The following is a 230,686-nucleotide window of genomic DNA, read 5'->3' on the forward strand; positions in this document are numbered from 1 at the left end:
CGCCTCCCGATAGTACAGGGATGAAAATTTCCTGCCCTACCAATTGAAATGAACTCATTTCTACAACACGTATACCGGAATAATGCATAGCTTGAAGTATTGGGATGCCAATGTTCCCCATAGCATGAGCAGGAATACCTAAAATATGGAATAAATGGACGAGAAATAAAGCTGTGGTAGTTTTCCCATTGGATCCTGTAATCCCTAGAGAAGGGTGGGTGTTGAATTTCTCATCTTGCAAAGCAAGTTGAACATCAGAAAGGATAGGGATTTTCCTACGTTTTGCTTCAATTACCCAAGGATGTGAGATCTTGATCCCTGGAGAACGTATACAAAAGTCTACGTTTTCTGGAAATTCCTCAACATAATCGAGGTAATATTCATGGAAAAAAGGGCATGTTTCAAGAGTATGGATATCTTTATCCAATCCCAGAACATAGTCACCTCTATTGTAGAGAAACTCTGCAGCAGATTTCCCTGTTACACCAGCGCCTAGTATAACTACCCGTCGATGATTCATATTATTTTCCTAAAATAGCGGCAGCTATCCCTAATATCATACAAAAAAACCAGCTATCCAAAAATTCCTTACGACTATTTTTTCTTCTACTCCTTGATATTCATAATGATGATGCAAAGGAGAACAAAAGAAAATACGTTTTTTTCTCAAACGCCAACTCATCACCTGCAAAATCACGGACCCTGCTTCAGCAACAAAGACTCCCCCACATAAAATCAAAAAAAGCTCTGCACGCAACATGACAGCACAACTACCTAATATTCCCCCGATTAAAAGAGACCCTGTATCTCCCATAAAAACTTTTGCAGGAGGGAGGTTATATTTTAAAAAGGCGAGACAGACTCCTATTAAAGCTGTGAGGATCACAGCAATGTTGATAGCCAGAGGTGTCGTGATATGAAGAATAGCAATAACTAGGCAGCTTAATGCAGCCATGCTTACAGTGCCTGAAGCTAAGCCATCTAGTCCATCCGTGAGATTTACGGCATTACTTGTTCCTACGATAGCGAGAATAGCTAGGATGAAACATAAAAATTTCTCTAAAAAAGAACTGCCCAAAGATACCGTGCCATAAAAAGGTACATTTAATGTGTAGAACTTACTGGGTTCATCATAAGTATACAAAACTATGACTACAGTAACAGCAGCGATAAGAAATTGTATTATGAATTTTTGTTGTACTGTGATTCCATGACCTTTTTTCTTTCTTTTCTTCACTATATCATCATACCATCCTAAGCCTCCCCAACTTACAATCAGAAATAAGGAAAGCCATGTAATCGGATTACGTAAAGGCAGCCATAAAATAACTGCTGTGAGTAGAACAATAATAAAAAGTATCCCCCCTGCTGTGGGTGTGGAAGCCTTATCACAATGAAGTGCTTCTAGTTTCTCACAGTGGGCTTTTTGTAATTGATTATAATGGTTTTGACGTCTAAGCCAATGAATTACGGGATGTCCTAAAATCCATCCTTGAGCCAAAGCAACACAAAAAACTAAGGTTAAAAATAAATACGGAGCATCATGAAAACATGAAAACATAAAATTCATAACATTCTGACAATACAATTAAAAACAGCTTAATAGAGATTCTAAAGCTAGAGAACGAGATCCTTTCAACAAGACAATATCCCCTTGCTGAACGACATTTCTTAATGCCTGCTCAATGTCTTGAGCTGATGGATAAAAAAAAACTTCACAAAGGCTATTTTTGACAAGATATTGTATAGGAAGCCATTTCTCCCCAATAAAGAAGATAATATTGGCTTTTGATAAAGCCTTCTCTGCTACAATTAAATGTCCCTCCTCGGAATAATTGCCCAATTCTGCCATATGTCCAAGGATGAGAACAACTTTTTTCCCTTCTGGAGGATGAGGAATAGCATCTAAAGCAGCTAACATAGCTTCGGGACATGCATTATAAGCATCATTAATCACTTGTATCCCGTTACGTATACTTTGCTCAAAACGCATGGGTGGGATTTGCAAGGAAGAGCAAGAATAAATAATTTTATCGGTAGGGATATCTAGCAGCCACGCTAAAGAAAAAGCTATTAATAAATTACTATAAGCAGGCTTGTAGGGAAGAGAAATAGCAAATTCAATATCCTCTTCTGGAGTATGTACGACTACATGATCTTGCCCAAGAAACTTATAATAAAAATCTGCAGTTTCATCATAAAAAGCAAACGAGAATTTTTCTGAGAAAGAAGATTGTTTGACGAAATAGGGGTACCACGGGGAATCCTTAGGGAAAAGCTGAATACGACTTTTTTGTAATATGAGACTTTTTTCTTCAACAATACCTTGTATTCCTTTGTCAGAAAAATTGATAGTATGTTGATCTGCTATATGAGTGATAATTGCGATTTCAGGTTCTACAACAGAAAGAAGATTACGCATATTGTTAGGTTCAGAAACACCCATTTCTAAAATAAGAAAATCCTCATCACCATCGGATAAAAGCAAACTTAAAGGTACTGTTAACTGCGAATTATAACTTTTAGGGCTAGCATAGACTTTGTAAGTTGAAGAGAGAAATGTTTTTGAAAAGGCTTTTGTTGTTGTTTTCCCTACGGAGCCTGTGATCCCTATGATAGTGCCGGGGAATAAATGAGCTTGATTTTCTCCAGCTTCTCTTAAAGCCATTGTGGTATCTTGAACGACAATCAAGTCCAAACCAAAAGCATCGCCTTGATAATCTCTAGAAACTACAGCAGCTACAGCGCCTGCGTCTGCAGCATCACGTAGGAATCGATGACCATCCGTACAATTTCCATTTAGTGCAAAAAATACATCCCCTGGGCGAACTTGACGACTATCAATAGCCACTCCGGAGATTTTTTTCCCTGATCTAGGAAATTTAGCATCGGATAACATTGACGACACCCAATCTTCTAGTAAAATAGATCGCATAGCATTGCCTTAATTATTTGCTTAACAATATGCCAGTAGACACGTGGGTGTAATGCATTTCCCCAAACAAACCTGAAGAACTCTTCAAATATTCTATTCACAAATATAAATAAATATCCCACATCAATGCAAGTGGGGTCGTCTGAATACCGAGATTTACTACTGACTAGAAAATCATCTTTCGCTTAAACTAAAGCTGTTTTGTAACTCTTGGTGGCATAGCCAAGCGGTAAGGCCGAGGCCTGCAAAGCCTCTATCCCCGGTTCGATTCCGGGTGCCACCTTTTTATCTTAAGATATTGTACACTAAAAAATGACTTGGTAGTGTGGAAATTTCCCAAGAATTTCTGGAGGCTATCAATGTTCGACAAGGAAAAATTCCTGTATAATTCAGATAAAAAACTTTTCCTTGGGGTGGATAAAGTCTTTCACTTACTTAAAGATCATTATGGTCCAAATTCAAGTCACTCCCTAGAAAATTCAAGTTACTCTCTTCTAAGTAAAACTGTATTATCAGATCCTTATGAAAACATTGGTGTAGATTTTGTAAAAAGCTTATCGAACAAAATCTATAAAAAATACAACGACGGCATTACTACTGCTGTTCTTTTACTTCACTCTTTCTTGAAAAACAGCTATTGCTTGTGTGATCAGGAAATATCTCCTTATCGGCTTAGTATTGCCTTAAAGAAAATGGGGGATATTCTATTATCTGCTCTAAGAAACCAGTCTTTGCCTTTAAAAGATAAGACAAAGGCCAAAAACATTGTTTTTTCTGCTCTCCCTGACCTAGAGATTGCTACAGAGATATCAGAGGCATTTTCACAAGTGGGATCTGAAGGATTTATCTCCGTATCTCATAGAGAATCTACATCTATGTATATTACACAAGGACTCTACGTTCCTTATGGCTACGTCTCCCCTCATTTTCTTGTACAATCTTTACCATGTTCTTTTACGCTTTCACAACCTCGAGTTTTTGTTACTGATAAAGATATCTCTACTATTTTGCATTTTCTTCCTTTGTTTCAAGAACTACAAGAACATCAGGAACACTTACTTCTTGTATGCAAAGATATAGATCCGGATGTTCTTTCGACTCTTACTCTAAATAAATTAGAAAAACTCCTACATATCGTAGTTGTATGTATCCCCTCAACTTCTTCGGAAGAAAATTCTTTCTTTGAAGATATTAGTTTATTTACAGGGACGAATGTATTTTCTCATTCAACTTCTCCCATGGGTCCGATACCGGAACGTTCATCTCTAGGTTCGTGTGATTTTGTAGAGATTTCTGAGAAACACACTATGTTTATGCATGATAATGGTGTATCAGAATGCTTAAAGCTTAAAATTCATCAATTAGACGAGGAAATTCGCACGAATAGCTGTCAGAATAAAAAGGTTAAACTTATACAAAGAAAGCGCCGACTCCAAAGTTCCGTTGCTATTCTTCCTATTAAAGAAACACTCTCTTTTTCTTACTCCATAGCACTGTCTACATTAACTTCTGCTATAGAATCAGGATATATTCCTGGTGGAGGAGCAGGAATATTCTACGCAGCTTTACAATTGAACAATGAAAAAGAACTTTCTGAGGAAGAAAAAGCGGCGAAAACTATTTTACAAACGAGTGCACTCATACTTATAGAACAATTAGCAAATACAGCTCAATTGGATGGTGCAGCAATCATAGATAAACTTATTACTTTAGCAACACCTAGTTTAGGGATTAATGTTCTATCAAAACAGATAGAAGATCTCATTGCTTCTGGGGTTTTGGATCCTCTAGGGAAAACAGAGGACATCTTCTCATTTGCATTAGAAACAGCAATAACTATACTATCAACCAAGGGAGTCATTCATGCGCCATTGTAGTTAGTGACTACAATCTGAAGTCAATAAGTATTACAATTATGTCTACAAAAGTTTATTTTTAATTATTTAATACTCAGCTTTATATTGTCTTATTACCGATGAAGAGAACTCCATAAAAGTTCCCTGTTTAAGGAGAAGAAAATATGGATAATAAACCGCCTGGAGCACATCGTCTTCTCCATATCTCTGATGTGCATTTTGCTATTTTCCCTACGAATCCTTTAACTCTTATGAATAAAAGATTTAAGGGTATGCTGCGTCAAGTTTTTGGTCGTGTGAATTTCCAGTCGAAGGCAATTGCAGAGGGTTTCCCTACTTTAGCTAAACAATTACAAGCAAATAGTATTTGTATTACGGGAGACTTTTCTCTAACTGCTCTAAACCAAGAATTTGCACTAGCTAAACAATTTGTTCATACATTAGAGACACAGGCATCTGTTTACGTCCTTCCTGGGAATCATGATGTATATACTCAACGTTCTTTGATTCAACAAACCTTTTATCAATATTTCCCAAATATTCAATTACAAAATGAAGGTATTGCTTTCCATAAACTTTTAGATAACTGGTGGTTAGTCTTATTGGATTGCTCGTGTTTAAACGGATGGTTTTCAGCTAATGGTATGATCAAATCATCTCAGATTTCTATTTTAGAAAACTTTATTCTTAACCACTCCGTTCAAGAGAATATCATTATTGCCAATCACTACCCTCTGTTATCGACATCAGAGCCTTCTCATGATTTAATCAATAACACAAGTTTACAAAACGCATTAAAGAAGTACTCCAATGTACATTTATATCTGCATGGGCATGATCATCAATCTGCTATGTACCACAATAAAAATTATGCTCCCCACCTAATTTTAAACAGCGGTTCTATTTCTCTACCTTCGAATGCTAGCTTCCATATCATTGATCTATATCCGCAAGGATACCGTATTCATACAGCAACAATTACAAATCTTACTTCTGGAAAACCTTTAGAAATTTCTGTAGTTGCAACACACTTAGGATAGGAGAACATGCTGGGAGACAGGATAAATAGAGAGTGTGAAAACCTACACACCCTCTTCACAAATTTTCTCTGCAATGGCTTTAAATATTTCGGGAGTATCAAAAACTACATTATGAGAGACATCCCGAGTAGATTCAGGAAGAGAAATTAATTTTTCTACCCAAACCTTACGTTTTTTCTGTTCCTCAATAGAAACAGCTCGATCACGCATTTTCTTTAATAGCTCTATCTCTGAAGATAGCTCTTTTTTCTTTGTTGTTTCCATATTGTAGAAATTAAGGGAACTCTTCTTTTTATACAATAGGGCTTGGGATACATACTACATTACTTAGAAACACGAGAATCATAACTTCCTGTGCGTGTATCAATTCTGACTACTTCACCTTCTTCAATAAAAATAGGGACCATAACTTTGGCACCGGTGTTTGTTACAGCTGGTTTTAAGACTCTTCCTGATGCAGTGTCTCCACGTACGCCAGGTACTGTTTCCGTAATTGTTAACTCCATGAAAATAGGAGGTTCTACAGCGATAACATTACCATTGTATAAAACTAGTGTGTAAATAGTATCTTCTAATAACCATGGTCGGATATTCTCAATTTTATCCCAAAAGATGACTTCCTGATCGAAAGTTTCATCATCCATGAATGTAGCACCTTCTTGATCGGAATAAAGAAAACGCATTTGTTGTTCACGGACATCAGCAGTTTCTACAGACTCCCCGGATTTAAACGTTTTTTCAATAACTCTTCCTGTTAAGAAGTTTTTTACTTTAATCCTATTAAAAGCCTGCCCTTTCCCAGGTTTTACAAAATCATTTTGTAAAATTAAATAGGGCTGTCCATCAATTTCTATTCTTAATCCTACACGGAAATCGCTTGTACTTACACGAACCATGGCTATTAATCTTTAAAATTCTCTCCTTCATATTATAACCGTGTTCTTTCCTTTGTCCAGAAGAATGTCTTACTACAGCAGTTATAATTAAGAATAACATGATAAACAAATGTATAAAATTTTCTAGACACGAATATTTCAAGTAATTATGGAACTGAGCAAAATCAATTACATAAGGCTGCAACATGTCGGATACAAATAAACAAATTAATGAAAGAAAAATTGCTCAAGACATGTTGGAGAGATATTCTGGATCTACGATTGAAGAATTTTGCCCCTATTTACTCTTAACTAATTTCACACACTACACTCATGTATTTGCAGAAACATACCAAGTTCCTATTTCCAAAGGTTCGATGTTTTCTGCCTCCCATGCTCCTCAAATTAACGTCTCTATTTTAGATTTTAAATTAGGGTCTCCAGGAGCTGCTTTAACAATGGATTTATGTTCTTTTCTTCCTAATGCAAAAGCTGCGGTTATGTTAGGCATGTGTGGGGGACTACGTTCGCATTATCAAGTTGGGGATTATTTTGTTCCTATAGCTAGCATTCGAGGAGAAGGAACTTCTGATATTTACTTTCCTCCTGAAGTTCCAGCATTAGCAAATTTCATCGTGCAAAAAACCATTTCCGAAGTATTAGAAGAAAGAAAGGCTAGCTATCACATTGGCATCACGCAAACAACAAACATTCGTTTTTGGGAATTTAACACAGAATTTCGAAAAAAATTATACGAAAATAAAGCGCAAACTATAGAAATGGAATGCGCAACACTATTTTCTGCAGGCTATAGAAGAAACTTACCTATAGGAGCTTTGCTCATTATCTCAGATTTACCTTTAAGAAAAGAAGGCATAAAAACCAAAAAGAGTGGAAAATTCGTACTGGATACATTCACGCATGATCATATCGATGTAGGAGTAAAAGTCGTCTCAAAACTCGATTTTGTACTAAAGAACCGCGTAAAATCAAAAGGTTTTCCTCATATGGAACCTGGGGAATCTGATGATATCATGCCCCCAGGATCAGGAATTTCAGACAATGACTATTGAGAGAGTATCCTTTGTACTATACAGTCTGTAGTAAATCCACAAGCTTCTGTGACATCTGCAGGAGCTCCAGAATATCCAAATCTATCCATAGCAATAGCCAAGCCATTAGCACCAATGTACTTATGCCATCCTAATGCAGATCCTGCTTCTATGGACACACGCATGCCCAAATCCCCTCCAATAACATGAGAACGATATTCAGCATCTTGCTTTTCAAATAGCTCCCAACAAGGGAAGGAAACTACTCGAACATTCTTATCTAAATACATGAGTTCCTTAGCCACAGCTAAAGCTAAATGCAATTCTGACCCTGTAGCAAACAAAGTGTAATCAATGGGTACTCCATGGGCTTCATGCAATACAATATAGGCTCCACGTCCTATACCTTCTTCAAATGACACTTTTGTCTGGGATAGTGTGGGGAGATTCTGCCGAGAAAGAATCAAAGCTGTAGGGCCCATATATTTCAATGCTGCAAGCCAAGCACCCTTAACTTCATTAGCATCTCCTGGGCGGATCACTTGCAAACCGGGGATCATCCTTAACGACATAATTTGTTCTATAGGCTGATGTGTAGGGCCGTCTTCTCCAACGACAATTGAATCATGAGTAAAGTGATAAATTACGGGTAACTTTGCCAATGCAGCTAGGCGAATGGCATTTCTTAAATAATCAGAGAAAACTAAGAATGTCCCACAAAAAGGGCGGAATACTTGAGAATAAGCAATACCGTTAGCAATCGCTCCCATACCGAATTCACGAACGCCATATTTAATATTCCTTCCAGAAAAATCCTGACGATTAATTTCTTTAGCATCCGTTATCCATGTACCATCTGAACTAGATAGATCCGCTGATCCTCCAATCAAAGCAGGGATATACCGAGCTAAGCTCTGAATTACCTTATTAGATGCTGCACGACCTGCTATTGTTTCTGGCATATCTATATTTTCAAGAATAGTTTCTAGTTCATCTGAAACTACGGGGACCTTAAGTGAAAGAAATTCTTGATGTAAATCAGGGAATTGTCGCGACCATACACAAAAGTTATCTTGCCACGCTTCCTGCATTTTACGATCTTTCTGTAGTTTTTGCGTAAAAAATGTCTTTACTGCTGGAGACACAAAAAACTTCTCATCAGGAAGGTGCCAAAAACGCTTTGTTTGCTCGACGCCACTTTCTCCTAGAGGAGAGCCATGAGCCTTATGACTACCCTCTTTAGGAGAACCATGGCCTATGATCGTATGTGCAATGACTAGTGTAGGACGTTGTTGAGATTGTTTAATCTTAGTAAATGTTTCATGCATCCCCAAGAAGTCATAGCCATCGATTTCAAAAACTTCCCAACCGTAAGATTCGAATCTTTTCTTTACGTCCTCACAACTAACTTCTCCTAAAAATCCATCTAAAACTATATTATTATAGTCATAAATGAGGACAAGATTATCTAAACTTAAGGTTCCAGCAAAACTACAAGCTTCGTGGCTCACGCCCTCCATCATGCAGCCGTCACCGGCTAAACAATACACTTTACCATTGAAGATTTCATGTTCCGGCCGATTAAAGCGTACAGCAAGCATCTTCATAGATAAAGCCATACCGACAGCATTCCCAACCCCTTGCCCTAAAGGCCCCGTGGTTGCTTCAACACCGCTAGTTTCTCCAAACTCAGGATGGCCTGGGGTATGCGAGTGTAATTGACGAAATTGTTGGAGATCTTCTAAAGATACATTATATCCCGCAAGATGTAAGCACGCATACAATAAAGCAGATCCGTGTCCTGCAGACAAAACAAAACGGTCTCTATTTATCCATAAAGGATCTTTGGGATTATGTCTTAAAACATAGCCATAGAGGTAGGCAGCAAGTTCTGCACACCCCAAAGGCAAGCCAGGATGTCCAGATCCGGCTTTTTGAATCATCTCTATACTTAATTGTTTTAGAGTCCCAGATATCTTTTCTAAGATATCTATATCTACTCCCTTATTCATCATTTTCCAGACCTAAATGCGCTATGTAAAGAAACAAAGTCAAGATTATAGCATCTAATACCAAAAAAGCAAGTTACGCAATTTATATGAATACCCGAACTCAGTAGCCAACACACTAAAGACTATTTCTCAACACATAGTTAAAAAATAGCATTAAAAAGACAGACTAGAGACTAAAATGAACAACTCCCATATAATTGCAATCAACCTAATACTTTTGACACTAAAGTTCCATCCTATGTTAAGTAATACTTTGCGATCTAACTTCTTAAAGTTCTATGCTAATCGGAATCATACTATTGTTCCTTCATCTCCTGTCTTTCCTCATAATGACCCATCAATCCTCTTTACTAATGCAGGAATGAATCAATTTAAGAATGTCTTTTTAAACAAAGAAAAAACAAGCTACTCTCGAGCGACAACCTCACAAAAATGCATCCGTGCGGGGGGAAAGCACAATGACCTAAATAATGTAGGTCATACTTCACGTCATCTCACGTTCTTTGAAATGCTAGGGAACTTTTCTTTCGGTGATTACTTTAAATCTCAAGCTATTGCTTTTGCCTGGGAAGTATCTCTTTCTGTTTTCAACTTTAACCCTCAACAAATTTATGCCACTGTGCATGAAAAAGATGATGAGGCTTTTGCTCTTTGGGAAGAGTTCTTGCCTTCTAATCGCATTTTTCGCTTAACAGACAAAGATAATTTCTGGAGCATGGCAGATGTCGGCCCCTGTGGATATTGTTCTGAACTCTTATTTGATAGAGGAGAGAAATTTAGCAAAGCATCTTCACCTCTAGAAGATGTCGAGGGTGAACGCTTTTTAGAGTACTGGAATCTTGTTTTTATGGAGTTTAACCGTGCTGCAGACGGTTCTCTTCTCTCGCTCCCCAATAAACATGTAGATACAGGAGCAGGTTTAGAACGTTTAGTTGCGATTATTTCAGGTACGGATACTATTTTCGAGGCAGATGTTTTACACCTACTTATCAAACAGACAGAACAATTATCAAGGAAAACATATCAACCACACCATCCTTTAGGTGCTGCTTTCAGAGTAATTGCTGATCATACGCGCTCCCTATCTTTTGCTATTGCTGATGGTTTGCTTCCTGGAAACACAGAACGCGGTTATGTATTAAGAAAAATTCTACGTAGAGCAGTCAACTATGGGAAACGTCTAGGACTTACCCAACCATTTTTAGCAGATATTGTTCCTTCTTTAGTTGATGCAATGGGAGATGCCTATCCTGAACTTCGACTTTCTTTATCTCAAATTCAAGAAGTCGTGACTGCAGAAGAAGAAAATTACCTAAGATCGCTTAATCGCGGAGGAAGTTTACTCCATCAGGTGATAAAAACATCCTCTTCTGTAATCTCTGGGCAAGATGCTTTTAAATTAAAAGATACTTATGGTCTTCCCATTGATGAAATAGCTTTATTAGCAAAAGACCATAATCTCTCTGTAGATCTGGAGACTTTCGATCAATTAGAAAAAGAAGCTAAAGAACGTTCTAAGAAAAACGCAGCGAAAACTCGCAACTTAACAGATAAAGACGAAGCTTTTTATGATACGTTATCTCTAAAAGAAAACTCTGAGTTCTTAGGATACACTACGCTATCTTGCGATACATTTATTGAAGCACTCCTGCATGATAGTCAACAAGTCCCCACTCTGAAAGAAAAACAAAAAGGTGTCATAGTCTTAAAATCAACTCCTTTCTATGCAGAGAAAGGTGGGCAAGTTGGGGATTCTGGAGAGATTTTCTGTTCAGAAGGGACATTCTTAGTAACTCATACCACATCTCCAAAGCCAGGGATTATCTTACATCACGGAGAGGTAACACAGGGGTACCTCTCTCAAGGTTCAGCTATAACAGCACAAGTACACTGTATCCGAAGAACAAATATTAGCAATAACCATACAGGATGCCACCTTTTGCACAAGGCTTTAGAGATGACTTTAGGCGATCATATTCGCCAAGCTGGATCTTACGTTGATGATACAAAAATACGTCTAGATTTTACTCATCCCAAGGCCATATCTCCCGATGATTTAACAGCGATAGAGCTGCTAGTAAATGAAAAAATTCGAGAAAATCATCGCGTTGAAATCCGCGAAGCTCTGTACTCTGATGTTATGAGTTCTAAAGAGATCAAACAATTCTTTGGAGACAAATATGGTGATATTGTACGAGTAGTTTCTGCTGGATTTTCCCATGAGTTATGTGGAGGGACCCATGCTGAGCATACAGGAGACCTTGGATACTTTCGTATTATTAAAGAACACGCTGTTGCTACAGGAATTCGTCGTATAGAAGCTGTCACGGGGAAAGAAGCTGAGCTCTTAGCACATCGAGATCATGAAGACCTCAATGAAATCTCTTTGGTTTTACAGTCTCCTCGTGATCAAATTGTGCACAAGTTACAAAATGTATTAGAAGAGAAAAAACTCCAAAGCAAACAGATCACTGAATTAGAAACTCAGTTAGTCAATGTACAATTAGATAAAATCATTGAGAAACGTCAACATATTGATGACATTTCTTATATAGTACACCACCTAGATGAATCAGAAAGTCATCGCCTACAACAATATGCAAATTGTTTTCACCAAAGAATCCCTAATCGCTGTATTTCTTTATGGATTACTCGAAAACAGGGCAAGCATATTCTTTTTTCTAGGCTCTCTAATGACCTTGTCCAACAAGGATTACAAGCAAAAAATCTTTTAGAACAATTACTCGCACCTTGTGGGGGGCGCTGGGGAGGACGAGACACATTTGCTCAGGGTAGCACAGATATTCTCCCACAAACAGACACAGTAAACACAGTTTTATGGCAATGGATTTCAACACAGCTAACTTAGCCTCACCTCTTTTTTCTAAACTAGCTCATGCCTCTACTCCACTATTAATAGAAAATATCCACTCAGGGGCACGTGCATTTTTAGCGGCTCAATTTTTTTATAAAAAAAATACTTCTGTTGTCATGGTGACAACATGTTCTCGACTAGATGATCTTTTTGAAGATCTTTCTGCGTTTTTAGAAATCCCTCCCTTAGAGTTCCCATCATCAGAAATCGATCTGTCTCCTGAACTAGTTAATATTGATGCTGTAGGCAAGCGTGATAAAATACTTTATGAACTTTGTAAACAAAATAAGCCTGTATTTTGTGTTACTACATTAAAAGCATTACTAGAAAAAACACGTTCTCCTAAAGATCTGATGAACCAATGCCTAGATATTCAAGTAGGAGATCTCCTAGACCCAGATATGATGATAGACTTATGTAAAAATTTAGGCTATCGCCATACGACTCTTACTAGTGATAAAGGAGAGTTTGCTTATCGTGGTGGAATTGTTGATATTTTTCCCTTATCCTCTCCCGAACCTTTTCGAATAGAATTCTGGGGAGAAAAAATTATTTCCATACGTCCCTTTAACCCTTCAGATCAACTATCTACAGGGAAAACTTCTAAACTCTCCATATCTCCAGCGATACAAAATTCTGGGGAGTCCTTGGAGTACAGCCTTTTGGATTATTTTCCCTCTCCTCCTGCATTTGTTTTCGACAGTTTAACAAATCTAGAAGATGATTTTGCTGAAATTTCGGGGACGCTCTCCTCACTGCCTAAACGTTTTTTACCAATTAAGGAATTTTGTGAACGTGCTTTTCTATCTCCTACAATTTTCTTTGAGGAAAAAACCTTCCCCAATGCTCAAATTAAAAAAAATCAAGAAGTTCACGTAGAAGTTTTCCATTGCCATATTGCAACATCACGTGTTGCAGCTCCCTTTATCTATCCTAATGAAATTTTTGCTGGTGAAGGAAATCCTCTTTTAGACTTCTTACAGAAACTACATGAGTATACTCCTAATTCAGAATTTCCGTTCCACATAGCGATCTATAATACCAATACAAAATCTCTAAAAGAAGCTCGTGTACTTATAGAAACCCTCCAACATCACAATTGGAAGATTTACGAAAAACGTAATAACCTGTCATCAAGCTTTGCTCTTGTAGAAGAGCATTTTGTTGCTATCTCGCTATCCGAATTTGCATCGACAAAAATCTTACGAAGACAAAAACAACGAAATTATTCTTCTGTGGCTACTGAAGAAGTCTTTGTCCCAGTCCCGGGGGAAACTGTTGTGCATCTTCACAATGGTATTGGGAAGTTCATCGGGATAGAAAAAAACCTAACCATTTAAATATTGAAACAGACTATCTTGTGATTGAATATGCGGATCGTGCAAGACTTTATGTACCTTCTGATCAGGCTTATTTAATTTCTCGTTATGTAGGGGCTTCTGAAAAAACTCCCGAGTTACACAATCTTAACGGCTCTAAATGGAAAAGATCTCGCGATCTGTCTGAAAAGTCTCTTATTCTTTATGCCGAAAAACTTCTTCAACTTGAAGCTCAACGTTCGACATCAGCGGCATTTACCTACCCTCCTCATGGAGAAGAAGTCATAAAATTTGAAGAAAGCTTCCCCTACGAAGAAACTCCTGATCAATTAAAAGCTATTGAACAAATTTACAGTGACATGATGTCGGATAAACTTATGGATCGCCTCATTTGTGGTGATGCTGGATTTGGAAAGACCGAAGTTATCATGCGTGCTGCTGTAAAAACTGTTTGTGACGGTCATCGTCAAGTGATTGTCATGGTCCCAACAACAATTCTAGCAACCCAACATTACGAAACATTCACCCAACGCATGGCAGGGCTGCCTATAAATATCGCAGTCCTATCTCGCTTTTCAGACAACAAGACAACAAAAAAAATATTTGAAGGCGTGTCTAATGGAGATATTGATATCCTCATTGGCACACATAAACTTATCAACAAGAATTTGGAATTTAAAAATCCTGGCTTGCTTGTCATTGATGAAGAACAACGGTTTGGTGTTAAAGTAAAAGACTTTTTAAAAGAGCGCTATCCTACCGTAAATTGTCTCACTGTATCTGCAACACCTATTCCCAGAACTCTATACATGTCATTATCAGGAGCCCGTGATCTTTCTCTTATCACTATGCCTCCCTTGGATAGACTTCCTGTTAGCACATTCGTTTTAGAATATAGTGATGAAACGTTAACGGCTGCTTTACGCCATGAGCTACTCCGTGGTGGGCAAGCCTATGTAATCCATAATCGGATAGAAAGTATTTTTAGATTAGCAAACACCATTCGCTCGTTAATTCCTGAAGCACGTATTGCTGTTGCCCATGGCCAAATGTCGTCAGAAGAACTCGCTGTTATTTTTCAGAAATTCAAAGATCAACAAATCAATATTCTTGTAGCTACTGCATTAATTGAAAACGGGATCGATATTCCCAATGCCAATACTATTCTAGTTGACCAAGCAGATAAATTTGGTATGGCTGACTTATATCAAATGAAAGGACGTGTAGGAAGATGGAACCGAAAAGCTTATTGTTACTTTTTAGTATCACATTTAGACAGGCTATCTAGCCCTGCTGCTAAGCGCTTGGAAGCCCTCAATAAACAAGAATATGGGGGAGGGATGAAAATCGCTCTACATGATTTGGAAATTCGAGGAGCGGGGAACATCTTGGGAACCGATCAATCGGGGCACATTAGCGCTATAGGATTCAATTTATATTGTAAATTATTAAAAAAGGCCGTAGCTGCATTAAAAAACAACTCATCCCCACTATTATTTAACGATGATGTAAAAATTGAATTCCCCTATAACTCTCGTATTCCTGATACCTATATAGAGTTAGCATCGATGCGTATAGAGTTCTATCAAAAAATAGGCAATGCGGAAAATGTAGAACAATTATCTTGTATACAAGAAGAGATGCGCGATCGCTTCGGCCCTCTTCCTGACGAAGTTTTATGGTTGTTTGCCTTAGCAAAAATACGTATATTCTCTCTTGAACGAAATATTACTAGTATCAAAGGGACCTCAAACGCCTTATATATCCAACAGTACCAAGAAAAAACAGAAAAAATTAAAAAGGTATTACCCTATTCCCTATCACCTACTCCGGAATTATTAGTATCAGAAGTTTTAGAATCTTTAGAGAAAGCATTCCCCACATAAGCCTCTTTGCTAGAGAGATATCATGTCACAGTTTTACGAACTCATTAAACCCAAGACTCCTCGTCCACCTGTATGGCTACTTAGACAAGTAGGGCGTTATATGCCCCAATATAAAGAACTCAAAGGCTCCCGAACATTGAAAGAATTGTTTCATGATACTGAAGCTATTGTTGAGGCGACCCTTCTAGGTCCAGAATTATTGCAAGTGGATGCTGCTATTCTTTTTGCTGACATTCTTTCTATATTGGACGGCTTTGCAATTCCTTATGATTTCTCTCCTGGGCCTAAAATTGATTTTTCTCCTCAGAAACAATACTTATTCACACAGCATCCCGAAGAACATTTCTCTTATCTTTTAGAAGCTATCCGCTGTCTTGTTCAACGTTTATCTGTGCCTCTCATTATTTTTGCTGCTTCTCCGTTTACACTAGCTAACTACCTGCTAGATGGAGGAAATACAAAAGACTCCCCCAAGACAATGGCATTTCTATACCAATATCCTGAAAAATTTGATTCTCTTTTATCGCAACTGGCCTCAGCTACAATCTCTTACTTAAAAGCACAAATTCAAGCAGGAGCTGCTGCTATTCAACTATTTGAATCCTCCAGTTTGCGACTCCCCTCAGCACTATTTTCTCGTTACATCACTAGACCTAATACCCGACTGATTTCTCAAATAAAGCAAGAAATCTCTGCTCCTATTAGTCTGTTTTGCCGATGCTTTTATGAAAATTTCATTGATCTATACACTACGGGAGCAGATACCTTACACCCCGATTATCACGTGGACCTTGCTCATCTTTATGCTACTCTACCGCAGCCAGGCTCTCTACAAGGGAATTTAGATCCTGCTCTTCTTCTTCTCTCTCAAGATAAACTTCTCCGTTATGTTGAACGATACCTTATTCCTTTAAAATCACAACCTCATTACATTTTCAACTTAGGACATGGTATCCTCCCTGAAACCCCTTTAGAAAACGTCCAAGCTATGTTATTATGTTTAACCTCAACTTTAAATTCTTAGAAGGTCTTCATCAACCGGCACCTAGATATACTAGCTATCCTACTGTTTTAGAATGGGAAGATTCGGATACACAACCTGCTTATCAAGCTTTTCGTCTTCTCCAACAAGATGATCAGCCTTTATCCTTATATTTTCATATTCCTTTTTGCCAATCTATGTGTCTGTATTGTGGATGTTCTGTTGTACTTAACCGCCGTGAAGATATCGTAGAACAGTATATTGATACCTTGATCCAAGAAATGGAATTGATCTATTCTCTCCTTGGGAAGAGGAGGGTATCTCGTATCCATTTTGGAGGAGGAACACCTAGTCGTCTGTCTCGTAAGCTTTTTGATAAGCTCTTCTCTGCCATTCATCGCCTGTTCAATCTTTCAGAAGCACAAGAAATTGCTATTGAATTTGATCCCCGTTCTTTAAGGGACGACCAAGATAAACCCCAATTTCTTCAGTCTTTAGGATTTAACCGAGTCAGCTTAGGAATACAAGATACCAATCCCTCTGTTCAAGAAGCTGTGCGCCGACGCCAAAGTCACCAAGAGTCATTGCAAGCTTATGAAAAATTCCGTCAACTAAATTTTGAAAGTATTAATATCGACTTAATTTACGGGCTTCCAAAACAAACAAAAGCAACCTTTGCGCAAACAATTTCTGATATTTTGCACATGCGTCCAGATCGTTTGGCTCTATTTTCTTTTGCTTTTGTCCCTTGGGCGAAACCTCATCAAAAAGCTATCAAACAAGTCTCTTTACCATCTATGGAAGAAAAATTTGCAATATACTCTCATGCAAGGCACACATTAATAAAAGCAGGATATCAAGCAGTCGGTTTAGATCATTTTTCTCTTCCTGAAGACCCTCTAAGCATTGCCTTTAACAACAAAACATTAATCCGCAATTTCCAGGGCTATTCTCTACCTCCTGAGGAAGACTTAATAGGATTAGGAATCACTGCGACAAGTTTCATCCGAGGGATCTATTTACAAAATACAAAGACATTGCAATCTTATCATGAGAAGATAGCCGCAGGCTCTCTAGCAACAAGTAAAAGTAAGATCCTATCTGAAGATGATAAAATCCGAAAATGGGTAATCCATAAGTTAATGTGTACATTCCATGTATCCAAAGAAGAGTTTTTTAATCTCCATGGCCATCATTTTGATACTTACTTCTCTGCAAGCCATGAGAGGATCTCTAGTATGGCATCCACAGGCCTCTTACACAATAGCTCATCATCCATAACTGTAACTCCTTTAGGAGAAATATTTGTCCGAGTTATTGCTACAGCCTTCGATAATTATTTTCTAAAATCCACATCTTCAATTCCCAAGTTTTCAGGATCAATATGAGAAAAATCCTTATCATAGGTGCAGGAATTTCAGGATTATCCACAGCCTGGTGGCTGAAACAAAAATTCCCAAATACCGAATGCCTTATTCTGGAGAAATCTCCTCAACCAGGAGGATTACTACATACCAAATATCATGATGATTTTGCTTTAGATTTAGGGCCTAAAGGATTTCTGACCCAAGGGGAAGGTAAATACACTCTAAGACTAATTCAAGAATTGGGACTATACCCTCTGCTTGTAACTAGCAACAAAACAGCGAAAACGCGATTCATTCATTACAAGGGAAAAACCAGAAAAATTTCTTTATGGACCCTAATGAAAGAAGGGTTACCTCTAGCGATAGTTAAAGATTTGTTTGCCTCTCGATACTATAAAGATAGTTCCGTAAGGGAGTTTTTACAACGACATAGTACGAAATCTCTTGTTCATCATATCTTTAATCCCATTGTTCTAGCTACCCGCGCAGGGCATAGCCACCTTCTTTCTGCCCACATGGCCTTTCCTTCTCTTTCTCAATACGAAGCACAAACAGGTTCCCTACTACGAAGCTATCTCAAAAAATCCTCAACAAAAATTAAGCAAGAGCCCTACCTTGCCTCATTAAAACCTAATTTTGGTGTTCTTATCGATACACTAGTAAAAAAACTATCTGTAACATGGAGATTCTCCTCTCCCGTGACTAAAATCGAATGTTCATCTTCTTCAGTTACTATCAGCACAGAAAAAGAAACTTTTTCTGGAGACCTAGCTATTTATACAGGTCCATTATCCTTACTTCCCCGACTTATCAATATCCGAGGAATATCTCATCTTGCTAAAAAAACTATTTCTTTGGATCTCTCATGTATAACTTTAGGATGGAAAACACAACGACCAAATCTACCTAAAGGATACGGCATGTTATTTTCTGATGAGCCCCCCCTATTAGGAATAATTTTTAATTCCCAAGTTTTCCCAGAACAACTCCCCGAGAAAACTGTTCTTTCTCTACTTCTAGAAAACCGTTGGCATGAAGAAGATGCTTATGCTTTTTCCCTAGCAGCAATTTCTGAGTATCTCCATATCACACATAAACCCGATGTCTTCTCATTATTTTCTCCAGAAGAAGGTCTACCTCAACATTGTGTAGGATTTTTGGAAATGAAAAACCAAATTCTCCCCTACATCCCTCAAAATCTAAAGATTGTTGGGCAAAATTTTTCAGGGCCCGGAGTTAACCGATGTGTTGCATCAGCCTATCATACTGTTGCTGCCCTCTGTAACGAGAAAACGCTCACAAAGGGCTACTGTCTTCATTAACATTTCCCCGACATATTCTCTACGCAAAGAATGGTTTAACAAACGCTTTTCAATGTGTTCTAAAAGATGGTGTATCAAAAGATTTCTTTCCTGTAGTCTTTCATACACATAAGCTAAACCTATTACCCAACGCATCTCCATTGAAATACGAACACAAGAATCTTCAATAAAAGTCAACTGTGGGTGATTAGGAACAGTCCAATCTTGCTTAACCTCTTCAAAAACTTCTTTAGCTCGCGTAGTCTCTCCTAAAGCAAGATAGGCATTTGCGAGATCTAACTTCACTGTATAATATATGTATGCCCAAGGTTTCGCATTTTCTCCAGACAAAGTAATTTCGGAAAATTCCTGCAATGCCCTTGTCAGCCAACTAATTTTTCTCATTAAAGTATCCTCTGCGCAACTTTGGAAATAATAGGCGGCAGGCAATAATGAAGAATTAGGGAAAAAGTCAGAAAATGCAGATAAATGCGTCAAAGCTTGTTCATTCTTTGAAAAATATTCCTGAACGTCATAAGCAAGTAGGTATAACCGATCTCCAAAAGGACGTAGGGACAAATGCTCACAATAGCGCCTTAACTCTTCTTGATTACAGGAGGACCTTGTTAACGCCCATACCCAACGGATAACAGATTGTAAAGAAGAACATTCTGAAGAAAATACCTGAGATAAAGCATCTCCAGATACAGAATCGCTGCTATATAAAGCATAAAAACAACACAAAGCAATTTCTTCTAAAGACTCAGGATGAGTCAAAGATATATCCCTAGTATGCTCTACTGGTAACTTCCCTCCGCGAAAATCTAACCAGAATGTTAATGCTCGACGAAAATCAGAATCTCGTATGGTATCTTGAATTTTTTCAAAATACTCTTGCTCAGCATGCACAAGCTGTAGATCAATAAGAGAAAGTATAGGATGCGAATGGCAAATGGGGTACCTCTTTATCATATCGTAAATACAATGATAATAAATGTCCGAAAGAGAAACATGTTGATCACGATGTAACATTGTACAAACTTTAACAAAAGGAGATAGAGAAGCGTCCTCACGTTTTAAAAATGATGAAGTAATTGATTTCACAATATTGTGATACGCAAAAGAAAAAGATGAACGAGAGAGAAATTCTTCACACAATGTAGATTTCCCTTGCAGAGCGTAGGTAAGAAACAAACCCAAACCTGCTTCCTGACGATTCCAACCTTTATATGCTTTGAGGAAAAAATCTTCAGCCTCACTATATTGCTTATGTAGGCAATGAATACAACCAAGATACTCATATACTCTTGCTAAAGTAACTCCTAATTTTACAGCATACTTTAAAATCGATAAGAAGATTTCTTGTGATTTTTCATAATCCTGTTTTTCATAATGATAACTAGCAAGGAAAAAACTATACTCGGGGAAATATGGATGATTTGAAAGAAAAACTTTTTCTCCTGCACAGAGCAATTTACGAATTGCTTCGAAATTTTTATTTTGATAATGAATTTCTAATAAAGAAAAATATCCGTAACACAATAATGTTGATTGTAAATAATTCCCATGATCGATGAGTACCTCTAACTCATGAATTGCCTGTTTTTGATCCCAGGGAAGTGTATATAAAGCATGCGCTAAAAGAACAACGTCAACTTCATTAGCTCGATTGACTTCTCCTTGAGATATTCTCAATACCAAACTCTCTATAGATTGCACGTAATCCTTTTCCGCACGACAATAAGATAGCAATAACGATGCACACAATTCTATGTCATCTCGAGATTTCTCTAACTGTAAAGCGAGGATCGTCTTATTTAAAAAAAATCTCTCCGTAGCAAGGATATCAGGATGAGGGCTGCAAACCCCTGCTTCTATACTCTCCTTTAATTGATGACACAATCGTAAGGCTTCATCATAGTCACCTCGTTCCTTCGCCAAAAGAACCTCTTGTTTTCGATCATCATAACTACTGTGCAAAGTCATATTGTACAACTGAAGTAGAAGATGATCTTCTAATGTGGCTTGAAAATTATTAACATCATGTAATCTCGCTGTTAGTTCCCTTAGAGGAACTCCATCAGGGTTGAGCTTTTGCCATGAAAGACGTATAGAAGATTTAATCTGATAAGGCATAGAAGCAACAGAAAGTAATTTCTTCAAAATCTCTGCGCTAGCTGTATGATTCTCTTGTTTTATTCTTATTTGAACATAATCCCGAACTAAAAATGCAATGGTCTCCCAATCTCTCAGAGATAGTTCTGTTTTATCTTCAATAATACGATCTACAAATTTAGAAAAAACTTCATCACACGCTTTTCCTGATTTTAATGCTGTGTGTACATCAGCACAATAATGACCAAACGGGAGCTTCTGAGGTGGGGTAGCACAAACACTCAGAAATCCCACAACTAAAATACAACAACTCTGAACAAAACGTATGAATAAGGCGCAATAGATTTTCATCGAAATTGATTTACCATAGCCTCGAAGAGAAGTAAAAACAAAATAAGTGTATTAAAAAATAAATCCTATGCAAATATCAAAAAACTAGAAAAGATTGATGCTACCAAAAAATTACAATCACCAATACCTCAAGCACCGAAACTACCACATAACACTCCCTTTACCTAGAACTTAAAATTACCTGCATGAAAAAAGATAAGTAGAGTCTTTTTAAAATAACATATTGATAAACAAAGAACTATATGTCGTATAAAAATCTATCGAGGATTGTCCTTATTGTTTTCTCTAAAAAAAATGTTGCATGAATTTGAACAAACAAACTAATTAAAAATTAAAACAAGTAAAAATAGTTTAAAACTACAACTAGAGGACGCTTTTCATGGCGCTAAAAGATACGGCAAAAAAAATGAGAGATCTGTTGGAAAGTATCCAACATGACTTAGATAAAGCCGAAAAAGGAAATAAAGCAGCGGCTCAGCGAGTTCGTACAGACTCTATCAAATTAGAAAAAATTGCAAAGCTATATCGAAAAGAATCAATCAAAGCTGAAAAAGCTGGTTTGATGAAACGTAAACCTGCAATTAAAAAGACTGCTGCTAAAAAACCAATAAAAACTACTGCTAAAAAAACAGCAGCAAAAGCAAAACCAAAAATAAGGACCTCAGCTAAAAAAGCTCCTGTAAAAGCAAAAGGGAAAAAAGGTTCTAAATCCCATCTCCTAAGAAAATAATTTCTCCCCCATCTTGGTTTTGAGAGGGTAATTATAATTTTGTTACAATTATCCTCTTTTTTATGTAAATCATTCAAAGTATTATCATCGTCTTTCTACAATCTAGTTTAACTTAAGTATAAATCTATATTTTCATAGCGTAATTTTCTCTCGATATGTAGTAATATCATTGACTTTGGAGTTTGCTATGGCCACACAAGTCAATTGTAAACATTTTCCTGTTTGCGGGGGATGCTCCTCTCCACAATCTGATTATCAAAATTCTCTAAAAGTAAAAGAGCAACTTCTTCATCAGTTATTTGCTCCTATCTTCCCGGATAAAGATATTCTTCCTATCATTCCTTGTGAGCCCCTCTTAAGGGGAAGAAACAAAATGGAATTTTCTTTTTACCAGACCTATGATGGAGAAAAAAGCTTAGGATTCATTACTCCCACCAAACCTAAAAAAGGCATTCCCATTACAGAATGTCTAATGATCCATAAAGATGCTATGGATGTCCTCCAGTTAACACGATCGTGGTGGGAAGCTTATCCCGAACTCCAAGCATACTACCCCCCACTAAATAAAGGATCATTATGCACTCTAACAGTACGCATTGGAGGCCCTGAGCACCATCTTATGGTTATTCTTACTACATCTGCAAGGAAGGAGTACGCTGTAGATAGGGCAATCATAGAAAAATGGAAATACTCTCTTATAACCTCTTCTCTACCCATAACATCTATCATCTGGGAAGAAAAATTTAGTGAAAAAAACACACCAACGTATTTCCTCTCCCATCTTCTCTATGGAAATGCTTTTATTACACAAAAACTAACATTACCTAAGGATGGAAATTCAGCAACTTTTCACATATATCCCCGAAGCTTTTTTCAACCTCAAAGTCTTCAAAATGCAAAAATCATCGAAGTTATTAAGGAATTTATAAAACCTCAAGGCCAAGAAACCATATTAGATCTCTATTGTGGAGCAGGAACCATAGGGATTATGCTTTCTGCCTATGTAAAAAAAGTTATTGGTGTAGAAATTGTTCCTGACGCTATAGACTCAGCAAAAGAAAATATCATTGTAAATGATAGAAAATCTCGTGTCGAAGTTTATCTAGAAGATGTAAAAACTTTTTGCAAACGCCAACAAGATAAACTCCCTCCTGATATTGCCATCATTGATCCTCCCCGCTGTGGTTTGCAAAATAAAACTCTTAAGTATCTTTTAAGAATTGCACCAAAAAAACTTGTTTATGTCTCTTGTAACCCCAAAATACAATTTCAAGAGTGTCGTTATTTAATAGCTGAGGGATACTCAATAAAAAAAATGCAACCCATCGATCAATTTCCTCACTCTCCTCATCTAGAAAATATTATTTTACTAGAAAGAGAAGACCCCTAGGAAAAGCATTGAACGTACCCTCCCTAATGTGTTAACCTTCTCTCTGGATTAATCGAAGTATAGGTGGTTGAATGTTAGCTCGTGTATGCATGTTTTTGCTATTTATCAGCAGTTGTTCTTCTCTCTTAGCAAATGAAGATAGTGCTTCTGGAAGGAATACCTTTGCTCAACCTGCTATCATGCTAGGAATTGCTATTTTATTCTTCTACTTCATTTTATGGCGCCCTGAACAAAAACGTAAAAAAGCCATGGAAAAACGAAGAAATGAGCTTGCCCGTGGGGATAAGGTCACAGCTATGGGTATTGTGGGCACCATTGATGAAATTCGTGAACATACCGTAGTTCTTAATATTGCCTCAGGGAAAATTGAAATATTAAAAGCTGCTATTTCCGAAGTATTAAAACCAGACGGAACTAAAGGATAATCTTTAAAATACAAAGAGTTGCCTTCTGCTATCCACAAGAGATCTACATTGATTTTTTATAAGCCAAGTTATAACTTGACCCTATAAGCTATTCATAAAATCGGGGATTCTCACGATCATGGCTTGGCTTCCAGGTCTATATTTTGTTGGTATTGCAAGTGTAATCTTTTCTATTATAGGCTTGATGCTTTCTGGAATTATTCTCATTGCTCGGAAGCTTCTTATCAAAAAGTGCCCTTGTAAACTAAAAATCAATAATGATGATTCTTTAACAAAAACAGTAAATAGCGGAAGTGTTCTTTTATCCTCACTCTTAGATTCAGGTATAGCTATACCTTCTCCTTGTGGGGGTAAAGCAACTTGCAAACAATGCAAGGTAAAAATTGTAAAAAATGCTGATTCTCCTTTAGAAACAGATCTTGCTACTTTTTCTAAAAAGCAAATAGAACAAGGATGGCGTCTTGCCTGTCAAACTAAAGTTCAACACGATTTAAGTTTAGAAATTGAAGAACGCTACCTACATGCTTCCTCTTGGGAAGGTACAGTAATTTCTAACAACAATGTAGCTACATTTATTAAAGAACTTATTGTTTCCATTGATCCTAATCATCCTATCCCATTTAAGCCTGGGGGATATTTACAAATCAGTGTACCTCCATACCAAACACAAACTTCAGATTGGAAACAAACTATGGATCCCCAATACTACAATGATTGGGAGAAATTCCATTTATTTAACACAACTATTAATAATAGTTCTTTAGAACCAAATTCTGCAAATAAGGCTTATTCATTAGCCTCATATCCTGCAGAGCTTCCTTTAATTAAATTTAATATACGTATTGCTACTCCTCCTATAATTAACGATGCTCCTAACCCCAATATTCCTTGGGGGATATGCTCATCTTACATTTTTTCTTTGAAACCTGGTGATAAAATTACAGTATCAGGTCCCTATGGGGAATCTTTTATGCAAGATAATGCTCGTCCTTTAATTTTTCTTATTGGAGGTGCAGGATCCTCGTTTGGAAGAAGTCATATTTTAGATCTATTATTAGATAAACACTCACAAAGAGAAATCACACTTTGGTATGGGGCTCGTTCTTTAAAAGAAAATATTTACCAAGAAGAATATGAAAATCTAGATAAAAAGTTTCCTAACTTTCATTATCATTTAGTTTTATCAGAACCCCTTCCTGAAGATATTGCCTCTGGTTGGCCAAAAAATGATCCTGAAAAAACAAATTTCTTATATCGAGCTTTTGAGCTTGGGCAGTTAAGTAAGCTAAGCAACCCTGAAGATTACTTATATTATGTATGTGGCCCACCGTTGCATAACAGTAGCATTTTGAAACTTTTAGATAATTATGGAGTTGAGCGCTCTTCAATTATTCTTGATGATTTTGGTAGTTAACCCTTATATATAAGCTAAGAAGGCTTTCTTGTTACTTTTTGTATGCTCTCGTAATAAGAAAGCCTTTGTCTTTTACCGGGAAATATATCTAAATACATGTTCCCTTCGTACGTATTAAGCATATGAAATCTTCTCACCCATAGATAAAAAGCTTAACTTCTGAGTTCGGAATGGTATCAGGTGTACCCCTTTTTCCATTATCACCAAGCAAACTTTTGTAACGTAAATTCACGCATACTAATAGACGTGTAAGGACGTCTTTATCGCAACTTACATTGATCGTTTTATTTCAACTAAAAAGCCTATAGGGCTTTTTATATGATAAAAACCAAGTCAATGGACTTATTAGTATTGGTTAGCTAAACACATTACTGTGCGTACACACCCAACCTATCAACCACGTAGTCTACATGGAGTCTCATAGGGATACCTTATCTTAAGGGAGGCTTGGCATTTAGATGCTTTCAATGCTTATCCTTTCCGAACGTAGCTACTCGGCTATGCTTTTGGCAAAACAACCGACACACCATTGGTTCGTCCATTCCGGTCCTCTCGTACTAGGAACAGCTCCTCTCAAGTATCCTGCGCCCACAAAGGATAGAGACCAAACTGTCTCACGACGTTTTGAACCCAGCTCGCGTACCGCTTTAATTGGCGAACAGCCAAACCCTTGGGACCTTCTCCAGCCCCAGGATGCGATGAGCCGACATCGAGGTGCCAAACCGCCACGTCGATATGAACTCTTGGTGGCGATCAGCCTGTTATCCCCGGAGTACCTTTTATCCGTTAAGCGACGGCGATTCCACTTTCCACCGCCGGATCACTAAGCCCGACTTTCGTCTCTGCTTGACTTGTAGGTCTTGCAGTCAACCTATCTTATACCTTTACGCTCTACTCGTGATTGCCAACCACGATGAAATAAGCTTTGGGCTCCTCCGTTACTTTTTAGGAGGATACCGCCCCAGTAAAACTGCCCGTCTGGCAATGTCCATCTTCCAGATTCATGGAATAATGTTAGATTCCCAATCTATTAAGACCAGTATTTCAACGGCGACTCCCACCTCCCTGACGAGAGATGTTCATAGTCTCCTGGCTATGCTACACATAACAAATCAAAAATCAATACCAAAGTACAGTAAAGGTTCACGGGGTCTTTTCGTCCTTTTGCGGGTAAACAGCATCTTCACTGCTACTACAATTTCACCGAGTCTTTCGTTGAGACAGTGCCCAGATCGTTACACCATTCGTGCAGGTCGGAACTTACCCGACAAGGAATTTCGCTACCTTAGCACCGTTATAGTTACGGCGGCCATTCACCAGGGCTTGGGTTCAATGCTTCGCCTTGCGGCTGACATATCCCTTTAACCTTTTGGCATTGGGCAGGCGTCACACCATATACTTCCCCTTAGAGGTTTGCATAGTGCTGTGTTTTTGTTAAACAGTCGCCTGGGCCATTTCTCTGCGGCCCCCCGGGGCTCATGCAGTAAATGCAATCACCCTAGGAGGCTCCCCTTATTCCGAAGTTACGGGGATAATTTGCCGAGTTCCTTAACGAAAGTTATCTCGCGCGCCTTAGAATATTCATCTCGCCCACCTGTGTCGGTTTAGGTACGGTCACCATCAACAGCTAGAAATTATTTCTTGAAAGCCTCGCGCCACACTATCAGTTCCTCCGAAGATTTCCCTTAACCACAACCTGATTTCTTGCTAGCGGATTTGCCTACTAACCAATCTCATTGTGATACGGACATTTCCAATCGTCCGCGTGCTTAACTTACTCCGTCATTCCATTGCTATAGTTTTAGGTGGTACAGGAATATTTAACCTGTTACTCCATCGTCTACGCATTTGTGCCTCGACTTAGGGGCCGACTAACCCAGGGAAGACGAGCTTGACCCTGGAAACCTTGGGCTTACGGCGAGGAAGATTTTCACTTCCTTTATCGTTACTTATGCCATGGATCTTCACTAGTATCCGCTCCAGCACTCCTTACGGTATACCTTCGCAGCTGAATACTACGCTCTCCTATCGCGTATATTTAAAATATACACCCGCGATGTCGGTTTTATGTTTGAGCCCCGATTATTATTGACGCAATAATTCTCGATTGGTGAGCTGTTACGCACTCTTTAAATGATTGCTGCCTCTAAGCCAACATTCCAACTGTCTTAGAATCATCACTTCCTTACTCACTTAACATAAAATTTGGGACCTTAATCGGCGGTCTGGGCTGTTCCCCTCTCGACAACGAAGCTTAGCCCCCGCTGTCTATCTCCCGGACTCACTTTTGGTATTCGGAGTTTGATTTCCGTTGGTAAGCCGGTAGGCCCCCGCTAGAATTCAGTGCTCTACCCCCAAAAGCTTAATATCCGAGGCTAACCCTAAAGTTATTTCGGAGAGAACAAGATATCTCCAAGTTTGATTGGCCTTTCACCCCTATTCACAACTCATCCAAACATTTTTCAACATGTACTGGTTCGGTCCTCCACATAGTCTTACCCATGCTTCAACCTGGTCATAAATAGCTCACTTGGTTTCGTGTCTAAATCAAACGACTAAACGCTCTATTAAAACTCGCTTTCGCTTCGGCTCCAGAATGTAAATCCTTTAACCTCGCCGTTTAACTTAACTCCCTGGCTCATCATGCAAAAGGCACGCCGTCAACCATTGCTCCCGAAGAAGCTATAGGTCTTCGACCGCTTATAAGCTACTGGTTTCAGGTTCTATTTCACTCCCTTAACAAGGGTTCTTTTCACCTTTCCTTCACAGTACTGGTTCACTATAGGTCATTGGCTAGTATTTAGACTTGGAGAGTGGTCTCCCCAGATTCAAACTAGGTTTCCCGTGTCTAGTTCTACTCAGGTATCGAATAGGGTCTCTTGTTTTTTCGTCTACGGGACTATCACCCTGTATCGTTCAACTTTCCAGAAATATTCGACTAAAACTTAAGATCCCATATTATCGACCCTACAACCCCATATTAAAAATATGGTTTGGTCTGTTCCCCTTTCGCTCGCCGCTACAGAGGGAATCTCGTTGATTTCTTTTCCTCCGCTTACTAAGATGTCTCAGTTCAGCGGGTGTCGCTTTGCATACCTATGTATTCAGTATGCAATGATAGATGATTAATCTATCGGGTTGCCCCATTCGGAGACCTCCGGGTCATAGCTTTATACCAGCTCACCGAAGATTACTGCAGGTAAACGCATCCTTCATCGCCTGCCAATGCCAAGGCATCCACCAATAGCTCTTAATAACTTGGTCTGTAAATTATTGATCCATGCAAGTTAACTCTTAACTAAAGACATATATCCTTAAACGTCTATTATTATATGTGAATTATACTTGTTACCATTATTTACAATAACACTTGATTAACTAAATGTCTCGAAAACAAACGCTTAACAATGCAAAAGAAATAGAATACAAACTTTTAAATGCCTGCCCAACCTAGTCTAGCTATCCTAAGACAGCTATCCTTATCCTTAAAAGGAGGTGATCCAGCCCCACCTTCCGGTAGGGCTACCTTGTTACGACTTCATCCCAGTCATCAGCCTCACCTTGGGCGCCTCTCTCCTTTGCAGGTTGAGTCAACGACTTAAGGCAAAACCAACTCCCATGATGTGACGGGCGGTGTGTACAAGGCCCGGGAACGTATTCACGGCGTTATAGCTGACACGCCATTACTAGCAATTCCGACTTCATGTAGTCGAGTTGCAGACTACAATCCGAACTGGGGCCAGCTTTAAGGATTTGCTCCACCTCACGGTCTTGCTACCTTCTGTACTGGCCATTGTAGCACGTGTGTAGCCCTGGGCATAAGGGCCATGCTGACTTGACGTCATCCTCGCCTTCCTCCTGGTTAACCCAGGCAGTCTCGTTAGAGTTCCCACCCAAAGTGCTGGCAACTAACGATAAGGGTTGCGCTCGTTGCGGGACTTAACCCAACACCTCACGGCACGAGCTGACGACAGCCATGCAGCACCTGTGTATCCGTCCTTTCGGAAAACGACATTTCTGCCGCGATCGTATACATGTCAAGCCCAGGTAAGGTTCTTCGCGTTGCATCGAATTAAACCACATGCTCCACTGCTTGTGCGGGCCCCCGTCAATTCTTTTGAGTTTCACCCTTGCGAGTGTACTCCTCAGGCGGCATACTTAACGCGTTAGCTACGACACGGATAGGGTTGAGACTATCCACATCAAGTATGCATCGTTTACGGCAAGGACTACCAGGGTATCTAATCCTGTTTGCTCCCCTTGCTTTCGCGCCTTAGCGTCAGGTGTAAATTAGAAAAGCGCCTTCGCCACTAGTGTTCTTCCACATATCTACGCATTTCACCGCTACACGTGGAATTCCCTTTTCTCCATCTACCCTCTAGAAAGATAGTATTAGATGCTGACTTAGGGTTGAGCCCTAAGATTTAACATCTAACTTTCCTTTCCGCCTACACGCCCTTTACGCCCAATAAATCCGATTAACGCTAGCACCCTCCGTATTACCGCAGCTGCTGGCACGGAGTTAGCCGGTGCTTCTTTACCTGGTACGCTCAAATCAATTGGATATTAGCCAATTTTTCTTATTCCCAAGCGAAAGTGCTTTACAACCCTAGAGCCTTCATCACACACGCGGCGTCGCTTCGTCAGACTTTCGTCCATTGCGAAAGATTCTCGACTGCAGCCTTCCGTAGAAGTCTGGGCAGTGTCTCAGTCCCAGTGTTGGCGATCAATCTCTCAATCCGCCTAGACGTCAAAGCCTTGGTAGGCCATTACCCCACCAACAAGCTGATATCCCATAAACTCTCCCTTAACCGAAAGGTCCGAAGATCCCCTTCTTTAATATGCTTTAGATGCCTAAACATACCACATTCGGTATTAGCGGCCGTTTCCAGCCGTTATTCCCAAGTTAAGGACAAATTATCTATGTATTACTAACCCTTCCGCCACTAAATAATACAGAAGTATTATTCCGTTCGACTTGCATGCCTCATCCACGCCGCCAGCGTTCAATCTGAACCAAGATCAAATTCTCAGAAAAAATAAATCTTAAAAATTAACGGATTTTTAAAATCCAAAACAAGCATTTATACTGGCCTGCATTCTATCTCATTTGCATTGTTAAGAAGGAAGCTTAACTAAACTTCCATTTTCTTGCTCACATCGAAGTGTGGACTCTTTCTTCTTTTCGTGATTCTCAAAAAAGAAGAAATCAACATCTTATAAAAAGCCTATTTTTTGCACAACCCATTTCGCATCATTTTTTTTAGATCAGAAAATTCAATTAAGGAAATATTCAGCTTCTGAATATGTTTTGAGCGAGAAAATAAACACTGCATTCTTTTCCCTATTTTTTTGTTTTTGATCGATTTACGGTTTAAAATTCCTATATTTTGTCAGTGTAAAAAAATTTTTGCTTTTTAACCGCTATTTTGCTCCTTCATTAGACAGGGTTCCCTATATATCCCATAGAATTTCCCAGCACTTAAATAGAAAACCGAATTATTTGTTTATGGACATTGAGAACTAATAATTTTAGGGATTTGGCAAGGGAGCTCGTGCTTTATATTTTAGAGATGGGGTTTGTAAAAATAATCCTCAATAATGGAAGAAGCTATCTTTGAATGATGGATTTTCTCTTGTTTATCGTACTATCTTGCTTATGTTCAGGTTTTATCTTGGATAAATATTATTTTCGGGATAATATTTTGTGCTTTATGGCGAATGTAGCTCAGTTGGTTAGAGCGTCGGATTGTGGTTCCGAAGGTCGCGGGTTCAAGCCCCGTCATTCGCCCATGTTTATCTTCTTTGTTTCTTTTTGCCGTTCTTGCTATAACCAGTATTAGAATAAAGTTTCACCTCACTTAAAACTTAGTGTTTATTCATGGCGAAAGAACAGAAAAAGTCTAAATGTTCCCTATGGCCTTCAATATCTTGTACAGTAAAAGCTAGTGCTTATTTATTTTTAGCTTGTTTCTCAGGACTAAGCTTATGGAGTTTTCACAATAACCAACCATGTACTCAGAATTGGATTGGTTTATTAGGTTGGTCACTAAGTTCTTTTCTATTATATAGCTTTGGAATAGCTTCTTTTCTGATCCCTCTATATTTTTTGTGGCTATCCTTCTTAAATTTTAAAAATACTCCAGCGAGAATTCAGCATCGTAAAGCGCTTGCATTTGCATCTATTCCTGTCTGCTCTTCGATACTTCTATCTATGTTGTCTCCCGTACAAACTCTTCCTCAATTTTTAGACTCGCGTCTTCCTAAAATAATTCTGGGGATGAATCCTCCGGTTTCTTATTTAGGGGGTATTCCTTTTTATATTCTTTATTCTGGTCAATCTTTTTGCTTAAAGCATTTGATTGGTTCTGTGGGTACAGCACTGATTTTTTCTTTTGTTCTCTTTTTTTCTGTTTTCTATCTTTGCGGAGGAATCGTCTTAATTAAAAAAAAAATACTGCAAAGATTTCTCAAAAACAAATTACATTCTTTTCGTCATTTCTGCAAAATCTCCTTAAAAAAACTCTTAAATAAGCAAAATTATCTCCCTAAACCCTCACTTAAGGTGCCTTCTTCTGCGCCTACAAAAACGCATTTACGTTCATTTCCTATACCTACAGTATCTTTGCCCATTAAGAAAAATGAGCAAATGAATTATCAAAACTCTTCTAATCCTGAGGATTCAGCAACATTTTTATTAACCCCTCACCCTCAAAAACGCGTTTTACCTCCTACAAATAGAATTCAGTTTCCTTCATCAGAATCAAAAATTCTAGTGTTGCCAAAATCCTCACATTCAAAAGTTATTCAACCTTCTTCTCCTTCACCTGTCTTAGAAGGGAAGAAATCTGAATTACCTCAATATCACTTATTGAGTAAGAGCGATAATATCAAACCCGAAACTCTTCTTGAGGAACTTCAGAAAAAAGCTGTTCTTTTGCAACAGACGCTAGAAAGTTTTGGGATCGAGGCAGTAATAGGGAATATTTCTTTTGGTCCAACACTAGCGGCATTTGAGGTTCAACCTAATACAGGAGTAAAGGTTCAGAAAATCAAAGCTTTAGAAAACGATATCGCTTTAAATTTACAAGCCTCGAGCATTCGAATTATTGCACCGATTCCAGGCAAAGCTGCTGTAGGAATTGAAATTCCTAATCCTTATCCTCAACCTGTAAATTTTCGTGATTTACTAGAAGATTATCAAAAACACCATCGTAAGCTACAGATTCCTCTTTTGCTTGGGAAAAAGGCAAATGGGGAGAATTTTTTAGCAGATTTAGCCACAATGCCTCATTTAATTATTGCTGGGACTACTGGCTCAGGAAAATCTGTGTGTATTAACACAATTGTCATGTCATTAATTATGACATCACTCCCTTCGGATATTAAATTAGTGATTGTCGACCCTAAAAAAGTAGAATTAACAGGCTATTCCCAACTTCCTCATATGCTAACCCCAGTCATTACAGAGGCTCGTGATGCCTATAGTGCTTTAAATTGGTTAGTGAAAGAAATGGAATTACGTTATGAAATTTTAAGATTTTTAGGGTTACGTAATATTCAAGCTTTTAATTCTCGTGAACGCAATTTAGAAATAGAAGCTTCCTATGATAAAGAAATCCCTGATAAAATGCCTTTTATTGTTGGGATAATTGATGAATTAGCTGATCTTTTGCTTTCTTCTTCTCAAGATATTGAAACTCCTATTATTCGACTAGCTCAAATGGCGCGAGCTGTGGGTATTCATTTAATTTTAGCTACACAACGTCCTTCTCGAGACGTGATTACGGGTTTAATTAAAGCAAATTTCCCTTCTCGTATTGCATTTAAGGTTGCAAATAAGGTCAATAGTCAAATTATCATTGATGAACCCGGAGCTGAAAATCTCATGGGGAATGGGGACATGTTAGTTGTTTCTCCTTCTTCATTTGGGGCTATTCGTCTACAAGGAGCCTATATTTGTGATGAAGATATTAATAAGGTTGTTAAAGATCTTTGCTCTCGTTTCCCTACAAAATACGTAATCCCTTCATTTGATACTTATGAAAATATGGTTAATGTTGATAGTGAGGAAAGGGATCCTTTGTATAATCAAGCAAAAAACTTAGTTCTTCAGACAGGGAACGCTTCTACTACCTTCTTACAACGGAAATTAAAAATTGGCTATGCTCGAGCTGCGAGCTTAATAGATCAACTTGAAGAAGCAAGAATTATCGGCCCTTCAGAAGGTGCCAAGCCCCGCCAAGTATTAATACAAATGCCTCCACAAGAAGGATAGCTATGGAAGGTTTTTTTTCCTTAGCCTCAAGTTCCAGGGGAAATTGTGCATATCTAGGAACAGAATCTTGTAAGATTCTGATAGATCTGGGAATTAGCAAGCAAACAGTCACTCGGAATCTTCTCTCTATGAACATTCATCCTGAAGATATTCAGGCTATTTTTGTTTCTCACGAGCATTCTGACCATATTTCTGGAATTAAAAGTTTTGTTAGAACATATAATACGCCAATTATTTGCAACTTGGAAACAGCTCGTAGTTTATGTCAGGTTCTAGATATTCATCCGACATTTAAAATTTTCTCTACGGGATCGAAATTTTCTTTTTATGATTTGCATATTCAAACCTTTAACGTCCCTCATGATGCTAAAGATCCTGTAGGTTTTATTTTTCATTATCATCAAGAAAAACTAGGGTTTTGTACTGATTTGGGTTGGATAACTTCATGGATTATTCATGAGCTCTATGATTGTGATTATCTATTTATAGAGTCCAACCATGATCCTGAACTGGTACGACAATCTTCACGTCCGGATATTTATAAAAAACGTGTGTTAAGCAAATTAGGTCATATTTCAAATCAAGAGTGTGGCACCTTATTACAAAAAATTCTTACCAATAGGATAAAGAAGGTGTATTTAGCCCACCTTTCTAGTGAATCGAATTCACCTGAACTTGCGTTATCTACAGTATGTTCTTCCATAGAAAGTATGACACCAATAGTTCCCGTAGTTGCGGAAAAACATGAAGTATCCGATCCCCTTTACTTTAATAGATCTTTAGCAAATGTATGAAAGTAATGTCTTCTTCAAACGAAACTATTTATGTTTCTCTGAGTCATCACTGGCAAGAAAGCTGTCCTTATACAGTACAGCGAGCATGTCAGCTACTCAATTTTCAATTTCTTCCCTCTCTTACTTTTAAGGATTGGCAAGTAGAGGAACGTGTACGTAAATTATGCCGTAAGGCACAGAAAAAACATTTAGTTTCTCCTATCGCTAAATGGTTAGGAGAGTTGCATAAGCACGACTTAATTATGCCTTCTATGCCTCCGGTTGCCATATGTTGGATTAATTCCTACATTGGTTATGGAGTCTTTGCTCGCGAGAGGATCCCGGCGTGGGCATACATTGGTGAGTACACAGGGATAGTTCGCTATCGTCAAGCCATTTGGCTAGATGAAAACGACTATTGTTTTCGTTATCCTCTTTCCTCTGGATTATGGAAATACTTCACTATTGACAGTGGTTATCAAGGAAACTTTACACGTTTCATTAATCACAGCGATAAACCTAATGTTGAAGCTATCGGAGCTTTCCAAGGCGGATTATTCCATATTATTATACGTACTATACAGACTATAGAAGCTGGAGAGGAACTATGTTATCATTACGGTCCTCTATATTGGAAGCACCGAAAAAAACGTTCAGAATTTGTTCCTGAAGAGGAGTAGATCCTTAGCTTTGCTCATAGGTTCCCATTAACTCTGCAGTTTCCAAAATATGTCCTTCCATAGCTTCGAGCAGCTGATCTTTAGTTACGTTCTCTTCTTCTGATAGAATAATATCCAAAGCATAGAGATAAAAAAAGTAACGATGTTTTCTATCTGGAGGGCAGGGGCCTTGATAACCTATACTTCCTGATGTATTCAACCCTTGAATAGCGAAAATATTCGCACCTTCAGCTAGATTGGTTATAGAGGGGGAAAGATTATATACAATCCAATGTATCCATAAGCCATCTTCTCTTATGTTTCTAGGAACATCAGGATCTTCAACGAGTAGTGCCAAGCTTTTTGTCTCTGAGGGCACTTCACTAAATATTAGGGGAGGAGAAATATCTAGTCCTTGGCACGTATATTTCCGCGGAATTGGTTGGCCATAAGAAAATTCTGGTGAAAGTAATTGCATAATGCGCCTCCAATAAGCATCGCGTTTTTAATTTTACAAAATATCAGGCTGAGATTCTTCATTCAAGATAAGAAGAGTAACTTTTTCATCTGCTTCTAATTTCCCTTATTTCGGTAGCTTATATTTACGGACTTTTACACATTATTACTGAAATGAATTACGTGTTGTAAGCCAAGTATAAACAAGTTATGAAATACATATGCTGTTCATGAATCGTTCACGAACAGCATATTTTCTTATTAAAAAGCTAGCTAGTGTTTATCTGAGAAAATCTTTAGGCAACTTGCATGACCATATCTAGAAGTTCTGGCCATCTTTCCCCTTGAACAATGGAAGAAACGACCTCTTCATCTAGGTGGAGAGAAAGAGAGAAGTTTTTAATATCCTCGTCACTGATTATTCCCTGTGCTGCCGCTTGGGAAAATACTTCTTTCAACTCATTTAGAAACATATTCCAAATCCAATCACGCCCTTGCATTTTCTTCATTCCTTCAATTAATGAGGAATTTTCAGCTACAAACTTTAATAGAGCCAGAGGATGCAATTCTTTAATACGATTCAAAGCTGTCTTAATTTCAGCTTGAGACATAGCCAAAGATAACGAAGACTTTTCGGAAGCAGCAGATACCACAAAGGAGATATCTTTTTTATCTTGCTCCGTTACTTGATCTCCATACTTCTTAAAATTCATTTGCACTTGAGATGTTTTCTTTTTGTTACCGCGTCGGGAAAATAATCTCCGCGACCGGGAAGGCCTATTTTCATTTTCTTGAAGTGTAACAGATTTTTGATTTATGTCCTGCGAGTTTTTTGGGAACTGCTTGGATCCATAAGGGTTCAAGCAGCAACTACTCAAACTCAAGAGCAACAATAAACTACTAAAACCATACTTATAGATAGACTTTTTCATTTCCTTACTAAAAATAAAATTAAAAGTTAAACTATTATAACATAAATGAATTAAAAAAATAATATACATTTAATAGTTATAATTAAGAGGCTTAACAAAATAACATATTCTTTATAAGGAATTGAAATCAGGAGATTTTAGTGTTAAAAAAAAGTTAAGAAACCATAGTAATTAAGTTCCATTCTGAGAATCCCCCAATATCTTCTCCAGGAGGGGAAACCCCTCCTAAGAAATCACTTGGTATATTTAGCGCTGTACAGTTTCTACTCCACAGTCTCTTTCTAACTTAAGGAGAGAAACTTGCTGATTTGTTTCTAACACATCTTTTATTAGGGCAATTAAAGCGATAGAGTTTAGAACTACCATACCGATAAATCCTGTATCTGCAAGTCCCCAAATTAAACGCATGTCTATTACTCCGCCTAAAGGAGTGATCATAACGTAAAGGAACTTTAACCATAAATTTGCTCGTTTCCCTGGGATCATATAAGCCAAACTCTTCTCGGCGCAAGCGAACCAAGTTAGTATTGTTGTGTAGCCGAATAAGGTCATAGCGATAATAACAATACCGCCTCCTAAAGAACCCAGACTACTTGTAAATGCATGTAGAACCATAAGAGTTCCTTCACGACCTGATGTATATGCCCCAGAGACGAGAAGAACCAACATCGTAATTGAACAAACAGTAGAAACAATCAGAGGAGGTAATAATGTAACTAATCCGTCCATAACGGGATTATTACTTCGTGAATCTGACTGTAGAATAGAAACCATACCGCTGCCACAATCTGTAGCCATGATTGCTCGACTCATCCCTGTAGAAAGAACTTGTGTCAGTGTATAGCCACTGAGTCCTGCAACAGTAGCTTTAACTCCAAATGCAGAAGATAGTATCAATTTCACTGCGGGGAAAATTTGTGCACTATTCTGGGCAAGAATAATGAAACAAGAGATGATATAAAAGCCTGCTATAAATGGAATCGCTTTTGCTGAGAACCGCAAAATACGATGATTCCCACCGATGAGGACGGGGACAACTATCAATGCTATGAGTATGCCAAGGACAATTTTGATAAACGTATTATCACTACATAAAGGCACTATGCAATTGATTTGCACACAATTTCCTGCTGAAAATGCTGTTATTATCGTGAATATACAGAACAAGCTTGCTAGGAATTTACTTCCCATACCATAGGCTAAACAAGCTGCGGGACCGCCAATAAACTCGCCCACCCGATTATGAAACTTACGGTACTTCACTCCTAGAAATGATCCTGAGTACTGGACAATTGCTCCTAGAAGTGTTCCTACCCACACCCACACTAAAGCTCCTGGTCCTCCACAAGCAATTGCTACTGCCATACCTGCAATATTTCCGGTTCCGAAATTACCAGCTAAAATGCCTGCGACTACCTCATAACGAGATACCTGCCCTTCACCACAAGAAGACTGCTTATTGCTCACCATAAGTTTAAATCCAAGTTTTAAACCGGTAAACTGAAGGCATCGCAATTTCCATGTTAGCAATCCGCCAAGAAATATAATTATGGGGAAAATGCCGATCGAAATAAAACAACTATTAAATTTTTCTAAAAAATACAACATGCTCTCTCCGCTTGTAGGCTACTCACTTTTTATTTTTTTAAGGAAGGTATCTTCTTTAAGTACTGGCTTCTTCCTTTAAGACTCTGGGGAAAGGGAACCCTGTAATTTGGGGAGCTTTAAGAAAGTTGCATTACTATTTCCGCAAGCTCCGGTTGCCTTTCCCCTGAAAAAAGGGTGGAGGCACGGGTGCTCCCGGTGTAAGTTGATGCAGAGGCAGATATGGATACGGAAATAGAAAACTCCTGTTCAATTAGATACTCTGAGGGAACAGGATTTAACTTATGGGATGAGTTAGATGAACAAAGTATAGAATTTCCTACTAAAGAAGCGCAGAAATGTGTTTCGATGGAGGACGGTAGTACCTCCTCTACTCTACCCACTTCTCTATTCTTTAAATATTTAGGAAACACTGGTTACCAAACTCTTATCAAATACTAAAGGGACACACACGATGTGTGTATTCCTTAAGTATAAACTATACTAGATTTAATTGATAATCTTTCTCATCATTTTAATAAACAAGACCTCGGTTATGTTTGAAAAGATGAGTTAATTACTCAATTAATTTTTAAAACAAATTCAAAAACGTCTCTTGAGTTTCTCGGGTTGATTTGTTATTGGTCATTTTGTTATCAACATGGGGTTTAGTTGAGCTCTTGAATAATGAAATATAGATTACGAGGGGACCTTATGCTAAAAATCTTTACAATGCAGAGCGTATATTTGCTATGCTGTCTTTTAAGTGTACCCTCTATTTCTTATGGAGCTTCAACTTCATCTTTAATGCTAGCGTCTCCCTCTAGCAAAGCAAAAATAGGTTCGGACGCATGGATAGAAGCTAAGTTACGTCAGTATCCCGAATTATTATGGCTTGCAGAGCCCTCTGTAGCTTTAAACAATTCTCCTTCTATCTCCAAATCGAATTATTCCCTATCTTTATTTGAAAAGAAAATTCCTACTCTTGATATTGCTATACGTAGTCTGATTTATCTACATTTATTCATCCAAGGATCACGGCAATCTTATGGACAGTTTTGCCAATTACAGTCTCCCGAAGACTGCTTATCATTTAAGCAATTTCAAACTATCCACAAACAATTAATTCTTTTTTTCAATGCGCCAAAACACTTTGACAACACCTTAAAAATCTTAGAAACCGCTATTGTTTTAAGGCATATAGGATGCTCAGCAAAAGCCGTTGCTATTTTCAAACCCTATTTCTCTGAGTCTTGCATTAATTCATTTTATTTCAAAGCTCTGCATGTATTGCAGGCATTTCCAGAGCTCAGCCCTTCGTTTTCTCGACTTTCACCTGAACAGAAAGAAGTATTTTTATCTCTACGGCATCTAACAGATTACTACTCTCTATTTAATCTTACAACGGCACCAGATACTCGTCTTCTTGCTACGGGGAGAACGAAGCGTCCTTTAGTTATTTTAGATCTATATCTTCATGCTTTAGACGTATGTGGAGAAAAGAAATGTTCTCAGGAATTATACCATAATTTTGTCCCTCTTCTATCTATGTTACAACAACATGCTACTATAGAAGAGGCTTTCTCTCGTTATTTTACCTATCGTGCTAATCGCCTAGGTTTTGAAGGTTCTTCAAAACATGACATGGTCTTAGTCCGTCTCGCAACCCTGATGGAACTATCTCCTTCAGAGGCGGCATCCTTGGCTTTAACTTTTAAACATCTCCCCCCTGAGGAAGCAGAAAGTTTAATTAATAGTTTTTATACTGCCCAAGGAGAACATATTCCTCTGACTATTCGTGGTTTACCCAATCTTGTCTCTGGATTGCTACAAGCTGGTCAAGGGACAGCGACAACGACTCCTGAAAGTCGTTTGCGTCAAGTTTATGCTACAGCATTGTCTTTACTTATAAAAAGTTTGAAAGTACATAAAGAAATGCTTAAAAAGCATCTTCTTGATGAAGCAACTATTTTAGATTTCTCACAGACTTCAGGTTCTTGTGGTGGGCTAGATATTTTTTCAGAGAACGTTGCTGTTCGTGTACATTTAAATGGTTCTGTAAGCATTGCTTTATAGAAAACGCTTATATTTGTGTAAATAGATTGGCCATTTCTAAAGCTGTTTGCATTCCAGATATTCCTAAATGAGTTCCTCCATTCTTTCCGGCACGTTTCCAAGCTAATTCTTTTGAGGGTGCAGTAATTATAGAGAACGTGATTGGCAAACAATACTCCACTGATAACTCACTAATTCTTGCTGCTACTTGATCTGCGATATGTTCATAGTGCGTCGTTTCTCCTTTAATTAAAACGCCGCAAGCAACTAGAGCTCCATAAGAGACACCTGAGGTAAGAAGCTTCTTCAATGCACATGGGATTTCAAAAGCTCCAGGAACACGTACTATTGTTAAAGCATCTTGAGAACCGCCAAAATCCAGAAATGCTTGCTGAGCCCCCAGAACTAATGTATCAGCAATTGGTTCATGAAAACAAGAACCTACAATAGCTATCCGTAAATCTCTTGCTGAAGCGAAACCTTTATATACATTCATATCCCTTCCTAGCGATGATTTCATGATAAGGGGACATCCAACCAATGTCCTAAACGTTCTTTTTTTGTTCGCAAATAGCACTCATTATCTTCCGACATATGTATGGGCAAAGCAATACGATCAACTATCTTTAAACCGAATCCTTGCAAACCATAATATTTATGAGGGTTATGGGTGATCAATCTGATCGTTGTTAAACCCAAATCAAATAGAATCTGTGCTCCCACTCCATATTCTCTAGAATCTACAGGGAAGCCCAACTCTAAATTAGCATCTACGGTGTCATATCCACAGTCTTGTAAGGCATAAGCACGAACTTTATGCCCCAAGCCGATACCTCGACCTTCTTGCCCACGAAGATAAACAATAACTCCCTGCTCTTCACGAGAAATGAATTCCATGGCTAATTTCAACTGCTTCCCACAATCACATCGAGAGGATCCCAAAATATCTCCTGTAAGACACTCGGAATGCACACGAACAAGAACATCTTGCTTTCCTCTGATATCACCTTTTACCAAGGCAATGTGTTGCACGCCATCCAATATAGATTCGTAGACATGAATGTTGAACTCTCCATATTCTGTAGGCAAACGCGCAGAAGAAACTAGTTTGATTAGTCTTTCGGATAACATGCGATATGCGATTAAATCTGCTACAGAAATCACGGAAAAGTTGTGTTTCCTAGCAAATTCTAGAATCTGAGGCAGACGCATCATAGTATGATCTTCATTGACAAGCTCAGCCAGGACTCCACAAGGTTGCATATGAGATAAACGCATGAGGTCAAGAGCTGCTTCTGTATGTCCTGCTCTCTTTAGTACCCCGCCAGAAGCACTTGCTAAGGGGAAAAAATGACCAGGGCGCACAAAATCTTCAGGACGACTATGAGGACTTGATAACAATTCAACTGTACGCGTCCTATCTGCTGCTGATACCCCTGTTGTAATACCTCTTGCAGCATCAACTGATAAAGTAAAAGGAGTATTATAACGACACTGATTGTTAGAAATTAGAGGGATATCTAGTTGCTGCAGACGATCATTATCTAGAGCAGCACAAACAATACCTGTGGTATGTTGTAGAAGAAACGTCATCTTTTCAACGGTGATTTTCTCACCGGCGATTACTAAATCGCCTTCATTTTCTCTATCTGCTTCATCAACAACAATAACAAACTTACCTTCAGCAATATCTTCTAATGCTTGCTCTATAGAATCAAAGCACCCCTCCTCTGCCAAATTATCAGGCTTTACCATGAAAGATCCTCCAGAGAATGCACTCAACTCTCTGAAAAAATGCTACTGGAAGATGCTTTTCTCTTCAATCTATTCTCCCTAGTCCCTAAGTTAAACAAACTCCCAGAGGGTTCTTAAAGAATTTCCTATAATCTTTGACGATTTTAAAAGAAGTTGTTTAGAAGAATCTAATTGTAATCCTAAATCTCCAAAAATAGTTTTTCTTTGATCTCCAAGAATTTTTCCTCCGATATATAAAATAATAGCATGCGCTAAATTTGCTTTTATAAATGCTGTCTGCAATACAGGTCCTCCCTCAACAACAACCTGTAAAATATTTTTATTTGATAAATATTGACGTAACTCAAACAAATTGACTCTGAGATTCTGAGGTTGAGTGACCAAAACTTCGATATCACGATCTCGAAAACTATTTACATGCTTTTCAGGGCAAAGTGTTGTGGTAACATACAATGCGTTTTCTGAAGTATGAAACATACGAGCCTGGGGGGAAATCCTCCCTAAACTATCCAATACAATACGCGTAGGCTGTCTAAAATATAATTCTCCTGAATCTGTGCGTGCAGTCAACCGCGGATTATCCTGAATTACTGTTTGAGCTCCTACAATAATTGCCTGAGAAGCTGCTCGTAATTTTCCTACATCATTGCGAGCTTCTGAACACGTAATCCATTGTGATTTCCCCGAGCTATCAGCGACCTGACCATCTACCGTAGAGGCACTTTTAATCACTATCCAAGGAGATGCATAGCATCTTTGATGAAGATAAGGTTTTAATGAAAGCTCAGCATCTTCTTTGCCTAACCCCTCATAAACAAGGATTCCTGCTTTTCGTAAAGCTGCAATACCCTTACCTGAAACACGCGGATCAGGATCCATAAGTGCAACATACACATGTTTTATCCCATATTGTATTAATAAATCCACACAAGGAGGGGTACTTCCATAATGGCAACATGGCTCTAAAGTCACATACATATCGCTGCCCTTTACAGAAACTGTAGAAGAACGTATGGCCTCGCTTTCTGCATGAGGTCCACCTTTTTCTTTATGATATCCTTCTCCTATAATCTTCCCATGCTTTACAATTACACAACCCACCCAAGGATTTGGAGGAGCAGAAATTTTCCCCATTTCGCCAAGTGCAATTGCTCTTCGCATAAAAAATAGTTGTTGCTCAGAGAAATCTTCCATATACTAATGCCTAACATATAAAGGATCTAAAACAAGAGATACCAAGCATGTTGGATATAAAATTAATACGCAAGGATCCCGAAAAGTGCGAAGCTCGTCTTCGTAAAAAAGATCCTAATATTTCTTTATCCCCTATTCTTGATTTAGATAAAGAGGTCCGGCAATTAAAAACTGATGCAGAAGCTTTACAAGCACAAAGAAAAATTCTTTCAGGAAAAATCCATAAATGCAAAATGCAAAATGCTGATACTACAGTAATGATGCGCGATGTTGAAATGTTGTCTGCTGAATTATCAGAATTAGAAGAAATTCTTAAAAAGAAAAGTTCTGCCTTACACAACTTAATGGCCTGCCTCCCGAACTACCCCGAAGATGATGTCCCTGTATCTCCTGATAAAACAGGGAACCAAGTAATCAAAAACGTGGGTACTTTACCAGAATTCTCTTTCCCTCCTAAGAATCATGTAGAACTAAATCAAAAATTACAAATTTTTGATTTTAAACTACCTACAAAAACTTCTGGATCAGGATGGGTAGCTTATAAAAATCAGGGTGTTATTTTAGAATGGGCTTTACTGACATATTTAATGCACAAACAGCAATCTCATGGAATGCAACTCTGGCTCCCTCCTTTACTTGTGAGACATGATATTCTATTTGGTTCAGGACAAATACCTAAATTCGAAGGACAATACTATCGTGTAGAAGATGGAGAACAATACCGTTATCTCATTCCTACTGCAGAAGTGGTATTAAATGGTTTTCACTCTCAAGAAATCCTTAATGAAAAAGATCTTCCTATCTACTATGCAGCCTATACTCCCTGTTTCCGTAGAGAAGCTGGTGCTGCAGGAGCTAATGAACGAGGTTTGGTACGTATACATCAATTTAACAAAGTAGAAATGTTTGCTTTTACCACCCAAGATCAAGAAGAAGTAGCTTTTGGCAAAATGTTAGGTATTGTTGAAGAAATTTTAATAGAACTTCAACTTCCCTACCGTTTGTCCTTACTTTCTTCTGGAGACATGTCGTTTACAGCATCTAAAACTATTGACGCTGAAGTTTGGCTTCCAGGACAACATGCTTTCTACGAAGTTTCTTCTATTTCTAAATGTACAGACTTCCAATCTCGACGTTCAGAAACACGTTTTAAAGATAGTCACGGGAAACTCCATTTTGTTCATACTCTTAATGGTTCAGGATTAGCCACACCTCGTTTGCTTGTTGCAATTTTAGAGAATAACCAGCAAGAAGATGGTTCTATAATAATTCCTGAAGTTTTACGTCCCTACTTAGGCAATCAAGAACGATTATTTTCTGTGGAGCACTAATTCAGGCAAACACAATAATATCAGGGAGTATCCATGTCTGCTGAGAACTACTCACACTTCAAGAACCTCACTCCAGAAGAGCATTTAGAAGATATTCGAGATCGTCACCGTGTGTGTATGGGAGAACCTCACACCACAAGAAAAGGTTTTACTTATCATTTAATAAGCGATGCGCTATCTACAGGAGTATTTTTATATTTTATCAGAACACTAATCTTTTTGATTCCTGCATCTCAACTCCAACAAACTAAATTATTAATCTCCGTAGGTCTTGGCTATGTCTTTTATCATGGCTGTCTGAAAGCAAAAAAAGCCTGGTCTTACCTGGAACTCTCACATCGCTGCATAATTCAAGAAAAAGAAGAAATCGATGCTCATCCAGAAGAAGAAAAACAGGAGTTAGCGGTCATCTACCAAGGCCACGGTTTTAGATCCCCCCTCCTTGAGGAAATTGTGGACTATGTGACTTCTGATTCTACACTCCTACTGGATACCATGATTCGTGAAGAATTCCATATTTCTATGGGTAGCTTTCCTCATCCTCTACAACAGGGGGGGACACGCATGCTGGGTGGTTTCCTAGGGCTTCTGGGTTTTCTTCCCTTGGTTCTTTGTGCAAGCTATACAGTGGCAGGTATACTTTCCTCAATATTGATTGGCTTACTTTCACTAATTAAGGCTAGAATCTTGGGGAATCATGCTATTCCTGAAGTCGTGTGGACACTAGGAATTTTCATCACGTCTATCAGTATAATATGTACATGCATAAAACTATTATAATAACCTAGGTAGTATTGTGTTTTCACAACTCTTTTCCTCTCCATTTTCTCCTGAAATTTTAAATAATTTTTTTGACTCGGGAATGACCGAGGATACTAGTCCTATGTTATCTCAAGGGAACCGCTTACTCAGTCGAAATCTATCATTAAAATCCGCTTTCCTTGCACTGAGTACATACCTTCTTGGTTTGATTACCTATTGGTGTCATGCCGAAAATATCTCCCATTTATTTATTATCTTTACTTTCTTCCTTGCGGGGACTCCCGCTCTAATCACATCTTTGGATGATATTGCTAAGAAAACTATCAATATTGATATTTTGATGACATCGGCAGCATTTGGCTCTATTTTTATTGGTGGTGCTTTAGAAGGAGCTCTTCTGCTTGTATTATTTGCAATTTCTGAATCTCTAGAACAAATGGTATCAGGGAAAGCAAAGAGTACTTTATCCTCTTTGAAACATTTAGCTCCTACAATTGCTTGGGTTGTTCGTGAAGGGGGTAATCTACATAAAGTACCTGTGAATCAAGTGCAAGTTGGGGACATCATTTGCATTAAAAGTGGCGAGATTGTACCCCTAGATGGACAAATTATTCATGGATCCTCATCTATTAATCTTATGCATCTTACGGGAGAGAAAACACCAAAATTCTGTAAGGAAGGATCTATTGTTCCTGCGGGGGCACATAACCTCGAAGGAAGCTTTAATCTTCGTGTGTTAAAAACAGGAGCCGATTCTACAATTGCTCATATCATTAACCTTGTAATTCAAGCACAGAAATCTAAACCTCGGCTACAACAACGTTTAGATAAATATTCTTCAAAATATGCCATTACGATTTTTACGATTTCCATAGCCATTGCTGTTTTACTCCCCCTATTTACTTCGATTCCTTTTTTAGGATCTCACAGTGCATTATATCGTGCTCTAGCATTTTTAATTGCTGCTTCTCCATGTGCTTTAATCATAGCAATTCCTATAGCGTATTTAAGCGCTATCAATGCCTGTGCTAAACACGGGGTGCTCTTAAAGGGAGGCGTTGTGTTAGATCGTTTAGCATCGTGTAATTCTATTGTTATGGATAAAACAGGAACATTAACTACAGGAAATCTTACTTGTATAAGATGTGAAACTTTTGGCCCGGATAATCCTGATTTTCTACCTTCTATACTAGCTTTAGAACAATCCTCGACTCATCCTATTGCAGAAGCCATTGTTACATTCTTAACAAATAAACATATTACTCCTCGACTTGCAGATCAATATCATACAATTCCTGGACAAGGTGTACGTGGAATTTTTCAAGGGGAAGAAGCTTTTGTTGGTAGAGTCCATACTGCTTTGCACAATATCCCCTCCAGCTATATTCAAGAAATAGAACAACGTATTGCCTTAGCAAGGCAAAGAGGAGAAATTTGTTCTCTTGCTTATTTAAGTTCACATTATGCTCTTTTTTATTTTAAAGATACGCCTCGACCTAACGCAAAAGAAATCGTGCAAGAATTAAAAAAAGAAGGGTATGCCATTAGTATGCTCACTGGTGATCACCACATCAGTGCTCAAAACACAGCAAAACTCCTAGGGATTTCTGAAGTATTTTCTGATTTATCCCCTGATGACAAATTATATAAAATACGAGAGCTTGCTGAACAACGAAATATTCTTATGGTAGGTGATGGGGTAAATGATGCCCCGGCCTTAGCACAGGCAACAGTGGGTGTTGCTATGGGAGAAGCAGGCAGCGCTACTGCTATAGAGGCTGCGGATATTGTTCTTCTTCATGATAATATTGCCTCTCTTCCTTGGATAATTCGAAAATCTAAACAAACACGGAAAATCGTCACACAAAATCTGGGATTAGCTCTTTTGATCATTCTCTTAGTTTCTTGGCCAGCATCGCTAGGAATTATTCCTTTATGGCTTGCCGTGATTCTTCATGAAGGAAGTACGATTGTAGTAGGTCTTAATGCCCTACGCCTACTGAAGTAAATTAATATTTGGCAAACCTCCGACTATAAATACTTTGTAAAATTCCTAGGGAAGCCATGGTGGAGATCACCGAAGACCCTCCATAAGACACTAGAACTAAAGGCACTCCTGTAATAGGTAAGAGCCCACACATCATACTGATATTAATTAAAACATGCATAGCAATGTATACGGTAATACCGGCAGCCAGGAGTCTTCCGAAATCATCCACAGCAGCAGCAACAGTACGACAACCAAAACAAATTAATGAGTAAAATAGCCATAACGTGAAAAACAAACCAATCAATCCGAACTCTTCCCCTAAGGCTGAAAATACTGAATCGGTATATCCGTAAGGTAACCAACCTCTCCCTGCGAACTCTCCCGACTTCCAACCACGTCCTTTGACTCCTCCTAAGCCAATAGAAATTAAAGAAGCACGTTGGTGATGATTAGATGGGCTCAAACGTTCATATTGATATTCCTTGATGATCTTTAGAGCATAGGGTTTAACCCTATCATGAGGAATAATCCCAGAAAAAATAAGTAAGGAACAAAAAACACCTAAGCCAGCAATAATAGAACATATCTTAACAAATAAAGGATGAATATTCCCTAAATAAAAAATAGCTAATGCTATAGGGCATAAAACGAGTGCTGTTCCCAAATCAGGTTCCTTAAAAATCAATAAAAAAGGGAGTCCTACTACAAGACAAGCGAGAACTGCCGTCATTTTAGATTCTATTACTGACTTACGTGCATCTAAAACATAGCTCAACATAATTACAACAATTAGCTTAGCGTACTCCGATGGTTGTACGCTTAAGTTAATGAAAGGAATCTTATACCATCGATGTACATTTTGAACCGTAGGTACAAAAAACAATCCTACAAGACTTAAAACCATTAAAAAGTAAAGAAACCAAGCCCAATTTCTTAGTTTATGGTAATCCAGGTACATACAGATTGTAAAAGCTACCCATCCTAAAGCAAAATGGCGGATTTGCATAAGGCTCTTTTTAGTAAAAATCCCCTTAGAAGATATAATAAATGTTGCAGATGAATCCATTGAAGAAATGACAATTACACTAATTACCATTAGTAAAATAATGATAAAAAACACCCAAAAATCAACATGACTGAAATATCTAATGTTTCTCATAATACTTAATCTTAAAAGAATAGAATTACTTTTAAAAATATGAAAATTGTGTATTACGAAATAGCAGAAACTCCATCCACAAATGAAACAGCAAAACAACTCATGCATCTTTGGAATCCCTGTGCTCTTACTATTGTCTCTACGCAAAATCAAACAAAGGGCAAAGGAAAATTTAATCGCTCTTGGGTATCTTCTAACAAAGATATTACCCTATCACTATGCTTTTTCATTACAGAGTTAAATATTGATAGTAGTCGATTATTTCGTTTAGGAACAGAAGTAGTTTCCCGCTGCCTAAACGATTTACGAATCCCCCAGGCTATGATAAAATGGCCAAATGATATTTTAGTAAATGGAAAGAAACTCTGTGGAGTTCTGAGTGAAACCCTTCCTATTCAAGGGTACCTAGGAGTTATTTTGGGGATAGGAATTAACGGAAATAGCACGTCAGAAGATCTATCTATCATCCAACAACCAGCGACTTCCTTAGCTATGCTCCTTAACCATACAATTGATTTAGAAGAAGTCAGGGATATCTTAGCCTACCATGCCCAAACAATAATTTCCCAATCATTCCCTCACACATTAGCGAGAGAAACTCACTGCAGGCAAATCTAAAAAACAAAAGATTTTAGAAACTAACCAAAATGTGGGTCGCGATCGGTATCGTAAATACTTCTCCACAGCTTGTTCATAGGCCGTAGATTCAAAAGCAAATAAATTATCATTTGCCCAAAAGTCTTCTATAGATTGAATAATTTCTCTTTCGCCTCTATCTTGTAAAGAATCTAGAATTTCTTGAAGCAATTCCCGCTGAGTATCTTCCATTTCTTTAAAAGCAAAGAGAATATCATACCCGTATTTTAAAAACTGTTTCCAAGAAATACTGTGGTATTGAGTAAGGAAGGCGATTTCCTGAGATAAACGTGCTGTAGGATATCCTCCGAGAGCAGCTAAGGAAAGTAATGCCTGTCGTTTAGCAATGGCATGACGACTTAAAGCCACCCAAGACAGTAATACAGTTTTAATAAGATAATATAACTGACAATAAGCACCTAAAACAGCACCAAAACAAACACTAATAAACACGACGGAAAAGAGTATTGCTACCGGTTGCATAAAAAAACTAAATTCAAAAATCGGAAGTATTTGCTAAAATCTCAGCATCTGTAAGTTCACGGTATTCCCCATAGGGGAGCCCTCCAAGAACTAAACTGCCTATACGAATACGTTTTAATTCCAGTAGGGGGAGTCCTGCAGCCTCTGCAAATAAACGAATCTCGTGTTTTTTCCCCTCATTAACAACAATTTTAATTGTTCCACGGCGGACTTTCTCTACAGAAACCGGACGTACCCTCTTACCATCAATTATAGCTCCTTCCATTAAATCTTGAAGATTTTTCCCCGTAACATCACGATTGACCTTGAGCAAATACTCTTTTGTAATACCAAAGGAAGGATGTATTATCTTATTAGCAAATTCCCCATCATTAGTTACTAAAAGCAATCCTGATGTCTCCTTATCTAATCTCCCTACAGTAAATACTCGGTAGGGAAGATGCGAAAACAAGTCAATCACCAATTTCGAACCTGTGAACTTTCTCTCCGAAGAACACACATATCCCAAAGGCTTATGTACCATAAAATATACTTTCTTCGTTTTCCCAACGCGGTGACCATTTACTTTTACAGTATCCTTTTCCTCATCTATTAATACAAAAGGCCCCGGAGCCACACGACCGTTCACTAATACATGTCCTGAAAAAATGATTTCGTCACATTTCCTTCGCGAGGCGATTCCTGCGGAGGCTAAAAATTTATTAAGACGCACTTTAACCATGATTTTCTCCATTCGAAGCTTATATTTTGCCTAAGATGGGGTATAGAGGTCTATAGTTCTTTAAAATTATAAAAAATATTGTCATGAATATTCTTTATTCTAGACAAAAGTTTCTTTGTCTCTATGCTTATACTTAGTCTCACTATATCGGAAAGCTATGTCATTTCTTATTCTACTAAGACACGGGAAATCTGTTTGGAACGAAAAAAATCTTTTTACAGGATGGGTAGATATACCCCTCAGCCAACAAGGTATAGATGAAGCCATACAGGCTGGGAAAATAATCCAAGATTATCCCATTGACTATATTTTCACTTCTTCCCTTATAAGAAGTCTCATGACTGCATTACTTGCTATGACTCATCACCGTTCTAAGAAAATTCCCTACATCATCCATAAAGACGAACAACATGATCTCATGAGTAAGATTTATAGTGATGAAGAAAAAAATATGATTCCTCTGTATTGCTCTAGCGCATTAAACGAAAGAATGTACGGGGAGCTCCAAGGGAAAAACAAAGAAGAAACAGTAAAGCAATTTGGAGAAGAACAAGTACGATTATGGAGGAGAAGTTACAAAGTTGCTCCTCCTAATGGAGAAAGTCTTTATAATACGGGGGAAAGAACTATTCCTTATTTTCAAAAAAATATTTTCCCACTACTGAAATCAGGGAAGCATGTATTTGTCTCTGCTCATGGGAATTCCTTGCGATCTCTAATTATGGCTATAGAAAAATTAAGTGAAGAAGAGGTACTCTCTTTAGAGATACCAACAGGTAAACCCTTAATATATTCATGGACAAACCACAGCTTCGAACGACATCACGAACTATCTGGTTAAACAACCAGCAAGCAATTCCTCCTTCAGCAGCGGTGCGAGAAGACTTTATATTGTATGCGGATCCTTTTTCTCTCACTCCTTCATCATCTTTAAGACTTCTTAACGATACGGAAGAAATTGCTCGCAAACTTGTGGGATGCTCGGAGTCTACACATTCTTTTCATTTTGTCCCCCACTTCCCCCACTCTACAGCAATTATTGTAGCTGTGCTATTAGAAAATCTTAATTATTTTCATGGAAAAAATCACCTGCTAGTTTCTTCTCACGAACAACAATATATTGTCGATGCTATTTCCCATCGCCAGGGTCTCGGAGTAACTTATGATTGGGTAACAGTAAATTCCTCAGGAAGAATATCATCTGATCAACTTATTGATTCCCTCACACCACAGACCTTACTATTTTCGTTATCGGCGGCTAATGGTATGACAGGACTCATTGAACCTATTCATGAGCTTCAACCCCTATGCCAAGACCGTGGTGTGATACTACATCTTGACCTTTGTGATATTCTGGGACGTGCTCCCATAACTCCTGATATGCTCAATGCGGATATTCTTACTTTCTCCTCAATATCTTTAGGAGGAATTGGAAACCTAGGAGGAATGTTTATAAAAAAATCTCTGAGCCGATTTTTCCACTTATGGCTACCTAGAGAAGAATCAGGGCCTTTATGTCTGGCATCAGTATCTGCAATGAAAACTGCTTGTCAAGAAAGGCTTTCATCATATTCATCACTCATGTTGGCATCTATAAATCTACGTAATAAACTTATCCAAGCACTACAAGCGACTTCTTTAGATGTGCAGTTTCTTTTTCCTGAATTAGAAAATAAGCTTCCTAATGTTTTGATCGCTACCTTTCCCGATATTCCTGCAGAAAGCTTAGCATTTTTTCTCCATCAGAGAAGCATTTATCCTGGCATAGGTTATGAACGCTTCCCCCCTCTCTCCCAGATACTACAAAATTGTGGGATTTCTCCTTTTCTCTGCCATGAAGCTTTACATTTTTCCTTCACAGAAAGAACAAAAGACACACAATTTTCCATGCTAAGCGAGGCTATTCAAGAAGGAAGCGCACATTTACAACCCGCACTAACGAGTTCCGTATGACAGTTCCTTTTCAACCCACAGCCTCATGGACATACATATCACCTAAAGTCATGAAAACATTTCACAAGTTTTATTGTGCTGGGGTATTTTCTACAGAAGATGCAGAAATCAAAAATGCTCACCTAGTCATTGGGAATCAAGGGCATCGACTCATGGGGAACCTTGTTGTCTTCTATTGGCTAGTGGATAAGACTAATGGCAAGATTCTTGATGCAAAATTTCAATATTTCGGTCACCCCTTTCTTCTCGTTTTAGCGGAGACCACATGCAATTTAGTTACAGGGAAAACCTATGCTCAAGCATATAATCTATCGGTAAATGATATAGATACAGAATTACGTTCACATAAGGAAGTGCCTGCGCTCCCAGAACTTTATGCTCCACTATACCATTGCATTATTGATGCCTTGGATGTCGCTGCTCAACAATGTATGGATATTTCAGTAGAAGACGGCTCCTTGCCATTAAATAATGCTCTCCTTACTCATGATTTTGAAAACGCAAATCCTTTTACTCAAGAAGAATGGGAAACTTTATCTTTAGAAGCAAAATTACAAACATTACGCTCCGTAACAGAAGAAAAGATTGCCCCTTATATAGCTTTGGATAGTGGTGGTGTAACAATAGAACATCTTGAAGGGAACGTAGTAACCATCTCTTATACAGGGAACTGCTCTGGATGCTTTTCAGCCATAGGATCTACACTAAATTCTATAGGTGAATTATTACGTGCTTATGTGTACGGTGAATTACAAATTAAAGTAAATGAAGCATCTCTAGATTTTTCACAATCACACCATTCTAATATAGATTATTAGCTTTTAAAGCTCCTGAATTGTCAATAATTCACATTTTTTGTAAAGAATAATGAAATGTTAATAATCCAATAATTATTTCATTATTGTCTTGAGGATTTTTGTGCTTTTTCAATTCTTAAAAAAGAAATGTGTGTCCTTAGGGGTTTCTCCTCTAAGTCTTTTAGCTATTCTATCTATTTTAAGTTGCGCATTCTTTTTGAACAAAACTTCCTCATCTTCGACACCTACTACAAAGCTAACACCAGAAAAAAAATCTTCAATGTGGTTTCAATTTAGCCAAGTAGGCAATCTAAAATTCCTAGAGTCTTTAGCTAAAAAAGAACAAATAGAAAAAGATTTAACAACCTTTCAATCTATAGCAAGTGCCACAGTTGCATTATCTTTACCTTCTGAAGAGGACATACTAACCCCAAAGCAAATATCTGTTATTCTCACTCCTCATAAAAATGAGCAACTCTCTCCCTCACTCTTGTTATCAATAATTGATTATTTATTAAGTAGTTTCCCAGGCCTTAAGAAAGAAAATATCACTCTTTCTGATACTCTAGGAAATACCTATTCTCCTGGAGAAATTGCGCCATCATCTCTATTACTTGCCACATGTAAAGGATATTTAGAAAAAATTTTCCCTAAGGAACATTTTGCCTTAACCTACGTACGTACAAAACAACATCCCACTATACAGTTAACAATCAATGAAAAATATCTAGAAAAGCTCTCCAAAGAAGTTAAAAACAACCTACTCATTCATACTGAAGAGAATATGAAAAAAATCTGCGGAGATCTCTGCTCTATCACTATTGAGCTTTTTCCTTTCTCCCCTAATACCACAAAAAAATCTCCTCTACATACTATCCTCATAGGCATTTTGATTTTATTTTCAAGTTTGGGAATCATTGCTTTAGCAAGTTTTTACCTTGCATTTTATGCCTACGAAAAGATCCCTGCGGAATCTAAAAAAATAAAACAAGGAATAAATATTACAAAGCTGGTAGAGGTATTACAAAAAGAATCCCCTGAAAAAATTGGGCTTATTCTTTCTTATTTAGATCCTAAAAAAGCTAATGAACTTCTTAATAAATTGCCCGAAGATATTAAAAATAAAATAATGAAATTATATAAATATTAAGAATTAGGTATGTCCGTGATACTGTCTCCATCCTCTGGTTCGTTATCCAACATCGAAAACACATCTACAGATAGCCATTGGGAAAAAGACTTTCATGAAGCTTTCCCAGAAGGAGAAAGCTCAGATCATAACAAATCTCCTCAAGAATTGCTATCTCTAATACAAATCTTCCGAAAATTGTCTCTACATATGCTTGCAGAAATAGAGAAAATCCCTAAACAACTTAAAACAGAACTCATTGAACTTGCTATTCTGACTTGTGAAAAATTCCTCTATAGAAAATTAGATAATAGTGAGGAACTTGCTTTACTCATTTCCTCTGCCTTACAGCAACATATAACACTAAAGTCGCTATCTCCCGTGAAGATTTTTCTCCATCCTGATGACCACAAAAAACTCATCGATTGGCTAGCTACACATGAAATCCCTATCATCAAACATGCAGAGTTTTTACCCGACATGTCCTGCAAAAAATCAGGATATAAAATTGAAATTCCCTCAGGAATCTTAAGACAAGAAATTGGAGAAGAACTAGATCACCTGCTTTCTGTTTTAACAGCATGACAAACTTAGATTACGAAAAAATTCAACTCCATTATTGGCAACCCTACCGCACATGTGGGCTTCTGTCTAAAGTATCTGGGAACCTCCTAGAAGCTCAAGGCTTGTCTGCCTGTTTGGGAGAACTATGCCAAATCCAATCGCAGAAATACCCGAATCTCCTAGCAGAAGTGATTGGTTTTCATAACCAAACCACCTTACTTATGTCTCTATCTCCTATGCACCATGTTGCCATAGGGACAGAAGTCATTCCTCTACGTCGCCCTCCTTCTTTGCATCTTTCTGATAGTCTACTAGGAAGAGTTATTGATGCTTTTGGGAATCCTTTAGATAATAAAGGTAACCTTCCAAAAACACGTATTCAACCACTAATTTCCTCTCCTCCTCCTCCTTTATCACGTAAGCCTGTGCAAGAAATTTTTCCTACAGGAATTAAAGCAATTGATGCTTTTTTAACCTTGGGAAAAGGACAGCGTATCGGAGTATTCTCAGAACCTGGGAGCGGAAAATCTTCTTTATTATCTGCGATAGCTACAGGATCCCAATCTACTATTAATGTAATTGCACTTATTGGTGAAAGAGGTAAGGAAGTCCGTGAATATATAGAACAACATTCGTTAGGATTAAAGCAGCAGCGAACAATTATCCTAACCTCTCCTGCGCATGAAACAGCACCTACGAAAGTAATTGCTGGGCGTGCGGCAATGACAATAGCTGAATATTTTCGAGACCAGGGGAATGACGTATTATTTATTATGGATTCTTTATCAAGATGGATTGCAGCCCTACAAGAAGTAGCTCTAGCAACAGGAGAAACGTTAACCGCCCACCATTATGCAGCCTCAGTATTTTACCATGTGTCAGAATTCACAGAGCGTGCAGGAAATAATGATCGTGGATCTATCACCGCATTGTATGCAATCTTACATTACTCAGACCATCCTGATATTTTCACTGATTATTTAAAATCTCTCTTAGATGGGCATTTCTTCCTCACCGACCACGGAAAAGCTTTTTCATCTCCACCCATTGACATTTTATCTAGCTTATCTAGATCTGCAAAAAAACTCTCTTTACCTCATCACTATGCGGCTGCAGAGAAACTCCGTGCATTATTAAAAACATATCATGAGGCCTTAGATATCATCCAATTAGGAGCTTATGTCCCAGGACAAGATAAAGACTTAGATGAAGCAATTAAAATCCTTCCTAGTATAAAAAATTTCCTATCCCAACCTTTATCAAGTTACTATCAACTAGAAAACACATTAAAAGAGCTAGAGGATTTAGGAAATATTGAATAGAAAACTCACTTGCCTGTCAGCATTATTAAAAAGAGAAATTTGCGATTTTGCATCGAAAATACAATACTTAAAAAACAAAAAATATTATCTATCTCAACAACTTACTCAGATTAAAGAACATATGATGCTGATTGCCAACATCAGGAAAGAGCAATTTTTATATCGTAATAATACTGAACATCAAACTTCTCTCTTAGAACACTTGCAAACATTACAAGCATCTATTTATAAACATCGCCAAATCTGCTGTAAACACCTGCAAGAGCGCCAGGGTCAGCTATTAGCAATAATTCATCGTAGAAAAATCATCGAAAAGATCAAGAATAACAAGTATTCTAACACTAAGAGATAGGAACGCAAGGCTAACTGTAATGACCAACTCTGTAATCTTTCCATCTATTATGGAAATGTCCGTGCTAACAGAAAAACTCAAGTCTATAAATCAAGAGCACCTTATGGAGTTTTGGCCTTCCCTATCTTCAAAACAAAAACAGCGTCTCTACAATCAAATAGCTTCCATAGATATTAATCTCTTTTTTAAGCAACGCCAACTCATTACCTCTCCAAGAAACAAACCAAAAGACTTTCGTCCATTAACTTCATTTTCCTCATCGGGAGAGGTTCCAGAACGAACACAAGTAGGAACTGATCTCTTGAAAGAAAAAAAGTTAGCTTGTGTCGTTCTCGCTGGAGGACAAGGATCACGATTAAAATGCGATGGGCCTAAAGGGCTCTTCCCTGTGTCTCCAATTAAAAAAAGCCTTTATTTCAATTGGTTGCTGAGAAAGTTGGAGCTGCAAGTAAACTTGCTAATCAGCCTCTTCCCCTAGCATTTATGACTTCTCCTCTCAATAATCGCCAGACACGCTCTTACTTCGAATCGAACAATTATTTTCATCTAGACCCTGACCAAGTGGATTTCTTCTGTCAACCTCTATGGCCCTTACTCTCTCTATCCGGGGATCTCTTTTTAGAAGATAAGGATACCCTATCTTTGGGCCCCAACGGAAATGGTTGTATAGCAACTCTTCTCCATACCTCAGGTTTATGGGAAAAATGGAAATCAGCAGGCATTGAAATGGTCAGTGTAATCCCTATTGATAATCCTCTCGCACTGCCCTTTGATGTTGAACTCTGTGGTTTCCACGCAATAGAAAATAATGAAGTCTCTATAAAAGCTGCTTTACGTCAAACAGCTATTGAAGACGTCGGGATTCTTATCGAATCTCACGATTCGGGGAAAACATCTGTGATTGAATATTCAGAAATTCCTCAACACGAACGATTTGCTACTAATGCTGATGGGACATTAAAATACGGGTTAGCTAATATTGGATTATACTGCTTATCCATGGATTTCATTGCTCATGCTGCCCATAGAGAACTTCCTATATACAAAGTACGTAAACATGCAAAACAACTAGGATTGTTCCCATCTTCAGAAAAAAATTCTTGGAAATTTGAAGAGTTTATCTTTGACCTATTTCGTTACAGCAAACGCTGCCAAACCCTTGTCTATCCACGCCAAGAATGCTTTGCTCCTCTAAAAAATCTTGAAGGCAACCACAGTTTAGCCACAGTGCATGAAGCTCTTTCCGCAAGAGAAAGACAAATTTTTCACAAAGTCACAGGAAAGCAGCTTTCTCCAAATACAACATTTGAATTAGAAGCCGATTTCTATTATCCTTCAACTTCTACCTCTCTACATTGGGAAAATAAAGCGTTTTTCGAGGAACCATTCTTTGAGGCCTCATGAAAGAAAAAATTGCCTACTTAGGTATGGGGATTTGGGGTTTTTGCCTCGCTTCCCTACTAGCAAATAAAGGATATTCAGTTACAGGATGGGCACGTAATCCTGATTTAATTGAGCAATTACAAATTAAAAAGCGTCATCCTTTAGCTCCGGATGTTCCTATTCACCCTAATCTAACATTCACGACGGATATGGCAGCAGCTATAGAGGGGGCGTCCATGATTGTAGAAGGCGTTTCCTCTGCAGGAATACGCCCTGTATCCGAAAGCCTAAAGAAAATTCTCACAAACTTACACATTCCTTTCGTCATTACCTCGAAAGGCATTGAACAACACACAGGACTACTCTTAAGCGAAATTGTCTTGGAAATCTTCGGCCCCCCTGCTAAAGAGTATCTCGGATATCTTAGTGGCCCCTCAATCGCTAGTGAAGTACTAAAAAATTGTCCTTGTTCCGTAGTTATTAGTGCTTATAACCCTGATACACTGAAAAAAATTCATAAGGCATTCTTAACCCCTAAATTCCGTGTATATCCTAACAGTGATCTCCGAGGCGTTGCTCTGGGAGGAGCCTTAAAAAATATCATCGCTATCGCATGTGGAATTTCCGACGGATTCCAATTTGGAGATAATGCTAAATCAGGACTAGTCACTCGAGGCCTTCATGAAATACGTAAATTCGCAACCATCATGGATTGCCGCCCCGATACACTAAATGGTCTTGCAGGTCTTGGTGATCTCTGTGCTACATGTTTTTCCACATTAAGTAGAAATACAAAATTTGGGAAATTAATTGCTCGAGGACTTACTCTTGAGCAGGCAAAAAAAGAAATTGGTATGGTCGTTGAAGGTGCATACACCGCACTATCTGCTCATCAACTTGCTAATCATCATAATATTGACATGCCAATAACTACAGGCATCTACCGCGTTCTTTACCAAAATCTAGATATCAAAGAAGCAATTGCAGAACTACTACAAAGGAATACAAAAGAAGAATATTTATGACAAAAATCGTGCGCAAATCCTCCACATAGCCAGTTCTACCCTTCAGAGTTTTCATTTGTACATTTTTGTATCATTTGGTAAATGGTGAATTTATTACACAAGCAAATAAGGCTCCTACTAAATGAATAGTAAGCTGAAGAAGCACCTACGTCTAGCATCTCTGACTTTCCTAGCTTTATGGGGAACTTTTTCATCCTCATCTCTTCATGCTATGGCAGCAGGGAATCCGGCCTATCCTGTTATCCCTGGGATTAACCCCGAATGCAATAATTTCTGCGCATTTGAAATTTGTAACGGCACAAATCTATTTGCTGCACTAACAGGTAGCCTAAAAATCGGATTTTCTGGCGACTACATATTCTCTGAAAGTGCTGGTGTAAAAAACGTCCCCGTAGTTACTTCTGTAACAACCACGGGAACTGGGCCTCAACCTCAAGTAGTGTCTACATTGAAAGACTTTGATTTTGATCTCAACAACTCCAGAGTTAGCTCTAGTTGCATATTTGCTTCCATTGCTGTCCAAGATAACTCCCCTACTGTAATTCCTTTGCTAGACATTAGTTTTGATTTGAAAATTGGGGGACTAAATGAATACTTCCGTCTTCCTTTGAATGCCTATCGCGACTATACCTCCTCTCCTCTAGCCTCAGAATCTCAAGTCACCGATGGTTTGGTCGAATTACAAACTAATTATGGTTTTGTTTGGGATATCAGTTTGAAAAAAATCATTTGGAAAGACGGTATATCCTTCATTGGTATCGGAGCTGATTATCGCCGTGCTGCTTGCCCCGTCAATTACATTATTGTGAACAGCCAAGCAAATCCCGAAGTCTATTTTGAAGATTCTAACGGAAAACTCAGCTACAAAGAATGGTCAGCAAATATTGGTCTTACAACCTACATCAGCGATTATATTCTGCCTTATATAGCCCTAACTGTTGGTAATGCCTCACGCACAGCTCCTAAAAACAGCTTCGAACGTCTAGAAGATCAATTTACAAATCTTAGCTTTAAAGTACGTAAAATCACTAACTTTCATAGAGTCAATTTTTGCTGCGGTATTACCACATGTGCTACGGATAATTTCTTCTATAACATTGAAGGACGCTGGGGTTGCCAACGTGCCATCAACGTCAGCGCAGGTCTATACTTCTAAAAACCATTCGCTAATGTTCGATAAGTATTATGCAATAACTTTAAAGAACCTGAAACAATACTCCATTCTTGGTGCATAGCACGCATTTGTAGCTCTAACATCAATTGGTGTGTTTGTGCTAAATCTCCGTAATTCTGTACATCAGAAAGACAAGTATTAAAGAAATTTAATAATCCTCCCTTAGTCTCCCCAGTGGTTACATCTATATCGCCGTCAACAACAAGCTGCTCTAAATTTTGTAAAGTAACAATAGAAAACCCACTACCCATGATTGTATATGAAGCTTCGTACTCATTATTACCAGGAATAAATACTAAAGAGTTTAGATTTAACATAAGATTCTTCATGCTCTCAATACAAGCATCTAACTCTTCATCATAACTTTGAACGACATCCAAAAGCTGTGTTTTCTGAGAATCAAGAAGACTACTATTCCCATTGATACTCTGGGAAATTTTCTGAAGAAGCTCTTTAGCATTTGTTGCACTTTGTAAATCACTACGTAATTGCAGTCTTTCTTCATCATAACGATCCTTGACCATCTCATAACCATAGGCAAAATTTGCTGTTCCTGATGTTTGACCAATATAGGAACCTAAATTATAAGCAATAGGAGCCGAATCAAATGTTTTAATTGTCTCTAAAATAGGACTAAAAAGCGTTTGTGCATATCCAGAAAGGTTTAATTCCCTTCCTAAAGCATATAAAGCGTTCTCCTGAGCAGGGATATACTTATCCAATAGGATATAAGCAAATGCTGATTGAAAAGGCATCTTGTTAATAATCGAATCAGGAAGAGGATTGAGCTCTTCAGCAGTTGTCAATGCCTGAGGTGAAACCCTATGAAGGTGCTCCTGAAACACTTTATTCTCGCGTTTACGTATCTCCTTATTCTCTTGTTCAGCTAAGATTCCACTAATCATAGACAATTCAGAACCCGTATTTAAAAAATCTCTCTTGAAAGAAGAGAAAAACTCATGATTCATCCCGAACTGACTCGCCTCTTGCAGCAAATCTTGCATGATTTTCAATTGTGAAGCGACTTCATTAATCTTAGCATAATCAGCAGCAACTTCAGCAGGAGATACTCGACGTTCAACAAATGCAGGCTCAGAAATGCGCATACATAATTGTTTTTGTATGGGAGAAGTATGCATAATAAAACCTATTTAAGTTCTAAATTCTACGTATTAATTTGGCAAATATTTGATTCAGTAATGCTAAAGAAGCGCTAACCATTGTCCATTCTTGCTGAATTGCTGCTGATTCTAACTGCAAAGCAAGCTGCTGGTTTTGGTTAAACGTAGTATAATCCTGTTGAGTAGATTCCATACTCTGTAATATTTGCTGCTCACCACCAGGAACAACAGCATTCTGACCACCCTCTATAACAAAACTTTCTAAAAAAGAAAGGATCCGATCATATCCAGAAACTTCTTGATTAGACACCTTCACAACAAAAGCAGTATCAACATCATCAAGATTCTCTTCAGGTACCAATGTTAAATGGTTAAGAAAACAATCTAAATTCCTTAAATTACGTAATAACATCTCCAACTGTAAACGATAATCTTTGAGAGTCAACCGTAATTCTCGTTTCTGTGCTATAGTAATCTCTGCATCTGATTCTAGTTCTTCTAAAATATTGTCAATTTCTTGAATCGTATTCGTACACCGATTTCTATCCGTAGTACAACGTTTCTGTTCATTTAAGAGAGTATCTTTTGCTTTCCCAACAGCATCGGTAAAATCCTGTAAGTTCATCTGACGTAAATAAATCGTTAGAGAATAATAAATGTCTGCTGTCTGAAAAGGAGTAATGTTGGTTATCAACTTATTCATATAACGCGCAGCCTTGTTAGAGAAGATCATCTCTGCTCCCAAGGTCTCTAAAGTCCGTTGTTGATTAGGTAAATACTTATCCAACATCAAAGACTTGTAAATTGTCTGCAGAGGAGAACTCTCAACAAAAGTCTTTTTATCCGCATTCATAGCGTCAAAATAATTCAACTGCGAAGGATCTAAACTTTGCTTTTGCTGTGCCAATGCTGTAGATTGTGCTGTCCATGCATCAATTTTAGCCTGAATTGCTGCAACGCTACTCTCCATCCCTTCGAGAATAGTTGAATAACCGTCCCGAGACATGATATCGCCATAAGTCGTAACACTCTCAATAGCATCTTTAAAAAATAGGGGATTCGATCCAGATATAGTAGTAGTATTGCTACTATCAAAAATATTAACACCAAAGTACGTAAAAGGACTAGATACTAAAGCTGAAAAAGCTGTGGTAATGTCAAACTCAGAAATGGATCTTTGATCCCAATAAGATTTTTCCTCATTAAGAGCAGCAATCACTTCACTTTTGCTAACTTGAGAATTGCCAACAGATTCCTGAACTCCAACTGCATAAGCAAACAACAAAGAAAGCAAATTATTCAAATAACACTTTCCCTCATTATTAGGATTACTTAGTGAAATATTATTAAGGGATCTTAAGAAAATATCGATACCATCTTTAATGTCCTGAGGAAGAGAATCTTCAGAACCAGATGGATATCCTTCCATAAGCTGACGATATAAATCACCAAGTAAAATATACGTCTTGCTCATATCTGCTTCTAAAGCCGTATAGGTGCTTGCATCATTCCTGACATTACTATCCAGATTCCATAGAGGAGTAAAAAAATCTTTAATAGAAGAAGCAAATTGGCGAATAATGGAAATCACCCGGTTAGCCTCTTGTATATTTAGAGCTAGATCCGCAATCTGTGTGGTTAGACTATCAGCAACAGGATAGGTAAGCGAAGCCATCGAGTTGTATACTAACATCAAGTTATTCCAAAAATTGATCACCTTATTTTTTAATGAAGGATCCGTTGTTTGAAGTTCTTCAACTTTAGAAACAAATTCCTTGGGCAGAGCATACAGTTCTGTATAATTTGCTTCTGTAGGACTACTTCCTGTAGAAAATAGCTGTTTTAATGTGCTGAGTTTTACTTCATATTCTCGAACGAGATTCGTTTCTTCTTCTGTGGGATCGGCAATTCCCCCTTGATCTGAAGATTTCACCCAATCTTGAAAAGATGCTTCTAAACCAGAAATATAACAATTTGCAGAAGCCAGATTAGGATTATTCAAAATTGCTGCTATTTCATCTTCTGTAAGATCTTCACTAGAAAGCGAGATCTCCGCAGAAGGAGAAAACTCAAGAATATCACAAGAAATTTCAGGAAGAGGAACAGAGGGGGAACTCGGAGCTTTAACCTCCTGCAATAAACCCAAGGACTTCTTAAGCCCCTTAGCTTTTAAATCTAGTTGCTGAAAAAGAATAGCAGCTTGCGACAATTCCATTGTCGTATCCACTTGATTGCCAAGCAGAGCTGCTGTAATATTGCGGCTAAAAGTAATATATGCAGGTTGTATCGTCACTGTAATTTATCCAGAAGACAGTTCATTATTTTTTTAATTTTAAAAAATAAAAAATTATTTTAAAAAATAAAAAAACTGCATTCAAATTAAACTATAAATTACAAACGACTTCGATAATTAATTTTTTAACTCGTTTTCTATTCTCAATAATTCATCCGAAATTATCTGAGGTAAATCTGAACCAAAAATCTTCAGATACTCACGAACATTCGTTACCTCTTTCAACCATCCTGCAACATCTACAGAAAGAAGGTCCTGAATCACTTGAGAGGAGATATTCAATCCTTCTAAATTCAAAGCTGACGCACTAGGCAAATAACCAATAGGAGTTCTTACTCCTATGGAATCCTCTCCATCTGTCCTTCGAAAAATCCATTCCAGAACTCGAAGATTCTCACTAAATCCTGGCCACAAGAACTTTCCATTTTTATCTTTAAGGAACCAATTAACTCCATAAATACGTGGCAATTGTAATTGAGAATTAGCAAACGATAACCAATGATCAAAATAATGTGCCATATTGTAACCACAGAAAGGTAACATGGCAAAAGGATCATGTCGTAATTTCCCTTGTTCTCCCACAATGGCAGCTGTAATTTCCGAAGACATGCTTGCCCCAATAGTCACACCGTGTTGCCAGCTTAAAGCTTCGTAAACCAAAGGGATAGTATCAGAACGACGTCCACCAAAAATAATTGCTTCTAAAGGAACTCCCTCAGGATCATTCCATTGAGGATCGAGAACAGGACATTGCTGTACAGGAGCCGTAAACCGAGAATTCGGATGAGCAGCAGGACCCACTCCCGTCCATGGGTTCCCTTGCCAATCAATAAGACCTGCAGGAGGTCGGCTTGTTAATCCCTCCCACCAGACATCCCCATCTGGAGTTAACGCAACATTAGTAAATAAAGCATTCGATCTACAAGACGCTAAGGCATTAGGATTAGTAGATGCTGATGTTCCCGGAGCAACACCAAAGAAACCAGTTTCAGGATTCACAGCATAAAGCCTTCCATCAGCTCCAGGACGTATCCAAGCAATGTCATCACCTACACATTCCACTTTCCATCCAGGAAGTTTTGGCAATAACATAGCCAAATTTGTCTTACCGCACGCACTAGGAAATGAAGCAGCAAAATACTTCTTTTTCCCTTCAGGATTCGTAATTCCTATAATGAGCATATGCTCCGCAAGCCATCCCTGATGACGTGCCATATACGAAGCTAATCGTAAAGCTACACACTTCTTCCCAAGTAAAGCATTCCCTCCGTAGCCACTACCAAAAGACATCACACTACTATCATCCTGGAAATGGACAATCCGCATATTCTTAGGGTTACAGGGCCAAGCAACATCTTTCTGTCCAGGAGACAATGGATACCCTACACTATGTAAACACTTATGAAAAGGACGAGAAGTTCCTAAGAACTTCAATACCTCAGCCCCCATACGCGTCATGATCTTCATAGAACATACAACATAAGGAGAATCAGTAATTTCTACCCCAATAAGAGAAAAAGGTGAATTCAAAGGCCCCATACAAAAAGGAATAATGTACAACGTCCTCCCCCGCATACATCCCCGGAAAAGCCCATGCAACTCCTCACGCATTTCTTGAGGATCCCGCCAATTATTTGTAGGTCCAGCATCTTCTTTCTTCGAAGTACAAATAAAGGTAAACTGCTCAACACGAGCAACATCCTCAGGAGAAGAACGCACCAAAAAACAGTTCGGATGCTTCTCAGGATTCAATGGAATAAATACTCCCTGATCCTGCAGCATAGAACTCAACTTTGCGTATTCTGCATCTGAACCATCACATAAGTATATGTCCTTAGGAGTAACTAAAGCAGAAACTTCCTCTACCCATTTTCTTAACTCTTCATGATGAATCTCTTTATTCCACGCACTCATACCATATTTCCTTTGCGTTTCTTAAATTGATCTAAGTGTTCCAACGCCTTTCCTGTTCCTAAACAAACAGCAAGTAAAGGATGAGGTGCCGTAATTACAGAAAGACCGGTATTTTTACTCAAAGCCTTATCTAACCCCTTGATCAAAGCTCCTCCTCCCGCTAATACCATACCACGCTCAACTAAATCAGCCGAAAGCTCAGGAGGACACTTTTCTAAAGTTAAACGCACACATTCAATAATTTGTTGAATAGGCTCAGCTAAACACTCACGAATTTCTACAGAATTAATTCTCTTTGTTATCGGTAAACCTGCGACTTGATCCCGACCTCGGACTTCCATTTCTAACTCTTGATCTCCAAGAGGATAAGCAGAACCAATAGTAATTTTAATTTCTTCGGCAGTTCGTGGACCAATCATCAAATTATAAGTACGACGCATGTAATTAATAATACATTCATCAAACTCATCACCAGCAATACGTAAAGATCGAGATTCTACAATCCCTCCTAAGGAAATAATTGCTATCTCTGTTGTTCCTCCTCCAATGTCAATAATCATACTTGCCGCAGGTTCATGCACTGGAAGATCCACACCAATGGCTGCAGCCATTGGTTCCTCTATCAAAATCACCTCCTGAGCACCCGCATGCAAGGCCGAGTCCTCAACAGCACGTTTTTCTACACCTGTAATTCCTGACGGCACGGCAATTAAAATCCGAGGACGAAACATACTACGTGAAGGAGTTACACGCTTAATTAACGCTTTTAACATACCTTCAGCTATCTCAAAATCAGCAATCACCCCATCTTTCATAGGACGAACAGCCATAATCTTCCGAGGAGTCTTACCTAACATCGCTTTTGCCTTATGCCCCACAGCAAGAACTGCATGTGTCTGTGCATCAACAGCAACTACCGACGGCTCACTAAGAACAATCCCCCGACCACGTACATAAACTAAAGTATTTGCCGTTCCTAAATCAATACCGACATTACCAGAAAAAAAATTGAAAACCTTATCGAAACGCCCTAAAGCCGTATTATATAAACGATTGGATAGGTTTTTTATCTTAAATAAGCTTCGATGTGGGCTCATAACATCAAATCTGTAGCAATTCTAAAACTTCTTCCCAAGTCAACTTAGAAACAACCTCATCATCAGAGTTAATCACTTTCTTTACAAGGCTCTTTTTCCTGTCTTGGAGAGTAAGAATTTTTTCCTCAATAGTATTTAAAGTAACTAATTTATACGAGGATACGGAACGACTTTGTCCTATACGATGAACCCGATCCGTAGCTTGACTTTCTACAGCAGGATTCCACCACATATCATAGTGAATGACAGTATCCGCACCTACAAGATTCAAACCTGTGCCACCTGCTTTCAGAGAAATTAAAAATACTAGCAATCCAGGATCCTCATTAAATTGATTCACCAATTCCAATCTATTCTTACTAGAACCATCTAAATAAACAAATGGTACTCCGCGAAGCTCTAAATCCTGTTTAATAATGCTTAACATCTTCGTATACTGGCTGAAAAGCACAGTCTTATGGCCAGAATCCACAAGAGAAGAAAGTAAATCCATAAGCATGTCGTACTTCGCAGAATCTCCTGGCTCAGGAACATCTTTAGCAAAAATCGCAGGATGACAACAAATCTGTTTTAACCGTGTAAGAGTAGCAAGCACGTGAATATGTATACGATCAAATCCTTCTTGCTTAACTAAACGTGAAAGCTCCTTCTTTGCAGACGCAGCATATGAATGATATAATTCACGTTGTGATTCTGTAAGATGACAATGATATAAAATTTCTGATACAGGGGGCAGATCTTCTAAGACATCCTCCTTCATACGTCGCAAAATAAAAGGAGCCACCTTCTTCTTCAAAGCAATCATATTATCTGCTTTATTCCCCATATAGTTGCCAGTACGAATGTATTTACCAACAAAGCGATCATAACTGCTCAATAAACCTGGCATCAAGAAATCAAACAAACTCCATAATTCCTCAAGCGAATTTTCTATAGGCGTTCCCGTTAAAATTAATCGATGACCTGAACGAATCATCTTCACAGATTTTGCATTACGTGTTGTACGATTTTTAATATGATGAGCCTCATCTAACACAACATAATCAAAAACAAAGTCCTTGTAAAAATCGATATCCTTTTGCAACAAATTATAAGAAGTAATCGCTACATCATATTTAGATAAATCTGCCAGCTGCTTACGACGATAAACAGGAACACCATCTATAACAACTGTTTTAAACTCAGGATTAAACTTACGAAACTCCTCTTTCCAATTATATACTAAAGAAGTAGGACATACGATTAGGGAACAACCTGAGCCCTTTTCTAAACGACTCTGTGTAATAGCAATAATAGCTTGTAAAGTCTTCCCTAACCCCATATCATCAGCTAAAATACCATTAAGGTGCATCTTTCTAAGACGCTCTAACCAATGAATTCCTTCAGTTTGATAACTACGCAAAGTAGCTTGTATCTGTTGAGGGATCTCTTGGAAATCAAAGGCAACTTCACCACGAATTTGTTTCTGTATCTCAGCGAGCTTCTCTGTCATCCTAAAGTTAACAGGTAACCCTTCAAAAAGCTCTGATGAAATCCCTGTCAAACTCCAAAGGGGACACTTTTCTACAAAGTCGTCTAAAACCTTAAAACCAATTTCATTAAAAATTTGAACTACAGGAGAAATCTTTTCTAAATCTAGAACTAAAATACACGGCAATTTTGCTGAGCCCGGTCTGCCTTTACGCCCCGATCTAACATTATGCCCCTTCTTAGGAAGCTCTAAAAAACGCTTCTTAGCACTAATACAATCCCAAAGTAAATCCAAACTAATTCCCTTAAGCAGTCCATGCACTTTCAGCTCAGCTTCATAAGAATCAATTTCTGAACTCTCCCTAAAGGAAAGATCAAACACTGTTTCATCATAAATAAATTGATCTGAAAGAGTCTCAGGACAATTAAATGTTATCCGGTGCTGATTGTTTGGGATCGTTTCTGTCATAAACTCAACGATCTTCTTCTCACTCTTTACATGATACGCTCCATCTCGCTCATCATAGACAAAGCCAGAGAAGACCTCCTCAATAATCTTACGTTCTTCAACAAGATTTCTAGCCAAAATACCGTCATCACGAATAAACGCGCGTACATCTTGATACGTTAAAGAAAAAGAAGTAGCAGGAATAGTTATAGAATCATAAATAAAATATAACTTAGCTTCTAGTTCACCATCCAAATAACTCATATCACATACACCACGAACTTCCTCAACATAAGGAAGAGTGACAAATGCATTTAACACTTCAACATTGGCAACTTCTGCATATTCTTTAAAAACAGGAAGCGCATTTTCCCTAAATGAACCAAACAAAGCCTCAGGGATAGTAATATCACGTAAACGAGAAAAAGAACGCAAATGCGCACGGCGAATTTGAGGAGCAAAATGATGATATACATTATTGTGGATAATACCAGGGACATTAGACTCTAAAAGAATCGCTTGTTCTGGCTGCAACTCATCATCATCAACCAAAACTAAAGGAGTTATCAACAATGCCTTGTAGGGAGTATCAAAAAAATCTAAATTAAACTTTATTTTCGCAGGAGACGCTGACCAATATAATGGCTCCTCAAGATTCCCACAAAATATCCCTGAAAAACTTTCTTTCTCCCCTAATTGAGTACCGCTACGATCAGCCATTTGATGCTCGTACATCTTAGCTAAAATTACACCTAACGATGTCAATGTAAGATAGGCCGATTTTAATAACTTTTCTTCCGCAGTTTGATTTGTATAACGTACATAACGAATCAATAAATCAATCAACTTACGATCAGAAGCACTAAAAGATTGCATGGTGAAAAAGAAACGACGACCACTAAGAATAATTGGCTCCTGATATAACACTCCCTCTAAAAAAGTCTTTATATTCGAAACATAAAAGGGCTTGGAACGACCCGGAAGACGAAGAATTAACTGAAATTCCACATGTTGATTTGCCTGAAACACCTCATCAGTATTATTAGACGCAACAAATAACACGGCGAGCTCTGCAGTAGTTTTATCTAGATATTCCTTCTTAGGCAAGAAAAACGGATTAGCACTTAATGTATTTGCCGCATGAATATACTCACTTAGTATTTCTTTTTGGTGTTCGCGATCCTTACGCTCTTCTTCCCGAGTTGCAGCAACAACAAATGTTTCCTGAAGCTCCTTTTTAACATCCTCATTGATTGTCTCATTTGTATCTAGATTGGCCTCTTGAGAATAGGCTACCACCATTTCGTTAAAGTATTGCTCTAAGTAAAATAAAAGGGCCACTATATGTTGACAATCATAGTTGTACGAGCAATCACAATTCGAATCCACAGTATCGGATTCCGAGCGATCTACCTCGATTTCACATTCATATACGTTGTCATATAAACCTCGAACCTGCGCACCTATACATACCGTTTCTCCAGTTATGGAAACAATTTTTGCATTAACTACAGCTCCTTGATCAAAAAGCTCCTTGCCATCTTGCAAAATATTAGCTGTAAAATCCCGTCGTAATTTACGAAAATTAAGCATTTCTCCTCTAAGCCGCAGAGTTCTGATTGAATCAGCTTACTTGTACCTGTTTGCCCGCGCTAAATCAATGAAAAATTTTATCAATAACATTCCTACCTATTTTAAGATAGGATTACATATACACTCCAATCATAAATCGACTAGTCATTGCTAAAAACTCATCGAATATCTAAAATGCTACTTTTTGCGCGGGTGTAGCTCAGTGGTAGAGCGCCACGTTGCCAACGTGAAGGTCGTGAGTTCAAGCCTCATCACCCGCTTTTCTTCCAGAGAAATCTCAAGGGGTAGTTTTTGTGTCTCGAAATTTTTCTAACGAGCAATTCTCCATTAGTCTAGAAGAACAACCAGGATGTAATGTTATATCCGTGGTGAAGGTCTCGGCTCCACTCGTAAAAAAACTTCAAGATCAAGCCATAAAAAAGATCAAAAAAGAAGTTTCTCTCCCAGGGTTTCGCAAAGGAAAGGCACCCAGCGCAACAATTCTTTCTCGCTACCCAAGTCAGGTAAGTAGAGAATTAAATCAATTGTTAGTTAAGGAAGCATATCAAGCTCTATCTTCCGTAGGAGATCGTCCTCCACTCTCTCCCAAAGCAATCAAATCGACATCTATAGTTAAAGTCGATATAAACGAGGGAGGACAGATAGATTTTACTTATGAAGCTTTCCCTGTAATTCCTCATATTCCTTGGGACAAATTACCTGATATTGAGGAACCACAGGAAAAGGAAATCACCGAAGAAGAAATACAAGCAGGCCTAACGAATATTTCTTATTTCTTTGCTACAAAAACTCCCGTAACACGTCCTTCTCAAGAAGGAGATTTCATCTCACTGTCTCTTCATGTGACAAAGCAAGGAGAAGACACCTCTAGACCTATCTTTGAAAATAGATACTTCAAGCTTTGCAAAGAAGATATGTCTGACGCTTTTCGAGAAAGATTTTTAGGTATTGTAGCCGGAGACCGTGTTACAGAAACGATTGCATCAAAAGAGATTCAATCTTTCCTTAATGGAGATCTTTTAATATTTACTATAAATGCAGTAATTGAAGTTGTGACACCAGAACTCGATGATGAAAAAGCAAGGCAATTACAGGCAGAATCCCTAGACGATTTAACCAAGAAGCTCCGCATTCAATTAGAAAATCAAGCAAAAGATAAGCGAAATCAACAACTCTTTGCTAATGCGGAAAATGCTCTTGCCACTATCATTGATTTTGATCTCCCCTCATCAATGCTTGCGGAACGCATTGAAATGTTCTCAAGAGAAAAATTATTAAATACCCGCCTAGTTCAATATTGCTCCGATGAAGAGTTAGAAACTAAGAAAGCTGATTTGCTCAAGGAAGCAGAAGCAGAAGCTATAAAAACATTAAAACTCTTTTTCTTAACTAACAAGATATTCTCAGATGAGAAGCTTGTGATTAGCCGTGAAGAACTTCAACATATGATGGATATATGTTCGCGAGAACGCTTCGGCATGCAACCTCCAAAAAATATTTCTAATGAAATTTTGCAAGAATTAGTCATTGCTGCTCGTGATCGTCTGACATACCATAAAGCTTTAGAAAAAGTTCTTTCTAAAGCTAAAGAATATGTAGCGACGACATAAAATATGTATCTGAGGAAAATACTTGACCCAAGAAAGTCTTAAACATAGAATTCAACACTTTACAGCGTAAGCGTGTTTGCAAGTAGATAGCATAAAAATTACTTTGATATTTATTGTGTGAATTGCTCTTACACGTTGTAGTGATGTGTGAGAAGAAAACTATTTTGAGAGGAAATGCAAATGACATTGGTTCCCTATGTGGTCGAGGACACGGGCCGTGGTGAGCGCGCCATGGATATCTATTCACGTCTATTAAAAGATCGTATTGTAATGATTGGCCAAGAAATTACTGAACCGCTTGCAAATACTGTCATTGCTCAATTACTTTTTTTAATGTCTGAAGATCCTAAAAAAGATATTCAAATTTTTATCAACTCGCCCGGAGGATATATTACAGCAGGATTGGCAATCTATGATACCATTCGCTTCTTGGGTTGTGATGTAAACACCTACTGTATAGGACAAGCAGCGTCTATGGGAGCCCTTCTCCTGTCCGCAGGAACAAAAGGGAAACGTTATGCTCTGCCTCACAGCCGAATGATGATACACCAACCTTCTGGAGGCATTGTTGGAACTTCTGCAGATATTCAATTACAAGCTGCAGAAATCTTAACATTAAAACGACACCTTGCAAATATCCTTGCTGAATGTACAGGACAACCTGTGGAAAAAATCATAGAAGATTCGGAAAGAGATTTCTTTATGGGTGCCGAAGAAGCTATTGCTTATGGTTTAATTGATAAGGTTGTTACCTCTGCAAAAGATACAAAAGATAAAGATACTATCTCTTAGAGAGTGGTTATGAACAAAAAAAATCTTACTATTTGCTCTTTTTGTGGGCGTTCTGAAAAAGATGTAGAAAAGCTTATTGCAGGTCCCTCTGTTTACATTTGCGATTACTGCATTAAACTATGTTCAGGGATTTTAGATAAAAAACCTGTGTCTTCTCAGACTACAAATCCTGCTGTAGAAACGCCAACACAAAACTCTGACCTTCAAGTCCTAAAGCCAAAGGAAATCAAAAAACATATTGATGAATATGTTATTGGACAGGAACGAGCAAAAAAAACTATTGCTGTAGCAGTATACAACCATTACAAACGTATACGCGCTTTATTAAATAACAAGCACATAAGCTACGGAAAATCAAATGTTTTACTCCTAGGTCCCACAGGTTCCGGAAAAACATTAATTGCCAAAACTTTAGCAAAAATTTTAGATGTTCCTTTTACAATAGCCGATGCTACTACTCTAACAGAAGCAGGATATGTCGGTGAGGATGTAGAAAATATTGTCTTAAGGTTGTTGCAAGCTGCAGATTATGACGTAACTAGAGCCGAACGTGGCATCATTTATATCGATGAAATTGATAAAATAGGTAAAACCACAGCCAATGTTTCCATTACTCGAGACGTCTCTGGTGAAGGTGTACAACAAGCTCTATTAAAAATCATCGAAGGAACAACTGCTAATGTACCTCCAAAAGGAGGACGAAAGCATCCTAACCAAGAATATATCCGCGTGAATACAGAAAATATCTTATTTATCGTAGGAGGAGCTTTTGTTAATTTAGACAAAATCATTGCTAAACGTCTTGGGAAAACAACTATCGGATTTTCTGACGATCAAGGTGACTTCTCACAAAAGGATCGTGATCGCCTACTCACTAAAGTAGAAACTGAAGATCTTATTGCTTTCGGTATGATTCCTGAATTTGTAGGACGATTTAATTGCATTGTAAATTGCGAAGAACTCTCATTAGATGAACTTGTAGCAATCCTTACAGAACCTACCAATGCTATTGTTAAGCAGTATGTTGAGCTATTTGCTGAGGAAAACGTAAAGTTAATTTTCGAAAAAGATGCCTTATATGCTATAGCAAAAAAAGCTAAGCTAGCTAAAACAGGAGCACGAGCCTTGGGTATGATGCTAGAAAATCTACTCAGAGATCTCATGTTTGAGATTCCCTCGGATTCTACAGTAGAAGCCATACGGATTCAAGAAGATACTATTGTAGAACATAAAGCTCCTGTAATTATTAGAAGAACTCCCGAAGCTATAGCTTAAAAAACAATTCTTCTTGATTTAGGGATGTAATGACAACAACCACCCTAGAAGCTGCAAAAAAGATCCTCGTAAAATTACGCAATGCTGGTTATCAAGCCTATTTTGTTGGTGGCTGTGTTCGTGATATGTTGATGGGCAAGCCCATTGAAGATATTGATATAGCTACTGACGCTCCACCTGTTATTGTCTCTACGATTTTCCCCAATACCTTAGCATTAGGTGCAGCATTTGGTATTATCGTTGTTAAAGAAGATGGGCAGTTATTCGAAGTAGCGACATTTCGAAGTGATGAAAATTATAAAGATGGCAGACATCCCCAACACGTAGTGTTCTCTTCAATGAAAGACGATGTCTTACGAAGAGATTTCACAATCAATGGTATGTACTATGATCCTTTCGAAGAAAAACTCTTTGATCTCGTGGAAGGACAAAGAGACATCGAAAAACAAGTAATTCGTACTATTGGGCACCCAAAATTACGTTTCTCAGAAGATAAATTACGTATACTCCGTGCTATAAGATTCAGTTCTTCATTAGGATTTTCTTTAGACCCCGCCACAGAACGAGCAATTCTTAAAGAAGCTCCGACTTTAATTCACTCCGTATCTCCCGAGAGAATTTGGCAAGAACTCAAAAAAATGCTAAGAAAACATCCTTATGAATCTCTTTTCCTTCTAATTAAATTAAAGGTCATTACTATCATCTTCCCTGAGTTGCGAAATATTCCTTACGGACTTCTACAAACAAGTATAGAATTTTCTAAGAAACTTAACCCAAAAGATTTCCCTGAAATTCTTTTTCTTCTCCCTCTATTTCAGGGAGTAAGTGAAGAAGCTGCCTGTGTAGCTTTTTCGCGTTTACGTATTTCAAATAAAGAATTACAATTTATAGAATTGTGGTACAAAGCTTTGCCTCAATTCCAAAATATTCAAAATAATCATGTCTTTTGGGCTCATTTTTTAGCCTCCCCTACAGCAAAGCTATTACTATCTTTATTCTCAGCTACGCAAAAAGATCCTCTAAAACAACAATATTTCATCTCTCGTGTTCAACAACTCGAAAGCCGATTAGAAAAATTTATACTAAGAATCAAAAATTCCTCTCCTTTAATCTCTGCTGCTGACTTAATCTCTCGAGGAATTGCTCCAGGCCGCTTACTGGGGGATCTCCTCAAAGAAGCTGAAATACTCTCTATAGAGAATAATTGCCATGACAAAGAAAAAATTCTATCTCTGCTCAAAGAAAAAGGTTTTTGGAAGTAAAAAATAAAAATATATTTTCTCTATCAATTTTATTTCTTTAGATTTAATTTTTTAGCTTTTATTATTTTTCCTTTCATTATTCAAAATAGGATTAATTGAGTGTATCATGCTGCGGATTGCTATTCTAGGAAGACCCAATGTGGGAAAATCTTCGCTATTCAATCGCATATGTAAACGATCTCTAGCCATCGTAAATGCCCAAGAAGGCACAACTCGTGATCGCTTATATGGCAATATCCCCGACTGGAACGTCCCAGCTCAAGTAATTGATACTGGAGGACTAGATAAATATTCTAAAGATCATTTTCAACAACATATCTCTAAACAAGCTGTAGCAGGAGCTAATGAAGCAGATATTTTACTTCTTGTTATAGACATCCGTTGTGGAATCACAGAATCAGATGCAAGAATTGCTAAGCAACTATTACCATTAAAAAAACCTATCATCCTGGTCGCTAATAAAGCAGATACCGTTGCAGATGAAAAACGTATTCATGAATTATATAAAATTGGTATCTCTGAAGTTCTACCTATATCCGCGAGCCATGATAAATATATCGATCGCCTATTAAACAAAATAAAGGCTCTAGCTAGCATTTCCTCGGATATTGTAGAACAAGAAACTGCAGAAAATGATAATCAACTAGATGCCCATATAAACTTCGTTGAACAATACGAAGATAAAGAAATTCCATTTGTTTCTCTTCCCTCTCAAGACCACCGTCCTTTAAAAATTGCACTTATTGGGCGCCCTAATGTAGGGAAATCTTCTATCATTAATAGCCTCCTAAATGAAGAACGCTGTATTATTGACAATACTCCGGGGACTACTCGAGATAATATAGATATTTTATATTCTCATCATGGACGTCCATACCTATTCATAGATACGGCTGGTTTGAGAAAAATGAAAAGTGTGAAAAACTCTATAGAGTGGATCTCTTCCTCAAGGACAGAAAAAGCCATAATACGTTCTGATATTTGTCTATTGGTCATTGATGCAACGCAACGGCTCTCATCCTACGACAAGCGTATCCTTTCTTTAATTACTAAACACAAAAAACCCCATATTATCCTCATAAATAAATGGGATTTAATGCGGGGGATACGTATGGAACATTTCATCCGAGATCTACGTGCTACAGATACGTATATAGGCAATGCACGTATTCTCTGCATATCTGCAACTACGAAACGTAACCTCAACCAAATCTTCTCTTCTATTGATGAACTATTTAAAACAATTTCTAATAAAGTCCCCACATCTGTTGTAAATAAAACCCTAATTACTGCTCTACAAAAGCATCATCCTCAAGTCATCAATGGGAAAAGATTGCGTATTTATTATGCGATTCATAAAACAGCGACTCCTTTCCAGTTTCTATTATTCATAAATGCAAAATCATTATTAACGAAACATTATGAGTATTACTTAAAGAACACATTAAAAAACTCTCTTAATTTATATGGAATACCATTTGATTTAGAATTTAAAGAAAAAAACGAAAAGAACAAATTAATTTGTTAAAAAAATAAAATATTATTATTTAAAAAATAAAAACAAATTAATTATTTCTTGGAGACTTTAACTATGAACTATGATCATTTTGACGCATCAAAAGCTGAAGAAGAACAAGACTCGCTCGAAGAATTCCTTTCCTGCTCTGAAGAAGCTCTCTCCTTAGATAAATACCAGGAAACTGGTGTATATGTTGAAGAAGATAAAGATGCCGGTGATCTTCTTATAGTTCTTGGAGAATCTATTCTGAAAGGCGTTATTCGTCAATTTTATATTAGTGATGATAACTGTGCTTATACACGTAGTTGCCTAGAGGGAGAGTGGGATACATGGTTCACTATTCCCCCAAAAACTATTGAAAGTAAACAATATGATTTTAACACCTTATTAGAACCCGACTTCTTATTAACTACAGATGTAGAAAATTTTATCAATTCTCCTGAAGATTTCCCCAAAGGATCTGAATCATTAAATAATATTATTATTTGTATGACTGCTTTAGATATGGAACACCTCGTGCAATTCTTAATTGGGGACAACCACAGGACATTTTGGATTAGACATCTTGAAGATAAATCACTTTCCTGGTCACCATGGTCCTCATTTATTTAAAATTTTAGAAACAAATAAAAGGCTGGAAGCTAGCCCAGCCCAATCAAAAATTGTCTTCCCCTCCTAAACCTCATCGGAGTCCCCTATGATAGTTAACTCCATTGGGCCGAAGTTATCATTATTTTGAAAAGATGTTGCAACCACAGGGACAACATTCTGAGGACGTTGCTCTCTCGTCATCGTTAATTCAAGACGGAATAAATGCTTAACAATAGCAATACGAATGTCTCGAATAAGACTTTCAAATAATAAGAAGGATTCGTGTTTGAACTCAATTAAAGGATCTTTCTGACCTACGGTACGCAATCCCACTTCACTACGCAGTAAATCCATATCTACAAGATGAATTTTCCACTGCTCATCAATATGCATGACCATTACTGATCGGATAATATCCTGACAAATACTCTGAGCATCTACATCAGATCCTGAGGCGATAGAAATTTCTTCCACCATAGAAGCAAATTTTTTGTGAAAAGCACTTGCCAACTCTTTAGCAATTTTTTCTGCTATAGCATCTAGATTATGCAGCTTTTTCAAAGCTGTAATATCTAATTGTATGGGGAAAGAATAATTTACCCAATTTTCTAATGAGGGAAGAGAATGCCCAGAAGGATGATTTGGATTCATTAACAGTGAAGCTATCATCAAAGAAATATGATAAATTGTTTCCGTAGCTAAACTGAGAACATCTTCTGATCGCAACACTTCATTACGAAAAGCATAGATTGTCTGTCTTTGCTTATTCATAACATCATCGTATTCCAAAGTATGTTTACGAATAGTGTAATTTCTTGCTTCCACCCGCTTTTGGGCAGTTTCTATAAGTTTATTGAACACAGGATCCGACATCGCTTCCCCTTCGGGAGGACGGAAATGACGAATCAACGCATTTAACTTAGGAGAAGCAAACAAGCGCATCAAACGATCTTCAAAAGATAAGAAAAATTTAGCAGAACCAGGATCTCCTAACCGTGCGCAACGCCCTCGCAATTGTCTATCAATACGACGAGATTGATGCCGACTCGTACCAATAACATGTAATCCACCAACGACAATCGATTCCTTATCTAATTTAATATCCGTACCTCGGCCTGCCATATTCGTTGCTACAGTAACAGCACCTAATTTCCCAGCTCCTGCAATAATCTCTGCCTCTTGAGCATGATTTTTCGCATTCAATACTGTATGTTCAATACGATTTTGCCTTAAAATACGCGAAAGCTTTTCAGAAACTTCAACAGATTCTGTACCTACAAGAATAGGATTCCCCTGTTGATGAACTCGAACGATCTCATTAACAATTGCATGGTACTTCTCTCGTTCAGTCATATAGAATTCATCATTATGATCAATACGTAGACAAGTCTTAAATGTAGGAACTTGCAAAACATAGAGATTATAAATTTCTTTAAACTCTCTAGCCTCTGTAATGGCCGTTCCTGTCATACCTGCAAGTTTCGTATACAAGCGGAAAAAGTTCTGTAAAGTAACTGTAGCAAAAGTCTGAGATTCTTTCCGTATAGTTACATGTTCCTTGGCTTCTATTGCCTGATGTAAACCTTCAGAAAAACGTCGGCCTGGTTGTGGGCGCCCTGTGTGCTCGTCGATGATAACAACTTGATCATTACGCACAATATAATCGACATCTTTTTCCATTAATAAATGCGCTCTTAATAGCTGACGTAGACCATGAGCTCGCGCCTTTCTTTGCGTATCTTCTTCAGAAATAGCAATTTTTTTATTGATTTTATCTGTGGGAGAAAGATTAGGATCATTATCTATCAAGGCATACTCATGGCCCATATCCATCATAACGAAATCTTCCATGGAACCGCCTGTTTTTTCTACCCATTGCTGCATACCCTTGTCTGTCAGCTCAAAATCATTATTATGCTCATCAACAATGATATACAATTCAGATAGCCGCTCTATGCTTTCTTCTTTATTTTGTTCTGCATGATAATAAGTATCCCACTTATCAATGATTGCACGTAAATCAGGATGTTCTCTTACGCGACGTAAAACTCGATTTAAAGGCATTCCTTTACTTACTAACCACAGACTACGGCAAAACTCAGAAATACCTTCTAAGACCTTCTTATCTTTAGGAAGGATATCTACGTCTAAAAATGCATCTAATCCTCTTTTTGCATCTAAAGCTAACTGATTACATAAATCTCTTTGCAATTGAACTAATTCAGCAACTTTATCCTTAAGTTCGAAATATACAGGATTGTGTTTTTCTCCTGGTCCGGAGATGATTAAAGGAGTTCTGGCCTCATCAATTAAAATCGAATCAACTTCGTCAATAATAGCAAAATAAAATCCTCTTCCAACCTGGTCATCAGCAGAGGTAGCTATGGAATTATCCCTTAAATAATCGAATCCAAATTCTGATGCCGTACCATAGACAACATCACAACGATAAATTTCTTTTCTTTTTTCTAAAGGAGATCCAGAAACTAAAACACCTGTTGTTAAACCTAACCAACGCAATATAGAACCTACCCACTCGCAATCACGTTGAGCAAGATAATCGTTCACAGTCACTAAATGCACAGGCTTCCCTGTCAAAGCATTTAAATATAAGGGCATAACAGCAGTGAGCGTCTTCCCTTCTCCTGTCTGCATTTCAGTGATAAATCCTTTATGCATAGCTATAGCACCAAGGATCTGAACATCATAAGGGACCATATCCCAATTCTGATGATAACCCGAAACTTCAACTGGAGTGCCTATTAACCTCCTACAAACATTTTTAACAATACCATAGGCCTCAGGAAGCATATCATCTAGAGATTCTCCTTCCTGGTAACGCTTTTTTAACTCTACAGTCTTATTACGTAACTCTTCATCAGATAAAGGAGAAAGTATCTCATCATAAATATTAACTTTATCCACAAGTTTCTGAAATTTTTTTAAGGTACGCTCTTGAGAGGACCCAAAAAGACGTTTAAGAAAATCTAACATATGTCGCTTAATTCAAAATATAATTGTCTAGGAAATAACCTAACATTCCATTTCATTTATTTAATACCATACTCGATTCTAATGAATAAAAGGAACAAAAGTTCCGCTATGACGCTTGCCTTCCCTCAAACAAGAGATAATTTTTTTAGAAAAGAAAAACAAAAAAAAAGAATTTAAGCAGCAAGCAGAGTATCCATTTCCACTACATGCTGATGATCTAGAGGAAGTTTTTGACGTAAATTACGCATAATTTGTGCTCGTCGCTTTTTTTGAATTAAAGAAACATCTTGGCCAGATAAAAAAGATTGAATCTCGTAAGCAGCATCAAAATTCCCTATACGCGCTTCGCATGCACTCAATAACTCCAAAACTTCTGAAGAATGATTTATCTGCAAAGCCTTTTTAGCATACTCCACACCTGCTGCAGCAGTCACAATAGAAGCATAACCAACTCCTGACAACCAGGCTAATGCTTTGCACGCAGTAGGGCAATTAGGAAATTTTTGAATTACTTTGAGATATATCTTTTCAGCATCAGTATATTTTTTCAAACAACATAGACTAAACCCGTAATCTAATCCACACTGCCAATCTTCAGCATAGGTACAACACTGAAATGCTAAATTCCAACAATGCTCGGCTAAATGGTAATCCCGTTGGTCCATAGCTGCTAAAGCAGCATGCTTCATTAATAAAGCATCTCCTCGAGACCATAGATCGCTACTTTGATATATTAATAATGCTTTCCGAGATCTACCCTGTTTTTGTTCACACAAGCCAACATTGAACAGTGCCTCCTCTTTATAACTAGTCTCTCCTAACAATTTGCGAAATAACTTCCCAGCTTCGGCATAATTACCACAAATCCGTGTAGAGTGTGCTAAATTATAAATAACCTCCATAGGACAGGGGCCAAGAGCATAGGCACGATTATAAAACTCTATGGCATCTGAATAACGTTTTGACACGAAATAAATATCACCAACAGTAATGTAAGTTTCTTGACAAGAAAGAGGTGAGATCCATGGCTCTATAATACTACAAGCCGCATCTAAATAACCCAAATGCATCAGAGCTGAAGCATACTTTGCTGCATCCTGCTCTTCAAAAAACTCACTGGAGATTAAAGAAAATGCCTGACAAGACTCTTTATATGCTCCATGACGATACGCTTTATATGCTATTTCTAAAAAAAACTGCGGGCCATGTAAATGTAATTTCTTAGCCTCGGCTAATAATGCTTCAGCTTCGTCAAAACGCTGAAGCGCTCGCAAAATTCGCATGTAATCAAATAAACATTGAGAACGATAAGAACGTTTTTTTAACAGAGGAATAAGCTTTTGTTCGGCAGCATACCACTCCTTGAGTTCCATACTCAAGCGAACATCTCGGATAACCTGTGCTGCGTAATTACGAAAATGAACAACACGACAATAGAATCTAAATACTAGAGCTATTGTTAAACTTGCAACTAAAGCCCATAAAATGACTAGCCACATAATTTGCCAAAATTCACTTTTCTCTCTCTTTGCAATACCAAAAAAAACCTTTAAAGTCTTTAAAATTATTCTCTCAAAGAACGTCCTAAAGCTTGCCCCATCAAGCAACGAGTTTCTAGCCCCATACGAGAATTTTTTAGTAAGTCAACTTCAAATTGGATAGTATTAGGCTGAAATAGCAGAATAATTGTTGAACCTCCAAATTCAAAAAATCCTTTCTCTTCGCCCTTAGAGTACTTTTTCCCTGGGGTAAAAGTCTGAATAATAGAACCAACACTTAACGCACCTACTTCTAAATACAATACATCCCCAAAAGATTCTGTTTTTAACTCCGTGATCATTCGTTTATTCTCACAGAAGAAAATGAAATTATCTTTCATTGCTATAGGATGCACAGAAAACAAATACCCATTAATACAACGGGCCTCTCCGGGGACACAATCCACGGGGAAATGAAAACGATGGTAATCAAAAAGAGCCAATCTAGAAAATACCATGCTTCCTGTGTCATACTTTTTAACAAGAGCATCATCCCCTAGTAGTTTGGGCAAAGAAAAACGTTTTGATTTAACAACGAATTCACCAAACTCTGCAACATTGGGATAGACAAGATAAAAACCATCTGAAGGCATCACACAAACATTCTTCCCAGGAGTTACAGGTCGAGCTGTAGGGAGTAGCTCTCTTGTAAAAAAATCGTTGAACGATGAAAACTCAGAAAGAGGTCTCTTTAATTCTTTCGTGCAAATGTTATGGTTGTTAACAAAACTTACAATTTTGCTACGAGTCCATGGCTGTTTTTGTATCCAACCATAGATCCGAGTAAAAACAGGAGACCGAGATAGCAAACGAGATATCCACCTCCCTATTTTAGAGTCATAAAGAAAAAACATAGTTTTTTCGTAACAGACAGGCTCAATAACCTTGCGACTGGTTAACCGATCAATATACTGCGGCTTCTTCACTTAATTCAATCCTTGCGATCCAAAAAAGCAATATAAAAAGTTAATAAAAATATTCCAAACCATTAATAAAGAATTATTGGAAACCAGTCTATATCTTTAATAGATAATCTGATATCTTGTCTTACAAGTTAGTTCCATTTTCTTCTATTCATGATTAAACACGATACTATTGTTGCTATCGCTACCCCACCAGGCGAGGGGAGCATCGCTATTGTTCGCATGTCAGGTCCCGAAGCTATTTCTCTTGCTGATCACATATTCTCGGGTCCTGTGACGACATTTGCCTCACATACAGCACATGTAGGTACAGTAACCTATAATCAGCAGCCTATCGATCAAGCATTGCTTCTCATTATGCGATCGCCTCGTTCTTTTACAGGGGAAGATGTGATTGAACTCCAGTGCCATGGAGGATATTTTGCATGTTCTCAAATTCTTGAAGCTTTAATTTACTTAGGAGCCCGCCCTGCTTTACCAGGTGAATTTTCACAAAGAGCATTTCTAAATGGAAAAATCGACCTTATTCAAGCTGAAGCAATTCAAAATATGATTTCTGCCGATAATCTAGATGCCTTCCGCATTGCTCAAAACCACTTCCAAGGGAATCTCTCACAACAAATACACCGTATTTCATCACTACTTCTTGAAGCACTTGCCTTCATTGAAGTTACTGCCGATTTTCCTGAAGAAGAACAACCCGACCTAACTATTGCTTATAATCGTTTGGATGAAGCTCATACAATAGTTTCTGATTTGCTGTCTAGTTTCGATGAAGGGCAACGTCTTGCACAAGGAACGAGCATAGTTTTAGCAGGGCATCCTAACGTAGGAAAGTCTTCTCTATTCAACGCACTAACTAAGAAAAATCGTGCTATCGTTACAAATATTCCAGGAACCACAAGAGATCTATTAGAAGATAATTGGACGTTACAAGGCAAACGCATTCGTCTCATAGATTCTGCAGGACAACGCACCACAGATAACCCTATTGAACAAGAAGGCATCGAACGTGCTATTCATGCCATGGAGCAAGCTGAAGGAATCCTCTGGATTATGGATGCTACCCAGCCACCTCCAGTCCTTCCAGAAATTTTATTTCAAAAACCAACACTTCTCGTATGGAATAAATCTGATATTTCTCCACCTCCAAAATTCTCTACCTCTCTCCCCCAACTAGAAATTTCAGTAAAAACAGGAGAAGGAATGCATTCACTTAAAGAATGGTTAAAACAATGGATGCAACAACAAGATTTAGGTAAAAGCGAAAAAATTTTTTTAGTGTCGTCTCGACATCATACCATGCTACAAAAAATTCAGTCTCATTTATTAACTGCTCTTCAAGAACTTTCAGGAGGCCTACCCTTTGAAATTATAGCTCTAGAATTAAGACAATCTTTGGAAGCAATTGGCCATCTCTCCGGATCAGAGATTAATGAAGCTGTGTTAGGAGAAATTTTTAGTAGGTTTTGCATTGGGAAATAACTGTCATATTAAAAAATATATTCTCGAAACTCTAGAAGTCCTGTTCCCCGATCCTCAACCTTCATTAACTGGTTGGACCACGCCATTTCAATTGTTAATTGCAATTATGCTTTCAGGAAATTCCACAGATAAGGCAGTAAATAGTGTATCTCCCAAATTATTTTCCCGTGCCGGAGATGCATATTCTCTAGCACAATGTTCTTATGAGGAGATTTACTCACTTATTTCTCCTTGTGGTCTTGGGAAAAGAAAAGCCGTATATTTGCTTAATGTATCAAAAATACTTACAGAAAAATATCATGGGGAGCCCCCTGCTTCCTTAGGATTATTGACACAATTACCTGGGGTAGGGAGAAAAACTGCCTCTGTATTTCTGAGTATTATTTATAACCTCCCCACGTTTCCCGTGGATACGCACATCTTGAGATTAGCACAACGTTGGAAAATCTCTAATAAACGCAGCCCCTCCGCCGCAGAAAAAGATCTTGTACGCTTTTTTGGAAATGCAAACTCACCTAAGTTACACCTCCAACTTATTTATTATGCGCGGCAGTATTGCCCTGCCCTCCATCATAATATCAACAAATGTACTATATGTTCTTATATTCTATCCAAAGAACACCCTTGATGAATAAAATACCCCCCGCTACTTGCTAGATTTTTCTATACTTGCCTATCTAATAATATGAGAGAAATTTACTTTGCTTTCTAACAGAGAAATATTCTAAGCTAAATAGCTATCTATCTACAACTGCTTTAATACGATGAATAAACGCACCCCTAGCTTTGGAGATCGTTCTAAACGCAAGCCCTCTATTTGGTCTATTGGAGGCTCGGTTTTTGCTATGTTCTTTGGAGCCGGCAATATTGTGTTTCCACTTGTTTTAGGTTGTCGCCATCACACACATCCATGGATTGCCTGCTTTGGAATGATTATTACAGCTGTGTGCGTTCCTCTTCTGGGGTTATTCAGTATACTGCTCTATTCAGGAGATTACCAAAAATTATTTTCCTCCATTGGGAAAACCCCTGGAACAATACTTGTTATAGCTATTTTATGTCTCATAGGTCCTTTCGGAGGGCTACCCAGGTCTATCGCTATATCCCATTCGACTTTGGCATCTCTATCAGATACAAAAACAATTTTCTTGCCCAACTTGCCTATATTTAGTTTTATCTGTTGCCTATTAATTTATGTTTTCTCTTGTAAATTAAGTAAATTAATTCAGTGGCTGGGATCAGTATTCTTCCCTATTATGTTAGCCATACTCCTCTGGATTATTTTTAAAGGGTTAACCACCCCTGCGCACCTAAATTTATCTCCTTCTTTTTCTGCTGAGCAATCTTGGCTAGCAGGTATTGTTGAAGGATTTAATACCATGGATTTATTAGCCTCCTTTTTCTTCTGTTCTATTGTATTAATTTCCATCCAACAAAGGTTAGCTCATGAAAATGCTGTCGATGAAACTCCATTGGATTTTCAAAAAATTAATAAAAAAGACAAACGCACTTTAATGTTAGCCTTTGTTTTAGCTGGCGCATTGCTCGCATGCATTTATCTAGGATTTACCTTATGTGCTTCTAGACATGCAAGTATACTAGCTAATGTAAGCAAAGGACAAATTTTAGGAAGAATTTCTACTGTTCTTCTCGGATCAAGCAGTTTATTAACTGGTATCTGTGTTTTCATTGCTTGTTTGACTACTGAAATTGCTCTAGCTGGAATCATTGCAGACTTTTTAGCTCGTGTTATTTCGTCAAAACACATGACTTACTCTAATGCAGTAATTTTTACTCTCGTGCCTTCTTATTTTGTTTCCATTTTGAATTTTGAGAACATCAGTTATCTCCTATTACCCATATTGCAACTAAGTTATCCCGCATTGATTGCTTTGTCGTGTGGGACTATTGCCCAGAAATTATGGCATTTTCGTCATGTCCAAGCTTTGTTTTATTTAACATTCGCTTTTACAATTATTTCGCGACTAATAAGTTAAAATAGCACACATATGTGCTTACTAGCATAATAATGATGATTTTAAGTTCTTTATCTGAGTTTCGCGATACAGCAATAAATTATCTTGCTAAGCATCGCGATGATATTACTATAGATTTTTTAAGGAATTGCTACACCATCCATGTTCCTGATGAGGATTCTCCTGAGGGTAGCTGGGTAAGCACACTAAAATTCCGTGATATTCACAATTTAATTTTTGCTTCGTGTAGCTGTCCTGATGGTGAATGTTGTGTACATTTAATGATTGCCTATCTATCTGTTTATGATACTGATAGCTGGCTGCCTTTACATTATAAGTTTATAAAATCTTTTTGGCATGAGTTATTTTTAAAACTTTTTTTAAGTCAATCCCAGGTGCGTTCTGAGAGAGATTCTAGGTATCTAGTATCCGATCATAATATCGTTTTAGAAATCTCTGCATTATCTTCTGATGCCTACGCACGATGGTTATCGACTATCTATGTAGCAACCCATCCCGAGACATATACAGAAAATACATTTCCGCAATCCTCTTTATACCGAATAGCTAAATATTTTTTCTTCTGCTGTAAATCCGGGGCTCGCCTAGATTTTACTGAGAATCGTCAAGGGTTCCCCACCCAATTTGCCTTGCAATGGGAGGGAATTTCTTTGAAAGGTGAAATTTTAAACTTTGAAACTTTAGAAAGTATTTTCCCAACAATTAATTTCTCTCAGACAACATTTTTAGGAAACTATCAAAATTTTTCCGTAACTCAAGCACATGTCTCTCCTAAAGAAGCCACTATTCACTTTACAAAAACACCTATTCAGGAGTGCCAAAGTGATTTACCAATCACTCAAATTGGTTCTGTAGGCTATGTAGCTAAATCACGATACGTTCTCATCCCTGAAGAAGAAGTTGTTATTCCTATAAGTATGCTTCCTTTTCTACATAATGAGCTTAGAACTCAGTTATCTTCTCTCCTTCATTATGAAAATGAAAAGCATCAAATACGTTATACCATTCACCTACTTCGAGATTGTTCTCTCTCCTTCTCTGCCTATTTACACACTCCTGGAGACTTAAATAATGGTGAACTCATTTATCCTGATTTCTGTTATCTTCCCGATCAAGGTCTATTTAGTATTACTGGTCTTCTTTCCCCTCAATCTTCTTTCACAGTTAAGGCAGATCAAGTTGAAGAATTCTTACATAATAAAGGAGATCTAATTCGTGAACCGGGATTCCAAGTATTCACCAAACATGCTCCTGAAAGACGACTAACATATAATATTACTCAGCAAGGAGTCTTGCTCTTTTATTATGATAATGTCGGAGATTCCTCAGCTATAAGCATTCACTATGGCCCCTGGGTTTATCAGGCGGGTCAAGGATTCTTTTTAAACAGCGAATCTGATGCACCCATTCAGGATGGCTTAATTGTAGAGCCTCAAGACATTCCTAATTTCATTACGCATAATGAGGAATTTTTACGTACGCTCCCCAATTTCTTTAGCCCTCCTCCTCTCACTAACCTTACTCTTGAAATACGTAGAGCATCCAACTCTGGATTACAACTTACCCCCATATTTGAAGGCCTTGAAAAAGAGAATTGCCAATTATTTGGACCTTTTCTCTACAGAGAAAATCACGGATTCCATTTACTTCCTGCACATTTACAACCACTGTCCCTATTTCCTAAAATCATCGCAGCTGAACAAGTACCAGAATTTATAGCACAAAATTCTCATAACGAAAGACTGGTATTTGCTAGCCCTGAATTATGTCCTCCAGAAACCTTCGAACTCACACTTTTATCTATAAAACGTCCTCACCCTTCATCTCCTCTACACTTACAATTGGAATTAACAACTAATATTGGTTCCATTTCTATAGGGTGTGTATTACAAGCAATAAAAAACAAAAAAAACTTTAGTTTTCAGTCAAGCGGGCTTTTTAGATTTCCAGCATTGTTTATTTCAGTTTCTTAAACAATTCATTGCACAGAAATGCCTGATCCCAGAGAACACTATCATTGCTACAGTCACAGATATCTTTAAGTTAGATGCTCTAGCTCCTATGTCTCCTCATAAAAATATCCAAGCTAGTGAGACAGATCTAACATTTTTCTCTCAATTGAAAGCTGCATGCTTACCTCCTATCCCCCAAAATCTTTTCTCTACAGATCATCACCTCCGTCCCTATCAAAATAGTGGATTATTGTGGCTATGGTTTTTATATAACCACCATTTATCGGGCCTTCTTTGTGATGAGATGGGGTTGGGGAAAACACATCAAGCAGCAGCTTTGCTAGACATTGTTTTTCAATCTACTGAAACCTCAGAACGACCTAGATTTCTTGTTGTTTGTCCTACAAGTGTACTTCCTCATTGGGAACATATATTAGCAACTCATTTGCCTACGGTAGGTATTTTTTCATTTCATGGGCCTAACAAACCAGAAACTATTCCCCCCATAGACATTATTATTACCTCATACGGAACACTAAGACAAAACTATGCGAAGTTTTACAAACTATCATTTACAATAGCCGTATTTGATGAAATTCATGTGGCAAAAAATAAAGCAAGTCAAATTCACAAAATTCTTTGTCGACTAAACGCACAAATGAAGTTAGGATTAACAGGAACACCTGTAGAAAATAATCTTTTGGAATTCAAAAGTCTTTTAGACATTATCTTACCAAATTATTTACCTTCTGACTCTTTGTTTAAGAAATTATTCACAAAAAACCATAATAACACAGAAATTGATGATCAGATAATTTCGTCTCAAGATCTGTTATTAAAACTCACACGGCCATTTATCCTACGTCGTACCAAAAAACTTGTTCTTCCTGAACTTCCTGAAAAAGTAGAATCAATTATTCCTTGTGTATTGTCTCCAGAACAAAAGAAACTCTATCTATCTACATTAAAACGAGAGAAAATGCATATTCAACAATTGGGTTCCTTAGAAGACCGATCAGTAAATTATTTACATGTATTTACTCTGTTAAATCACCTGAAACAAATTTGTGACCACCCTGCTTTGTTCCTAAAAAATCCCGAAGAATATAAAAAACATGAATCAGGCAAATGGAACGCATTTGTACGGCTTATGCATGATTCATTATCTGCAGGTTATAAAGTTGTTGTCTTTTCTCAGTACATTCACATGATTCGCATTATTACACTATATTTAGATGAAATCGGTGTAAAATATGCCTCAATCCAAGGAAAATCACTCAATAGAAAAGAAGAAATTGCCTATTTCACCTCTGATCCTGAATGTCGTGTATTCGTAGGTTCCCTACTAGCTGCTGGGACGGGTATCAATCTCACAGCAGGAAATGTAGTAATCATGTATGACCGGTGGTGGAACCCTGCAAAAGAAAATCAAGCGCTAGATCGTGTACATAGGATAGGACAAAAAAATACTGTTTTTATTTATAAACTCATGACTGAGGACACCCTAGAAGAACGTATTCACTACCTCATTGAAAAGAAAGTGCGTCTTTTAGATAAAGTGATCTCTACTCAAGATACAAATATTCTGCATATGTTAAATAAAGAAGATTTGTTGACCATTCTTTCGTACAAAGATGATCATCATAGTGATAACAACATTCTATAACTTAGGAACCAATAAAGATAGAAGCAACCCTAATTTAGGATAACTTGCGATATCCACGATAAGCAAGTATAGCACCCATAATTCCGTAAAAATATACACGATTCTTGGGCCAGCTCAACGTTAGTCCTTCATCATTACCGAACAACAACATGACTAAAGCAAAAACTAGCAATCCAGAGCCTAAAAATAGAGCGGCAAGAGGCCAATGTTGTAACCACTTCCAATCTGTTACAATTTTTTCATCTGGTTTTTGAAAGGTATTTTGATCGCTAAGTACAGCCTCCCAATCTTCAGAAGAAACAGCAAACAAATCCTCTGTTTCTTCCTTAGTAGATCCTTCTGGAAAAGAAATATGACAAGAAGAGAACCCACCCGGAGTTACAGGAGGATCCTGTAAGAACGCACTGCAATAGGGACATTGAGGCATATGCATAGACACGCTACCTTCACATTTCCAGCATGTGCGTTGCGCTTCTGCTTCTTTAGCAAATGGCATGATAACCTACTTTTTTCCCTTCTGAATTTAACATAAGAAGCAATATCCTTATGTATGTATTTGTATACTTTAGCCTAATTATGGTACATAAATTAAATTATAATTCCCATTAGGAAAAAATCAATGCTGAAAATTAATCTTTGGATCTAAAATAACAAAAGGTTCCTCATATAATATATGATGATCCGAAACATTTGAGAATATTGCCTTAAAAGCCTTTGATTCTGCGATTTATATTAACTTAGGAATTCATCATGAGTAAAGATTTTGACTGTGTTGTTATTGGTGCTGGTCCTGGGGGTTATGTTGCTGCAATTACAGCAGCACAACAAGGATTAAACACCGCACTTATTGAAGAACAACAAGCAGGAGGCACGTGTTTAAATCGAGGCTGTATTCCTTCTAAGGCTCTACTTGTAGGTGCAGGTATCGTTTCCCAAATTCGCCAAGCACCACAATTTGGTATTCATATTGATGGGTATTCCATTGACTACCCCGCCATGGTGCAGAGAAAAAACACCGTCGTACACGGAATACGCCAAGGCTTAGACGGACTCATACGCAGCAATAAAATTACTACATTTCAAGGTAAAGGTTCTTTAATCTCATCCACAGAAGTTAAAGTTCTTGGTCAAGATACTACAACACTGAAAACTAAACATATTATATTAGCTACAGGATCAGAACCTCGTCCCTTCCCTACGGTACCCTTTTCTGCTCGAATACTTTGTTCTACGGGAATTTTAAATCTGGAAACACTCCCCAAAAAACTCGTAATTATTGGAGGCGGAGTGATTGGTTGTGAATTCGCTTCTCTATTCCATACTCTAGGAGTAGAAATTACCATAATTGAAATCGCTGACCACATCCTTGCTATTAATAATGCAGATATTTCTAAAACTATGCAGGACAAGTTCTCTCGTCAAGGCATTCGTGTATTAACTAAAGCTTCGTTGCAACACCTAGAGGACCTAGGAGATCGAGTAAAAATTATTGTTAACGAACAAACAGAAGAATATGATTTCGCTCTTATAGCTATTGGTCGACAGTTTAATACAACAGGAATTGGATTAGATAATGCAGGAGTAATCCGTGATGAACGAGGTATCATTCCTGTAGATGATACTATGAGAACTAATGTTCCGAATATCTTTGCTATTGGAGATATCACTGGAAAATGGTTACTTGCGCATGTGGCATCCCATCAAGGAATTATCGCAGCGCGCAATGCTGCTGGTCATCATGACATCATGGATTATTCAGCAGTGCCCTCTATAATCTTTACTTTCCCTGAGGTTGCTACAGTAGGACTTTCTCTAGAAGCTACACAACAACAAAATATTCCAGCTAAACTCACGAAATTCCCTTTCCGAGCTATAGGAAAAGCAGTTGCTATGGCGGAAGCCGACGGCTTTGCTGCTATCATTAGCCACGAAACTACTCAGCAAATTCTGGGAGCTTATGTTATAGGACCACATGCAGCATCACTGATAGCAGAGATGACTCTAGCTATTCGCAATGAACTTACACTACCTTGTATTTATGAAACGATACATGCACACCCTACTCTTGCAGAGGTCTGGGCAGAAAGCGCTTTATTAGCTACAAACTCTCCGTTACACCTACCTCCATCTGTAAAATCATGAATCATTGTTCTTCTAAAGAAACTCAAATGCCAAAAAAAACCATGAGCGGAAGCGCCTTCCTCATTGGTTTAGGCAATCTCTACCTCAAGGTTTTACTTTTTCTGATACAGAGAAAACCATTAAACATGCAGGGATATCTACGGTATGCGAAGAAGCTCTTTGTCCTAACCGCATACGTTGCTGGTCTCGCAAAACAGCTACATATCTTACTTTAGGTAATGCTTGTACTCGTCGTTGTGGATTTTGCAATATTAATTTTACCACAAAACCTCAACCTCCTGATCCTGAAGAACCACAAAAAATCGTTCAGTCAGCAAAAATATTACAACTTAAGCATATTGTATTAACCATGGTAGCACGTGATGATTTAGAAGATGGCGGAGCAAGTGCTTTAGTACGTATTATCAATGCCATACATCAAGAATTGCCTGAGACAACTGTTGAAGTTCTGGCTTCAGACTTTCAAGGGAATGTAGATGCCCTACATACCTTATTAGATTCTAGATTGACTATTTACAATCACAATGTTGAAACTGTGGAGAGATTAACTCCGTTGGTACGCCACAAAGCAACTTACCGTAGATCCCTCTTTGTGCTCCAAAAAGCAGCAGAACATGTATCCCCTAATTTAAAAATTAAATCAGGAATTATGGTGGGATTAGGAGAACAAGAAAGCGAGGTAAAACAAACACTAAAAGATCTCGCTAATCATGGAGTACATATTGTCACCATAGGACAATATTTGCGTGCCTCGCGACGACACATTCCTGTGAAAGAGTATGTTTCTCCTGAAACTTTTCAGTATTATCGTACTATTGGAGAATCATTAGGATTGTTTGTATACTCAGGACCTTTTGTACGTTCAAGCTTTAATGCTGACAAAGTTCTTCATGAATTAGCAAAACAAACTCCAGAAGCATAACTTGAAAGTCTACCTTTTATTGTATAGTTTATCCGCTTGCATATAGTTATAATAACAAACGCTTTTTTACATTGTTGATTAACAATAAAAAAAATTTTTTGCTTACTTCATGTCATTAATAATCAACAATGTATTTCTTGTTTGATGTTCACGATTGGCACTAATCCCCCCTTTTGTTATGGTGAGTAAAAAGGTATGCGTGGGTTATGTTTCGTCGTTCTATTTCTTGCTTATTCTTGGTGCTAGCCTTATTTTTCTGCACTAGCTGTAACAGTAGATCTCTAATAGTTCATGGACTTGCTGGAAGAGACGCAAATGAAATTGTTGTCTTACTGGTCAGCAAAGGAGTCGCTGCTCAAAAACAACCTCAAGCTGCAGCTTCTACAGGAGGAACATCTTCAGAACAATTATGGGACATTTCTGTTCCTGCTGCGCAAATCACTGAAGCTTTAGCTATTTTGAATCAAGCAGGTCTCCCACGAATGAAAGGGACTAGCTTACTAGACTTATTTGCTAAGCAAGGTCTTGTTCCTTCAGAAATGCAAGAAAAAATTCGTTATCAAGAAGGACTTTCTGAACAAATGGCTTCTACCATCAGGAAAATGGATGGTATTGTAGATGCTAGTGTGCAGATTTCTTTTGCAACAGATACTGACGAGCAACAACCCTTAACTGCGTCGGTCTATATTAAGCATCGTGGTGTTTTAGATAATCCTAATAGCATCATGGTTTCTAAAATTAAACGCTTAGTTGCAAGCGCAGTACCAGGATTAACTACAGAAAACGTCTCGGTAATCAGCGATCGAGCTTCTTATAGTGATATTACTATTAACGGCCCCTGGGGATTATCTGATGAAATTGACTATGTCTCCGTATGGGGAATTATCTTAGCAAAATCTTCTCTAGGAAAATTCCGTTTAATCTTCTACCTATTACTTCTTACTCTATTTGTTATCTCCTGCGGTCTCCTTTGGGTAATTTGGAAAACACATACACTCATTCTCTCTTTGGGTGGAGTAAAAGGTTTCTTTGATCCAGCTCCTTATTCTAAAACTGTAGAAACTAAAACTAAACAAACTACAGAAGGTGCCGAAGAGAAAAAAGAAGATCAGCCTGTAGAAGCAACAGAAGAAACACCTCCTGCTAAGGACAATGCTTCCGATGTAGAAGAAAATGAGGATGTTTAGTGACAGCAAATACATTTGGGACTTTAAATATTTTAATGAAGTACTTTAAAGAAGATGATCTTGCAAATTTTTTGCCAGATAATCTAGTAATTGCTCCTACACATACAGAAGATATTCCTTTAAGTTCTTTGTCCTTTACCATGTGTTGGTTAGCAACTATCCATCCATCGTGGATTAGTGTAGCTATGAAAGAATGTCCTGATGTTATGCAAAGCCAATTACTTGCTTGGCTTCCCCAACCTTTAGTTCAAGAATTATTACCTTTGCTCCCTGGGATTTCTCCTGCGAGTCAACGTTGTTCTAATTTTGGAGCATTTTATCTATTAGATATATTAAGTAAAAAAATTCGTCCTCCTGGCATTACTGAGGAAATCTTTCTCCCGCCTTCCCCATTTAATGCTATGTTATACTATTCTGGGGCAACCAAAATGACATTAATTAATTGTCTAGGTTTATTTACCATTGCTAAAGAATTAAGAAATATTGTGGATAAAGTAATTATTGACCGAGTCCATAAAATCCTTTCTCATACAGAACAGTTATTTCTTGCTTATTGTCAATCTCATCCTATGAAGTATCTAGAAACAACGAATTTTCTATCCTCTTGGGATCATGAAGATGATTTTCGCAAGTTTATTCATAAGAAAGGATTAGAATTTCTTGCCTTAGCTTTAGCAAAAGAAGATGCTTCTTTTTTCTGGTATTTTCTTCGTAGGTTAGATATTGGCCGAGGATATATTTTTGAGCAGGCACTAAAAAAATCTTATGGTTATCCCCATAGTGACTATTTCAAAAATCAATTGGAACAATGCATAAAGATCTTAGTACAATAAAATCTGAATATGCTCTGACTACATTCTAAGAGGTTCTTCTCAATTTTTGAATATGTCGGTCGAGCAAAGATAAAAATAAAAACAATAAAAAAGGAGCAGCGGTCCCCCAATAGGCATTTTGTTGGGTTTTTTTACGCTGTTAAATGGATGAAGTTTTTTAGTTTAATTTTTAAAAACGATGAAATTGCACCAAATCAAAAAATCCTTTCTCCAGAGGCCTTTTCTGCTCTTCTTGATGCCCAAGAACTACTAGTGAAAACAAAAGAAGATAGCGAAGCTTACATGAACGCAACAAAACAAGAATGCGAAAAATTGCGTCAAGAAGCTGAAAAGCGGGGATTTAAAGAAGGTAGTGATGCTTGGAATACACAGCTTGCCTACCTTGAAAAAGAAATGCATGAGCTGCGTGACGAAATTAAATCTTCTCTTGTTCCTCTAGCTATTGCCAGCGTGAAAAAAATCCTTGGTAAAGAACTAGAAACCCATCCTGATACTATTGTTTCGATTATTATCAAAGCTCTGAAAGAACTTACCCAACATAAAAAAATCCTCATTCATGTAAATCCAAAAGATTTATCTATTGTCGAGCAAAGTCGTCCTGAACTAAAAAAAATTGTCGAATATGCTGATACACTTATCATTGCTCCACAAGCTGATGTTTCTCCAGGAGGATGCATTATAGAAACAGAGGCAGGAATTATAAATGCTCAATTAGACGTACAATTAGCTGCTTTAGAAAAAGCCTTCTCTACTATACTAAGCCAACAAACTTCTATAGGTACATCGCAATCTAAACAAGAAGCACCTATGAAGAAAACTCAGGACAAGATAGAATAAGGGATATTGAACATCATGCGTTGCATTTTTCGTACTTTCCTGTGTGTGTTGATTTTCAGTTCTCCGTGGTGTTCCGCGGATACGGGTCCTTATGAGTGTCCTTCTCGCTGTCGTCCTTCTCCTCAGCCTCAGGAGGTTACAGCACCTCAAGCATCTGAGGAGATAAAACCCAGACCCATGCCCTCATTTCGTGAAAGAGTTACCGCAAGTGATGTTCTTCCCCGAGAACGTCTCTCTTCAGGAAGTTTTTCTGATACCTATCCGGATCTGACTACTCAAGCAATTATTCTTATTTTCTTAGCACTATCACCATTTCTAGTGATGTTGCTGACGTCTTATCTAAAAATTATTATTACATTAGTTCTATTAAGGAATGCTTTGGGTGTTCAACAAACGCCCCCTAGCCAAGTTTTGAATGGCATTGCTCTCATTCTTTCGATTTATGTGATGTTCCCTACTGGCGTAGCTATGTACAATGACGCTAGAAAGGAAATTCAAGCTAATACCATTCCTAGAGATTTATTCTCAGCCGAGGGAGCAGAGACTGTTTTCGTAGCATTAAATAAGTCTAAAGAGCCTTTGCGATCTTTTTTAATACGTAACACACCAAAATCACAAATTCAGAGTTTTTTCAAAATTTCTCAAAAAACTTTCCCTAAAGAAATTCGGGAACATATGACGATTTCGGATTTCGTGATTGTTATTCCTGCTTTTATTATGGGGCAGATTAAAAATGCTTTTGAAATAGGTGTTCTCATTTACCTACCGTTTTTTGTGATCGATTTGGTTACTGCTAACGTTTTGGTAGCTATGCAAATGATGATGCTTTCCCCCTTATCGATTTCGCTACCATTGAAACTTCTTCTTGTTGTGATGGTTGATGGATGGACATTGCTACTTCAAGGTCTCATGATTAGCTTTAAATAAGGGTATGCCGTGATTACGTTTGCTACTAGCTTCAAATCCATGCTTTTTGAGTATTCTTATCAATCATTACTCCTTATTTTAATAATTTCAGCTCCTCCTATCATTTTGGCTTCTATTGTAGGAATTATGGTAGCTATTTTCCAAGCAGCCACTCAAATTCAAGAACAAACGTTTGCTTTTGCTATTAAATTAGTAGTTATTTTTGGAACATTGATGATCTCTGGGGGATGGTTAAGTAATATGATTTATCATTTTGCTTCGCAAATCTTCCAAAACTTTTATAAGTGGAAATAAACCGTCATGGCAATCTCTTTACCAGAGCTTGTTTCTGTTTTCGGTTCTACATATCTGGACTATATTTTTCAAAAGCCACCAGCATATGTATGGAGTGTTTTCTTGCTCCTTTTTGCTCGCTTGCTTCCTATATTTGCTATTGTACCTTTCCTTGGGGCTAAATTGTTCCCTGCACCTATTAAAATTGGTATCGGATTTTCATGGATGGCTATCATTTTCCCTAAAATCCTGATGGCAACTCAAATTAATAATTATTTGAATGATGATATTTTCTATTTCTTACTTATTAAAGAGTTATGCATAGGCGTATTTATAGGATTTATTCTATCCTTTCCTTTTTACGCCGCTCAATCAGCCGGATCCTTCATTACTAACCAACAAGGGATACAAGGACTAGAAGGAGCAACCTCCCTCATTTCTATTGAACAAACCTCTCCTCATGGGATATTTTATCACTATTTTGTAACTATAGTTTTTTGGTTGTCTGGTGGTCATAGAATCATTCTATCTATACTACTGCAATCTTTAGAAGTTCTCCCTATTCATCAGTTTCTCCCTATGGAAATGATGTCATTGCAATCATCTTTTTGGACAGCCATACTCAAAATGTGCCAATTATGTCTCATAATGACAATTCAGCTAAGTGCTCCTGCTGCTGTCGCTATGCTAATGTCTGATTTGTTCTTAGGGATTATTAATAGGATGGCTCCTCAAGTACAGGTTATCTATCTTCTTTCGGCACTTAAAGCCTTCATGGGACTACTATTTTTAACCCTAGCATGGTGGTTCATAGTGAAACAAATCGATTATTTCACCCTGGCATGGTTTAAAGAAACTCCCATTATGCTGTTAGGAGCCCATCCCCCTCAAGTCCTCTAATCTCGTATTATAAGTACTGCAGAAGCAATTTTCAGAAATGGGTTCTAATGTAGAACTTATTATTATAATGGCTTTTGAGATGAATCATCTTTTTCCTTACCATCTACTAGTAGGACAAGGATTACACAAAGAACTAAAAACGAAAGAGTGAATGGGAACATATTCAGTAGGAAAAACAACAGTAAACCGCAAAGGATTGCATTTTTAGCTGTGCCATTTTTTGCGTAGTAACTTTGTAAATTTTTCAATACTAAACGAATTTCAGAATAAAATCCTAAGACAACACCACAGGCTACAAATAAACCACCAGCCCAAGAAATAAAATCGGAGATAATTCCAAATACAACCAGCCCCCCACTAATGACTTCGCGAGAATGCTGAGACAAGAACTTTTTCATCCTACCTACTTTAGGATTCGCATGAAAATCCTTCACCTTATGCTTCAAAGACTCAAACTGAGATGGCGACTCTTTTGAGGAGTTTTCTTTTGGTGTCTCATCTGCCATGGCGTTACCCTTAAAAATTATTTTTTATTATTAAAAAACTTATAAGATCATAACTATCAAAAAAATTATTTAAAAATAAATAAAAAAAATCTAATTATAATTTGTTAGTCTTTGAGCAACAACGACATCGAGAAACAATGCCTGTTTCAGGATGAATAAGATAAATATAATCTCCCGCATTTCCTAAGGTATAATCAAAAATCCGTTTATTCAAGAGAGGAAGCAGATCATACTGAGAAAGAAGGATTTGTGTTTTATCTCTTAATTCCATACGGAAATCCGTTCGCGTTTTGAAAAGCTCTAAAGCTGCGGCTTCCCCGTGTTCCTGAATAGATTGTTCTTGTCGCCGAACACTTTCCCAAACACCTCCGCGTAGGGACTCAAGTTCTTTATAAGCCTCAGGATGATCAATAACTGCTTCTAAAAATATGGGATCCATAAATACTAAATTTAACTTGTAATATCCCTGGGATTTTTCTTCGTAATGCAGGAAATTTAGCAGCGGTTGTACATTTTTTGATCCTTGCAGCATAGTATAAAGAATCTTAGCTTCATGAGTGGGTAAAGTAAGTGTCTCGATGACATCAGCTCCGAACTTTTTCCCTCCCTGCATGATGTCTTCTTTTTTATTTAACAGGGCCTCTGTAATTACATACTCGGATCCCTGAGGAACACAGCCTGTATCTACATACACACGTCTCAGTAAGCGTATAAATATGGAGTGCCATGAAGCAGGATCTTGATAATTTTCAGGGTTTTCTTGCAACAAGGCACAAAGATTAAACCGAGAATTATTAGGCGGCCGAGAAAAAGGTACATTTAAAAGACGATATTTCCGTCTTCTCTTAGTAGCTACTTTAGCAATTTTTTTTGGAACAGTACTATCTACTTCTTTAGAAATCTTTTCTACTGAGGCAATTTTTTTGTTTTTTCTTGATACTCTACTTCTGCACAAGCAGAACGTTGTGCAGTAAGAAAATTTTCATCACTTTCCATAATCCGAGTACATGTGCAACGTTTACGTGCATTCATCGCATCAAAGGATGTTATGGACACCAGGAATGTCAAACATAGTAGAGTAAAAACATACGATTGCATACCTACTTACCCAAATTAAATTGATAAACTAATAAACGCTCCTGACAAAGGTTTGGAGAATTCCTATAAATATGTAGCGTAACTCTATTGGGTAGGTCGTTATTCTCAGCATCTCGGGAAAAAGGTATACAACATACCCGAGAAACGTGGTCTAAAAGTACAAAAGTTTCCATTTTATGTTGATTTTTCAAACTACGTATACTGAGCTCAAGCTGCTTACGATGTGTGTTATAGCATAAAAAACCCGCCACTTCTCCAGCAAGCTCAGGATCTGAGTACACCCCGCGATCAAAAATAACAGAACATAAAGTATCGGAAGACAGAGATTCAAACTGTGAAGTAAATCGAAAAAGTTCTCTTAATTTTTTATAAGCAATATTTTCTTGTAAAAAACTTTTATATAATCGCTCATTACGCCTGCTAGAAATCAATAAATGTCTTTGCCAGAACCCTAAAGCACAAAAAATCAGCAAAAATAGCGTAAACGAAACAAGAACTTCTACTAACAAAAAAGATCTTTTCTTTCGTTTATACAAAGAAACTAGAGAATCACGCATAAGCTTCTCTGTATTAACATAGTGTGTCTATGATTAGGGAAAACTTCAACTAGGACATCTGCAAAACATGCCTTTATACAAGAGTCTCCTCGCATTCCTTTGCGAATATCTATAGAATATGTGTAGGGAACCTGTAAACTTTTTCCCTGAGATGTAGCAATTGTACAAGTGAGTTCTCCAGAACCTGATGAAGGGAATATCCCATTCAACATTTGCTCGCGCATAGCATCTTCAATAGCAAAAAAGCAATTATCAATCACTGCGGGGAGCTGTAAGCTTATAATTTCATCTTCAATCGATCTATGAATACCGTAATAAAATCGAATACATGGCGTGAGTACTATACAAATAAGGGATAGCGCAGTTAAAACTTCTACAAGTAAAAAACTCCGTTTATGTTGTTGTTTACGCATAGCAACACGCTATCCTTTTTTATTCATTCCCTGTGCTTTGGGAGAAAAAACAATCAGATCATCACCTGTTTCATTGACTTGAACTATGATATCTTCTCCCCAGGCATCTTTTAATAATTTCCTACCCTCCTTGCACCATGCAGCTCCTTCAAGTACTGATTCTTTACGATCGACAATCTCGTTGAGAGAAAGACTACCCGTGGCATATTCCATCATTAAAATGTCATAAATTTTCGCGCAGTTTTGTTCTGACTGGAAAGCCTTACCCTTTTGAATACTACCTCGCATATTAAAGGCCAAAGCTCCACCAACAATGCCAATTAAACTAATGACTACCATCATTTCAATTAAAGTAATGGATTGTTTACGTTTATATTTATTCATTATTTTTTCCCCTTTTATGCTTTATAAAACTTGAATATTACTTGTGAGAGGGATCAGTATTGCCAACATGATAATTCCAATAACCCCTCCCAATAGAACAAGAATTATCGGTTGGCACCATGTCGTTATCCATGCCAACGTCTTTTGAATATCCTCATTATAAATACGTGCTATATGTCCTAAAACATCAGCTAGATCTCCTGACTCCTCACCCAGAACAATCATTCCCAAAGCTAGCTTCGGCACCCAAGAGCATTTTGTTAATTCTTCACTTAGTGCACTTCCTTCAATAATAGCATGAATCACCTTCTTTAAATCATTACGCAAATTAGTATAGGGTACAGCACCACATCCTAGCTCTAATCCTTCAATGAGAGTTCCCCCTCCACGAAGAATTACGGATACTACAGAACAAAACCTGCAAAAACCTACCTTAACAAAAAATCTTCTCAGCCAGGGGGCAGCAAACACCATATTTTCCAACTGTTGTTTCCAAAAAGGCTTTCGCCACAGGATCCCCAAACTGACTGAGATAGCCCCAAGACCTCCTAATAAAGAGAACTTGTTCTGACATACAAAATCACTTAATCTAAAAACTAAAGAAGTCAATGTATTGAGTTCTATACTTTCAAAAGTTTCCTTAAGAGATGGGACGACTCCTGTTAGGAAAAAAAGAATCACAGCAAATGAAAATATTAACAAGACAACTGGATAACTCAGTGCTGCTATAAATTTTTTCCTTATTTGCTCGCGTTCTTCTAAAACAGCGATAATATTTTGCAAACACCCCTCTAAATTCCCTACACTTTCTCCAGCAAGGATGGCATTACGATAAAAATCATCAAAAATATGAGGATATGCTGTCATAGCCTGAGACAACGATCCTCCCGAACGCAAAACTTCCATCAATGCTGTTAGTAATCCCGATATCTTTTGTCCTTGATATTGATCTCTTAAAGATACTAAGCTTTCGTACAGAGGCAATCCTGAACGCAACAAAAGAGATAGTTGTCTAGAGAAAATAATAAGTTCACTCGTCTTTATCCGTATTGTCTTTGGCTGAACTTCACATATAGTGAGTAATTGTACTTTTTTCTGAGCTAATTTTTCTCTAGCCTCACGAATATGAAGAGCTTCTATCCACCCCTGTTTTTTTTTCCTTTTCATTTAGGTAGGTGTAACGATACCGCGTCATGGCTTCCTCTCCCTAATCATACCGTTTGGTAACACGAAGGACTTCGGTTAGTGTTGTTTCTCCTGCCAAAACTAAGGACAAGCCATGTTCTAATAGTGAACAAAACCCCTGAGCTTCGGCACATGTCTTCAAAATATGATAGGGGCTATTTTTAGCTATTTCAGAACATAAAACAGCATCAGGACGTAAAAGTTCATAAATACCTCTCCGCCCCTTATACCCTGAATGAAAACATTGAGAACATCCCCGACCACGATATAATATTGTCTGAGCATCCTTCCCCATGGTTTGTAAGAACATTCGTTCCTGTTCATCTGCATCATACTGTTCTCTACAGTGATGGCAGATTTTCCTAACTAACCTCTGAGCTATCACACCAACAAGTGTTGCTGAAAGTAGATAGGACTCCACCCCCATATCTAAGAGGCGAGGAATAGCTGAAATTGCATCATTGGTATGTAAAGTACTAATAACGAGGTGTCCTGTGAGAGCAGCTTGAGTAGCAATTCCCGCAGTTTCTTGATCACGAATTTCTCCAACCATAAGTACGTCAGGATCTTGCCGTAATAAATGACGCAGACCACAAGCAAAAGATAAACCAATTTTAGGTTTGACAGCTATCTGCGCAATTTTCGCTAACTTATACTCCGGAGGATCTTCTATCGTCATGATATTAGTAAAGGGCCCCGATAAGTGTTGAATCACACTATATAGTGTAGTTGTTTTCCCGCTTCCTGTTGGTCCAGTGACCAAGAACATACCTTCAGGAGCAGAAATAACTTGTTTAAAAGAATCCTCAAGACTCTCGGGCATTTGCAACCCTGAAATATCTAAAATTACGTTTCTCTTATCTAAAATTCTAAGGACAACACGTTCTCCATAAATCACTGGAACCGTGCTCACTCGCATATCAATTTCTTGACCACCTATTTGAATTTTTATTCTTCCATCTTGAGGAAGACGATGTTCGGCAATATCCATCTTTGCCAGAACTTTAATGCGCATAATTAATGAGGAGCGCAGATGCGCAGGAGGAGATAAACGATCATGAAGAACACCATCAATACGGTATCGTATGCGTAGAGTATCTTCCAAAGGTTCAAAATGAATATCTGATGCGCGTTCTTCAATCGCTTCTTTTAAAATTAAATTTAAGAAGCGTACAACAGGAACGGCGTCCGTATTTTCTAAAAGATCTTCTTCCTCTGGAGGGGCCCCTGCCTCTGCCGGCATGGCAAGCAACATATCAGAAGCTTTCCCATCGAGATCAGAATATATCTTTTGTAGACGATGTAGTATGCTACTTTCATCTTTAAGGATAAAAACTACGGGTTTCTTGATTAATAGCTGTACCTCGTCTTTTGCCATTAAAGAAGTTTCTTTAGTGTGAGCTATCACAACATGATCCTCGTGTTCTTCCCAAGGCAATAGGTAGTGTTTCTTTAAAAAACTATAGGGAAGTTGGTCGAGAAGTTCTGAAGATAACTGAGGTTTATCGCCCATCATATTCGCAGCCCTCTAATCGAGATGCAGGCAAATCAACAGCAGAAATCAAATCTAATTTTTTATACGCTGCTTTTGCAGCTTCTTCACTCGCAAACAATGCCTGACGAAATTCATCAATTTCTCCCGGACGTGATGCCAGAATAGCCTCTTCATGTCGTTCTTGTTGTTCAACGGGATTTTCCAATATCTTTGGTGTGATAAATACAAACATTTCTGTTTGACTATCCGAGGTTGCATTCATCCCAAATAATTTTCCTATTCCAGGAATTTCTCCAAGGAAAGGGATACTATCTTGTGAGTCGGAAACATGTTTACAGCGCAATCCTCCAATAATTACTGTCTCCCCATCAGCTATACGAACTTTATTCGTGATATTTCTCCGTGTAACATTAGGATTATCTCCCGGTGCTTTTCCTGTGGTATCGAAAGTAATATCCGTTTCTAAGGAGATATAATTCTTCCCATCTTCTTCTCCAATATTAATAACGGGGAGCATCTTAATCATAATACCGTATTGTGCGCGGTTATATTGAATTTTTCCATTCTCTGTAGCAACTGCTATGGACATCTCTTCAACAATAGCAATTTTTGCTGGCGTTTGATTTACAGTAATAACAGAGGGACTGGCATTAATGCGCACATCCTCTTGAGCCATTAAAAATTGATATGCTAGATCATAACTAGGGACTATCGAACTACCGGTATTCCCCTTAAATAAAAACTCTAAAATCCCAGCATTGGTCCATGATACAGAAGAAACTGTCTTCTTACAGACTTCTTCACCAAGCCGTAGAAGATTAAGCCCTGACTTATGCTGATTTGAAAGTTTCCTTTCAAATAACAACACTTCTATGCGAACCATCTTTTTAGGAACATCGAGTTTCTTTAATAACATCTTGATCCTAGATAATGCTTCTCTTTCGACAACCATAATCAATGTTCCGGTCTTCGAATCTGCAATGAAGTTACCGTATTTAATGGAGCCTTCTTTAGCTGTCATCCCTGTTGAGGTATCAATATGCGCAGAAGTTTTAGAATCTCCTATAACTGTAGAATCTGATAGAGCAGAGTTCCCCTCCCTTCCTGAAAAAACATCGTGAACTTGAGATAATAAAGAGGCTAGCTCTTGAGGATCAGAATGCTTTACGTTGTACCAAAATACAGTCTTATCCGTAGGATTCTCTATACTTTCTTCCAGATCTCTAATTAAATCGATTGCTTGATGTACTAAAGCTGCTGTTCCACTTAGAAATAGTGATCTCCCGTGGTACTGTAGGGGAACTACTTTCAAGCCACCACTATGATTATCCTTATCGTTTTCTTGAACCATATCCTCTCTAAACGCTGCCTTAAGAATAGAAATCATTTCCGCAGCATCTATCTTAACTAGAGGAACGATACGATATTCCTGACGAGCACTATCTGACTGAACAAACTCATAAATTTTAAGTAGTTCGCTAATCTCACCGACGGGGCCGAAAATCCATAATTTCCCCCCAAAAATATCTATTTGTACCGTATCTGTATTTATACATTTCTTTAAAATATGTTGATCAGCATGAACATCAATATTCTTCGAGGTAATCACATAGCCAATATGTGACGTAGGAGGAAGTGAATCCAAATCTTTTCTAGAGGAAAAAACACCGACAACTCCGTATCCTTCCTTACGTGTGGTGTACAGTTCTTTGATCCAGGGGCCGACTTTACGAATGCCTATACCGAGTCGTGATAACAATTGTTCTAGGCACTCCTGAAATCCCTCTTTAGGGATGGTAAATCGAGAAAGTGCGGAAATTTTAATCATCCCGATATCTTGAGGAACAAGATATATAACGTTATCTTCTCCATAATCAGCAACTAAATTATAAATAGTTGCCTCAGGGTGGTGCCATAGCGCATAATCTTCGGGATTATTTCCTCTTTCTCGAATCTCTGCAGCCCATAGAGTTTCTATTTCCTGAATTTGTTCTTTTACCTGTTTAATCTGTTGTCGTAATGTTTGCCATTTCTCTTCGTCATCACATCCTGCAGCACGTAGAGCAGTTCCTTCTTCATACAGGCCCTGCAAACGTAAATTCAATTCCTTCATACTTACGTTAAACGAAGCTAATCCCGCTATTTTATCAGAGCAGCCATCTAAAGACTCAAGAGAAGCCACTTTCTCAGAAATGGTCAATGCGATACCGAAGGGACACCAAAACATCCCCCCTGACAATCCCAAAAGATAAACTAAAGGACTCCGAAATAAGCGCATCTATGCCCCTCCATTACGATTTGTTCCCTCACCATTAGATAATAATGGTTTCGTCAGAGATACTTCTTCTTTTGCTCCTGTACCAGCTACACAATCAAAACCTTGCTTCAATGGCAAAGTCACTGTCTCAACCAAAGTCCTTTGTGCATTAAACATATGAGCTCGAAATACGAACCCTCTTGAGTCTTTCTCTAACTTATCAAAAATCAATAGGGGCCCATAAATCCGACCCGACAGGTAAGCTTCCAGCTGCTCTTTTCTCACAATCTTTTCCCATCCTGTGTCTGAATGAATCACCCAATCATCAGGAGAAAGAATCAATCTCTGGCCATTAGCATGTATAATGGGACGGGACCAGGAACGCATTCCTACAAACTCAAATTCCTTAAGAATCTCTGCTATTTCCATGGGGGAACTAGCTATTTTAACTAAATTAAAGGCTTGATGTGCTGTTCCTCCTACATTCCAAATCTCGATCAGCATCGTCTTCTCATCAACCTTTTTTACTTCTAGCAGGGGCACTTGAGAGCTATCTCCTTGAAATGCTCCGCATGTCTGCCAGCAATTCCCGTCCCAAAGTAAAATATCCCCTACAGCAAGATAACGACTATAATTTTCATTGGACAAGGAAACAAAATCTACCCTCTCCTTATTTGCTATATCCGCATAAGCAGCACCACCGTGCATCAATAAAAACTTATCTACTCCGACACGACGCATCTTCTGCTTTACAGGAAAGCTTGCATCCACACGGATTCCGCCTATCTCCCAAGATTCTAATCCCCGAGATAGGGTAGATAAAAGTAGTGTCTCCCTCTCTTTGGGGAGGACTATCATTTCTTTATTCACTCCTAGCAACCGTACTTTTACTTCTATACGGTTATCCGCATTCAAAGGGCGGCACTCTAGCCATAAATCTGTGGGCTGCCCCTTAGGGCTAAAAATAAATCCCCCTCCCTGATCAGGGGGAAGGGCCTGCAAATAGACTTTTTCATTCGCACAGGCTACATAACGATCTTTTGAGGATGCTAGTTCTAGAAAAAACTTCCCTCCGAAAGCATCGGGACGATTATTACTGCCTAAAAAAATAACTTCCTGTCTAAGATCAGGTAATTTCTCTTGGAGATCAGGAAAATCTAACACCCAAATTCCTGAGGTAATATCTCGAGATTTGGGGAACATAGCACGCGCGTTCTTAGTTTCATCGTATTGCAAAGAAAGGCTGTATATGCTTTCCAAGAAACGAGGAGAGCCCCACACCATTAAAAAAAAGGCTATAATACTTATAAGGCTATATCCTATTGAAAAAAGCTGGTGCATAGTAGGAACAAATAAAAATAAAGTTATAAGATATCCAAATGGTGAAAAAAAATCAATTTATACAAACTAAAAGAAAAAATGTTTAACAATAAAAAAACTAAATTCAAAATAAGTGCTTTTATAAATAAATAAGCTCATTAGATACTGGCCGATTGGTTAAGTTAAAATTCTTTTTACCATCTATAAGCACTGTATCCTCTATTCGTATGCCTCCTATACCAGGGAAATACACTCCAGGCTCCACGGTAACTGTCATTCCTGTCTCTAAAGTAGATTCACCCCCCTTGGAAGATAGAGTGGGATACTCATGAATATTTCTACCCACACCATGACCAACACCGTGGCAAAAATACTGTTCCAAACCAGCATCTTTTAATACACGGACAGCTGCCTCATGAACATCTACACAACGAGAACCTTCTTGACATAGCTGTATGGCTGCTTTTTGAGCTTCAACCACAACAGAATAACTTTCTACTAAGCAAGGGTCTGGCAGTCCCCATGCCACTGTGCGTGACATATCAGAACAATAACCTTGATATAAAACACCAATATCAATGAGCACTATATCGCCTTTGCGTAAAGTACGTTCTGTTGGCACAGCATGGGGAAATGCCGCATGTTCCCCAAAAGCAATAATCGGAGAAAAAGCAAGGCCTTCGGCGCCAGCTTTTGCCCAAAATATGCGCAACAAACGAACAACCTCTTTCTCTGAAATCCCCTCCTGTAAAATAGAAAGCACAAAGTCATATCCTTCTGCCCCTAAGGCGGCAGCTAGACGCATTTTTTCTATTTCATCATCCGACTTACGACTACGCAATTTTTCAGAAAATAAGGCAAGAGGCTTCCAAGAGAAGGAAGAAGACGCTTTTTGTCTCTCTACATATTTATGATACGAAGTATGAAGACTATCGAATCCTATAGTATGATATGTCGTCCCTTTGAGATAAGAAATGAGACGAGCAGTTGTATCTCCGTCACAAAAGATTAACGTAGCACCTTGAACATTTGCATAGATATCTTTATCCATGCGGTAAATAAAAAATACAACCTCATCTCGTCCAATTAGAAGGGTGCCCGTATTTGCCTGATCATCAAGAAAATAAGCAATATCTTCGTTTCTTTCTACAATGAGTGCATCTACAGAATAGCAAGACAGTGTAGCCTGTGCCTTCCGAATTCGTTCTTGAAACATCATCCTCTCTCCTTAATGAAATCCTCGTCTACAATTAACCGACGCATTAGCGAACCATCAAATGCCCTTTCTGGCTTCCCTAGCTCCCAAAAAAAAGATAACCAAGAAACATCGAACTCTGGCCTGGACTTACAAAACATTGTTTGAGCCAGGGTTTCTTTAATTAAAAGTGAGATGGTTGTCTTATCGATTTTTTTCTTTCCTTCAGCAGACAAATAAAGTAACCATGTCTTTAATTCTTCATCACATATCAACGTGGGGGCACTGTCAATGAAGAATAAGGAAGGGCCCATTTGAGAGATTCCTATACCTAAGCGCTTCAATTCCTCCATATGAGAAACAAGAAAAGCTCCTTCTTGAGAAGTTACTTCTAAACATATAGGAATTAAAAAACTCTGTGTTTCATATGTACAATCCTGTTCACCCAATAAGGAAAGGTAAAATAAATGCTTCCTAACAGCATTTACAAAGACTACATGTACTCCTTCATAATCTTCTGCAAGGATCACTTTACCTAAAGAAGTAAGAAACCTTACCGAAGATTCTTCTCTTCCCCACGGCATATGTATTTGCCTTTCCTGTGTAGGAAGAAGCATAGGAGACTTAGGTAACATAGAATCATTTACAAAAGCATTTTGTGGTAACGACACATTCCGTATATCTTCAACAAAGCGCAACTCTTGTTTCTGATTAGTTTCTGGGAAAGTAGGGACAGAATGAGAGGAACAAATAGAGTTTCCTTGTGATCTGGCTAAGGCATCTCTAATTGACTCTAAAATAAACTCTCCTACACTATCTTCTTTTAGGAGACGTACTTCTGTTTTCTGAGGATGAACATTAAAATCACACCAATGGGAAGGAAGATACAGCTTTAAAACAAACACAGGATATCTTTGAGGAGGGAGAAGTAGGGTATAAGCCTCACCAACCTTCTTAGATATGAAAATAGAGTCTACGGGACGATCATTAATAAAAACCCTTTGCCCTTGACGCGTGGGACGATGAAAATCAGGAAGCCCTAAAAATCCAGAAATACGTAAGGAGCCAGAACGCTTGTCTACATCTAGGGCAGATCGCATAAAACTATCACCCATAACAAAAGCAACACGTTCAGAGAATTCCCAATGTTTATGAATATAAAATTCCTGTTGCTTTTCACTAATCCAGGACCAACCTACTCCTTCCATAGATAAGATTCGATTCTCTAAAAGCCTACGTATAGCTAAATGATCAGCCTGAGGGCTCTTCTGAAAACCACGACGTACAGGAACATTGTAAAACAAAGAATCTACTGTAATTGTGGTGCCTCGTTGCCTAGGGGAACTCTCAGACGTCAGAATCTCTCCTCCACGAACAACAGTACGCGATCCTCTTCCAGAACCAGAACAAGAAAGAATTTCCATTTTAGCAACCGCTGCAATTGCAGAAAGGGCCTCTCCACGAAAACCAAAGCTCAATAGAGAAAAAATATCGGAAAATGCAGCTATCTTTGAAGTGGCATGACGACGAATAGCCCAAGGAATATCCTCGGGATCCATTCCACAACCATTATCTTTAACAACAATACGTCCTTGTCCACTTCCTAAAGTTTCAATATCAATTTCATCAGCTTTTGCATCTAAAGAATTTTCTACCAACTCCTTAACAACAGAAACAGCACTTTCAATTACTTCTCCAGCTGCTATTTGATTAATTGTGACAGTGTCAAGCAATTGAATACGATTCCCTGAGGACATAGTGCTACTACCATAAAAGCTATTGCGCACGTCGAAGTTAAAATACTGTTAAACTAATGTCAAGAAACCTAATTCTATGAATTAAAAGAATCTAAATACAAGTGATTTACGACATAATTATCATACTTAAACTAAGATAAAATAATAAAAAATAACTTGTTTTGCGAATTAGTTAATTTTAAAATTAAATTTATAATTTAAATAATTTTAGGAATTATATTAATGAGCAAGCCTACCTCTAATAATTCTAATAAGCCATCTGCGTCATTTAATAAAAAAACGCGTAGCCGACTTGCGGAACTGGCTGCACAAAAGAAGGCGAAAGCTGACGATTTAGAACAAAAATATCCTCTCCCCACAGAAGAAGAAGCAAAAGCTGCTCTCACAAACATTCTACAGGGATTAGGGAACGGATTGACTCTTCAACAAATTCTAGGCTTATCTGATGTTCTATTGGAGGAAATCTATACAATAGCCTATAGCTTCTATTCCCAAGGGAAGTACAACGAAGCAGTTGGACTATTCCAAATTCTTACCGCTTCCAAACCTCAATGTTACAAATATATTCTAGGTTTAAGCTCATGCTATCATCAACTCCAGCTTTACAATGAAGCTGCTTTCGGCTTTTTCCTTGCGTTTGATGTTGAGCCTGAAAATCCCATTCCTCCCTACTACATCGCAGACAGCTTAATGAAATTAGAACAACCAGAAGAGTCAAAGAACTTCTTAGACATTACCATGGATATCTGTGCAAACAAACCGGAGTACCGTGTGCTCAAAGAACGCTGCAATATCATGAAAGAATCTCTGAAAAACATGCTTAAAGCAGACGATAATACCAACAATAAGAAAAAGGCCCCAGCAAAAGCTAAAGCTTCTGGATCCGGGAAAAAGAAGTCTAGTAAGAAACGATAATCCCATTAAGGTTGTGGAGAAGAAATAATGAATAAAAAACACAAAAAAACACAAAAAACAACGAAAAAGGCTAATAATCAAGCAATACTATTTACACCAGAAACTAGCAAACAAGAGCAGGCGATTACAAACTTAGAAAACCTCGTGTCCTCGATCTATCAAGATCTGCCCTTAGCACAAACCTTTTCAGGAATCCAAGATGAAAAACAGCTTGCAAAAATGATGGCAGCTCTAAATGGCACTTTAGATGCTTTGCCAATAGAAACTCTTACACAAGGTTTATTCGATAATCCTCAGGAAGATTCAAAATTTGCTAAAGAGCTTTCTACTATTTTGCATGGATTAAAAAATCTTTCGTCAACTGTTAACAAGCATATTTCCCGAAAGAAATAACTCTAAAACATCACTCAACCAAGGATAATGATTATGTCCGTTTCTTCCTCAGGTTCAGATAACGTTAGCACTAAAAATATCTTATCTCAGGTCATAGCCTCCTCACCTCAAGGGGTCCCAAATCAAGATAAAATGTCAGGCAATGAGGTTAAGCAAATCCAGCAAACCCGCCAAGGTAAGAATACTGAAATGGAAAGCAATTCTACTATTGCTGGAACTCAGGGGAAAGAAAAAGCGGGAGAAGCTCAGAGTATAGAGCAACAAGGGCTTGCTGCAGGGAAAGAAGCGGAAACATCAACAGAAACAACACAAATAAGCCAAACAACAGGGACTAGTACGACAGCCGTCAATACAAAAACCTCTGAGGAAGTAAGTAAACTACAAGAAACTTCCCTTTCTTCTCTTTCTTCTTTAAGTGCCTCAAGTACCCAACAAATTCAAGAACTAGTTGCAGCAGCAACTGCAGGAAATTCTAGCGTAAACTCTTCTTTAGAAACTCCAGAGCTTCCGCAGCCTTCTGTAACACCAAGGCAAGATGTGTCTGAGATTAGTTTAGCATTAGCAAAAGCAATTTCTGCTCTAGGAGAAGCAACTGCATCCGCTCTCTCTGATTATCAAAGTACACAAGCACAAGCCACCATAATGAGCCGTATTGCACTAGAATCTCAAGGATTAAAAATCGATTCTGAGCGTGCTGAGTACAAAAAGCTGCAAGAAGTACAAAAACAATCGGCAACGAATAAAACAATGCAAACAGTTAATACTGTTTTAATGGCTGTTTCCATTACAATAACAGTAGTCTCTGTCGTTTCTGCACTCTTTACTTGTGGCTTAGGACTTATAGGAACTGCAGCAGCTGGAGCTACAGCAGCTGCAACAGGAGCTGCTGCAGGAGCTACAGCAGGAGCTACCGTAGCTACATCCGTAGCTACTCAAGTTACTGTTCAAGCAGTTATGCAAGCAATAAAACAAGCAGTGGTCACTGCTGTTAAGCAAGCAGTTATGCAAGCAGTCAAGGCTATTGTGAAGAAAAGTATAGCAAATATTATCAAAACCGTGGTCAAAACAGTAGTCAAAACACTGGCAAAAAATATTGGGAAAATTTTCAACACCGGAAAATCTACTCTTTCAAGAGCTTTTCCTAATCTCTCCAAAGTTATCAACGCCTTAGGAAGTAAAATTACTACATTTGCTTTAGGAATGGCGATAGCCGTCCCTCAATTAGTACAAGGTATCGGAAGTATTAATCTATCGAACTTACAAAACGAACTTGCAGAAATACAAAGAACTACAGGAATGCTCTCTGCACAAGCAGAAATGATGAATATGTTCACCCAATTCTGGCAACAAGCAAGCAAAATTGCTGCAAAACAAGTAGATAGTGCTAGTGAAATGCAGCAACAAGCAACGAAATTAGGCGCACAAATTGCTAAAGCATTTACAGCAATTAGTTCTAGCTTAGCATCAGCAGCGTGAAAATTATTTAAGAGGGGGATATTGTTATGACATCAGGAGTTAGTGGGAATCCATCTGATCCTACTGTATTAGCAGCGCAACTTGCAGCTGCACATCTACAAGGAAAAGATGCAAAACAACCTGAAAAACAAACAGAGAATGTAGCTAGTGGTTTTGAAGATTTGATTCAAGATACTCAAACACAAGGAACTGTAAAAAAAGAAGCTACTCAGACTTCTAGATCATCCAAATCAGAAAAATCAACTAAATCAGAGAAATCTTCATCTTCATCCTCATCTTCAGTATCTAGTGCATCAAGTACAGTAACAGCCCAAGCTGTACAAGCACCATCATCTCTTACGAAAAGTAATTATGAGCTTCCATCATTGCCTATGCCAGAAAGCACGGAAGTTAATGGTGTCGTAATTAAAAAAGGAATGGGGACTTTAGCTCTTCTAGGATTAATTATGACTTTACTAGCACAATCTAGTGCTCAGTCTTGGTCAACAGAATTCCAACAACAAAACCAAGCTATCCAAAACCAAGTAGCTATGGCACCAATGATTGGAGATGCTATTCGTAATCAGGCCGAACACCAAGCTAGTGCTACAGAAGCTCAAGCTAAACAAAGTCTTATCTCTGGTATTACCAATCTTGCTGGTTTTGCCGTCTCTGTTGCTGGAGGTATCCTTTCTGCTGCTAAAAGTTTAGGAGGCCTAAAATCCGCAGCATTTACAAAAGAAACAGCAACAGCAGGTACAGCAGCAGCAGCAGCTTCCCAAGCTTCAAAAGCAGCTAGTGAAGTAGCATCATCAGCAACTAAAGCAGCAACAGCAGCCTCAACATCTGCCTTAGGAGCTGCAAGTAATGCTGCAACTAAAGCTGCAGCTAATCTAGTAGACGATATTGCTACGGCTACATCAAAAGCCACGACACAAGCAGCAACATCTGGATCAGGATTATTTGGTAAGGTTCTCAACACCGCCGGATGGCAAGACAAACTATCTCGAGGACTGAATGTGGTGAAAACACAAGGAAGTCGTGTAGCTGCATTTGCAGGGCGTGCCCTTTCTTCATCTATGCAAATGGCACAATTAGTCCATGGGCTAACTGCAGCTGTTGATGGTATTGCTGGTGGGATTATTGGTGCTGAAGTAGCTTTCCATCAAAGAGCAGCAGGTATGGCAGAAGCTCAAGCCGAAGAACTAAAACAACTTACCTCTGTACAACAACAATACGCAAGTCAGGCTCAAACTCTACAAGAACAATCAATGCAAAGCTTCAACTCTGCTCTACAAACACTCCAGAATATTTCTGATTCACAAACTCAAACAACGCAAGCAATTTTCAATTAGAGAAGGCCTGCTTAACTGATTAGGCCTAACTACTGTTAGGCCCTCATGTAAAGCGGCTTTACTCATAAATATATCCCTGACGAAATTCTTCGCCATAAATCAGACGGCAACCAATAACCATAAAGGCAACAGCAAAGGGTAAAGACTTAGAAAAATGCTCTCCTAAAAGTACCCAACCATAAAAAGCAGAGAATATGGGCATAACAAGATTACAAAACGACAGGAAAGTAGATGAATATTTCTTCAATAGCGCTGCATAAAGATTATAACTAATAAGATTAGAAAATAGTACTAAACAGAAAATCACCTGCACAAAAATTTGAAAATTACTCACAGGGATAGGGCGCCAAGTTTCTACAACAAAGGAATGCCCTAGGGAAAGAATCCCAGAAATCAGCATGGCATAAGCATTAATTGCCGTTACTGATAGTGATGAAGTTCTTTCAATTTTTCTTAATAATGTCCATCCAAAAGCCCCTAAACATGTTGCTAATAATACAAGTATTTCTGGCCATCCTAGTTGCCAACTCCATGCAGAAGACTCTGCCCCACCGAAAAATAAATAAAACAAATAACCCAATAAGCCGAGACTTAACCCTCCTAGTTTCTTCATGGTCACAGTTTCTCGTAATTGAATATAAGAAAATAGCGCAGACATGAAAGGAGACAATCCGTAAATAAAGCAAGCTTTCGCAGAAGACAAATGACGTAAACCTAAAAATTCACATACATTAGTCAAATAAAACCCCACTATAGCTACCACACTTACTGGTAAATACGCATTTTTCGGTAATCGTAATGAACCTTTTTTCCAAATAACAACTCCAGCTAAGAGAATACCTGCTATTAGCATCCGACTCCCTGTAACAAACATAGGAGAAGCTACCTCCATAGCTAACTTACTAAAAGCAAATGATGAGGACCAAATAAAAGCTGTAAGAAAAATGAGAAAAATGGACATGGGGGATCAAATTCAGTGATAAAAACCTCTTATTGTAAGTGAAAAAAGCTTTGCATCCAACTCAAATAATGTTTTACACAAAGATCTCAAACGTTCTCAATTCCTCTCCTTGGACTAAACATAAACGTTTTTCAGAAAACTCCCTTGCACAGATCCCAAAAAAAGCTACAATAATGCACTTACAAACTTCATTAAATTGGAGAGAAAATGATCCGCGTAATCTGCGACCAAGAAACTTTCGAACTTCCTAGAGGCTCTACAGCCGCTGATTTCGCGAGCAAATTAAAAAATTCTCATTATTTTGCCGGCGTTGTCATAAATGATCGAATTAAAGATCTGACTACAACCCTAGAAGAAGGAGATGTATTAAGATTTGTAACATTTTCAGATCCTGAAGGTCGTGAAATTTTTTTACACACTTCCGCGCATATTTTAGCTCAAGCCGTGTTACGACTATGGCCTAATGCTATGCCAACAATTGGTCCTGTGATTGATCAAGGATTCTACTATGATTTTGCCAATCTTTCGATTAGCGAAGACGACTTCGATGCTATAGAAAAAATGGCCGAACAAATTGTGCAAGAGAAGCATCCGGTAGCAAAAAAAACATTTTGCGACAAACACGAAGCCCTAAAAGAATTCGGTCACAATCCATTTAAAGTAGAGCTCATTAAAGAACTTCCCGATGGAGAAAAAATTACATCTTATTCCCAAGGGGAATTCATAGATCTCTGTCGAGGCCCCCACCTTCCATCAACAGCACCTGTAAAAGCCTTCAAACTTTTACGTACATCTGCAGCATATTGGCGAGGAGACCCGCAAAGAGACTCTCTAATACGCATTTATGGGGTGGCATTCCCTACAACAAAAGAGCTGAAAGAACACCTATATCAATTAGAGGAGGCGAAAAAACGAGATCATCGTGTTTTAGGAACAAAATTAGATCTCTTTTCTCAACAAGAATGTTCTGCAGGAATGCCCTTTTTTCATCCTCGAGGAATGGTCATTTGGGACGCTTTAATAGGGTATTGGAAACGACTACATCAACTTGCTGGCTATAAGGAAATCCAAACGCCTCAACTTATGAATCGACATCTCTGGGAGGTGTCCGGACATTGGACAAATTATAAAGAAAATATGTACACCCTGCAAATTGATGACGAGGATTATGCTATTAAACCCATGAATTGCCCTGGATGCATGCTGTATTATAAAACTCGCTTACATAGCTACAAAGAGTTTCCACTAAGAATAGCAGAAATTGGGCACGTTCATCGTTATGAAATTTCTGGAGCATTGTCAGGATTAATGCGCGTTCGAGCCTTTCATCAAGACGACGCTCACGTTTTTCTCATGCCTGAGCAAGTAGAAGAAGAAACTTTAAATATTCTGAATTTAGTTTCTGAATTATACAAAACTTTTGGATTAGATTATCATTTAGAACTGTCTACAAGACCAGAACAAGGTACCATTGGCAGTGATGAACTTTGGGAATTAGCAACCTCTGCTTTAGAGAGAGCTCTCACTAATTCAAAAACACCATTTTTTATCAATCCCGGTGACGGTGCTTTTTATGGCCCTAAAATTGACATTCATGTAAAAGATGCTATTCAGCGTACATGGCAATGTGGAACCATTCAATTAGATATGTTCCTCCCTGAACGCTTTGCTTTAGAATATACCAATGCCCAAGGAGAAAAAAGCACTCCGATCATGTTACATCGCGCCTTATTTGGCTCTATTGAAAGATTTTTAGGAATTCTTATAGAACACTTCAAAGGGAAATTCCCTCTATGGTTAAGTCCTGAACATATAAGAATTATTACCGTAGCAGATCGTCATCAACCGCGTGCGAATGAGCTTGCCTCTACCTGGCAACAATTAGGTTTTGTTGTTACTGTAGATGACTCTAATGAATCAGTAAGTAAAAAAATTCGTAACGCACAAAATATGCAAGTAAATTATATGGTGACTATAGGAGATCGCGAAGTTGAAGAAAAAACTCTAGCCGTACGCACCCGAGATAATCGTGTATTAGATGTAACAGTAGAAAGATTTATAAATACACTACTTGAGGAAAAGAATTCTTTGAATCTAACCTCTCTACTATAGAAACATATAAATTAAGGATAGGCCTTTCTAATGAAAACTATTGCTGTCAATAGCTTTAAAGGTGGCACAGCAAAGACTTCAACAGCCTTACATTTAGGAGCAGCTTTAGCTCAATATCACCATGCTAAAGTGCTCCTTATCGATTTTGATGCTCAAGCAAATTTGACCTCAGGGTTAGGTCTGGACCCAGATTGTTATGATAGCCTCGCTGTCGTCTTACAAGGGGAAAAAAATATTCATGAGGTGATCCGGCCTATTGAGAATACTTTAGATCTCATTCCTGCAGACACATGGTTAGAACGTATCGAAGTTTCTGGTAATTTAGCTGCAGACCGTTATTCTCACGAAAGACTTAAGCATATTCTTTCTGCTGTGGAGCATGAGTATGATTTTGTCATTATTGACACCCCCCCTTCTTTATGCTGGCTTACGGAATCCGCATTAATAGCAGCACAATACGCGCTGATTTGTGCTACTCCCGAATTTTATAGCGTTAAAGGTCTAGAAAGACTGGCATCTTTTATCCAAGGGATATCTTCTCGCCATCCTCTGAGTATCCTCGGTGTTGCTTTGTCTTTTTGGAATTATCGGGGGAAAAATAATGCAGCCTTCGCTGAACTTATTCATAAAACTTTCCCAGGAAGACTATTAAATACAAAAATTCGTAGAGATATCACTATTTCCGAAGCCGCTATCCATGGTAAGCCTGTGTTTACCACTGCTCCCTCAGCTAGAGCTTCCGAAGATTACTTAAATCTCACCAAAGAATTACTAATTTTACTGAGAGACATGTGATCCATGGGAAATTTGAAAACGTTATTAGAAAGTCGTTTTAAAAAAAGCTCCCAAGAAAAAATGGATACGTTGACACGTCAACGCATGAATGGGGAGCTCTCTCCCCTTTTAAGTAGATTTTCTACCCCAGAACTATCTCCAAAAGAAGAAGAAAAGTTTCGCCAACTGTTAGAAAATTACACCTGTGATGATCAGATATCCGAAGAAGATTTTCATAATTTATGCTGTCTTTCTGCTCAAATTAAACAAATCCATCATCAAGCTGTTCTCTTGCACGGAGAACGTATTAAAAAAGTTCGCGATTTATTAAAAAATTATCGTGAGGGGGCCTTTTCTTCCTGGCTATTGCTTACCTATGGGAATAGGCAAACCCCCTATAATTTCCTTGTATATTATGAATTATTTTCTGCTCTTCCTGATCCTCTGAAAATCGAAGTAGAAAAAATGCCACGGCAAGCAATATATACGTTAGCTGCCCGCCAAGGTTCTCAAGAACAAAAAGAAGCGATTATTCGTAATTATCGTGGTGAAAGCAAAGGAGAACTTTTAGATATCATCCGAAAAACATTTCCTCTTGTGGCTACTGATCGACGACAAACCTGTCTATCTAGGCAAGCTTTTTCTCTACTATCTAAAGGCCTACAATTATTAAAAAAATGCCCAGAGCTATCTTCTGAAGATTGTTTAGATCTAGATAAACTGATAAAAAAAATGCAAAAAATTAAAAATAGTTTCTCCTCCAATACAAAGGTGTAATATATGGCAGCAAAATCCAAAGCTATCGAACTTGAAGATAATGTCTTTCTCATTCTAGAAGGCAATCTAAAAAGAATCTTCGCTACTCCCATTGGTTACACTACATTTCGTGAATTTCAAAATGTTGTTTTTAACTGCTCTAATGGGAGACAAGACATAGCCAATTTCTTTTTTGAAATGCTAATCAATGGAAAATTAATTCAAGATCTACCTGCAGAGCAAAAGCAGGCATCTCAAAGTTTAATTTCTGATTTTATGATGCCGATTCGCGTGGCTAAAGATATTCACGAACGCGGAGAATTCATCAACTTTATCACTTCCGATATGTTGACTCAACAAGAACGCTGTGTATTTTTAAATCGCTTAGCAAGAGTGGATGGCCAAGAATTCCTGCTAATGACAGATGTACAGAATACTTGCCATTTAATTCGACATCTATTTGCTCGTCTATTAGAAGCACAAAAAAATCCTATAGGAGAGAAAAACCTTCAAGAAATCCAAGAAGATATTGTATCCTTGAGAAACTACTTCGAAGAATTAGAAAAATCGCTTCTACAATAAATAATATATGAACAAGAAACAGCGTGTTCTTACTGGTGATCGGCCTACAGGTAAGCTACACTTAGGCCATTGGGTTGGATCAATAAAAAATCGTTTGGCTCTGCAAAACAACCCAAATTATGACTGCTTTTTTATCATTGCGGATCTTCATGTTCTAACAACAAAAATACGTAAGGAACAAATCCTAAATGTAGACAATCATATTTATGAAGTACTCGCTGATTGGTTGAGCGTAGGCATAGATCCCAGTAAATCCACCATTTATCTACAATCTGCTATTCCTGAGATTTATGAATTGCATTTACTGTTTTCTATGTTAATTTCGATTAATCGTGTTATGGGCATTCCTAGCCTTAAGGAAATGGCAAAGCATGCTGCTATAGAAGAAGGTGGGCTATCTTTAGGCCTTGTAAGTTATCCCGTATTACAAAGCGCTGATATTCTACTTGCAAAAGCACAAATTGTTCCTGTGGGAAAGGATAACGAAGCTCACATTGAACTAGCTCGAGATATTGCACGTAATTTCAATCGTTTGTATGGAGAAGTTTTCCCAGAACCCACTGTTTTACAAGGAGATCTCACTTCCTTAGTAGGAATAGACGGATTAGGAAAAATGAGTAAATCTGCAAATAATGCTATTTACCTCTCTGATGAAGATCGGGTCATCAGAGAAAAAATTCGTAAAATGTACACGGATCCTAATCGAATCCATGCTACGACTCCAGGTCGTGTAGAAGGGAATCCTTTATTTATCTATCATGACATCTTTAACCCCAATAAAGACGAAGTTGAAGAATTTAAAACACGTTACCGTCAAGGGCGTATAAAGGATGTAGAGGTTAAGGCACGCCTTGCTGAAGCAATCATTCTCTTTCTACAACCTATTAAAGAAAAACGTGCGGAATTATTGGCAAAACCACAAGTCTTACACACAGCCTTACAACAAGGCACGGAAACTATGCGAAATGTAGCAAAAGCAACCATGGAAGAAGTCCACGACACCTTAGGTCTAAGCCATAAATGGCGTTCTCGACTATCCAAAACTCATGCCTATGACTTTTAAATTATGTGCTGCCTATGCTCCCTGTGGTGATCAGCCAGAAGCTATTGCTCAACTTACTCAAGGTATACGGAATAATTTACCTGCTCAAGTCCTTTTAGGAGCCACAGGATCAGGGAAAACATTCACTATTGCTAACGTAATTGCTAATGTGAATCTCCCTACTCTAGTATTAGCACACAATAAAACATTGGCAGCTCAACTATATCAAGAGTTTAGAGAATTTTTCCCTAATAATGCAGTAGAATACTTTATATCTTATTACGACTACTATCAACCAGAAGCCTATATTGCGCGCAGTAATACTTATATAGAAAAAAGTCTTCTAATCAATACGGAGATTGATAAGCTACGCTTATCAGCAACACGATCCCTTCTAGAACGTCGGGATACTCTAATTGTTTCTTCTATATCTTGTATCTATGGTATTGGCTCTCCTAAAAATTACGCTGCTATGACACTCAAGCTTACAGTAGGAGAAGAATACCCTCGAGCTATGTTAACTACGCAGTTAGTAAAAATGCATTACCGAGCCTCCCTTACTGGGCAACTTTCTTCTTTTCGAGAACGTGGTAGTGTCATAGATATTTTCCCAGCTTATGAAAATGATCTAGCTATCCGCTTAGAGTTTGTTAATGATCTACTTACTTCAATAGAATTTAGTGATCCATTAACGATGATCCCCAAACAATCTGTAAGTTCAACAATCATCTATCCCGGATCACATTATGTAACCCCTGAAGCAATTCGTGAACAAGCTGTACGCTCAATTCGTGAAGAATTAGAAGAACGCATGATGTTTTTCCAAAATCGTCCTATAGAACAAGATCGTCTTTTTCATAGGACAACCCATGATATCGAAATGATTAAAGAAACAGGATTCTGTAAGGGAATTGAAAATTATTCTCGTCATTTCACACAATTACCCCCAGGGGCTCCTCCTACATGTCTTCTCGACTATTTCCCTGAAGATTTTTTGTTAATCATCGATGAATCTCACCAAACCTTACCCCAGATGCGAGCCATGTATCGCGGAGATTTTTCTAGAAAACAATCTTTAGTAGAATATGGTTTTCGATTGCCTTCAGCGTATGATAATCGTCCTTTAACTTATGATGAAGCTCAGAAATATTTTCGTAAGGTAATTTACGTATCTGCAACACCAGGAGCGACAGAATTACGTGCAAGCCAAGGCCATGTTGTTGAACAAATTCTTCGACCTACAGGAATTCCTGATCCTCTCCCAGAAATACGCCCAGCAGTAGGACAAGTGGATGATCTTTTAGAAGAAATCCGCAAACGCTTATCAAAATCCCAAGAAAAAATTTTAGTAATTTCCTTAACAAAAAAACTTGCTGAAGACATAACAACGTTTCTACGTGAGTTAAATATTTCTGCCGCCTATCTACATTCTGGCATAGAAACTGCTGAACGCACCCATATCCTTACTGATTTACGTTTAGGGAATATTGATGTACTTGTAGGTGTCAATTTACTTCGAGAAGGGCTAGACCTTCCTGAAGTATCTCTAGTTGCTATTCTTGATGCTGATAAAGAAGGATTCTTACGTAGTACCTCTTCCTTAATACAATTCTGCGGAAGAGCAGCAAGAAATGTTCAAGGGAAAGTCATTTTCTATGCTGATCATAAAACACCATCCATAGAACAAACGCTAAAAGAAACACAGCGTCGTCGTCGTGTACAACTCGAATACAACAAAACACATCATATTACTCCTAAACCAATTATTAAGGGAATTTTTGCTAATCCCATTCCTCAAGGAAAGAAAAAAGAAACTACAGAATCTCCCCCACTTCCTTTATCAGTAACGGAATGTGAGAAACTAATTCAAAAATATGAAACTCTCATGCACGAGGCAGCTAATGAATTTCGATTTGACGACGCAGCTAAATATCGAGATAAAATGAAAGCAGTCAAAGAACATTTGCTTTATCTTTCATAAAATTCTTTGGAATCTACTTGCTTTTTACATTCATATGCCCTTAAATTTCCCATATACTCTTTCTCTGATTAATCAGAGTTAAATGACTTTGAAAAGAGTATTCAATCCCTTGATAAAAGAGATAAAGTTTATGTTAGAAGTTGCTATTTCTGATATTCAAGCACGAGAAATCTTAGACTCTCGTGGATATCCTACGCTATGTGTTAAAGTAATTACAGACTTAGGGACTTTTGGAGAAGCTTGTGTACCTTCAGGAGCTTCGACTGGAATAAAAGAAGCTTTAGAACTTCGTGATCAAGATGGCTCACGCTATCAAGGGAAAGGAGTATTACAAGCGAAGAGACATATTACAGAAATTCTTCTTCCTGTCCTTCAAGGATTGAATATCTTCGACCAAATCCTTGTAGATACAATTATGATAGATACCGATGGGACGCCAAATAAAGAAAAAATCGGTGCTAATGCAATTTTAGGAGTATCTCTAGCACTTGCTAAAGCCGCAGCGACAACACTAGATCTCCCTCTTTATCATTATGTTGGAGGATGTTTTTCCCATATCCTTCCCTGCCCTATGATGAATCTTATTAATGGCGGCATGCATGCAAACAATGGCTTGCAATTCCAAGAATTTATGATTCGCCCCCTAGGGGCTCCATCATTGACAGAAGCTATACGTATGGGTGCTGATGTTTTCCATACTCTTAAAACACTTCTTAATGATAAGCACCTCACTACAGGAGTTGGAGATGAAGGAGGATTTGCTCCTCAATTGCAATCAAATGCTGATGCTTTAGATCTTCTCATGCAAGCTATTGAGAAAAGTGGTTTCACCCCTGGTGAAGATATTTCCTTAGCATTAGATTGTGCCGCATCATCTTTCTATGACGAGAAAACACGTACATATCAAGGGAAAAGCTACCAAGAGCAAGTAGAAATCTTAGCTGATCTTTGTAATCGCTACCCTATAGATTCTATAGAAGATGGTCTCGCTGAAGAGGATTATGAAGGCTGGAAATTACTCACTACAACATTAGGCAACCGTATCCAAATTGTAGGGGATGATCTTTTTGTGACTAATCCTGAACTCATTTCCGAGGGAATTCATAAAGGAATAGCCAATGCCGTATTAATTAAACCTAATCAAATAGGAACATTGACAGAAACATCTGAGGCTATACGGCTTGCTCATAATCATGGATATTCAACAATTCTCTCTCATCGATCAGGAGAAACAGAAGACACTACAATTGCAGATCTCTCAGTAGCGTTTAATACAGGACAAATTAAAACAGGATCTCTATCGCGTTCAGAACGCATTGCCAAGTACAATAGGCTCATGGAAATAGAAGAAGAACTAGGGAATGTCGCCTGTTTCAAAGATTCAAATCCATTTTCTAAGCGATAACTTTTCTACGATTCTCATTGTCTTTTCTAAGAAAATATAAGGTTTGTGTCTTACCAAATCAAATAGTAGGTGTTTGGTTAAGCTAAATCTTTTATATATCCAAAAAAGTAAATACACAAATAACTAGCCTACAGGACAGACAAGGTTTCTTCAAAAAATATCCTCAATCTGTGTAGTTCGTGTAAATGATTCCTTTTACAAAAACAATAGGTTTCCGTTTATGGTTAGCATGTGTAGTAGCGATTATTTTCCCTCTGGGAATTAATATTGTTCTACTTAACCTTAAACAATACCGTAATACAGTATCTTCAGTTGCTATAGCATTTAAAGAAAATGCTGCTTTTAAAGTCGATGCTCTTCAACATACCGTACCTTTAAATGCAGATATTCTAACGTTGTTTTCTGAAATTTTAGATCTTGATGCAGGAATCCCTACCCATCCTAACATTGAGCTCAGCAACAAAATGCATAGAATGTTTAACTCAACATATGATGAGATTTCATTAATTAAAATTTTCCCAAACGGAGAAAAAATTGTTGTTGCCTCGAGTATTCTTGAACGCTTGGGGGAAAATTACCAACACATTCTTGATATTCCTAATAACTCTATGTTTTCAGCAACATTGAAACAATCAGCAAAAAATCATGAAGTTTACTCAGTCATGCAGTCAAATATTTTTGACACAAATACTAATGAAATTTCTGGAGTTCTTTACACTACTTATAATGTAGAAGATTTTTTAAAAAATATCTTAATAAATACCCAGCCACTATTTACCGTAAAAACAGCAATTGTATCTAAAAATGGCGTGATATTAAAATCCTCAGACCCAGAATTAAATTTGCATACCATTTATCCAGACACTACTCCTGAACAATTCTGCGATATCTTTATAAATAAGGAATCGTGCCCTAAGAAAATTGCATTACAAAAGATTCGCCTAACTCCCTTATCTATAGGGAAAAACTTTTTCTCATTTATAACTAAAAAACAAGAAATCTGGGGCTACATAGCTCCCATCCAACAAATGGAACTCAGTCTTCTTTCCTACGGAGAAAAGACAGATTTATTATCCAGTTTTTGGAAACGCGCTGTTATTTATTTTGCCTATTTTACCTGCGTATTATTAGGAAGTACTGTTGCTTATCTTGTAGCAAAACGCTTATCTCTACCTATACGTAAATTAGCTACGGTCATGATCAATACTAGAAATCATACTCTGGACTATGTTGATGACACTCTAGGATTTGAAATCAACCGTTTAGGCCATATTTTCAACGCTATGGTAAAAAATCTTAACCAACAACAAGCTTTAGCACAAAAAAATCACGAAATAAAAGAAAACGCTCAAAATGCTCTATACCTTGGAGAACAAGCACAACAACGTCTTCTTCCTAATACACTTCCTCTCTATCCAAAAACAGAATTAGCTAAAGCATACATTCCCGCTATCAATGTTGGTGGAGATTTTTTCGATGTTTTTATTGTTGGTGAAGGGGAGAATGCAAAATTATTCCTGATTGTTGCAGATGCTTCAGGAAAAGGAGTTTATGCATGTGGTTACTCACTATTTTTAAAAAACATGTTGCGTACTTTTTTATCTCACACGTCATCCATCCAAGAAGCCATTGAAAAAACTGCTGCACTTTTTCATCAATCTACTTCTGAAACAGGAATGTTTGTTACATGTTGTGTGTATAGCTATAGCTATGCAACTAAAACTATAGAATTTTACTCTTGTGGTCACAATCCCGCCTGTCTCCTATCTCCTGACGGTCAAGTGTCTATGCTCACTCATCAAGGAATAGCTTTAGGATTCTTACCTCAGGTACCTTTTGTCCCTACGCAAACTTTCCAAATAGATCCTGGCTCTTTTATTATTCTCTATTCCGATGGAATTACCGAAGCACATAATCAAGCAGGAGAAATGTTCAGCGAGGAACGTTTAAAAAACACTGTAAAAACTCTGGTAGGAAAAAGTGCAGAAGATGCTATGCACACATTAATGTTATCAGTAAAAAACTTCGTAAGTAATTGCCCTCAGTACGATGACATTACTTTACTGATTCTTAAAATAGTAGACTCATGAAACAGAATTTTACCAAACGTATTTTATTTTTTCTTTTTTTGGTAATTCCGATTCCCTTGATTCTGAATTTAATTGTTCTATCGGTATTTTCTTTTTCAGCAGCTAAAAACACTATTATTAATAATCTCCATACTCATGCCACTCATTTTAATCTTGAATTTGAGAAAAAATTATCCATTCATAAAATCTTTCTCAAAAGATTGGCTAACACTCTAGCATTGAAAGCCAATACAGCGGATGACTTCTACACTCAAGCATATCATGAAGTCCTCTCCATATCGGATTCAGACTTTTCCTTATGCCTAATTCCCCTAGTCAATGAAAATATCCAAGCGAAAAATCCCTTGGACCCTTTTATCCGTTATTTAAAAAAACATCCAGAAATCAAAAAGAAACTCAGCAGAAACACGGGAAAAGCTTGTATTCTTACAGTACCCTCAGAAACTCAACATCAGAATGATTACTATCTTGTCATTCCTGAAGATATCGAAGCATGGAACTCCCCTATGCAAGCAGGTCTGATTGTAGGTTTTTATCCTATGCATTTTTTTACAAAAGGATCTCTTCAAATCCCTCCATCTTCAAAACGAAGATATCTGTTTATTAAATAAATATGGAGAGGTTCTCTTCTCATCAAATCCTGAATTATCTTCAATGGTTTTTTCTCTGGACATTGCGCACTTTCCTAAAATCACACCAAAATTAGCAACAACTCCCATATCTATAAAAGAACCTCCTAAAATTCTCCGAGAGGGCAATCTTGTTAGCATGAAAATGAAACACACATCCTATTTAGGTATTCTCTTAAACCAAATACCTATTCAAGGGGTCTACTCACTTTCTATAGTTCCGAGTTCTTTATTAATTACTAAAACAATTAAACTACCTTTAAATGTTATTTTCTTTTACCTCCTAGCTTTCCTTGGCATGGGATGGATACTTAGAAAAATGAACAAGCGTCTAAATCATCCTATTCAAGAACTAGCAACATGTATGGAATCCGCTTGGAGAGGAAACCATAATATTCGCTATGAGTCTTGCCCCTATGCATATGAAATTAATGAACTCGGCAATATTTTTAACTGTACCTTACTCCTTTTACTCAACTCTAAGGAAAAAGCAGAAATAGAATATGTTTCAGGAAGTAAATTACAAAAAGAACTCACTATTTTGGATTCTTTACAACAAACATTACTTAGCCCTGATTTCCCTGAATTCCCTGAGATTTCTTTTTCGTCTCAACATCTAGGGAATCGATTATCGGGACATTTTTATGGATGGAAACATTCTCAGAATATCTTTTTAGGTGTATTAGGGACTGCAGGAGACATTGGTCTCCCCTCTTATCTTTATGCTCTATCGGCTCAAAGTTTATTCCTTACCTATGCAAACTTATTCCCCTCTTTAGAAAAAATTAGTGAAAAAACTTTAGTTTCTTTCAAACAAATAACTGAAGGGGACTCGACTATCTCTATGACATTTCTACGCTACTGTTCTACAGAAAATACTTTAGAATTAATTTCTTCTGGAGAAACACCACCTTTAGTTTTTTTAAAAAACGAAAATACCTTTTCACAACTTTCCACTCCACGTACGCAAAAAATACAATCCAAAGATATCCTTGTATGCATCACAGGGAATCCTAAACTTGCTGAATATCTCTTACATCTCCCAATTGAAGAGTTACTTAAAGATTCTTTATCACCTTTAAATTCAGATAACTTTATAGAAACTCTAAAAGAAATGTTAGATCAAACATCAATAGATGATAGCACTGTGAGTTTTTTCACCTTTAATTAATTCACTATTAACGCTAAGAATATAAAACAAATTAAAACATTAAATAATACACAAGAATCAGATAGAAAATACGACCGTATTGTATTTTAAGAATCGCTTGCTGACAGAAACCAAGAATTCATGCTAAGAAACGAGAAAAGCTTTAAATTCTTTCTTGTTCTTTATGTCACGTTTGGATTGTTTTGTTTTTGATTCTCTAGTTCATAAGCAAAGGCCTAATGAATTGGAGAAGATTTTCTGTGTTGAAGATGATGAATTATTCCGTGCTTATCAAACAACAGCTCTACAATCCCCTCTAGCAGCTAAAAACATTACACTAGCAAGAAATACAGCATGCTATATTCTCGCAGACAATGGAGAAATTGATATAGCTAAAGTTGTTCTCGCTATTGAACATCTTACATCCTGTCTATACCCTTTAGGTCCTCATCGACATAATGACATAAAACCCCGAGAGCACCTTTTAAAGATGCTTCAGGCAATCAAACAAGAATCTGAAATTAAAGAGAGAATAAAAAAACTTTTCGTTCCTTCCTATTCTACTATTCAAGATCTTATACGTCATACTCTAGCTCTCGACCCAGGGAGCATATTGACTCCAAACCACGTACGTCAAGCAGTGCTTACCTCTCTTTTCTGTTATTTACGTCAAGATGTGGGATCTTGTTTTGTTACGGCATTTGCTATACGTATCCATGAAGAATATCCTACTTTATTTATTAAAGATATCGATGACCTCCTGAGCTCAGGGAAAATTACACGAATTGTGGGCTCTAATGAAATCTCCGTCCCTATCAATCTCTCGGGATGCATAGGAGAGTTATTCAAACCCTTACGAATTTTAGATTTATACCCTGATCCTATAATGAAATTATCTTCATCCCCAGGTTTAAAACAGGCTTTCCTAGCAGCAGGGCTTGTGAAAACCCTAGATGAACCTCAAATCCGCATACAACAACTGCTTTCTCATGAATATTTGATGAACAAGTTGCAGTATATTGATGAAACCATAACTGCAAATGAAATTATCGAAAGCACGCTTTTACATTATTACCAAATCCCATCACATGCTTTACAATCTCTTCTATATCAAGAAGGTTTTTATAGTAAGCAAGGAACAACTTTATCTGGAGAACATCAAAACTTATCTCAAAATCAAAGAATTTATAGTTATCTAACTGCGTATAACAGAGCAAAAATAGCATTTATTCGTGATACACAAAACCCTTTATTAAAGTCCTGGGAATACACATTAGCTACTCTTGCAGACTCTAACAATACAACTATATTAAACCACATGCGTATCGCTTTAGGATGGGATGCTCAAGATCCTCAAAGTATAGCTTATGTGATTCAGAAATCTGTAGAACAAGAAGTACACAATGCACGTAAACTTATAGAAAAGTGCGAACAAACATATAATGAAGCCCGAGCTCAACTAGATTATATTGAAAACAGAATGAAAAATCCTCTAAATGCTGAGGATAACAAAATCCTTCTCATGGACCATATCCGTTTTCGCCAGGAATTAAACCAAGCTTTGCATGATTGGAATACAGCTCAAGAGAAGGCAAAGAAATTATTATCCCTACCAAATTTCATTTTATCATTTTATAGCAAAGTTTTGCCTCAATATTTTCGAAGTTCTTATGATGCCTTCATCCAGGAATTCTCCTACTATGATGACATTCCTGCAGGATTTCGGATTTTATTTACACACGGGAGAAGCCATCCCCATACATGGTCTCCTATCTATTCTTTAAAGGAATTTATTGCTTTTCTTTCGGAGTTCTTTTCTTCTACTGAAGGAGATATACTCAGTAAACATGGTGCATTAGGACTAGAAAAAGAAACCTCGACCCTCATCAACGAAATCATTTCTCATCTACATAAAAATATATTTCAAGAATCCGCCATTATACGCATACTCCAAGCATATAACGAACCCATACCTTCTTCTATTCTGAATAATTTAGATAAGGTTTCCCACACACCCTGGGTATATGTTTCTGGAGGAACTGTAGATACTTTAATTCAAGATTATTTCGAAAATACAGAGAAAGCTCTACAAATTCATAAACGTCCTGAAAATCCACACGAATTAGCAGCTTTTTTCTCAGATGCTTTAAAAGACCTTCCTTCCGTAATTAAAAATTATTTAGAAGATGGATCTCATAATCTTATTGCTTCTTCACCTACGCACGTATTTTCTATAACCGCGGGATCACCATTATTTCGCATGGCTTGGAATAATGACTGGTACAGTTATACTTGGTTACGTGATGTTTGGGTAAAACAACAACAAGATTTTTTAAAAAATACGATTCTATATGAACAGGAAATTTATACCTTCATTGATCGCTTTTGTTTAAAATATAGCCTACAAGATGTAGTGAAAGATTTTCATAATTTCTGCTCAGATCATTCGTTAACACTACCCGATCTTTATGACAAAGCATCAAGATTCTTGAAAGAAGTACTTCCACAATCTGTACTCACTTTGTATCAAAGACGATTAGCCCATAGGTTTGTTCAAGATATCCCTTATATTTCAGAACAACAAATTCCAGATGTCATTGAAAATATTTGTGGCTATTTGGGCATTTCATCTCGCATTACTTATGAAAAGTTTCGTAGTTTGATAGAACAATTTGTTCCGAAACTGTCCCTACTATCCTCAAAAGATACCCGTCATTTGCTCATGGGCTTACTCATGGAAAGTTATCAGCGAATCTATTTTGAAGAGGATCTATTTTTCAGACTTACAAGTGCTATGCGTCACCATCAACTATCTTATCCCGCTCCTTTACTTTTTGGTGATACCAATTGGGCTTATAGCTACTTTGGTTTTATTCTTCATCCTGGGACGCAAGAAATCGACCTCTGGAAATTTAATCACGCCGGGCTACAAGGATACCCTTTAGAAAATACTCATGAGCTATTTTCTGTTTCACAACCTTGGACGCTATACGCGAATCCTATTGATTATGGAATGCCGCCTCCTCCCGGATATCGTAGCCGCATGCCGAAAGGATTCTTCTAACGGCTATTTTTTCTTACGTTTAAAAAGCGTGCGAAATAACAGTTTTAATGAATATTTCGATACTTCCCTCCCCATAGCAGAAATACTTTCTGTTAAAGGTAACTTCTTAGGACACACACGAACACAATTATGTGCCTGACCACAGCCCTCAATGCCATGCTTACTCATAAGCACTCTTAATCGTTTATCTTTTTGTTGATCTCCAGGATATGTATGGAAATATCGTACCTGAGCAATAGCTGCTGGTCCCATAAATTTCTTACGTTTATTAACTTGTGGGCAAGCTTCTGTGCAACATCCACATGTCATACACATAGATAACGCATATAAAAGTTCTTGTTGTTCACGAGAAACTTTAACGCCAAAGGTTTCTCCTTGCGTTTCCGTGGCTACCCACCCATGAATTTGTTTTAAGTTTTCAAACATTCGGGTTCTATCAACTATAAGATCACGAATTAAAGGAAATTTAGTTAATGGTGCCAAAGTGATTTCTCGAGACTTCGTAGCCAAGATATATTCCTGTATTAATGCAGTACATGCTTGTCGTGGTACACCATTCACTAATAAAGCACACGATCCACAGACTTCCTCTAAACACCCTTGTTCCCAAACAACAGGATTCACAGTCTCACCAAGAACATTAACAGGACGTTTTTCAATTTCCATAAGAGCACTGATGATGTTCTCACCTGGATGTAGAGGAAGCTCAAAACTATCCCAATATTGCTTTCCTGGAGTTCCTCGATAAATTTTCAATATAAAAGTTTCAGGAAGATCCATAATACCTTACTTATATGGGTAAACAAATGTTCTTGGGAACATTCATAAGCGCAATATCTCCTGTTGAGGATTGCGTATAATCCCTCAGTGTGGGTTGTACATGCCGTGTATCTACAGGAACATAAGAAATTTCAGGTTCATCAAAAGAATATGAAGCTAATGTTGTCTTTAACCAATGTGTATCATCACGATTTGGGAATTCTTCTTTATAATGTGATCCCCTAAACTCATTACGTAAAAAAGCTCCTTTAGTAATTGCCAAAGCAAGTTCTATCATTGGTCTCATTTGACGCACAAAATGAAATGTTTTATTCGCAAATTTTGATGAGTCATGTACAGAAACTCTTTGCAACCGTTCTCGTAATAACTTTAATTGATCTAGAGTAGCTTGAAGATCTTTATTATTACGTTTTACTGTCACATTTCTCACCATGAGCTTGGCCATTTCCTCATGTAAAATGAAAATATTTTCTCCCCCACCTTGGGATAACAAACGCTTATTTTCTTCTTTTTCTTGTTGCAAAGCATCAGTAAAATCTCCTGATTGTGAAGAACATGAGCCAAATGCAGAAATAAATCGTGCTGCCTCATCTCCAGCCACTAATCCAGAAAATAAACATGAAAGTAATGAATTTGCTCCTAAACGATTTGCTCCATGATATTGAAAATCTGACTCCCCACAATTAAAACAACCGGGGATATTTGTCATCTGGCGAAATCGGCTATCACGATCGAGATCATCAGCGGCGGGCCAATCTACCCAAGCCCCACCCATAGAATAATGAACGGCAGGGAAAATTCTCATTGGTACATGATTGGGATCTTCTCCAGTAAATTTTCTGTAGATATCTAATACGACCTCAAGTTTATGTCGCCTTTCTGAAGATAAATGAGTAACATCTAAAAAGACCTCCATTCGCCCATCAATTCCTAATCCTGCTTCACACACTTGTAATATAGCGCGTGCTCCAACATCACGACTTACCAAGTTTCCATAAGCAGGATACATCTCTTCTAAGAAATACCAGGGTTCTCCTGTTTTTCCACAAGGGCGCTGAGAACCATCAGGGAAAGTAATTGTTTTTGAGGCATCTCCAGGAACCCAAATACGTCCCCCTTCACCTCGCACAGACTCAGATATTAATCTAAGCTTATCAATTCCTGGAATTGCTGTAGGATGAATCTGAATAAATTCAGGATTAGCGTATATCATTCCCTGCATAAATAATCGTCCATTTGCTGCTCCTGTACAAAATGTCGAGTTTGTTGACATTTTGAAAATCACTCCAGGCCCCCCGGTAGCAAAGATAATAGCATCTCCTTGCAGAGTTTCTAACCGATGATTAAACAAATTCATCAAAACAATGCCACAAGCCCGCCCAGCACCGTTAACTATTAAACGCATAAATTCATGATTTTCATATTTAAAAATCTTTCCTAGATGCTCACGACGACGTACTTGCTCATCCAAGGTATACATCAATTGTTGTCCTGTAGAAGCACCGCAAAATACTGTACGATGATATAGGGTACCTCCGAAACGACGTACATCTAAAGATCCTTGAGCAGTACGATTAAAAGGGCAGCCAAAACTATCCAACATACGAATAATTCTGGGTGCAGCTAAACACATTTCCAAAACTGGAGGCTGATCTGCGAGAAAATCTCCTCCTTTAATTGTGTCATAGGCATGAATATAGGGAGTATCTTCTTCTTCAGAATGCAGGTTTAACGCAGCGTTAATTCCCCCTTGAGCACAAACAGAGTGCGACCGTTTTACTTTCGTCAAGGATACTAAATGAACACAAATACCATGATCTGCTAACTTCATAGCAGCTGATAATCCTGCTAATCCTCCCCCTACTACAATGACATTACTCTGTCCCATATCCTATGCCATATTATATATATTCCAAATCATACTCACCCCCATAGCAATAATTACAACCATGGCACAATAACACAAATTACGTAACAATGTTTGTAAGCGCGAGGGAATGATGATTCCCCACCGAGAACTAAATGTCCATAATCCATTAAATCCATGAAATGCAGCAGCAATTACAAGTAATGTATAAAAAATTGCCATCCATAAAGATCCTAAAGCATTGCGAACTGTATATAGAAAAGCTGTACCTATACTTGGTGTAAGAAGGTAAGGATGTGTTGATAAACGAGAAACTTGGTCACCTTCAAAATCACTAATATCTAAACGCAAAGTATGGTGCTGAGGATCAGAAAAATTTACTGTAAACATTCCATGAGTCCCACGTACTATGACAGAATATCTTTCAGGATGAATCCTAACACCGTAATAAGTTTGCCCATGCAATTCTACATGAATGGGGTAACAAATAAAACGAAACTGTACAATGTGGAAAATCAATCCAAAAAGTAGGATCCATGCTGTTCTTCTTTGCCAAGTATAAGCAATATTCCTAGCATAGAATAACGCTGGCTTACTTCCTCGAGAAACTCCTGAATTAGGAGATGCTTGGAAAAGATACAGTATACCTATGACTGTGTGGCATAAAAAAGGTAATGCCAAACACACGATTTCTATTACTTTCAATCCGGGAAGACGATGAAAACTATTGACCAGACGGACAAAGCCTGAACCTTCTCGGAAATAAGAAGAAGCTAACATATTAGTAAAAATATGCTCGCAAAGAAACAAAGTGAATACTACTCCGGCCAAAGAATGTACGCAACGTAGTATAAAGCTCACGTAGTTCTGTCGAGACTTCTGAGTAATTTCACAATTGATTTCTCTACTATCGCTATCATTCATCGTAAGCTGTGACCCCAAAATCTCCTTACCAGAATCATAGAAGCTTACATAAAGGAAAGTAATTTTAAAAAATAATTAATTTCTAACACCTCGAAGGAAACGCAAAACATTTGCATAAGCAATATCTATTAGCTCCTTAACGCTCATATTATGAATCGCTGCAATAGTTTCCAAGGTATGTGTTATATAAGCAGGTTCATTTTTCTTACCCCGTAAAGGCGTAGGAGCAAGAAAAGGCGCATCTGTTTCTACAAGCAAATGATCAAGAGGAAGTTCAGCAACAAGATCGCGTAAATTCTGAGCATTTTTAAAAGTAACAATACCGCTAATAGACACGAACCACCCGCGAACAAGTAATTCTTTTGCTTCATCTAATGTCCCGGTAAAGCAATGTAACATTCCTGGGCAAGAACGAGCATCATGGTGATAATACTGATCTAATATGGAAAAAAAATCAGAAAAAGCAGCGCGACAATGAACAACAAGAGGTAGGGAACACTCTAACGCTAAGGATAAATACTGGCGGAGAACTTCTTTTTGTCTCTCTCGGGCATTTTCAGTATTTGCAAAAAAATAATCCAGCCCTACTTCGCCAATAGCAGAGAGTCTTCCCGTGTGGGCAACATCGCGAAAATAACGAAAATCCTCTTCTATAGCATTCTGAGCATCTTGCGGTGGAGTCCCTGCAACATGACAAAAGCGCATATGCGGGAATCTCTCAGCATAAATAAACGATGTATCAAGCTCCTCTTTCGTTGTTGTTACATTCACTACAAGGGAAATTCCCGAATCCCTGGCTCTAGCGATCACAGCATCTACATCTTCACAAAAAGCGGCGTCCGAAAGATGCACGTGTGCGTCAGCTAAACTCATAACTCTCTCCCTTACAGGAAACATAAAAATATACTATCCCGCACCTATTTGCAATATCTTCAAGAATTCGCACTTAGAAAAAAACTTTTCTCAATGAAAATATCTCAAGTTTTAGAGAACATGGGGTGGGACTTCATTTTGAAATACTCAGCGATTCGAAAGGAGTATGTTCTCGATAACAGTTTGTGTTATTTTCTCTGGCAATACAATAGGTTCCTCTTGATTCGGAGGATAATATACATAGGAAGGAACACTAGCTCGCCCTAATCGTGCAAGTTCTTCTGTGATTCCAGGATCCTGGCGTGTCCAGTCAGCTTCTAAAGTGATCACGCCGTGCTGTTTAAACATTTCCTGCACCGTATGAGCATATAACACATGTTTATTCATTTGGCATGTTAAGCACCACTTAGCAGTAAAGTTTACAAATACTGCATGGCCTTCCTTACGCAACTTTTCAAGTTTCGTTAAAGAAAATGACTGCCATGTTCCATCTTCTATAGTGGGATTGTGAATCTCCACAAAATAACGAGAGGCAACAAAACCTAAAGATAATGCCCCTAAAATACATCCGAAAAATAACGTTGAAGCTACTGTTCTAATTTTCCTAGGAGATACGGGAGTCCCCCACTTCCCTAGGATCCATGCTCCGAATCCAGACAACCATAAGCCCGATAATAAAACAATCAATGCTGTTGTACTTGTTTCTGAGCCAAAAATCCATGCCAACCACGTTACTGTTCCCAAAAGCATAAAACCTGTAAGCTGCTTGAATACACTCATCCAACTTCCTGGTTTAGGAAGCAAGACAAGCATTCTAGGGAAAATCGCAAATATGAGATAAGGCAAAGCCATCCCCAAACCAATAGCAGTAAATATAAGCAACTGACGAGTAAATGCTAAAGACATAACTAGCCCTAATACTGAACCTAAAAACGGTCCCGTACAAGGAGTTGTTACTAATGTAGCAAGAATACCATTACATAAAGAGCTTATAGCCCTATTTCTTAGACCACCAGTTTCCGCAGGTTGTAGTTTTCCTCCTAAATTTGTAAACATTGTCCCTACTTCAAATAAACCAAGAGAACTAAGAGCAAAAAGGAAAAAGATAATCATTAAGGTCGCTACAAACATTGGTTCTTGTAGTTGGAATCCCCAACCGATGTTATGCCCTAATGTTTTTAAAAGAAAAGCAACTCCGGCCAGTGCCCAAAAACATCCCACAACACCTAGAGTATAGCATAGGCCATTCTTAATGACTGAAGAACGTTGTTCTCCAGCAGATTTAATTAATCCGTATACTTTAAGAGTAATCAAAGGCAGCACGCAAGGCATAATATTTAAAAAGAGGCCTCCTAAAAATGCCATGACCAAAATAGTTGCAAAACCTAAGATTCCCGAACTTTGTGTTGTAGAATCTGCAGCAATATGACCACGAATAGTAAAAGATTCTAATTGCTGCCCCATTCGATCTGTGAGTAACAAGATGCCTTCTAATTCTTGATTTCCCTGAACAACACTATCTTTTGCCTTTACCTTGAGTTTCCACTGAGTCTGAACACCATCTTTTATAGCTTCTTCTTCGGAATAAGCAAAAATTCTATCTGCTTTTTCAGATATGAACCATGCCTTTTCAGCTTCACTAGAAACCGGAATATTAATGATGATCTTTCCATCGTGACTTTTCCTTAACACTACTTGCTGCCCTTCTTCAAAAACACGAGGACGCAACTGTAGGGTTTGAGCAAAATCTCTTGCATTATTCACGTTATCAGAGGAAATGATACTGTTGCTCTCGCCATAAGGTAGGGATAATTGTAGATCTGCTTTACCGGGAATACAGCTATCATTGCATGCCAACCATTCTACGTGTGCTTGTATTACTGCATTCTCTCCCTCTGCTGACTCAGGAGAACATATATCTGCAACAATAAACACGGTGCTGTCATAACCGAAATACGTTGTTCCCTCTTCCTCAAAAACCTGAGGCGCGGGCCAATGCTCCTCATTAACAACAAATCCTTCGGGTAGATTCCAATGAATCTTTAGAGGGCTTCCTACCTCACCGGGGTTTTTCCAATAAATATGACTACCCTCAGGTCCAGAAATACGTATTCCTACACTGAATTGCTTTCCTCGAGGAATATGAGAACCCGCAGCAATCAAGCTGGCTCCTCCTTCTTCTTGATTCCCTTTTTCTTGAGCGCGTAAAGTACTCATAGATATAGGCAATAAAAAGAATGCTGTTGCCAGGATAATTTGAAAATACTTTTTGATTTTATTCAAAATAACCCCATTTTATTTTTAAATCGGCATTTAATTATACTAAAAATATTTAATTTTATTTATTTTTTATAAACTTCTTCAGTAAAACCTTCTTGGCTCTATACTAGAATTTTGATAGGATCATCTTTTAGTCTACTCCCATAATGTGTAAAGAACTTTATCGTTTATGCTGCAAAGTGTTCATAACCCCATCATTCAGGCTTATCAGGAAGCTGATCTTTTTGGTAAGGGGATATTTTTTAGCCTACTGCTTCTTTCTTTATGTACTTGGACAGTACTACACCAAAAGCTTGCTATTCAAAAAAATTTTTAAAATCAGGAAAATCTCTTAAAGATTTCTTAATAAAAAATCGCCACGCCCCCCTATCTTTGGAAATTCATCCCGAGTTAAATCCTTTTGCCGACCTATACTTCACAATCAAACGAGGCACTCTAGAGCTGCTAGATAAAAACCGTCAGCAAGCCCCAGATCAAGGACCGGTACTATCTATTGAAGATATCCAATCTTTGGAAACTTTGTTGGGAGCTGTCATGCCAAAATATCGTGCTCTCATGTATGAAAATAACTTCATTCCCATAACAACGATAAGCCTAGCCCCTTTCTTAGGCCTTCTAGGAACTGTCTGGGGAATTTTATTAGCTTTTTCTCATATTAATTCAGGACAGGTAAGTAATACAGCCATGATGGAAGGATTGGCTACAGCCTTGGGCACAACAATTGTTGGATTATTTGTAGCCATCCCCTCCCTCATCGGGTTTAATTATCTCAAAGCTCATTCTTCTCGATTAATTCTAGAAATTGAACAAACAGCATATCTATTATTAAATTCCATAGAAGTAAAATATCGCCAAACAAAGCTATGAAGCGAACTATCATCGAAGATGTTGAAGAAGAATCTAATGTAAACCTCACACCACTTATTGATATTGTTTTTGTTATTTTAATGGCATTTATGATTACCATGCCTTTAATACGATTAGATTCAATCACCCTAGCTCCTGGAACAGAGAAACATGAAGCACTTGAAAAAGATGAAACATCAACAACTGTTATCAAGGTATTTGCCGACTGTACAATATCGTTAAATGATCAGATACTTTCTTTAAGAGAACTAAAAACACAACTCACACTTTTACATCAACAATACCCACAGAGAATTCCCTTACTCTTACAAGACGGAAATACTCCTTTTAAAGTATATCAAGAGGTAAAAGCAATTGTAGAGTCTGCGGGATTTCATGAACTTCACATAGCTTTAAAAAGCTAATTATGAATACGTTTTTTTCTCATTTTTTTCTTGCAGCTTTAATTCACGGAGCATGTATCGCTCTTTTAATTTATTCTCCTGGGAAAACAAAACACCTGAAATTACACCCTTTTAAAGAAAAATTAGTTTTTATTCATGAACCTCCAACCCCTGTACAATCTACCCAATCTACAGCTGCTCAAAAACACGAGACATCTATCCCTCAGTCTCCTCCTAAGAAACAAACCAAAAATTCCTCGGAGAACAAGCCGATTTCGACTCCACCCAAAGACAAAGAAAAACCTAAATGTCAATCTCAACAAACAGAAAGACTAGAAAACACCACTAAACAAGTTATTACTCAAAATAAACAACTCAAAACCATTGCAGATCTTACAAAAAAACTTTCTGATCATCTTGAGGATAGCTCATCGCATTTGAATCTAGCCTTACCGAAACATGATAAGATGCCCTTACCCATATCAGAAACACAAGAGGAAGAACTTTGCCAACTCCTTCGTGAATACATTGTCTTGCCTATTTCCGGAGAAATACGTCTTAAACTCATACTCACTCCACAAGGAAGAGTCTATGAATGTGTCATCCTATCACCAATCAGTGAAGCAGAAAAACAGTTTATTCTTACACGTATGAGCGAAATTCCTTTTACAAAATTTCTCGACAAATACAAAATCTCGAAAAATATCGTTTTTCATATTAAGCTTCTGAGTAATGAATCTTAACCAGAAGGAAAGTAGAAATGTTCCTCCGTGTTCTGATTAGTACGTTTCTTATTTTCGGATGGAGACCTTCATATGCAAGAGATTTAGAAGTCATCGTACGCTCAGAAGCCACTACATTTCCCCTGCATGTAGAACTCCACATTCGTTCTACAGATGCAAAGCAACAACAATATTTACATGCATTGAGTAATGTGTTTATTAATGATCTCGCCCTTGGAGATATCTTACAACCCTCATTTGTAAAACCAGGGGCAGCATCAACCTCTCTACGCATTGCTATAATTGATCACTATCCTGAGCTTATTTTCAGTTTAGCGAAAGCCAATCAGGAGTATCAACCTATCCACTCTATTATCCTTACAGAAGACACTCAGAAAAATCGTCAAAAAATCCATGAATCTGCTGACAAGCTACACTATGTACTAACAAATATTCCGGGAATTAGTTCAGGAAAAATTGTTTTTTCTTTATGTAAACCTACACAAGATCAAGAATTAAAACATGGAGAACTATGGACTGTAGACCACGACGGTGAAAATTTACGTCCTCTTACCCAGGAAAATTCTTTATCAATCACACCTCATTGGACAAATATAGGTGAAAATACTACGTATTTCTATGTATCTTATAAATTAGGTATTCCTAAGATCTTTCTAGGTTCTTTAGGGGAGTCTTCGGGAAGAAAAATTCTCAATTTACCAGGAAACCAATTTATGCCCGCTTTCTCTCCTAGAAAAAAGCTTCTTGCCTTTATCTCTGATAGTTGTGGTAACCCTGATCTATTTTTACAATCATTTTCCCTAGTTACAGGTGCTATGGGGAAACCACGCCGCATACTCAACGAGACTTATGGCACACAAGGAAATCCCTCATTTAGTCCTGATGGTTCTAAACTGGTTTTTGTTTCTAATAAAGATGGAAGACCTCGACTGTATACTCTCCAAATCGAACCTGAAATTCAAACACCAAAGCTTCTAACTAAAAAATATAGAAATAGCAGTTGCCCTGTATGGTCTCCGGATGGTACAAAAATAGCTTTTTGCTCTGTAATTAAGGGCGTCCGCCAAATTTGTATTTATGATCTCTCTACAGGAAGAGATTCTCAACTTACAACTACTCCTATAAACAAGGAAAGTCCTTCATGGGCTATGGATAGTCAACATCTCGTATATAGCGCAGGAAATGCAGAAGAGTCGGATATTTATTTATTAAGTCTAATCACTCAAAAAACCAAAAAAATTGTTATAGGACCAGGAGAAAAACGCTTCCCTTCTTGGGGAGCACCTAAAATAACTAAATAAAGAGAACTATATGAAAAAACAATATTTAAGCATGTTAACTTGCTGGTTATTGGCCCTTTTTTCCTTATCTTCATGCTCTTACCCATGCGGAGACTGGGATGTTGTTTGTTACAATTGCCAGAATACTAACAAGAAAAAACAACATGCGTGTGCATTTGTTCCTCTGTACTCGAACGATGAAATTAACCAAAACCTTGTAAATACCTATGATTCAAAAGAGGAACAATTATATAAAACTAGCAGCTCTGTAGCGTTTCGAAACATTACCTTTGCAACAGATAGTTATACTATTAAAGGTGAGGAGAACCTGGCTATTTTATCCAGTCTTGTTCGTCATATGCAAAAATCGCCAAAAGTAACTTTATATATTGAGGGACATACAGATGAACGTGGGGCAGCATCTTACAATCTTGCACTAGGGGCTCGCCGAGCTAATGCTGTGAAACAACATTTAATCAAACAAGGTATTGCTCCTGAACGACTATTCACGATTTCTTATGGGAAGGAACGCCCAATTAGTCTGTCTCATGATGAGCTTGCCTGGCAACAAAATCGTCGTACGGAATTTAAAGTCCATGCACGTTAATGTAAGTTATTTATTCCTAGGGTTATTTTGTGGATTACTAGGATCCATACCCGGATTTGCAGCAGGAAAAAATCCTGCTATGCAAACTCTTCTTGCTGAAATTGAAGACGCTTCTGCTAAATTACTGTGTCATGAATCGGAAATGCAAATTCTAGCAGAACGTTTAGATGAACAAGATTCTAAAATTCAACAACTAGAATCTATACAACCCGAAGGAATCTCGAAGAAAATCCAACAATTGGAAATAGAACAAAAAACATTAGCGAAAACTCTTAGTGTGTTAGCAGCATCAATAAAAGATATTCAAGCTACTTTGCAACAGAAACTTGAAATCATGCAAAAAGACTACAAAACGTTATCACAAGATATCCGTCTTTTACGGCGATCATTACTTGCGCTTGTCGATGGTTCTTCTGAGACGTATCCGGATTTTTCTGAAGCTATTCCTGCTCATATTCATGTAGTACAACCCGGAGAAAATCTAGGAAAGATAGCTACAAAATATAAAATATCTGTAGAAGAATTAAAAAAACTTAATAAATTATCTTCAGATATTATTTATGTTAATCAAAAGCTTTGCTTACCAAAGAATAAGAAATAATACGGTTCTTTCTTGCTCTCTCAGAATTATTCTCTCTGATAGATAATAAAAAATATCTTTTGTAGGATCAGAAATAAAAGCCAATATATCCACAATTCAATGAAATTCACAATTGCTTTATTTGGCGAAGCAGAAAAAGGAAGCTATGACGTTGCATACTTATGTCATAGTGCAGCAGATCTTTATGATCATTTAGGTAGTAGCCAAAAAATAACTAAATCAGGAATATCTCTTGCTATACAAGCCCTAATGTATAATTACGATGTGCTTTACTTTCGGGTAAGAGAAGAGGGCTATTGCGTAGACAGCTATTTCTTTGGCCTTCATTTTTTAAATACACAAACCACATTAAAAAATATTATTGCTATGGGACTTCCTGGTGTAGGAGATCAGTATCTTATAGAAGCATCTAAATCTTTATGCCAAAAATATAAAAGCCTTCTTTTGTTTTTTGAACAAGATTTCTATGATCTATTAACATTTAATAAACTATTTTAATCTATTGTCCCGAAATACTCTTTTAATCCCTCTTCATTAGGGGCCATAGCCTTTTGTCCTTGTTGCCAATTTGCTGGGCATACCAAACCATGATTTTCAAAGAAGATAAGTGCTTCTAATACGCGTAATTCTTCATCTATGGAGCGCCCGAGTGGCAAATCATTAATAACTAAGTGCCGAATAATCCCCTCCTTGTCAATTAGGAAACATCCTCGAAAAGATAAACCTGATACACTATCTAAAACACCATAGAGTCGAGAAAGCTCCCCACCAATATCAGAAATTAGAGGATAAGTAATTCCTTGAACACCGCCCAACTTTTTATTGGTATTCAACCAACGTTGATGAGTATCTAAATCATCCACAGAACAACCCAGAACTTCTGCATTTCGGCTTTGAAATTCCTGCAAAGCATCTTGAAAAGCATGAAGTTCTGTAGGACATACATAAGTAAAATCCTTAGGATAAAAGAAAAGAAGCACGTATCTCCCACGATAATCAGCTAACGAAATTGTTTTTACTTTGCCATCCACTACTGCGTGTGCAGTGAAATCCGGAGCAGGCTTACCAATTGACAATGATTCCATGATTATCCTAATTGTTTATGGGTTATCATAACTTTATAATCGCACCAGAGAGGACTTGAACCTCTGACCACCTGGTTCGTAGCCAGGTACTCTATCCACTGAGCTACTGGTGCATAGAAAATGCAATGATGAAAAGTTTAGTCAAGATACGTCAAATGATCAAGTCTTTCTCCCTATCTTCGAAAAAAATCACTTGAAATCAAAAAGATACTATACTTTTGATCTATTTTTCTTCATGAGGAGATTCATCTTCTACTTTCTCTGGAGAATCTGTAATAAATAATGAACTTGACAAAAGCGAACAAGCCATAGAAATGGAATATTTTAAAACAAATCTCATCACAGAAAAAGCATCAAATATGCCTGCAGAAATTACATTTTCTATCGTATGAGTGATCCCATTATAACCGAAAGAAGTATCAGGATGCTGTATTATAGTATCTAAAAGTTCTGTGGGGACCCTCCCACAATTAGTGATAATCGTTGTTAAAGGTGCTCTCATGGATTGTATAAGACATGTATATCCATGAGCAATTCCCGGCGATATTGTCTCAGGAATACGTATACGTTCAGCTGCTCGTATTAAAGCAATGCCACTTCCGGGAAGGTACCCTTCACGATAGGCTGCTTTTATTGCTTGTAAAGCATGAATCATCTGTATTTTTTTCTCTTTAAACTCGTTCTCTGTTACAGCCCCTAAGTAAATCCATGCTTTTTTCCCATGCAATTGAGATAAACGCTTTTCAACAACTTCTTCTGAAGGATGATATAAAGTTTGCTGACGTACATGAGTAATATGATCCGAAACAATAGTGTTATCTCCTGTCCCATGGAAAAAAGCTGTTGTTCTTTCGGTAATAAGAATTTTCCTCACCTTTCCTAAAACATTTACATCTGCGGTGTCTAAAGAAATTCCGGAAAAACTATCGATAAGAGTTGCTCCTGTAACAACAGCAATGTCTTCTAAAATATGCCTGGCATGTGCTCCTTGTTCTGGTATTTTTATAGCGCATACAGGAAAAGAACCCTTAAGTTTATTCACAATTAAAACAGATAGCAATTGAGGATCAATATCTACAGCAATAATGATTAAAGGAAATTTTTTCTCTTGAGCAACCTTCTCTAAAAAATGGATAAAATCTTGGTTTAAATATGAAAGAGTCTGGTTACATAAAAATACGTAGGCATCTTCATAAATCACCTCCATTGTTTCAGGATGTGTAACAAAATAAGAAGATAGATATCCCGAATGCAACCCTAAGTATGCACATGTATGTACAGTAGTTTGATGAGTAGGGCTTTCTTCTATACAATATTCTCCCTCTACTCCTATACTGGCAATAACATCAACAGCTAGTTGTCCCAATATAGCATCATTATTTGCTGCTGTGGTAGCCACAGCTAGGATATCCTGATCGGTCAAGATGGGTGTTGCAAGCTTTGTTAATTCTTCTAGGACACTATCTCCAGCAAGAACAATGCCCTGCTTTATTTCTAAAGGATCTAAACCACGAGCAATGCCTTGCAACCCTAAAGCAAATAAAGCTTCTGTTAAAATTATTGCCGTTGTTGATCCATCACCTACATGCGCATCTATTTGTAGAGCAACTTCTCGAGCAAGTTTTAAACCCATATTTTCAAACGCATCAGGCAACTGCAATTCTTTAGCTATTGAAGCACCGTATTTCGTAGTATAGGGCTGAGAATGTTCTTTTTTTATGATAACGTGAGCGCCTTGAGGGCCCAGAGTAGTCGACGCGGCATTAGCTAAAGCCCGTACACCACGATGTAATGCGTTTAATCCATCTAAATGATTTTTAAATACTCTAGACACAATACCTCTACAGGGACCAGAATACCCTGTAAAGCTACCTTATAAAAATAACAAAAATTCCTGTCAAACGCGTAAATGTTGTATTAGTTTTCACCGTACTCAGCGAGTAAAAACGGTTTACGAGCATCACGAAATTTTTTTCTTCCTTCTAAACATAATTGCTTTAATGGCCAAAGAATATACTTTTCATTGCTGCATATTTGTATAAATTTTTCCTCTCCTAGATAACGAGAAATGGCTTCAGAACGTTGGGGGAATCTATTTACAGACTTTAAAGCTATGCGCACTTGTTCAGGATATAGAGTTTTTAAAACACTTAAAATAGTACACTGTGTTTCCATGGGCAAAAATTGTTCCGGATTCTCTAGAAGAAGCAAAACTCCTGAACAATATTCCATTTTATACTTTCCAAAAAAAGGTTCGTAACAAAAAGGATAAAAAGAAATCCCAGATAATTGAGCTTCATTGAGTTTTTGAGCAACTAGCTTCCCGTCCATCCAAGGTGCACCAATAAGACGAAATGGCAAGGTATAACCTACGCCTATACTTGTTATAGATAACGCACCTATTACCCCTGTGGTAGCATAGAAAAATGTCGTTTCGGGATCTGGAATTTGAGGACTCGTTGGGATCCAACGCAATCCGGTCTGAGAAAAAGTCATCGAACGCCGCCATCCCTGCATAGGAACTATACGGACATCAGCTTGAGAAGCATATTTTGCTTTATATAATAAAGCAAGTTCCCCGGGAGTCATGCCATAACAATAAGGAATTTCCGGATTATTTTTTGAGTAAGCAGGTGGCATAGGTCCATCAATTATGTTCCCACCCATAGGATTAGGACGATCTAATACAATTAATGTTTTTTTATACTTTTCTGCTGCGCAAACGAGTTGCAATAACGTAAGAATAAACGTATAAGAACGCACTCCGATGTCTTGTACATCATAAACAAGAACATCACTACCCAAAACAGCATCTTCAGGAATATCTTTTAATCCATATAAGGATATTGTGCGTAACCCATGATCTTCTAAAACACATCCTGGAGTTCCTGCTGGTGATGTACCATAATAACCATGTTCTAAAGTGCAAAGAGCAAATAAAGAACACAAATCCTTGTGCTCTTGGAAAACAGTTAAGGCATCTTTTCCTTCACGATTAATTGCAGCATGGTGAGAGACCAATGTGATTGTTTTATGACGCAACCAGGACAAATACTCTTCTTCTTGGAAAATGCGATCCAAACCCACTAGAACCTGAGCAACCCCCCCATAAGGGAAAAACCAGATAAACAACAAACATACTCTGATAATCTTCATATTATCTCGCGTAATTACCAAAATTATATTCCTCTATAGGGAATGTACAGCTAGCAAAAAGCTTAGATATTGTGTTCAAGTTGTGTGGATGCAACTATTTCAATAATCGTGTATACTAAAAAAATTTATGCTGATTGAATTGTGTATATAATTTCATTGAAAAAAACTTGGTTTTCCTAGGAGAAATCCATGAAGATAATCATTGCCAGCTCACACGGTTATAAAATAAGAGAAACTAAGACTTTTTTAAAACAAATAGGAAATTTTGATATTTTTTCACTAACAGATTTCCCCAACTATCATACTCCTAAAGAAACAGGATCTTCTCCTGAAGAAAATGCCTTAGCTAAAGGTCTTCATGCTGCACAAGAACTACACTCATGGGTCATTGCAGATGACACTATGCTTACAGTCCCAGCTCTTCATGGACTTCCTGGAAAATTTTCTGCAACATTTGCTGGAGAAAATGCTACAGATAAAGACCACTGTAGACAACTTTTAAAACAAATGCAGCATTTGGAAAGTATTGTAGATCGTTCCGCTTACTTCGAATGTTGTATTGTTTTAGTATCCCCTGAAGGACAATTTTTTTAAAGCTCGAGGAATTTGCGAAGGATATATAGGCCACCAGGAAAAAGGTTCTTCAGGATTTGGTTATGATTCACTATTTCTAAAATATGATTACAAACAAACATTTGCTGAATTATCTGAAGAAGTAAAAAACCAAGTGTCACATAGAGCTAAGGCTTTGCAGAAACTTACACCTTACTTAGAAGATTTACTTAAATCTTCTTTAGTCTTTAGGAGTTAAAGTTTGCAATGAATGTTCTAGGCAACCTCGGATTTCTCGCATTTCTGTAAGCAAAGCTTCAGCTCGTAGAAAATCAGCTTCTAGTCGTGCTGCTGCTGGCATGCCTTCGCTTTTTTGAAGTTTTTGTGTGGCTGTGGGCATTTCTAAACTTACTGTTGACTTTGCTGTCAATTTATGAGTTTTACTAAAAGATACTGTTTGAATACCTTCGTTCATGGGAGCTTCCAGTTAATCATGGGCTTATTTAGCTTTTTAAGCAGGTAGTTAATTTTTGAAAAGTGTGAACACCCGAAAAAACCACGATGTGCAGATAAAGGAGAAGGATGAGGAGCAGCTAAAACAGCATGTTTATGAGAAGAATGAAATAATAGATCACATTTTTTCCTTGCTGCATTTCCCCATAAAACAAAAATAATATGAGAGCGATTTTCAATAAGTTTCTTAATAATGACATCCGTAAAACACTCCCATCCACGACCTGCATGAGAAAAAGGAGCTCCTGCTCGCACTGTTAATACAGTGTTTAACAATAAGACTCCTTGGTCTGCCCAAGCTTGCAAGCATCCCGTAGTATTTTTAATCCCTAAATCAGTATGTAGTTCGTGAAAAATATTGATAAGTGAAGGTGGGAGCCGGACTCCTGTAGGAACGCTAAAGCTGAGTCCATGAGCCTGTCCCTGACCAGGATAAGGATCTTGTCCAAGAATCACGACTCTCACCGAGTCAAACGGCGTGCTTTTCAAAGCATTAAAAATATTCTTTTTATCAGGATATATAGTAGTTTGAGAATATTCTAATAACAAAAACTCTCTAAGTTGATGCATGTAAGGTTGAAACCAAGTATCTTCAAGCTGTTCTTGCCAAGACACTGGAAGCTGGTTTATAGTAAATGCGTTTTGCATGAACTGCCCACGTTTTATTATTTGAAAATAACATATAGTATCTTCCCATAAGGATTTAGTTGCGATCCTAATCTTTATAGGAAAAAGCGAATAATCCCCGGATATCCTATGTTGACCTTAGAATTGAACCAGGCTCAAAGTGATGCTGTTACTTCACCTCTGAGTCCAATCCTTGTCTTAGCAGGAGCTGGAGCAGGGAAAACTCGTGTTGTTACCTATCGTATTCTTCACCTTATTAATGAAGGCATCTCCCCAAAAGAGATTCTTGCTGTTACCTTTACAAATAAAGCAGCCACAGAATTGAAAGAACGCATTGCGCACCTATGTCCAAAAATACAAGGCGAAGACTCTCCTATGGTATGTACTTTTCACAGCTTAGGAGTGTTTATCTTGCGTCGGTCTATCCATCTACTCAATAGAAACAACAATTTCATTATTTATGATCAAGCAGATGCGGATAAGTTACTCAAGCAGTGTTTACAAAAAATGAATATGAACAAAACATTGAGTAACCAAGCACAACATTTAATTTCTCAAGCAAAACATCGTTTGCTCTTACCAGAAGATTTAAATCCCGAAGACTATGTTAATCCTATCATACCTATTTACAAAGAATATCAACAACGTTTGCAAGAAGCTAATGCTGTTGATTTTGACGATCTTCTTTTTCTATCTGTAAAACTATTTCAAGATTGTCCAGAAGCAAGCAAAGAATATAGTGAATTATGGAAAGCTTTGCTTATTGATGAATATCAAGATACCAATCATGCACAATATGTAATGGCTCAAACAATAGCAAGAAAACATCAGAATATCTTTGCTGTAGGAGATCCTGATCAATCTATTTACTCTTGGCGCGGAGCAAATATTCATAATATTTTAAATTTTGAGAAAGATTATCCTCAAGCGCGTATTCTAAGACTAGAGGATAACTATCGTAGTTTTGGGAATATCTTGCATGCTGCAAATACACTTATTCAAAACAACACGTCGAGATTCAAAAAAGAACTTCGTAGTGTAAAAGGACCTGGAGAAAAAATTCGTGTCTTTTTTGGGAAAACAGATAGAGATGAAGCAGAATTTGTTGTTAATGAAATTTCCCGTTTGCATAGACAATCTCATATTCCTTTAAAGGATATTTGCATTTTCTATCGTACGAATAGCCAATCGCGTACTTTTGAAGACGCTTTACTACGTCGCCGTATTCCCTATGAAATTCTTGGGGGCATTTCTTTTTATAAACGTAAAGAAATTCAAGACATTCTTTCCTTCCTTAGAATGTTGGTTACACCATGCGATGTTATTGCTTTTGAAAGAACTATCAATTTGCCTAAACGAGGTCTCGGCCCCACAACAATATCTTCATTAATGGATTATGCTTTAAGTAATAATCTCCCCATATTAGAAGCATGTAGACTTGCTTTAGAAACTCAAAGTGTTAAGCTCTCTAAAAAACAGCACGAAGGTTTAAGACAATATTTATATATTTTTAAACTATTAGAAAATGCTCGGTTGACTCTCTCTCTAAGTGAGTTCGTCATTTCTACTATACGCATCACAGAATATCTTCATATTTTAAAGAAAGAAGATCCAGATACGTATGAGGATAGAAAAAGCAATCTTGATGAGCTAGCTTCAAAAACCTTTGAATGGGAGCAAAATCCTGATGCTTCTTTAGAAACCTTTCTGGATGACTTAGCTTTAAAAAGCTCTACTGAAGAAACAAAATTAACTACAGATCGTGTTAACTTGATGACAATCCATAATGGTAAAGGACTTGAATTCCGTATTGCCTTTATTGTGGGCCTAGAAGAAAAGCTTTTCCCTCACGCTAATTCAAATGAAACCTATGAAAATCTTGAAGAAGAACGTCGCTTATGTTACGTAGGAATTACTCGGGCTCAGGATCTTCTTTATCTAACTGCAGCACAAACACGTTTTCTTTGGAGCACAGTTCGTATAATGAAACCTAGCCGATTTCTAAAAGAAATTCCTAAAGAATGTTGGGTACAAGTACATTAAGTAAGTATGTTTCGTCCAGAACAAAAACTTTCTTTAAAATACCTACCCTCGCTACGTATGCAACAAGGGTTGCATATGTTGCAATTCCCTATTACGGAGCTATCTTCTTACTTGTTGCAACAAATTATTCATAACCCTTGTTTTGATCTTTCCTCTTTAGAGGAAGAGGAATGGTCTCCTTGTTTGTCTCTACCTTCCATAGAAGTATCGCAACCTGAATCTCTTCTATCCTATCTTTATACTCAAATACAACATACTTTCGATAATCCACAAGACGTTCGGATAGCTCAACACATTATAGGAAATCTATCTGAGCAAGGTTTATTGTCCATCCCTATTCAAGAACTGGCATTACAACTAGAAGTGCCAGTAGAAGAGATTGCCCAAATACAAATCAAAATCCAGCATTTTCATCCTCTAGGCATAGCTTCGTCATCCCTACAAGATTACTGGTTATTCCTTTTGAAACATTCCTCTCATACACTAGCCTATACTCTTATCAAGGACCACTACAATGCATTAAGGAATTGTGATTTCTCCTCTATAGCTAAAAAACTTCGCTGTTCTCCCAATCATCTTCTTAAATCCTTAAAAGATGCATTAACATCTATCCCTTGGTCTCCTGCTGCAGGTTATACCTCGCCTCGATCTTGTCCTCAGCCTTCTCTTCCTGATATTTATCTTAAATATGAAGTTGGCATTTGGGAGATTCACATTAACTCTCGAGGTCTGCCACCAATTAGAATTGACTCCCATGTTTTACATATTTACGAACAACTACCGGAACAAGAAAAAAAGAATCTAAAACACCAAATTCTTTCTGCAAAATGGTTGATCAAAAATTTAAAAAAACGAGAACAATTATTATTTGCTATTGTTGAGAAAATGCTTCCTTATCAAGAGAGTTTTCTTCTTGGGAAGTCTTCTGCTCCTCAAGCTCTTTCTGTAAAATTCCTAGCGGAAGAGCTACCTTATCACCAATCTACTTTATTCCGTGCTATAGAAAACAAAACTATTGCTACACCCAAAGGAATCTTCCCTTTAAAGTATTTATTTCCTCGACCTATTCATAATAGCACACAATCTAAAGAAACAATTTTACGCTGGATTCATCAGTGGATCTCATCGGAAACTTCTCCTCTATCTGATGCCGATATTAGCAAAAGAATCTCAGAACAAGGTATTCCTTGTGCCCGACGTACAGTAGCTAAATACCGCGCTCAATTGAATATCCTGCCTGCGCACAAACGCCATAGATATGTAAAGCGGTTTTACAGCAAAACTTAAGCAAAATAAGCAATATAGATCTGTTGCCAACGTACACTTTTTAATTTTTGTTCTCTGGCATATTTTTCAAGAACAGGAATGGGCTGTGTTGCAAACATACGAATTTCAGCATCAGTAAGTCTCAACAAAACCCATAAGGGAGGGATACCTAACATCTTACGAATTTTTTTCTTAGCACGATAGAAGTAACGCTGAACAATACATAGTCGTGTACCAAAATATACAGGAGCCGCAAGAAGACAGGCGAATCCTAATAAAGGAGCCCAGAAAGTAATTCCCAAACCTAAAAGAACAAAAAAGAATAAACAATAACTTTCCCCCGGGGAACGAAATAAAGGGCCTAGAAATCTCCTCCAAATAAAAGTAGATGTTTGGTAAGCTAAAACTTCTTCAAACATAGGCTCATAGAATTTCACGCGTGCAGCATGAACAGCTTCATGTGCGAGAATTTCTTCCTTAGAATATATACAAAACCATCGAACAGCCTTACGTAAATGCTTGCGAAGCTGTATCGTAACTCGATTATTTGCTATCCATGTGCATCCTGCTTCCCAAACATCCATGCCTTCATCCGAATAGATAACTTCTAGATGCGTGGGATTGATATCAAACATATCTTGAAGTCTAGAAGGAAACGGAGTGGGTTGCTCTGGAGCATTGTCAAAAATTTCCTCAACACGATACAAAAAAGGAGGCTTTAATTCTTCAGGACCTGCGATAATCCCTTGTTTATTCAAACTGAGCAAGTCATCATCTAAAGATTTAGGAGGAATTAAAAATTCTAACTTCTTCACATTTCAACCATTTTTTATCTAGATAAATCGTGCAATAAACTTAAAAATACTTGACGAAGTTTCTCTTTTATATAGGATTTCTAGGACTAATATTCCCTAATTATTACATTATTCCCTTGAAAAGAATCTACCTCTAAATAACCATAGGGCATACTAGGACTTACGAAATCTTTAATTTGAAAAATTGAATGGCGTGCTTTAAGTTATGTATTCATGACAAATCCTAGTAAAACAAGAGAATAATTTCTCTTTCTAGATTTGGGAAGTTCTCCTTTATTAATTTAAGAGAATTACTTCTAAAAATTCTTCTTTCCCGTTCTTGTAACGACGAAGTAAGTAATTTTGGTAGAAAACTTGCAATAAATAGCAATTGGCTGCATGAGAATTGTTTTAGGTAGGAACAAAAACAATAAAAAAGGAGAGGCGTTTTTTCTCCGAGCTCAAGCACGGAGTTCGCCATTGAGTTAATGAAAAAGTCCTTAATCATAGTGGAATCCCCAGCTAAAATTAAAACTTTACAAAAGCTCTTAGGAAAAGGTTTTGTTTTTGCTTCATCGTTAGGACATGTCGTTGATCTTCCTGCTAAAGAATTTGGTATCGACATAGATCATGATTTTGAACCTATTTATCGTGTTCTTCCTGAAAAACAAGAAGTGATTAACCATATTTGCAAGTTAGCAAAAAGTTGTGACGTTGTTTACTTATCTCCTGATCCTGATAGAGAAGGAGAAGCTATCGCTTGGCATATTGCTCAACAACTTCCTGAAAATATAAAAACACAACGAATTGCTTTTAATGCAATCACCAAAAGTGCTGTTACTGAAGCCTTAAAACATCCTAGACCTATTGATATGGCTTTAGTTAATGCTCAACAAGCACGGCGCTTATTAGACCGCATTGTAGGTTATAAAATTTCCCCTATCTTAAGCCGTAAACTTCAACAACGATCGGGAATATCTGCGGGACGCGTACAATCCGTAGCATTAAAACTTGTTGTGGACAGAGAAAAAGCCATAGAAGCTTTTATTCCTACTGAATACTGGAATATTCGTGTTCTTCTTCAAGATCCACAAACATCAAAAACCTTTTGGGCACATTTGTACTCTGCAGATGGGAAAAAATGGGAAAAAGAACTTCCTAAGGGAAAAACAACCGAAGACATTCTATTAATTAATTCTGAAACTACAGCACAACAGTATATTCAACAACTAGAAAACACTTCATACCGTGTGACACGTGTAGAAGCAAAAGAAAAACGTCGTCATGCATCTCCTCCATTTATCACATCCACATTACAACAAGAAGCAAGTCGACATTTTAGATTTTCTTCATCTAAAACCATGTCTATTGCTCAAACTTTATATGAAGGTGTAGAACTAGGTAATGAAGACGTAACAGGATTAATTACTTATATGCGTACTGATTCTACGCGTATTGATCCTGAAGCCTTATCAACAGTCCGAAACTATATTCAAACAACATTTGGTTCCGAATATCTACCTCAGTCCCCCAATCTCTTTGCTACAAAAAAAATGACTCAAGATGCTCATGAAGCCATTCGTCCTACAGATATCCGGTTATCTCCAGATAAGCTACAGGACAAACTATCTGATGAGCAATTTAAATTATATTCTTTGATCTGGAAACGCTTCATTGCCTCGCAAATGAATCCTGCGATTTATGATACTTTGACGTTAACGATTTCCACAAATGTGAGAATCGATTTACGTGCTTCAGGTTCTGTATTAAAGTTTCGCGGTTTTCTAGCTGTATATGAAGAAAAACATGATGATGATCCTGATCAGGAAGATAATCCCTCCCTCCCTCAATTACATGCACAAGATGTCCTAGAAAAAATTCAAGTTACTGCAGAGCAAGCTTTTACCAAGCCCCTCCCTAGATTTACGGAAGCCTCCTTAATTAAAGAGCTAGAAAAATCTGGTATAGGTCGTCCTTCAACCTATGCAACAATTATGAACAAAATTCAGAATCGCGAATATACAATTAAAGAAAATCAGCGCTTACATCCCACTGAATTAGGGAAAATTATTTCTCAATTTCTAGAAACAAATTTTCCTAGAATTATGGATATTGGTTTCACTGCATTCATGGAAGATGAATTAGAACTGATTGCTGATAATAAAAAATCGTGGAAATTGCTTCTCAAAGAGTTTTGGGATCAATTTCTTCCCGTGGTTACAAAAGTAGAAAAAGAAGCGGTTATCCCACGTATCATCACTGATACTCCCTGCTCAGCATGTCATAAAGGAAAACTTGTAAAAATCTGGTCTAAAAACCGCTACTTTTATGGGTGTTCAGAATATCCAGAGTGTGATTTTAAAACATCAGAAGAAGAGCTTACCTTTAACAAAGACGATTATGCTAAAGAAACAGCATGGGATAGTCCCTGTCCTTTATGCGGAGGACCTATGAAAATCCGTCATGGGCGCTTCGGTACTTTTTTAGGATGTTTAAACTATCCTAAATGTCGTGGCACAATTACCCTACATAAAAAAGGAGAGGAAGTCAAAGAAGAAGAAACACCTCATTGTCCTGCTATTGGATGTTCGGGGAAAATCCTAAAGAAACGCTCTCGATATAATAAAACATTTTATTCTTGTTCGGAGTATCCTGACTGTAGTGTTATTGGCAATTCTATAGATGCAGTAATCAATAAATATACTGGAACAGAGAAAACTCCTTACAAAAAGAAAAGCACTAAAAAGAAAGCAACTGAGAAAAATAATAAAACCAAAAATGCCTCGTTAAAGAAAAAAGCTTCTTCAAGTAAGGGCGCATTACTCATGCCCTCTCCAGAACTATCACAAATCCTTGGTAAAGAACCTATAACACGCGGAGAAGCAATTAAAAAGGTTTGGGAATATATTAAGGACTCCCAACTTCAAGATCCTACAAACAAAAAAAGATTAATTCCTGACGATAAATTTCAAAAGATTATTGGCACAGATCCTATCGATATGTTCCAACTACCGAAATTGTTAAATCAACATTTATCTAAAATCGATGGCGAGTCCCCATATCCCTCGTCCGATTCTTCATAAGAATCAATAAGCTGATATACTTCTTTTGAGGTTGTAGCTCGAGATAGTGCGGAACGAAGTAAACGTACATTAAAAGCGCATTTTAAGTAATGCCCACATAGTTTACGTGTTTCTACAAGCAGTTTTTCTTCACTTTGATAATACTCTTCCACCCATCGTAAATGCTGTACAAAGGCATGCTTTCTTTGGTGAAAAGAAATTTTTTGATAAGTGCCTGTATTCAGATAATCCTGTACTTGTTGAGCTATCCAAGGAGAACCCATGGTACCTCGAGCAATAAGAATACCATCGCAATTCGTGGTTTCTAACATAAGCTTAGCTGATTCTGGAGAAAACACATCACCATTCCCAAATACGGGAAACTCCGGGCCTGCAGCAATTTTTGCCCGTTTTATATAACTCCAATTACTTGCACCAACATAACCCTGAGCACGTGTTCTTCCATGTACAAAAACAGCACTAGCACCTGACTCTTTAATAATACGCACAGTCTCTTCGACATTAATATTATGTTCATCCCACCCTGAACGTATTTTTACAGTAACGGGAATAGCTACGGATTCAACAATTTTTTCTATTATTCTTCCTATAAGCTCGGGAGTCTTTAATAAACCGGATCCACTACCATCTTTGGTAATCCTATCTGTAGGGCAACCACAATTCAAATCGATGATATCAAAACCTAAATTTTCTAATACTTTAGCAGCTTCTCCCGCCATCTGAGGACAACTACCACATAATTGCCCTCCTATAGGCCGCATAGCTTCAGAATATGTTAATAACTTTAGTGTTCTCGCGGGGGAATAATGTAGACCTTCGACTTTGACCATTTCACAAAACATCAATGCGGGACTATATATAGATGACATCCTCCTATAGGGATAATCCGAAAATCCTGCTAAAGGTGCGTAAACTATAGGGGAACGAAGACGAAGATTTTTTATATATATTGAAGAAGCCATGAAGCATGAAAAATATGAATAACAATAAACCGTAGGGCTCGTATTACAATAAAAGGAACGGCTTCCAAACAAAGAAGAGCAATCAAAGGACTGATATCAATAAAACCGATCCGAGGAATAAATTTTCTAAATAATGCTAAATAAGGATCTACCAGCTTTAAAATATACCGATACCACAAGGCATTACGAGACTCAGGAATCCAAGAAGCTAAAATATACACTAAAATAAAAAACTATAAACATTAATAGCGGTTCTCAAAAAATAAGATACCATTTCTTTTCCCTTTATAAACAATTAATATGTGTTTTTCTTGAAAAACAGCCTTTTATTCTTTAAAATGATTATCTTTATTTTAAACATGTTGCGCTATGAACTTTAAACTACCCATATACCGCATTGGGGTAACCCAGGATATAAATAATACAATTAAAATAGCAATCTTACAGAAAACATGTAAAGAATGGATAGTTGCCTATTGCGCACATATTGGTGAAAACAATACGGAGCTCCTTCCTAAAAAATATCGCGAAGCTCTCTGTATTTTTTCTCTAAAAGGCAGTGATAGCTTAATCAAAAGCTCCTTGTCTTCTTTAAAGAATAAAAGAAATATTTTAAAAACTACTTTAACAGACTTAGAAACTCATGCCATTTTCCCTTGGGAATCCCTAGTCATCTCTCCTCACATAGGGAAAAAAGATGCCTGTAAGACAACACCTATTACACTATGGATCACACAAAAAGATACCATAGAACGAAAAGTGAGCCTTCTACACCAATCCCAGGTTTTTCCTGATACAATATCCTGTCAACCTGCAGATATTTTCTTCTTAGCTCAACAAACACCGTTAAAAGCTTTACCCGCTTATTTTCTAATTTATACCGGCTCTTTGGAAACTACCTGCCTATTTGTCAAAAATGAATCCGTACTAGTCTCTCGCTCCTTCCACAACTCTTCTCCAGAGTATCATGAAAATATTGTAACAACCCTAAACTATATCAAAGATACCTACCCTACAATACCTCTATCTGTCATTCATGTGATGGGGTTGTCACCTGAACTTAAAAAATCATTAGAACAAAAAATTAATTTACCGTTAGTTCCCTGCCAAATAACAACCTTAAATGTAGACGAAGACACCTGGTTAAACTATGGCGACGCAATTATCTCAGCCTACCACGGGACATCTAGAAAGATTGTTGCATTTCCCTATAACCCTATGTTTAACTCCACTGCCTCACAAAAGTTCTGGCTAAAACGCACAACACGACTTATTAGCAAATTCGCCTTGATATCCACTCTGATCGTGGGCACGGATTCTATGCTCAAACTTTCTTCTCTCTCTCATCGTGTTCGAGATAATTTTGCATTAGTATGTCCTGAAAGTAAAAAAATACCTTCCTCCCTACGGACTATCAAGACTGCCCTATTCTCCGCACTATCATCTTATAATACACATAAAGAGTATGCCTACTTACCTACAATACCTACAAGTAAAGAAACCATGCAATTTCTCTCGGCGATATCTGAACCTACTCCCTCAATTAAACTATCTTATTTCTGTTATTCCCTCATTTCATTTCCTTCCAAACAAACGCCAAATGTTCCTTACGAAGCAACTGTATCTATTAAAGGAGAGGGAAATTCCGAAGAAATATCACAATTTCTTCAACGGATTTACCAGCACCCCAAACTTTCTAAAATTACTAAAACCCAGTGTGGGCAAACTTTTGAATTACAATTTAATATAGCTTCCGAGGAAATCCTATGAAAAAGTGGTTAGTCATCTGTTATGCTATTGCCATAAGCTGTTTGGGTTGTCTTCCTGTCATCGGTATTGTGTATCACAATGTTTGCACAACAAAACAATGGGAAGACTTAAATATGCACATTCTTGCCCTCAAAATCATGCAAGAGCGAACAAATGACATACGAAAAACCAATACTCAGCTAAAACAACAACACAAAAATATCCAGCCTCATGAACTATTACAGGCAAGTAAACGTATCGAACTACTAAATAAAGAACAGACACGTTTGAAATCCCTCAATAAAAATTCTTTAATTGCTCAAAGTAAAGAAGTATGGGCTCGTGAACAAATGTTTCTCTCGTCTAAAAATCATGTCACCTGGTCAGTCACACAAATAGCTGATGATCTTGTATCCCTACGCCTAGACCATCCTATAGAAGCTGACTGCTGTGATCTCGAAAAAATCTTCTATCTTTTAGATCCCACAAACCCCAATGCTCCCGTAGCTTTCTTCACACATTGGGAAATGGTGAAATCGACCACTCCCTTAAATAATCAAGTCTGGTCAGTAAATGCAGAGGCTATAAGTCGATGGCTATAAAAACATATATTTATCATCTCATTCTATGTTTTCTATGTGCTTTTCCTCTACATTCCGCGGGTACATATGAAAAACTCACACTCATAGGAATTAATATTATCGACAGAAATGGTCTATCCGAAACCATTGGTTCCAAAGAAAAACTCAAGAAATACTCCCAAATTGATTTTCTCTCCCCCCAACCTTATCAAAAAGTCATGCGAATGTATAAAAATACCAAGGGAGAGCATGTGTCCTGTCTAACCACGTACCATAACAATGGACAGATCAAACAGTATCTAGAATGTGTAAACAACCGTGCTTGTGGACGTTATCGCGAATGGCACTCTAATGGGAAAATCCGCATTCAAGCAGAGGTCATTGGAGGCATTGCAGATCTTCACCCCTCAGCGGAATTGGGATGGTTATTTCATGGAACAACTCTAGCCCACAATGACGAAGGCATATTAGAAGCTGCTATCAACTATGATAAAGGATCATTACAAGGAGTCTCCTACTATTATCACCCTAACGGACAAATATGGAAAGAATGCTCCTATCATAAAGGACAGGCTCATGGTGATTTCTTAACTTACACATGTGAAGGATATTTATTAAAAAAACAAACTTACCAGAACGGTGAAAAACACGGTATTTCCATACGCTATGAAGAACAATCTGGGACTATCCTTTGCCAAGAAGAATATGACAAAGGTTTACTCGTCCATGGGTATTATCTTGATCCTCAAACTTATCAACCGTTTTCTGAAATCATTCACGGCCAAGGACTACAAGCCTTATATGGGAAACATGCAATTATAGAAACACGGGTATTTGCACAAGGAAAACCTTGTGGAAAGGTTACTCTCTGGGATTCTTCAGGGAAAATTATCATACAGACATATACATCAATAGATGGGACGAAACACGGTGAAGAAGTATTTTTCTATGCTGACTCTGGGAAACCTAAACTTTTATTAACATGGAATCATGGTATTCTACAAGGTCCTGTCAAAACATGGTTCCCAAATGGAAATCTAGAAAGTTGTAAAGAATTAATAAACACCAAAAAATCGGGTTTATTAACCCTGTACTACCCTGAGGGACAAATTATGGCTACCGAAGAATATGATAACGAATTGCTGATTAAAGGAGAGTACTTCCGATCCGGAGATCGTCATCCCTATTCTAAAGTAGAAAAAGGATGCGGCACTGCTACATTCTTCACACCATCAGGCACAATTATAAAAAAAATCCCCTATCAAGATGGGAAACCTTCTCTTTATTACTAAGCCATTACCAATTCAGAACCATATTTCTTTATGTATGGTTCTTTCTGGCTTAACGCTAAAAACAATTCTTTCACTCAAAAAGATCTCTCTCTTATTTTCGACTTGTTTTAAAAATAATCCGTGAATTGTCAAGAACACTATCTCTATGTATGATGACAGTGTCATAATCAAGGCAACTGACTTTCTTATGAAGATCCATAACACTGTAACATCGATAACCACATTATATGTCTTCATAACTATGACTTTCTATCTTGACTGGTGGGGAAAATTGGTTTATCCATACAAATCAATAAACTATCCCAACTACCTCAAAAATAATCACTCAAACAATTTAGTAGGAAATCATAAGAATCAATCTAACTTCCCCTTTTAAAATCACTTCAATTGTGGGAAAAAGCAGAGTGGAAACAAGGAGCACCTAAAATGAATTTACCAGATCGGAAAAAAGCACTAGAAGCAGCTATTGCTTACATTGAAAAGCAATTTGGTTCTGGATCCATCATGAGTTTGGGGAAACACTTGGCCTCTCATGAAATTTCAACAATTAAAACAGGGGCTTTATCCTTAGATTTGGCATTAGGCATTGGAGGAGTTCCTAAAGGACGGATCGTAGAAATTTTTGGCCCTGAATCTTCAGGAAAAACAACGTTGGCCACACACATTGTTGCTAATGCCCAAAAAATGGGTGGTGTTGCTGCTTATATTGATGCTGAACATGCCCTTGATCCAAGCTATGCCTCCCTTATAGGAGCTAATATCAATGATTTAATGATTTCTCAACCTGACTGTGGTGAAGATGCTTTAAGTATCGCTGAATTATTAGCACGATCAGGAGCTGTCGATGTTATTGTCATTGATTCCGTTGCTGCCTTAGTCCCCAAAAGCGAACTCGAAGGAGATATTGGAGATATGCATGTAGGTTTGCAGGCACGCATGATGTCTCAAGCTTTAAGAAAACTTACTGCAACTTTAGCACGCAGTCAAACTTGCGCCATATTTATCAATCAAATTCGTGAAAAAATAGGTGTAAGCTTTGGTAATCCAGAAACAACAACAGGAGGACGTGCATTAAAATTCTATTCCTCCATTCGCATTGATATTCGCCGTATAGGTGCAATAAAAGGTAATGAAAACTTTGATCTAGGAAATCGTATCAAAGTTAAAGTTGCCAAAAATAAACTCGCTCCTCCATTTAGAACAGCTGAATTTGATATCCTATTCAATGAAGGTATTTCTTCGGCCGGATGCATTTTAGATCTTGCTGTCGAACACAACATCATTGAGAAAAAAGGTTCCTGGTTTAATTACCAAGATCGTAAATTAGGACAAGGCAGAGAAGCTGTACGAGAAGAACTAAAGAAAAATAAAAAACTCTTTGATGAGTTAGAGAAACGTATTTTAGAAATAACTTCTGTTCCCAAATCATTAATTATTGAAGAAAATAAAGAAACCCCACTAGCAACCATTGTTTCTTAGAAATTATCTCTCCACGATACATAGATATCAGTATCGTGGGGATTTCATTTCTATACACAATGAGATTAAATGTTAACATGTTCCCATATGAGTAGATTGCCAAGCTATAGAACGCAATATAGGACCATAAATATCCTCGGTTTCATCTATACCTAAAGCTGCTATATCCTCTTGTCGAGTAGGGAAAGAATGGAAGGAAACTTTAGGAGCATTTTCAATAATCGCTAAGGGTGTGTGTTCATCGCCTTCACCCATGCAAAGAACAGCAGACGCAGATAATGCATCGACAAGATTTATAGCTGTCATCTGTAAAGGACGGCCAAAACAATCTCTTTTCCCTAAATAACTATACAAAGGAGAAAAACCATACCAACATAGTCCCAAACCTAACACACCACGACGCATGGGTGTCGTATGGCTATCAACAACAATGACTCCTAAATCTTTTACTGAATATATTTTCTTGAGCCACTCTCCCACAACATTAGTAGAAGTTAATAAATCTCGAGGATATAAAACATAATAACCTAATGCATTGGATTCATCAATACCAGCAGAAGGAATCAAAATTCCTTGTTTTTTAGTTAAATACAGACCAGGCATAGAATAAACATATGCATCTGCTTCATGCTTTACCAAGGTATCTTTCGCTATTGTATGAGTATCAAGAACAGCTCCTTCGCATAAACTTATGATCTTGGAGGATATAACAATAATAGACTTCTCTTTTAACTTTGGAAGCGATTCTTCCAAAATCGCATACAAATCATCGTATAGAAAAATCGTCCGCGTAACAATAGGAGTAATTTTCATAATAGCAAAATTTTAAATCTCGTGTCTGATGAAGCACTGTTTGTTTCCAACCTTCTAATAAAGATAAAGGAAATATAATCTCTCCATCATAACACTGTCGAATATGCGTGAGAAAACATCCCCTAATTTTGTAATTCTCCAAAAATAAAGAAAAGATTTCGCCTCCTCCTATCACAAAAATGGGAGAGGGAAGTGTTAAAATATCAAATTCTTCCAAAGAAGAAACCCAAATAAGATGTGAGGAGTTAACACAAGTATGTCGTGTAAAGACTATCACCTTACGATGAACACAATGATGCTTCGGCAACCCCTCCCATGTTTTTCTTCCCATAACAATAGGATACTTCCCAATAACATGAGAAAAAAAACGCAAATCCTCAGGATAATCCCATGGCAGTCGGTTTCCTTTCCCAATGGTTCCTCGAGGATCACAAGCAGCTATACCTAAAATAATTTTCATACAGATTGTCCGCACCATGCAGATGCAGATAGCGCCCTCTGATTATGCGCAACATCATGTACTCGTAAATAATCTACCCGCTGCTGTTGTAATAAAATAGAAATAGCCGCCGTTTCCCAATCACGATCTTTGGGGTCATACTTCCCTAATAAGGAAAAACAAGACTTCCTTGAATGCCCCACTAACAAAGGACAACCTAACTCGCGAAACATCTGCATTTTTTGCAGTATGTACATAGCTTGTATAGATGTTGTCCCAAAACCTATTCCAGGATCAAAAATAATTTGAGAACAATCTAATCCCAAATGATCACAAAATTCTATTTTTCTCCTTCCCCAATCTAATAACTGATCCACAGGAGAAGAAGTAAAATCTAACGTAGCTTCTGGACATGGAGGTAAAGAACAGGAGTGGTTCACTACTAAACATGTTCCTAATTCTTTAGCAACCTCGATCATTTTTTCAGACCCGCCAGATACATCATTAATCCAATGAATAGGATAGATATTGCAAGCTCTGATAGCAATTTCAGGATAAAACGTATCTATAGAAATATAGGGATATTGCGCACATCCAGACCAACGACAAGATAATAATTGTAAAACAGGCTCCAGGCGCTTCCACTCTTCTTCTACAGAAAGAAACTGCTTGACCTTAGGATTTGTTGATTGTGCACCAAAATCTATAATACTAGCTCCCTGAGAAAATAACTTTTCAGCATGTTCCACAGCTTTATTCGGATCTAAGTATTCCCCTCCATCTGACATAGAGTTGTCCGTAACATTCACAATGCCCATACAAAATGTTGTAGGAGAAAATGCATTCAAAATCATCTCCCTAGGACATGGACAGAGATGAGCAATTTCTCCGAATGTCTTCAAATGATACGGTGAGTTTGGTTGATATAATTGACGATCCGGACAAAGTGCTGCAATAAGAGAAATCAAAAATGGCCTTTTCAAAAGCCCAGAATGAGGAATAGTGAGATCTTTGTCTTGATAATCACCATCTCCATACAACAAAATATCAATATCTAGAGTACGAGGTGACCAAGCAGGAGCATGAAGATCTCTACCCAAAAGATTTTCTATATTTTTTAATTTTTTTAATAACTCTGAAGGAGATAAAGAAGTTTTCCCTATAATTACGGAATTAAAAAAAGGCAAATCCCAAGTTTCTGGAGAATTAGGAAGTAATAAAGCCTTGGTTTCTAAAATTACTGAACTCTGTAAATCTTGAATACCTAATTCTTTGAGATTTAAATATGCTTTACGGAAATTATCAAAACGATTCCCTAAATTAGAACCTAAAGATAAACAAACAAAACGTGGAGATGTCATATCGCAAACTGTTTACTTATTTTAAAACAAATAGGCTTCAGCACATTAGGAACAGGAGGACGTTCTTTATAAACTTCAAGATCTATCCGAGATACCTGGTTAGATAATTCCTCTTCTAAAGACTGCATAATCAACGTAGATAAATGTTCAATTAGCGTACATGGATAGGAATCAACTACTTCCTCTATTAAAGAAGTTAACCTAACATAACATGTAGCATCATTGAGATCATCAGAAACACAAGCAATGGGTTCCTCTCTAAAAGAAATAATAAGAGAGATTAAAATAGGTTGTTTAAAATGACGTTCCTCAGGCGAACACCCTAAACGCACCCATAATCGAAAATCAGATATTATCAATTGATAAGACGCTGTAGTAGCACTTAATTGAGAAAAACTCACTCCTATCCCTTACTATTTTTCGTTTTATGTGAACCCGTTTTTTCCTCTTCCAAAAGATCAAGAAACGCACGTAATTGCTTAGAACGAATTGGGTGTCGCATTTTTCTCAATGCTTTGGCCTCAATTTGTCGAATACGCTCACGAGTTACATTAAAAGCAGAGCCCACTTCTTCCAACGTCTTCGGTTTACCATCTAAAAGACCAAAACGATGGATCAACACAAAACGCTCACGATCCGTGAGTGTTTTCAATACCTCTTTCATTTTGTCTTTAAGCATGGAATACCCAGTAGCCTCTGCCGGAGATTCGACTCCAGTATCTTCTAAAAAATCTCCAAAAGAACTTTCTCCACCCTCTCCTACTTCTGCTTGTAGAGAAATAGGATGTTGAGAGATTTTATAAATTTCTCTCACCCGATCAGGAGTTAAACCTAGTTCTTCGGCCAATTCTTCTGGAGTAGGCTCTTTGCCAGTCTCCATCATTAATTTCTTGGCTCCCCTAAGAACCTTATTAATTGTTTCTATCATGTGTACAGGAATACGAATAGTACGCGCCTGATCAGCAATAGCACGAGTAACCGCTTGACGAATCCACCAAGTAGCGTAAGTAGAAAACTTGTATCCTCTACGGTATTCAAACTTTTCTACCGCTTTCATTAACCCCATATTCCCTTCTTGAATCAAATCTAAGAAAGATAAGCCTCGGTTGGTATACTTCTTAGCTATAGAAATAACAAGTCGAAGATTCGACTCTACCATTTCTTTTTTTGCTTCTTGACTCTTGTCCATCCAGCGCTGCAACATACGAACATCTTTTTTAAACTCCTCTAGAGTTCTTCCCGCAGCTACTTCACGTTTATGTAAACGTCGTTTAGCTGCGTCCAACTTTGCCGCAGCAAATTTATTCCTCTCTGCACGAATTTTTAAATCATTTATTTGTTGTTCCAACTGTAAAAAAGAATCATATGCTTTAAAAACAACTTCACCGAAATCTTCAGTCACGTTATGACGACAATGGAAACAACGTAAATATGCTTGTGTACGAATACGACACTTTTCTAAATCATCATTTAATTTAGATACTTCTTGCTTAGATAAATTATTTTGTTTCAATGCCAAAAGTAATGCTTCTAAATAAGCATCTTCTTCTTTAAGTAAAGTAATTAATTTAGGAAGTAATTTTAAAAAATGTGCCTTATCCTCAACTTCCTTCTCAGAAATAATTTTATCAAAACGCTCTTTCCCATTAATGAGGTATTGAGCGATAGAAATAGCCTCTTTTGTAGAATAACGGAAACGTAAAATGATACGCTCGATTTGTATCTGAGCCTTTTCAATTCTTTTAGAAATTTCGACTTCTTCTTCCCGAGTTAATAGAGGAACTGTCCCCATTTCTTTTAAATACATGCGGACAGGATCGTCAGGAGTTCCCTCCGTACGTTTTGCTAAACCTTCAAGCTCTTTAGCCTCTTTCTTCCTCTCTCTTTGTCTTTCAACATCTGCTTGGTTCAGGACCTGAATGTCCATCCCTGTAAGAAAAATAAGAACCTGATCAATTTGCTCAGGTGTATCAAAAGACATGGGAAGAATTTCATTGATCTCTTCATACGTAATAAAGCCCTGATCCTTAGCAAGAGTAACCAACTCTTCTAATTTTCTCTGAGCTTCTTCGTGCGCTGCATCTACAGCTTGACCATTTTGTGTATTCATGAGCTAATTATTGGGTTGCAATATAGACCCCTAACCTTTAGGCAATAGTGTAGCCAAAGAAAGATAGGAAATCTAGGGATTTTCTTCGATTTACCCCTGTACAACATCTCTATGTACAGGATGTAGGACTCCTAAAACATGATTGTGAAGAGGGCCTTTATTTAAAACAGTTAAACAATAATAAAAAGGAGTATGACCACGACTTTTTGTTTTAATAACTAACTTTCCCGATCGTTCTTTACGATCTTGTATGCGCAAGTCAGCTTCCCACTGAGGCAATCCAGAAACAACGATGTCCTCGTCCATAGCAAAAAAATCTTCTACTCCATGTCCAGTCCAAACTTTAAATAAAGAATTAGCAAAAACAGCACGCCTAGTCTGAGGAGCATAGACAAAAAGCATACCAAAATTTTCTTCGCGTAAACTATCAAATAATTGACGACATTCTAAAGAATAATTTCTAACTGAAGATTCTGATCTTATATAACGAGAAGCAGTTAATGAAGAAGCTGCTTCAGTATTTTCCACTTTAAAAGCGATTTTTTTTAATTCTGACAATAACTGGTTAGGTACATCCTTGGAAGGTAATAGGGATTTTTTAGGAAAATGCTCAGCTGCTGTCGAATCTAACTGCAATAAATTACGGATTTCACACATCAAATCCTGAACTTTGGATTCCAGCTTTCCGATATAAGCTTGACGGACATCTAACATATTATGCTGTTCTTCAAAAGTAGCCTGATACTCCTCATTCAAAACTTGTTGGTACGCTAAAGCATCGGTAAGTTCGCGATGTAATTTTTGACTTTCCTCTTCTTTTTCCTTATATTCCTGAGACAAAGCATCTAATTGTAAATGTAAACATTGATTTTCTTCTTTTAATTGAGAAATTAAACTTTCTAATTGCTGAAATTCTGCTTTAGTTTTCATAAAAGCATTTCTCGCGAGAAGAAGTTGCTTAGAAAGCTCCTGATTACGAGAACGTAGTTGCATGCTTTCTTGCCGCCCTTCTTCAACAGAAGCACAAACCTTACGTAATCCTTCATCTTTTTCTATGATTTTACGAATTTTAGTTTGCAATAGCTGATTAGCAGCAAATTTCAACTGCTTCTCCCTACAAATGATAGCAAAAAACCATCCACCCGAAGAAATTACAGAAAAGACAAAGTATTGATAATTTTTCTGAAAATCAGAAAGGCAAGAGAAAAAAATCAAGGGAATAAGAAACGCTGCTAGAGGAAAAAAATAGTAATAATATTTTAAAATATAGTGAAAATATTTTTTCACAAAGGACATAAAACTCAAACCCCAGCCACTACTTGAGAGATTACTCTTTTCATTAAAAATTTAAAAACACCTCAGGTAGGCTCTATATTTATGTTTACACAAAACTTTATTTATTCCATAAAAATATACTTCTTCCTCCTCATTTTTATTTCTTTTTATTTGGAAGTCTTTTACAATTTTAGCTCTTAAATCAATGAGACTTTTTAGAGGCTTATTGTATCTCATCAATAACGAAATTTCTTAGTCCTTGCTAATAATATGCCAGACTACCGGAGTGATTATGGCAACTAAAAAAACTACAAAGAAAAATGATCCTAAAAAGCGATCTTCTGCAGAAAAACGTGTTCTTACATCACAAAAACGCGCTCGAATCAATCAAAGCTTCAAGTCTAAAGTAAAAACTTTAATTAAGAAATTCGAACAAGCTTTAAAAGAGGGTGATCAAGAAAATATTACCACCGGATTGCGACTAGTTTATAGCATGGCCGATCGTGCAGTGAAAAGAGGAATTTTTAAGGCCAATAAAGCTGCTCGAATTAAATCTCACGCCACCAAACGTGCTAATATAAATATTTAGTTTAGTTTATCGGTATAATTTATGAGTACTTTAGCCACATCCACAAGTAATCCTTCTGCAAATGATCCTTTTACTATAAATAATAGTTTTTTATTTGTAATGAATAAAACGCGAAGGCTATCTTCTAATCTTCATGATCATATAAGTTTTACCAATGATTTACTGGGGGTTATCGGCTCGTCCTCGTCAATTGCCCTAGCTGCTTTGGAGTCTTCCAGCCCAGTAGCACAAAAGCTAGTTAATCTAGAGTCCGCTTGTGGTATAGCTATAGGAATGAACAATTTGATGGACATTGGAGTTCAATTAACTCAACTACTAAGTGGAGCGATGTTTTATCAAACAGGGAAAAAGGGGGGCATCTTCTGGAAAATATGTCCTCGTACAAGGCGAGCTCAAAGAATACTTAGATCTCCGTTAAGTATTGCTCGCAAGCTGGCCCGCCTGTTTTCTAAAATCATAGGTAATTTGTCCTTCTTCAATTACCCTCTAAAGCTTGTGAACTTAGGAGCTCATGCTAAAACAGTAGGAGGAATAAGCATTAGCCTTGGAGCTCTAGCTTCTGTGTGTGGAGCACTTGATGATGCATCCTGCATAGCAGTAGTAAATGCATTCAAACCTGCTTCAACAGAAGAAAGGGTAAAAATAAGACAAATAATAAGAGAAAAAGTGCTCTCCTTCATTTGCAACCTAGTAGATTTAGGTGCTTATGCCGTAAGCTTAGTATTCTCGTTTGCTCCGGCATTACTTGGATTACATGCTTCGCTTATTTTGGGTATTTCCTGTTTGTTATCTTCTGTATTTAATTTGGCTCAAGATATTATCACAGGATAACACGTACGATTTGCTTCCAAAAACTTAGGCTTCTTCATAAGGATATTTGTGCCGTTTCTTTATGATTTTCCTTAGGGTAGTTTCTTCAGCCCAAATTGTAACAGAATGCTTTGCACGAGTAATAGCCGTGTAAAGCATTGAAGAATCAAAAGTAGCACACCCCTGCGGGACTATTACAATAACCTGATCGTATTCGCTTCCCTGACTTTTGTGGACAGACATTACATAATTATATGTATAGTGAGAAAAAGTAGTGGCATCTATGGGAGGACAATGCTGAAAAAGTAATCTACGTGTTTTATGACAAAGAAACCCCGTATCTCCATTAGATAATCCCCAAGTTGCATATCGCGCTGTAATCATAATAGGAATCAATAAATCTGGATGTGTTTTTTGCATTTCACAAAAAACGAGATGATTTAAATGTAAATACCCCCATCTTCCATATCTCATTGGAGTAAGTACGCACAAAGACATTTGAGAAGAAGATAGAACAAACATTTCCTTAATCATAGAAATAGCTTGGTGAATAGGAGGCAGGGGAGTAAAAGGTAACGATTGCTTATTTAAAATAGCCTGAGATAAATTGTGTATTTGATCTGTTTTTGCTCTATGAGATATTTGTAAACGTAGAGTATTTTCAGGAAAATAGGCAATTAAATCTTGTAAAGGATTTCCTGCTCCTAGCCCTATTGGAGGTAATTGTTGTGCATCACCCAATATGATTAAATTATCTGCAAGAACACGACCATCCACACGCATCCCTGATAATGTATTCACCAAACTATTAAGCAGACCTAATGTAACCATAGATCCTTCATCCACTAATAAAAGATCGACTTGATTGCATCGTTTATACGCATATTCTTGTAAAAAATGATGTATTGTTTGGATATAGACCCTATCTCCCAAAATATCATTGCTAGCAAATATTTGACGAATATGGGAAGCAGCCTTGCCCGTAGGGGTAACTACAGCAACACGCATTTGAGGATTATTTCGAAGTAGAGTAAGGACAATTTGAACAGCAAGAAAAGTTTTCCCCGTTCCAGGCCCCCCACATATTAACGAAAAACAAGAACGAATTGCTTTTTGAAAAACCTGATTTTGTTCTTCTGACAACAAATCATTTTTTACATCAGAAATAATATATTTAGGCACCGCTTTAGATAACAATGACAACTTATGAAACAGATTTTCACGAGTATGATATAATGTGCGCAAATAAATCTTGTTATCCTTCACGAAAAATAAAGAAGAAAGAAGATCTCTGTGAAGATTAGCAAAACAATTATAAAATAATTGCTCTGAGATTCCTGGAATAGAAGGAAATATTCGTCCGTTTTCTATAGAAAGAAAGGGATAGCCAGAACGTAAAAGAGAAGAAAATATAGCCAAAAATATAAAATCTGTTTCAGAATCTAATCGCGAATACCTCTTAGAAAATGCTAAATCTATAGGTAAAATGTATTGTTGTTGAAGAGAATCTTTAAGAGCAGAAGGAACGTTAGTATTTAATGATGATATAAACGCCGACGTTTTACTTCTCATAGTTTATTCCAGAATCTTTAGATAAACACTTATAGCACAAAGCTAATGCTTTTTGCACTTTAGGGTCATATCGTGCATGAGTGGATAATAAACTAAAATATTCCCAAGCTTCTGCATAACACTTATGTTCCACAAGACATAATGCTAATAAACGATAAGTCTGTGGTGAAGGGGCAATTTTCGTTAACCACAAGCTGTAAAGATAACTTTGTTTATATTTTCCCTGAGAATATAAGAATTCGGCATCAGCAATGAAATTAGCAATATCTTCTTCACACACAGTTATAGGATTAAGTCCTATATCCACTATGAAGTCTTCCAATTGTAATAAGCGAGAAATAGCATGGCTTGATAATAAATTTTTATAAGTTTGTTTCACAAAACGAGAAACAATATTTTCGCTTTCTATATCAGAATTAGTAAACTGTAAAATTACTCGAAGTAAATTTAATGCTTTATTGTCACAAGTCCCTAATTGCCACAACTGATTAGCTATTTTAATTAAATGCTTTACTAGTTGTTGCTTATCGATATCGTAGGATTGGATTTCCTCCCAAAGATTTAGATATTTTCTTAGATTCGTATAATTGACATCATCGTGAAAAATAATCTCCTGGAGAGTCTCTGGAGAAATAATGAGTTTTTTACTTAAAAAAATATCTGAATCTAACTGCTTCAATAAAGATAGAGTTTTTTGCGCTTCGTTGGTTTTTAACTGAAGAACTTTTTCAGATAAAATTGCTCCAAATGTATCTATGAGCTTCTTTTTTAAAGAATCCTCTCTAAAACCCACTATGGAACAACAGATACGTGATACTTTGTTGGAAGAAGAGAAAAAATGATTGACTAGAGGCTGAATCACCAATTCATGATTTGGATTAAAATAAAAACGATCCCAATTCTCTATAATTTGTAATAAAGGAGAAAGTCTAGATTCAGGAACGATAAAAATGTGTTCCATTAACATAGAAAAAAAAGTTTCTTGAGGAATAAATTGTTCATAAACTTTCTTATCTATGGTGTGAACTTTTTTCTTATAGAAAAGGATCATTTCATAATAGTCGGGATACACCTTAGATGAATGTGATTGTTGAAGTTCTAAAAAATAACTTCTCCCCAACATCAACACAGCATTATCATAAATATCAGAATTCCAATCACATTCTCTTTTTAAAAACTTCTCAATGATGCGATTGAGTATTACCCTGCCTAAAGAAAACTCGCCCATCTCAATTAAACAGTTAGCTTCCATGCTTTCTAAAAAGAAATCTGAAAGTAGAAGTTGAATATTTTCACTAAGTAAAGAGGTCTCATGACTTTTTAAGCATTCTTTCCATAAATATAAAGAATCTAAAGCTTGGGAAAAACACTTCTTCTTATAGTGTAAAAGAAATTCGAATAGAGGCAGGAGATGGGATTGAGAAAATTGCTGTCGTAGAGTTTCTATTAACTCCTGCATGAGATCTATGTCTTCCAAGAAAAATGCATTAAGAATACGTCCCCCTAGGACTTCTTCTTTAAACAAAAAAGACGCATTTTTATTTTCATCATAAATTTTGATAAAAATCTTATCTGATTGATTTATATTTCTTTGCTTTTGCAAAAGAAAACCCTGATAACAAAGAAGAGTTTTCTGTTTGTTATTAGAAAGAGGGCGCTTCAAAAAAGACATCTCTCTCTCTTTTCTTCCGTCCACTACAATCTTTGTGTTATTTAAATAAGTCTTTGAGGGGAGGATGGAATACAAAAAATACAACCCTCCACCAGCAGAAAAGCATGAGAAAAAAAATACGCAAAATAACACGTAGCGAACCATGTGAAGCACTTACCGACTTTGCTTAAACTATTTAATCTTAAAATAATCACAACTGATTAAGGGTAAATTATAACTATAGGATTGTCTTTATGCAAAATTATTTTTTAAACAAAAAAAACTAAAAAACCATAAAGAATCTTTGAAAAATAAATAATTTTGTATTACTCACTCAAATATTATGGTACAAATGCATCCAAATTATGATTACGGATAAAACAATATTATTTGTTACCCAAAACAATAATATCCCGTTGGAGTTAAAAGAATTTTCTCATTCTGAATTCAAATATCAAGTTATCACTTCTTCTGAGTTCGTACTTAATGTAAAATCTGATTTGATTTTTTTTGATCAGACCCTCATCCCAGAACAAGATTGGCAATTCCTTCCTTCTCAAGGAAATTACTTTGTACTATTTAATAGTTTTGAAGAAGAAAAGATAATTCAAATTTTAAATCAGGGAGCTCAGGGATACATCCTGTATCCTGTGACAGCTAGAGTTATTGATGCTATAATTCGATCATTCCTAAGACAAAATAATTCTAAACATACAATTCCAGAGTATATTGTTTTTGGAAATTGTACTTTTTATCTTCTAAATCTTACCATAAATACCCCAGAAGAAACTATTCATCTCACTCCTTCAGAAGCAGGAATACTTAAACAACTTCTTATGAATCGAGGTCGTCCCTGCTTAAGAAAACATTTACTAGAAGAAATAAAAGATAATTCTCAAGAAATCATATCAAGAAATGTAGACGTACATATTGCTTCTTTAAGAAAAAAATTGGGAGCATATGGATCAAAAATTTCTACAATTCGTGGTATAGGCTATGTGTTTTCTGATGATGACATTTAGGGATTTGCTTTATTCTTTTAATCCTCTCTGATTACTCTTGTCACTAAATGATCATAAACAGACAATACTTGTAAAACTGTAATCAGCCATGCTAGCATCCATTTTATTTTCCCCTGAAGATTTTCCTTTTCCAGAACTTATTACAGAAGCATATTACGTTTGGGATATTCTGGGGTTGCTATCTCAAAAATTATCACAACATGTTTTCTCTGGAATTCATGGAATTGTAGAAAAGGGAGCTTTTTTAAAAAATATTGAGAGCATCGAAATTGGTGAGGGAGCTTACGTAGAATCTGGGGCTTATATTGTTGGTCCCTGCATTATTGGACCTCAAACAGAAGTGCGTCATGGAGCTTACTTACGAGGGGGAGTGATTACGGGAACACAATGTGTTATTGGTCATTGTAGTGAATTAAAAAACTCTTACTTAGGTCATCATACTAAAGCAAGTCATTTTGCTTATGTAGGAGATTCTGTATTATCTGCGGAAGTTAATTTAGGAGCTGGAGTTCGTTGTGCCAATTTTCGCCTTGATGGACAAACAATTTCTATATCTGGTGAAGAGGGACAAATAAATACAAAATTAAGAAAAGTGGGAGCATTCATTGGGAAGCAGGCATCTGTAGGCTGCAATGTGGTAATCAATCCAGGACGCTGTCTTCCAGCTTATACACAAATATATCCCGGGAAAGTAATTTAGCTTAAGGAAGTTTCCATGGTTACAATGGAATTATTTGAAACCTATAAAATTATGATAGAAGAGGGGATTAAAAACTCTTTAGAGTCCTTTGGTTCTCCAACGCAATCCATACGAGCACCTGTAGAGTACGCCCTAACCAATGGGGGAAAACGGATCCGTCCTATGTTAGTTTGTATGATTGCTAAAGGGTTAGGGAAAAACAGAGACGTTCTAGATTCTGCTTTAGCCATAGAATTCATACACACATCCACTTTAATTGCTGATGACCTTCCTTGCATGGACAATGATGATGAACGTAGGGGACATCCTACAGTACATAAAGTATTCTGTGAAGCTTCAGCTCTTTTAGCTTCCTATGCATTAATTCCTTCTGCCTACGCTCATATTCGATCAAACGCAAGAAAATTAAAACAACAGGGTATTGATGCCGAAGAAATCAACATAGCTTACAGCATTATTTGTGATATTATAGATAAAAATATAGGAGTAAATGGGGTTTTGGCTGGGCAATATGAAGACATGTTTTTTAACAACCAAGGTCCTGAATATGTCCAATCAATAATAAACAAAAAAACGGGATCCCTTTTTGAAGTTGCTTGTATATCTGGTTGGTTATTTGGTGGAGGTACAACTTCATGTATTCCCCAAATCCTTGAGTTTTCTAGGCAATTTGGTCTTCTTTTTCAATTAAAAGATGATATTTTAGATATGAACCAGGATCGCCAAGATGTAGGTTTAAACTATGCCTTACTATTTGGTATAGAAGAAGCAAAAGCGACTTTAAACTCCTCAATCACTAATTGCTTGAGTTTACTCAATCATCTAAAAAATCATGGTTTAAAAGATTCTTCTGAAATAGAAACGCTTATAGAATATATGAGCGTTCGCACCTACTAGGTAGGCATTGAAAAGAAAATCTGGGTGAGAGGATTTGAACCTCCGCCCCCTTGCACCCCATGCAAGTGCGCTACCAGGCTGCGCTACACCCAGGAAAATACTTTCACAAGCAAGTTATTCCTTCAAACTGAAACTCGCATTTTTTAAATTCTGTAACTCCAATATGAGCACATCTTTCAATGATTGTTTCTAGAGTATCAACAGAAGATACATCTGCTGATTCTATATCTACAGCTATAGAAGCTGTGAAGGTAGCTCCCCCTCTTTCTCCCTTAACTTGAAAATTTACAAAAATACCCTGCTTAGTTTTTGAAATATTTTTAAATTTGACTAAGTTATTATCGATGAGGCTTTTCATTTTTTAACCTTTACTAAGAAAGGAACAAAAATACCAGACCCTATTTGTTCCTGTAAACGCAAAGATTTTATAAAAATGTGTTACAAATTTTTCCGTGACTCCTGTTGTATTCTCCCCAAGTCGCATTCTGAGTAGTCAACAAATTTAAAAAAGGTTTCGTATGCAGGATTAAACTTTATCACTTCCTTAGCCATATCAATAGCAATTTTTCTATAATTTTCGTGGCCTTGAACCTGAGATCGAAGCTCACACAGCCATTGAAGAGATCTTCCATTAATATGGAATAGCCAACGAATATTATAAGCAAGAGGAACAACATATTGTGCTTCTTCAGGAAATTCCCCAGCTATTTGATTATAAGCGTTTTCAGCTTTCTCCATAGCCTCCCTATAATCTTTTTCCATTGGGGTATCTATTAGCGATTGAGGAATATGATAGCCCAGCTTTGTTGTGAGCAATTGACGTTCTTGAGTAAGAGTTCTATGACGTTGAAGATCTCTATAAGCACCAAAATCTGCAGTAATATCAAATCCAAATTCAAGACATTCTAAACCACGTGGAGACTTATGTCTTCGATTTTCTCTAACAAAAGCTCCGGCTTCTAAAATGGATGTGAGATCTTCTTGTGGCAATGAACGACAAATATTAATTAAGTCTGAATAAGTATGTTCTGAATAGGGAAAAAGAAACCCTGCCGCCACTTTATAAATTCCCTCAGGGTCTCCATAAACCAAACGAACCCCTTCATTTTTAGAAACAGGCAAATCAGCACCATATTTTTCAGATAAACTTACCAGCTGTTTTTTTAGAACCTGCCAATAATTACACATTGCTTGGTGGTGATGGTGGTGAGATTCGGCACGACTAATAAATGAAGGAATAATCTTCATAAGCTCGGTTAAAGAACTCTCTCCAATTTGACGTACTTCGGTTAAATTATGACATTGAAGCTTGTGCAACAAAGTTTGCCAAAACCTTCCATTACCAAAAAAACCCAAATTTGTCAGAGTAGCCGCGGGAAGAAGACCACGCAAGCAATCAAGAACCTTAGCTCTTAAAGAAATACTGTAAGCAGATTGAGAGACTTCAACTTCTCTAGGATAAATCTTTTCAAAATAACAACGAACTTTGGGAATTAAGTCTGCATAAGTATCGAATAGGAAATCACAGGCGTCCAAAAACACGTCTTTAAAGGCCGATGTCATCAAAATAGGGTCACGGTAATATAAATACTCCCCCTTTACTTTTTGATCAAAATACACATATCTAGAAGACTTTTCTAATGGAGATCCTCCAATACGAGCATTCTCTAAAACTTTAGCAGCTAGCATAGAAATCCCTTCTATAGCTAAGTGGGCTCCTCCTAGTTCACCTATAGAATCGTCTCCAAATCCATCAAGAACTCTACGATAAAAATCTGAAGCTTTTTGTACCCCTATTTCAAAATCTTCTCCTGGAGAGTCTAAAAAACTTCCTCCCTCTCCCTCAAGAAACTCTTTTAACAATAAAGAACGTAATCCTAATGTTGATCGAGAATATTTAGAAAATAAAGCTCCCTTAACTACTTCCGGAAGGTTTTTTAACGCAAAAATGTTTTTTTCTAAATTAGTAACGAAATGAGATAAACTCTTCTTTTGCTCTGTAGAAAACTCTTCATCTCTACTCAACATAAAAGAACCCCAAAATTTAAAAAGCCTGCCACAAGAATTAGAAAAAACAAAGGAGTTTTTACTAAAAACATGGTGGGAAAAAAGTTGATATTGTGTTCATAAACATGAGAAATCTGGATTTATTTACAAATCGAACATAGTTTGAACAAAGTTTTGAACAATTTAATCACACCTTTCTCTCTCTAAGAAATAAACTTTTAAACAACTCCCACACCATAAGAAGAAGAAGAAAAAAGTTAATATAAATATTATCTCTTTTTCGTAGTGTGTGGGAATTGTTGAGGGATTTCTAGTATGTGTTCATTAGGTTTGCTTAAACGTCCTCGTAGAAATAGAAGGACAGCAGCGATCAGAGATTTAGTTGCAGAAACAACATTACTTCCTCAAGACTTTATTTGTCCTTTCTTCATTAAGGAAGGAAAGAATATTCGAGAGGAAATCACGAATCTCCCTCAGGTATATCAATGGAGTTTAGATCTTTTGCTAAAGGAAATAGAAAGGCTTTGTCTTTTAGGACTTCGTGCTGTGATATTATTTCCTATTATTCCCGAACATCTTAAGGATGCTTATGGTTCTTATTCTTCAAATCCTAAAAACATTCTTTGTAAAGGCATTTTTGAAATTAAGAAAGCTTTTCCTAATTTATGTGTGATCAGTGATATCGCTTTAGATCCTTACACTACTCATGGGCATGATGGAATTTTAGATGATAAAGGAGAAGTTATTAATGATGAAAGCGTTAGAATATTTGGAAATATCGCGACTTTACATGCGGAGATGGGGGTAGATATTGTTGCTCCTAGTGATATGATGGATGGTAGGGTGTCCTACATTCGTTCTATGTTAGATCAGTCTGGATGGTATCAAGTTTTAATTCTTTCCTATAGTGTTAAATATGCTTCTTCTCTTTATGGTCCATTTCGAGATGTTTTAGGATCGCATTTACAAATAGGGGATAAACGCAATTATCAGATGAATCCTCAAAATGCTTTAGAGGCTTTATTAGAGTGTTCTTTAGATGAGCAGGAAGGGGCTGATATGTTAATGATCAAGCCTGCAGGATATTATCTTGATGTTTTATATCGTGTTCGCCAGAAAACAACATTGCCTTTAGCTGCCTATCAAGTCAGCGGGGAGTATTCTATGATGGCTGCAGCTTCTACATTAGGATGGGTAAGTAAAGAGGCTGTATTGTATGAGTCGTTAGTTGCAATTAAACGCTCGGGAGCTGATATGATTATTTCTTATGCCACTCCTATGATATTAGAAATGCTGTCTCATCATTATTTATAGTTCTTCAAAGAACTATTTACTCAGCTTCTGGAGTTAATATTCCTGATTCTTTTGCGTAGAGTAGTAAAGCATCTTGGATGATTTTTAACATTTCTGTTTTAGAGGGATCTATAAAAGTGGGAAGGGCAAAATCTTCCGGACATACTTCTAAGAATCCTAACATACAAGCAGATTCGAAGTTTTTAGTAATCACAGCTTTAATTAAAGGAACAACGGGAATTTTCATAGGCATAACTTTATCATAGATTTCCGTGTCTATGATAGGACGAGGTTCTCCATGAAGATTTGCGTCGGGATTCATGTAAGTTTGTTTTCTTTTTAAGAATCCTGAAAGATAGGTTCTAGTGCGTGTGGGTTTGTTAATACCTAATCTTAAAAAACTTAAAGATTCACGTTGTTGGGGGACAGGGATTACAGTAACAGTTGAATCTCTCATACCTAGGCAGGGAATTTCTCCATTGCATAATCTTCCTGTTAAAGGGTCTCCCGATATGAGAGATATATTGGTGGAAGAAATTTCTTCTAATGGGAGAAGGCTAGAGATGTCAGCTCCTTTAGTAGTAATTACATAACGTCTTAAAGAAGGTTTTAATCCAGATCCCGCTAATGCAACAACATGTTCATCGAGGATCCTTCCTTTCAGGAATAAATAACCTATAGCTAAGACTTCTTTGAAGGTGATTGTAAATACAATATCTTTTTCGTTGGCGATGGGGGCTATGTAATGAATATGTGTGGATGGAGACCCCGAAGGATAGGGGCCTGTTATTTTATGCAGATGAGCTACAGATTTTAAATCGTTTTCAGGAAGAACAAGGCGGTCTGTAGAAATAATATGAGGACATAGGCTGAAAAGCTTGGCTATAGCACGCACTCCAACATTAAAAGCATAGAAACCTTCTTCTCTAGAGGAAAATACAGAAAGATGTTTTTCTATTGAGGGGATGAAGGGGCGATTATCTGCAAGATTAATGAAAATATCTCTAGGACGTAAGTGGGGCAAGGCTGGAATATCAAAGGGTCGCTGTTTAAAAAGAGAAAACAACCCTTCTTTTTTAAACACTTCAAGTAGATCTTTTTGCGTGAGTTGAGAAAGATCGTAAGAATATTTTGTTTGTGATTGTCCTGGGTTTTTTTGAATCAAGACATCGATCAAGGAGCGTTTTTCTCCTCTTCGAACGTCTTTTACGGTTCCAGATACTGGAGTGGTAATGAATACTCCGGGAAAATGTTTGTATTCAGCTATGGGGGCTCCTGCTTGGATAGCATCACCCGGCTCTACTTTAAGTTTTAGGGATAAAGCAGAGTAGGGACGCAGATCTACAGAAACAAAAGCAGGATCTATTCTTTTTAAAAATCCTGATTCTTTAGGAGACCCTTGTAAAGATAAATCTAAACCCTGAGTAATAGTAATTTTCATACTACAGGATTATAGAAGTTTTTATAAGGGAATCCAGTTTTTTTTCTTATTTTTTTTGGTTGATGTTGTTTTGGGTTTCTTTTTTGTGGTTTTTGTAGAATCTTCAAATCCCAACTCTTTAGAAACTTCATTAATAATAGCTTCTGTTTCTTTTTTATATTCGTCGCAAGAAGCTCGAATATTTTCTAATGCTAGCCATTCTTCTGGAGAGAAGTTATCAGGGTTATTTGCAAATACTTCCATTTGTTCTCTTGTCATTCCTGTTTGTCGGAGAATTTCTTGAGAACGTTTATCAAGTTCTTGGATTTTTTCTTGGGTTTTTTCCATTAAATATTCGTAATCTACTTCAGAATCAGAGGATAAGACAGAACCAAAAGAAGGATCAAAGTCTATATTATAAAGAGTAAGTATTTGTTTTATAGAATCTATTATTTTTTGTGCGGAATTACTATTCATTAATACACCACGAATTTTAGTTTATTATAAAACAATATTATTATTTTTGTGTGGAGTTATTGCTCTTTTTTATAATTCGAGGTATATTTCCCTCTAAAAACGGGTGACATCGTGGACTATCTAGAAAAGTTGCAAGCCTTCATAGATGAAGGGCAGTCCTCAAGTTTTTTAATTTGTGGGAGGAGTATTGTTTTAACGATGTAGTGAGAGGTGAGGAACTTATTGCAATTCTAGAAAGAGTCAAGAATTCATCTTTAGCGCCTTTATTTGGTAAAATAGCTGATACCGTGCTTCCCATGTGGGAGATGATTCCTGATGGTAATGAGAAGGATAGGGTGCTTCAGTTGGTTTTGGATTTGCAAACCACTAATAATAAGCAGTTGTATTCTGTAGCTTTAGATTATGTGAGTAAGAAGTACAAAGGCAGAGATAATTTTAATGAGGCTCTGCGTGTTGTTGGTCTTCGTGATGGCGGGGAATTTCAATATAGTTTGAGTCGTTTTGATTTTTTAATGCACTTAGAGGAAGGCAATTTTGTTTTCCATGCAGGTGGTTGGGGTGTTGGAGAAGTTATGGGGGTTTCTTTTCTTCAACAAAAGGTATTAATAGAGTTTGAGGGAGTTATGGTGTCTAAGGATATCTCCTTCGAAACAGCATTTAAGAGTTTAGTCCCTCTCCCTAAAGAACATTTTCTTTCTAGAAGATTTGGGGATCCTGATGGTTTTGAATCCTATGCTAAAGAGCATCCTGTAGATGTTATTGAAATCTTACTTAGAGATTTAGGACCCAAGACAGCAAAAGAAATGAAAGATGAGCTTGTTGATTTAGTCATTCCTGAAAAAGACTGGAATCGTTGGTGGCAAGCTGCAAAGAATAAAATTAAAAAAAGTAGTCGGATTACATCTCCTAAGACAGTTAAAGATCCCTATCAATTTCATCTTGATGGTGGATCACTAACCTCACAGCTGGAACATCGCTTATCAAAATTAGAAAGTAACTCTGAGAAAATTTCTGAGATTTACCAATTTGTTCGTGATTTACATAGCGAGTTGAAAAACCCTGATAACAAAAAACTTATTGTTCATTTGTTAAAAGGCTTATCTCTGGAAGATGATAGGTCTTTAGAAATTCAAAGAGATATCTTGTTGTCGAATTTTTTGAGTTGCCCATCTCGTTGTGTGAGCCCAGAGTTTATCTCTTCTTTGTCAGAAGAAGAGATACTTACCCTTGTAAGTGATATTTCTATTGTTGCTTTACAAAAGACTTTTCTAATGTTGGTAAAGCAACATTCTCCTTTTTGGGAGGGGGTGTTTATGAAAATTTTTCTTTCTACAACATCCCCATCTCTGAGAGAGCTTACGTTTAAGGTTTTTCGATCTATAGAGTCATGTAAAGAGAATCTCAGAAACTTACTACTTAAGTTTATTGAAAATCCTATGATGTATCCTGAGGCTTTCACTTGGTTTTTCTTGAAGTTTGGAATTCACGAAGATGGTATTTTTCCTCCTGAGGATAAGGAAAGCGAAAGATTGTTTTTGGAAGCCGCTTTAGTGTTTATGCATCAAGTGGGTACGACTCCTCAAAAAGATTTGGGGAAAAAGATTTATAATTTTCTCACAGGTCAAAGGTACTTAGTTTTTCGTAATATCATCGAAGGAGCAAGTTCGACTTATTTGAAAGAGATTTTGTTATTATCTACAAAATGTAGCCAGTTTTCTTCTGGGGATCTTAGTGTCTTGCAAAGCCTTGCTGAAGTTGTTCATCCTAATCTAAAACAAAATACGGCTACTGTCGAAGAGAATGTTTTGTGGACAACAGCAGAAAGCTTTACACGTATGAAAAATAAGCTACAGTCTCTTGTTGGTAAAGAATTAATAGAGAATGCAAAGGAAATTGAAGATGCACGATCTCTAGGAGATCTTAGAGAAAATTCTGAATATAAGTTTGCTTTAGAGAAGAGAGCTCGTTTACAAAAAGAAATTAGTGTCCTTTCTGAAGAAATAAATCGTGCTCGTGTTTTAACTAAGGATATGGTTTTTACAGATAAGGTTGGTGTTGGCTGTAAGGTTTCTTTAGAAGATAGTGAAGGAAATCTTGTTACTTATTCTATCTTAGGGCCTTGGGATGCGGATCCTGAAAATCACGTTCTTTCTTTAAAATCAAAGTTTTCTCAAGCGATGTTAGGGAAGCGTGTTAAAGAAACTTTGCAGTTTCAAGGCAAGGATTATAAGATTAGCACAATACAGTCCTTTTGGGATAAATGAAGATGGAGCATAGCGGAATCGAACCGCTGACCTCAACAATGCCATTGTTGCGCTCTACCAATTGAGCTAATACCCCAAGGGAATAAAATTACCATGAGATTAGGTTTTGGATCAATCTTCGTGTAGCATCAAGGATTTTCTTTATGAGTTTTTTTAAACAATTACCCATATACCCTTCAGACAGCATTTTAGGATTGCAAAAGAGTTTTTTAGAAGATGATCGAGAAAATAAGGTTAATCTTATCATTGGTTCTTATGAAGATCCTAAGCATCCTTATGGAGGACTTTTCTGTGTACAAAAGGCTCAAGGCCTTTTATTAAATGACGAGATGAATAAAAGATACCTTCCTATTCGAGGGCTATCTTTATTTTTAGAAGGAATGCGAAAGCTAATTTTTGAGAATTCTTCTTCTGAATTTGTCACTGATGTTCAAGCTCTAGGGGGTACAGGAGCCTTACATCTTGGGGCAAAAGTATTTTCTATGGCTTATCCTTCTTCAAGAATATATATTCCCGAGCAAACATGGGGAAATCATGTGAGAATTTTTTCTCAACAGGGGTTAGAAGTTCTTAGATATCCTTATTATAACTCTGCTAGTAGGAATTTAGTGTTTGAAGAAACGTTAGCGTGTTTGGAGTCTTCTCCTCAGTATTCCATGGTGCTTTTGCAATGTTGTTGTCACAATCCCACTGGTAAAGATTTTACTGAAGAAATGTGGCGTTCTCTTGCCGAGTTGATGCAAGAACGTAAGTTGGTTCCTTTTTTTGATACTGCATATCTAGGATTTGGAAAGGGAGTTGCCGATGATAAACGTCCGATAGAGATGTTCTTACAACGAGGAATTCCTGTTTTTGTTGCTGCTTGTGCAAGTAAGAATTTTTCATTGTATGGAGAACGTGTAGGATATTTTGCTGCTTACAGCGAGTGTCATGAAGATTTGCGTAGGATTTCCAGTGTCCTGGATGAGAAAATACGTGGAGAATATTCCTCTCCACCTAGACACGGAGCTTCTATTGTCTCCAAAGTATTATCAGATTCTTTGTTAAAAAAAGAGTGGTTATCTGAATTAGAAAAAATTCGTCAAGATATACAAAAAATTCGCGAGAAATTTGTTCAAACAATGCGTAGTCATGTTGGACATTCTTTTGACTTTATTTTGTCTCAGAGAGGATTTTTTGGGTATCCAGGTTTTTCTGAAGAACAAGTACAGTTTTTAAGATTAGAAAAGGGGATATACACAACAAGTGGTGCTCGTTTCAATCTCAAGGGAATTACAGAAGAAAATATGGATTATGTAGCATTGGGATTTGCAGAAGCTTATCAAATCTAAGAGTATCTAAAGAATAGGCTGATTCTTTATAAAAAGATTATCGCTTAGTTGGGATATATAAAATTTTGATAACACACAGCAGGGTTATGTGTGCACAAATTGATAAGCAACATTCAGGAATAAAAACTGTTCATTCTTTTGTTCATTATCGTTCTAGAAAAAAGCAATTATATGTTTATGCTTTTATTGCAGCTATCATTGCTTTTTGTTGGAGTTTGCCTAGAAATCTTTATGAAAATATACAAAAGCACGTAGTAGAACTATATTCAGCATTATATTCGAAAAAAGTAGATTCTCCTCTAGATGCCTTACCCAAGGATATTGAAAATATGTCGTTGAGAGAAAGGGTCCATATTTTAGAGGAATGCTTACATGCGAATAAGTTGTCTCACTCTACTCCACACATGTTTCCTGAGATCCTTTCTCCTTATTTTCGTAATTTGATACTATCACGTGTTATTTACCGAGATCCTTCTTACTGGGGGAGCTCTATCTGGGTAAATTCCGGTAAATCACAGAAAATACAAAAAAATTCTCCCGTCCTTTCTGGAAATGTTCTTGTAGGCCTTGTGGACTATGTAGGAGAACAGCAATCTCGAATTCGTTTGATTACTGATGTGGGTATGCAACCTTCTGTAGTTGCTATCCGAGGAGGAATACAGCTGGTTGTAATTAAGGATCTTGTTGAGAATTTAAAACAACATATTGAGAATCTATCAGACATCTATCTTCTTGAGAAAGATAAATATGAAAAAATAGATCAATTAAATGATCTTTTGTCTTCTCTCAATTGTCATGAGGACAATGTATTTTTATTGCGAGGTACATTGTCTGGGAATGGTGGGCCTTTGTGGAAAGAAGAGACTTCTGTGTTACATGGAGAAGGCTTTTGTATGGTTAAAGGTCAATACTTAAGAAAAGGAGACATTTTAGTTACAACGGGATTAGATGGAATTTTCCCTCCAGGATTACTTGTTGCCGAAGTTACCCATGTTAATCAACCCAGAGAAGGGGCGTGTTCTTATGAAATAAAAGCAAGATCTTTAGCAAGAGATATCGCACACTTGTCCTCTGTTTTAATTCTTCCTCCCATGGAATTTAATCCTAATGATAGGCCGGATATTTTTGGATTATTGTGGGATTAATGTCGTGAGGGGATAAACAGAAAAATCCTTTGTTTGGATAATGCATACCCCGAATGAAAACAAATCCCATTTCTACATTTTTAGAGATATCAAATTGTTGTAGGAATCTCTGCGCTGCATAAATATAAATTTTTCCTTGATAGTCTAATCTCTCCTTTTTTATGTAGTTCCATAGATTTTCTTTAGAGTAATCCTGACTATTTTCTCCTAAGAAAGAAGTTTTCCAATCAATGACATAATATCTAGAATTATGCTCAAAAAACAAATCCATGGTTCCCTGCCATAATTCTTCTTGGTGAGAGAAAAGGAATGCCTCTTCGCTTCTAATCTTATGAGGAGAAATGTTCTTTAAAGAGAAGGTATCTTCTGAGAAAGTTAAAGGAGAAGAAAAAGTATAATATAGTTGTTGGGTGATCAGTTGCTCATAACTTTCTAAATGGGTGTTGTTTACTATTCGCGTGACTATTTCTAAGATTCGTTCATAGGGAGTATGAAATTTAGGAGAAATAGTTTCTAAAATTTTATGAATTAAAATTCCTGTTTTTTTCCCTAACAGGAAGTGAAGATTCTGTAATTTCTGATAAAGAGATATTCATTTCATGAGAAGAAGTTTCATCGAGCATTGATTTGATCGAAGAGAAAGAAAACATAGGCTCTGAGGAAGAGGGAGTGAGAGTGAATGTGTCTGGTGGAACAAGCGATAAAGAAGTCATATGGCTACTAGGAGAATATGAGGATAAGGAAAAAAGATCAGGATGTTGCTGAGCAAGGTATTGAGCAAATTCAAAAATCGAGCTATACCCTATACGTCGAACGTAATTCGTCCATGCGGAATTTTGTCGCGAGGATTGTGTATTTTGTATAGGAATGAATAGTTGTTTTTTAGCTCGAGTACAAGCTACATACATTTCCCTTATCCATTCTGAAGAACTTTTATTTTTTTTCGATTTATCTAATCCAGGACAAAAGACCACATCATACTCCAAACCTTTGGATGCATGAATGGTAGTCATTTTCATTACTTCTTCATCTTCAGAATAAGAAGAGAATGAGAGATTTTCTTCCCAAAGTCCTGTTTCTGCAAAATAGTGTAAGTAAAGTAATTGATGATGAGGATAGGGGGATTTCGATTCTAAATAGGCGAATAATTTTTCCATTTCTTGGAAAATGAGGTCTCCTTGAGGTGTTTGGAGTAGGGCCTCTCCTTGAAGAGTCATGCAATGATAAAACGTTGCTAATAGACCATGGGAAAAGATATAGCTATGTAAAGCAAAGAAATATGCAGAGTAATGTTCTTTGTTCTCGATTACATCATTCAGATTCAGTCTAAACAAACTACTAAGTAGTACTCTTTGTATTTTTTCATATTGTTCTGGATAAAGAATGGCTTCTAGGAGAATGAGTGTAAGAAAAGCTGTTTCTGTTAGGTGAAATATGGATTTATTTTTAGAAAATGCTAGAGGAATGGAGCTGTGAGTTATAAGATCAAACGCCTGTGAAGAATCTGTCACTAGGATGACCATGTGTCCTAGGGGAATGTTGTATGTTTGTTGTAAATATCTAGCTGTATTTGTAATCCAATTCGCTTGATCTTGTACGGTATTATAAGGGAAAAAATGTATAGGAGAGTGAAGATCACTACAAAAATCATCAGTACTTTGAGGCGAAAGAGGATAGTATTCTATAGGAGAATATCCAGAAATTTCTAAGAACGGAGAACACTTGTTGAAAAGGAAATTAATACCTTGCATAAGTTTCGGTGAAGACCGGTAATTGTTCAGTAGATGCAATTGGTCATCAACAGGAAAAGTAGATTTTGCTTTTAAATATGTAGGGAGATCAGCATTTCTCCATTCGTATATTGATTGTTTAGGATCTCCTATAAGAAAAAGAGAACCAGAAAAATCCTTGGTAGCAAATAGTTTGGAAAAAATGTTCCATTGTTTGCTATCGGTATCTTGAAATTCATCAATGAGAACTAATTGGAATCTTTCCCTTAAGGATAAAAGAAGTCTTTCGGAGCTCTCTGATTTTATGAGATTTTCTACAGCAGAGATGCTTTCATCAGGAGAGATCCAAGGAGTATACTCTGTCTTTAGATAGACTTGCAGATCACTTAATACCGTATAGAAAATGAGATCCAAATTACAGAACTGTTCTGTATACTGTAGCCATGGAGTTTCTTCTATCAAATTAAAAGCTGGGCAGGATTGATAACGCGCTAATCGATTTTTAGGATGAAATGTTTCAGCAACCCTAGAAAAAGAAAACAGTTTTACAGATGGTTCAGGATTGTATAAATCATCAACGAATTGTTGTAAGTCTTTTGATATGGAAAACGATTGCTTTCGATAACTATGTTGTAAATTTAACAGTTGATCTAGAAATTCTTCTTTAGGAATCGTAATGACTTTTTTATAGATAGAGGGGTGCCACTCTTGTAAACATGATAACGTGGTACTTAAATCAGGAAGACTCTCAAAGACATCTGTTGTATAACTTGCTAATAACTTCTCAATCAAAGAAGTGGAATATCTTGTATGAGTAGGATAACGTGCAAGAAGTAAGTACCATTGTTCAGGAAATAATACTTTTTCCCAAAGATCCTGAGAAAGATACTGTTTAATATAGTGGAGAATTGTTTGAGAGTGAGTAAGAGATGCATGATTTTGTATGAAATGATCCGCCGGACAATGTTGTTGTAAAATGTAATTACAAAATCCATGAATAGTAAAAATTCCCATACGGTCTAAAGTGGACAAAGCATTACGCACTTTCATGTAAAGCTGCTTGACATTAGCATCCTTAGGTAAATAGGGAGGAAGAGAATCTACTGCATTTGTTAGGGATGATTTTAATTGCCCTAGTGCTTGTTTGAGATTGTTATGAATGCGAATTTTTAATTCATTTGTAGCTGCATTGGTGAAGGTAACAGCTAAAATTTGTTCTGCATGAGAAACAGATCCCTCTAAGATAGCACGAAGTATAATTTGCTCTATAGTGAATGTTTTCCCAGTCCCAGCAGATGCTTCTAAAAAGTATTTTCCCTTGATAGAAGTCTGAGGATTAAAAATATCAAAAGGTTGCATAGACCTCCTGAAATAATGACAGAATCAATAAACGTTGTTCCTCACTTATAATAAAATTTGAGGATGCACGATTATGGAATTTCCAAAAAATCGATAAGGAAGGGTTATGTATGTCAGCAGCAATTACTTTGTGTATAGTCTTGTGTAATGCTTCTCCGTCAGTCAATGCTTGCCAACACTCAGGTGAAACTAAAGGAATGGGGTATTCTTGCATTAGATGATAAACACACAATATACGATTCAAATATTCTTGAGGATCAGAAAATGCTGCAGGAATTATTTCTTGAGCATCTAAAGAATGCACGCGATAAATAGCTGCTTGGGAATTTAAGATACCAGAATACTGCAACATGGCTAAAGAAATTTGTGCTTGTAAATAATTTTGTAAATCTAGTGTGGTTTCTGGGATTACAGAGTGTATTTTCCTTTTCGTTTTTGAAAGAGGAGAAGGATCTAAAGAACAAAGATAAATACCATAAGAAAATACCCCTGAAAGTTTACCATGCAAATGGATCTTGCTATTGTTCCAAGATAAAGATAGAGGAGGGAGAAGAATATCTCGATCATGGAGATCGTGAAATAAAGAAGAAGAAAATATTACCGAATAGGGTGACTTCAGTGAATCGGAATGTATTTTTATTAGCCATTGGTTGATAAAATCTTCATGAGATATAAAAATTTTTTTAGAAAATTCAGATAAATAGTTTTGCGTAAGTTGATTATCAGTAGAGGTAAGATAGTTTTCCCAAATAGCGAAAATATCACTTTTAGTCGGGAACAGTTTGTCTTGTGTTTTTAATACATGAGGGGGACGAAGAGAAATCTGATAATTTGATTTTAAAAAGAAGTCCAAGGGAGAAATAAGAGCTTGAACGATTTCAGCAATATCAAGATGCTCAGGAAGTTTTTGTGATACAGGAGAACTGGGAAATAATGAAGCTAAGGGAGTTTTGATAGAGGAAAAAGATTGGGCAAGCTTGTAGTAATGTTCTTGAGATGTATGTAGAAGTTTTTTTTCTTTAAATAAAGAAGGAAAGTAAGCTTTAGAAGGTAAATGATGAATGGGAAGACAAAGAGTGTCCTGGAGATAACCCACATACGCACTAGGTAAAGATGGCATGTTTGGAGAAGAGAGATAGCTAATATGCAAAGCGTATTTTGTCGATATTAATATTTGAAGAAAATGAAGATTTTCTTCATCTTCGGAAGACGAAAAAATAAGCTCTTCTTGGCCAGGAATGCTGTCTACTAAATCAAGAAAATCTATAGAGGATGACTTATTGGCACCTAAGATAAATGTATGTCCTTTGGGAAGGAGGCTCAGGTCTTCTAAAGATCCTACATATGGCCCTGGCTGATTATATAAAGGACTACCACTACAGCAATAAGAAAAGAAATCTAAGCAAAAATCACAAAAGAATACTAGTGTACATTTTAAATGGGAAAAAGAGGACAAAGCGTTCTTTAGTGAAGTAATATATGACAACTCGTGTGAAGATAAAAGAAAAGTAGCTTCTAAAAAAGAGAAAATAGTATTTACATGTTCTTCATAAGTCCTGTGGAAGTCTTCTGAATAAAAATCAATGAACTGCTGCAAATCGTACAGGAAGGGAAGAAGTTTCTCCCAAAGTTCTATTGGGTTGATTTTTCCTGATTCCTCAAAGAAAAGATAATCATTAAGAAAAGTGTCCCCGAGTTTCTGTACGACTTTTCCTCTTTTCTTAAAGGTTTTATTCCATTCTTCAGAGATTTTTTTCCAAAGATATGGAATATGCTGCGAATCAACAGCGTGTTGAAGTCTAGGATGTGTAAGAATTTGAAGTAAACAATGGAGATTTCCTTGAGTTTGAAGCAGAGAAGATAAAAGAAGAAATTTTTCTTTTAGTTCTTTTGCGTGTGAAGATTCAGAATGAGTAAAATATATAGGAAGATGAGGAGAAAACGTAGCTTTTAAGTACACTTCATAGGTAGATAATTGTGATGATAAAATAAAAATTTCTCTCGGGGATACTCCTTGATGTATCAACAGAGAAATCTTTGAAAAAACTTCTTGTACTTCCCTAGAGGGGTGAATTGCTGTGCTAATGGTTAGAGTGGAGTCCTGATCTTCAGGATTTAGAGGTGTACTCGGGCGTAAATGAAATATAGTGCTTTGTACTTTCCCTAGTGTTGTTGTTTCTTGGGGAGGGATAAATTCTTCACAGTAATCTATCTCATTATCTAACAAGAAGTTATGAATGGTTTTAGATTTATGCGAAAGATTTGCAAGTAGCGCTTGTCGATCGGAAAGAACATACTGTTCCCAAGCATGTCGATTAGAATAATTGTTTAATCGATTCCAAAGAAAATCAATAGCTTTATCTGAAAGCAAATCCCCAAAATATTCTTGAGTGGGAGAAAAACAATAAAAATAAACAGGGAAAAAATGATTTAATTTGGTGAAAAAAGAAACAACAGATTGAGGAAGATTAGAACACCCAAAGATATGTAGAGAGTAATTCGGGGATTCCATAGATTGTAACGCTTTAATTATTGAAGAAAATACTTCTTGAATAGAAGGGAAATGAGAAATTAACTGAGAAATAATATTTTTATAGTAACGATTTTTCCTAGAGGGGATTTGTGAAAACGTATAAAATTTTTTAAAAATGTTCCCAAGTTTCTTGGTAAAAGCATAATGGGGTTGCGTAGAAAATAGTTGATTATCAATAGGGTGAGTTAAAAAAATATTATTTAATGCTTCATGTATAAATAGAGGAAGTGTTATGTAATCAGGGGTCAGTGTTTTCTCTTGGCAAACTTCAGTAAATAAGTGTTTGACAAGGGAGTCGGAAGACGAGAAAATCATCGACCCCATAAACGTGCGGTTACTAGTTGCACGAATCAATTCTCTACGTAACCAATGCCCAGTTTCTGTATTGGCAACAAGAATCCATCTTTTTGTAAAGGGCTGTTGATGGGTAGAAAATAAATCTTTAGCAAGTTTTGCAAGTAGATGATTCAGTGAGTTGCTAAAAATTGCTTGGCTGTGTTTGGTCGCATTCATGGATGTTTTGATACAAAAAAAATCTTTTCGTGCTTTAGTAATAACGCATTTTCTTACGGTATTAAATGATAATCTCTATAAGTTTCTTTTAGTATTTTTTCTTCTTGAAGGAAAGAGCTTAACAGAAAATGCAAAGATATTATCTTACGTTAGCCTATTTTTTGCTTTACCCTTTTTATTGCTGGCTCCGTTAGCTGGAAGTCTATCTGATAGGTATCAGAAACGAAATATTATTTTAGCTACTCGTGTAATTGAAATTTTTTGCATGTTGCTTGGGTGGTACTTTTTTTATATACAATCCGTTTTAGGGGGATATCTCGTTCTAATTTTATTAGCAAGTCACACAACTATTTTTGGCCCTGCGAAAATGGGGATACTCCCCGAAATGTTACCCCTGGATTACTTATCAAAAGCTAATGGAATTATGTCCGCGATGACTTATGCTGGAAGTATCCTAGGGTCCTGCTTTGCCCCATTATTTGTTGATGTGACAAGAAATTTCACAGTAAATGGTTATGTATTCTCGATTACGTTTTGTGTGATCTCTTCAATATTAAGTTTGTTTGTGGCTTGGCATATACGTTCAAGTAATATAAGAAATCGCAAACAAAAAATTATTTATGTTGGTTTTAAAGATCTCTGGGAAATATTAAAAAGCACTCGTCAAGTGTGTTACTTGATGTTGTCTATTTTCTTAATCGCTTTTTTTCTTCTTATAGGAGCTTATACACAAGTAGAGATTATTCCTTTTGTTGAATTTACTCTTGGATATCCTAAACATTATGGAGGATATTTATTCCCTTTAGTCGCTTTAGGCATAGGTGTAGGGTCTTATTTTGCAGGATGGATGTCTGGAAAAGATATTAAGTTAGGATATGTTCCTATAATGGCTCTAGGACTTGGACTAACTTTCATGGGCCTATATGTATTTTCTTCGTCTCTTATTGGAGTAATGTTCTCTCTCCTTTTACTAGGGTTTCTAGGGGGAATGTATCAAGTACCTCTACACGCTTATTTGCAATATGCGAGTCCAGAACATAAACGTGGACAAATTTTAGCTACAAATAATTTCCTTGATTTTGTGGGGGTATTAATTGCAGCAGGAATTGTACGCATTATGGGATCAGGCTTGGGGTTATCTCCTGAAGTCAGTTTTTGTTTTTTAGGAATTTTTGTATTTTGTGTTGGTGTGTGCTTGCTTTGGGTTTGGAAAGAACTTGTCTATCGCTTGCTTTTGAGCACAGTGTTAGTAAAGCAGTTGGGCGAATATTTGAGGTTACCACGTTCTGTCGACACTACATGTTATTTCGTGTCTACGCAATCCTATAAAGAAACACGTCGTGTTTTAGCTATGTTGCCAAAAACTGTACGTAGTATTGTTGTAATATTAGATACCCTGCAATCAGGTTGGAGAGCACGATTGATTTCTTATTGTGTGCCTACAGTTATTCCGAAAAGCAGTATGGATGATCAAAACGTAAAAACAGCCTGGGCCGTACTGCAAGCACAACACTTACGTACATTATTAAAACAACAACCTGATTTGTGTGTTATTTGTTTAGGACAGGAAGCAGATGTCGCTCTCTTTTCTAAAACATTAACAGAACAAGGAATTACTCTTAAAATGATTCATCTATCATGCGAATATCTAGAAAATAAAGCCATATATCATCTGTCTTTAGGCTAATTTGTATATCGGCCTGAAGACAATTTTAACATCCACAGGCCGTTTCATCAGATTGGCATAAATGCATGCGACGGAAAGGTCGATTACCTCTAGATGATGAGAAAACACGAACACGAGGTGCTTGCGAACATGTTGTAGAACAACAACCCTTTGTTAGAGAAATACAGTCGTCACAACAAATAAACAAGTTATTGCAATCAGTGTTTGCACAATTGTAATAGGTATCACAACTTATTTTGCAATGTAAACAATTAGCAATCGGCGACACATTGGGGTCAGTGTCATCAATAGGTACGGCTAAACGATCATCAAATACAAAAAGCTTCCCCCGCCACTTGCCTGTTCCTACTGTTTGCCCATAAGCAATTACACCACCATCAAGTTGGTAAACTTCTTGAAACCCTTTCTCAAGTAAAAGAGAAGAATACAATTCACAGCGAATACCTCCTGTACAATACATCATAATAGGTGTAGTTTTAGGATCATATTCTTTAGATAAACTGTCAGCATAATCTGGAAACTCACGAAATGTTTGAATATTTGGAAGAATAGCATTCTCAAAATGCCCAATTTTCCATTCATAGTTGTTTCGCACGTCTAATACCAAACAACGCTTTTCCTCGAGTTTAGCATGCCATTCTTGAGGAGAAATATGTTTCCCTTGCTTAGAGAGATCCACATGATGTCCAAGAGCAACCAGTTCTTTTCGATATTTAACAGTTACACGAGGAAAAATATTTTCTTTAACATGATGAATTTTAAACTTTATATTTGAAAATCCGGGACGTTGTTTTAACCAAGCCATGTATTGTTCAGCATCAGGCTGGTAACCACTAAATTGCCCGTTAATTCCCTGCTCAGATATATAGATGCGACAAGCAACATCTAAATGTTTAAAAAATTCTTTGTGTAGAGCAATTTCTTGCTGAGGATTATCTACACGAGTTAAATAATAGTAAGCTAAAGCATAATAGTTCTTTTTCATGGGAGGAATCCTAGCAAATTCTCGGAAATAATTCCATTGTAGAAAATTGGGTTGGGAACTAAAATGCCTCTTGGTATTTTTTCAAATAAGTGAGTATCCATTTTAGAGGTGGAGATAATCTACTCAGGATACTAACTATATATTAGCTGTCCTTGTGTAATATTTAATCTTAATTTAAATAAGATGGACCAAGAAGGCGTGAATAATTTCTTAAGCTAAATAAAGGATTGAAGTACATGGCGCGATATTGTGGCCCTAAAAACAAAGTAGCAAGGCGTTTTGGAGCAAATATTTTTGGAAGAAGCCGTAATCCCTTGTTGAAAAAGCCTCATCCTCCAGGTCAGCACGGTATGCAAAGAAAGAAAAAGTCTGACTATGGTCTACAGCTTGAGGAAAAACAAAAATTAAAAGCATGTTACGGCATGATTTTAGAAAAGCAGCTAGTTAAAGCTTTTAAAGAAGTTGCAAATAAGCAAGGCAGCGTTGCTAAAATGTTTTTAGAGAGATTTGAATGTCGCCTTGATAACATGGTATATCGCATGGGCTTCGCTAAAACAATTTTTGCCGCTCAACAATTGGTTTCCCACGGACATGTCTTAGTAAACGGGAAAAAAGTAGACAGGAGATCATTTTTCTTGCGACCAGGAATGCAAGTTTCCTTAAAGGAAAAATCTAGAAAAATGCAATCAGTGAAGGAAGCACTAGAAAATAAAGATGAAAGCTCACTGCCTTCTTACATTTCCCTAGATAAGGCAGCATTCAAAGGAGAACTTTTAATCTCTCCTGAGCAAGATCAAATAGAAGCACAGCTTCCTCTGCCCATTGATGTGTCTGTAGTTTGCGAGTTCCTATCTCACAAAACTTAAATTTCTTAAAAGAAAAATGCTTTTAATGATGATTAAAAGACGCTAATTTTCTAGCGTCTTTTTATTTTTCTTTAACTTTGAAAACTTTTTAATAAACGAATTTCTTTTTCCCATAGCTCGGGCCCTCCAGGAGTTTCTAAGTATTTTGGCACCATTTTTGTTTGTTTATCTTGCATAAGAAATTTAAAACTTTCTATACCTATATCTCCTTCTCCAAGAGGAGCATGACGGTCCTTATGTTTTCCTAGAGGAAATAGCGAATCATTAAGGTGAAAAGCCCTTAAATAAGATATGCCTATATGCTCATCAAATTGTTTGAGGACTTGTGCCCAACCTTGAGGCGAAGTAATATCATAACCAGCAGCAAAGATATGACAGGTGTCGATGCAAATTCCTACAGGAATTTTATGCTTAAGTTTGCCTATAAGATAACCCAACTCTTCAAAACAACTGCCAACCAAAGTACCTTGACCCGCAGTAGTTTCCAGAAGAACAACAAGTGGAGGAGAATTTTCAAATAAAGGTTCCATTAAAGAAAAACTAGAGGCAATTCTGTCTAGACAAGCTTCTTTGGTGTCGTCTACAGCTGCACCAGGATGGAAATTTACGAAATTGATGCCTAAAGATATACAATCTTCAATTTCTTGCTTTATACAGATACGGCTTTTTTCTAGAATCTCCAAATTTGGAGAACCCGGATTAATTAAATAACCGGCATGACTCATAATATAGGATAGGGATGTCTCTTCTAAGGCCTTTTTAAATGAAGAAATCAGGGAATCATTCAAGGGACGCCTTCGCCATTGCCTTTGATTTGCTGTAAATATTTGTACAGTAGAGGCTCCAATGGCTTGACCTTCGTAAAGGGCGTTGTGTAAACCTCCTGAGGTAGATGTGTGAGCACCTAGTACTGAGGTTTGAGGAGGGGGCAATATGCGCATTTTCATGCTCCAAAAAATCTCTATCTGCTATGGATAAACTAAGTATTAAGGGAGTACGATATTTTAATGAATAAAAAAGATAGCGAAGGATTGGTAGCGAGTTCCCTTTTTAATTTACTTTCAGGAACGTTTTTTAGTCGTGTAACAGGAATGTTACGGGAGATTGTCATGGCCGCATATTTTGGAGCAGATCCTTTAGTCGCTGCTTTTTGGCTGGCCTTTCGTACAATTTTCTTTCTACGGAAAATCCTAGGAGGACCAATTCTGGGACTAGCTTTCATTCCACATTTTGAGTTTTTAAGATCTAAAGATGAAAATAGAGCAGCATTTTTTTTCAGAAGTTTCTCTCAATTTTTTTGTTGGAATGCCTGTGGGTTTACTCTGTTAATTGAAATATGCTTGGGGATTTGGTTATACCATTCACAGGGAAATATTGCTGATGCTCTTCTTTTGACAATGATTCTTCTTCCCTCAGGAATTTTTCTCATGATGTACACAGTGAACTCCACTCTGCTGCATTGTGAAAAGAGATTCCTCAGTGTGGGTCTAGCTCCAGCCATTGTAAACATTTTGTGGATTTTCACAGTATTTTTAGCTAGAAACAGTGACCCTAGACAAAGGATTATAGGATTGTCGGTTATCCTTGTTTTTGGATTTATGATGGAATGGCTAGTTACTGTTCCTGGAGTTATGAAATTTTTAGGTAAAGCAACAGAACGACCAAAGGAACGAGATAGCATTAAAGCATTAATTGCACCGTTATCATTAGGATTGCTGTCTATGGGAGTGTTCCAATTGAATCTTTTAAGTGATATGTGCTTAGCACGCTATATCCATCCCATTGGTCCTCTCTATTTAATGTATTCCGTAAGAATACAGCAGTTACCCGTACATTTATTCGGACTTGGTGTATTCACAGTCCTTTTACCTGCGATTTCCCGCTGTGTGCAGGATGAAAGACATGACGAAGGGTACAAATTAATGAAGTTTGCTTTAAATCTCACAGTTTCCGTCATGGTTATAATGACCATGGGATTGCTATTATTAGCCCTTCCCGGTGTACGTGTTTTATACGAACACGGTTTATTTCCTACCACAGCAGTATACGCTATTGTAGAAGTGTTACGTGGATATAGTGGGAGTATCATCCCTATGGCACTAATTCCTTTGATTTCAGTGTTATTTTATGCAAGACGTCATTACACAATACCTCTGGTTATTGGAATTATAGCAGCTGTAGGAAATATGATTTTAAATGTGCTCTTTGGATGCTTGATTATCAAGCATGTTGCAGGACTCGCATATGCAACTTCAATCGCTTCTTGGGGACAGTTGTATTATTTATGGAAATATGCTGCAAAACACCACCCCGTATATTCCGGGTTAATGTGGGTGACTATGAAACGCTCAATAAAAGTTGTGGGAACGACATGTTTAGCCTTTATAGTGACCATAGGGCTAAATGTTGTAACTCAAACAACATATATTGTTTTTATTGAACCCTACACTCCACTACCTTGGTCTTTATCTTCTTTTGTTGCTCAAAGCACAGCTTTTTTCTCTGAAAGCGTCATTTTCTTGGCTTTTTTGTTTGGTTTTGCAAGACTACTTCATGTAGAAGATCTTGTAAACTTAACATCTTTTCAATATTGGAAAGGACGTCAAAATCTCTTGCACAGTTCGCAAGTTATGCAAGATAATCAAAATTAACGACTTATTCTTTCCTTTCTGTTGGCTGCGCGCTACTTTGCACGAATAACCATCTGTTTCGGTCTTCTGAATTTTGACAATTAAATCGACACTAAGGAAGCTATGAAAAAATACATTTGTCTCTGGTTAATGTGTATAGTAAGTGGCTCCGCAGTATCAACAAGTTATGCGGAGATACCTACAAAAGAACAAGCAGCAGAGCATTCTCCCGCGTTTACTAGTCTAGATGAAGTGAAGTCCTATTTAGATACTCGAGGTTTTGTAGAGACGCGCAAACGAGGGGGTATATTAAGGCTGGCTGGAGATGTTCGTGCTAAATGGATCTATGCTAAGGAAGACATTAAAAATCCTACTCTTTCAGATAAAACGCCATTACCTACAAACCGCTATCGTAGTGAGTTTCATCTTTATGTAGATTATACTACAGGGAAAAGTTGGCTAACCTCAAAAATGAATTGGACAGCAATTGCTGGTGGAGAAACAACAGCTGCAGGTGTGGATATTAATCGTGCTTTTCTCGGCTATCGTTTCTATGAAGATCCTGCTACCTTTACTAAGGTTTTTGCTGAAATAGGGCGTTCCTTATTAGGGGATATTTTTGAATCTGAACTCCAATTTAATAGTGATTTTGATGGTGTGCATTTTTATGCAAGTCGTCGTTTAAGTAAGGATCATCCGTATCATGCTATTGTTCACGGAGGACCTTTTGTCGTAAATATGGCAAAAAAACATTATGCTTGGGTCATTGAAGGAATAGTAAATAAACTCCCAGGGAATTTTTCCTTGAAATGCAGTGTCATTGACTGGAATTCTTTTTCTCCTTCAGAAACTTCGAGCACGACATCATCTTCTGGAAGCCAAAAGGATCCTAAATATAAGTATTGTGTATGGCAGTGGTTAGTGGGAAAATACGCCACAGTTTCTTGGTGGCATGGTGAGAAAAAACCACTTTATTTATACGGTGCTTACTTAATGAATGCTTTAGCGAAAGCAACGAAGACAACATTAAATGAAAAACAAAATAAGGGTTGGTTTATAGGTGGAACTTTAGGCGCACTAAGAAAAGAGGGAGATTGGTCATTTACAGTACGTTATGAATATGTAGAAGCCTTGGCTATTCCTGAGATCGATGTCTCCGGTATAGGTCGAGGAAATCAGCTAAAGTTTTGGTTTTCTCAGGCTATAGCGGGTAATTATGATCCTAAAGAAGCTAACGGCTTTACGAATTATAAGGGAGCTTCTTACCTTTTCATGTATGGAATAACAAATTCCTTATCCTTAAGGGCTTATGGAGCCTTTTCTAAACCTGCAGATAATCGTTTAGGTAGTGATTTTACTTATAGAAAGTTTGATATTGGTTTAATATCTGCATTTTAACCTTTTTTTAATAAAAAATCATTAATAAGCTCACATTAAAATTAAAAGATGTGAGCTTTTTTTTATTATTTTATAATAAATAAAAGATTTAATGAGTTTTTTATTGTTATGGTTAATCCTATTGGTCCCATAGATGAATCTACAAATGTCGCTCCAGCAGACTTGTCTACTCTAGGAATGCAGGCCAGTGCAGCTAATCGTAGTGCAGAGGCTCAAAAAATAGCCGGTGTTGATGGAAGCGAAAAAAACCAATCTTCAGTAAGTGCAGTTGGAACATGGAGTTTGCTATCTTCTGCAAAGTCATCTCTAACGAGTTTGTTTGAAAAGATTAGTAATTTCTTTTCAGGGAGCACGAGTACGAGCACCAGCACGATTACTTCTTTTGAGGAAGCTCAAACTCAGGCAAATTCTGCATTGGAAGCTTTACAAAGTGCTGCATCATATGCTGATTTTAAAGCTGCTGTAGCTTCTCTGCAAGAAGCTGTAGATTATATGAATACTAATGCAAGTGATGATAGCCAAAAACAAGTTGCCGCTGAATGGCAAACTAAATTAAGTAGTCAACAGGATTATATCTCTCAAGTTACTACAATCGGAAACTTACTTGAATCTAACCAAACATTGTTAGAGGCAATTAAAACTTCCTCATCTTTAGATCAAATTATAGGAGCAGCAGGTTTAGCTGAGGAAAATCAAAATACAGCAACAGAGTTGATAGAAAAATTAAAGGAAAGCTATCCAGATTCTACTTTAGCAAGTAATTTACAGAATGAAATTGATACTGTTACAACATCTGTTGTAGATTTATCTACTCTTATACAAGAGGTTTACGACGCTGGTCAGGGAAGCGCTGCTGCTGTAGAGCAAGCACAGGCAAATAATAGTCAGGGAAATATTGACGCCTGTAAGCAAATTATTGATGATGCCGGAACATTAATTAGTACGGCGTTAACTCAAGCTCCGAATTCTCCTATAGTTCAAGAAGCTTCAAAACTACAGCAAGCAGCTGCAGCTGCTATAGAAGAGATTACTCCCAGTGGAGGCGGTGATGTTGGATTGGGAGGACCCGGAGGACCAGCAAGTGTGGGGACTTCTCAAAATAAAGGAGGAACTATAGCGGACGCACGCGTATCCATGCTTCTTGCTGAGGCTGATAACGAAACAGCATCAACCTTAATTCAGGGATTCCGAAGAATGATTGAACTATTCCATAGTGAAAATCCCGATATTTCATCTACTGTGAGCAAGCTTGCTGAAGAGGTTAAGAGTCAGTTACAACCACCTACGGAGCAAAGTCAAGCTATAGAACAAGCCTTGCAAGGAGAAGGAATGGACTTTTCCGAGGCTTTAGGAGCTATAGCAGAAGCAGCATCTCTCGCTGTAGGATCCTCTACAGATGTTGCTAGTATGAGTGGAAGTGTTGTTTCTGATATTTCTCAGGTAGTTTATTCGAAGGGATCAAGTTCTGTATCAAGCTTTGTTAAAGGATACAGTGCTTATCGTGCTTTAAGTAATTTGTATGCAGAAAGTTCAGCTGCAAATCGAGAGATTTTGGATAACACAACTTTGTCAACATTACAATCTCGTCCGTCGAGAAGCACAACAGAAGTAGAACGAAATAATGATAGCAATTCTCGAGATCCTGCTTCGAGTGTAGCACGAATGATTGTTGATAGCAGTAGTACACTTGGCGATGTTTACAGTGCAGTATCCGCTTTGGAAGATAAGCTTACTGCCATGACAGGAGGAACTTCCACATCGGCGGATTCAACAACAACAAGATCTACATTGACTTCAGGAGTTACAGAAGCACCGAAATCGGGTTACCCCTACGTACAACTTTCTAGTGATTCTACTAAGAAGTTTATAGAGAAATTAGAAGCAGAGTTTGCTGAAGGATCGAAGAGAGTAGCAGAGCTACAGGAAGCAGTCTTTGAAAAACAATCACAATTTATCCAACAAGTATTAGTTAATATAGCCTCTCTATTTTCAGGATACTTGCAATAGTCTTTAGTTAGTTGTTTCTTAACATAGAAAAAGCTTGTTTTGCTTATTGTAAAACAAGCTTTTTTATATGTATTTCTTCTTGTAGATTTTTATCTTTCTTAGAAGAACAGAAAAATGCCTGAAATTAGGTTTTAGAGAAGACAGTATTCTCGTTTTGTTGATTGTTACGGCGAATAAATTTCCTAATTAATTAGGATAAATTTCACCCGCTAAGTGTGTCAGAATCTTATTTAATACCTGCATTGACGTGGATACCAATGTCCATTCTTGTTGTACGCTAGACATTTGGTTTTGTAGATTTAATTGTTGAGTTTGACTTTGTGTCGTATAGTTTTGTTGGTCAGACTGAATTTGAGTAAACAGAGTGCCTAAACCCCCGGTGATACTGATATTAGGAAATCCGTTAGCAATAAATCCTTCTAGAGAAGCTAATGTAGACATCCAGTCTTTCATTCCTACAATTTTAAATACATTTTCTTTTACTGTATTGTTATCCATTTCGGGGGTGATCGTCAGGCTAGTTAATAGGGCATTGAGGACATTGAGCTGGTTTAGTGTGATATTCAGAGCGTAGTTGTAGTTTGCTGTTGCATTACGCATTTCAGTGATCTGAGATGAGGATGCTCCCGAAAGGGTATTGATTTTTTTCATTAATTCTTCTACTAGCACAGAAGCGCGTCGACAAAGATTAACATCATTAAAGATATGATCTTTTTCTTTAGACACTGCTACGAGAGTTTCGTAGTAATCTCCACAAAATAGATTCTCTCCTTCTTTACTTTCGACGAGGTAGGATGAGAAATTATAATATACTGATGTCGTGGAAAAGGTGTTGGTAATTTCAAGTAATTTATTGATTGCATTAGCAGCAAGGTTGTTGAAGTTAATTTCTTCAATCAGAGGATCTAATAGAATGGATTGTTTAGGTAGCTGAGAGTTTAGAATAAAATAAATAAATGCAGATCCTAAACTTTCGGAATTTAACCAACTAGTAACGGCATTGGCTCTTTCATCAGTGAAACTAGCATTGGCGGGATCGAACTCTTCGTATTTTTCCTCAAGATCTGTTATTTGCTGTTGCAATTTTTGAATATGTTCTGTGGCTGCTTTTGAAAAGTTATTTAAAATCTCAGTGGCTTCTGTTGGTAGTTCCTCGTTATCAGCAATTTTGATTTGCTCTACAAAGTTTGCAAAATTGGGGATATAATAGGTTGTTTGTCCCTGTTGTCCTCTTGATTGAGCTGTTGTGAGATAGGTACCTAGACTAGTAGTGGCGATGGTAGATACGTCTTGCCCAATATCAGAAAAGAAAGAGTAGTTGGTTTTAAACAGTTGTCCCTTATTATTTAAGTAAGTTTGTATTGTAGATTCATTATTTATAAAATTTTGTAGGGTGTAATCAGCAAGTTCTTGAAAGACAATAGTACGAGCAATAAAGCCGCTCATAGATACGTCATTATTTTTTACTTTTAATTCAAGTATAGAATTCACATAAGGTTCGATTAAAGTTTTTTCATCCTGCTGTAGGTAACCGTAGATTTGAGATAAGTTCATTAAACCTGCATAGGATTCCATGGCTGCAGTGACAATTTCTGAAGTGTATTCTTTTTGTTTGACAATAATATCAGTAAGTTCTGCCCAAGTTGAAAAACAATTTTGTGCTTTTTGAAATAGTTCTAGTTGGTTTTCTAATGTTTCTTTTTCGTTTTCTATAGATAGACGAACAGTATTTAAATTCTGCACAGCAGTTTGATAGGCACTAACAATGCCTTCACGATATAATGCACCATCTCGAGAAGGTAAATATTCATCTAAAGTAGATTGTTGTGGTAGCACACTAGCTGTATAAATAGTTTGTATATCATCTTCAGATAAAGAAGATTGTGTTAGATATTTACTTAATGCTAATTGTGTTTTAATAATCTCATCATTGCCTCCAAGAGCAGGATTTTTCTGTACAGCATCTTTGAGGCCATCAAAAATGGAAAGCAACACAACTCGAGCGTTTACTTCGTCCACATTGTATTGCGTGGGCTCTGGAGGCTGTGTGGCGATGCTAGACATGTCTTGCATCATTTGTAGAGTACATGCCCCTACAGAACTACGGTATGTCATGATTTGTTTAGAGACATAAGTATCAAAGAAATCTTGTGCAAAGGTATTTTCGTATTCTGTTAAAGCTTCTTGAATATTTTCTTCTGTTGCTCCTGCAGCTGTTAACTTTTCTCGAAGAGCTTGTTGACCAGACTGAATAGCTGATGCTTGTTCTTTTTTTATTTGTGTTATGAGATCGTCATCAGTAGGTTCGTAGCTATTGTTAAATACTGTTTTTTGTTGTGTTTCATTAAGAGAATCCTTGTCTTTAAGTGGAGAAACTAAAGCAATAGCTAAAGTTATGGATGATACCTGTGACAGGTTTAACTCAGTTACCGACTCAATCAAAGTATCCAGACCATTTAAAATTGTAGGGACCAAAGCAACTGCGGTTGCTTCTTGAATGGAGGCAATAGTTTCCGTGGTGTCATTGTTTGTATTAGTAGTGGTAGAGTTATCAGAGCGTTTAGGCTGCTTGGGAGGAGAAGGGAAGATTGTATTGTGTGGGTTTAATAAAGAAGAGGCATGGATAGTTCCAGCATCTAAAATTGTGGCTAAACGCTTTAAGGCGTATAGACCAGAGTTAATGGCTTCTATGTCTATAGCGGGTTGAGCTTTGGGGTTAAAATTAGAAAACTTATGGTCTAATTTAATTTTAAATAAAGCATTTCCAGGGACTGTGGTAGATAAATTTTGTATATGAAGCGAAGACATAGAAAAACAAAATTAAAATAGTTTTTTATTTTATTTTCCTATTTTAAAAGGTTTTTTTTCATTCTGCTTTTTTACAGAGAAATTTTTTTTGTTTCTATGGTGTTGTTAATTTGTTTTTTAAGAAAAATAAAAATTTTTAATTAAAAAATAAAATAATTTTCATGTTAATTTTATTAAAAATAAAAATTAACCATTCTGTCTTTCCTATGGATATTGTGAATAATTCTTTTGTTTCAGCAATTTATAAAAAATTCTCTATTGCATCCAGTCACGGAGTAGAGAAAAAATCACAGCACTTGTTGGAGAGTGTTTTTCATTATGAAAAGACTGAGATGGAACGACATGCCATGCAATGTTTGTTCAATATTTTAGATCAAAAATCTGATGAAAAATACAGACAACTTGTAAATAAGTTACAAAAGGGAAGCTACACTCAGGTAACAAATATCCATTCAAAATCCTTAAATCTTGTGAATGTCACAGCTTCTGTTTCTTCCACAGAAGTAACAGCCACGGAAGACACAGTCACGGAAGATCCATATTATAATGCAGTTAAACAAAAGTGGGCACAAGGACTTCTGGAAAAAATTCAGTCTGTTATGACTAATGTTTTAACTGCAGCAAATTCAGACTCTTCTGAGGATAAAACTGATTTAGATACAATATCTACTGAGATAAACCGTTTGGTTTCTGCAGGAATGCAATTGACGGAAGCAGATTTTACTAGTTTATATGGTTTGCCAGAGGAATTTTTTAACGCTATACAAAAGACAGATATCTTTACAGGAGCACAAAAAACCACGTTTGTAAATGAATTAGCGGGATGTTATGGAGAGGCAACTCAGTTAATACAGGTGTTTGCTGATAGTCGTATAGAAGGATTCCAAGATGTTCTTAATGTAGTAAAGTCTTTGTTAACTACAGAGCAATTTACAGATTTTCTTCCTCTAGAAACAAAATTAAATGAGTTAAGAACTACTGTGCAGCCCTACGATGACGATGAGTTGAATCAAATAGCACAAGTGGGAGATGATTTATCCCTGGCCATTGCAGAATCAGATTTACCAAGAAATGATAAGATTCCTCTTACAAATCAGTTATCCCTGTTATATCAAGATCAAGTAGAAGCCTTGAAGTCTTTCAATGTGGTGTTGTCAGCTGTTGATTTTGTTAATCAACATCAATCTTCCGTATTTAGTACAATTTCTAGTTTAGTAGAGTCCTTAATGGGAACCTTTGCTCCGATTAATTTAGGTCAATCAAACACAGAGATTAGCAGTGCTGCTTTATCTGGAGCCCTACAGATAGTGCGAGCAATTAATTCCCGATTTGATGAGTTAACGGAAGAACAGCAGACCTTAGTTAACACCGCTGTGGACACTTTAGACGATTTCTATGGGAATCAATATTTAGGAGGTTTATGGGCATATTTTGTAGCTTCTACAGCACTAGCGAATAATCCTACAGCAACACTTACTGACGTAAATAATGCCGTTAAGGAGGCAGCAAAAGAAGTAGAGAATTCAAAATTTAATTTTGCTAAATCTTTAAAAGAAGTAATGGATGCCGTGGCTGCTGCTAATGGTCAGTGTACTATCAATAACAATCCATCGGAAAGTTATACTATTTATTCTAGTTCAACAGATAATACAGTAACCACGAATCAGATCCTTCTCAATCGTGGATCTGTAGGATTTCTTCCTAAGATTACTGCAGCCGCAAACGGGAAATCTGAAATCACAGCACGTGCATATTTTCAGTTTAAAGGTCAGGCATCAGTAGAAGATGCAAAATTGCAGCAAACAACAGAGGAAGTCCAAACACAGAAACAAGGCTTTCAATCGATGCAGACAAATATCTATGCTGAGCAACTTATGTCTCAAGCTGTGGGATTAAAATCCATGGCTTTTCCTTCTGCTGTAGCCGCTGTGTTAATTGACCACTATATGCCTAAGGAAGTAGATTTCCTAGAAGAGATTTACGGACAATTATATTATAGCAACTTTGGTTCCTCTGTAGGAAATGCTGTGATCGAAGCTATTTCACAGTATGTAAATGCCGCTACGTATTTCACTTTTGCAAGTTATGTAGGACAGCAACCTGCAGTTGGTGTTGGTTCAAGTTCAGATGATGATGTATTTCCAGGATCCGCAGAGAGTGCGCAATCTAAGTTAGATACAGAAAAGCAGCAAGCCGCTGCTTATTTAAAAAGCACTCAAGATGCCTTGACTGTTATTGCGGAACAAGTTGCTAAGGTTAATGCTGATGAAAAGATGACTAATGAGCAGCGCACAAATATTTTAGATGCTTTGAATGACTATACAGATAATCTAAATGCAATATCGAGTTCACTAGTATTATTACAAAACTATCTCGCTCCTTTATCAGTTGCAGAGGGTTCAGTAGCAGGGACATTTAAAGTAAACGGAGGGCAAGAGCAGTGGCAATCGCGATTGGAGATTTTAGAAGATGCTTTGATTTCTGGATTGTCAGGAAATGCAGTTGCAGGAGGGATGTTCCCTGTTCAAGCTCTTGTACAAGCAGATCAGCAGTCATATGCAGATATGGGACAGAATTACCAGCTAGAACTCCAGATGCATTTAACATCCATGCAACAAGAATGGACAGTGGTTGCCACTTCTTTACAGTTATTGAACCAAATGTATCTGAGTTTAGCTCGAAGTCTCGTGGGTTAATATTTTTCTTGCGATGATAGAAAGTTGGCATAATTTTCGCTCCTTAATTTCTTGTAGAAGCAGGAAATTTACGAGGAAATCATGTCTATACCATATATTCAAAAAGAGCTAGCTCGTTTAGAATCTATTAATGATCAGTTGCTTACAGAACTACATTACGTACATACGTTATTGTGTGATATTGGGTTTCCAGAAGGATTAGTTACTATTAAGGCAATTGCTAAAGAAGTACTCACTGAGGATGAATTCTTAGATTAATAGGAAAAAGAATCGCCGAGATAGTGTTGCTTTACCATGGGATTAGCAATCATTTGTGATGAGGAGCCTTCAAAGAAAATTTTTCCATCAATGATGAGATAACAACGATCCGCTATGGAGAGAAGCTCCTTAGCATTATGATCTGTAATGAGAATACCAATCCCACGACTGGATAGAATTTTGATTAAGTATTTTACATTTTGAATTACAAGAGGATCTACATTAGCAAAAGGCTCATCTAGAAGAAGCACACTGGGGTTAAGTGCTAGCACACAGGCAATTTCGAGTCTCCGACGTTCTCCTCCCGAAAGAGTTCCAGCTTTTTTATTAATACATGAAGATAATTGGAGATCATCTATCAATGTTTCGAGTAAGTGCGATTGTTGTTTTCTTGCTTTATAGATGATTTCTAGGATACAGATCAGGTTTTCTTTTACTGTAAGATCTTTAAATATTGTAGGTTCTTGAGGTAGATAACCAATTCCTAGTCTCGCTCGATAATCCATCGTTTTTTTAGTGACATCAGTATTTTTAAAGATAATCTTTCCCGAATCGGGACGGATTAATCCTACAGTAAGATAGAAAGCTGTTGTTTTTCCCGCACCATTAGGTCCCAAAAGCCCGACAACTTCTCCTGAATTCACTTCAAAAGAAACATCATTTGTAACAGGTTTTTTATTATATTTTTTTACTAAGTTACATACAGAAAGTACGGGCATAGCTACCTATTTTTTGAGTAAAAATAACGACAGAGTTTTCATACCCCCTTCGACTCTTTCATCAGATCCTTGCGGATCCGGATGGATGGGATCTACGTGAAAATAACAATCATAAATATTTAGTGAACAATCTTGGTAATTTAATACTCCTCCTTTACCTTGAAATGTCATTAACTTATCTAAGTCTTGAGTGTAGATATGGCCGGAGAGTTTAGATAAAGCTTCCTTACAAACATAGTTGGTATCAGCTAAATGTAACTCCATACAAGATTTATCTACGTGGCAATTGAAAAATCTTCTTTCTGGTGAGGTAATCTGTTTCTGAATGCCTAGTTTCTTAATCTTGAGGAAAGGAGGAGTAGTATCAAAATGCTTATTCATACAGGAAACGTCGCAAATGCTATCTACTTTAATGATAGCAATCATGGTGGAACATGCAATTCCTAAGATTCCTAGAGAGCAAAGTAAACCATAAAACCAAAATTTCGTCATACTAATGCCGAAGTAAATGAACATACACAAGAGTACAGTTGATCCCATGTGGAGATTAGTTCAGCAAAAGCATCTAGAGATAGCATAGAAGCGGCATCGCTTTTTGCTGAAGATGGGTCAGCATGTACCTCAATGAAAAGACCGTGAGCACCTGCTGCTAAGGCTGCTCGCGTTAATGTAGGAATAAATTCCGTTTGTCCTCCACTTTCTGTTTGTAGCCCTCCAGGAAGTTGTACAGAGTGTGTTCCGTCAAAAAGGACAGGGAAACCATGACGTGCTAGCACAGGAATAGCTCGCATATCTGAAATCAGATTGTTATAACCAAAAGAAAATCCTCTTTCTGTGAGTATAATATTTTTATTTCCTGTCGAGAGGATTTTTTCAATAGGGCCGTGGAGATCCCAAGGAGACAGGAATTGCCCTTTTTTAATATTGATAGTTGCTTGTGTCTCTCCTGCAGCAATGAGTAAATCAGTTTGGCGGCATAAAAATGCAGGGATTTGCAGAATATCACAGACTTGAGCTGCTTCGCGTGCTTCGTCTGGAGAGTGAACATCTGTCAGGATTTCTACATTTAGAGTTTCTTTAATATTCGATAGGACTTTCAGGCCTTTTGTGATCCCAGGGCCTCGATATGAGTGTATGGAGGAACGGTTAGCTTTATCATAGCTACTTTTAAATATCCAATGAATACGGTCGGCATAGGGAGTGACTATTTCTTGAATTTTCCTCGCAATTTCTATTGTAGTTCTCTCTTCTTCTATAACACAGGGACCGGCAATGAGAATCATTTTATTTGAGAACATTATCTTTTACTCTTAATCGTTAATAAAAAGCCACTATAGAGGTTTATGTGAAACAAGTCTACAGAGGATTTAGTTAATGCTCCTTGAGGAACATGAATGAAAATGAGTCTTAAATTGACTTTTTTAGACTTAGATTTATACTAAGTCCAAAGTTTTTTATATTAAGACGTTTTCTTTATTCAAATTTCTGTGTGAATCTGGACCGATAGCTCAGAGGATAGAGCATTCGCCTTCTAAGCGAATGGTCGCAGGTTCGAATCCTGCTCGGTCCGATTTTTATTGGTTTTAAAATTCACCCTTGCCTGCGGAATTTCCGCAGGATGAGGAAAAGGTGTATTTTGTTTGGCTTAATTATCTTCCATAATTTCTAGGCTGACTTTCACATTGTTTCTACTGGCTACGGAAACAAGTAAAGTACGTATGGCTTTGATTGTTCGGCCTTCTTTACCTATAATTTTGCCTATATCGGGTTTGGCGACTGTCAATTCGTAGATAATAGTATGCGTTCCTTGTACTTCTTTAATATGCACTTCGTCAGGGCGATCTACGAGGTTTTTAATAATGTAGGCTAAAAATTCTTTCATAAGGTCATCCTATAACTAAATTTTCGCTGTCTGCAGGAGATCGGAAAAAATCGAACTCTAATTAATTTAATTCTAGTTTGTATGTAAAAATAATCAAACTAATTATTAGTTTTTATTTAATAAAATCAAACAATTGCTTGTTAGTATTTATATTAGTATCTTGAAATTCTTTCTTTATTAAGAGTCTCATATCACAAGGCAGCGGAGTAGTTAGTTTTAAGGGCTCATAAGTTTGTGGATGAATAAATTCTAGGCTATAGGCATGTAATTGTTGTTTGTCAAGATTGTAACTTGTGTTTATAGATTTAGATCCATAAATAGGATCTCCTAAAATAGGTGTATTTAAGTACTTCATATGTACTCTAAGTTGATGAGTACGCCCTGTTTCTGGATACAAGAGAACAAGACTAAGTTTTCCATTATAAGTTAATACCTCACAATGAGTAACAGCCTCTTTCCCAGAGGTAGAAATAGTGATTTCTTTTCTTTTAATGGGATGACGAGACAATTTTGTACGGATGGTTGTATTTGTTGGTTTCCCTATGCAAATAGCGACGTAAATTTTTTTTATCTGTTTCCTTGAGAATAATTCACTATAAATAGCTTTTGCTTGACGTGTTTTTGCAGTAATTAATAATCCTGAAGTATCTTTATCTAGTCGGTGAATAATTCCAGGTCGCCAGGGATCTTCGGGAAATTCTTGTTTTAGTCTTTCTCCAATTTCATGAAGTAAGGCGTGTACAACAGTGGAGTCGGCATGCCCTGGAGCAGGATGTACAACCATATTGCGAGGCTTATTAATTACTAAAATCTGATCATCTTCATACACTTTATCTAGGGGAATAGCTTCAGGGGTAAGCTGATGCATCTCTTCTTTTTCAGAAAGAGTAATAATTACAGAGTCCCCAGCCACTACTTGTGTAGATGCTTTAGTTTGTACACGTCCATTTACTTGAACACATTGGTTAGCAATGTGTTGCTGATAAAAAGTTCTTGAATATTGTCCTTGTTGAGAAACTAAGAATTTATCCAGGCGGTTAGCATTAGTTTCGTCAACAGTAAAACAGATAGATTTCATTTATAAAGTTTTTGTTTTAAGATTTTAAAATAAAAAAACTTATGATTCTAGAAAAAATAGAAAATCTTTTGTTTTTAAAACATTAAGCTAATTACAGTAAAAATTGCCTTCTAATTGTAATTAAAATTTTTTCTAAGATGGAAGAGAAATATATTGAAAGTTCTCACATGCTAAAAAAGTAAGAGAAGAAACATCATCACACAAGAAGGTATGTTGTAATAGACTAGTAACATGGCGAATGTGTTTTTCCCATTCTTGTATAGTGTAAGGAAATTTGTGGAGTTCTTTGGCAAGATAACGATTTCTTTGGTAAGAAATTAAGAACAAGTACAAAGGATTATTAATAAATAGGGACCAACGAGGGGCAGAGCTCATAAAACGCAAGAATACCGCTTCTTGCAGAGGAAGAGCTAAAAAATAGCTTGGTGCCATACTATTCTTTATATATAGAACGCATTTTTTTTAGATGCTTTTTGCGCGCGATCCATTTCTTTATGGATGTTGCCAAATGAAGAAATTAAAATAGATTGAATGAAGCTATTGTACATTTCTTCACCTTTTTCTTTTCCCATTTTTTTGAATTAGGGCCAGACGTAATTGATCTAATGTACGTACAGGTCCTTCAAACGTCATATTCGAAGGGGCAAAGTAGTCAGGAGAGGCTTCATGTACAGGAGATGGTCGTTGTACTTCTATACCTTCAGTATTGATGTAGCGTGGTTCCATACCCTAACCATCGTTTATGTTTAAGCCTATATTATGCATTTTACTACGATGAAGAGTTATTTTCTATGTTATACAAGTCCCTTGTATTAGAAAATATGCTTTTCGATTGTTTTATTTACAAACAACTTTCTGTTGTAGAAAAGCTTGCTTTTTTAAAGAGGAAGATAAAATTTGTGTTTTTCTCGTTCCTAAATGTCTGTATTTTTCTAAAAAATCTTTCAAATATTTTATGGTGAATTTCTTCATATTGCTGAGATTTTTCTCTACAGCAGCTTGTTTTTTTTCTAAGTTGGCTAAATCTTTAGTATAATGATCCTCGTTAAAACAGAGGATTTTTTTAATAGTTAATGATGCTAGTTGTGAGGTGGTTGCTTTGCTAGGAGGACCGTAGTTATAACTAGGAAGAAAGGGTGCTAAGGAAGAAACTACAGTATTATGTAAATCTTCCGGGGAAATTTTCTTTCCTAGTTGCGCAAGATGTTCTCGAACCTCATCGTACAACCGGTATTTAATGAAAATATACTCTAAAGTTTTATGATAGTATTCTTGAGAAAGTGCTTCTCGAAGAATATGTAATTCTTTTTGTAAATAACCCATTAAGGTTTCTGTGTGGAGCTTTAAAATTTCAGAAATTGAGGTTTCTCTAGGCGTATTATTATAAATTGCTGTGGGCTTCGACGTGAGAATTACTCGACATTCTGTATGTTGGAACAAAGCTTCTATAGCTTCCTTAGCATGTATACCTTTAGCAAGTTTAATTTCTATATGAGGTACGCTTGTAGAAAAATCTTGAATGGAATCTATTTTGATCACACCACGTTTTGCTGCATGTTCAATAGAACGAATTAGTGTTTCCGTGGTTGTTGAGGGGCAGATTTCTTTGATAATAAGTGTTTTATCGTTTACAGTTTGAATGGCGGCGTACAATGTTATAGAACCTAGACCATCATGATATTCTGAGGCATCCATGATTCCTCCGGATAAGAAATCAGGAAGAAGAGCAAATGGACGATTATTTAAAATAGCTATTTGTGCTTCTAGAATTTCACATAAGTTATGAGGGAAAATCTTTGTCGTCATGCCAACAGCAATACCCTCGGCGCCATGCAATAATAATAAAGGAAGTTTTGCAGGCAGGATATCCGGCTCTTGCTCTCTTCCATCATAAGAATCGTGGAAGGACATGAGATCCGTATTAAAAAGAATTTCTTTTGCTAAAGGGCTTAATCGAGCTTCAATATAACGTGCCGCTGCATGAGGATCTCCAGTAAGAGGATTCCCGAAATTACCTTGAGTATCAAGCAAATATCCTTTATTAGCTAAGACAACAAGAGCTTCAACGATAGGAGCATCTCCATGGGGATGCAATGCCATTGTTCTGCCAGCAATATTCGCAACTTTGTGCATTTTCCCATCGTCCATTTGGAATAAGGTCCATAACAATCGACGTTGTACAGGTTTTAAACCATCTAGAATGTGAGGAATAGCTCTTTCTAAAATTACATAAGATGCGTAATGCATAAAATGGTTTTTAAAAAGATGAGAGATGTCGTGCATAAACTAAAAATGGGTGATAAGATTATCCATAATAAATTGTTTACGTTCTTTAGTGTTTTTCCCCATGTAAAATTGTAGTAAAGAATTTACGGATTCTTGAGAGGTAATAGTCACGGGAGTTAGGCGCATATCTGTACCGATAAAAGCTTTAAATTCATTAGGAGAAATTTCTCCTAGTCCTTTAAATCGTGTTATTTCTAAAGAAGTTTCTTTTTTTCTGAATTGTTGAATAACCTGAAGCTTTTCCTGCTCAGAATAACAGTATTGCGTTGTGTCTTTATAACGAATTTTGAATAAAGGAGTTTCTAGTATAAATAAGTGGTTATTCTCAACAACAGGAAGAAAGGTCTTAAGGAAAAAGGTAATGAGTAAATTACGAATGTGCATTCCATCGACATCAGCGTCCGTTGCTAAAATAATCCGATTATAACGTAAATTTCGAGAATTGTTTTTAGTGATTCCTAAAGCAGTAGCAAGATAAAATAGCTCATTGTTTTTATATATCTTTTCTTCTTCCACAGAAAACACGTTCAAAGGTTTCCCTCTAAGAGCAAATACAGCTTGGGTCAGAGGATCTCTTGAAGCTAATATTGAAGCAGAAGCAGATTCTCCTTCTGTGATAAAGATGGAAGATGCTTCTCCATACAGAGAATGTTCCATATAATGAAACTTACAGTCTCGTAGCTTGGGGATTTTATAATGGAGTCTTTTTTTGTTTTTCTTTAAGTTCTTGCTTAATGAATTGCATGTTTTTTCTAGTCTTTTCATTAAGCTTGATTTTTTCTAAGAGTCGTTCAGCAGAAGAAGGATGTTTTTTTAATTCTTGAATAATTGCAGTCTTTACATCTTTGATGATGTTCGCGCGAATTTGTGTATTGCCTAGTTTATTTTTAGTTTGTGACTCAAAAATAGGAGAGGCAATTTTTATAGCAATACAACCGACTAATCCCTCACGAATATCATTACTTATGAAATTTTTATTAAAATAGTCATTAATACCTTTAACGATACCTTCTTTAAATGCAGTCAGATGTGTTCCTCCATCAATGGTTTCTTGACCATTTACAAAAGAGAAATAACGTTCATTGTGAGCTTCTATATGAGTGAAAAGAAAAGATAACGTAGAATGATGGAAAGCAAGAGGAGGATAGAGTGGATTATCAGAAATTTCTTCATTTAATAGATCTAGAAGACCTCCTTTAGATACGAATGTCTTTTCATTGAAGGAAATTTGTAATCCAGGGTGTAAATAAGTATAACGTCGAATTTTTTGTTTTAAAAACTCTTGATTAAAAGCAAACTCATGAAAGATTGTTGGATCGGGGGAAAAAGTGATTTCTGTACCATCTGGGTCTTTTGTAGATCCTTGGCGTACATCTTGTAAGACTCCTCTACAGAACATGGCATAGTGATATTTTCTTTTTCTTACGGAACGGACTATGAATTTTTCAGATAGCGCGTTGACAGCTTTTAATCCTACGCCATTGAGACCTACAGAGAAGTGAAAGACATCTTGGGTATATTTAGCTCCAGTGTTAATTTTGGATACACAATCGATCATTTTCCCTAAGGGGATTCCTCGACCTAAGTCGTGAATAGTTACTGAATGCGCATTCGTTGTAACGGTGATAATATCACCGTAACCCATAATAAATTCGTCAACAGCATTATCCATAACTTCTTTAAATAAAGTATAGATACCGTCTTCAGCCTGTGATCCATCCCCCAATCTACCTATGTACATGCCTGCACGTAAACGAATATGATCCAAAGATGCTAGAGAAACAATGCTAGCTTCAGTATAGGGTGCCATAGAAATTTCTTAAGTCTTAAGAAGTACAGTAAATTTGTAGAACGAGTGACTATCTCTATATTATGGATTGCAATAGAGACTTGGTCATTTTATTGTTTTCTTTTTATAAAAAAGTATTTGTCTTTTTGCAAAGATCTCCAGATTACGATATTTTCGTTTCTCGATCAAGGTAGAGCTATATTTTTCATGTAAAAGAGTGGAAACTCATAGTTATTTTCATAGTAAAATATATAGAGTCTCTCACTTACAAGTGATCCAATTTATTCATTAGTCTACACGGTAATTCTCGTTTGTTTAATTCTTTTATTTTTGTAAAAGGAACAGATTTAATTTTGTCCTAAAAGTTCTGAAATTAAAAAAGATGTAAGGAAAATAGGTGGTATCTAATTTTATCTTGAGTTATATAGCTGGCTGACTTTCATGTTCCGCATGCAAGACAAGAATCCTTGCTTTGTAGTTTCAAGTATTTGAATAAATAATTATAACGTGCTTATGGTTTTAGGAATTATTGGCGTTAGTTTTCGAGAAGCTGCTTTGGAAGAACGAGAGGCAGTTATCCATTTTTTCAAGGAATTTGAAACAAATCCCTTATTAGGACAGCGTTTTTTAGGCGAGAAAGGGTCGTTTATTTTGTTGCTTACTTGTCAACGTGCAGAAATGTATTTTTTCTCTCCAACGGATCATGAAATCATTCCAGAGTTAACAGCGCTTATTTTTGAAGTGGCTGGAGTAACACCATATTGTTATCAAGGATTTGTGTGTTTTCGACATTTATTTACGGTAACCAGCGGCATGGATAGCTTGATTTTTGGGGAAACAGAAATTCAAGGACAAGTAAAGCGAGCATATATGAAGGCAAAAGCAGAACGTGATTTGCCGTCTACTTTACATTTTCTATTTCAAAAAGCTTTAAAAGAAGGGAAAGGATTTCGTGCACAGCTAGTTATATCACATCCTAAAGATATTATGGAATCTACTGTAGAAGAAATTATATTGGAATGTAATAAGTCTAAGGAAAATGCATTTCTATTTATTGGCTACTCTGTAATTAATCGAAAAATAGCACGTGGATTAAAAGCTCGGGGTTATCATAATTTAACTTTTTGTTCTCGTAAAAAACGTTCCATATCTTATAATACTATTTCACGTAATGAGTTATCTTTTGAAGATTCTTATGATGTGATTTTCTTTGGATCTTCAGAATCTGCTCGAGAGATTCCTGGATTGTCTTCAGAAACCCTAGCAAGTGTCCGTAATCGTTTAATTTTTGATCTCAATGTTCCGCGTACCTTTGCATTATATCATGCTCCGGCAGACGCTACATATTTAGATATGGACTTTATCAGTGAGCGTATACGACAAAAGCTTCAAAAATATCTACCCTCTGCAAGTAAAGACAAACCATTTTTAGCATTAGTAGCAAGGAAACAATGGGAAGCTTATGAAAAAAAGTACTCTTGCATATCTTCAGAGCAGATTCAATCTCTTTCATCGAAGTCTTTGATTCTTTAGCACCTAATTCATCTCTTGACATATACAGCTGTCGAAAATACTCTAAGCTTTCATCGTTGACTATGATGGATTTTGTATTGGGGTCCTGATAAGTTGTAACTGATAACAGATATAATAAAAATCCATCCGAGTTTCTTGGGTCTTTTGTGCTTTATAGTGAAAAAGATGAATAAGGAAGCGAGCATAGTATTATTTAAAGAAATAAGAAATCGTTTTTATTTTTAAAGTTTGTATTGGCATAACTCGATTTTAAGAGCTGGAAAAGCTAACTCTAGAAAAGGGGTTGTCTTATTATGACGAAAAGAGACAGCCATTCCTAATTACTAGTAAGAGCGTGCATGTTGGAGAAATTGATAAAAAATTTTGCCACGTATATTGGTATAACGTCAACCCTTGAGTTTGATGCTGATGGAGCTTATGTTTTGCCTATAAGCGATCTTGTTAAGATTCGTGTCAGAGAAAACGCGGATAATGAGATTGTATTTAGTGCATCCCTTGGGGAATTGGCTCCCTCTGCAGATACCAATAAAGTGTATTTACAAATGATGGTAGCAAACTTGTTTGGAAGAGAAACAGGAGGTAGTGCTCTAGGATTGGATTCCGAAGGACATGTGGTGATGACTCGTAGAATTCCTGCAGAAGTTTCTTATGAAGATTTCGCTCGTTATGTAGAGAGTTTTATGAATTTTTCAGAAACCTGGTTTGAGGATTTGGATTTGAATAAGACAGAACGAGAAAATAGGCAGCAAGGGTAGGGAAGCATGGGTGTACGTTTAGTTGTTATTAAAGGCCCGTTGTCAGGAGTTAGTTTTGTTTTAGAAGAAGGAACTCGTTGGTCCCTAGGGAAAGATGCTGCAGCAAGTGATATTCCTGTGGAAGATCCTCAACTTGCCGATATTCAATTAATAATCACAAAAGAACAAGATGCTTACTATATTAGTAATGTAAATTCAGAATTCCCAGTTTTAGTTAATGGGAAGGCAATCACAGGTGCCACACAGTTAAACCATGGTGATGCCCTTCAATTTGGGAGTAATGAATATTCTTTTTTTGTGCATGAATTTGATGCTGATGATATTGTATATGATTTTAATCTCTCTTCAGAAAGTGCGGCTAATGTCTTGGAAGAATCTGCCGATAATAAGAAGAAAGCAGGCGAATCTGTTCGAGAAAATGTAGAAGCAACAGTCCTCCAATCTTCGGGGGCATCGTCAGAAGTCTCTCATGCAGATCAAGAACTTGCAGATGCTTTTTTGGCATCTGCAAAGTCAGAAAAAGTTCCTAATGGAACGCATGCGGATAAGGAAAATGCGAGTGCTTTTTCTTTAGATTCAGAGAAGGCACAAGGAAACCCTCAATCAGGGGATGTAAAAAATAATCAAACCCAGAACGTTGCTATGGAAGAAAACGGAGCGTTGCCTAATCAAAATCAGCAGCCGTTACCCAATCCAGGTCCTGTAGAAAATCAGAGACAATCCCAAGATGAAAATCTGACATCGGAAAATAAGTCTCTTGCTGGGGGGAGTTCTGAATCAATAACTTCTAAAGATGAAGATATAGACAAGAAAGAAACAGATGCCGAGTCAATGAAGGAGTCGTCTTCTGAGGATTCTAAAAAGTCAAACTCTTCCCAAGAAGATGGTGCTGATAAAGAAGAGGAACATACAGACGAAAATGAGAAAGAGACAAGTGAAAATGCAGAGGACACAGCGTCAGTAGAATCCCAAGAAAAAACAAATAAATCCATACTAGCTCCTTTTAACGTTCAAGATCTTTTCCGATTCGATCAAGGAATTTTCCCTGCCGAAATAGATGACATCGCCCAAAAAAATGTGTCCGTAGATCTTTCGCAACCACCTCGTTTTCTGTTAAAGGTATTGGCAGGCGCAAATATTGGTGCTGAATTTCATCTGGATACTGGACGCTCTTATATTTTAGGCAGTAGTCCTGATGTTGCTGATATTGTATTTAATGACCTTAGTGTATCTCATCAACATGCTAAGATCATAGTCAGTAGTGATGGATCTGCTATGTTGGAGGATCTAGGCAGTAAAAACGGCGTCATTGTTGAAGGAAAAAAAATAGAACACAGTTCTACGTTAAGTTCGAATCAGGTTGTTGCTCTAGGAACTACATTATTTCTGCTGATAGATAATTTGGCTCCTGCAGATACAATAGTGGCAGCGTTTGCCCCTGAGGACTATGGTTTGTTTGGCCGCCCCCAAGATGCAGAGGCCCTTGCAGAACAAGCGGCACAAGAAGAAGAAGAAAAGCGTCGGCGAGCAACTTTACCTACAGGATCGTTTATCTTAACATTATTTATTGGTGGATTAGCAATTCTTTTTGGGGTGGGAACAGCCTCGTTGTTTCATACAAAAGAAGTTGTTTCTATAGATAATATCGATTTTCAAGAAGATATTGAGCGTGTTGTTCATGCCTTCCCTACAGTGCGCTACACCTTTAATAAAAATAATGGACAGCTATTTTTAATAGGACATGTAAAAAATAGTATAGATAAAAGCGAGCTTCTTTATAAGGTGGATGCTCTATCCTTTATTAAATCTGTAGATGATAACGTGATTGATGATGAAGCTGTATGGCAAGAAATGAATATTCTATTGTCTAAAAGGCCAGAATTTAAAGGCGTCAGTATGCACTCTCCTGAGCCTGGGCAGTTTGTCATCACAGGATATTTAAAAACCGAAGAGCAAGCTGTCTGTCTTTCCGACTATTTGAATATACATTTTAACTATCTTTCACTTTTAGAAAACAAAGTTATTATAGAATCGCAAATGTTAAAAGCTATTGTAAGCCATCTGCTTCAGGCAGGATTTGCGAATATCCAAGTAGCTTTCATTAATGGGGAAGTTGTCCTTACAGGTTACGTAAATAATGATGACGGAGAGAAATTCCACGCCGTGGTTCAGGAGATTGCCTCTATTCCTGGTGTGCGCCTTATAAAAAACTTTGTTGTCCTTCTTCCCGTAGAAGAAGGAATTATAGATTTAAATTTGCGGCATCCAAATCGTTATCGTGTTACAGGATACTCAAAGTATGGAGATGTGAGTATTAATGTCGTAGTTAACGGTAGGATTTTAACTCGTGGTGACGTTATTGATGGCATGACAGTAACCAGTATACAACCCCATTGTATTTTTTTAGAGAGGGAAGGGTTGAAATATAAAATCGAGTACAATAAATAGCTGATGTTAAAGCTTATTAATTCTTTTGTCTTTAGGAAGAAGCATTATGTTTAATATGGAAAATACAGCTGCTAAAGAAGATAAATCCTTACGCCAGCTGTTTGATTTAGAAAAAGACATGCAGGATCTACGCACATCTCAGGAAATAAATGCGAACGTGCAGGAGAAATTGCAAAAGTTGAATACTTCTCTTCGTGAAGGTTCTGATAAGGAATCTTTTGAGAAACAACAAGCATTGTTAGCAGGATATCTAGCCCTTCAGAAAGTTCTCGGGCGGATCAACCGCAAAATGGTTTAATCGACTAGATAAGTGGAGAATTTATGAGTAGTGGTAGTGGGAGCAGTTGCTCAGCATTTAATTTCAATGAGATGCTTAATGGCGTATGTAAATACGTTCAGGGCGTTCAACAATACTTAGCAGAACTAGAAACCTCAACACAAGGTACAGTCGATTTGGGTACGATGTTTAATTTACAATTTCGTATGCAAATCTTATCTCAATATATGGAAGCTGTATCCAACATTTTGACAGCGGTGAACACAGAAATGATCACTATGGCAAGAGCTATTAAAGGAAGTTAATAAATTAAGAGAAAGATCATGGCAGATTTGGAATTATTTAAAGCAGATTTTGCTTTGTTGTTTGAAGCAGGTATGTTGGCAGTTAAACAAGGTGATGAAGATAGTGCTAAAAAGCTTTTTCATTCTCTACATATTTTAAATCCTGACCATTATGGTTATGAGTTAGGTTTGGCGTTGATTGATCTACATAAAATGGAAATTTTTGCTGCTGAAGAGCGTCTTAGTGCTTTAGCTCAAAAAGAAGTCGATAATTGGAGTATCAAGTCTTTTCTCTCTCTTACACACATGATGATTGTTCTACATCAAGGAAGTTCTTTTGAAGTCCGTCGTGAGAGCTTGGAAAATTGTCTAAAATTAGCCGATCAAGTTTTAGAAAACTGTGAAGTAGAATCTACAAGATTGCTTGCTCAATCTGTTTTAGACTGGCACGATACGCTAGTAGCTAAAAGTAGTGGTCCTTTAGGTTAATCCTTTTTACACTTTAAGTAACTCAGCTGGTTTATCTATGATTGATCCTTTGCAGATTTTCCCAAAATTAGATTCTGATAAAGAAGCAGCATCTATTCAAAAGCCCTCAGGAACCCCATTAGCAAGTGAGCTAAATAAAGAAGTTCCTGTATTTTCTTTAGGAACATCTTTAGATGCACACCATAAAAATATAGAGAATGTAAAACAAAATCCTATGGCAATGATGCAGGATCAAAATTCTAGTATTATAGATTCTGAACTACAGGAAGCCTTAAATTCAGAAGAATTTGAAGAACAAGTGCATAATCTTAAAGAACGCCTTTGGGATGCTCAATCTACAGTACAAAACCACGAGACAAATTCATTGTCTCCCGAACATCTTGAAGCTATGAACATCATCATTGATTTAATTAATGAGGACTTCGTAGATATTGCTAAGTATACGCAGCAAGATGTCAAGAAAAATATGGACAATGAAAAACACGAATCTGTTACACGTAAAGTGATTAATTGGGTCTCATCAGGAGAAGAAGTCCTCAATCGGGCGCTTCTTTATTTTTCTGATAGAAATGGAGAACGTGAAAGCTTAGCTGATTTTTTAAAAGTACAATATGCCGTGCAAAGAGCTACACAACGAGCAGAGCTGTTTGCTAGTATCGTAGGAACTACAGTAAGTAGTATAAAAACGATAATGACCACGCAATTAGGTTAACATGAATAATTTGACATCAGACTTCAATATGCTCATGTCGCAATTAAACGATGTGCATCTCACTACCATTGTTGGTCGTATTATTGAAGTCGTTGGTATGTTAATCAAAGCTGTTGTTCCCAACGTGCGCGTTGGAGAAGTATGCTTGGTTAAGCGTTATGATATGGAGCCTCTGGTCACCGAAGTCGTCGGCTTTACACAGAATTTCGCTTTTTTGTCTCCTTTGGGAGAACTTACAGGAGTTAGCCCGTCTTCAGAAGTCATTCCTACGGGTATGCCCCTATATATTCGCGCAGGCAATGGGCTTTTAGGACGTGTATTAAATGGTTTGGGGGAACCTATAGATACAGAAAAAAAAGGCCCTCTAGTTGATGCAAATGAAACTTATCCCGTATTTCGCGCCCCTCCAGATCCCCTTCATAGAGGTAAATTAAGAACAATTCTGTCTACAGGAGTCCGTTGTATTGATGGTGTGCTCACCGTAGCTCGAGGACAGCGTATAGGGATATTTGCTGGTGCAGGAGTTGGTAAATCTTCGCTTTTAGGAATGATCGCAAGAAATGCTGAAGAGGCTGATGTTAATGTTATAGCGCTCATTGGAGAAAGAGGACGAGAAGTTCGTGAATTTATTGAGGGGGATCTTGGGGAAGAAGGAATGAAACGATCTGTGATTGTTGTTTCAACATCAGACCAATCCTCACAACTAAGATTAAACGCAGCGTATGTTGGTACAGCAATAGCAGAATATTTTCGCGATCAAGGGAAAACAGTCATTCTAATGATGGATTCTGTCACACGTTTCGCTAGGGCATTACGTGAGGTAGGATTGGCAGCAGGAGAACCTCCAGCACGAGCAGGATACACCCCGTCTGTTTTCTCTACATTGCCAAAATTATTAGAGCGTTCAGGAGCTTCAGATAAAGGAACCATCACGGCATTTTATACCGTATTAGTTGCAGGGGATGATATGAACGAACCTGTTGCTGACGAAGTGAAATCTATTTTAGATGGCCATATTGTTTTATCTAATGCTTTAGCTCAAGCGTATCATTATCCTGCTATCGATGTGTTGGCATCAATTAGCCGACTGCTAACTGCAATTGTTCCTGAAGAACAACGCCGTATCATAGGAAAAGCACGCGAAGTATTAGCGAAGTATAAAGCTAATGAAATGCTCATACGTATTGGAGAATATCGTCGTGGATCTGATCGTGAAGTAGATTTTGCTATTGATCACATAGACAAATTAAATCGCTTCCTAAAGCAAGATATTCATGAAAAGACAAATTATGAGGAGGCAGCGCAACAGTTGCGGGCCATTTTCCGATAACTCTAGGTTAAAACGCCGTGCCTAAATATCCATTAGAACCTGTTCTAGCAATTAAAAAAGATCGTGTAGATAGAGCAGAAAAAGTCGTTAAAGAAAAACGACGACTTTTAGAAATAGAACAAGAAAAATTACGCGAATTAGAAGTAGCCCGTGATAAAGTAAAAAATCATTATATGCAAAAAATTCAACAATTACGTGAATTATTAGACGAGGGCACAACAAGCGACGCTATCTTACAGAGAAAAGCTTATATAAAAGTTGTAGCTATACAGCTTGCCGAAGAAGAAGATAAAGTAAATAAACAAAAAGAAAATGTATTAGCTGCCGCTAAAGAACTAGAAAAAGCAGAAGTAAATTTAGCTAAACGACGAAAAGAAGAAGAAAAAACGCGTTTACACAAAGAAGAATGGATGAAGGAAGCTTTAAAAGAAGAAGCAAGAGAAATCGAAAAAGAGCAAGATGAAATGGGGCAGCTGCTTCATCAATTACGAAAGACAAAACAACGTGAATCGGGGGACTCATGGAATTAAATAAAACAGAATCTTTATACAGTTGTAAAACTGAAAGTCATTTACCACAACATGATGGCCCAGCGCCTCAAGATAATCGTGAAGTGAAAGTATTTTCTTTAGAAGGGCGTCAACAATCACGTCATGGACGTCAAGAAAACTCAAATAAAGGGAAAGTAGCTTCTCGCCAAGAGACTCGTGGAACTGAGGATAAATCTATCGAAGATACTGTATGCACTAAAGAAGATAGTGAAAAAGAGGAAAAATTTTTCGCTTGGGATAACCCCACAGCAGGAATGGCTTTAGTAGATATCGCAGCCCCTCTAGCAGGTGAAATGGTAGTTGAAAACACAGCAGTTACCATGGCCAGCGCAGATCTAACCTGGATTCAAGAAGTCATTGCTAACACAGTAGAGTCTATGGTTGTCGCAGAACTTAATGGAGAACAACTCGTAGAATTAGTATTAGATAGCCAAGGCAATGTCCCTGAAGTCTTTTCTGGAGCTAATTTAACCTTAGTTCAATCAGGAGCAGACCTTTCTATCAAACTCTCAAATTTCATGGATAATGCTCAAGTAGAAGAAGCTGTTAGTGTCATCAATGGTAATCCTGAACAATTGGTGAATCTAGTAACTTCTTTAAAAGGACATCAGTTAAATTTAAAAGAATTTATGGTTGGTTCCAATGTTGTACAACTTCCTACGATTGAAGAAGTTCAAACTCCTCTACATATGATCGCTGCTTCAATTCATCGTAAGGATGAGCAACACCATGACAAACAAGATCAACAACAAAAACAAGAACAAGAGCAAAACCAATATATTGAAGAAGCTCAATTATAAAGGTGGTTTCTCATGACTGCAGTAGCGGAACCTAGTGCTAGCTGGTTAAAATTTCGTAATGACTTTTTAAATTCTTTAGTAACAACTGGGAAGCACATTGCTCTCCCTTCGTTCCCTAAAGAAGAGTGTGAACGAAAGTTAAGAGAAAAATTCCGTCTCGAAGAAACAGGAATAACCATCCAATCTCGAGGTTCCTTACCTGCTGATCAAGCTATTCAAGATTTCGGTGTCCATGTATTGGTGCAGTCTTTTCTTGCTCAACCCTTGGAGTCTGGTGATTTCTTTTTGATTACATCAGAAGAAGATCTCCAGGCATTCATGGTTGCCGTATTCAATGATACGAGTTTAGCCTCTTATTTTTATGAAAAGGATAAGCTCTTAGGCTTTCATTATTACTTATGTGCAGAACTCTGTAAACTTATTCAAGAATTAACTTGGATCCCTACATTATCTATTAAAGTTATTGATGATACAAAATTCTCAGGGAAACATATACAAGGTTCTTATGAAGTCATCGATGTTACCTGTGGATTAGATGGAAAAACATTGCGTTTGCGTTTGTTATTCTCCGATGCTTTATGTGATAGCTGTAGGAAATTGTTGTCAGGATCGGAACAAAGCTTAGATATGCAACAACTTGCTCCGCTACCTTTAACTTTGTCTGTAGAAATCGGGTATTGCCAACTTTCACAAGATGAATGGAAGCAAGTCCGTCCCGGAAGTTTTATTTTGTTGGATAGTTGCTTATATGATCCCGATACAGAAGAAAGTGGTGGGCTCCTCACTATAAAAAATCAGCAGTTTTTTGGTGGACGTTTTCTCGATACAAAATCAGGAGATTTTAAAGTTACAAGTTATCCTAGTTTGCAACAGGAAGAACCCCCAGAAGAAGCCTCACGTGGTTTTTCTACATCTGCTTCAGGACAATACAAATTAGTAGCAGAAGCAGCTCGATATTCTCTAACTGTCGAAGAGTTCCTAAAAATTACACAAGGCAGTGTTTTACAATTCCCAGGAATTCATCCTGTAAGAGGTATTGATCTCATCCTTAATGGAACTAAGGTCGGAAGAGGGGAAATCGTCTCGTTAGGCGACGTTTTAGGAATCCGTGTCTTGCAAGTATAATTGTAATGTCTCCCTATGGATTGCCAATCTGCAACCCCTATTCATCAACTAGGTAAGTATGCTATCTACAGAACTTTAAGAGAAAAATCAGGAAGTGCAGTATATCAAGGGTTTTGTACAAGAACACAACAGTGTTTTGCTATCAAAGTTCTCACTCAACCGAAACTTTCTGATAATGCATGTGTTCGTAGATTCTTAAAAGAAGCTCAGATCCTGACTCAGCTTTCCCATCCTAACATAGTTAAACTACATCAATTTGGGAAATATACGGAAGGCTATTATATAGCTTTGGAATATATCCCAGGTATTTCTCTTCGTGAATATATTCTTTCACAATGGATTTCTTTATTTCAAGCGGTTGATCACGTATTGTCCTTAGGACACGCTTTGGAATATTTACATAGTCGTGGGATACTCCACGGTGATATTAAACCCGAAAATATTTTAATCACTCCTCAGGGTAAAATTACATTAATTGACTTGGGATTGGCAGGAAGCCCTGCTTTGCATGACAATGGTTATCCTGGTTGTTTAGGAACACCTTTTTATATGAGTCCAGAACAAAGACAGGGAGAAAATATTTCCGAACAGTCAGAAATCTATTCCTTAGGATTGATTGCTTATGAACTGCTATTAGGAAATTTAGCCTATGGTAGAGTATTACTCTCTTTAATTCCTGAAAAAATAGGGAAAATTTTATCAAAAACCTTACAGCCCTCTCCCAAAGATCGTTATGATTCTATAACCGATTTCCTTAATGACTTGCGTGCTTATCGTTATGGTGACGATATTCACAAAGATAAACGACAAAAGGATCTTGTTGCTACAACTTATGGTGAATTAATACAACAACGCTTGTGGTTATCCCCTTGGGCAATCCCAACACCAGATTATGTATCCGCATCTCTACATGAACAAGGATACCCCGCCCTTCCTTACGTATATCATGAAGCTTTTGTAAGTGCAGAGATGTTTAAATTATGGTTTTATTACAGCCCATCAAGAAAGGATACCCTCGCTCTAACACTCATTAAAGGATTCATCAATCAGTGGGGACATGAAGATAATCCAAGAGTAGTTATTCGGAAAGTTCATAAAGAATGCATTCGTCTACACACCCCCATAGATACCTCAGGGATTTCTGTAATTTGTGTATCTATTCCTAAAGCAAAACAAGAACTATCTTGGACCTCTTGTGGGAAAACTATTTTCTGGTTAAAAAAGCAAAAAAAGGTTCCCCAGAATTTCATTACTACTTCTATGGGAGTAGGGAAAATTTGTTCTTTACAAATTCAGGAAACCAAGGTTGCATGGGAAATAGGTGATGAAGCAATATTACATACTTTACAGGCAGACAGCCCCAAGCCATCTTTATATTGTCCTTTATCCACAGAGTTGAAAGATAGGAGACAAACAGCTATATTCTGCCCAATAGAGAGCGTACAGTATGGGATAATAGAAGAATGTGACGGAACTCTTTGTCCCTCAACACTTATCAGCTTAAAAAGAATCCGGTGAAAATAGTGACTTCGAACATAGGAAGAAAGATCTTACAGGTCATCAGTAGAAAAAAAGGGAAGTGGGGAGCACTTTCTCTTTTACTTTTCCTGGACCTGATTTTATTAGGTGTAAATTCTAATAAAACACCGCATTCTGAGTCGAAATCTCAAGCACAGTCCCAAAGCAATAATGATCGTCATATCGCTGCTTGCCCGAAAAATATTGCTAGCCAAACATCTGTAAAAAAATCACCAAAGCCTACAACCACGAAAAGTTTCCCTCAAGCTTCCATACAATCCCGTCATTTTAAAAAATCTACGCAAACGTTTTCACCTGGGTTTTCTGAAAATTCTGGATTTACCAGACCAGAAGAAAAAAAACGCAAAGAGAACCATCAGATACAAGCAGCTTTAGGGAAAAAAACAGCACGTTTCTTACCTAAAAAAGAAGAGAAAACTTCAGGAGAAGAACAAACAGAAGAAGCTCGTATTTGGGAAAACAAACAAGCATACGCTAAACGAGCCGTAAACGCTATAAATTTTAGCATAAAAAAGCAGGTAGAAGAACTTCAGAAAAAAAATTTAAAAGAAGAAAATAAACAAACTCCAAAAGATTCTGCTAAAACAAGTTCTACTAAAGATAAACAAACAAAATTAGAAACCATTGCTATCCAATCAAATAAAGATGATGATAAAACGGAATCCCTCACGTTGAAAGGAAAGCAAATTACATGTGAAGATCTTAAAGATAATGGCTACACTGTCAATTTCGAAGACATTTCTGTTTTAGAATTATTACAGTTTGTTAGCAAAATTTCAGGGACTAATTTTGTTTTTGATAGCAATGACTTAAACTTCAACGTAACCATTGTTTCTCATGATCCTACCTCAGTAGAAGATCTCTCCACGATCCTTTTGCAAGTCTTAAAAATGCACGACTTAAAAGTCGTAGAGCAAGGAAATAATGTTCTTATCTATCGTAATCCCCGCGTATCAAAATTATCCACTGTAGTTACAGACGGCTCTGCAAGAGACAATTGTGAAGCAGTAGTTGTTACTCGTGTATTTCGTTTGTATAGTGTGAACCCCACAGCTGCTGTTAGTATTATCCAGCCTTTGCTTTCTCATGATGCCATTGTAAGTGCTTCAGAAGCCACTCGCCATGTCATTGTTTCAGATATCGCAGGAAACGTAGAAAAAGTGGGAGAACTTCTTGCAGCTTTAGATGGACCCGGTACCTCAGTAGATATGTCTGAGTATGAAGTGCATTATGCTAATCCTGCAGCCTTAGTTAGCTATTGTCAGGATGTATTGGGCACCATGGCCGAGGATGAGGCATTTCAAATTTTTATACAGCCAGGCACGAATAAAATTTTTGTTATTTCCTCCCCTCGTTTAACAGGAAAAGCTATACAATTATTGCAATCCTTGGACGTTCCTGAAATGGCACATACTTTAGATGATGTGACCAGCACAGCAAATGCATTAGGTGTTGCAGGAGCCACGAATCCTAAGAGCTTGCGCTTTTTCATGTATAAGCTCAAGTATCAAAATGGTGCCGCCATAGCTCAAGCTATTCAAGACATCGGGTATAACCTATATGTCACAACAGCTATGGATGAAGATTTCATCAATACGTTAAATAGTATTCAATGGTTAGATGTAAACAACTCAATAGTTGTTATTGGAAACCAAGCAAATGTAGATAAAGTTGTCAGCTTATTAAATGGTTTAGATTTACCTCCTAAGCAGGTTTATATAGAAGTTCTTATTTTGGAAACCAGTTTAGAAAAATCTTGGGATTTTGGTGTACAATGGGTAGCCCTCGGAGATGAACAAGGAAAAGTTGCCTATGCTTCAGGACTATTAAGTAATACAGGATTATCTAAACCTACTCAAGCAACTATCCCTCCTGCAACACCCAGTCCTACCTCTATTCCTTTACCAACACCAGGCCAGTTGGCGGGGATTAGCGATATGATGTACGCATCCTCAGCTTTTGGATTAGGAATTATTGGTAATGTTTTGAGCCATAAAGGAAAGTCCTTCTTAACACTAGGAGGCTTACTCAGTGCTTTAGATCAGGATGGTGATACTGTTATCGTTCTAAACCCAAGGATCATGGCTCAAGATACACAGCAAGCCTCTTTTTTTGTAGGACAAACTATTCCGTTCCAAACAACAAGTACAATTATCCAAGAAACAGGAACTGTAACACAAAATATCGAATATGAAGATATAGGAGTCAATCTTGTCGTTGCTTCAACAGTAGCTCCTAATAACGTTGTTACCTTGCAAATAGAACAAACAATTTCTGAATTGCATTCTGCTCAAGGTATCCTTACCCCAGTAACAGATAAAACTTATGCAGCTACACGTTTACAAGTTCCTGATGGGTGTTTTTTAGTCATGAGTGGCCATATCCGCGATAAAACTACAAAAGTAGTTACAGGAGTACCGTTATTGAGTTCTGTTCCTCTAATCCGTGGATTATTTAGCAGAACTATAGATCAAAGGCAAAAACGTAATATCATGATGTTTATTAAGCCTAAAGTGATCAGTAGTTTTGAAGATGGAACTGTATTAACGAATAAGGAAGGTTATAGATATAATTGGGAAGCAGATCAAGGATCTATGCAAATAGCACCACGCCATGCTCCTGAATGTCAACATACTCCTGTTCTACAACAAGAAAGTGATTTTAAAATGCTAGAAATTGAAGCCCGATAAATGTTATAAAGAAAAAAGATGATATTCTACGCCATGGAATAGCTTCGACTCTGGAGGTTTTCAGGGGGAAAGCCAAGGAAATAACATCAGCCGTATGATTGTTGTTTTCTTGGCTTTTTTATTTCCTCTTCTTATACTTTCCCTTTCTATATGCCTAAATAGCTCAGATGGTAGAGCAACGCATTCGTAACGCGTAGGTCGTCGGTTCGATCCCGGCTTTGGGCAAATATATGTAAATCACAATACAACAGTATTAAAAGTACTTAAGTCGTATTGAGTAATTCTGTATGATCTATAGATTTTAATGCTATTTAACCAACTAGAAGAAACTAGTCTACAGGAGACAGACGTTCGACAAATTTTTTTACTACATCAGCACGTAATTGCATAATTGTCTCTTTCTGTAGGTTTTTATCGTTCTCGGGCTGCTCAATCAACGCAAGATGACCACGGCGTACTTGCCAAAATACAGGATTCCATAAAACATGATCATCCGTACCTTGAATCCACCCTACGCTAATGCCAAATTGAATCCAACTTAAAGCATCTAATGCTTCCTGAAGATCTAAATGATAAGAATGCGTCAATAGACCTAAGGCACGTAAAATATGATTTTTTAAATCCCCAGAATTTTTTTCTATCTGCTGCCTTTTTGCAGATATTTCCGCAGATGAGATTTTTGATGACCAAATCCTTAAGGTAGATAAGATTTGCTCTTCCGTAAGTCCTAAAGAATGTTTATTAGATAGTGTAATGATATTCCCTACAAGTTCCGAAGATGCAGGGAGCATCCCTTTACAAAAAATCTCTGCATCCTCATCTATAAGATCTTGCAACTCCTTAGAATAAATCAACGCAGGAGTATGTAGGAAACACTGACTCTTTAACCCTGTACCACATTCTCGCGGATGTGTAGTCAGAAAACCAAAATCTGAAGAAAATGCAAACTCAAGTTTATTGTTTAAATAACAATCCAATTTAACAAGAATATCTAAACTCTTTTCAGGTTCACATGCAAAATCTATAGCATGTAATGTTATATGATCTCGACAATTGATAGTAACAAGAAGATCTCCAGAACGATTTACAATAAAAGCTTCTCCTTCCGGGTTTCCCGTCATATCATAGGGAAATAAAAAGTGTTCAGTAAGAAATTCTTTCTGCCATACAGGAGCATCTTTAAGAGGGAATACAATGAACTCATCGAAACCTTCAATATTATTAAAATGAGAAACTATGGCTTCCAAGATTTCTTGTTTTTGCTCTTTCGATAAACAAGGAAGAAATTTAGCTATAGAGAGATTCCTAGATAAGGAAAATGTCGTTATCGGCCAAATCTTATTCGCAGGAATAGCATGTTTCTTATTAGCAAATTTAAGAAGTAAATCATTGGGCAGAATCATGAGAATTTTGATTTTTTAAATGGTTAATTTGATCACGTATCAACGCTGCTTGTTCGTAATCTTCCCGTGATAATGTATCTTGAAGAGCTTCATTTAAAGCAATTAACTTAAGGAGAGGATTCACATTTACTATTTCTCCAGGACCGCGGCCAATATGTAAAGATCCCTGGATTTTTTCTGTTAGAGAAGAGAAACAAATCTTATTTTGAATAAGCTCAGTAATCAAAGGTGCTTTAAAGTTAGTATAGCATAGGTGACATCCAAATAAGCGATCTTCATCCGTATATGGCTGCCAAATCGTTTTACAATTACCACATTCTAAAGTAAGAGGAGATTCTGAAGAAGATAAAGGAATAGCAACACGACTATAATAATAACTTGGACACGGACAAGAATCACACACGTAAGAACGAATTACCTTATTCTGATCCACCTCAGTATAACAAATAGAAGCAGGCCTTTGACAAAGGTAACATAAGTGAGAAGAGTTAGAAAGAATCATAGATATCTATTGTTAAGGATAGGCTCTCATACAACACATACCAATAACAAAAAAATAACAAAGGAGAAAAATCTTTTTTAAAAAAATTACAGAACCGACTGGGCCTTGAAGGATTTGAACCTTCGACCCCCTCATTAAAAGTGAGGTGCTCTAACCGCTGAGCTAAAGGCCCGAAGAAAAACTAGACGATTTTTATACTTTGACCCCAAGGGGATTCGAACCCCTGTTACCGGAATGAAAATCCGATGTCCTGGGCCGGGCTAGACGATGGGGCCAAGACAACTACAATATTACTTCTTCTACTCCTTTAAGAGCAATCTTTTCCTCTTCTTACCGTTCATGAAAATGAAAGAGTTAGGATAAATGAACAGAAATAGGAAAAATAATTTCACAATGATAAAATATCCGCCTCTTTTTGCTTGGTAATATCATCAATGTGTTTGCAAAACTTATCCGTTAACTCCTGGATCTTTTTCTCCATTCCTTTCACAGCGTCTTCTGTTAAATCTACACTCTTTTTTAATTTATCATTAGCTTCTCTACGTATATTGCGAATAGATACCTTTGCTTCCTCACACTTACGACGAAGTTGTTTTACAATTTCATTTCTATATTCTGTCGTAGGCTCTGGAATTTTAATACGTATTAAAGTTCCTTCAACATTAGGTTGTAGATTA

170 protein-coding genes, 10 tRNA genes, 3 rRNA genes and 15 pseudogenes (2 of these 198 only partly in view) are annotated in these 230,686 nt (G+C 37.2%); 111 read left to right on the forward strand and 87 right to left on the reverse strand.

Annotated features, from left to right (window positions below):
* The 3 genes and pseudogenes from murD to RT28_RS03080 form a co-directional block, all read right to left on the reverse strand.
* Window positions 1–520, reverse strand: the beginning of a protein-coding gene (gene murD / locus RT28_RS03070; RefSeq protein WP_038500831.1) for a UDP-N-acetylmuramoyl-L-alanine--D-glutamate ligase. It extends 740 nt beyond the left edge of the window; only the first 520 of its 1,260 coding nucleotides appear in the window; it begins with the start codon at window positions 518–520; its stop codon lies off the left edge, out of view.
* A 1-nt stretch (window position 521) separates the two neighbouring features.
* Window positions 522–1,561: pseudogene (mraY, locus tag RT28_RS03075) on the reverse strand (phospho-N-acetylmuramoyl-pentapeptide-transferase).
* 27 nt (window positions 1,562–1,588) lie between these two features.
* Window positions 1,589–2,935: a UDP-N-acetylmuramoyl-tripeptide--D-alanyl-D-alanine ligase gene (locus RT28_RS03080; protein WP_038500834.1), complete on the reverse strand. Its 1,347-nt coding sequence runs from the start codon at window positions 2,933–2,935 to the stop codon at window positions 1,589–1,591.
* A 212-nt stretch (window positions 2,936–3,147) separates the two neighbouring features.
* Between RT28_RS03080 and RT28_RS03085 the strand changes: the two genes are divergently transcribed.
* The 3 genes from RT28_RS03085 to RT28_RS03095 all read left to right on the forward strand — a co-directional run bounded on the left by RT28_RS03085 (window position 3,148) and on the right by RT28_RS03095 (window position 5,831).
* Window positions 3,148–3,218: transfer RNA gene (locus tag RT28_RS03085), tRNA-Cys, on the forward strand.
* 76 nt (window positions 3,219–3,294) lie between these two features.
* A complete protein-coding gene (gene groEL3, locus RT28_RS03090) occupies window positions 3,295–4,812 on the forward strand; it encodes a variant chaperonin GroEL3 (RefSeq protein WP_038500837.1) in 1,518 nt (505 codons plus the stop codon).
* A 143-nt stretch (window positions 4,813–4,955) separates the two neighbouring features.
* Window positions 4,956–5,831: a metallophosphoesterase family protein gene (locus RT28_RS03095; RefSeq protein WP_020356556.1), complete on the forward strand. Its 876-nt coding sequence runs from the start codon at window positions 4,956–4,958 to the stop codon at window positions 5,829–5,831.
* Window positions 5,832–5,873: 42 nt separating this feature from the next.
* Here RT28_RS03095 and RT28_RS03100 read toward each other — a convergent pair whose 3' ends face one another.
* Together RT28_RS03100 and efp are read right to left on the reverse strand one after the other, a co-directional pair.
* On the reverse strand, window positions 5,874–6,095 hold the full coding sequence (locus tag RT28_RS03100) for a hypothetical protein (protein WP_020356557.1): 222 nt from the start codon (window positions 6,093–6,095) through the stop codon (window positions 5,874–5,876).
* A 59-nt stretch (window positions 6,096–6,154) separates the two neighbouring features.
* Window positions 6,155–6,727: an elongation factor P gene (efp, locus tag RT28_RS03105; protein ID WP_020356558.1), complete on the reverse strand. Its 573-nt coding sequence runs from the start codon at window positions 6,725–6,727 to the stop codon at window positions 6,155–6,157.
* Between the two features lie 185 nt (window positions 6,728–6,912).
* Between efp and RT28_RS03110 the strand changes: the two genes are divergently transcribed.
* The gene (locus RT28_RS03110; protein WP_020356559.1) at window positions 6,913–7,779 is read left to right on the forward strand and encodes an AMP nucleosidase; all 867 of its coding nucleotides are present in this window, start codon (window positions 6,913–6,915) and stop codon (window positions 7,777–7,779) included.
* Here RT28_RS03110 and tkt read toward each other — a convergent pair.
* Window positions 7,773–9,773 carry a transketolase gene (gene tkt, locus RT28_RS03115; protein ID WP_038500840.1) on the reverse strand — a complete coding sequence of 667 codons (2,001 nt, stop codon included), beginning with the start codon at window positions 9,771–9,773 and terminating at the stop codon, window positions 7,773–7,775. The two genes, RT28_RS03110 and tkt, sit on opposite strands and share 7 nt — an antisense overlap.
* Window positions 9,774–10,008: 235 nt before the next feature.
* On the opposite strand from tkt, the gene alaS reads away from it, so the two are divergent.
* From alaS to RT28_RS03140, 5 genes and pseudogenes are all read left to right on the forward strand, one after another.
* Complete coding sequence (gene alaS, locus RT28_RS03120; RefSeq protein ID WP_038500843.1) at window positions 10,009–12,639, forward strand: alanine--tRNA ligase; 2,631 nt, start codon at window positions 10,009–10,011, stop codon at window positions 12,637–12,639.
* Window positions 12,615–15,850: pseudogene (gene mfd / locus RT28_RS03125) on the forward strand (transcription-repair coupling factor). The gene alaS and the pseudogene mfd overlap by 25 nt, the downstream one beginning before the upstream one ends.
* A 22-nt stretch (window positions 15,851–15,872) precedes the next feature.
* Window positions 15,873–16,874, forward strand: coding sequence for a uroporphyrinogen decarboxylase (hemE, locus tag RT28_RS03130; protein ID WP_020359139.1), 1,002 nt, complete (start codon window positions 15,873–15,875; stop codon window positions 16,872–16,874).
* On the forward strand, window positions 16,847–18,220 hold the full coding sequence (gene hemN / locus RT28_RS03135; protein WP_038500846.1) for an oxygen-independent coproporphyrinogen III oxidase: 1,374 nt from the start codon (window positions 16,847–16,849) through the stop codon (window positions 18,218–18,220). The genes hemE and hemN overlap by 28 nt, the downstream gene beginning before the upstream one ends.
* Complete coding sequence (locus RT28_RS03140) at window positions 18,217–19,521, forward strand: protoporphyrinogen oxidase (RefSeq protein ID WP_038500849.1); 1,305 nt, start codon at window positions 18,217–18,219, stop codon at window positions 19,519–19,521. Before hemN ends, RT28_RS03140 begins: the two co-directional genes overlap by 4 nt.
* Here RT28_RS03140 and RT28_RS03145 read toward each other — a convergent pair.
* On the reverse strand, window positions 19,453–21,966 hold the full coding sequence (locus RT28_RS03145; protein WP_038500853.1) for a tetratricopeptide repeat protein: 2,514 nt from the start codon (window positions 21,964–21,966) through the stop codon (window positions 19,453–19,455). The two genes, RT28_RS03140 and RT28_RS03145, sit on opposite strands and share 69 nt — an antisense overlap.
* Before the next feature lie 379 nt (window positions 21,967–22,345).
* Here RT28_RS03145 and hctA point away from each other — a divergent pair, with 379 nt between their 5' ends.
* From hctA to nqrF, 4 genes are all read left to right on the forward strand, one after another.
* The gene (gene hctA, locus RT28_RS03150) at window positions 22,346–22,696 is read left to right on the forward strand and encodes a histone H1-like protein HctA (protein WP_020356567.1); all 351 of its coding nucleotides are present in this window, start codon (window positions 22,346–22,348) and stop codon (window positions 22,694–22,696) included.
* 187 nt (window positions 22,697–22,883) lie between these two features.
* Window positions 22,884–24,086 carry a 23S rRNA (uracil(1939)-C(5))-methyltransferase RlmD gene (gene rlmD, locus RT28_RS03155; RefSeq protein WP_038500856.1) on the forward strand — a complete coding sequence of 401 codons (1,203 nt, stop codon included), beginning with the start codon at window positions 22,884–22,886 and terminating at the stop codon, window positions 24,084–24,086.
* A 71-nt stretch (window positions 24,087–24,157) separates the two neighbouring features.
* Window positions 24,158–24,511 carry a preprotein translocase subunit YajC gene (yajC, locus tag RT28_RS03160; protein ID WP_020356569.1) on the forward strand — a complete coding sequence of 118 codons (354 nt, stop codon included), beginning with the start codon at window positions 24,158–24,160 and terminating at the stop codon, window positions 24,509–24,511.
* 118 nt (window positions 24,512–24,629) lie between these two features.
* Entirely contained in the window at window positions 24,630–25,925 is a 1,296-nt protein-coding gene (nqrF, locus tag RT28_RS03165) for an NADH:ubiquinone reductase (Na(+)-transporting) subunit F (protein WP_038500859.1), read from the forward strand.
* 102 nt (window positions 25,926–26,027) lie between these two features.
* Here the strand turns inward: nqrF and rrf are convergent.
* The 3 genes from rrf to RT28_RS03180 form a co-directional block, all read right to left on the reverse strand.
* A 5S ribosomal RNA gene (gene rrf, locus RT28_RS03170) occupies window positions 26,028–26,133 on the reverse strand.
* A gap of 116 nt (window positions 26,134–26,249) precedes the next feature.
* A 23S ribosomal RNA gene (locus tag RT28_RS03175) occupies window positions 26,250–29,189 on the reverse strand.
* A gap of 224 nt (window positions 29,190–29,413) precedes the next feature.
* Window positions 29,414–30,963 (reverse strand): 16S ribosomal RNA (locus RT28_RS03180).
* The 16S, 23S and 5S rRNA genes sit together here, the layout of an rRNA operon.
* A gap of 679 nt (window positions 30,964–31,642) precedes the next feature.
* Here RT28_RS03180 and RT28_RS03185 point away from each other — a divergent pair.
* The 4 genes from RT28_RS03185 to RT28_RS03200 all read left to right on the forward strand — a co-directional run bounded on the left by RT28_RS03185 (window position 31,643) and on the right by RT28_RS03200 (window position 35,656).
* Window positions 31,643–31,716 (forward strand) — tRNA-His (locus RT28_RS03185).
* Between the two features lie 90 nt (window positions 31,717–31,806).
* The gene (locus RT28_RS03190) at window positions 31,807–34,203 is read left to right on the forward strand and encodes an FtsK/SpoIIIE family DNA translocase (protein ID WP_038500862.1); all 2,397 of its coding nucleotides are present in this window, start codon (window positions 31,807–31,809) and stop codon (window positions 34,201–34,203) included.
* 2 nt (window positions 34,204–34,205) lie between these two features.
* Window positions 34,206–34,997: an MBL fold metallo-hydrolase gene (locus RT28_RS03195; RefSeq protein ID WP_020355577.1), complete on the forward strand. Its 792-nt coding sequence runs from the start codon at window positions 34,206–34,208 to the stop codon at window positions 34,995–34,997.
* Window positions 34,994–35,656, forward strand: coding sequence for an SET domain-containing protein (locus RT28_RS03200; protein ID WP_020359141.1), 663 nt, complete (start codon window positions 34,994–34,996; stop codon window positions 35,654–35,656). The genes RT28_RS03195 and RT28_RS03200 overlap by 4 nt, the downstream gene beginning before the upstream one ends.
* Before the next feature lie 4 nt (window positions 35,657–35,660).
* On the opposite strand, the gene RT28_RS03205 is transcribed toward RT28_RS03200, so the two are convergent.
* The 3 genes from RT28_RS03205 to RT28_RS03215 form a co-directional block, all read right to left on the reverse strand.
* The gene (locus tag RT28_RS03205) at window positions 35,661–36,113 is read right to left on the reverse strand and encodes a YbhB/YbcL family Raf kinase inhibitor-like protein (RefSeq protein ID WP_020355579.1); all 453 of its coding nucleotides are present in this window, start codon (window positions 36,111–36,113) and stop codon (window positions 35,661–35,663) included.
* A 274-nt stretch (window positions 36,114–36,387) separates the two neighbouring features.
* Window positions 36,388–37,023: a DUF8085 domain-containing protein gene (locus RT28_RS03210; RefSeq protein WP_035392678.1), complete on the reverse strand. Its 636-nt coding sequence runs from the start codon at window positions 37,021–37,023 to the stop codon at window positions 36,388–36,390.
* Window positions 37,024–37,269: 246 nt separating this feature from the next.
* Window positions 37,270–38,631 carry an alanine/glycine:cation symporter family protein gene (locus RT28_RS03215; RefSeq protein ID WP_035392679.1) on the reverse strand — a complete coding sequence of 454 codons (1,362 nt, stop codon included), beginning with the start codon at window positions 38,629–38,631 and terminating at the stop codon, window positions 37,270–37,272.
* A gap of 690 nt (window positions 38,632–39,321) precedes the next feature.
* Between RT28_RS03215 and RT28_RS03225 the strand changes: the two genes are divergently transcribed.
* The gene (locus RT28_RS03225) at window positions 39,322–40,683 is read left to right on the forward strand and encodes a hypothetical protein (RefSeq protein ID WP_020355584.1); all 1,362 of its coding nucleotides are present in this window, start codon (window positions 39,322–39,324) and stop codon (window positions 40,681–40,683) included.
* Window positions 40,684–40,690: 7 nt separating this feature from the next.
* On the opposite strand, the gene ribH is transcribed toward RT28_RS03225, so the two are convergent.
* The 3 genes from ribH to ribD form a co-directional block, all read right to left on the reverse strand.
* On the reverse strand, window positions 40,691–41,158 hold the full coding sequence (gene ribH, locus RT28_RS03230; RefSeq protein WP_038501311.1) for a 6,7-dimethyl-8-ribityllumazine synthase: 468 nt from the start codon (window positions 41,156–41,158) through the stop codon (window positions 40,691–40,693).
* A 20-nt stretch (window positions 41,159–41,178) separates the two neighbouring features.
* Window positions 41,179–42,417, reverse strand: coding sequence for a bifunctional 3,4-dihydroxy-2-butanone-4-phosphate synthase/GTP cyclohydrolase II (locus RT28_RS03235; protein WP_038500865.1), 1,239 nt, complete (start codon window positions 42,415–42,417; stop codon window positions 41,179–41,181).
* A gap of 90 nt (window positions 42,418–42,507) precedes the next feature.
* Complete coding sequence (gene ribD / locus RT28_RS03240; protein ID WP_038500868.1) at window positions 42,508–43,611, reverse strand: bifunctional diaminohydroxyphosphoribosylaminopyrimidine deaminase/5-amino-6-(5-phosphoribosylamino)uracil reductase RibD; 1,104 nt, start codon at window positions 43,609–43,611, stop codon at window positions 42,508–42,510.
* A gap of 47 nt (window positions 43,612–43,658) precedes the next feature.
* Between ribD and serS the strand changes: the two genes are divergently transcribed.
* From serS to RT28_RS03255, 3 genes are read left to right on the forward strand one after another with little or no spacing between them, the layout of a single operon-like run.
* Entirely contained in the window at window positions 43,659–44,942 is a 1,284-nt protein-coding gene (gene serS, locus RT28_RS03245) for a serine--tRNA ligase (RefSeq protein WP_020355589.1), read from the forward strand.
* Between the two features lie 33 nt (window positions 44,943–44,975).
* A complete protein-coding gene (locus tag RT28_RS03250; RefSeq protein WP_038500871.1) occupies window positions 44,976–45,722 on the forward strand; it encodes a VIT1/CCC1 transporter family protein in 747 nt (248 codons plus the stop codon).
* A 16-nt stretch (window positions 45,723–45,738) separates the two neighbouring features.
* Complete coding sequence (locus RT28_RS03255; protein ID WP_020355591.1) at window positions 45,739–47,712, forward strand: cation-translocating P-type ATPase; 1,974 nt, start codon at window positions 45,739–45,741, stop codon at window positions 47,710–47,712.
* Between the two features lies 1 nt (window position 47,713).
* On the opposite strand, the gene RT28_RS03260 is transcribed toward RT28_RS03255, so the two are convergent.
* A complete protein-coding gene (locus tag RT28_RS03260; RefSeq protein WP_020355592.1) occupies window positions 47,714–48,853 on the reverse strand; it encodes an FtsW/RodA/SpoVE family cell cycle protein in 1,140 nt (379 codons plus the stop codon).
* Window positions 48,854–48,892: 39 nt separating this feature from the next.
* Here RT28_RS03260 and RT28_RS03265 point away from each other — a divergent pair, with 39 nt between their 5' ends.
* Window positions 48,893–49,471 (forward strand): biotin--[acetyl-CoA-carboxylase] ligase, encoded by a 579-nt coding sequence (locus RT28_RS03265; RefSeq protein WP_035392681.1) that lies wholly within the window; start codon window positions 48,893–48,895, stop codon window positions 49,469–49,471.
* On the opposite strand, the gene RT28_RS03270 is transcribed toward RT28_RS03265, so the two are convergent.
* Together RT28_RS03270 and RT28_RS03275 are read right to left on the reverse strand one after the other, a co-directional pair.
* Window positions 49,439–49,972, reverse strand: coding sequence for a hypothetical protein (locus RT28_RS03270; protein ID WP_035392682.1), 534 nt, complete (start codon window positions 49,970–49,972; stop codon window positions 49,439–49,441). The two genes, RT28_RS03265 and RT28_RS03270, sit on opposite strands and share 33 nt — an antisense overlap.
* Before the next feature lie 13 nt (window positions 49,973–49,985).
* Window positions 49,986–50,693 (reverse strand): pseudouridine synthase, encoded by a 708-nt coding sequence (locus tag RT28_RS03275; protein WP_020355595.1) that lies wholly within the window; start codon window positions 50,691–50,693, stop codon window positions 49,986–49,988.
* 157 nt (window positions 50,694–50,850) lie between these two features.
* Here RT28_RS03275 and RT28_RS03280 point away from each other — a divergent pair, with 157 nt between their 5' ends.
* The 10 genes and pseudogenes from RT28_RS03280 to RT28_RS03325 all read left to right on the forward strand — a co-directional run bounded on the left by RT28_RS03280 (window position 50,851) and on the right by RT28_RS03325 (window position 60,374).
* Window positions 50,851–51,534 (forward strand): 2,3-bisphosphoglycerate-dependent phosphoglycerate mutase, encoded by a 684-nt coding sequence (locus RT28_RS03280; protein ID WP_020355596.1) that lies wholly within the window; start codon window positions 50,851–50,853, stop codon window positions 51,532–51,534.
* On the forward strand, window positions 51,489–52,646 hold the full coding sequence (locus RT28_RS03285) for an aminotransferase class V-fold PLP-dependent enzyme (RefSeq protein ID WP_020359146.1): 1,158 nt from the start codon (window positions 51,489–51,491) through the stop codon (window positions 52,644–52,646). Before RT28_RS03280 ends, RT28_RS03285 begins: the two co-directional genes overlap by 46 nt.
* Window positions 52,643–53,464, forward strand: coding sequence for an iron-sulfur cluster assembly scaffold protein (locus RT28_RS03290; RefSeq protein ID WP_038500876.1), 822 nt, complete (start codon window positions 52,643–52,645; stop codon window positions 53,462–53,464). The genes RT28_RS03285 and RT28_RS03290 overlap by 4 nt, the downstream gene beginning before the upstream one ends.
* A gap of 100 nt (window positions 53,465–53,564) precedes the next feature.
* Window positions 53,565–54,593, forward strand: coding sequence for a secretory of YscJ/FliF family protein (locus RT28_RS03295; protein WP_020355599.1), 1,029 nt, complete (start codon window positions 53,565–53,567; stop codon window positions 54,591–54,593).
* 21 nt (window positions 54,594–54,614) lie between these two features.
* Window positions 54,615–55,157: a FliH/SctL family protein gene (locus tag RT28_RS03300; RefSeq protein ID WP_174362036.1), complete on the forward strand. Its 543-nt coding sequence runs from the start codon at window positions 54,615–54,617 to the stop codon at window positions 55,155–55,157.
* Entirely contained in the window at window positions 55,154–56,458 is a 1,305-nt protein-coding gene (locus tag RT28_RS03305; protein ID WP_020355601.1) for a FliI/YscN family ATPase, read from the forward strand. The genes RT28_RS03300 and RT28_RS03305 overlap by 4 nt, the downstream gene beginning before the upstream one ends.
* Window positions 56,451–56,810, forward strand: coding sequence for a hypothetical protein (locus RT28_RS03310; protein WP_020355602.1), 360 nt, complete (start codon window positions 56,451–56,453; stop codon window positions 56,808–56,810). Before RT28_RS03305 ends, RT28_RS03310 begins: the two co-directional genes overlap by 8 nt.
* A 19-nt stretch (window positions 56,811–56,829) precedes the next feature.
* A pseudogene (locus tag RT28_RS03315) lies at window positions 56,830–58,214 on the forward strand (UTP--glucose-1-phosphate uridylyltransferase).
* Entirely contained in the window at window positions 58,211–59,218 is a 1,008-nt protein-coding gene (locus RT28_RS03320; RefSeq protein ID WP_038500880.1) for an NAD(P)H-dependent glycerol-3-phosphate dehydrogenase, read from the forward strand. Before RT28_RS03315 ends, RT28_RS03320 begins: the two are co-directional and overlap by 4 nt.
* A gap of 121 nt (window positions 59,219–59,339) precedes the next feature.
* Window positions 59,340–60,374, forward strand: coding sequence for an outer membrane protein B (locus tag RT28_RS03325; protein ID WP_020355605.1), 1,035 nt, complete (start codon window positions 59,340–59,342; stop codon window positions 60,372–60,374).
* Here the strand turns inward: RT28_RS03325 and RT28_RS03330 are convergent.
* The 5 genes from RT28_RS03330 to RT28_RS03350 form a co-directional block, all read right to left on the reverse strand.
* Window positions 60,371–61,531, reverse strand: a complete 1,161-nt coding sequence (locus RT28_RS03330) for a CT620/CT621 family type III secretion system effector (protein WP_020355606.1) — start codon at window positions 61,529–61,531, stop codon at window positions 60,371–60,373. The genes RT28_RS03325 and RT28_RS03330 overlap by 4 nt on opposite strands.
* A gap of 19 nt (window positions 61,532–61,550) precedes the next feature.
* The gene (locus tag RT28_RS03335) at window positions 61,551–63,806 is read right to left on the reverse strand and encodes a CT620/CT621 family type III secretion system effector (RefSeq protein WP_038500883.1); all 2,256 of its coding nucleotides are present in this window, start codon (window positions 63,804–63,806) and stop codon (window positions 61,551–61,553) included.
* Between the two features lie 117 nt (window positions 63,807–63,923).
* Window positions 63,924–65,720, reverse strand: coding sequence for a phosphoenolpyruvate carboxykinase (GTP) (locus tag RT28_RS03340; protein WP_020355608.1), 1,797 nt, complete (start codon window positions 65,718–65,720; stop codon window positions 63,924–63,926).
* The gene (locus RT28_RS03345) at window positions 65,717–66,817 is read right to left on the reverse strand and encodes a rod shape-determining protein (RefSeq protein ID WP_020355609.1); all 1,101 of its coding nucleotides are present in this window, start codon (window positions 66,815–66,817) and stop codon (window positions 65,717–65,719) included. The genes RT28_RS03340 and RT28_RS03345 overlap by 4 nt, the downstream gene beginning before the upstream one ends.
* A gap of 4 nt (window positions 66,818–66,821) precedes the next feature.
* Window positions 66,822–70,328, reverse strand: coding sequence for a DEAD/DEAH box helicase (locus tag RT28_RS03350; protein WP_020355610.1), 3,507 nt, complete (start codon window positions 70,326–70,328; stop codon window positions 66,822–66,824).
* A 188-nt stretch (window positions 70,329–70,516) separates the two neighbouring features.
* Here RT28_RS03350 and RT28_RS03355 point away from each other — a divergent pair.
* From RT28_RS03355 to RT28_RS03385, 7 genes are all read left to right on the forward strand, one after another.
* Window positions 70,517–70,588 (forward strand) — tRNA-Gly (locus RT28_RS03355).
* Window positions 70,589–70,621: 33 nt separating this feature from the next.
* Window positions 70,622–71,938 carry a trigger factor gene (gene tig, locus RT28_RS03360; RefSeq protein WP_038501315.1) on the forward strand — a complete coding sequence of 439 codons (1,317 nt, stop codon included), beginning with the start codon at window positions 70,622–70,624 and terminating at the stop codon, window positions 71,936–71,938.
* 180 nt (window positions 71,939–72,118) lie between these two features.
* Entirely contained in the window at window positions 72,119–72,730 is a 612-nt protein-coding gene (locus tag RT28_RS03365) for an ATP-dependent Clp protease proteolytic subunit (protein WP_020355612.1), read from the forward strand.
* Between the two features lie 9 nt (window positions 72,731–72,739).
* Window positions 72,740–74,005 carry an ATP-dependent Clp protease ATP-binding subunit ClpX gene (gene clpX / locus RT28_RS03370; protein ID WP_038500886.1) on the forward strand — a complete coding sequence of 422 codons (1,266 nt, stop codon included), beginning with the start codon at window positions 72,740–72,742 and terminating at the stop codon, window positions 74,003–74,005.
* Between the two features lie 29 nt (window positions 74,006–74,034).
* Window positions 74,035–75,267, forward strand: coding sequence for a CCA tRNA nucleotidyltransferase (locus tag RT28_RS03375; protein ID WP_020355614.1), 1,233 nt, complete (start codon window positions 74,035–74,037; stop codon window positions 75,265–75,267).
* Window positions 75,268–75,373: 106 nt separating this feature from the next.
* Complete coding sequence (gene der, locus RT28_RS03380) at window positions 75,374–76,795, forward strand: ribosome biogenesis GTPase Der (protein ID WP_020359149.1); 1,422 nt, start codon at window positions 75,374–75,376, stop codon at window positions 76,793–76,795.
* 63 nt (window positions 76,796–76,858) lie between these two features.
* Window positions 76,859–77,398 (forward strand): hypothetical protein, encoded by a 540-nt coding sequence (locus RT28_RS03385; protein ID WP_038500889.1) that lies wholly within the window; start codon window positions 76,859–76,861, stop codon window positions 77,396–77,398.
* 63 nt (window positions 77,399–77,461) lie between these two features.
* On the opposite strand, the gene secA is transcribed toward RT28_RS03385, so the two are convergent.
* The 3 genes from secA to RT28_RS03400 form a co-directional block, all read right to left on the reverse strand.
* On the reverse strand, window positions 77,462–80,371 hold the full coding sequence (secA, locus tag RT28_RS03390) for a preprotein translocase subunit SecA (RefSeq protein WP_038500892.1): 2,910 nt from the start codon (window positions 80,369–80,371) through the stop codon (window positions 77,462–77,464).
* A 173-nt stretch (window positions 80,372–80,544) separates the two neighbouring features.
* Window positions 80,545–81,870, reverse strand: coding sequence for a tetratricopeptide repeat protein (locus tag RT28_RS03395; protein WP_020359150.1), 1,326 nt, complete (start codon window positions 81,868–81,870; stop codon window positions 80,545–80,547).
* Window positions 81,871–81,935: 65 nt separating this feature from the next.
* Entirely contained in the window at window positions 81,936–82,835 is a 900-nt protein-coding gene (locus RT28_RS03400) for a phosphatidylserine decarboxylase (protein WP_020359151.1), read from the reverse strand.
* 150 nt (window positions 82,836–82,985) lie between these two features.
* Here RT28_RS03400 and mnmE point away from each other — a divergent pair, with 150 nt between their 5' ends.
* The 4 genes and pseudogenes from mnmE to RT28_RS03420 all read left to right on the forward strand — a co-directional run bounded on the left by mnmE (window position 82,986) and on the right by RT28_RS03420 (window position 89,932).
* Window positions 82,986–84,317, forward strand: a complete 1,332-nt coding sequence (gene mnmE, locus RT28_RS03405; RefSeq protein ID WP_020355621.1) for a tRNA uridine-5-carboxymethylaminomethyl(34) synthesis GTPase MnmE — start codon at window positions 82,986–82,988, stop codon at window positions 84,315–84,317.
* Window positions 84,307–84,945 (forward strand): endonuclease III domain-containing protein, encoded by a 639-nt coding sequence (locus RT28_RS03410; RefSeq protein WP_020355622.1) that lies wholly within the window; start codon window positions 84,307–84,309, stop codon window positions 84,943–84,945. The genes mnmE and RT28_RS03410 overlap by 11 nt, the downstream gene beginning before the upstream one ends.
* A 136-nt stretch (window positions 84,946–85,081) precedes the next feature.
* Entirely contained in the window at window positions 85,082–86,314 is a 1,233-nt protein-coding gene (brnQ, locus tag RT28_RS03415) for a branched-chain amino acid transport system II carrier protein (RefSeq protein ID WP_020355623.1), read from the forward strand.
* 35 nt (window positions 86,315–86,349) lie between these two features.
* A pseudogene (locus RT28_RS03420) lies at window positions 86,350–89,932 on the forward strand (DEAD/DEAH box helicase).
* A 34-nt stretch (window positions 89,933–89,966) separates the two neighbouring features.
* Here the strand turns inward: RT28_RS03420 and RT28_RS03425 are convergent.
* Window positions 89,967–90,428 (reverse strand): phage holin family protein, encoded by a 462-nt coding sequence (locus tag RT28_RS03425; protein WP_020355625.1) that lies wholly within the window; start codon window positions 90,426–90,428, stop codon window positions 89,967–89,969.
* Window positions 90,429–90,682: 254 nt separating this feature from the next.
* Between RT28_RS03425 and lpdA the strand changes: the two genes are divergently transcribed.
* The 8 genes and pseudogenes from lpdA (at window position 90,683) to RT28_RS03465 (ending at window position 97,953) form a co-directional block, all read left to right on the forward strand.
* A complete protein-coding gene (gene lpdA, locus RT28_RS03430; RefSeq protein ID WP_038500896.1) occupies window positions 90,683–92,074 on the forward strand; it encodes a dihydrolipoyl dehydrogenase in 1,392 nt (463 codons plus the stop codon).
* A 49-nt stretch (window positions 92,075–92,123) separates the two neighbouring features.
* A pseudogene (lipA, locus tag RT28_RS03435) lies at window positions 92,124–92,996 on the forward strand (lipoyl synthase); the annotation flags it as partial.
* Between the two features lie 206 nt (window positions 92,997–93,202).
* A complete protein-coding gene (gene sctJ / locus RT28_RS03440; RefSeq protein ID WP_020355628.1) occupies window positions 93,203–94,183 on the forward strand; it encodes a type III secretion system inner membrane ring lipoprotein SctJ in 981 nt (326 codons plus the stop codon).
* Window positions 94,183–95,016, forward strand: a complete 834-nt coding sequence (locus RT28_RS03445; protein ID WP_020355629.1) for a hypothetical protein — start codon at window positions 94,183–94,185, stop codon at window positions 95,014–95,016. The genes sctJ and RT28_RS03445 overlap by 1 nt, the downstream gene beginning before the upstream one ends.
* 147 nt (window positions 95,017–95,163) lie before the next feature.
* Window positions 95,164–95,853: an HrpE/YscL family type III secretion apparatus protein gene (locus RT28_RS03450; protein WP_038500899.1), complete on the forward strand. Its 690-nt coding sequence runs from the start codon at window positions 95,164–95,166 to the stop codon at window positions 95,851–95,853.
* A 15-nt stretch (window positions 95,854–95,868) separates the two neighbouring features.
* On the forward strand, window positions 95,869–96,780 hold the full coding sequence (gene sctR / locus RT28_RS03455; RefSeq protein WP_081750424.1) for a type III secretion system export apparatus subunit SctR: 912 nt from the start codon (window positions 95,869–95,871) through the stop codon (window positions 96,778–96,780).
* Window positions 96,781–96,789: 9 nt separating this feature from the next.
* Complete coding sequence (sctS, locus tag RT28_RS03460) at window positions 96,790–97,074, forward strand: type III secretion system export apparatus subunit SctS (protein ID WP_035392684.1); 285 nt, start codon at window positions 96,790–96,792, stop codon at window positions 97,072–97,074.
* 6 nt (window positions 97,075–97,080) lie between these two features.
* Entirely contained in the window at window positions 97,081–97,953 is an 873-nt protein-coding gene (locus tag RT28_RS03465) for an EscT/YscT/HrcT family type III secretion system export apparatus protein (protein WP_020355633.1), read from the forward strand.
* Window positions 97,954–98,015: 62 nt separating this feature from the next.
* On the opposite strand, the gene RT28_RS03470 is transcribed toward RT28_RS03465, so the two are convergent.
* The 11 genes and pseudogenes from RT28_RS03470 to mutL all read right to left on the reverse strand — a co-directional run bounded on the left by RT28_RS03470 (window position 98,016) and on the right by mutL (window position 110,120).
* Window positions 98,016–98,459: a hypothetical protein gene (locus tag RT28_RS03470; protein ID WP_020355634.1), complete on the reverse strand. Its 444-nt coding sequence runs from the start codon at window positions 98,457–98,459 to the stop codon at window positions 98,016–98,018.
* A 94-nt stretch (window positions 98,460–98,553) separates the two neighbouring features.
* Window positions 98,554–99,557: pseudogene (locus RT28_RS03475) on the reverse strand (hypothetical protein).
* Between the two features lie 2 nt (window positions 99,558–99,559).
* Entirely contained in the window at window positions 99,560–100,114 is a 555-nt protein-coding gene (locus RT28_RS03480) for a DUF1494 domain-containing protein (RefSeq protein WP_038500902.1), read from the reverse strand.
* Window positions 100,099–100,527, reverse strand: a complete 429-nt coding sequence (locus RT28_RS03485; protein ID WP_020355637.1) for a type II secretion system protein — start codon at window positions 100,525–100,527, stop codon at window positions 100,099–100,101. Before RT28_RS03485 ends, RT28_RS03480 begins: the two co-directional genes overlap by 16 nt.
* A gap of 9 nt (window positions 100,528–100,536) precedes the next feature.
* Window positions 100,537–100,911, reverse strand: a complete 375-nt coding sequence (locus tag RT28_RS03490; RefSeq protein ID WP_020355638.1) for a type II secretion system protein — start codon at window positions 100,909–100,911, stop codon at window positions 100,537–100,539.
* A 21-nt stretch (window positions 100,912–100,932) separates the two neighbouring features.
* Window positions 100,933–102,106: pseudogene (locus RT28_RS03495) on the reverse strand (type II secretion system F family protein).
* 12 nt (window positions 102,107–102,118) lie between these two features.
* Window positions 102,119–103,612 (reverse strand): GspE/PulE family protein, encoded by a 1,494-nt coding sequence (locus tag RT28_RS03500; RefSeq protein WP_420866308.1) that lies wholly within the window; start codon window positions 103,610–103,612, stop codon window positions 102,119–102,121.
* Window positions 103,599–105,869 (reverse strand): secretin N-terminal domain-containing protein, encoded by a 2,271-nt coding sequence (locus RT28_RS03505; RefSeq protein WP_038500905.1) that lies wholly within the window; start codon window positions 105,867–105,869, stop codon window positions 103,599–103,601. Before RT28_RS03505 ends, RT28_RS03500 begins: the two co-directional genes overlap by 14 nt.
* Complete coding sequence (locus tag RT28_RS03510) at window positions 105,870–107,189, reverse strand: hypothetical protein (protein WP_240991505.1); 1,320 nt, start codon at window positions 107,187–107,189, stop codon at window positions 105,870–105,872.
* A 118-nt stretch (window positions 107,190–107,307) separates the two neighbouring features.
* Complete coding sequence (locus RT28_RS03515) at window positions 107,308–108,384, reverse strand: M24 family metallopeptidase (RefSeq protein WP_038501322.1); 1,077 nt, start codon at window positions 108,382–108,384, stop codon at window positions 107,308–107,310.
* Complete coding sequence (gene mutL / locus RT28_RS03520) at window positions 108,384–110,120, reverse strand: DNA mismatch repair endonuclease MutL (protein WP_038500913.1); 1,737 nt, start codon at window positions 110,118–110,120, stop codon at window positions 108,384–108,386. The genes RT28_RS03515 and mutL overlap by 1 nt, the downstream gene beginning before the upstream one ends.
* 222 nt (window positions 110,121–110,342) lie before the next feature.
* On the opposite strand from mutL, the gene RT28_RS03525 reads away from it, so the two are divergent.
* From RT28_RS03525 to sctE, 4 genes are read left to right on the forward strand one after another with little or no spacing between them, the layout of a single operon-like run.
* On the forward strand, window positions 110,343–111,035 hold the full coding sequence (locus RT28_RS03525) for a SycD/LcrH family type III secretion system chaperone (protein WP_020355645.1): 693 nt from the start codon (window positions 110,343–110,345) through the stop codon (window positions 111,033–111,035).
* A gap of 27 nt (window positions 111,036–111,062) precedes the next feature.
* Window positions 111,063–111,428, forward strand: a complete 366-nt coding sequence (locus tag RT28_RS03530; RefSeq protein ID WP_020355646.1) for a hypothetical protein — start codon at window positions 111,063–111,065, stop codon at window positions 111,426–111,428.
* 33 nt (window positions 111,429–111,461) lie between these two features.
* The gene (locus RT28_RS03535; protein WP_038501324.1) at window positions 111,462–112,904 is read left to right on the forward strand and encodes a type III secretion system membrane protein; all 1,443 of its coding nucleotides are present in this window, start codon (window positions 111,462–111,464) and stop codon (window positions 112,902–112,904) included.
* Between the two features lie 26 nt (window positions 112,905–112,930).
* Entirely contained in the window at window positions 112,931–114,238 is a 1,308-nt protein-coding gene (gene sctE, locus RT28_RS03540) for a type III secretion system translocon subunit SseC family protein (RefSeq protein ID WP_038500916.1), read from the forward strand.
* Between the two features lie 58 nt (window positions 114,239–114,296).
* On the opposite strand, the gene RT28_RS03545 is transcribed toward sctE, so the two are convergent.
* Window positions 114,297–115,199: a DMT family transporter gene (locus RT28_RS03545; protein WP_020355649.1), complete on the reverse strand. Its 903-nt coding sequence runs from the start codon at window positions 115,197–115,199 to the stop codon at window positions 114,297–114,299.
* Window positions 115,200–115,406: 207 nt separating this feature from the next.
* Between RT28_RS03545 and thrS the strand changes: the two genes are divergently transcribed.
* The 10 genes and pseudogenes from thrS to RT28_RS03595 all read left to right on the forward strand — a co-directional run bounded on the left by thrS (window position 115,407) and on the right by RT28_RS03595 (window position 130,784).
* Window positions 115,407–117,311, forward strand: a complete 1,905-nt coding sequence (gene thrS, locus RT28_RS03550) for a threonine--tRNA ligase (RefSeq protein ID WP_020355650.1) — start codon at window positions 115,407–115,409, stop codon at window positions 117,309–117,311.
* A gap of 30 nt (window positions 117,312–117,341) precedes the next feature.
* Window positions 117,342–118,106, forward strand: coding sequence for a ParA family protein (locus tag RT28_RS03555; protein ID WP_020355651.1), 765 nt, complete (start codon window positions 117,342–117,344; stop codon window positions 118,104–118,106).
* Between the two features lie 3 nt (window positions 118,107–118,109).
* The gene (locus RT28_RS03560; protein WP_020355652.1) at window positions 118,110–118,862 is read left to right on the forward strand and encodes a pGP6-D family virulence protein; all 753 of its coding nucleotides are present in this window, start codon (window positions 118,110–118,112) and stop codon (window positions 118,860–118,862) included.
* A gap of 3 nt (window positions 118,863–118,865) precedes the next feature.
* Window positions 118,866–119,423 carry a CT584 family type III secretion system tip protein gene (locus tag RT28_RS03565; protein ID WP_020355653.1) on the forward strand — a complete coding sequence of 186 codons (558 nt, stop codon included), beginning with the start codon at window positions 118,866–118,868 and terminating at the stop codon, window positions 119,421–119,423.
* Window positions 119,424–119,430: 7 nt separating this feature from the next.
* Entirely contained in the window at window positions 119,431–120,486 is a 1,056-nt protein-coding gene (gene trpS / locus RT28_RS03570; RefSeq protein ID WP_038500922.1) for a tryptophan--tRNA ligase, read from the forward strand.
* The gene (uvrB, locus tag RT28_RS03575; RefSeq protein WP_038500925.1) at window positions 120,476–122,446 is read left to right on the forward strand and encodes an excinuclease ABC subunit UvrB; all 1,971 of its coding nucleotides are present in this window, start codon (window positions 120,476–120,478) and stop codon (window positions 122,444–122,446) included. Before trpS ends, uvrB begins: the two co-directional genes overlap by 11 nt.
* A gap of 130 nt (window positions 122,447–122,576) precedes the next feature.
* On the forward strand, window positions 122,577–123,851 hold the full coding sequence (gene eno / locus RT28_RS03580; RefSeq protein ID WP_038500928.1) for a phosphopyruvate hydratase: 1,275 nt from the start codon (window positions 122,577–122,579) through the stop codon (window positions 123,849–123,851).
* Between the two features lie 185 nt (window positions 123,852–124,036).
* Window positions 124,037–125,941: a PP2C family protein-serine/threonine phosphatase gene (locus RT28_RS03585; protein ID WP_038500931.1), complete on the forward strand. Its 1,905-nt coding sequence runs from the start codon at window positions 124,037–124,039 to the stop codon at window positions 125,939–125,941.
* A pseudogene (locus tag RT28_RS03590) lies at window positions 125,938–127,741 on the forward strand (regulator of sigma subunit). Before RT28_RS03585 ends, RT28_RS03590 begins: the two are co-directional and overlap by 4 nt.
* A 163-nt stretch (window positions 127,742–127,904) precedes the next feature.
* Window positions 127,905–130,784 carry a hypothetical protein gene (locus RT28_RS03595; RefSeq protein ID WP_038500935.1) on the forward strand — a complete coding sequence of 960 codons (2,880 nt, stop codon included), beginning with the start codon at window positions 127,905–127,907 and terminating at the stop codon, window positions 130,782–130,784.
* Window positions 130,785–130,787: 3 nt separating this feature from the next.
* Here the strand turns inward: RT28_RS03595 and sdhB are convergent, their stop codons facing one another.
* The 5 genes from sdhB to RT28_RS03620 all read right to left on the reverse strand — a co-directional run bounded on the left by sdhB (window position 130,788) and on the right by RT28_RS03620 (window position 137,511).
* Window positions 130,788–131,564 (reverse strand): succinate dehydrogenase iron-sulfur subunit, encoded by a 777-nt coding sequence (sdhB, locus tag RT28_RS03600; protein WP_038500938.1) that lies wholly within the window; start codon window positions 131,562–131,564, stop codon window positions 130,788–130,790.
* 10 nt (window positions 131,565–131,574) lie between these two features.
* Window positions 131,575–133,452 carry a succinate dehydrogenase flavoprotein subunit gene (gene sdhA, locus RT28_RS03605; RefSeq protein ID WP_038500941.1) on the reverse strand — a complete coding sequence of 626 codons (1,878 nt, stop codon included), beginning with the start codon at window positions 133,450–133,452 and terminating at the stop codon, window positions 131,575–131,577.
* Window positions 133,453–133,455: 3 nt separating this feature from the next.
* Window positions 133,456–134,355, reverse strand: coding sequence for a succinate dehydrogenase cytochrome b558 subunit (locus tag RT28_RS03610; protein ID WP_051118186.1), 900 nt, complete (start codon window positions 134,353–134,355; stop codon window positions 133,456–133,458).
* 75 nt (window positions 134,356–134,430) lie between these two features.
* The gene (locus tag RT28_RS03615; protein WP_038500944.1) at window positions 134,431–135,228 is read right to left on the reverse strand and encodes a TatD family hydrolase; all 798 of its coding nucleotides are present in this window, start codon (window positions 135,226–135,228) and stop codon (window positions 134,431–134,433) included.
* Window positions 135,229–135,375: 147 nt separating this feature from the next.
* Entirely contained in the window at window positions 135,376–137,511 is a 2,136-nt protein-coding gene (locus RT28_RS03620) for a protein-disulfide reductase DsbD family protein (protein WP_038500947.1), read from the reverse strand.
* Between the two features lie 166 nt (window positions 137,512–137,677).
* Between RT28_RS03620 and RT28_RS03625 the strand changes: the two are divergent.
* The 7 genes and pseudogenes from RT28_RS03625 to RT28_RS03655 all read left to right on the forward strand — a co-directional run bounded on the left by RT28_RS03625 (window position 137,678) and on the right by RT28_RS03655 (window position 142,487).
* Window positions 137,678–138,375 (forward strand): annotated as a pseudogene (locus RT28_RS03625) (MotA/TolQ/ExbB proton channel family protein).
* Complete coding sequence (locus tag RT28_RS03630) at window positions 138,372–138,779, forward strand: ExbD/TolR family protein (RefSeq protein ID WP_020355666.1); 408 nt, start codon at window positions 138,372–138,374, stop codon at window positions 138,777–138,779. Before RT28_RS03625 ends, RT28_RS03630 begins: the two are co-directional and overlap by 4 nt.
* Window positions 138,780–138,781: 2 nt before the next feature.
* Window positions 138,782–139,501, forward strand: coding sequence for an inclusion-associated protein (locus tag RT28_RS03635; protein ID WP_038500950.1), 720 nt, complete (start codon window positions 138,782–138,784; stop codon window positions 139,499–139,501).
* Between the two features lie 17 nt (window positions 139,502–139,518).
* Window positions 139,519–140,802, forward strand: coding sequence for a Tol-Pal system protein TolB (tolB, locus tag RT28_RS03640; protein WP_020355668.1), 1,284 nt, complete (start codon window positions 139,519–139,521; stop codon window positions 140,800–140,802).
* Window positions 140,803–140,812: 10 nt separating this feature from the next.
* Window positions 140,813–141,388: an OmpA family protein gene (locus tag RT28_RS03645; protein ID WP_020355669.1), complete on the forward strand. Its 576-nt coding sequence runs from the start codon at window positions 140,813–140,815 to the stop codon at window positions 141,386–141,388.
* The gene (locus RT28_RS03650; protein WP_020359160.1) at window positions 141,378–141,989 is read left to right on the forward strand and encodes a LysM peptidoglycan-binding domain-containing protein; all 612 of its coding nucleotides are present in this window, start codon (window positions 141,378–141,380) and stop codon (window positions 141,987–141,989) included. Before RT28_RS03645 ends, RT28_RS03650 begins: the two co-directional genes overlap by 11 nt.
* Window positions 141,990–142,088: 99 nt before the next feature.
* Window positions 142,089–142,487 (forward strand): hypothetical protein, encoded by a 399-nt coding sequence (locus RT28_RS03655; protein WP_020355672.1) that lies wholly within the window; start codon window positions 142,089–142,091, stop codon window positions 142,485–142,487.
* Here RT28_RS03655 and RT28_RS03660 read toward each other — a convergent pair.
* From RT28_RS03660 to RT28_RS03675, 4 genes are all read right to left on the reverse strand, one after another.
* Window positions 142,484–143,074, reverse strand: coding sequence for a peroxiredoxin (locus RT28_RS03660; RefSeq protein ID WP_020355673.1), 591 nt, complete (start codon window positions 143,072–143,074; stop codon window positions 142,484–142,486). The two genes, RT28_RS03655 and RT28_RS03660, sit on opposite strands and share 4 nt — an antisense overlap.
* A gap of 40 nt (window positions 143,075–143,114) precedes the next feature.
* Window positions 143,115–143,187, reverse strand: a tRNA-Arg gene (locus RT28_RS03665).
* Window positions 143,188–143,297: 110 nt separating this feature from the next.
* Window positions 143,298–144,908, reverse strand: coding sequence for a chaperonin GroEL (gene groEL, locus RT28_RS03670; protein WP_038500953.1), 1,611 nt, complete (start codon window positions 144,906–144,908; stop codon window positions 143,298–143,300).
* 83 nt (window positions 144,909–144,991) lie between these two features.
* Window positions 144,992–146,230: a DUF1343 domain-containing protein gene (locus RT28_RS03675; protein WP_020359161.1), complete on the reverse strand. Its 1,239-nt coding sequence runs from the start codon at window positions 146,228–146,230 to the stop codon at window positions 144,992–144,994.
* 189 nt (window positions 146,231–146,419) lie between these two features.
* Here RT28_RS03675 and rdgB point away from each other — a divergent pair.
* Window positions 146,420–147,041, forward strand: a pseudogene (gene rdgB, locus RT28_RS03680) (RdgB/HAM1 family non-canonical purine NTP pyrophosphatase).
* Here rdgB and RT28_RS03685 read toward each other — a convergent pair.
* A complete protein-coding gene (locus RT28_RS03685) occupies window positions 147,024–147,257 on the reverse strand; it encodes a hypothetical protein (protein WP_020359162.1) in 234 nt (77 codons plus the stop codon). The pseudogene rdgB and the gene RT28_RS03685 sit on opposite strands and share 18 nt — an antisense overlap.
* Entirely contained in the window at window positions 147,254–147,943 is a 690-nt protein-coding gene (gene ung, locus RT28_RS03690) for a uracil-DNA glycosylase (protein ID WP_038500956.1), read from the reverse strand. Before ung ends, RT28_RS03685 begins: the two co-directional genes overlap by 4 nt.
* A gap of 108 nt (window positions 147,944–148,051) precedes the next feature.
* Between ung and RT28_RS03695 the strand changes: the two genes are divergently transcribed.
* Window positions 148,052–149,965, forward strand: coding sequence for an ATP-dependent helicase (locus tag RT28_RS03695; RefSeq protein ID WP_038500959.1), 1,914 nt, complete (start codon window positions 148,052–148,054; stop codon window positions 149,963–149,965).
* 6 nt (window positions 149,966–149,971) lie between these two features.
* Entirely contained in the window at window positions 149,972–151,252 is a 1,281-nt protein-coding gene (gene rpoN, locus RT28_RS03700) for an RNA polymerase factor sigma-54 (protein ID WP_038500962.1), read from the forward strand.
* Here rpoN and RT28_RS03705 read toward each other — a convergent pair.
* Window positions 151,249–152,046, reverse strand: a complete 798-nt coding sequence (locus RT28_RS03705) for a hypothetical protein (RefSeq protein ID WP_020355681.1) — start codon at window positions 152,044–152,046, stop codon at window positions 151,249–151,251. The two genes, rpoN and RT28_RS03705, sit on opposite strands and share 4 nt — an antisense overlap.
* 467 nt (window positions 152,047–152,513) lie before the next feature.
* Here RT28_RS03705 and topA point away from each other — a divergent pair, with 467 nt between their 5' ends.
* Window positions 152,514–155,108, forward strand: a complete 2,595-nt coding sequence (gene topA, locus RT28_RS03710; protein ID WP_038500965.1) for a type I DNA topoisomerase — start codon at window positions 152,514–152,516, stop codon at window positions 155,106–155,108.
* Here the strand turns inward: topA and dusB are convergent.
* Complete coding sequence (gene dusB / locus RT28_RS03715; protein WP_038500968.1) at window positions 155,051–156,070, reverse strand: tRNA dihydrouridine synthase DusB; 1,020 nt, start codon at window positions 156,068–156,070, stop codon at window positions 155,051–155,053. The genes topA and dusB overlap by 58 nt on opposite strands.
* Window positions 156,049–156,344 (reverse strand): annotated as a pseudogene (locus RT28_RS03720) (YggT family protein). The gene dusB and the pseudogene RT28_RS03720 overlap by 22 nt, the downstream one beginning before the upstream one ends.
* A 95-nt stretch (window positions 156,345–156,439) precedes the next feature.
* Here RT28_RS03720 and RT28_RS03725 point away from each other — a divergent pair.
* From RT28_RS03725 to recA, 4 genes are all read left to right on the forward strand, one after another.
* Complete coding sequence (locus tag RT28_RS03725; RefSeq protein ID WP_038500971.1) at window positions 156,440–157,840, forward strand: membrane protein; 1,401 nt, start codon at window positions 156,440–156,442, stop codon at window positions 157,838–157,840.
* Complete coding sequence (locus tag RT28_RS03730) at window positions 157,837–158,421, forward strand: hypothetical protein (RefSeq protein WP_020355685.1); 585 nt, start codon at window positions 157,837–157,839, stop codon at window positions 158,419–158,421. The genes RT28_RS03725 and RT28_RS03730 overlap by 4 nt, the downstream gene beginning before the upstream one ends.
* Window positions 158,412–159,692, forward strand: a complete 1,281-nt coding sequence (locus RT28_RS03735; RefSeq protein ID WP_038500973.1) for a toxin-antitoxin system YwqK family antitoxin — start codon at window positions 158,412–158,414, stop codon at window positions 159,690–159,692. The genes RT28_RS03730 and RT28_RS03735 overlap by 10 nt, the downstream gene beginning before the upstream one ends.
* A gap of 426 nt (window positions 159,693–160,118) precedes the next feature.
* The gene (gene recA / locus RT28_RS03745) at window positions 160,119–161,171 is read left to right on the forward strand and encodes a recombinase RecA (protein ID WP_038501326.1); all 1,053 of its coding nucleotides are present in this window, start codon (window positions 160,119–160,121) and stop codon (window positions 161,169–161,171) included.
* A gap of 72 nt (window positions 161,172–161,243) precedes the next feature.
* Here the strand turns inward: recA and RT28_RS03750 are convergent, their stop codons facing one another.
* The 6 genes from RT28_RS03750 to RT28_RS03775 all read right to left on the reverse strand — a co-directional run bounded on the left by RT28_RS03750 (window position 161,244) and on the right by RT28_RS03775 (window position 167,190).
* Complete coding sequence (locus RT28_RS03750) at window positions 161,244–161,984, reverse strand: putative folate metabolism gamma-glutamate ligase (protein ID WP_020355688.1); 741 nt, start codon at window positions 161,982–161,984, stop codon at window positions 161,244–161,246.
* Window positions 161,938–162,444 (reverse strand): dihydrofolate reductase, encoded by a 507-nt coding sequence (locus RT28_RS03755; RefSeq protein ID WP_038500976.1) that lies wholly within the window; start codon window positions 162,442–162,444, stop codon window positions 161,938–161,940. The genes RT28_RS03750 and RT28_RS03755 overlap by 47 nt, the downstream gene beginning before the upstream one ends.
* Entirely contained in the window at window positions 162,441–163,784 is a 1,344-nt protein-coding gene (gene folP, locus RT28_RS03760) for a dihydropteroate synthase (RefSeq protein WP_038500979.1), read from the reverse strand. Before folP ends, RT28_RS03755 begins: the two co-directional genes overlap by 4 nt.
* Window positions 163,781–164,116 (reverse strand): dihydroneopterin aldolase, encoded by a 336-nt coding sequence (folB, locus tag RT28_RS03765; protein ID WP_038501329.1) that lies wholly within the window; start codon window positions 164,114–164,116, stop codon window positions 163,781–163,783. Before folB ends, folP begins: the two co-directional genes overlap by 4 nt.
* A gap of 71 nt (window positions 164,117–164,187) precedes the next feature.
* The gene (locus RT28_RS03770) at window positions 164,188–165,894 is read right to left on the reverse strand and encodes an RNA polymerase sigma factor (protein WP_020355692.1); all 1,707 of its coding nucleotides are present in this window, start codon (window positions 165,892–165,894) and stop codon (window positions 164,188–164,190) included.
* Between the two features lie 90 nt (window positions 165,895–165,984).
* Complete coding sequence (locus RT28_RS03775; protein ID WP_038500982.1) at window positions 165,985–167,190, reverse strand: hypothetical protein; 1,206 nt, start codon at window positions 167,188–167,190, stop codon at window positions 165,985–165,987.
* 271 nt (window positions 167,191–167,461) lie between these two features.
* Between RT28_RS03775 and rpsT the strand changes: the two genes are divergently transcribed.
* Both rpsT and RT28_RS03785 read left to right on the forward strand, forming a co-directional pair.
* Window positions 167,462–167,758, forward strand: coding sequence for a 30S ribosomal protein S20 (gene rpsT / locus RT28_RS03780; protein WP_020355694.1), 297 nt, complete (start codon window positions 167,462–167,464; stop codon window positions 167,756–167,758).
* Between the two features lie 21 nt (window positions 167,759–167,779).
* Window positions 167,780–168,589: a hypothetical protein gene (locus tag RT28_RS03785; RefSeq protein WP_038500987.1), complete on the forward strand. Its 810-nt coding sequence runs from the start codon at window positions 167,780–167,782 to the stop codon at window positions 168,587–168,589.
* Between the two features lie 24 nt (window positions 168,590–168,613).
* Here the strand turns inward: RT28_RS03785 and recD are convergent, their stop codons facing one another.
* Both recD and RT28_RS03795 read right to left on the reverse strand, forming a co-directional pair.
* Entirely contained in the window at window positions 168,614–170,140 is a 1,527-nt protein-coding gene (gene recD / locus RT28_RS03790) for an exodeoxyribonuclease V subunit alpha (protein WP_038500990.1), read from the reverse strand.
* Window positions 170,130–171,956, reverse strand: a complete 1,827-nt coding sequence (locus RT28_RS03795) for a DUF1347 family protein (RefSeq protein ID WP_038500993.1) — start codon at window positions 171,954–171,956, stop codon at window positions 170,130–170,132. Before RT28_RS03795 ends, recD begins: the two co-directional genes overlap by 11 nt.
* 200 nt (window positions 171,957–172,156) lie before the next feature.
* Here RT28_RS03795 and RT28_RS03800 point away from each other — a divergent pair, with 200 nt between their 5' ends.
* From RT28_RS03800 to RT28_RS03810, 3 genes are all read left to right on the forward strand, one after another.
* Window positions 172,157–172,813, forward strand: coding sequence for a winged helix-turn-helix transcriptional regulator (locus RT28_RS03800; RefSeq protein WP_038500996.1), 657 nt, complete (start codon window positions 172,157–172,159; stop codon window positions 172,811–172,813).
* A gap of 88 nt (window positions 172,814–172,901) precedes the next feature.
* The gene (locus RT28_RS03805) at window positions 172,902–173,513 is read left to right on the forward strand and encodes an LbetaH domain-containing protein (protein ID WP_020355700.1); all 612 of its coding nucleotides are present in this window, start codon (window positions 172,902–172,904) and stop codon (window positions 173,511–173,513) included.
* Between the two features lie 15 nt (window positions 173,514–173,528).
* Window positions 173,529–174,410, forward strand: a complete 882-nt coding sequence (locus RT28_RS03810) for a polyprenyl synthetase family protein (protein WP_020355701.1) — start codon at window positions 173,529–173,531, stop codon at window positions 174,408–174,410.
* Window positions 174,411–174,429: 19 nt separating this feature from the next.
* Here RT28_RS03810 and RT28_RS03815 read toward each other — a convergent pair.
* The 3 genes from RT28_RS03815 to RT28_RS03825 all read right to left on the reverse strand — a co-directional run bounded on the left by RT28_RS03815 (window position 174,430) and on the right by RT28_RS03825 (window position 176,438).
* Window positions 174,430–174,503 (reverse strand) — tRNA-Pro (locus tag RT28_RS03815).
* A gap of 10 nt (window positions 174,504–174,513) precedes the next feature.
* Window positions 174,514–174,768 (reverse strand): hypothetical protein, encoded by a 255-nt coding sequence (locus tag RT28_RS03820; RefSeq protein ID WP_020355702.1) that lies wholly within the window; start codon window positions 174,766–174,768, stop codon window positions 174,514–174,516.
* An 80-nt stretch (window positions 174,769–174,848) separates the two neighbouring features.
* Window positions 174,849–176,438, reverse strand: a complete 1,590-nt coding sequence (locus tag RT28_RS03825) for an FAD-dependent thymidylate synthase (RefSeq protein WP_038501000.1) — start codon at window positions 176,436–176,438, stop codon at window positions 174,849–174,851.
* Between the two features lie 294 nt (window positions 176,439–176,732).
* On the opposite strand from RT28_RS03825, the gene hemB reads away from it, so the two are divergent.
* Window positions 176,733–177,731, forward strand: coding sequence for a porphobilinogen synthase (gene hemB / locus RT28_RS03830; RefSeq protein WP_038501004.1), 999 nt, complete (start codon window positions 176,733–176,735; stop codon window positions 177,729–177,731).
* A 16-nt stretch (window positions 177,732–177,747) separates the two neighbouring features.
* Here hemB and RT28_RS03835 read toward each other — a convergent pair whose 3' ends face one another.
* On the reverse strand, window positions 177,748–179,151 hold the full coding sequence (locus tag RT28_RS03835) for a Na(+)-translocating NADH-quinone reductase subunit A (protein ID WP_038501007.1): 1,404 nt from the start codon (window positions 179,149–179,151) through the stop codon (window positions 177,748–177,750).
* A gap of 21 nt (window positions 179,152–179,172) precedes the next feature.
* Window positions 179,173–179,607, reverse strand: coding sequence for a hypothetical protein (locus tag RT28_RS03840; protein ID WP_020355706.1), 435 nt, complete (start codon window positions 179,605–179,607; stop codon window positions 179,173–179,175).
* A gap of 111 nt (window positions 179,608–179,718) precedes the next feature.
* Between RT28_RS03840 and RT28_RS03845 the strand changes: the two are divergent.
* Window positions 179,719–181,871: pseudogene (locus tag RT28_RS03845) on the forward strand (GreA/GreB family elongation factor).
* Window positions 181,872–181,874: 3 nt separating this feature from the next.
* Here the strand turns inward: RT28_RS03845 and RT28_RS03850 are convergent.
* Window positions 181,875–181,947: transfer RNA gene (locus tag RT28_RS03850), tRNA-Ala, on the reverse strand.
* A 67-nt stretch (window positions 181,948–182,014) separates the two neighbouring features.
* On the opposite strand from RT28_RS03850, the gene RT28_RS03855 reads away from it, so the two are divergent.
* Complete coding sequence (locus RT28_RS03855; RefSeq protein WP_038501010.1) at window positions 182,015–183,202, forward strand: aromatic amino acid transaminase; 1,188 nt, start codon at window positions 182,015–182,017, stop codon at window positions 183,200–183,202.
* Between the two features lie 86 nt (window positions 183,203–183,288).
* On the forward strand, window positions 183,289–184,347 hold the full coding sequence (locus RT28_RS03860; protein WP_038501013.1) for a rod shape-determining protein MreC: 1,059 nt from the start codon (window positions 183,289–183,291) through the stop codon (window positions 184,345–184,347).
* Here the strand turns inward: RT28_RS03860 and recB are convergent.
* Window positions 184,307–187,436, reverse strand: a pseudogene (gene recB / locus RT28_RS03865) (exodeoxyribonuclease V subunit beta). The gene RT28_RS03860 and the pseudogene recB sit on opposite strands and share 41 nt — an antisense overlap.
* Entirely contained in the window at window positions 187,423–190,482 is a 3,060-nt protein-coding gene (locus RT28_RS03870) for an exodeoxyribonuclease V subunit gamma (RefSeq protein WP_038501016.1), read from the reverse strand. Before RT28_RS03870 ends, recB begins: the two are co-directional and overlap by 14 nt.
* On the opposite strand from RT28_RS03870, the gene RT28_RS03875 reads away from it, so the two are divergent.
* Entirely contained in the window at window positions 190,481–192,169 is a 1,689-nt protein-coding gene (locus tag RT28_RS03875) for an MFS transporter (RefSeq protein WP_020355712.1), read from the forward strand. The genes RT28_RS03870 and RT28_RS03875 overlap by 2 nt on opposite strands.
* 25 nt (window positions 192,170–192,194) lie before the next feature.
* Here RT28_RS03875 and trhO read toward each other — a convergent pair whose 3' ends face one another.
* Window positions 192,195–193,154 carry an oxygen-dependent tRNA uridine(34) hydroxylase TrhO gene (gene trhO / locus RT28_RS03880; protein WP_038501019.1) on the reverse strand — a complete coding sequence of 320 codons (960 nt, stop codon included), beginning with the start codon at window positions 193,152–193,154 and terminating at the stop codon, window positions 192,195–192,197.
* 236 nt (window positions 193,155–193,390) lie between these two features.
* Between trhO and rpsD the strand changes: the two genes are divergently transcribed.
* Window positions 193,391–194,020 carry a 30S ribosomal protein S4 gene (rpsD, locus tag RT28_RS03885; protein WP_020355714.1) on the forward strand — a complete coding sequence of 210 codons (630 nt, stop codon included), beginning with the start codon at window positions 193,391–193,393 and terminating at the stop codon, window positions 194,018–194,020.
* Between the two features lie 71 nt (window positions 194,021–194,091).
* On the opposite strand, the gene RT28_RS03890 is transcribed toward rpsD, so the two are convergent.
* Window positions 194,092–194,961, reverse strand: a complete 870-nt coding sequence (locus RT28_RS03890; RefSeq protein WP_020355715.1) for a deoxyribonuclease IV — start codon at window positions 194,959–194,961, stop codon at window positions 194,092–194,094.
* 66 nt (window positions 194,962–195,027) lie between these two features.
* Here RT28_RS03890 and RT28_RS03895 point away from each other — a divergent pair, with 66 nt between their 5' ends.
* From RT28_RS03895 to RT28_RS03905, 3 genes are all read left to right on the forward strand, one after another.
* Window positions 195,028–196,671, forward strand: a complete 1,644-nt coding sequence (locus RT28_RS03895; RefSeq protein WP_038501024.1) for a lipid II flippase MurJ — start codon at window positions 195,028–195,030, stop codon at window positions 196,669–196,671.
* A 102-nt stretch (window positions 196,672–196,773) separates the two neighbouring features.
* Window positions 196,774–198,048 (forward strand): hypothetical protein, encoded by a 1,275-nt coding sequence (locus tag RT28_RS03900; protein WP_038501027.1) that lies wholly within the window; start codon window positions 196,774–196,776, stop codon window positions 198,046–198,048.
* Window positions 198,049–198,156: 108 nt separating this feature from the next.
* Window positions 198,157–200,055 carry a hypothetical protein gene (locus RT28_RS03905; RefSeq protein WP_038501030.1) on the forward strand — a complete coding sequence of 633 codons (1,899 nt, stop codon included), beginning with the start codon at window positions 198,157–198,159 and terminating at the stop codon, window positions 200,053–200,055.
* 186 nt (window positions 200,056–200,241) lie between these two features.
* Here RT28_RS03905 and RT28_RS03910 read toward each other — a convergent pair whose 3' ends face one another.
* Window positions 200,242–202,863, reverse strand: coding sequence for a CT620/CT621 family type III secretion system effector (locus RT28_RS03910; RefSeq protein WP_038501033.1), 2,622 nt, complete (start codon window positions 202,861–202,863; stop codon window positions 200,242–200,244).
* 206 nt (window positions 202,864–203,069) lie between these two features.
* Here RT28_RS03910 and RT28_RS03915 point away from each other — a divergent pair, with 206 nt between their 5' ends.
* Together RT28_RS03915 and RT28_RS04915 are read left to right on the forward strand one after the other, a co-directional pair.
* Entirely contained in the window at window positions 203,070–205,559 is a 2,490-nt protein-coding gene (locus tag RT28_RS03915; RefSeq protein ID WP_240991509.1) for a CT620/CT621 family type III secretion system effector, read from the forward strand.
* Window positions 205,560–205,640: 81 nt separating this feature from the next.
* The gene (locus RT28_RS04915; protein ID WP_020355721.1) at window positions 205,641–205,817 is read left to right on the forward strand and encodes a hypothetical protein; all 177 of its coding nucleotides are present in this window, start codon (window positions 205,641–205,643) and stop codon (window positions 205,815–205,817) included.
* Here RT28_RS04915 and lptB read toward each other — a convergent pair.
* From lptB to kdsA, 3 genes are read right to left on the reverse strand one after another with little or no spacing between them, the layout of a single operon-like run.
* A complete protein-coding gene (lptB, locus tag RT28_RS03920) occupies window positions 205,814–206,536 on the reverse strand; it encodes an LPS export ABC transporter ATP-binding protein (RefSeq protein WP_038501039.1) in 723 nt (240 codons plus the stop codon). The genes RT28_RS04915 and lptB overlap by 4 nt on opposite strands.
* Window positions 206,537–206,542: 6 nt before the next feature.
* Window positions 206,543–207,028, reverse strand: coding sequence for a DUF1137 domain-containing protein (locus RT28_RS03925; RefSeq protein ID WP_020355723.1), 486 nt, complete (start codon window positions 207,026–207,028; stop codon window positions 206,543–206,545).
* Window positions 207,025–207,834, reverse strand: a complete 810-nt coding sequence (gene kdsA, locus RT28_RS03930; RefSeq protein WP_020355724.1) for a 3-deoxy-8-phosphooctulonate synthase — start codon at window positions 207,832–207,834, stop codon at window positions 207,025–207,027. The genes RT28_RS03925 and kdsA overlap by 4 nt, the downstream gene beginning before the upstream one ends.
* 199 nt (window positions 207,835–208,033) lie before the next feature.
* On the opposite strand from kdsA, the gene RT28_RS03935 reads away from it, so the two are divergent.
* Window positions 208,034–208,106 (forward strand) — tRNA-Arg (locus RT28_RS03935).
* A 75-nt stretch (window positions 208,107–208,181) separates the two neighbouring features.
* Here the strand turns inward: RT28_RS03935 and RT28_RS03940 are convergent.
* The 6 genes and pseudogenes from RT28_RS03940 to RT28_RS03965 all read right to left on the reverse strand — a co-directional run bounded on the left by RT28_RS03940 (window position 208,182) and on the right by RT28_RS03965 (window position 213,592).
* Window positions 208,182–208,418: a KH domain-containing protein gene (locus RT28_RS03940; RefSeq protein WP_020355725.1), complete on the reverse strand. Its 237-nt coding sequence runs from the start codon at window positions 208,416–208,418 to the stop codon at window positions 208,182–208,184.
* Between the two features lie 112 nt (window positions 208,419–208,530).
* Complete coding sequence (locus tag RT28_RS03945) at window positions 208,531–209,496, reverse strand: RluA family pseudouridine synthase (protein WP_038501043.1); 966 nt, start codon at window positions 209,494–209,496, stop codon at window positions 208,531–208,533.
* 132 nt (window positions 209,497–209,628) lie between these two features.
* Window positions 209,629–209,928: a hypothetical protein gene (locus RT28_RS03950; protein ID WP_020355727.1), complete on the reverse strand. Its 300-nt coding sequence runs from the start codon at window positions 209,926–209,928 to the stop codon at window positions 209,629–209,631.
* A gap of 1 nt (window position 209,929) precedes the next feature.
* Window positions 209,930–210,222, reverse strand: a pseudogene (locus RT28_RS03955) (CT656 family putative T3SS effector).
* A 111-nt stretch (window positions 210,223–210,333) separates the two neighbouring features.
* Window positions 210,334–211,779: a DNA gyrase subunit A gene (locus tag RT28_RS03960; RefSeq protein WP_038501046.1), complete on the reverse strand. Its 1,446-nt coding sequence runs from the start codon at window positions 211,777–211,779 to the stop codon at window positions 210,334–210,336.
* A 3-nt stretch (window positions 211,780–211,782) separates the two neighbouring features.
* A pseudogene (locus RT28_RS03965) lies at window positions 211,783–213,592 on the reverse strand (DNA topoisomerase IV subunit B).
* Window positions 213,593–214,084: 492 nt separating this feature from the next.
* On the opposite strand from RT28_RS03965, the gene hemA reads away from it, so the two are divergent.
* From hemA to RT28_RS04035, 14 genes are all read left to right on the forward strand, one after another.
* Entirely contained in the window at window positions 214,085–215,104 is a 1,020-nt protein-coding gene (hemA, locus tag RT28_RS03970; RefSeq protein WP_038501049.1) for a hypothetical protein, read from the forward strand.
* Between the two features lie 338 nt (window positions 215,105–215,442).
* Complete coding sequence (locus tag RT28_RS03975; RefSeq protein WP_038501052.1) at window positions 215,443–215,859, forward strand: CesT family type III secretion system chaperone; 417 nt, start codon at window positions 215,443–215,445, stop codon at window positions 215,857–215,859.
* A 6-nt stretch (window positions 215,860–215,865) separates the two neighbouring features.
* Window positions 215,866–218,307, forward strand: coding sequence for a type III secretion system inner membrane ring subunit SctD (gene sctD, locus RT28_RS03980; protein WP_038501055.1), 2,442 nt, complete (start codon window positions 215,866–215,868; stop codon window positions 218,305–218,307).
* A 46-nt stretch (window positions 218,308–218,353) separates the two neighbouring features.
* Window positions 218,354–218,605, forward strand: a complete 252-nt coding sequence (locus tag RT28_RS03985) for a DUF5398 family protein (RefSeq protein WP_020355734.1) — start codon at window positions 218,354–218,356, stop codon at window positions 218,603–218,605.
* Window positions 218,606–218,628: 23 nt separating this feature from the next.
* A complete protein-coding gene (locus RT28_RS03990; protein ID WP_020355735.1) occupies window positions 218,629–218,889 on the forward strand; it encodes a DUF5407 family protein in 261 nt (86 codons plus the stop codon).
* 18 nt (window positions 218,890–218,907) lie between these two features.
* On the forward strand, window positions 218,908–219,357 hold the full coding sequence (locus RT28_RS03995) for a CdsG family type III secretion system protein (RefSeq protein WP_020355736.1): 450 nt from the start codon (window positions 218,908–218,910) through the stop codon (window positions 219,355–219,357).
* 37 nt (window positions 219,358–219,394) lie between these two features.
* The gene (locus RT28_RS04000; protein WP_038501058.1) at window positions 219,395–220,069 is read left to right on the forward strand and encodes a CT668 family type III secretion system protein; all 675 of its coding nucleotides are present in this window, start codon (window positions 219,395–219,397) and stop codon (window positions 220,067–220,069) included.
* Between the two features lies 1 nt (window position 220,070).
* On the forward strand, window positions 220,071–221,399 hold the full coding sequence (sctN, locus tag RT28_RS04005; RefSeq protein WP_038501061.1) for a type III secretion system ATPase SctN: 1,329 nt from the start codon (window positions 220,071–220,073) through the stop codon (window positions 221,397–221,399).
* Between the two features lie 17 nt (window positions 221,400–221,416).
* Window positions 221,417–221,929, forward strand: coding sequence for a hypothetical protein (locus tag RT28_RS04010; protein WP_020355739.1), 513 nt, complete (start codon window positions 221,417–221,419; stop codon window positions 221,927–221,929).
* Window positions 221,920–222,750, forward strand: a complete 831-nt coding sequence (locus tag RT28_RS04015) for a DUF5421 family protein (protein ID WP_038501064.1) — start codon at window positions 221,920–221,922, stop codon at window positions 222,748–222,750. The genes RT28_RS04010 and RT28_RS04015 overlap by 10 nt, the downstream gene beginning before the upstream one ends.
* 12 nt (window positions 222,751–222,762) lie before the next feature.
* Window positions 222,763–223,875 (forward strand): type III secretion system cytoplasmic ring protein SctQ, encoded by a 1,113-nt coding sequence (sctQ, locus tag RT28_RS04020; protein ID WP_038501067.1) that lies wholly within the window; start codon window positions 222,763–222,765, stop codon window positions 223,873–223,875.
* Window positions 223,876–223,890: 15 nt separating this feature from the next.
* Window positions 223,891–225,393: a serine/threonine protein kinase gene (locus tag RT28_RS04025; RefSeq protein ID WP_038501070.1), complete on the forward strand. Its 1,503-nt coding sequence runs from the start codon at window positions 223,891–223,893 to the stop codon at window positions 225,391–225,393.
* Entirely contained in the window at window positions 225,390–228,104 is a 2,715-nt protein-coding gene (locus RT28_RS04030) for a secretin N-terminal domain-containing protein (RefSeq protein WP_038501073.1), read from the forward strand. The genes RT28_RS04025 and RT28_RS04030 overlap by 4 nt, the downstream gene beginning before the upstream one ends.
* A 152-nt stretch (window positions 228,105–228,256) precedes the next feature.
* Window positions 228,257–228,329, forward strand: a tRNA-Thr gene (locus RT28_RS04035).
* 104 nt (window positions 228,330–228,433) lie between these two features.
* Here the strand turns inward: RT28_RS04035 and RT28_RS04040 are convergent.
* From RT28_RS04040 to frr, 5 genes are all read right to left on the reverse strand, one after another.
* A complete protein-coding gene (locus RT28_RS04040) occupies window positions 228,434–229,507 on the reverse strand; it encodes a protein arginine kinase (protein ID WP_038501076.1) in 1,074 nt (357 codons plus the stop codon).
* Complete coding sequence (locus RT28_RS04045) at window positions 229,491–230,009, reverse strand: UvrB/UvrC motif-containing protein (RefSeq protein WP_166484586.1); 519 nt, start codon at window positions 230,007–230,009, stop codon at window positions 229,491–229,493. Before RT28_RS04045 ends, RT28_RS04040 begins: the two co-directional genes overlap by 17 nt.
* 99 nt (window positions 230,010–230,108) lie before the next feature.
* A tRNA-Lys gene (locus RT28_RS04050) sits at window positions 230,109–230,181 on the reverse strand.
* Between the two features lie 28 nt (window positions 230,182–230,209).
* Window positions 230,210–230,284 (reverse strand) — tRNA-Glu (locus RT28_RS04055).
* A 113-nt stretch (window positions 230,285–230,397) separates the two neighbouring features.
* On the reverse strand, window positions 230,398–230,686 hold the 3' portion of the coding sequence (frr, locus tag RT28_RS04060) for a ribosome recycling factor (protein WP_038501079.1). Its footprint extends 254 nt past the window's final position; 289 of the gene's 543 nt are visible here — the last part of the coding sequence; its start codon lies beyond the right edge, outside the window; its stop codon occupies window positions 230,398–230,400.

The organism is Chlamydia avium 10DC88, assembly GCF_000583875.1.
Lineage (GTDB): Bacteria > Chlamydiota > Chlamydiia > Chlamydiales > Chlamydiaceae > Chlamydia > Chlamydia avium.

Coding starts and splice junctions, on each gene's coding strand:
- RT28_RS03080 (WP_038500834.1), bottom strand. CDS start 2,935: ATGCGATCTATTTTACTAGAAGATTGGGTGTCGTCAATGTTATCCGAT.
- groEL3 (WP_038500837.1), top strand. CDS start 3,295: ATGTTCGACAAGGAAAAATTCCTGTATAATTCAGATAAAAAACTTTTC.
- RT28_RS03095 (WP_020356556.1), top strand. CDS start 4,956: ATGGATAATAAACCGCCTGGAGCACATCGTCTTCTCCATATCTCTGAT.
- RT28_RS03100 (WP_020356557.1), bottom strand. CDS start 6,095: ATGGAAACAACAAAGAAAAAAGAGCTATCTTCAGAGATAGAGCTATTA.
- efp (WP_020356558.1), bottom strand. CDS start 6,727: ATGGTTCGTGTAAGTACAAGCGATTTCCGTGTAGGATTAAGAATAGAA.
- RT28_RS03110 (WP_020356559.1), top strand. CDS start 6,913: ATGTCGGATACAAATAAACAAATTAATGAAAGAAAAATTGCTCAAGAC.
- tkt (WP_038500840.1), bottom strand. CDS start 9,773: ATGATGAATAAGGGAGTAGATATAGATATCTTAGAAAAGATATCTGGG.
- alaS (WP_038500843.1), top strand. CDS start 10,009: ATGTTAAGTAATACTTTGCGATCTAACTTCTTAAAGTTCTATGCTAAT.
- hemE (WP_020359139.1), top strand. CDS start 15,873: ATGTCACAGTTTTACGAACTCATTAAACCCAAGACTCCTCGTCCACCT.
- hemN (WP_038500846.1), top strand. CDS start 16,847: ATGTTTAACCTCAACTTTAAATTCTTAGAAGGTCTTCATCAACCGGCA.
- RT28_RS03140 (WP_038500849.1), top strand. CDS start 18,217: ATGAGAAAAATCCTTATCATAGGTGCAGGAATTTCAGGATTATCCACA.
- RT28_RS03145 (WP_038500853.1), bottom strand. CDS start 21,966: ATGAAAATCTATTGCGCCTTATTCATACGTTTTGTTCAGAGTTGTTGT.
- hctA (WP_020356567.1), top strand. CDS start 22,346: ATGGCGCTAAAAGATACGGCAAAAAAAATGAGAGATCTGTTGGAAAGT.
- rlmD (WP_038500856.1), top strand. CDS start 22,884: ATGGCCACACAAGTCAATTGTAAACATTTTCCTGTTTGCGGGGGATGC.
- yajC (WP_020356569.1), top strand. CDS start 24,158: ATGTTAGCTCGTGTATGCATGTTTTTGCTATTTATCAGCAGTTGTTCT.
- nqrF (WP_038500859.1), top strand. CDS start 24,630: ATGGCTTGGCTTCCAGGTCTATATTTTGTTGGTATTGCAAGTGTAATC.
- RT28_RS03190 (WP_038500862.1), top strand. CDS start 31,807: ATGGCGAAAGAACAGAAAAAGTCTAAATGTTCCCTATGGCCTTCAATA.
- RT28_RS03195 (WP_020355577.1), top strand. CDS start 34,206: ATGGAAGGTTTTTTTTCCTTAGCCTCAAGTTCCAGGGGAAATTGTGCA.
- RT28_RS03200 (WP_020359141.1), top strand. CDS start 34,994: ATGAAAGTAATGTCTTCTTCAAACGAAACTATTTATGTTTCTCTGAGT.
- RT28_RS03205 (WP_020355579.1), bottom strand. CDS start 36,113: ATGCAATTACTTTCACCAGAATTTTCTTATGGCCAACCAATTCCGCGG.
- RT28_RS03210 (WP_035392678.1), bottom strand. CDS start 37,023: ATGAAAAAGTCTATCTATAAGTATGGTTTTAGTAGTTTATTGTTGCTC.
- RT28_RS03215 (WP_035392679.1), bottom strand. CDS start 38,631: ATGTTGTATTTTTTAGAAAAATTTAATAGTTGTTTTATTTCGATCGGC.
- RT28_RS03225 (WP_020355584.1), top strand. CDS start 39,322: ATGCTAAAAATCTTTACAATGCAGAGCGTATATTTGCTATGCTGTCTT.
- ribH (WP_038501311.1), bottom strand. CDS start 41,158: ATGAATGTATATAAAGGTTTCGCTTCAGCAAGAGATTTACGGATAGCT.
- RT28_RS03235 (WP_038500865.1), bottom strand. CDS start 42,417: ATGGTAAAGCCTGATAATTTGGCAGAGGAGGGGTGCTTTGATTCTATA.
- ribD (WP_038500868.1), bottom strand. CDS start 43,611: ATGGAAGATTTCTCTGAGCAACAACTATTTTTTATGCGAAGAGCAATT.
- serS (WP_020355589.1), top strand. CDS start 43,659: ATGTTGGATATAAAATTAATACGCAAGGATCCCGAAAAGTGCGAAGCT.
- RT28_RS03250 (WP_038500871.1), top strand. CDS start 44,976: ATGTCTGCTGAGAACTACTCACACTTCAAGAACCTCACTCCAGAAGAG.
- RT28_RS03260 (WP_020355592.1), bottom strand. CDS start 48,853: ATGAGAAACATTAGATATTTCAGTCATGTTGATTTTTGGGTGTTTTTT.
- RT28_RS03265 (WP_035392681.1), top strand. CDS start 48,893: ATGAAAATTGTGTATTACGAAATAGCAGAAACTCCATCCACAAATGAA.
- RT28_RS03270 (WP_035392682.1), bottom strand. CDS start 49,972: ATGCAACCGGTAGCAATACTCTTTTCCGTCGTGTTTATTAGTGTTTGT.
- RT28_RS03275 (WP_020355595.1), bottom strand. CDS start 50,693: ATGGTTAAAGTGCGTCTTAATAAATTTTTAGCCTCCGCAGGAATCGCC.
- RT28_RS03280 (WP_020355596.1), top strand. CDS start 50,851: ATGTCATTTCTTATTCTACTAAGACACGGGAAATCTGTTTGGAACGAA.
- RT28_RS03285 (WP_020359146.1), top strand. CDS start 51,489: ATGGACAAACCACAGCTTCGAACGACATCACGAACTATCTGGTTAAAC.
- RT28_RS03290 (WP_038500876.1), top strand. CDS start 52,643: ATGACAGTTCCTTTTCAACCCACAGCCTCATGGACATACATATCACCT.
- RT28_RS03305 (WP_020355601.1), top strand. CDS start 55,154: ATGACAAACTTAGATTACGAAAAAATTCAACTCCATTATTGGCAACCC.
- RT28_RS03320 (WP_038500880.1), top strand. CDS start 58,211: ATGAAAGAAAAAATTGCCTACTTAGGTATGGGGATTTGGGGTTTTTGC.
- RT28_RS03325 (WP_020355605.1), top strand. CDS start 59,340: ATGAATAGTAAGCTGAAGAAGCACCTACGTCTAGCATCTCTGACTTTC.
- RT28_RS03330 (WP_020355606.1), bottom strand. CDS start 61,531: ATGCATACTTCTCCCATACAAAAACAATTATGTATGCGCATTTCTGAG.
- RT28_RS03340 (WP_020355608.1), bottom strand. CDS start 65,720: ATGAGTGCGTGGAATAAAGAGATTCATCATGAAGAGTTAAGAAAATGG.
- RT28_RS03345 (WP_020355609.1), bottom strand. CDS start 66,817: ATGAGCCCACATCGAAGCTTATTTAAGATAAAAAACCTATCCAATCGT.
- RT28_RS03350 (WP_020355610.1), bottom strand. CDS start 70,328: ATGCTTAATTTTCGTAAATTACGACGGGATTTTACAGCTAATATTTTG.
- RT28_RS03365 (WP_020355612.1), top strand. CDS start 72,119: ATGACATTGGTTCCCTATGTGGTCGAGGACACGGGCCGTGGTGAGCGC.
- clpX (WP_038500886.1), top strand. CDS start 72,740: ATGAACAAAAAAAATCTTACTATTTGCTCTTTTTGTGGGCGTTCTGAA.
- RT28_RS03375 (WP_020355614.1), top strand. CDS start 74,035: ATGACAACAACCACCCTAGAAGCTGCAAAAAAGATCCTCGTAAAATTA.
- der (WP_020359149.1), top strand. CDS start 75,374: ATGCTGCGGATTGCTATTCTAGGAAGACCCAATGTGGGAAAATCTTCG.
- RT28_RS03385 (WP_038500889.1), top strand. CDS start 76,859: ATGAACTATGATCATTTTGACGCATCAAAAGCTGAAGAAGAACAAGAC.
- secA (WP_038500892.1), bottom strand. CDS start 80,371: ATGTTAGATTTTCTTAAACGTCTTTTTGGGTCCTCTCAAGAGCGTACC.
- RT28_RS03395 (WP_020359150.1), bottom strand. CDS start 81,870: ATGTGGCTAGTCATTTTATGGGCTTTAGTTGCAAGTTTAACAATAGCT.
- mnmE (WP_020355621.1), top strand. CDS start 82,986: ATGATTAAACACGATACTATTGTTGCTATCGCTACCCCACCAGGCGAG.
- brnQ (WP_020355623.1), top strand. CDS start 85,082: ATGAATAAACGCACCCCTAGCTTTGGAGATCGTTCTAAACGCAAGCCC.
- RT28_RS03425 (WP_020355625.1), bottom strand. CDS start 90,428: ATGCCATTTGCTAAAGAAGCAGAAGCGCAACGCACATGCTGGAAATGT.
- lpdA (WP_038500896.1), top strand. CDS start 90,683: ATGAGTAAAGATTTTGACTGTGTTGTTATTGGTGCTGGTCCTGGGGGT.
- sctJ (WP_020355628.1), top strand. CDS start 93,203: ATGTTTCGTCGTTCTATTTCTTGCTTATTCTTGGTGCTAGCCTTATTT.
- RT28_RS03450 (WP_038500899.1), top strand. CDS start 95,164: ATGAAGTTTTTTAGTTTAATTTTTAAAAACGATGAAATTGCACCAAAT.
- sctR (WP_081750424.1), top strand. CDS start 95,869: ATGCGTTGCATTTTTCGTACTTTCCTGTGTGTGTTGATTTTCAGTTCT.
- RT28_RS03465 (WP_020355633.1), top strand. CDS start 97,081: ATGGCAATCTCTTTACCAGAGCTTGTTTCTGTTTTCGGTTCTACATAT.
- RT28_RS03470 (WP_020355634.1), bottom strand. CDS start 98,459: ATGGCAGATGAGACACCAAAAGAAAACTCCTCAAAAGAGTCGCCATCT.
- RT28_RS03480 (WP_038500902.1), bottom strand. CDS start 100,114: ATGCGTGATTCTCTAGTTTCTTTGTATAAACGAAAGAAAAGATCTTTT.
- RT28_RS03485 (WP_020355637.1), bottom strand. CDS start 100,527: ATGCGTAAACAACAACATAAACGGAGTTTTTTACTTGTAGAAGTTTTA.
- RT28_RS03490 (WP_020355638.1), bottom strand. CDS start 100,911: ATGAATAAATATAAACGTAAACAATCCATTACTTTAATTGAAATGATG.
- RT28_RS03500 (WP_420866308.1), bottom strand. CDS start 103,612: ATGATGGGCGATAAACCTCAGTTATCTTCAGAACTTCTCGACCAACTT.
- RT28_RS03505 (WP_038500905.1), bottom strand. CDS start 105,869: ATGCGCTTATTTCGGAGTCCTTTAGTTTATCTTTTGGGATTGTCAGGG.
- RT28_RS03510 (WP_240991505.1), bottom strand. CDS start 107,189: ATGCACCAGCTTTTTTCAATAGGATATAGCCTTATAAGTATTATAGCC.
- RT28_RS03515 (WP_038501322.1), bottom strand. CDS start 108,384: ATGTTTCAAGAACGAATTCGGAAGGCACAGGCTACACTGTCTTGCTAT.
- mutL (WP_038500913.1), bottom strand. CDS start 110,120: ATGTCCTCAGGGAATCGTATTCAATTGCTTGACACTGTCACAATTAAT.
- RT28_RS03525 (WP_020355645.1), top strand. CDS start 110,343: ATGAGCAAGCCTACCTCTAATAATTCTAATAAGCCATCTGCGTCATTT.
- RT28_RS03530 (WP_020355646.1), top strand. CDS start 111,063: ATGAATAAAAAACACAAAAAAACACAAAAAACAACGAAAAAGGCTAAT.
- RT28_RS03535 (WP_038501324.1), top strand. CDS start 111,462: ATGTCCGTTTCTTCCTCAGGTTCAGATAACGTTAGCACTAAAAATATC.
- sctE (WP_038500916.1), top strand. CDS start 112,931: ATGACATCAGGAGTTAGTGGGAATCCATCTGATCCTACTGTATTAGCA.
- RT28_RS03545 (WP_020355649.1), bottom strand. CDS start 115,199: ATGTCCATTTTTCTCATTTTTCTTACAGCTTTTATTTGGTCCTCATCA.
- thrS (WP_020355650.1), top strand. CDS start 115,407: ATGATCCGCGTAATCTGCGACCAAGAAACTTTCGAACTTCCTAGAGGC.
- RT28_RS03555 (WP_020355651.1), top strand. CDS start 117,342: ATGAAAACTATTGCTGTCAATAGCTTTAAAGGTGGCACAGCAAAGACT.
- RT28_RS03560 (WP_020355652.1), top strand. CDS start 118,110: ATGGGAAATTTGAAAACGTTATTAGAAAGTCGTTTTAAAAAAAGCTCC.
- RT28_RS03565 (WP_020355653.1), top strand. CDS start 118,866: ATGGCAGCAAAATCCAAAGCTATCGAACTTGAAGATAATGTCTTTCTC.
- trpS (WP_038500922.1), top strand. CDS start 119,431: ATGAACAAGAAACAGCGTGTTCTTACTGGTGATCGGCCTACAGGTAAG.
- uvrB (WP_038500925.1), top strand. CDS start 120,476: ATGACTTTTAAATTATGTGCTGCCTATGCTCCCTGTGGTGATCAGCCA.
- eno (WP_038500928.1), top strand. CDS start 122,577: ATGTTAGAAGTTGCTATTTCTGATATTCAAGCACGAGAAATCTTAGAC.
- RT28_RS03585 (WP_038500931.1), top strand. CDS start 124,037: ATGATTCCTTTTACAAAAACAATAGGTTTCCGTTTATGGTTAGCATGT.
- RT28_RS03595 (WP_038500935.1), top strand. CDS start 127,905: ATGTCACGTTTGGATTGTTTTGTTTTTGATTCTCTAGTTCATAAGCAA.
- sdhB (WP_038500938.1), bottom strand. CDS start 131,564: ATGGATCTTCCTGAAACTTTTATATTGAAAATTTATCGAGGAACTCCA.
- sdhA (WP_038500941.1), bottom strand. CDS start 133,452: ATGGGACAGAGTAATGTCATTGTAGTAGGGGGAGGATTAGCAGGATTA.
- RT28_RS03610 (WP_051118186.1), bottom strand. CDS start 134,355: ATGAATGATAGCGATAGTAGAGAAATCAATTGTGAAATTACTCAGAAG.
- RT28_RS03615 (WP_038500944.1), bottom strand. CDS start 135,228: ATGAGTTTAGCTGACGCACACGTGCATCTTTCGGACGCCGCTTTTTGT.
- RT28_RS03630 (WP_020355666.1), top strand. CDS start 138,372: ATGAAGCGAACTATCATCGAAGATGTTGAAGAAGAATCTAATGTAAAC.
- RT28_RS03635 (WP_038500950.1), top strand. CDS start 138,782: ATGAATACGTTTTTTTCTCATTTTTTTCTTGCAGCTTTAATTCACGGA.
- tolB (WP_020355668.1), top strand. CDS start 139,519: ATGTTCCTCCGTGTTCTGATTAGTACGTTTCTTATTTTCGGATGGAGA.
- RT28_RS03645 (WP_020355669.1), top strand. CDS start 140,813: ATGAAAAAACAATATTTAAGCATGTTAACTTGCTGGTTATTGGCCCTT.
- RT28_RS03650 (WP_020359160.1), top strand. CDS start 141,378: ATGCACGTTAATGTAAGTTATTTATTCCTAGGGTTATTTTGTGGATTA.
- RT28_RS03655 (WP_020355672.1), top strand. CDS start 142,089: ATGAAATTCACAATTGCTTTATTTGGCGAAGCAGAAAAAGGAAGCTAT.
- RT28_RS03660 (WP_020355673.1), bottom strand. CDS start 143,074: ATGGAATCATTGTCAATTGGTAAGCCTGCTCCGGATTTCACTGCACAC.
- RT28_RS03675 (WP_020359161.1), bottom strand. CDS start 146,230: ATGAAGATTATCAGAGTATGTTTGTTGTTTATCTGGTTTTTCCCTTAT.
- RT28_RS03685 (WP_020359162.1), bottom strand. CDS start 147,257: ATGAACGAAGGTATTCAAACAGTATCTTTTAGTAAAACTCATAAATTG.
- ung (WP_038500956.1), bottom strand. CDS start 147,943: ATGCAAAACGCATTTACTATAAACCAGCTTCCAGTGTCTTGGCAAGAA.
- RT28_RS03695 (WP_038500959.1), top strand. CDS start 148,052: ATGTTGACCTTAGAATTGAACCAGGCTCAAAGTGATGCTGTTACTTCA.
- rpoN (WP_038500962.1), top strand. CDS start 149,972: ATGTTTCGTCCAGAACAAAAACTTTCTTTAAAATACCTACCCTCGCTA.
- topA (WP_038500965.1), top strand. CDS start 152,514: ATGAAAAAGTCCTTAATCATAGTGGAATCCCCAGCTAAAATTAAAACT.
- dusB (WP_038500968.1), bottom strand. CDS start 156,070: ATGGCTTCTTCAATATATATAAAAAATCTTCGTCTTCGTTCCCCTATA.
- RT28_RS03725 (WP_038500971.1), top strand. CDS start 156,440: ATGAACTTTAAACTACCCATATACCGCATTGGGGTAACCCAGGATATA.
- RT28_RS03730 (WP_020355685.1), top strand. CDS start 157,837: ATGAAAAAGTGGTTAGTCATCTGTTATGCTATTGCCATAAGCTGTTTG.
- RT28_RS03735 (WP_038500973.1), top strand. CDS start 158,412: ATGGCTATAAAAACATATATTTATCATCTCATTCTATGTTTTCTATGT.
- recA (WP_038501326.1), top strand. CDS start 160,119: ATGAATTTACCAGATCGGAAAAAAGCACTAGAAGCAGCTATTGCTTAC.
- RT28_RS03750 (WP_020355688.1), bottom strand. CDS start 161,984: ATGAAAATTACTCCTATTGTTACGCGGACGATTTTTCTATACGATGAT.
- RT28_RS03755 (WP_038500976.1), bottom strand. CDS start 162,444: ATGAAAATTATTTTAGGTATAGCTGCTTGTGATCCTCGAGGAACCATT.
- folP (WP_038500979.1), bottom strand. CDS start 163,784: ATGACATCTCCACGTTTTGTTTGTTTATCTTTAGGTTCTAATTTAGGG.
- RT28_RS03770 (WP_020355692.1), bottom strand. CDS start 165,894: ATGAATACACAAAATGGTCAAGCTGTAGATGCAGCGCACGAAGAAGCT.
- RT28_RS03775 (WP_038500982.1), bottom strand. CDS start 167,190: ATGTCCTTTGTGAAAAAATATTTTCACTATATTTTAAAATATTATTAC.
- rpsT (WP_020355694.1), top strand. CDS start 167,462: ATGGCAACTAAAAAAACTACAAAGAAAAATGATCCTAAAAAGCGATCT.
- RT28_RS03785 (WP_038500987.1), top strand. CDS start 167,780: ATGAGTACTTTAGCCACATCCACAAGTAATCCTTCTGCAAATGATCCT.
- recD (WP_038500990.1), bottom strand. CDS start 170,140: ATGAGAAGTAAAACGTCGGCGTTTATATCATCATTAAATACTAACGTT.
- RT28_RS03795 (WP_038500993.1), bottom strand. CDS start 171,956: ATGGTTCGCTACGTGTTATTTTGCGTATTTTTTTTCTCATGCTTTTCT.
- RT28_RS03800 (WP_038500996.1), top strand. CDS start 172,157: ATGATTACGGATAAAACAATATTATTTGTTACCCAAAACAATAATATC.
- RT28_RS03805 (WP_020355700.1), top strand. CDS start 172,902: ATGCTAGCATCCATTTTATTTTCCCCTGAAGATTTTCCTTTTCCAGAA.
- RT28_RS03810 (WP_020355701.1), top strand. CDS start 173,529: ATGGTTACAATGGAATTATTTGAAACCTATAAAATTATGATAGAAGAG.
- RT28_RS03820 (WP_020355702.1), bottom strand. CDS start 174,768: ATGAAAAGCCTCATCGATAATAACTTAGTCAAATTTAAAAATATTTCA.
- RT28_RS03825 (WP_038501000.1), bottom strand. CDS start 176,438: ATGTTGAGTAGAGATGAAGAGTTTTCTACAGAGCAAAAGAAGAGTTTA.
- hemB (WP_038501004.1), top strand. CDS start 176,733: ATGTGTTCATTAGGTTTGCTTAAACGTCCTCGTAGAAATAGAAGGACA.
- RT28_RS03835 (WP_038501007.1), bottom strand. CDS start 179,151: ATGAAAATTACTATTACTCAGGGTTTAGATTTATCTTTACAAGGGTCT.
- RT28_RS03840 (WP_020355706.1), bottom strand. CDS start 179,607: ATGAATAGTAATTCCGCACAAAAAATAATAGATTCTATAAAACAAATA.
- RT28_RS03855 (WP_038501010.1), top strand. CDS start 182,015: ATGAGTTTTTTTAAACAATTACCCATATACCCTTCAGACAGCATTTTA.
- RT28_RS03860 (WP_038501013.1), top strand. CDS start 183,289: ATGTGTGCACAAATTGATAAGCAACATTCAGGAATAAAAACTGTTCAT.
- RT28_RS03875 (WP_020355712.1), top strand. CDS start 190,481: ATGGATGTTTTGATACAAAAAAAATCTTTTCGTGCTTTAGTAATAACG.
- RT28_RS03870 (WP_038501016.1), bottom strand. CDS start 190,482: ATGAATGCGACCAAACACAGCCAAGCAATTTTTAGCAACTCACTGAAT.
- trhO (WP_038501019.1), bottom strand. CDS start 193,154: ATGAAAAAGAACTATTATGCTTTAGCTTACTATTATTTAACTCGTGTA.
- rpsD (WP_020355714.1), top strand. CDS start 193,391: ATGGCGCGATATTGTGGCCCTAAAAACAAAGTAGCAAGGCGTTTTGGA.
- RT28_RS03890 (WP_020355715.1), bottom strand. CDS start 194,961: ATGCGCATATTGCCCCCTCCTCAAACCTCAGTACTAGGTGCTCACACA.
- RT28_RS03895 (WP_038501024.1), top strand. CDS start 195,028: ATGAATAAAAAAGATAGCGAAGGATTGGTAGCGAGTTCCCTTTTTAAT.
- RT28_RS03900 (WP_038501027.1), top strand. CDS start 196,774: ATGAAAAAATACATTTGTCTCTGGTTAATGTGTATAGTAAGTGGCTCC.
- RT28_RS03905 (WP_038501030.1), top strand. CDS start 198,157: ATGGTTAATCCTATTGGTCCCATAGATGAATCTACAAATGTCGCTCCA.
- RT28_RS03910 (WP_038501033.1), bottom strand. CDS start 202,863: ATGTCTTCGCTTCATATACAAAATTTATCTACCACAGTCCCTGGAAAT.
- RT28_RS03915 (WP_240991509.1), top strand. CDS start 203,070: ATGGATATTGTGAATAATTCTTTTGTTTCAGCAATTTATAAAAAATTC.
- RT28_RS04915 (WP_020355721.1), top strand. CDS start 205,641: ATGTCTATACCATATATTCAAAAAGAGCTAGCTCGTTTAGAATCTATT.
- lptB (WP_038501039.1), bottom strand. CDS start 206,536: ATGCCCGTACTTTCTGTATGTAACTTAGTAAAAAAATATAATAAAAAA.
- RT28_RS03925 (WP_020355723.1), bottom strand. CDS start 207,028: ATGACGAAATTTTGGTTTTATGGTTTACTTTGCTCTCTAGGAATCTTA.
- kdsA (WP_020355724.1), bottom strand. CDS start 207,834: ATGTTCTCAAATAAAATGATTCTCATTGCCGGTCCCTGTGTTATAGAA.
- RT28_RS03940 (WP_020355725.1), bottom strand. CDS start 208,418: ATGAAAGAATTTTTAGCCTACATTATTAAAAACCTCGTAGATCGCCCT.
- RT28_RS03945 (WP_038501043.1), bottom strand. CDS start 209,496: ATGAAATCTATCTGTTTTACTGTTGACGAAACTAATGCTAACCGCCTG.
- RT28_RS03950 (WP_020355727.1), bottom strand. CDS start 209,928: ATGGCACCAAGCTATTTTTTAGCTCTTCCTCTGCAAGAAGCGGTATTC.
- RT28_RS03960 (WP_038501046.1), bottom strand. CDS start 211,779: ATGCACGACATCTCTCATCTTTTTAAAAACCATTTTATGCATTACGCA.
- hemA (WP_038501049.1), top strand. CDS start 214,085: ATGGTTTTAGGAATTATTGGCGTTAGTTTTCGAGAAGCTGCTTTGGAA.
- RT28_RS03975 (WP_038501052.1), top strand. CDS start 215,443: ATGTTGGAGAAATTGATAAAAAATTTTGCCACGTATATTGGTATAACG.
- sctD (WP_038501055.1), top strand. CDS start 215,866: ATGGGTGTACGTTTAGTTGTTATTAAAGGCCCGTTGTCAGGAGTTAGT.
- RT28_RS03985 (WP_020355734.1), top strand. CDS start 218,354: ATGTTTAATATGGAAAATACAGCTGCTAAAGAAGATAAATCCTTACGC.
- RT28_RS03990 (WP_020355735.1), top strand. CDS start 218,629: ATGAGTAGTGGTAGTGGGAGCAGTTGCTCAGCATTTAATTTCAATGAG.
- RT28_RS03995 (WP_020355736.1), top strand. CDS start 218,908: ATGGCAGATTTGGAATTATTTAAAGCAGATTTTGCTTTGTTGTTTGAA.
- RT28_RS04000 (WP_038501058.1), top strand. CDS start 219,395: ATGATTGATCCTTTGCAGATTTTCCCAAAATTAGATTCTGATAAAGAA.
- sctN (WP_038501061.1), top strand. CDS start 220,071: ATGAATAATTTGACATCAGACTTCAATATGCTCATGTCGCAATTAAAC.
- RT28_RS04015 (WP_038501064.1), top strand. CDS start 221,920: ATGGAATTAAATAAAACAGAATCTTTATACAGTTGTAAAACTGAAAGT.
- sctQ (WP_038501067.1), top strand. CDS start 222,763: ATGACTGCAGTAGCGGAACCTAGTGCTAGCTGGTTAAAATTTCGTAAT.
- RT28_RS04025 (WP_038501070.1), top strand. CDS start 223,891: ATGGATTGCCAATCTGCAACCCCTATTCATCAACTAGGTAAGTATGCT.
- RT28_RS04040 (WP_038501076.1), bottom strand. CDS start 229,507: ATGATTCTGCCCAATGATTTACTTCTTAAATTTGCTAATAAGAAACAT.
- RT28_RS04045 (WP_166484586.1), bottom strand. CDS start 230,009: ATGATTCTTTCTAACTCTTCTCACTTATGTTACCTTTGTCAAAGGCCT.